This is a genomic window from Echinicola jeungdonensis (assembly GCF_030409905.1).
In the GTDB taxonomy this organism is placed as follows: domain Bacteria; phylum Bacteroidota; class Bacteroidia; order Cytophagales; family Cyclobacteriaceae; genus Echinicola; species Echinicola jeungdonensis.
On record NZ_JAUFQT010000001.1, the window covers coordinates 1,214,385 to 1,445,070 of the forward strand.

Consider the following 230,686-nt stretch of genomic DNA (forward strand, 5'->3'; position numbering starts at 1 on the left):
GATTACCCTGCAGATCCCCTTTTCACTTTTTGCGCGGAAAAACTCCCCTTCTACCATTTCCCCTTCAGGAATATCCTGGGTCAGGGCACCAAAATCATTTTGGAAAGAATAGGTGCCTTCGTATTTGGGATTTTCATCACCATTGACACGGGTATTCCCGGGACAGAGGTAGCATTTGGGATCATATTCTACTTTTTCATCCTCTGCTGTGCTTTCTTCCTGTCCTTGCCAGGGCCGTTTGCCACGGTGAGGCGAAACCTGCAGCCATTCCCCGGTAAAGGGGTTATATCTTCTATGGCTATGGTCTTCAAAATTAAAATCAGACATGGTATATTAGGTTTGATATTGTATTTGTAATTAGTAATTGGTTGTTGCTTGTTGCTGGTTGTTGGGTTATAGGTCAAATGCTTTAATCGTTAAGCGTTAAACGTTAAGCCTTCCACAATCCAACATCCAAACAATTCGACAGTTCAACGATTCGACAACCTACACCCGGCGGGTGCCGTCAGTGACATCTACCTCATAGATTTGGAGTTCTTTTCCAAATTCTTCCTTGAAGGCTGCTGCTATTTCCTTTTCGTAGGTTTCTTTTTTGGCCTTTTCCACCAAATTGATGGTACAACCTCCAAAGCCGCCCCCCATCATCCGGGCTCCGGCTACATATTCCTTGGATTTAGCAAAATCAGCAAGGAAATCCAGTTCAGGACAGCTCACCTCATATTTTTGGGAAAGCCCATCATGGGAACCGTACATCTGCTTACCAAAACCTTTGATATCTCCTTTTTCAAGCATTTCACACCCGGTAAGAAGCCTTTCATTTTCTTCAATTACATATTGACAGCGGGTATTAACTACCTCACTGATTTTGTCCTTAACTTCATCCAGCATGGGCACCGTAACATCTCTTAAGCTTTTTACTTCAGGGTGAACTTTTTGAACAGCGTCAACACCTTCCTGACATTCGTTTCTCCGGTCATTATAGGCAGAATCTGCCAGGGAATGTTTTACCTGGGTATCACAAAGGATAATTTGATAATCACCAAGTTCGATTGGGAAATAATTGTATTCCAGGGACCTGCAGTCCAATCTGATAGCATGGTTTTCTTTGCCCATCATGGAGGCAAATTGGTCCATTATACCACATTTTACACCTGCAAACTCATGTTCGGCTTTTTGGGCATATTTCAGCATTGGGATTCTCTCCAGATTAAGGCCAAACAACTCTGAAAGCGCAAGGCAAACCCCGCATTCCAGGGCTGCTGATGAAGACAGTCCTGCCCCAATGGGCACATTTCCTCCAAAAACCAAATTGAAACCGGATAGCTCGTGGCCTGCCTTTTGGATCTGGGCAACAACCCCCATCACATAATTGCCCCAGCCTCCATCCATGGGTGAGAAATCATCCAATGAGAAAGTCAGGGATTCCTGGTAATCATAAGAGAACAAATGGCACTCATCTGAGCCATTTTTCTGAATGGCTATTACCATCTCCTTATCAATGGCAGCAGGAAGGACAAATCCTTCATTATAATCAGTATGTTCACCGATCAGGTTGATCCTTCCAGGGCTTTTTACCAAAATAGGATCCTGATCAAATAAACTTTTAAATTTTGACGCAATGGTATCAGGGTTCATGATTAGGTTGCTTTTATTTATTTATTGATCGAGAATTTAAATTTTGTGAAAGAATCAAATTCCTCTCCGGGTTTTAAAACTACAGAAGGGAAGTGTGCTTTATTGGGAGAGTCAGGAAAATGCTGGGTTTCTATGGCAATCCCTGCATGTTGATGATAAGTGCTTCCATTTTTCCCTTTCAAGCTTCCATCGAAGTAATTGGCAGTATAAAACTGCACACCAGGCTCTGAGGTTGACACTTCCATTTCAATGCCGCTTTGGGCATTTGAAAGCTTAATATTTGGCTTTTTCTGATCAAGGACCAAGGTCTGGTCAAGCCCATTTCCTATTTTCACTTGAGGATGATCTGCAAAAACGCATTCCCGGATTTTTTTGGGCTCCAAAAAATCATAGGGGCTGTTTTTTACGGAAAGAATTTCACCAGTCGGGATGCTTTTTTCTTTTACAGGCACATAGAAAGGTGCATTGACCTGCAAATCATGGTCTAATATGGATTTTGAAAAATCTCCTCCCAAATTAAAATAAGCATGGTTGGTCAGATTTACCACAGTTGTTTTATCAGTCTTTGCTTTGTAATGGATAGTAAATTCATCTCCATCACAGAAGCCAAAAAATATTTCCACCTCTAGATTTCCAGGATAATTTTCCTCTCCATCCGGGCTGAGGTAGCGGAGTTTAAGGCCATTTTCGACTATCTCTGCTTTCCATATCTTTTTATCATATCCTTCTTTCCCTCCATGAAGGTGGTTTCCCTGATGGGAATTATCCAACTGTATGGTTTTTCCTTCCAAAGTAAAAGTTCCTCCCTCAATCCGGTTACAGACCCGGCCCACGGTACTTCCCATAAATGCCCCGGATTGAAAATAAGCTTCGGATTGATAACCTTCAAAACTGTCAAAACCCAATACGACATCCTGGAGCTGGCCTTCCTTATTAATTACAAATAAATGGGTCAGAGTGGCGCCATAATTGGTGACACATGCCTTATGGCCTTTTGGACTTATGATGGTATAAAGCTGGATTTCCTGACCGTCTTTGTTTTTACCAAAAACGGTCTCCTCTATCTTAATTGCACTTTGGGTTTGGTTAGATGCTGACAATGGATTGGTATTTAATTATTTGGCTTTGATTTTTTCTTTCAAATCGCCAAAATAACAGATAAAAAAATGCTTTCCGGCCTCTTTGTGCGTTATTTTTGAAAAAAACGTTCCCGAAAACGTTTCCAGCCCTTTACTTCTTTTGGGAAGATTTTCTCATAACCAATTCTGTTTCCAAAACAATGGTCCTGGGTTGAAAACCTTCCGGGTCTATCAGTTGATCCAAAAGATTATTGGCTGCCAATTTTCCCATTTCATAAGCAGGTTGGTCAACGGTGGTCAAGGAAGGATCAAGTGCATCCGAAAAAGGCATATTGGTAAACCCTACCAAGGCCATTTCCCCGGGGATTTTAATTCCTTTTTCCTTAAGGACTTTCATTACATCGACTGCTACAGGGTCATTGAGAGCAAAAATAGCGTCCGGCCGGCTTTTCAATTTCAACAGATCTTCAGTCAGAGACCTGTTGCTTCTTTCAGTGAGATCACTATGGGCAATCAATTGGGGATCCACTTCTATCCCCACTTCCCGAAGTGCTTTTTCATACCCGTCCAACCTTTTTTTACAAATATACAGCCCTTCCGGCCCTGACATAAATGCAATCCGCTTACATCCCTGGCCAATCAAGTGCTTTGTTGCTTGGTAAGCCCCTTGGGTATCGTTTACAGTTACCGTGGTAACCGGCAATTCTTCATAGATCCGGTCAAAAAGTACAAAGGGAATTTCTTTTTCATAAAGATTGGTCAAATGTTCGTATTGTTTTGTCTCCCTGGAAAGTGAAATCAATAGTCCGTCCACCCTACTTGATATTAAAGTTCGGATATCGGATTTTTCCTGTTCGTAATTTTCATTGGACTGGCAGATCATCACATTGTAACCTCGCTTATATGCCGTATCCTGGATTCCACTGATGTTGGCTGCAAAAAAATGGGAGGCCAATTCAGGCACTACAATCCCCAGCGTTTTGGTTTTGTTGACCCTCAAACTCTGGGCCACCACATTGGGGGAGTAATTCATTTCCTCAGCAGTCCTTAGAACCTTTTTCCGGGTTTCCAGCTTAATCTCAGGGGAGTTTCGCAATGCCCTGGAAACGGTAGAAATCGAAATATCCAGTTTCAGGGCGATATCGCGGATGGTAACTTGTCCTTTTTTCATGATCTCCTTTACTCATTCAAAAAATAAATATAATTAATTTTTATTCACCTGAAGCATATTAAAGAAATGGAGCGGGAAAATCGTTTTTATAACTTTAAAAGTTGGGTTTATTTAATTGATTCGAATTTATTAGGTACTAAGTACAAGGACAGGTGTGCAAGTAGTAACTTAGAAAATTAGGAAGTTGCCTTTTGAGGAGGAAAAATAATTGTTTGAGACCAAACCAAAGATTGGAGCATATCAAATAAAACATTGGTCTTTTGGGGCTTAGACCAAGAAAAGAAATCCAGCTAACAATTAATATTTTGCCAAAATTGGATATTTCATTTACCCTAAAAGCCAAAATGTTTTTTTCACCTTTAAACAAGCGATCAAGTCTATTCTTGATAAAGTGTAAAAAGCACTGTTTCCCCCACGGCCCTCAAGGTCCTTTTATCTATGATTTCCATATTATCAGTGTGCTTGTGATGGTACCTGCCAAAGCCAAAATCAGGGGAATAATCGATTATATCGATCATTGGAATTTTGGCCACTTCATTTACAGGAATATGATCATCGGTAATGGGATGGGATTTTCGCATTTGGAAAAAATCACTGTGGCCTATCATATGGGAAATTTCCCAGACTTTATTGACAATATTTTTTGCATATTGCATGGAAACACCCTCTTTATAAAACTGGGCTCCCTTTGCCCCCACCATGTCCAACAAGATACCATAATAGGCAGAATAACCTGGCTCATGCGGATTCTTGGACCAATGTTGTGAGCCCAGACACCACCACTGCGCATCATTTCTACCACTTTTTGAGGTTTCGGGTTTCCCATCATCCTCCCCGTCAAAAAGGATAAAATCAATGCCAATATCTGGGTTCTTTTCCGAAGAAGTGATCACTCTTGCTATTTCCAACAAAACCCCTACCCCGCTTCCGCCATCATTGGCGCCATCTATGGGTTCATTTATTCTTTCGGTGTCTTTATCAGCCATTCTCCTGGTATCCCAGTGAGCAGCCAACAGGATTCTTTTTTTGGCATTTGGTTTAAATGAAGCAATGATATTGGTCAACTCCAATGTTTTGCCATCATAGGAGCTGGCCGTAAATTCCTGGGATTTTACCTCCAGGCCATAACCTTCCAGCTTTTGAATTAGCCAGGCTTTGGTCTCCCTATGGCCTTCTGTATTTGGAACCCTTGGTCCAAAATCAACTTGCTTTTGGATAAAATGGTAAGCAGAATCAGCATTGAAGTCAGGAACCTCCTTTTTTAATTCGGCAAGGTCTGGTTTATCTTCGGTTATTTTTTCGGTATTATCTCCACAGGCCCATAATATCAAGGCCGAGGCCATCGCCCAAATAATCCTATTCTTCATATGCCCAATCCACTTTATCTTTCATGTCTTTGACCACTACCCCCACATCTTTCAATGCGGAGCGAATTTCATCCACACGGTCATAATTTTTGGCCAATTTAGCTTCTTTATATACCTTCAACAAGATCTCCAAAAGTTCCTCACCACGGTTTTCAGATTCTTCCACTAAGCCCAGTATATCCTCCACAAAAATGGTGAAGGTTTGGATCATTTTATCAAATACAGCTTTTCCCAGCTGGCCAAACTTCAATTGGCCTGTATATAAACTGTTAATTTTCTTCAGGATATTAAATAAATGACCAATCGCTTGGGCCGTATTGAAATCATCATTCATGGCCCGGTAAGCATTTTCAATACTTTTTTCTACCTGTTGGATTTGTTTTTCATCCTTTTCAACTCCTGCCTCCTCCTGGAATTCCAACTTTTTGGCCACCCTTAAACCATTGATGATTTTTTTATATCCTTTTTGTGCAGCCTTTAAGGCTTCATTGGAAAAATCCAAAGTGGACCTATAATGCGCCGTAAGAATAAAAAAACGCACCGTCATAGGCGTGTAAGCCTGATCCAGCAATTCATGCTTCCCAGAAAAAAGCTCTTGCAGGGTAATAAAATTCCCTAGGGATTTGCCCATCTTCTGGCCATTGATGGTGATCATATTATTATGCATCCAATATTTGGCAGGATCAGCATCATGGCTGGCATTACCCTGTGCAATTTCACACTCATGATGGGGAAACATCAAATCCATCCCTCCACCATGGATATCAAAATGATTTCCCAGGTATTTTGAGCTCATGGCAGTACACTCCAGGTGCCAGCCCGGGAAGCCCAACCCCCAAGGGGACTCCCATTTCATCAGGTGTTCAGGAGAAGCTTTTTTCCACAAGGCAAAATCAATAGGATTTCTTTTTTCATTTTGGCCTTCAAGTTCCCTGCTCCCACTCAACAACTCCTCCAATACCCTTCCGGATAGTTTCCCGTAAGTCTTTTCTTTGTTGTATTTTAAAACATCAAAATATACGCTTCCATTTACCTCATAAGCCAAGCCATTATCCAAAATTTCCTGTACCAATTTGATCTGTTCTGGAATATGGCCGGTAGCTCTTGGTTCAATATTGGGTTTTAGCGTATTCAATGCCTCCATATCCCTGTGATAGGTATCGGTATAATGCTGGGCCACCTCCATGGGCTCCAATTGTTCCAGCTTGGCTTTTTTAGCTATTTTATCCTCTCCATCATCCGAATCTCCCTGCAAATGCCCAACATCCGTAATATTGCGGACATACCTCACTTTATAATTTAGATGTTGCAAATACCGGTAAACCGTATCAAAGGTTACCGCCGGCCTTGCATGCCCAAGGTGGGCATCACCATAAACGGTAGGGCCACAAACATAAAGTCCCACCAAAGGAGGCTGAATGGGGGTAAAAATCTCTTTTTCCCGTGAAAGTGTATTGTAAATCTTAAGTTCTTGTGGTTGCATACGGCAAATTTAATTAAACCCTTTAAAAATCTATAAGGATTAAAAACCTAAACCCATTTTGAACTATTTACCGGGTAAGCCAAGAGGACTCCCCTGGCCCCAATAAATTCAGGTTTTAAAAAGGATGATTAAAAAGGAATTTTCAAAAATAAACATCAAACATGGATTTTTATTGCTAATTCATTTCTTTTTTTACGAAAAAAAATTTACTACCTTTGTACCGTATTAGCCGTTTAAAAGAGAGGGGACACAAAGTCCCCTCTTTCATTATAGGTAGATTAAGGTATGAATTTAAAGCAGACGATCACTGAGATTGTTGACAAGCATCTTCCCGATGAAAGCCATTTTGTGGTGGATGTCCTCATCAGTCCAGGAGGGCCAAAGCAGAAGTTAAGTGTGTTAATTGACGCGGACGGTGGATTAAAGATAGACACCTGTGCCCGGGTAAGTCGTGCTGTTGGGGAAGAACTGGAGGCCAAGGAACTAATTGAAAACGCTTATGTGTTAGAAGTTTCCTCACCGGGCATTGACCATCCTTTGACTTCCTTAAGGCAGTATCGCAAAAACATTGGCAGGAGCCTAAAAATCACCTTGGAAGAGGGAGGTCACCTGGAAGGACAACTAGTTTCGGCTGACTCTTCCTCCATTACCCTAAAGGTCAAGCAAAAAGAAAAAGGCAAAAAAGCAACTGAGCAGGAAATGCCTATAGCTTTGGAGCAAATCAAGAAATCAATTGTATTAGTCTCTTTTAAATAAAAAAAATGGATGCTAAAGTTCTTATAGAATCATTTGCAGAGTTTGCAAGATCAAAAAATGTGGATCGTCCTACAATGATCCGCATCTTGGAAGATGTATTTAGAGCAATGATTCGTAAAAAGTTCGAAACAGATGAGAATTTTGATGTGATCATCAACGCGGACAAGGGTGACTTGGAAATCTGGAGGATCAGGGAGATTGTAGATGACAATTCAGAAGACATCTGGGACCATGACAAAATCAGCCTATCCGAAGCAAGGAAAATTGAGCCTGACTTTGAGATTGGCGAAGAGACTTATGAAAGAATTGAATTGGAAGAATTTGGTCGAAGGGCAGTGATGATGGCTCGCCAAACTTTGATCCAAAGGATCAAGGATCTGGAAAAGGACCTTTTATTCCAACAATACGAAGAGCTGGTCGGAGAAATCATTTCCGCAGAAGTTTATCAGATATTAGGCAGGGAAATGCTCCTGATGGATGGAGAAGGCAATGAACTAATCCTTCCCAAAAATGAGCAAATTCCAAAAGACCGGTTTAGAAAAGGAGACACTGTAAGGGCCATTGTCCATAAAGTGGAAATGGTCAATGGGAATCCAAGGATTATTCTTTCCAGAACTTCTCCTATTTTCTTGGAGAGACTCTTTGAAAATGAGGTTCCTGAAGTTTATGATGGCTTGATTACCATCAAAAAAATCGTCAGGGAACCCGGAGAGCGTGCCAAGGTAGCCGTGGAATCCTATGATGACCGCATTGACCCAGTGGGAGCATGTGTGGGGATGAAAGGAAGCAGGATCCATGCTGTGGTACGGGAATTGCAAAATGAAAACATTGATGTCATCAATTATACGGACAATTTGGAACTATATGTTTCCAGAGCATTAAGTCCGGCCAAGGTAAGCTCGATTCAGAATAATGAAGAAGAAAAGCGACTTTCTGTATTTTTAAAACCGGATCAAGTATCTTTGGCTATTGGTAAAGGTGGATACAATATCCGTTTGGCTAGCAGATTGGTGGGATATGAAATTGACGTATTCCGCGAACTGTCTGATTTTGAAGAGGAAGAAGATGTGGATCTAACTGAATTTTCTGATGAAATTGAAGGTTGGATAATAGAGGAATTGAAAAAGACAGGGCTTGACACAGCCAAAAGCGTCTTGGCTTTGTCAAAAGATGACCTTATCAGAAGAACAGAACTTGAAGAGGAAACCATAGAGGAGATCTTCAAAATATTAAAACAGGAATTTGAACAGTAAATAGGATAGCCTGTAAAAAGGCAAATCATTTACACCAAAAATAAATTTAGCAAGAGGTTTTAGCGTATGTCAGAAGAAAAAATGATGCGATTAGGCCAGGTAGCCAGGAAGCTCAACGTGGGAATTTCCACGATTGTGGATTCCATGGCTAAGAAGGGCTTTGATGTAGAGAGCAACCCTAACTCCAAGATCAGTCAGGATCAGTTCAACATGTTGGCGAAGGAGTTTAAATCCTCTGCCCAGGAAAAGGAGGAAGCTTCTCATCTTTCTATTGGTAAACGTCACAATGAGACCTTTACTATCAAAGCCGAATCTGAAACTGAGCCAGAAAAAACAGAAAAGGAAGAACCAGCCAAACCTGCCCCTGAAAAACCAAAAGAAGAAAAGGCAGAGAAAAAAGAGGCTGAAAAAGTGTCTAATGAAGCTCCAAAGCTTCAGGGCATCAAAGTATTGGGCAAAATAGACTTGAACAAAAAAGGGCAAACCCAAAAAGAGGAGGAAAAGCCTGAGCCCAAGAAGGAAGTACCAAAAAAGGAGGAAAAAACCTCCCCTAAAGCAGAAAAACCTGCTGAAAAGGCTGCGGAAAAACCCGCAGAGCCTAAAAAAGAAGAAAAAACACCCAAGGCTCAGGAAGAAGAGCCAACTAAGGCTGTGAAGCCTCAGCAGACTGAAAACGCTAAACCAACATCTAAGGAGGAACCTGAGAAGGCCCCTCAAAAAGACGCATCAAAAGAAAAAGAAAAGCAAGCTGAGAAGCCCGCTAAACCTGTTGCTAAAAAAGAAGAAGAAGGATCTAAAAAACAAGAGGAAGTGGAAAAGGACGCTTCCGGAAAAGTCATTTCCGCTAAAGCGGATGCTTTGAAGGGGCTTACCGTTTTGGGGAAAATTGACCTGCCAAAGGATAAACCAAAGAAAAAGCCCAAGCCAGTTGCTTCTTCCGATGAACGAGGCAAAGAGAAAAAGAAAAGACCGCGTAAACGTATAGATAAGCCGGGAGCCGGCCCACAAGGCGGCCGCGGCCCCCAAGGAAAAGGAGGCGGCCCTAGAGGAGGCGGTCCTAGAGGAGGTGGCCCAGGAAGTGGCCCAGGAAGTGGCCCAGGAGGTCGTAAAAAAGGAGGCGACAAAGGAAAAGGATCCAGATTCCAAAAAGTGGAACCTACCCAAAAAGAAATCCAAGACCAGATCAAACAAACTCTTGCCAGACTTCAAGGCGGTGGAAAATCCGGTGGAGGCAAGAGCAAAAGCAGAAGAGATAAACGTACTGATAGGAAGAAGGATTACGCTGAGGAAGGATTGGAAGAAAGCAAAATCCTTCGGGTAACCGAATTTATCTCAGCTAATGACCTGGCTTCATTACTGGACATTTCGGTAAATGAAGTTATCTCCGTTTGTATGTCTTTGGGCATGTTTGTTTCCATTAACCAAAGACTGGATGCAGAAGCTATTACCATTATTGCAGATGAATTTGGATATGAGGTAGAATTTACAAAATCTGATGAAGAGGAAGCCGAGGTTGAAGAGGAGGATGCTCCTGAAGATCTGGAATCCAGAGCGCCTATTGTGACCATCATGGGTCACGTAGACCACGGTAAAACTTCCTTATTGGATTATATCAGAAGTTCCAAAGTAACCAGTGATGAGGCCGGGGGAATTACCCAGCACATTGGCGCCTATGATGTAATGACGGACAATGGTGATAAGATCGCATTTTTGGATACTCCTGGTCACGAAGCCTTTACCGCGATGAGGGCAAGGGGTGCCAAAATCACGGATGTGGCCATTATTGTAATTGCAGCTGATGACAACATCATGCCGCAAACTAAAGAGGCCATTAACCACGCTCAAGTTGCTGGAGTGCCTATGATCTTTGCCATCAACAAAATTGATAAACCAAACGCCAACCCTAACAAAATAAAAGAGGAGCTGGCCAATATGAACCTTTTGGTGGAAGACTGGGGAGGTAAATACCAGTCTCAGGAAATTTCTGCCAAAACAGGTCAAGGGGTTGATGAACTGCTTGAAAAAGTATTGTTGGAGGCTGAGATTCTGGAACTGCAAGCCAACCCTGAAAAAAATGCGGTAGGTACCGTAGTGGAAGCCTCCCTTGATAAAGGAAGAGGATATGTATCCACTGTAATGATCCAGGCCGGTACATTAAAAATCGGTGACATCATGTTGGCAGGTCAACACTTTGGCCGTGTAAAAGCCATGTTTGATCATACAGGTAAAAAGGTAACAGAAGCTGGTCCTTCCACCCCTGTTCAGGTACTAGGACTCAATGGGGCTCCCCAAGCCGGTGATATACTGAAGGTTTACGATACTGAAAGAGAAGCCCGGGAAATTGCTACCTCCAGGGAACAAATCAATAGGGAGCAGAGCATGCGAACCAAGAAACACATCACTTTGGATGAAATTGGTCGTAGACTGGCCATTGGAAGCTTTAAAGAACTCAACATCATTATTAAAGGTGATGTGGACGGTTCTGTGGAAGCCCTTTCAGATTCCTTGTTGAAACTTTCCAAAGATGAGGTTAGCGTAAACATCATTCATAAAGGTGTAGGACAGATTTCTGAATCCGATGTATTGTTGGCCTCTGCATCTGATGCCATAATTGTCGGATTCCAGGTAAGACCTTCCACCAGTGCCAAGCGATTGGCAGAGCAGGAGGAAATTGAAATCCGCCATTACTCTATCATTTATGATGCCATTAACCAGATCAAGGATGCCATCGAGGGTATGCTTGAACCTGAATATGAAGAGGTAATTACCGGAAATATCCAGGTAAGAGAAGTGTTCAAGATTTCCAAAATCGGTACTGTGGCCGGCTGTTATGTAACCGATGGTTATGTAACCAGAAAGAACAAAATCCGAATCATCAGGGATGGTATTGTTATCCATGATGGGGAAATCGATCAGCTTAAACGCTTCAAAGACGATGTAGCCGAAGTTAGATCAGGTTATGAATGCGGTATTTCAATTAAAGGATACAATGATATCAAGATTGATGATACAATCGAAGGCTATGAAATGCGTGAAGTAAAACGTAAAAAATAATTCAGAATTAATTACACACTAAATAGTAAAAGGACAGTTTTTGTAAACTGTCCTTTTTTGGTTTATCATATTCGGGGGAAGTTGAACTGAAATCCGCATTAGAAAATCTTATCGGATTAAAAGAATTAAAGCTTTAAACAGCTTCCAACAACATTTATTTAACAGGAACGAGGTCCAAAGCTCAAGACCTAGGAAATTTATGTCAAGATATGATGTGTGGACAATTAACTCCTTTTTGAATCTGCAATAGTCATTTCCCTTTGGTTTTTCATCTTTAATCTGCTATAATCAAAGTGGCACGAAAACCGCTTAAAGCAAACTTAAACCTATTAAAAATATGCTTATTGCTCTGGCCTTATTAATGAAAATCCTTTGCTATTCCGCATTGATCTGTATCCTTGTAGGTTTTATCAGGCCTGTCTTTGTGCTTTGGTTTATGGACCGGTCCAACAGGCTCAAGGTCCTTCAGGTTTATGGGTCCCTGTCCATAGTGTTCTTTGCCTTATACCTTTTTATCAGCCAGTTTTTTCTTCTTGATTAGATAAAATGTAATCTCCGTTACCAGTAATATAAAGTTATAATAATAGGTCGAGGAATCGCCCTCAGCAGGCCAATTTTCACAGATCTACCTTGGGAAGTCAAATGAACATTTGTGTAATTTTATTAAATTATCCTTCCTAATGTCCACTTGGGGGAAAGGGAAAAATCAGATTAGATTAATAAAATCAGTGTAATTAGGGAACCAATTCTTTACTTATTTTGACCGTCAGAAAAATTACCGAAATCCAGAAATATTAATCCTTAACCAATTCATTCAGAACCTCCTCATGCACTTCTAGGTCCGAATTGCTGAACAATATAAACTTGATTGTCTTTACGTTTTTCAATTGCGGGGCTTCTTTGATGATGGTTTGAAAGGCCACTTGGGCCGCCTCTTTTACCGGATACCCAAATACTCCAGTTGAAATGGCTGGAAAGCCAATGGACTCAACTTTGTTCTCATCAGCAATCCTTAGGGCATTTTTATAACAGTTGGATAACTTCTCCGCCTCAGGCTTGTCTTGCCCATAAACAGGTCCCAAACAGTGAATCACATGTTTATTGGGAAGCTTATGGCCACCACTGATGACGGCTTCACCAGGTTTAATGGGAGCCATTGCCCGGGTTTCTTCTTCCAATCCTGGCCCAGCTGCCCTGTGAATGGCACCGGCCACACCACCTCCCATTCTTAATTGGGCGTTGGCTGCATTTACAATGGCCGTCAGGTCGGGCTGCTTGGTGATATCGCCCTGTTTATTTTCGATTATTACCCCTGCTACTTTATGTCCCATAATCTAAAAATTTAATTTCCTTTATAAATTACCACAAAATAAGCAGGTATTCAAGTAGGTATCCTATTGGATTCTCTTACAACGGAAGGCAACAGGCTTATTGTCCTGACCTGTAAAAGCAATCAAAAAATCGTGTCCACCATCTTTCAATTGAAATTTCTTTTTGATCTCCGCCGCTTTCATAGGATGGTTTCTTACTACTACATTGGCTATTTTGTTTGGAAAAGTTTTTTTTACGGTTCTTTTGTCCAGCTTCAATGGCTCCAAAATCTCAAAAGTTTTTCCCTGCAGGCCAGTGGGTATCCATTTTCCAGTATAAAGGTGGGTATTTGGATGGAGTTTTTTCACGCTATAATGGTGTGCAAATGATTTAAAAGCTCCTGCTTTTAATATGGCAGCAGAGGGTTCGAAAAGATAACTTTCCGGATTGGCCAGTTCCAGGCTAGCACTTTCCTCCTCTCCATATGTAAATTCAAATGGGATAATGGGCTCCTGTGACAATTCATATGAACTTACTTTTACCTCTTCCATACTTTTTTGCTCATCCCACAGCAAAAGAACCTCTTTCACCTCATTTTTTACGGCCACTACCATCACCTGATTGACTTCCGGCAATTCGTTTATGGCAGCCTTGATATCCAACATGGGGGAAGCTTTTATCATAATTTGTTTGGCTTTCCCTGTCATAAGTTGCCAATTTTCCACCACATTGGGTTCACAATCAGCCAATTTGTAAAGTTTCTGGTTTTGGTCTCCTCTTCTTGCCGGATCAATAAACAAACAATCAAAAGATTTGAAGGAATTTTTCAAAAATTCCATTGACTCGCCCTGATGGAATGTAATTTTATCTGGCTGTGTATGGAGAACATGGAAATTCCATTGAGCTATTTGAGCTAATTCCTCATTCCTTTCCACATAATCTACCTGACCAAAACTGGAACTCAAATAAAAAGTATCTACTCCCATTCCCCCTGTCAGGTCAGCCAAACATGCTCCTTTCACCTTTTTAGCTTTAAACTTTGCTGTCAGCTCAGAGGAACACTGCTCCAGAGGAACAGCATCGGGAAAAATCACTTCTTTATTCCCCACCCAAAAGGGAAGTTTTTGTTTTACCTTTTGTCGGGCTGAAATTTGTTTGATGGCAGCTTTAAGGTCAAATGCTGTGATTTTGCCATGCCTTAAAAGCAATTGTGCAGGATCTTCCTGAAGATGATCCTGCACAAATTGTATCAGTTCTGGTGTGTAGATTTTTTTAAAATCCAATTTATACCAAGCTATGTTCCATCAAATAAGAGGCAATCTGCACCGCATTGGTGGCAGCACCTTTTCTAAGATTATCTGCCACAATCCACATATTTAAGGTCTTGGCTTGGGATTCATCCCTTCTCAAACGGCCTACAAACACTTCATCCTTTTTATGGGAATTTAATGGCATTGGATAAACATTATTGGCTACATCATCCTGAACAACAACACCTGGAGTGGCTGCCAATATTTCTTTAACTTCTTCCAGGTCAAAATCCTCCTTGAACTCAACATTAACAGATTCAGAGTGACCACCCATTACTGGAATACGAACGGTAGTAGCTGTTACCTGAATGGAGGGGTCATCGAAAATCTTCTTGGTTTCGTTGATCATCTTCATTTCCTCTTTAGTGTACCCATTTTCCTGGAACACATCAATGTGAGGCAAAACATTCAAGTCAATTTTATGTGGATAAGCTTTTTCTCCATCTTTGCCTTCCCTTTCGCTTAGCAACTGGTTAACCGCCTTAAGGCCACTTCCGGTTACCGATTGGTAGGTGGAAACGACGATACGCTTGATGCCATACCGCTCACGCAATTTGGAAAGGGCCAATACCATTTGAATAGTAGAACAATTAGGATTGGCAATAATTCTGTCATCAATTTTTATAGCCTTGGCATTGATTTCAGGAACCACCAATTTTTTGGTAGGATCCATTCTCCAAGCAGAGGAATTATCTACAACGATAGTGCCCATTTCTGCAAATTTGGGTGCCCACTCTTTGGAAGTATCACCTCCTGCGGAAAAAATGGCAATATCTGGCTTTTCCTCTACAGCTTGAGCCAGGCCAATTATAGTATATTCCTTGCCTTTAAAGGTTAACTTTTTTCCTGCTGACCTTTCACTGGCCACCAATAGAAGTTCATCAAATGGGAAATTGTGCTCTGCCAGCACCTCTAGAATCTCCGAGCCAACCAATCCAGTGGCTCCCACAACCGCTAATTTCATTGTTGAAAACTTTATATTAATTGATTTTTATACTAAATTAAATTCCATCCATTCTAACCAACAGATGGAATTGTTTTGTCATTATTAATTCACATGGACCTTATCTTCATATAAGGGATTCATGTTAAGGAAAATTCCAATTCGGACAAATTTTTGAATCCTAACCAGGCCATTTATACCGGCATCCAATTTTTATCGGACTGTACAATGGCTGGTCAATAACCCAAACGAGCTATGAAAACCTCACACTTAACCCAGTTTTTGACCTTATTTTTCCTTTCCAACCTTTTTTTGCCGTACCTACTTTCGGCCCAATCATCCATTCAGGATTTCGACACAGAGTTTAATTATGTCGACCACCCTGATCCATTTCTTCCCAATTGGTCAGGAAATGAAATTCATGAAGGTTCCAGACGCATTTTCCAGGCCTTGGGAGAAGGCTTGGAAGGCTCTCATGCCCTTGGCATCCAGACCATCGGGAGTTTCAACGCCGAAATTTACATAAAATCATCCACTAAAAGCGCAGAAAATCCTAAAATATCATTTTTTGCCAAAACTAAACAAAACGGATCAGGGAACCGGCCCGTATCGGTATATTATTCCTGCTCTTTTGATGGAGGCAATAATTTTAGCCAACCGGTACAAATAGGTAATGATCAAACCTTTACAAACCAAGACAGCCCATTTAAATTATATGAGGAAGACCTTCCTAAAGCTTTTGCAGACAAAGACCAAATTACCATTAAACTGGAAGTAATTTATGGAGAAGGATCAGGGACTTCTGCCAGGCTTTTAATCGATAATTTTACCCCCCCGTTTACCGACCAAGAGCCTCCCCTATCTATTGATACCGCTTTTCTTCAAAGCCCCTATAAATTGAATTTCCAAACCACAAAAGCCTTAAAGGAAATCCAGGTGAGTCAAGTATCCCTATCCAACCATAATTTAATAATGCTACAAAAAGAAAGTAAGGATTCCTGGGTTTTAAAAACTGAAAATCCAATGAAATCCCACCCCATACATTTAACCTTGAATAATTTGGGACAAGAGGGAAAAACTATTGATTATACCATCAAAAATGATCATGTTTTTCTTGGTCAATATTATTTCCTGGATGCCCAAACTATCCATTTGGGTTTTACTCAAATTTTGGATCCAACCTCAGCAAGCCATACCGATATTTTCGAAATAAATGGAGAACAGCCCGAAGACATCATATTAGCAGATAACGAATTCAGCCTTTCACTCCACCTATCAGAACCTATTTCACTAAACTCAAAAGCTGATGTAGAAATTCAAAAAATTGTCAGCCAATCAGGATTTGAAAGTAAAACCCAGGAGCTTGAAGCTCTATATACAGACCATATCCAATTTCTGGAAGTAGCCCAACAAGACAAAATCATTTTAGATCATGACCGCCCTTTAAACCCCAATATAATCCACTCCCTTTCATTTAAAATTACGGATGAAAATTTTGTTCTAAACCCTGATTTTGATCCTGAAAAACCAGAAAGGTTAACTTTAAGAGTAAACCCAGGACTTAAAGAAAATATCATTTACCAGTTAGATGTCCCACTTCGTTTGGATCAGGATGGCCAAATTATGGCTGGATCAAATAGAAGTTTTTCCCTGGATCTTTCCCCTCCCAAAATCAATGAAGTAAATGTTATTAACCAACAAAAAATTGAAATCAATTTTTCAGAGCCAGTTGATTCCATTATGGCCATCATTCCAGAACATTATTCTATCAATGGAAAACCTCCGGCAGAAATTAATTGGGGAAAAGAAAAACACCAAGTTTTCCTTAAACCCAAAGAGAAATTAATTTCCGGAAAAGGTTACAATTTAATAGTTAATGGAGTAGAAGACCTGGCAAGAAACCCTATTCAAGATGAAGAATTTTTCTTCCAATATACCGGCCCGAATTCCCTTGACTTCAAAGCAATTGTTATTAACGAAATTATGCCTGCACCAAAAAAAGAGAATCCACTACCCTATGCAGAATATATCGAGATTTTGAATCCAGGGGAAGACACTTTAGATCTGGTAGGGTTACACTTGGCTAACAGCAAGACAGAGGTCTCCATCCCCAATTACAAATTGCCTCCCCAAGGGTATTTAATCTTGGCCAACCAGGATGATAAATCTGCCTTTGAGCCTCATGGACCTACAGTAGGGTTAACATCCTGGCCCCGATTTGTCAATAGTGGGGATCAAGTAAAACTACTCCAAAATAAGGTCTGCCTTGACAGCTTGGCATATTCTGAAGCCAGCTTTGGTTCATCTTCCCTGGCGGATGACGGTATTAGCCTTGAAGTTGTCAACCCCTATTCTCCCTGCAACCAATCCTTAAAACTCCGGCCTTCCACTGACCCTAAACTAGGGACTCCGGGGAGGAAAAATTCCGTTTTTGACGATACCCCCGACCTTGTTGGCCCAAAGCTACTAGGCATAACGGTCATGGATTCCACCCATCTAAGATTGGATTTTGATGAAACCCTTCAACCTGATTTAACAAGTTCAAATTGGACCATCAGCCCTGCTTTGGAAGTTATTCAGGCAGATTTTGTTCCCACATCATTGACTAAGTTGGTAATAAAGGTTGACCAGCTTTTAAAAGAAAAAACTCTTTATTCATTAGAAGTGAAAAATATCAGGGATTGCCAGGGAAATTCCATCCAACCTCAATTTGCCCAAGGAAATTTTCAAGTTCCCTCCTTAGCCTCCAAAGGTGACATATTGCTAAATGAAATTCTTTTTCATCCCCAATCCGGGACTCCAAAATTTGTGGAAGTTTATAACCATTCCTCCAAATTCATTGACTTAAATAATTGGAAGTTGGCCAATATTAAAGAAAAAAAAATCAGTGACCGGGAATTCATCTCCACAAATTCCTTAATAATTGAGCCCCATAGTTATTTGGTTTTTACCGAAAGTCCGGAAGAATTGATTCAAGTATACCCCAAGGCCAAAAAGGAAAATCTGATAGAAATTCCAGACTTGCCAAGTTATCCAATTTCAGGGGGAACAGTGATATTATTAAACCCGGAGGAAAACATAGAAGAAAGAATGAATTATAACGAAGACCTCCATCATGAACTCCTAAAGGATCCCCAAGGAGTTTCATTGGAACGTATTTCTCCTGATCAGGAAGCAAATGAGCCAGAAAATTGGCATTCAGCAGCAGCTTCAATTGGTTTTGCTACCCCAGGATTTAAAAATTCTCATTATTATCCCAATGAAAATAAAGAATCTATAGTACAGGTTTCCCCTAAAATTTTTACCCCCAACGACCCTATTAATCCTCCTTTTACCACATTCCGTTATCAATTGCCTAAATCCGGATTCCTGGCCAACATGCGTATTTTTAACACTGGAGGACATTTGATCAAGAAAATTTGCCAAAATGACATATTGGGCCAATCTGGAATTTACACTTGGGACGGGACCAATTTGAAAGGTCAAAAAGTTAGGCCTGGATATTATATCCTATGGGCAGAAATTATCAATCTAAATGGAGAAATTTTACCCATTAAGAAAACTATTATTGTTGGGGGCAAATTGTAACGCTATCTATCACCCACCTTCAAGAAAGTATAATTAGCCGTTAAATAAATTACCATAAACACCTGTTTATTTGTATATTAGACAATAAACAGAACTAATAAAGCCTATTATGTCATCAAAATTCTATAACCATGAAACAAGACCTCATAAACCAAACTTTAAAAACCTATTTCCTTTCTAAGGGGAAAACCTTAAAGGTGATTCAAAGGTATTTGCGGGTCAAATACAATTTGAATATAGAAGAAAAACTACTTAAAAAAAGACTCAGGGAAATCAGCCCCTCCTAATCATTTTTTGAATCAAACAACTACATTTTTTCCACCAATTTTTTCTTGAATAATATTAATTAAACCATTTCCCGAATCCCCATTCTCTCTTTATTCTCCATTTTATATGGGGTTCGGATAATTCTTAAAAGGTCAACCGGTCAAAACAAAAATCTAGGAAATACAGTTAAACCCTACACGGATATACGGCCAATAAGCAAGTAAAAAGTTGTTTTTCACCAATGAAATGCTTAATATCCTATAAGAAATTGTTCAGGATTGGAAAAAAAATCATTTCACCCAAAACAATCAATAAAATTAATGTTTGAATTTTACCCCCAATATAAAATTTTAATAAACCCATTTTTATTCATTTCTCGTATTTTAGAATAAAATGGGGAGAAACCGCTTCTCCCCGATATAAGCCCAAAATAAACTTGAAATCACATTTTTGATTTTAAAAAGTGCCCCTTATTTTAGGGAACTTTTTAGTAATCGAAAAAGTGATACAATAATTACTCTTAACACTACGAACTATGAGCCAAGAAGAAAAAACATCATATTCCAAAGAAGAACTTAAGGAATTTGAAGAATTGATCAACAACAAATTAAGTGTGGCAAAAGAAGAGCTCAACATGCTTAAGGAATCCTTAAGTAAGAAAAATGACAGTGGAACTGATTTTACCGCCGCTACATCCAAATTATTGGAGGACGGTGCAGATACATTGGAAAGAGAAAGCCTAAGCCAGCTGGCAGCCAGACAACAAAAATTTATTATCAACCTTGAAAAAGCTTTGATCCGAATTAAAAATGGAACCTATGGCGTTTGTGTGGATACTGGGAAATTAATCTCCAAAGAAAGATTAAAAGCCGTTCCCCACACCATGCATTCCATTGAAGCAAAATTGGCAAAAAAATAGAATTGGAGTTTTTACACAGACATATTGAAGCGCTGATATTTTGCACCCCCACTCCGTTAGGCATTAAGGATATCCAAAAATGCCTAACGGAGATGTTTGAATCTGAAGTCCCAAAAGACCATATTGAAAAGGCAATCAAGGACCTGAAGGAAAAATACCAAAAGGATGATTTTTCCTTTGCTTTGGAGCATTTGGGTAATGGTTTTCAGTTTCTGACCAAACCTGCTTATCAAACAAGTATCTCTATCTTGCTCAAGCAGCAGTCCAACAAAAGGCTTTCGACGGCCCAGATGGAAACCCTTTCTATCATTGCCTACAAACAACCGGTTACCAAAAGTGAAGTGGAGCAAATCAGGGGGGTAAATTGTGATTATTCCGTCCAAAAATTATTGGAAAAAGAACTGGTCACCATAAAAGGGAAATCTGAAAGTATTGGAAGGCCCTTGCTCTATGGAACCAGTGATAAGTTTATGGAGTATTTTGGCATCAATACCCTCAAGGATCTGCCCCAACCCAAAGACTTTTCCCCGGAAGAAAATCAGATCGGCAATCAACAGGAATAATTCTTCCTATTACTCCCGGATTTTAAAAAGTTCTACATTTCAAGGTGATTTTGGAAATCTCCAGAAGTTTTAAGGATACAAACAGGATACGACCTACATGGGCTTCGTCTTGTATCTCATGAGAAATTTGGGGTTAGTGGCATGGTATAGGAAGATCCAACCATTCAAAATTAATTTTTCGCTTGTCAAATCCTTTAAGAAACGGTTTGCCCAAAAAACCCCAGTTTTCAGGAGGGTCAAATATTTCAAATAGCCATTCTTTTAGCCCTTGAAATAAGATTTCCCCCAAGACATCATCATAATCTCTCAATATCTCCCTATCTTTGCAGCCCAATACCCCAGAGAACAATAACAAATTCAATCTGAAGGGGTTAGTCTAACAAAAACTACAGCAGAGATGCTGCAATACAATGAAAAAAAATCAAGGAGATCATCGTGAAAACAGGTCCGGTAAAAAGGGAAGATTTGAAAAGTCTTCAGGAAGAAGTGATAAAGATTTTGGCAAAAGCAAGAAATCTGGTCATGGAGAAAGCCGGCCAAAAGGCTCATCTCACAAAGGCCGTGACTTTGACCGTAAAAAAAGCCATGGAGACCAAAAAGAAGCCTTTTCCCCTTTAAAAAAATACGGAAAGAACAAACCCTCCCATTGGGAGGATAAACCAGAAGAAGAAAAAGAAAAAACAGTATATAAAGGCAGAAACAAGTCCGAAAAGCCAATTTTTGAGAAAAAAGCATGGGATGAAGGAGAAAAAAAATCCGAATTCAAGAAAAGCCGGTTTAAAAAACCTTTTTTCCAAAAGAAATCTTCCAAAACCCCTAAACCGGAATATAACTTTAAAAAGATTCAAAAATCCAGAGGGCAACATCCCGGTCAGGAAGAATTAAGGCTTAACAAATACATCGCCAATGCTGGAATATGCTCAAGGCGTGAAGCAGATAAGCTCATCGAAAAAGGCGAAATCAAGGTAAATGGGGAGATCATTACGGAACTGGGCCATAAAGTCCACCGGTATGATAAAGTGGTTTTTAAAGGAAAACCCATCAATCCAGAAAAGCCGGTTTATGTTTTGCTGAACAAACCAAAGGATTTCATCACCACCACCGATGACCCTATGGACCGGAAAACAGTCATGCACCTAGTTCAAAATGCATGTGAAGAAAGAATATTCCCTGTGGGTAGGTTGGACCGGAACACCACCGGATTATTATTATTCACCAATGATGGAGAGCTGGCTGCTAACCTTTCCCACCCATCCAGCAAGATCAAAAAAATATACCAGGTCACATTGGATAAACCCATCTCAAAAGGAGACGTGGAAGCCATAATAGAAGGCCTTACTCTAGAAGATGGTTTGGTAGAAGTAGATGATATTCAGGTTTTGTCCAAAGACAAAACCATTTTGGGTATAGAAATTCATGTAGGAAAAAACCGGATAGTCAGAAGGATTTTTGCCCATCTTGGCTATGAAGTCACAGCATTGGATAGGGTAACCTATGCAGGCCTAACAAAAAAAGAAATCTCTAGAGGAAAGTGGAGGTTTTTGTCCGAAAAAGAGGTGATCAATCTTAAATTCTTTAAATAAGATTGCAAGAATAAATAAAAAAGGCGGAGCTCAGTTTTCCGCCTTTTTTATTAACTCAATAACACATTTCATACACAAAAAATAACTCTACACTACAAAATTTTAACACCAGCCTATTGCATCGCTTTGATCAGGGCTTTGGACTCAAACTCACCCTGTAATTCAACAACCAAATATTCTCCTCCATCATCTCCTCCAATAAGCAATACCAGGTCACGAACCACTTGATCATCAATGGAATAAATGGCAACTTCATTCCCTTTTTCGGAAAATTCCATCATTAATTCGTATTTCTCCTTTTTTAGTCCCTTTCGGAGGGATTTAAAGTCTTCCTTTGCTTCCTTTCCATTAACCGGCAACTTAAACAGTTTTATTCCATCTACGGATTTCATCAGATCATCCAAATCCTCTTTCCCCATATCGATATTAACCCCTTTGGTAAAATCTAAAAAATTGCCAGACAAATCCAGATGAAAAAAATCTTTTTCACCTTTATACTTGGTAAACAAGTCACCTACACTATTGCTTTGCCCATAGGCAATACCTACTAGCCCAACCAGGGCAATGATCAATATTCCTTTTTTCATCATGGATTTATTTTAAGTTGATAGATATTTGCTGTTACTTTTGCTTTTTCCCTTTTTGATAGGCGTCCATCCCCGGCAAATCCGTTTTTTCGGCAAGCATATTTAAGTCCTGATAAGTAAATCTTCCCGTCAAACTCAATAAAGTAAATTCCGAATCAGACCCCGAAATCATTAGTAATTCGGCCACCTTTCCGTTTTCTTCCTTGACCAAAAACTTTAGACTGCTCTCTTTATCCCTTACATCCATCAATTCTTCATATTTATTCCTATTGAGGACGCCCATGGCTTCATCAAAAAGTGACAACCCATCCACTTTTTCCCCACTTAAAATCCTTACTCCATTTAACTTGGATATTAATTCCCCCATGGCTTGAGCATCCTTATCCTGATCCCCTTCAGCAGCAGATTTCAGAAAACCACCAGCCATTTGCATCATTTTGGGACTGATATAAACCCTGGAAAAATTCTCATTCTCAAGATACTTGGAGAAGAATTTTTCAATGGCATCCTCCTGCGCTTGAGCGGAGAAGGTCATTAATACCATTATTAAGATACTGCCTATTTTTTTCATCACTTCTCTTCTTTTATTTCATCTATGTTCAACCACTCATTGGCTTTATCCAAATGCTTGATATTATCCATGGCATTCAAATGCCCCGTCCCTTTTTGCATATTCTGTCGAATTAAGCTTAATGCATCCATCACTTGGTGATAAGCCAATTCTTCTTTTTCCTGCTGTTGTTCTTCCAAAAGCCATCCTACCCCAAGACAAACCAGAGCAATGGCTGCCACCTTTTGCCAATTCCGCCATTGAAATCCTGTTTTAGGAGGAATTTGTGGAACCGGTTCCTTCATGCCCAATGCCTCCAATCCAAGAAAAAATTGTTTTTCTTCTTTAAAGCCCTCCGTATCCTTCAAAAGTTGCCTGATGAGCTTTTCTTCTTGCAGGCTTGATTGGCCTTCGTAATATTTTTCCAACAGCTTATTTAATTGCTCCTCCATCCTGTTTATACTCCTTTAAAAATACCCTCAATTTTTTCCTTGCCCTGAACAAATTCACTTTGATTTGGTCCATAGAAATTTCCAAATATTCGGCTATTTCCTCATAAGTCAGGCCCTCCACTTCCCTCAAATGAAATATTTCCTGCTGCTTTTCGGGAAGCTGCTTTAAGAAATGAAATACCAATTCAATTGCAGAGGAAGAGTCTTCGGAAATTGAGTCAGGCTCCTGACTCATTTCCGAATTGGCCTGAAACACCGTCCATCTTTTCCTTTCACGCAATTTTTGGAGACTTTGGTTTTTCAACACCCTCACCATCCATCCCCTAGGATTTTTCATTTTCTGAAGCTCATTCCTTTTATCCCAGGCTTTTTCAAAAGCCTCTTGCAAAGCATCTTCTGCTTCCTCCTTATCTTTGAGCCAATGGTACGCTAACCGGTAAAGCTTGCCTCGCAAAGTCCAAATGTATGCTTCAAAAAATGTTTTCATTTACTGGGCTAATGGAGTTTGGAAGGAAATGTTACAGATTTTTTTCAAAAAATTTATTTAAAAATTCTGAAAACACACTAATGTGCCATTAAACCTAAATAAGTTTTCACATCAAAAAAAGCTGTCTTTTAAGCATTCTAATCAATTTCACCTTCCTTCATTACGCCCATTCAGACAAAATAGGTTAATTTTAAAAATTCATATCAAATGGAAAACAACAACCCATTATTTGTAATTGGTACACAAAAATAAAATCATGGATTATAACAAAATTAATTTCACCCATCTTGACCAGTTCCAAAAGGGCATAAAAAAAGCCTTGAATTTCTTCAAGGCTTTGGGTGGTGATGAGTGGGCTCGAACCACCGACTCACGGATTTTCAGTCCGATGCTCTACCAACTGAGCTACATCACCGTGTTAGAGTGATGCAAAGGTAGGTATTTGTTCTTTCCATGCAAACCCTAATCAAAAAAAAATATTTAAGAAAATTTCGACCAAATCAATAAACAATTCAATATGAGTATCTTACCGCAATTAATTTTTATCCTTGTTTTTGCGGGTGCAGGGTATATTCTTTACAAAAGGATTTCCTTCCTTAGAAGAAATATATTACTGGGTAAAGCCGAAAGCAGAAATGATCAACCTTCAGAAAGGTGGAAAACCATGGGGCTTGTAGCATTTGGGCAACAAAAAATGTTCAAACGATGGCTTCCAGCTGTATTGCACCTGATGATTTACCTTGGGTTCATCATTATTAACTTGGAGGTAGCCGAATTTATCATTGATGGCTTTTCAGGCCAGCACCGGGTATTTGCCCCCTTTTTAGGAGGGTTTTACACGGCCGCCATCAACGGATTTGAATTCCTGGCTGCTGCTGTTTTATTTTCCTGTGTTGTTTTTCTGATCCGAAGGAACATTACCAGGGTTCCCAGGCTGACCATGAAAGAACTCAATGGTTGGCCAGCTTTGGATGCCAACCTGATCCTTATCATTGAAATTGCTCTGATGGTGGCCATCCTTACCATGAATGCTACTGACCAGCTTTTGGCAGAAAAGGGGAATCCGCATTACCTTGCCCTGGGACCGCTTTTCTTTAGCGGATTAATCAAGCCCATATTTGCGGGATTAAGTGAAGGGGCATTGGTGTTTCTTGAACGCTTTGCTTGGTGGTTTCACATTATTGGCATTTTGGCATTTGCCATTTACATTACTTATTCCAAGCATTTACATATTTTCCTGGCTTTCCCAAATACCTGGTATTCCAACCTCAAACCAAAAGGGGAAATGGAAAATATGCCGGAAATCACCAATGAAGTTAATATGATGCTAGGAATCCAATCTGAGGAAAATGCAGCAGCCCCGGAAGAAATAGGTCGCTTTGGTGCCAAGGACATCAATGACCTCAGTTGGGTCAATATTATGAACGCCTATGCTTGTACGGAATGTGGCCGTTGCACCTCAGAATGCCCTGCCAACATCACTGGAAAGAAGCTTTCTCCCCGTAAAATCATGATGGACGTAAGAGACAGGGCTGATGAAGTAGGGCAAAGCCTGGACAAAGGAGGAAAAGGGCTGGAAGACGGCAAATCCCTATTGGGTGATTATATTAGCAAGGAAGAAATCAATGCCTGCACTAGTTGTAATGCATGTGTTGAAGCCTGTCCGGTAAACATTGACCCTTTAACTATTATTATGCAAATGCGGCGATATGTGGCCATGGAAGAAAGTGGTTCTCCTGCTCAGTGGAACTCCATGTTCCAAAATATGGAAACCAGCTTTTCCCCTTGGAAATTTGCACCAACAGACCGCTTCAATTGGGCAGACAAGGTGAAAGATGAAGATATGCCTTAAAATAATACCTAGGTAAGTCCAATATCTCACATAAGTTTAACTTTATGTATCCTGCCTATTTTAGTAAGAAGAAAAAAACCACAATATTTCCCTAAATCGAAAGGAATTAGGGAAATACAAAAATCAAATTTGAAATTAAAAAGCAAAAAAAAGCATGTCAACCTATAAAGTACCCACTATGGCCGAAATGGCCGCATCAGGAGAAAGCCCTGAAATATTATTTTGGGTAGGCTGTGCGGGCTCTTTTGATGACCGCTACAAAGCCGTCACGCAGGCTTTTGTCAAAATCCTCAATAAAGTAGGTATCAGTTTTGCAGTGCTTGGGCCGGAGGAAGCTTGTACCGGTGACCCTGCCAGAAGAGCTGGAAATGAATTCCTGTTCCAAATGCAAGCTGTAGGCAATATCCAGGTCATGAATGGCTACAATGTCAAAAAAGTAGTCACTGCTTGCCCCCACTGCTTCAATACCATAAAAAATGAATATCCCGCATTAGGTGGGAATTATGAAGTAATTCACCACAGCCAATTCCTACAATCTCTGATCAATGAGGGAAAGATAGCCCTGAAAGGAGGTGGTGATTTCCAAGGCAAAAAAATCACTTTCCATGACAGCTGTTACCTGGGAAGGGCAAATGATGTATATGAAGCTCCTAGAGAAATCATCAAAGCCCTGGATGTGGAATTGGTGGAAATGAAGCGGTGCCGCAGCAAAGGCCTTTGTTGCGGAGCAGGAGGGGCACAAATGTTCAAAGAGCCAGAGCCTGGCAAAAAAGACATCAACATCGAAAGGACAGAAGAAGCACTGAACACTGGTGCATCTGCCATTGCAGTAGGCTGCCCTTTCTGCCTGACAATGATGTCTGACGGTGTTAAAAATAAAGAAAAAGAAAACGAGGTGAAGGTATTTGACCTTGCCGAACTGATCGCCAAAGACCAGGGCTTGTCTTAAACCCCTGGTCACCTTTTTCTTCTGGAAACATTATTCAATTAAAAATATTATCCCAATGGTTATTTTTTACCCTTAGGAATCATCTCGAAACTTTTCATCCTAATTCCATTTACCTATTTTATTTGGGCCTTGGTGGATGTAGTTCAAAGCCAGTTTCCCTAAAGGGAAATCAAAATCACTTGGGTAGAGGGGTATATCTTCGTCCCATTTTTCAGATTCATTTTGCACCTATTGTCGAGTAGAAAAACAAATTCCCCAGATATTAACCATTTTATACTTCAAAAAGCATCAAAAAGCCCTATTTTACCGTTTAGAAAGTAGGGCTTTTTGACCCCGAAATTGCATTAAAAAATAAAAAATAATAAACCATGTATTTGCCTTTTGAACAAATGCCAGAATCATCCAGGGTATGGGTATATCAAGCCAACAGACCCTTCACCCCTGAGGAAAGCAACTTTATTGAAAACAGACTTACTGCTTTTTGTAATGAATGGACAACCCATGGCGATTTGATGCCTACCTCTTTTGATATCAAATACAACCAGGTCATTGTACTGTCAGTGGATGAATCTCAGATTGGTGCCAGCGGTTGTTCCATTGACAGCTCAGTTCAAGCCCTCCGGGAAATTGAAACAGCACTGGAAATCAACCTGCTAGACAAGGGTAAAATTTCATTTATTGAAAAAGATCAAATTACCCAAAGCAGTTTGGGAAAAATAAAGGACCATATTGATTCTGGTCATCTGACCGAAGAAACTCCTGTCTTAAACCCTATTATTTCTACAAAAGAGGATTTAAAATCAAAATGGGTTATTCCGGCCAAACAAAGTTGGTTGAACAAATATTTTGTGAATTAATTCTGATAAATCTTCTATATTAGAGCAAAGGTCAATAAATACAAAAGTTAAATTCCCAAGATGAAAAACCGTTTTCTTCTCCCTGTCTTTTTGGTCTTCCTGTTCTTGGCTGCCTGCAAGAGTCTGCAGCAAAAGGGAGCGGAGCAATTTAAAACCGGGGAATATCAATTGGCCATTGGGACCTTTTCCAGGATATTGGAAAACAATCCGGAAAACACTGAGGCCAATTTTTATATAGCAGAAAGCTACCGGCTTTCCAACCGAATCGAAGATGCTCTTCCCTATTACAATAAGTTATTGGAGGAGGAGGGTTCTTTCGAGAACTATTTTAAAAAAGCTAAAAGCCTCCACGACAGGGGAGAATATGAAGAAGCGGTAGAAACCTATACCAAGGCCAAGGAACAAACCAATAGCGACAGTTTGATGAACCTGGCAGAAATGGGAATCAAAAACATCAATAAATTAGAAGAAATTGAAAACTATTGGCCTTACCATGAAATTCAGAATTACCAGCTTCTCAACACAGGAGGAATCGATTATGCCCCTGTTGTAAGTGAAAATTTCCTTTATTTTACCAGTTCCAGAGGAGCAGGGGGAGTTTATCCAGCTACCGGACAAGGGTATACCAAACTTTATCGTACGCGTGCCGATGGGATCAAAGTGGATGTTCAGGGCATCCAGCCTCTTCCTGAATTCAGAAACGAAGAAGGCCTAAATCAGGGCGCCATTGCTATTAGCCCAGATGGCAACACCATCATTTATGCCCGTGGAAATTCCACCAGTAAAAATGACTTGCCCGAGGTAAATTTATTTGCTTCTTATTTCAAGGGAACCACCTTCACTGATCCGATTTGGATGCCCGTCAACGAGGAGGAAACCTATTGGAATTCCACCCCAGCATTTAGCCCGGACGGACAAGTCCTGTACTTTTCCTCCAACAGACCCGGGGGCTATGGAGGCACAGACCTTTACAAAGCCACCAAACTGGCCAATGGAGATTTTGGTAATGCTCAAAATCTGGGTCCAGAAATCAACACCCCGGGAAATGAAATGTTTCCCCGCCCAGTATCCTCAGATGAATTTTTCTTTTCTTCAGATGGACACCCCGGCTTTGGGAAACTGGATATTTTTGTTGCCAAAACGGAAGATGGGAAAACAACTGTAAAAAACCTTGGAAAAAACATCAATTCCACTGCAGATGATTTTGGCATTTACTTCACTAATTACCCCAAAGAAGGTTTTATTAGTTCCAACCGTGAAGGGGGAGTGGGCGATGATGACATTTATTATTTTGAAGACAAAACCCCTAAACCCAAATTGGTCAATGTATTTCTGAAAGTCACTACCCTTCAAAAAACCGGAGAGGATACTGAAGAAGTGCTTCCACAAACCCGTGTAGCGGTATATGACAGCACAAGAACCATGGTTGGCGGGGATTTTTCCAATTCCCAAGGGGAATTACGATTCAAGCTTCAACCCAATTCAGTCTATTCAATCGTTGCTTCGAAAAACGGCTATTTTACCAAAAGCATCAATTACAGCACCAAAGGGAAAACGCCCCCTAAGGAGGAACTGGTACAAGATATTACCAATGTTTCTCTGGACACTACCTTGGTATTGGATAAATTGGAATTGGAAAAAGCCATTGTTCTTGAAAACATCTATTACGACCTGGACAAAGCCAATATTCGTCCTGATGCTGCCAAGGAATTGGACAAATTGGTCAAAATCCTAAAAGACAATCCTGAGATAAGGATAGAGTTGAGTTCACACACCGATGACCGGGCGAGTGACGCATATAATGACGACCTTTCACAAAGAAGGGCTGAATCTGCTGTTAACTATATTGTATCCCAGGGCATCGACAAAGACCGGTTGGTGGCTAAAGGATATGGCAAACGCCAATTGTTGATAGAAAATGCCCAAACAGAAGAAGAGCACCAAACCAACAGAAGGACAGAGTTTAAAGTAATCGAAATAGAAGAGTAATAGTTTAAACCCTCAATGCGATACAAAACCCGCAGCTCTCCTTGCTCTGTGGGTTTTGTTTTCCAACTTGAATAAAATATTTAGGGTATCTGTTAATGCCTTCTAATTCTATTTCCATTTTTCCCCAAGCAAAGGAGGCCCCCATTGTTATTTTTGGTTGGGGTGAGGCAAAACTTTTTTCTCATGGCTAATAAATACAGTTATTCCTTAAATTATTACTCATCCAATAAAAATCATGGAAGTAATTAGCAAGTAAGCTTATGCCTGATTTCCCTATCCTTCCTAAAATCCTTACCTTTACCAAAAATATAACAAAGTCGATATTCTGATGAACGAAAGATATATGCAAAGAGGCGTGTCTGCCTCCAAGGAAGATGTGCACAAGGCCATCTCCAATTTGGACAAAGGGCTATACCCCAAAGCTTTTTGCAAGATTGTGGAAGACACCTTGGGTAATGATCCCAATTATTGCAATATCATGCATGCAGATGGAGCAGGTACCAAGTCCTCACTGGCCTATCTTTACTGGAAAGAAACCGGGGACCTTAATGTCTGGAAAGGAATTGCCCAGGATGCCATTATAATGAATATAGACGATCTGCTTTGTGTGGGAGCCATCAACAACATTTTGGTTTCCTCCACTATTGGTAGAAACAAAAACCTTATCCCCGGGGAAGTTATTGCTGCCATCATTAATGGTACCGAAGAAGTACTCCAAATGCTTCGTGACAATGGTGTCAATGCCATTTTAACCGGGGGTGAAACCGCTGATGTTGGAGACCTGGTTAGGACAATAATTGTGGACAGCACCGTTACTGCAAGGATGCCCCGCGAGGAAGTGATCTCCAATGATAAAATCCAGGCTGGAGACGTTATTGTCGGCCTTTCCTCTTATGGTCAAGCCAAATATGAAGATTTTTATAATGGGGGAATGGGCAGTAATGGTTTAACTTCTGCACGTCATGATGTCTTTAGCAAAGTTTTGAAAACCAATTATCCAGAAAGTTTTGACCCCTCAGTTCCGAATGATCTGGTCTACTCCGGGAAATATCAATTGACTGACCCCGCACCAGGTACACCTGTAGATATGGGGAAACTGGTTTTGTCTCCCACCAGAACCTATGCACCAATTATGGTGGAAGCTTTAAAGTATTTGAGGCCTCATATCCATGGATTGGTCCATTGCAGTGGTGGAGCTCAAACAAAAGTGCTTCATTTTGTTGATGATGTCCATGTAGTAAAAGACAATTTGTTTGAAACTCCTCCTTTGTTTAAAATCATCCAGGAAGAGAGTAAAACTGACTGGAAGGAGATGTACAAAGTCTTCAATATGGGCCACCGAATGGAGGTTTATTTGGAGGAAAAATATGCCGAGGAGATAATTGACATTGCTGAACAGTATGGCGTGGATGCCCAGGTTATTGGCCGGGTGGAACCATTTGATGGAAAAAAGGTCACCATTAAAAGTGATCACGGTAATTTTGAATACCAATAATATCCCAAACTTCCATTTCAAAAAATGCTTTCAAAACTCATGAAAATATTGGCCTGGTCAACAGGCCTTTTGCTTTTATTGGCACTAGTGCTTCTCAAACAGGTGGATTGGTCTCCATTGGAAGAACAGGGCTATTATCAGGAAACCATGGAAGCTATTGACCAACTTAAATGGGAACAATGGGAAAATGGTTATTGGATGGCGGGTTGGTCGAGTGTTAATGTCACCCCCAGTGATCCGGTAGACCTGGTAGGTTACAAACCCCGCGGGGAATATGAATTTGTGCAGGACAGCAGCTTTGTCAAAGTTTTGGTTTTGGGCAATGGTCAGCAGAATATTGCTTTTTTGAATTATGAGCTATTGATCGTCCATCCCTTTTTGGCAAAATCCATCCAATCCGAAATAAAAGCCCATTCCCCAGAAATTGACCATGCTTATTTCACTGCAACCCATACCCATAGCGGAATGGGAGGATACATTCCAGGTCTGATGGGCAAAATAGCCTTCGGTGGCTTTGATGAGGAAATTGTTGACATGTTGGCAAAAAAGACCATTTATGGCATCCAAAAGGCACTTAACAGCCAAGACACCGTAAAGATCAGCTATAAAAGAACCCCTGCAGCGGATTTTGTGGCCAACAGGTTTATTGCCAGTGATCCCGTAGATCCTTTTTTCAGGCAATTAATCTTTGCAAAGAGAACCGGGGAAAGAGCCACTTTTCTCACCTATGCAGCCCACGCCACCTGTTTGAGCAGTAAATTTATGGGCTTATCTGGGGACTATCCGTTTTACCTGACCCATTACCTAGAAGAGGAATTCGATTTTGCCATTTTTGCGGCTGGAGCTGTAGGCAGCCATAAACCAGTCCCCCACGGAAATGACCCAAAAGCAATAAAAACATATGCAAGGGAGCTGGACTTAATTCTTGATGACAGTATCCCAAAAGCTAAACAAGTTGTCCCCGATAATTTTTCCTGGGGCCATTTCCCTTTATCCCTCCCTGAGGCCCATTACCGAATTAGTGATAATATCCGGTTAAGGCCATGGGTCTTCAATGGTTTATTTGGAGATACCAATGCCCATATTGACCTGGTGAGAATAGGAAACACCCTGCTACTGGCTTCCAGTGGAGAAATATCCGGAGTATTTTATGAAAAATGGGAAAAAATGGCCAAAGCTAAAGGGCTTAACCTGATCATTACCACCTTTAATGGAGGATACATGGGCTATATCACCCCAGACAAATATTATAATCGACATTACCATGAAGTCCGTGACATGAACTGGTATGGCCCTCATAGCGGTTCATATTTTGATGCCATCATCAGCCAAATCATCCAAAAAATACCCAACAGTTAATTCTCAGGAATTATATCAAAAATTTAGTCTAAATGACCTACTGATAAAACCCTGAAAATCAATTAACCAGCCTGTTTAATCCCTAAACTATTCCCAGGCGAGATATAACCTTCAATTAATATTTTGAAAATAAAATGGACTTGATCCAGCCACTATCAAATTCAGTTAGGACCTTTTCTTTCCAACCAAAGGAGTCAAAGTATCGAAAATAATCAGGAAGGTTTTTACGGGGATTATTGCTCACCCATTTGAAAAAAGTCATCATCAAAGAAAGCAACCTGGCCTTTTCTTTCTTTTCAAAAAAGTCGGTAAATATCCAAAGGCTAGAAGATTTGGTTTTTTCCTCCAATTCCTGGAACAGATTTTGGATTTCTTTGTCTGGCAAAATATCCAAAAAAAACTGTGTCACCACAACATCAAATTTTTCCTTTGGCAACCATGTAAAATCATTTTCATACGTCCAAATAACTCTGTCCCTGATTTCCGGCGGAACTTTTTTCCAAGCCATATCCATCATCACTTTTGACGCCTCCACAAAGTAAACCATACCAGAATACCCCACCCTATTGGCCATTTCTGCCAGGTTTTCACCTGTACCTCCCCCAAGCAATAAAACTTTATCCCCTTCTTTGATCTGTTCCAGATGCTTGAACTTACTCTCAGTATAAGACTTCCCTAAAACCAACTTGGCAATGGGGTCGTAAACTCTCGCGATATAATCATATTGGTTTTGGCTCATTAACTAAAGATATTAATGTTTAGCACATTCTCATTAGCTATAGAAAAATTATTCCACCGAGTGCCTTTATTTTTTTTAAAGGAGTAATAAAATCAATGGGAGCATGTATATCCCATCAATCCGCCTTCTGATTTTTTCTTTTTTAAGGTAGGGTTGAAAAAATGCAATGGCATGAACCAAAAACATAATGGTCAATAACACCAAATGCATATAATAGTAGGAAGGCAGATAAATAGCCAATGCTGCCAAATAGACCAACTCCACTCCAACCAGGCAATTCAATAAACTTTTTATTTTTCCGGTCCCAATTGAATTGACGATTGAGGTCAATTGGTCCCTTTGATCGGAATGCTTATCCAAGTAAGAAAGCAACAGGAGGTTAAACCAGGCCATTAGAAGATAACCCAAGATCATCAACCAAAACACGGTAGGAAAAGGACCTTTTGTATAACGGATCCAAGGTGCCAATACAATCCCCAGTGTGTAAAAGCCCGCGGTTGAAAATTCTTTTAAAAAAATGATTTTTTTTCCATAAAACTTCAAAAACAGGATATTCCCCACTATGAGCAAGCCCAAAATAATTCCAAATGTGATAATCCCTGAAAAATGAACATAATTCCAAACCAGGTACCCCCCCAATATGCCTACCAAAATCAACCAAACCAAGAGCTTATTGAAATGGACCTGATGGAACAGATGGCGGGCAGAACTTGCCCTTCCTTTGATGTTTTTAGCATCCATTAGGTGATCAAAAGTATAAATCCCCCATACTGCCAGGGCCAGCAAGAGGTATTCTACCCAGGTCAATTCCACTTCCAACAATCGCTGGAAAAACAACATCCCAGCACATGCCCCAAGCACCACATCCAGAGATAACCATTGAAAGAAATTGTAATATTTGGAGAGCTTTTGCAAAAACACAAGTGTAAAGATACAATCCTTGCACATTAATTTGAATATCCCCTTACCTTTAAGTCTTATTTTAATTTTACTCATAAATCTCAATGCCCAAATGAAAAAAACCTTATTTACCCTATTTGTTTTACTCAACTTTTTCACCCTTTGCCTTGGCCAAACAAAAATTAAAGTTGCCTGTGTTGGCAACAGCATCACAGAAGGACCGGGAAGGCAACATCCGGAGAGTTACCCCTTATTGATGCAAAATATTCTTGGAGAGGAATATGAAGTGATAAACTTTGGAGTCAGCGGCCGTACTTTACTCAAAAAAGGAGACCGTCCTTATTGGGATGAACCGCAATATGACCAGGTTTTGGATTATGAACCGGATATTGTGGTCATCAAATTGGGCACCAACGATACAAAACCTCAAAACTGGAAACATAAAGAAGAATTTGTAGAAAATTATATTGATATGATCCGATCCTTTGATTCGGCAATGCCTGAAAAGGGAGAAATTTATGTTTGTATTCCCGTTCCCGTGTTTGAGAGCCGCTGGGGAATCAATGCTCCAGTTCTTGAAAAAGAAATGATCCCCATGCTAAAAAAGATCATCAAATCTACCCGTGCAAACAAAATCAATCTCTATCGACCTCTAAAAAAGCATGCGGACCTTTTTCCAGATGGAATTCATCCCAATAGCGAAGGGAATCAGATCATGGCTGAGGTAATAGCAAAGAAAATTGACTAAAAAAACATCCTAAATGGTTCTTTATGGTGTACCCGGTTACAAGTGATTATTTATTTTAAATGGAGGATACAAATAATTATGTTTTTGAAAAGTTAAGATTAATAAATTCAAGTAACTCTGGAGGCTTAAAAGGTTAAGCATGAATATCCACTCACCTTAGACCAATAAAAAAGGCTCTGAAAAGAGCCTTTTTTATTAAAATATGATTTGTATAAATCAAGCCATTTCTTCAAAATGGGCATATTCCTCAACAGGAATACAGCTGCACATCAGGTTCCTATCTCCATACCCAGCATCAATCCTTCTTACCGATGGCCAGAACTTATTGGCTTTAACATAAGGCAATGGATATGCGGCTTTTTCCCTGGAATAAGGGAATTTCCAATCATCACTGGAAACCAAATGGGCAGTATGAGGTGCATTTTTCAATACATTATTTTCTGCATTGAATTTTCCTTCTTCAATTTCCCTGATTTCCTCTCTGATAGAAAGCAAGGCATCACAGAACCTATCCAATTCAGCCAAAGACTCAGATTCCGTTGGTTCTATCATCAAGGTCCCCGCAACAGGAAAAGAGTTTGTAGGTGAATGGAATCCGTAATCCATCAGGCGTTTGGAAACATCTTCCACCTCTACGCCAACTGATTTAAACTGCCTGAAATCCACAATCATCTCATGGGCTGCCCTTCCTTGAGCACCCGTATAAAGGATCGGGAAATAAGGCTCCAGCCTCGCTTTAATATAATTGGTATTGATAATGGCTTGTTCGGTAGCATGTTGAAGGCCCTCTTTTCCCATCATAACGATATAAGCATAGGAAATAGGCAATATGCTGGCACTTCCAAATGGAGCAGCTGAAATAGCCGAAATAGGAGTCTGCCCTCCCGTTTTCACTAATGGATTGCTAGGCAAGAAGGGCATTAAATGATCTGCTACACAGATAGGCCCCATACCTGGCCCCCCACCACCGTGAGGGATACAGAAAGTCTTATGGAGGTTGAGATGGCATACATCCGCTCCGATTTTCCCAGGACTGGTCAAGCCAACCTGGGCATTCATATTGGCACCATCCATATAAACCTGTCCCCCATTTTCGTGAATAATTTGGCACATTTCCCTAATGGCTTCTTCAAATACCCCATGTGTAGAAGGGTAGGTCACCAGGAAGGAGGACAAATTATCCTTGTGTTGTTCGGCTTTTGTTCTGAGATCATCGATGTCAATATTACCCTGTTCATCACATTTAACGATCACCACTTTCATCCCCGCCATAACAGCCGAAGCAGGATTGGTACCATGCGCAGAGGAAGGGATCAATGCCACATTTCTATGGTCCTCTCCCTTACTTTTATGGTACTCATGGATAACCATCAAACCTGCATATTCTCCCTGAGCACCAGAGTTGGGCTGAAGAGAAGTTTCTGCAAATCCGGTAATTTCAGACAGCCAATTTCTCAAATCCTGGAAAAGCTCATAATACCCTGCAGCTTGGTCCTGAGGGGCATAGGGATGCAGTTGGCCAAACTCTGGCCAGGTAACAGGAACCATCTCCGTGGTGGCATTTAACTTCATGGTACAAGAACCCAAGGAAATCATGGAATGCACAAGAGACAAATCCCTGTTTTCCAACCGCTTCAAATAACGAAGCATTTCATGTTCGGAATGGAATGAGTTAAAAATAGGATGTTCCAGATAGGTGGACTTTCTTTCCAGTCCTTCTGGAAATTCCATAGATAATTCCTTGATAAAGGGCTTCAAATCTACCGGGTGGGCACTGTGGTGAGTGGATTTGGAAAATACATCTACGATTTTCTTGACATCCTTCACAGTCTTAGCCTCATCAAATGAAAGATAAATATACCCTTCTTCATACCTAAAATTCATCTTTGCAGAAATGGCAAAAGCCCTGATTTTGGACTGTTGCACATCATCCACCTTGACTTTGAGGGTATCAAAGTAATTGGTATTAACTTGTTCAAATTCTAATTCTGCAAGACCCTGGGCGGTTAATTTGGCCAGACCATGGATCCTGGTAGCAATTTCCTTCAAGCCTTTTGGACCATGGTAAACTGCATACATGGCCGACATCACAGCCAATAATACCTGGGCAGTACAGATATTTGAAGTAGCTCTTTCCCTTTTAATATGTTGTTCCCTGGTTTGGAGGGCCATCCTGTAGGCTTTATTGCCATCCATATCCACTGATGAACCGATGATCCTGCCTGGAACTTGCCTTTTGAAAGCATCCTTGGTGGCAAAATAAGCTGCATGTGGACCACCAAATCCCATCGGAACGCCAAATCGCTGGGTGGTACCAACTACCACTTCTGCACCAAGCTCACCCGGAGGGGTCAGCAGGGTCAAGGCCAGCAAATCAGCAGAAAATGCAGTATAAACCTTGTTTTCCTTGGCTTCATCCACCAAACTTTGGTAATCAATAATTTCCCCATCAGAATTGGGGTATTGCAAAAGCACCCCATAAAGGTCCGGATCCTTCATGTCCAAATCACTCAAAGGCCCCACCACCAAATCAATTCCCACCGGGAGTGCTCTGGTTTTAAGAATTTCCTGGGTTTGGACAAAAACTTTTTCATCAACAAAAAATCGATGCGCTTTTTTCTTGTCTTTTTTACGGGCCGCATAGAGCATATGCATGGCCTCTGCTGCTGCAGTTCCTTCATCTAACAAGGAGGAGTTGGCCAGCTCCATCCCGGTAAGCTCCATCACCATTGTCTGAAAATTAACCAAAGCTTCCAACCTTCCCTGGGAAACTTCCGCTTGATAAGGAGTATAAGAAGTATACCAACCCGGATTTTCTAAAACATTCCGCTGGATAACACCCGGAACAATCGTATCGTAATATCCCAAGCCGATAAAGGATTTAAAAATCTTGTTTTTATTGGCCTGCTTCCTAAAATCTTTCAAAAAAGCAGCTTCAGATTTTGCTTCCGGCAGATCGAGGGCTTTGTCCAATTGGATGGACTTGGGAATGGTCTGGTCGATCAGCTCTTTTACCGATGAAACACCGATCTTTTCCAGCATCAGTAACTTATCCTGTTCTGATGGACCGTTATGTCTGTGTTCAAATTTTACTGTGGGCGTCAAATCAATTTTCATAGCAATACGATACGTCAATAAATCAGGGCAATACCCTTACTTTTGATTGCACAAAGGTATAAATTATTGACCGATAATGATTTTCTTTTCCAAGATTTCTCTGGGGCATTCCCCCATAATCACAAGCAGTTTTAAACTTTTACAAAATATTGTCTAGCTTTAAGAAATAAATCTTTATCAAACTCAATTTATGGGAATGAAGCATAAACACCTTTTGGCCTTTGCCATTGCCCTCCTTGTTTCCTGGCAATCTCAGGCCCAAGAACAACCCGAATCGATCCAATACGCTGCCACCATTACAGAGGCTGACCTGAAAAACCACCTGCAATATCTGGCATCAGACGAACTGGAAGGCAGAGACACCGGGGAAAAGGGCCAAAAACTAGCGGCCAAATATTTGGCTGATTTTTATAAAGAAATAGGCTTGAAAGGCCCTGTTGAGGGTAGTTTTTTTCAACCTTTTGAATTGGCAAGAATCACATGGGGAGATTTGTTCCTAAAAGTAGGCAAACAGAAATTGACCCAAAATGAAGATTATGTTTTTATCGGTGATGCCGACATGAAAAGAAAATCCAAAACCGAACTAGTCTTTTTGGGCCTGGCCAATGAAGAAAATTTAGCCAATATCAACATTAAGGATAAATTTGTAGGTCTTTGGGCCATTGGCATAAATGCTGGAAATGTAGTGGACAAGGTTATGGAAAAAGGTGCAGAGGGAGTCATCATGGTTACCATGGAAGGGCAGGCCAATTTTGACCGCCTTGCCAACCGTTATCAAGCTTTGACTGGGAAAGGCCGGTTAGGTTTTGAAAAGCCCACAAAGGATAAGCCTGTATTCCTGGTCAGTTCCAACAAAATGGCCAAGCTCTTTGAGCAGCCTATTGACATTCTTAAAGAAGCAGCTAAAAACAACCCGGAATCAATCCCTTCAAAGAAATTGAAATTTAAGGTGGAAAAGAAAAAGGAAATGGTGGGTACGGAAAATGTTTTGGGATACCTTGAAGGAACTGACAAGAAGGAAGAAATCCTGGTAATTTCTTCCCATTACGACCATATTGGCATCAATAGTAAAGGAGAAATCAATAATGGAGCAGATGATGATGGCTCAGGCACCGTTTCCGTTTTGGAAATTGCCCAGGCTTTTGCCGAAGCCGCCAAAGAAGGTCATCGACCTAGAAGATCTATTTTGTTCTTAAATGTAACGGGAGAGGAAAAGGGCTTATTAGGTTCGGAATATTATACTGACAACCCTGTATTTCCTCTTCGAAACACGGTTAATAACCTGAATATTGACATGGTCGGAAGGATTGATTATGAATATCAGGATAAAGAATTTAAGGATTATGTGTATGTCATCGGCTCGGATATGCTCTCCAGTCAATTAAAAACCATCATTGAATACAACAACATTACCTATACCGACCTGATCCTTGACTACCGGTACGATGCTGAGGATGATCCCAACCGCTTCTATTATAGATCAGACCATTATAATTTTGCCAAACACAATATCCCAGTTGCATTTTTCTTCAATGGGGTTCACGATGATTACCATCAACCTACCGACACCGTGGACAAAATCGAATTTGATTTGATGGAAAAACGGGCCCGACTGATTTTCTATACGGCTTGGGACTTGGCCAACCGTGAAAACCGCACTCCAGTGGATGGCAGCAATACAAGGTAAAAAGAAAAAAAGCCGCCAAGTTTAAATTAGCGGCTTTTTTTCTTGAATTTAGATTTTTATTGGGCAACGATGGATAAAGTAATTCAGTGAAACCTGACTAAGGTAAGGATTTGTATAACCCCCAATACTTTAAAAAATTGGAAGAATAACCAGGTAAAATGTCACCCTAATAAAATTGGTATAATTAATGGACTTCTCGAATTTAAGGCGGTAACATTCCAAACATTAAACCTAAAAACTTTAAAACCCTCTTTACTTTTTCTGGTTTCTTCGCTTCATCTGGTTCCGGTTTTTCTTGGCCTTGCTATTTTTGTTTCCCCTTTTGGGTTTCTTGGGCTTATGAATATGGCTACTTACATGGGATTTTTTCTCATGGAAAGCCCCTTTGAAATCGGGGTCTGCCTTTCTTTTTTGATTATCAATCTCCCGTTCATAGCCTTGTTTTTCAGCAAATGGAGTAGGAGTAATCTCTACCTCTTGGGGAATTTCTTCCTCCGGTACCTTCATGCGGATAATTTCCTCTATCCGTTCAAAATGGTATCCCTCAGCAGGATTAATAAAGGTAATGGCCTCCCCTTCATTTTCTGCCCTTCCTGTCCGTCCAATCCGGTGGACATAGTCCTCATAAATCAAGGGGACATCAAAATTGATCACATGGCTGACCATACTGATATCCAATCCCCTGGCAGCAACATCAGTGGCCACCAAGATTCTCACCAATCCTGATTTAAAATCCTCCACTGAATTGATCCGCGTATTTTGCCCTTTGTTGGCATGAATTACCCGGATATCCCCCATCCCTTTCCTTTCCAGGTAATTATAAACTGATTCAGCATTTCTCCGGGATTTGGTAAAAACAATGACCCTTTTGACTTTCTCATCATTCAACAAATGGCAAAGAAGGTTGATTTTGGTCTTAATATTTGGGATAAAATATTTGCGCTGGGAAATAGTTTCGGCAGTAGTTGCCTGAAGGGCCACTTCCACCTTTTCCGGAAATTCCAGAAACTCCTCGGAAATCTTTTCTACCCTGCCAGAAAAAGTGGCTGAGAACAGCAGGTTTTGCCGCTTAACAGGAATTACTTCCAAAATGGCTCTGATCTGGGGCATGAAACCCATATCCATCATTTTGTCCGCCTCATCCATTACCATGGTCTTGATATTCCGGACAAATATTTCTCCTTTTTTGTAAAGGTCCATAAATCTACCCGGGGTCGCCACGACAATATCCACCCCTTCCTGCAATTTTTCGATCTGGGTTTTGGGTCCTACCCCACCATAAAGGCAGACGTAACGTAGGTCAGTATTTTTTCCCAGGAAGATGATAGCCTCTTCAATTTGCATTACTAACTCCCTTGTGGGGGCCAAAATTAGGGCCCTGGGGTGATTGCCTTGCGCATATTTTGCTTTCATCAAAAGCGGAAGCACATAGGCAGCAGTTTTACCGGTTCCAGTTTGAGCAATCCCTAGGACATCATTCCCTGCCAAAATCAGGGGAATGGCCTTTTCCTGGATCGGGGTGGGTTTTTCGTACCCCGCTTCACTGACAGCTTCCAAAAGCTGCTTATTCAATTTAAATTTCTCAAAAGACTGCGGGGTATCGGACATGTTTTATTAATTTTAGCTTCCGGTTAAATAAAAGGATTAAAATTCACTTCAAAAAAATCCACGAACAGCAAATTATGATGAAGCGCATATTAATCACAGATGCAAATATAGTAAATGACGGTAAGATTACCCGTGGGGATGTTTTTATTAAAGATGGGTTAATTTTTATTGCCGGTGGAAACCTTAAAGAGTATGAAGCCGATATCACCATCGAAGCCAATGGTAAATACCTCCTCCCCGGCTTGATTGACGACCAAGTACACTTCCGCGAGCCCGGCTTGACCCATAAAGCAGAAATTTACACCGAAGCCAAAGCAGCAGTTGCCGGGGGGATCACATCCTTTATGGAAATGCCGAATACCGTGCCCCAGTCCACTACTTTGGAGTTATTGGAAGAAAAATACAAAATAGCTTCTGAAAGATCCCTTGCCAACTACTCCTTTTACCTCGGAGCCACCAATGACAACCTTGAGGAAATCCTAAAAGCGGATCCTAATAATATTTGCGGGATAAAGGTTTTCCAAGGTTCCTCCACAGGCAATATGTTGGTGGATAATGAAGAAACCCTGGAAAAAATTTTCGCAGAATGTCCTTTACTGATTGCCACACACAGTGAAAACGATGATATCATCAAGGCCAATCTTGAAAAATACAAACAGAAGTACGGGGATGATATTCCGGTCAAATTCCACCCTAAAATCCGGTCTGAAGAAGCCTGCTATGATGCTTCCAAAAAAGTCGTGGACCTGGCCAGAAAACATGGCACCAAGTTGCACATTCTTCATATCAGTACAGGAAAAGAAGTTCAGTTATTTGACAACACCCTTCCCTTGGAGCAAAAGCGGATTACAGCAGAAGCCTGTGTGCACCACCTGTGGTTTTCAGAAGAAGACTATGAGGAAAAAGGAACATTTATCAAATGGAACCCTGCAGTAAAAACCGCCAAAGATCGGGAAGAAATATTAGAAGGTGTATTGGATGATCATATAGATGTCATTGCTACTGATCATGCTCCCCACACCTTGGGGGAAAAGGACAACCCTTATACAAAAGCTCCCTCCGGTGGGCCTTTGGTTCAGCATTGCTTGGTGGCTTTACTGGAGATGTACCATGAAGGCAAAATCAGACTGGAAGACATTGTCCAAAAAACCAGTCACAATGTGGCCACCTTGTTTGAGATTGAAAAAAGGGGCTTTATCCGGCCAAGTTATCATGCTGATTTGGTGTTAGTGGACCTGGAGGCTCCCTGGACAGTCAACAGGGACAATATTATTTCTAAATGTGGTTGGTCTCCTTTTGAAGGGCAGACCTTCCGCTCAAGTATCACACATACAATAGTTTCCGGTCAATTGGTTTATGAAAACGGGATCTTTAACGAAGACAAAATGGGTGAAAGGCTAAAATTTTCCAGAAAATTATCTGAGTAATCTATTGTTTTGAAATAAGCAGTATATTACATTTGCAATCCAATCAGGAAAAAGTCCTGATAACAATTCAAAAATGGTGATTGTAGCTCAGTTGGTTAGAGCGCTGGTTTGTGGCACCAGAGGTCGCCGGTTCGAATCCGGTCTTTCACCCGAAACCCCTCGCCCACCGAGGGGTTTTATTTTTATCAGCCCAGAAGGAACCTAAATGGCATACATTTTGTAAAATTTGTTATTGATCGAACCCTTAAACTAATTAGATAATGTTTACATTATTCAAACCATCGCCAAGCTTCCCAAAAGTTAAACCTGTGAATTTAAAAAATATTCACATGTATATGGTGAAGTTTGAAGAGTCCCTCAAGAATTTTGAGGAGGTTCAAAAAGAAAATATCAACTCTTATCCCCGATAGAATCAAGAGGGTCATAAAATCATAACCTTTATTTTTGGTGCATTTATTTTTCTTTTAAGAGTATTGGAGTATTTTTATAAAGACGCAAACTTTAACATTACTCCATGAGCTACATCCATTTTGACAAAACAGAATTAATCAACCTTAATTACTCCTTAGAAAAGGAAATCATTCGATCAAACAGGTCAGGGTCCTACACCAGCACCACCATCATTGGATGTAATACCCGGAAATATCATGGACTGCTAGTTGCCCCTCAGCCCCAGATTGACAGCCAACTCCATGTACTGCTTTCCACGGTTCATGAAACCGTCATTCAAAGAGGGGCAAGTTTTCATTTGGGCTTGACAAAATATCCAGGCCTATATTTCCCCCGGGGCCACAAATACTTGGAAGATTTCAGCTCTGAGCCCATCCCCCAATTACTTTACAGGGTGGGCGGCGTCATGCTCAAAAAAGAATTAATCCTGGACAGCCATGCCGACAGGGTGATGGTCAAATACACCTTAATGGATGCCCATTCTCCCACAACCCTTCAGATTAACCCATTTTTGGCTTTTAGAGGTTACCATAGCCTTAGCAAGGCAAATACCTTCGTGAATAAAAAATACAACCCCATCAACCAGGGTGTTCAATTTCAATTATATGATGCTTACCAGCCCCTGTCCTTACAAATTTCCAAGGAAAATGAATTTGTACCCGTTCCAGATTGGCACTATAACATAGAATATTTATGTGAAAAAGAACGTGGGTACGATTACCAAGAAGACCTATATGTACCCGGATATTTTGAATTTGATATCGAAAAAGGGGAATCCGTAATTTTTTCCGCAGGCCTGGAAGAGGCAGACCCAAGCCTTTTGGCCTCTGCATTTGATGATGAAATCAGTCGAAGAATTCCCCGTAGCAATTTTGAAAACTGCCTCAAAAACTCGGCTGGGCAATTTATCGCCAGAAGAAACGGGGAAACCAGAGTTGTTGCCGGCTATCCCTGGTTTGGATGGTGGGGAAGGGATACTTTCATTGCCCTCCCAGGGCTAACTTTAGCCCAGGGAGACTCCGGAGCATTTTTGGAAGTAATGGACACCATGTCCAAAGACCTCCACGGAGCCTTGTTTCCCAATGTGGGCAGTGGAGTGGAAACCAATATGAAATCCCTGGATGCTCCCCTGTGGTATTTTTGGGCGTGGCAACAGTATGAAAAATTTACCAATGATCGAAAAACCATTACAGAAAAATACCTCCCCAAACTCCAAGGCATAATTGATGGCTTTATTAATGGCACAGATTATAACATTAAAGTTCAGGATAACGGGCTTTTGTTTGGAGGTCAAGAAGGGGTAGCCCTTACCTGGATGGATGCTGTGACCACCAATGGCCCGGTAACCCCAAGATCAGGTTGCCCTGTTGAAATCAATGCACTCTGGTACAATGCCCTCTGTTATTTATTTGAACTTACCGGAGAACAAAAAATCGATGACCTTGCCCAAAAGGTCAAAGCAGCTTTTATTGAAAATTTTTGGGATGAAGAAAAACAATACCTGGCAGATGTCATTAAAAACGGTGCAAAAGACTGGTCCATCAGACCCAATATGGTCTTTGCCACTTCCCTACCCTACAGCCCTCTAGAAGATGAACAAAAAGCAGAAATACTAGAAACCATAAAACTTAATTTACTTACTCCCAGGGGTTTGAGAACTCTTCCTCCGGATGATCCCTCATACAAGGGTTACTACCAGGGCAATCAATACCAAAGGGACAATGCTTATCACCAGGGTACCGTTTGGCCATGGTTATTAGGCCATTTTGTGGAAGGATATCTTAAAATCCACGGAAATGCAGGCAAACATATGGTGGAAAACCTGATCAAAGGTTTTGATGAAACCATGGCACAATACGGTGTGGGCACTATTGCCGAAATATACGATGGGGACCCTCCTCACCGACCCCAGGGCGCTATCTCTCAAGCCTGGAGCGTAGGGGAACTGTTACGAATCATGCATCTAGTCAAAAATCTTTAACCAATATTTTTAATGAAGGTATTAATGTTTGGGTGGGAATTTCCACCACATATTTCAGGTGGATTGGGTACTGCCTGCTATGGATTACTAAAAGGAATGGCACAATATAACCATGAGATTATTTTTGTGGTACCCAAACTGTGGGGCGATGAAGATCTCTTGGCTGATTTTGTAAGTGCCAGTGATGTTCAAATCGATTACAGGGAAAAAAAGTTTAAAGAAATCTGGGAACAGCTTACCTACCTTGAAGTCAGCTCCTTTCTTGTTCCCTATCTTGGCCCGGAGGAATTTGCCAAATATTCCGATGCCAGTATTCATGACCGAACTGACGTAGCCGAAAGTATTTTTGCCAATAAGTTTTCCTTTAGCGGGAAATACGGCATTGACCTGATCATGGAAGTTTCCCGTTACGCACTTGTCGCTGGGCAAATTGCCAAAAACAAGGAGCATGACATCATCCATGCACACGATTGGCTTTCCTTTCCCGCGGGAATTGCTGCCAAGAAAGTTAGTGGAAAACCACTGATCGTCCATGTCCACGCCACCGAATTTGACAGGTCAGGTGAGCATGTCAATCAGAAAGTTTATGAAATTGAAAAGTCAGGCATGGAAGCTGCCGATAAAATTATCGCCGTCAGCAACCTGACAAAAAAAATAATCGTCGAAAAATACGGTATTCCCGCAGAAAAGGTAAATGTCATCCACAATGCCGTTTTGGATGTCAGTATCACCCAAAACAATGCAAGAAAAAATGTTCCGGAAAAAATAGTTACCTTTTTGGGAAGAATCACCTTTCAAAAAGGTCCAGAATATTTTATTGAAGCTGCCAATAAAGTACTCCAAAGAGATAACAATGTCCGTTTTGTCATGGCAGGATCGGGAGATTTGCTTAACCGGATGATAGACAGAGTGGCGGAATTACGTATTGCAACCAAATTTCATTTTACCGGATTTTTGAAAGGAAATGATGTGGACCAGATGTTTGCAATCAGTGATGTTTATGTAATGCCTTCTGTATCCGAACCTTTTGGGATATCCCCATTAGAAGCAGTAAGGCATAATACCCCTGTAATCATTTCCAAACAATCCGGGGTGTCTGAGGTGTTAAACAACGCACTAAAAATTGATTTCTGGGACATTGATGCCATGGCTGATTCCATCTTTGCACTTCTCCATTATAAAGGTATCAATCAGATGTTCCGTCACCTTGGCACCGAAGAACTCAAGCGACTAAAATGGGAACATGTCGCTGAGAAAATATTTAACCTCTATCATCAAACCATAAACAATTAAATTATGAGAACCATTTGTTTTTATTTCCAAGTTCATCAACCCTACAGGCTCAAGCCTTACCGGTTCTTTGATATAGGGGAAGACCATCATTATTGGGATGAATTTGCTAACAAAAATATCATGAGAAAGGTAGCCGAAAAATGCTACCTCCCTATGAATCATTTGCTCCTTGAACTGATCAATAAATACCAAGGGCAGTTCAAAGTAAGCTTTTCCATTTCAGGAACCTTTATGGACCAAATGGAAGCCTATGCCCCCGATGTACTGGAAAGTTTCCAAAAACTGGTCGATACCGGAAATGCAGAACTCCTAAATGAAACTTATGCCCATGCTCTTGCGGCCTTAAAGAGCAAAAATGAATTCCAGGACATGGTGCGGAAACAACAAGAAAAAGTAAAAGCCTTGTTCAATGGATATACCCCTAAAGTATTCCGGAATACGGAGTTGATCTATTCCGATGAGATCGGTGCCATGGTAGCTGAGATGGGGTATAAAGCTATTCTTACGGAAGGAGCCAAACATATTTTGGGCTGGAAAAGCCCTAATTATGTGTACTGCAATGCCATTGATCCTAAACTAAAAGTTTTGCTAAAAAATTTCCGGCTAAGTGATGATATTGCTTTCCGGTTTGGAGAAAAGGGCTGGGCAGATTGGCCATTGACTACAGACAAATTTGTCAATTGGATCAACCAAATCCCTCAGGAAGAAGAGGTAATCAACCTCTTTATGGACTATGAAACTTTCGGTGAGCACCAGTGGGAGGAAAGTGGAATATTTGAATTTATGCGCCACCTGCCAGAAGCCGTATTCAGTAAATCCAATTTCACGTTTTCTACCCCTTCTGAGGTAGCAGCTAATATTGCCCCTGTTGGGAAAATCCATGTCCCCGTACCCATATCCTGGGCTGATGAGGAAAGGGATTTGACAGCCTGGCTAGGCAATGACCTTCAGGATGAAGCTTTTGACCGTTTGTACGAACTGGAAGATATGGTAAACAGGTCCTCAGATCCCCTAATCCAGCGGGACTGGAAATACTTACAGACCAGTGATCATTTCTATTATATGTGTACCAAATTCTTCTCTGATGGTGATATTCACGCCTATTTCAGCCCCTACGAAAGTCCATATGAGGCCTTTATCAACTATATGAATGTTCTGAGTGACTTTATGCTAAGGCTAAAAAAGGACCAGGAAGACCGATTGATAGAGGAGGGTGAGGATAAAAGAACCACTGCTTGAACAAAAAAATAAATAAAAATCCCCGGGGATTTCCCGGGGATTTTTTTATTCCACTTCCATATTTTCCACATTCTTAAAGTAAACCTGTTTATCCGCATCCAGATCCACCAACACAGCAGAATCATTCTGAATGTATCCTCCAAGAATCTGTTTGGATAATTCATTGAGAATCAACTTTTGCATAGTCCTCTTCAATGGCCTGGCACCAAACTGCGGATCAAAACCAACTTCACCCAGATAATCAAGTACTTCCGGAGTAGCTTCAATTTCTATACCTGAAGCCTCCAACCTACGCTGAACCTCTCTCCATTGAATATCCACAATTTTCCGGATTACCTTTTTGTCCAAAGGTTCAAACATGATGGTTTCATCTATCCTATTGAGGAATTCTGGCCTTACAGATTTTTTCAGCAATTCGAAAACTTCCAATTTTGTTTCCTCTATCACCGCTTCTTTGTTCCATTCCTCTAAGCTTGCAAATCGCTCCTGGATTAAATGAGAGCCAATATTGGTGGTTAAGATGATAATGGTATTTTTGAAATTGGCCACCCGGCCTTTATTGTCTGTTAATCGACCATCATCAAGCACTTGCAACAATATGTTGAAAACATCCGGATGGGCTTTTTCGATTTCATCCAAGAGGATCACAGAATAAGGCTTCCTTCTTACCGCTTCAGTCAATTGCCCCCCTTCATCATAGCCAATATAACCCGGAGGGGCCCCCACCAACCTGCTGACCGCATGCCTTTCCTGGTATTCTGACATATCGATCCGCACCATGGCATTTTCATCATTGAAAAGGTATTCTGCAAGGGCTTTGGCCAATTCAGTTTTACCAACACCCGTGGTTCCCATAAAGATAAATGAACCGATCGGTCGCTTAGGGTCCTGCAGCCCTGCACGGCTCCTCCTGACCGCATCGGAAAGGGCGGAAATGGCTTCTTTCTGGCCTGCCACACGCTTACTTAATTCCTCTTCCAGGTGGAGTAATTTTTCCCTTTCACTTTGGATCATCCTGGAAACAGGAATACCGGTCCATTTGGCCACCACCGCAGCCACGTCTTCAGAATCCACTTCCTCTTTAAGCAAAGGAGAGCCTTTTTGCATCTCTACCAATTGGTTTTGGAAGGATTCCAACTTTTTCTCGCTTTCGGTAATTTTTCCATATCGGATCTCAGCAACCTTTCCAAAATCCCCGGACCGCTCCGCTTGATCGGCCTCCAGTTTGTACTTATCAATATTTTCCTTCTCCCGCTGAATACCGGTAATTACGGCTTTTTCACTTTCCCATTTGGCTTTTACACTTTGCCGCTTTTCAGAAAGTTCAGCTATTTCCTTACTCAAAACAGCTTCTTTGTCTTTGTTTTTCTCACGCCTGATGGCCTCCCGCTCAATTTCCAACTGCATGATCCTGCGATTCAGCTCATCCAGCTCCTGAGGCAAGGAATCTATTTCCATTCTTAATTTGGCTGCTGCCTCATCCATCAGGTCAATGGCCTTATCCGGCAAAAACCGGTCTGTAATATATCTTTGGGAAAGCTCTACGGCGGAAATGACGGCATCATCTTTGATCCTCACCCCATGGTGCAATTCATATTTATCCTTGATACCTCGTAAGATGGAAATGGCATCATTGACATCTGGTTCATCCACCATTACGGTTTGGAACCGCCTTTCCAAAGCCTTATCTTTTTCAATGTACTTTTGATATTCCTTCAGGGTAGTTGCACCAATAGCATGCAGCTCGCCCCGGGACAAAGCAGGCTTAAGGAGATTCGCTGCATCCATGGCTCCCTCACCACCGCCTCCAGCTCCGATAAGGGTATGGATCTCATCTATAAAAAGGATGATTTCCCCATTGGAATCGGTAACCTCTTTAATAACAGCCTTTAGCCTTTCCTCAAATTCCCCTTTATATTTGGCACCAGCTACCAGTAAGCCCATGTCCAATGAAATCAGGGTTTTGGTTTTTAGGTTTTCAGGCACGTCCCCACTGACAATCCTTTGTGCCAAACCTTCTACAATGGCAGTTTTACCTGTTCCGGGCTCTCCAAGAAGGATAGGGTTGTTTTTGGTTCTCCGGGCCAATATTTGCAACAACCTTCTGATTTCTTCATCCCTCCCAATGACAGGATCTATTTTGCCCTTTTTGGCCAACTCATTCAGGTTCTTGGAATATTTTTCCAAAGACCTGTATTTGGCTTCCGCATTCTGATCAGTCACTTTACTTCCTTTTCTAAGTTCTTTTATTGCCTCGATCAGGGATTTTTCTGCCACCCCTTGATCTTTTAATAACCTGGCCACCTTATCCTTTCCAGCCAATATTGCTAGCAATAAATGCTCAATAGCAACAAATTCATCTCCAAAAGTCTTTAAATAATCCTTGGCTTTGATAAGAACTTGATTGCTATCTTGGGAAAGGTAAGGCTGTTGACCACTTACCTTAGGATAAGAATGGATAATTTCATCCAGTTTTTGATTTAACAGGGAAATATTCACCCCCAATTTTTTAAACACAAAATCTGTAACATCCTCATCTTCGGAAAGAATCCCTTTGAACAAATGAGCAGGTTCAATGGCCTGTTGCTGCTCGGCCATCGCCAGCTCCGCCGCCTTTTGGACGGCTTCCTGTGATTTTATGGTGAATTGTTTAAAGTCCATATAGCTTGTTCTTTTTTTGCTTTATTGATTGTATTCGAGCTCAGGAATACCCTAATCAAAATCAACACCAATGGAAATTATTAGCCAAACCCGGAAATAATGACCGGAAAAACCACAAAACCAGCAACTTTAGCGTCATTTTGTCAGAGCAATTCGGTCACAAGAAGACTTGGGCAAGAAGCTTGGGACTTATCCAAAATTATTTCCATCATCTCCAGACTATTTGCTACCTTTGTAAAATGATTATGGAGGGAAAGCGAGATATCAGGAAATTAAGTTTGGAGCAGTTGGAGGAATTCTTCCTTTCTGTAGGGGATAAAAAATTCAGGGCCAAGCAGGTCTATGAATGGTTATGGAACAAGTCATTGAAGAATTTTGATGACATGACCAATATCTCCAAAGACACCCGGGAAATGCTAAAGGACCACTTTACCATCAACCATATCCAGGTGGATCTAATGCAACATTCAAATGATGGAACCATCAAAAATGCAGTAAAACTTTACGATGGTAAGATCGTGGAATCGGTACTAATTCCTACCTCCAAGAGAATTACCGCTTGTGTTTCCTCACAGGTGGGCTGCAGCTTGGATTGTAACTTTTGCGCAACCGCCCGATTGAAAAGAATGCGTAATCTCAATCCTGATGAGATTTATGATCAGGTAGTGGCCATAAAAGAGGAAGCTAACACTTATTTCCAAAGGCCATTGACCAATATTGTTTTTATGGGGATGGGTGAACCATTACTGAATTATGCCAATGTCCTTGCGGCAATTGAAAAGATCACCTCCCCAGAAGGGTTGGGAATGGCGGCCCGCCGGATTACCCTTTCCACTGTGGGAATCCCCAAATTGATTAAAAAATTGGCTGATGAAGAGGTAAAAATTAATCTGGCCATTTCCCTGCATTCTGCCATCAATGAAACCCGCAGCAGGTTGATGCCGATCAACGATGTCAACCCTATTGAGGATTTGGGAGCCGCCCTGCAGTATTGGTATCAAAAAACTAAAAGAAAAGTCACCTATGAATATGTGATTTGGGAGGGCATTAATGATGATGAAAGGCATGCCAAAGCCTTGGCCAAATTCTGCAAATTGATCCCCTCTAAAGTCAATATCATCCAATACAACCCCATAGATGACGGAGAATTTAGGCAAGCTTCCCAATCCGCAGTGGACATGTATGTTGAGATACTGGAAAAACAGGATATTGTGGCCAAAGTACGTAAATCCAGGGGGCAGGACATTGATGCAGCTTGTGGCCAATTGGCCAATAAAAATGAGGTGGCCAGCCTTTCCTAAAACCGCCCTCCCCGTTATTTGCCATTTAAAAGGTTTTTCGACAATAATTGGTTAGAAAGTTCATTCTTCTGTTTTTTTTCACTTAATTTAATTAGAAAGAAAACACCACAACCATGAATAGAACCCATATATTAAAAACCGCTTTGGACCTATTTAATCGCCGAGGTTATAGTAAAACCCATCTGGAAGATTTACTGGAGGAAGCTGATATCACCAAACCCAATTTTCTGGATCATTTTGACAACCTGGAAGAAGTAGTCACCATTTTATTTATTCAACTTTGCGAAGAGTCGGATGAGGCTGCGGAAAAAATCGACAAATCAGTACCGGTGCTGGGAATGCTTCATGAAATTATGTTGGCCTCCTATCAAATTCAGGTAAAATACCGTTTTATCTTTCATGATTTTTACAATATCCTCACCAAAATAGAAATTATCAAGGACAGGTATTTCGAATTGATTTCTCTTCGGAAAACGCAACTGAAGCATTTATTTGAAAACCTGGTAGGTGAAGGGATTTTTAAAAAAGAAATGATTCCCGGCCAATTTGACAACCTTGCTTCCCAAATCACTATGCTTTCAGATTACTGGCTGGCACATAATCAGATCATGTTTGGCCCTCCCCCAAAACCTGCATTTTACAGCAAGCTTAATTACTCCATCATTGTCCCCTATCTTTCAGAAATAGGCCTTGGGGAATTCAAGAAATTTCTTAAAACAACCAGCCCTAAATTGGATTAATATTTGTGGTGATAAAGTTTTACCAAACTAATATCGCCATGAAAAAACTATTATTAACCCTTTTACTAGCTACAAGCATCAGTATTGTATTTGCACAAAGCAAAGGAGATTTCAGAGTCCAACTAGGAGGAGATTTTGGATTTGACACTGAGTTATTTGGTTTAAACTTGGGCGGTGAATATTTTTTCACAGATCAAATTTCGGCTGCCCCTAACTTTACCTTTTATTTTCCAGATTATGGAAGCCTCAACACCCTCAATGTGGATGCACGGTATTATTTTACCCAAGAAATCCTGCAATGGTACGGCATGCTTGGTTTTACCAATAATTGGGTAACGATAGAAGCTACAGGTGATGATTTCACAAGCTCAAATGCAGGAGCCAATATTGGCGCAGGCGGAGTCTTAAAGTTTGCCGACCAACTGGCATTTAATCCAGAATTAAAATACCAAATCCAGGATGGAGGCCAGGCAGTTTTCCGGCTTGCTTTGGTGTATTTTTTTAATTAAAAACTTTATCAAACAAAAAGGACAGGGCTCCCTGTCCTTTTTGTTTCTTTTAATTCAACTTTTCAAAAACCCCTTATGATTTTACTCCACCCCCAATAGACTTATTTTACTTTTATTCGATACTTCAAACCGGACCAAAAAAGCAACCCTCCACATCTAAAAAAATATGTCTCCAGGACTTCCCCAATTGATTCTTTTTAAAAATACAGCTACGATTTATTGCTATAATCGAACAATTTTCTCTTTTCTTCCTTAGACAGGCTATCATACCCTTTCTCAGCTATTTTATCCAATATCTTGTCAATTTCTTCTTGGGTAGCCCCGTTACTTCCTTTTTTATCATCTTTCAAAGGTTCAGAACGGTAAGAGGTTGATTTTTTTCGGTAGGTAACTTTAACATTCGGCCGGGTAGAAAATAATTTCTCAAAAAAATTCCCTACAGCCTGAACTGGAATCCCAAGGTCGGTACCCTTTTGTAACAAAACAATATAAAAATACCCCAGAGCAGCACCTCCCAAATGGGCCAATTCCCCTCCGGCATTAGCTCCGGTACTGTTGGCAAAGGCTATTACCACATAAAAAATGGCAATATATTTGATCTTAACCGGACCCAACAGGATCAAATGAAACGAAGTATTAGGCGTTAAAGTAGCTGCCCCCACGACTATGGCATATACCCCTGCACTAGCACCTAACATCAGGGCAGAATCCAACCGTTCACTAAAAAAGGGTGCCAAATTGTACATCAACACAAAAAGCAAAGCACCTGAAACCCCTCCAAGAATATATAAATTGGCCAGTTTGCGGCTACCTAGGTATTCATTGATCAAAAGGCCAAACCAGTAAAGGAAAAGCATGTTGAAAAGGATATGAAAAATCCCCTCATGCAAAAACATATAGGTGATAATGGACCATGGTTGAAAGACAAAATGGCCAACTGATGCGGGCATCATCAGAAAAGAAAGCATCTTATCATACAATCCCCCACCTCCTCCAATGGTCATAAACACCCGGAGAACTAAAAATACCAGAAAAACCAGCAAATTAATAGCAATGATTTTATACAGGCTATTATTTTGATGTTTAAATGCGTTCTTTAAGTTATACCAGAAACCTCCGTACATGATCAATAAAAGCTAGTTCTATTTTTTTTCCAGAAAGTTACCAAAATCGCCCCTATTATTAAACCACTAAGGTGGGCAAAATGTGCCACATTATCCATGGGATTATTTAAAAGGACACTATAGACCGTATAAAGTCCATAAAACAACACTAAATACTTGGCCTTTATGGGCATAGGGGGAAACAACAAAAAGAGTTGTGTATTGGGAAACAGCATCCCAAAAGCAATCAATACCCCAAACAATGCACCGGAAGCTCCTACCATAGGCACATTAGCTTTGGACTCACGGATATATTTCATGCTGTCCTCTGCCCTTTGAATGTAATTTTGATTATCGGGATCATGGCTATAATCGTCGATAAAATCATATATTCCAGGTTTAAACATGTGCCTATTTTCCGATACAAATTGATTAAACATCTCAGGGTCGGGATTATTGTAAAAACTTTCCAACTGGTTATCCAATTGGTTCATTTGATAGGCCGTGTACCCGGAATACAAAACTCCTGAACCAATCCCACAAACCATCCACAAGATCAAAATCTTCTTTGGCCCTAGAAACTGCTCCAATAAAGGCCCGAAGATAAAAAGCCCAAACATATTGCTGAACAAGTGCCAAAAGTCGGCATGCATGAACATATAGGTCAGCAATTGGAAGGGCATAAACCTCCTGCTTTCAATATAATAAAGTGCAAGCCAAGCTTGCAAATCCTTTAGAAAGAAAGAGGTGATCACGAAGACCCCAATAGTAATCAATAAAAGGTTTTTGACAACTGGTGTTAAAGATCTGAACATAAATTATTTCTCAAAAAAACTGCGAATTCTATTTAAATCAAGCTTTTCAAAGGTTTTGTTCCCGGAAAGTCCATAATTGGGGTTTTGACAGGCAAATAGCTGACCAACCAGGGTTTCCATTTCCTGGGCATTTAATTTTGCTCCTTTTTTAATGGAAGATTTTTTCGCCAATGACCTTGCCAAGTTTTCCTTGTTTTCCAGGGAAAGTTCGGATTTGAAATGGTTAAATTGTTCCAAAAGCCCTTCAAATAAAGCTTTTTCATTGTTGATGGACACATCAGCCGGCACCCCTTTCACCAATACGGTATGCTGCCCAAATTCTTCCACTACAAATCCCAAATCGGATAATTCCTCCTGTAAGTCCATCACAAGGGCAAAATCTGCAGGGCTTAAGGAAATGCTTTGGGGAAACAAACATTGTTGTGATGCCCCTCCTGCATTATTCAGTTGTTTTAGGAAGCGTTCATAAAGAATCCTTTCATGACTGGCCTGTTGGTCCAACAGAAGTACTCCGGAACTCATCTGAGCTACAATATACGTCATTTCCACTTGAAAAGTAGCCCCCTTTCCTGCTTCTTCGGAAGATAACAAGCTTTCCTTTTTTTCTACCTCCTCATTGGCTTTACTGCTGAAAGTGAGCAATTCGGTACCAACCTCCTCTTTTCCTTGCCTTAATGCCTCCGTCTTAATTGGATCAGAAGAGCTGGAATGTCCCTCAAATAAACGCTCCCATTCGGTACTATCTTTTTGTTTGTACAATGGGGAAGTAAAGGTCTTGTAATTGTTTTCCCGCTTGACATCATCACTTTTTTGCTCGTCATTTTTCCAATTTTCAGAAAAATTAACATCCATGCTAAAATCCAAGGTAGGCACCACATTATGGGCCCCAAGGGCTTGTTTGACTCCTGACCGTACCACTGAATAGATAGTCCTTTCATCGTCAAATTTGATTTCAGTTTTGGTAGGATGAACATTGATGTCAATATGGCTAGGATCAATCTCCAAAAACAACACATAAAATGGATGTTGATCTGAAGCGATCAAACCTTCATAGGCATTGGAAACTGCATGATGCAGGTAATTGCTTTTTATATAGCGGTTATTGACAAAGAAATACTGTTCGCCTCTGGATTTTTTGGCATTTTCAGGTTTTCCCACATACCCTTTTATCTTAACATGAGGGGTATCCTCCTGACAAGCCACCAGCTTACCCTGATAATTTTTTCCAAATATCCCTACTATCCTTTGGCTTAGCTTTCCAGGGTTGAGCCTGAAAAGTTCCATATCATTTTGCATCAATGAAAATTTGATCTCAGGATAGGACAAAGCAACCCTTTGGAACTCCTCCACAATATGTTTCATTTCCACAGGATTGGACTTGAGGAAATTCCTCCGGGCAGGAACATTATAAAAAAGGTTTTTTACTGCTATAGAAGTCCCGTCAGGACACACAACGGGTTCTTGTTTTTTGACCTCTGAACCTTCCACAAATAGCAAAGTCCCCAACTCCTCTTCACTTTGTTTGGTCTTCATCTCCACTTGGGCAACCGCAGCAATGGAAGCAAGGGCTTCACCCCTAAAACCAAAGGTCTTAATGGCAAAAAGATCTTCCGATTTTCTGATCTTCGAAGTGGCATGCCTTTCAAAACTCATCCGGGCATCCGTAAGGCTCATTCCCTTACCATTGTCTATGACCTGAATCAGCATCTTTCCAGCCTCCTTGATCATTACCTGTACCTCTGTGGCCCCTGCATCTACGGAATTTTCCATCATTTCTTTTAGGGCAGAGGATGGCCGCTGCACTACTTCCCCCGCAGCTATTTGGTTGGCAATAGCATCCGGAAGCAGCTGAATTATATCACTCATGTTTTTTCCCTTTCAATCTAAAAAATAAAACAACTGCCGCTATTCCGATGGCCAGATAAAGCATGTAGTAAAGAATATCCGCCCCCCAATAAAGGTAACCGGTAATGGTGCCTACCAGGAAAAGTAATATGATCAATCGAAGCATACCCACACTATTGAATATGCTGGAAGGTTTATTCCGAATCGGCCCCCCATGGGTAAATGCCCCCCTGATAGTGGAGGCATGATAATCCTCCTCTTTCAATTTTTCACCTATTCCTTCCCCTGGTTTCAATAAACCTTTGGCCTCAAGCTCCCGTTTGATTCTGGCAGTTTTTTGTTCTATTTCTTCCTTTACAGGATCATAATGCCTGGGTTTCATTTCAAACCGCATTGGCCGGGCCGTTTTAAATATGGAAGGAAATTTCATGATAATTTCTGATTCGTTTAAACGATTATTTCGTTAGTAAGGAGTAATCCAGCAACTGTTCATCAAAATTTGATAGGCAGAAGCTTGATTTTTACGTATGTTTGGGCCGTCAATTAATAGCGGTGAAATACGTCCTTACAAAGGTATTTTAAATTTTAAGCAATAAAAACTAAACATCTGCATGCGGCAAAAAGTTTGGATCACCCTTCTCTGCATATTTGTTCAAGTAAATTTGATCTTTGCCTTTCCTAAAGTGGAAGGTAACCAAGACCCTTTGAGGGCTTTGGATCCCAAAGCTCAGAGACAATGGGTGGACAGTGTTTTTAACAGCATGTCCTTTGAAGGCCGTCTTGGACAATTGTTTATGGTGGCTGCATTTTCCAATAAGGACCAAGAACATGTTGAAGAAATCAGCAAACTCATTCAGGAAGAAAACCTTGGAGGGCTTATTTTCTTCCAGGGAGGACCGGTCCGGCAAGCCAAACTAACCAACCACTACCAATCCATTTCTGATACCCCACTATTCATTGCCATGGATGCTGAATGGGGAATCAGCATGCGGCTGGACAGTGTTTTGCAGTTCCCAAAGCAAATGACTTTAGGGGCCATTGAAAATGATGAGCTAATATATAAGATGGGTACTGAAATTGCCCGCCAATTTAAAGCAATGGGAATGCATATCAATTTTGCCCCAGTAGTGGATGTCAATTCAAACCCCGAAAACCCGGTGATTGGGTACCGGGCTTTTGGAGAAGAAAAAAAGAAAGTGGCACAAAAAGCCCTGGCTTACATGAAAGGTTTGCAGGACCATGGCATTATGGCCAATGCCAAGCATTTTCCCGGGCATGGGGACACGGACGCTGACTCCCACTTTACCACGCCAGTAATCCAAAATTCCGAAAAACATATTTCCGAGATAGACCTATACCCTTACAGGCAATTGATTCGTCAGGACCTCATGAGTGTAATGGTGGCCCACCTTCACATCCCAAGCCTCGGCACTACTTCCAAACTTCCTTCTACCTTGAGTAAGAACGTGGTTACCGACTTGCTAAAGGATGATCTTGGATTTGAAGGGCTTATTTTCACCGATGCCCTAAATATGAAAGGGGTAAGCCAGCACCACAAACCCGGAGAGGTTGACTTATTGGCCTTATTGGCGGGAAACGACATTTTGCTTTACTCAGAGGACGTTCCTAGATCAAAAAAATTAATCCTTGAAGCAGTCAAAGAGGGACGAATCAGCGAGGAAGAAATTGACGAACGGGTAAGGAAAGTGCTCAGGGCCAAATATTGGGCTGGACTCAATCAAAACAACCCTATTTCTACCGATAAATTGGTGGAAAGGGTAAGTACCTTTGAAACAAAGGCCCTCATAGAACAACTTTATGCAGCCTCCATTACCATGGTGGCCAATAAAGGTGATTTCCTGCCCCTAAAAAACCTGGACCTCCTTAAAATGGCCTCCATCACGGTAGGTGATGGTGGTGGCACTTTTCAAAAACAACTAGACAGGTATGGTCCATTTCATCACTTTACCCTTCCCAGGAACAGCAGCACAGGCACCTACAGGGCCTTGCAAGAAAATCTAAAAGATTACAATACCATCGTGGTAGGAATCACCGATGTAAGTAATAACCCCAAAAAGGATTTTGGCATCAAGGAAAGTGACATGTATTTTATCAAAAACCTAAGTAAAAAATACAATGTCATAACGGTACTTTTTGGGAATGCATATGCCGCCAAATTCCTGGAAGGAATGCCACATGTATTGGTGGCCTATGAAGAAAATGAATTTACTGAGAAAATTGCCCCTCAAATTATTTTTGGTGCCAGACCGGCCCTTGGAAGCCTTCCTGCTTCAGTTAGCCCAGATTTTCCTGCAGGAACGGGTTTAGAGCTTGAACCGATTGGTCGCTTGGGATATAGCCAACCCGAAACACAGGGAATGGATAGCAGGGTGCTCTTGCAAATCGATGAAAAGGTGGAGCGGGCAATTGCAAAAAAATCTACACCAGGAGCCATCGTTTTGGTAGCCAAAAATGGAAAGGTGGTATTTGAAAAAGCTTATGGACATCATGACTATTCCCAGTCCAGGCAGGTGACCCCTAAGACCCTTTATGACATTGCCTCCATTACCAAAGTCATGGCCACTACCCAGATCTTGATGTTTTTGGAAAGCAGAGAACTCATAGACATGGGTGATCCCATAGGCAAATATCTGCCAGAACTTAATAAAACCAACAAGGGCAAATTGCTATTGAAGGACATCATGGCCCACGAGGCTGGATTGGTTTCCTGGATTCCTCATTATACCCAAACCCTTGAATCCGGTCATTGGAAAAAAGGCTATTATTCTGACCAGGAAAAAAGGGGTTATTCCATCCAAGTAGCCAAAGACATGTATGCCATGAACACATTGCCAGACAGTGTATGGAAATGGACAATTGAATCAGAGCTTAGACCTTTACCCTATGGCAAAAAGAAATATGATTATAAATACTCGGATCTGGGCATGTATATGCTTCGAAGGTTGATTGAAAAAGTAGTCAACCAACCCATGAATGAATTTTTGGAACAAAATTTCTTTGAGCCCCTAGGCTTATATACATTGACCTATTTACCATTGGAAAAATATGGTCCCGAGGACATTGCCCCTACTGAAAACGATCAAATATTTAGAAAATCAACCATCCAGGGATATGTACATGACCCCGGAGCAGCTATGTTGGGGGGAGTTGGTGGCCATGCCGGTTTATTTGGTACAGCCAATGATTTGGCGGTCATGATGCAAATGATGCTCCAGGGAGGAAATTATGGTGGCGTAAACTTATTGGATGCAAAAACCGTAAAAGAATTTACCCAACGTCAATCCGACCAAAGTAGAAGGGCTTGGGGTTGGGACAAACCAGAACCTGAACCTGATAAGGGTGGAGGGGCTGGTAAACTGTCCCCAAAAAGCAGTTTTGGTCATACCGGTTTTACAGGAACAGCAGTATGGGCTGATCCAAAAAATGAACTGATATATGTATTCCTTTCCAATAGGGTACACCCGGATGCAAGCAATAACAGTTTGCTGACAGATGATGTTAGAACTGATATACATGACATTATCTATCGTTCCCTTAAGGAACAATGAAAAATTCCGGGTTTTTTGAACAAATTGGGAGGGATTTGTTGTTAAAGGAAGCATTATTTACAAAATGGTTTTTTAATAAAGAAAAAATGAGAATTGGAATTGTCTGTTACCCAACATTTGGGGGGAGTGGCGTTGTAGCTACTGAATTGGGAAAAGCCCTTGCAAAAGAAGGCCATGAGATACATTTTATCACATACAGGCAACCCACTCGACTGGATTTTTTTAATGAAAATTTATTTTACCATGAAGTAGATATCAAAAGCTATCCGCTTTTTGAACATGCTCCCTATGAATTGGCTTTGGCAAGTAAAATGGTCAATGTAGTGGAATTCGAAAAACTGGACCTATTGCATGTCCATTATGCGATCCCACATGCTTCTGCTGCCTATATGGCCAAGCAAATACTCAAAAGTCAGGGTATAGAAATTCCAGTGGTCACCACCCTCCATGGTACGGATATTACCTTGGTAGGGAAGGATCCCAATTATGCCCCTGTAGTCACCTTCAGTATCAACCAATCCGATGGTGTAACTGCCGTTTCTGAAGACCTGAAGAAAGCTACCTTTGAACATTTTGACATCAAAAAGGACATTGAAGTGATCCCCAACTTTATTGACCTGGACCGCTTCAAAAAACAAAAGAAAGAGCATTTTAAAAGGGCCATTTGTCCCAATGATGAAAAATTATTGGTCCACACTTCCAATTTCAGAAAGGTAAAAAGGGTGGAAGATGTGATCAAAGTGTTTTTTGAAATCCGAAAAGTTCTCCCCTCAAAACTCTTATTGGTGGGTGACGGTCCGGAAAGGGATAAAATGGAACGCCTATGCCGTGAGCTAGGTACTTGTGAAGACACCCGGTTTTTGGGAAAACTGGATGCGGTGGAAGAGGTTCTGTCGGTTTCTGACCTTTTCTTGATCCCTTCTGAAAAAGAAAGTTTTGGATTAGCGGCCTTGGAAGCCATGGCTTGTGAAGTCCCAGTCCTTTCCTCTAATGCCGGAGGGATCCCTGAAGTAAATATAGATGGAGTAACAGGCTTTGCTTGTCCTATTGGAGACATCAAAGAAATGACCCAAAAAGCCCTGTTTATCCTTTCAGATGAAAATCTTCCAGGATTTAAAAAGCGGGCATTGGCCAGGGCAAAAGAATATGATGTTTCCAATATCCTTCCCCATTATGAAAAATTTTATAAGGAAACGATTGAAAAAACTTTAACATTGACGAAATAACACAAAGGACATTATTATTTCTCCCAAAGGATAAGTCCTTTTGATTTCAATCCATTAAATTTGTGGCATAAGGGGAGCTGTATTGAAATGTCCTTAATTCAACTTGCAGGACCCCAGATCAGAATTAAAATAATCTTAGGATGAAAAAAATTGGAAGACTGGACAGACCCGACAACAATGGTTCAGCACAAATGTTCCATAATCCTGTATTGGAAAAGTTATCCCGAACACATATAAGTATTCCAATTATCATGTTTTTGGTAATAGGCGGGGTGTCAATTTACAAAGGGATTACCACCACTGAAACCCCCATCCTTTTAGGGATTGGAATTTTATTACTTGGTTTGCTTTCCTTTACTTTCGTGGAATATATGATGCACAAATATTTTTTTCATATGGTGCCCAACACCAAATTGAAAGACAAATTACAATATTCCGTACATGGGGTCCATCATGATTACCCTAAGGACAAGGATCGATTGGCCATGCCTCCATTTATCAGTGGTTTGTATGCCTTGATTTTATATGTGGTATTTGATTTTATCATGGGAGATTATGCCTGGTATTTTCTTCCCGGTTTTCTGGTTGGTTACTCTTTGTACCTTGGTGTGCATTATGTTGTTCATGCCTATCAGCCTCCCAAAAACTTCCTGAAATCACTTTGGGTCAACCATGCCATCCACCATTATAAAAACCCGGATGTAGCATTTGGAGTAAGCTCTCCACTTTGGGATTTTATCCTTGGAACCATGCCCAAAAGAGATTAAAAATAAACTGGCCTTCTTTCATTAAAGAAGGCTTTTTTGTGAAATACTAAACCCAAACCTAACCGATAAAGCCCTAAATATGAAAATCAGCATAATCGGTCTTGGCTGGCTAGGGGAACCCTTGGCCCACCATTTGATCAGTCAAGGCCATGAAGTCACGGGCAGCACCACCTCTGAGGAAAAACACCAGCAGCTCACCAAAGAAGGAATTCCCAATCAAATCCTAAAATTTGTCCCCCATCCAGAAGGGAAACAGTTTAACCGTCTATTTAAAACGGATGCCCTAATAATAAATATTCCCCCCAAAGAAGACACTTTCCGGACACTTTCCATCCAGAACAGATTAAATATGTAAAATCATTGGCCATCCAATCAAGAGTAAAGAAGGTCATATACACCAGTGCCACTTCGGTATACCCCAATCTCAACAGGTTAATGAGGGAATCTGAAAAGTTGGACCACAATAATACGGGAAACCCTGCCCTATTGGATGCGGAAAACCTTTTGTGGAAGGACCGGGATTATGATCTTACAGTCATCCGTTTGGGTGGTTTGTTGGGAATGGACCGTATTCCAGGAAAATATTTTTCCGGAAAAGAAAATGTTCCTGGCCACCCTCCTGTCAATTATATACATCAATCTGACGCCATCCGCCTGATTACTTTTATCCTTGAAAAAGATATTTGGAACCAAACCTTCAATGGTGTAAGCCCTATTCACCCTAGCAAAAAAGAAGTTTTCCTTAAAAACGCCCAAGAACTGGGCATTGCCCCACCAAGAAGTTTTGATCTGGGAAAAAAAGCGGACTGGAAAGAAATTGATGGTACAAAAATAGGGGAATTTGGGTTCCGGTTTATCTATGAGAACCCCTTATTTTTTGATTATTTGCTTTAAATCAAAATAAAAAAATTTAATAATTGGCCCGAAAATAGCTTTCTCACAGTCCGAAAAACCAAAACTACTTTCAAAAATACCCCTTTGCCAAATTATAATTTACAAATACGGATCAATATCAAACAAATATTCTGAACCCAATTTCAACAACCCCTGATTATCAGGTTCATTCGTTTATACGAATGTGCGGTTTTATAAAAAAAACATAAGTCTCTATATTTGCATAGCTGAAAAACAATAATCATGGACAAATTTTCATACATTTCCAATGCCCATGTAGCTTATATTGATGAGCTATATGAAGATTACAAAAAAGACCCAGAATCGATTGACCCCAGTTGGAAAACATTTTTTGATGGCTTTGATTTTGCCATCTCCAAATATGGGGATGATGAAGTACCCAGTAAAACTGACTCCCAGGCCCCCAATGGAAGCCTGGCCACCCGTGGCACCATTATGGACATGGAGCAGTTGCCAAAGGAAATAAAAGTCAGGGCATTGATCCATGCCCACCGTTCCAGAGCTCACCTTCGCTCTAAAACTAACCCTGTAAGACCAAGAAGGGACAGAAAAGCCCTGATTGACCTAGAAGATTTCGGGTTAGAGGAAGCTGACCTAAACACTGAATTCCAGGCTGGGAATGAAATTGGTATTGGAAATGCCAAGCTAAGCAAAATCTTAGAATCCCTGAAAACCATCTATGAAGGTTCTATGGGATTTGAATATTTATCTATCCGGGATCCGGAAATGTTGGATTGGTTGAAGCAGAAAATTGAAAAAGAAGCTTTGACCTTCAATCCTCCAACAGAAGAAAAAAAGAGAATTCTGTCCAAGCTTAATGAGGCTGTGGTTTTTGAAAACTTCCTTCACACCAAATACCTTGGTCAAAAGAGATTTTCCCTGGAAGGTGGGGAAAGCACCATTCCATTTTTGGATGCTTTGATCAACAAAGGTGCTGAATTGGGTGCCGAGGAAGTGATGATTGGGATGGCCCACCGTGGAAGACTCAATGTATTGGCCAATATCATGGGCAAAACCTATGAGCAGATTTTCTCGGAATTTGAAGGGACTGCCAAGCCTGACCTAACCATGGGAGATGGAGATGTGAAATACCATATGGGATTTTCCAGTGAAATCACCACTAGCTCCAATAAAACGGTTAATTTGAAACTGGCTCCAAACCCTTCCCACCTGGAAGCTGTAAACCCAGTAGTGGAAGGATTTGTAAGAGCTAAAATCGACCATCAATATAAAAGTGACAAAAGTAAAGTCATTCCTATCCTGATCCATGGGGATGCTGCAGTTGCCGGACAAGGCATTGTATATGAGGTTACTCAAATGGCCCACCTTAAAGGTTATAATACCGGTGGCACTATCCATTTTGTCATCAATAACCAGGTTGGTTTTACCACAGATTTTGATGATGCCCGGAGTTCCATCTACTGTACGGATGTAGCCAAAATCATTGATGCTCCAGTGATACACGTAAATGGGGATGATCCTGAAGCAGTGGTTTTTGCTGCAAAGTTGGCTGCAGAATTCAGACAAAAATTCAAAAAAGATATTTTTGTGGACATGGTCTGCTACAGAAGACATGGTCACAATGAATCTGACGAACCTAAATTCACACAACCTGAGCTGTACAACCTTATTTCCAAACATCCTAACCCAAGGGAGATCTACAATAAAGAGCTTTTGGATAGAGGGGATGTGGATGCCAAACTGGCCAAACAGATGGATAAGGAATTCCGCAAATTGCTTCAGGACAGACTCAATATGGTGAAGGAAAAACCACTTCCCTATACCTTTTCTCCATTTGAGCAAGCCTGGAAGGAGCTCAGAAAATCCAAACCAGAGGATTTCGAACAATCCCCGGATACCAGCATTTCCGAAGAAGCTATCGAAAAAGTAGCCGAAGCGCTGACCACTGTTCCAAAAGGCTTCAAACCACTCAAGCAGATTGAAGCACAGATGAAGCAAAGGAAGGAAATGTTCTATAACAGCAAAACCCTTAACTGGGCTGCTGGTGAATTATTGGCTTATGGATCCCTATTGTTGGAAGGGAAAATTGTCAGATTGACGGGGCAGGATTGTCAAAGGGGAACTTTCTCTCACCGACATGCAGTCCTTCATGATGCCAACACCAACAAACCTTACAATTCCCTACAGGAATTGAAAGACAGTACTGGACATTTCCAGATTTATAATTCCCTTTTGTCTGAATATGCCGTATTGGGTTTTGAATATGGCTATGCCATGGCCAATCCAAATGCCCTGACCATTTGGGAAGCTCAGTTTGGAGATTTTGCCAATGGTGCCCAGACCATGATTGACCAGTTTATCAGCTCTGGTGAATCCAAATGGCAAAAGATGAATGGCATTGTAATGTTATTACCCCATGGCTATGAAGGACAAGGGCCTGAGCACTCCAATGCTAGACCTGAAAGATTCCTTCAGCTTTCTGCAGAATACAACATGATAGTGGCCAATATCACCGAACCATCCAACTTCTTCCATATGCTAAGAAGACAGTTGACCTGGGAATTCCGGAAGCCATGTGTGGTCATGTCACCAAAGTCCCTTTTGAGGCATCCTAAGGTAACCTCCCCTATGGAAGAATTTACCAAAGGTCGTTTCAGAGAGGTTATTCAGGACAGTAGGGCCAATAAAAAGGATGTAAAAAGAGTGGTTCTTTGTTCTGGAAAAATCTATTATGAGCTGGATGAAATCCGTGAGAAAGAAAAAGTAAAAGACGTTGCCATCGTCCGTGTAGAACAGCTGCACCCACTTCCAAAAAATCAGATTTTGGAAGCTGTAAAATCATTCTCCAATCATTCCGAAGTAGTTTGGGTTCAAGAGGAACCTGAAAACATGGGTTACTGGACATACATGATGAGGGCATTGTTCAGGGATTTTCCTATGGATGTGATCGCCCGGAAATCCAGTGCCTCTCCAGCCACCGGATACCATAAAGTACATGTGGAAGAGCAACAGAGCATAATCAATAAAGCACTTAAACTTTCATAAATCCCCCAAACTCCTTTCTGGCAGATCCGGAAAGAAGCTTTTTTGGGCTTAATTTTAATATTTAAATCGATAATTTGAAATTAACCTTAGACCAGAAGGTTTGGGGGTAAAAAAGACAGCCATGAGTTTAGAAATCAAAGTCCCTGCAGTAGGGGAATCCATTAGTGAAGTTACAATCGGCCAATGGTTCAAAAATGACGGTGACTACGTTGAAATGGACGAGGTCATCTGTGAACTGGAATCTGATAAGGCCACTTTTGAATTGACTGCCGAAGCAGATGGTATTTTGACCACCAAAGCTAAATCAGGAGATGTATTGGAAATTGATGAGGTGATTTGTGAAATTGATACCAATGCTTCCAAAGAGGATGCTACCTCAGGTTCCAAAACTGAGGAAAAAGAGAGTGAAGACAACGGATCTGAAAGCAAACCATCCAGCTCCTCCAATGGTGGTAAAACCGGGGAAGTGAAAGAAATGGTCGTTCCCACTGTGGGCGAATCCATTACTGAAGTAAACCTGGCCTCTTGGCTGAAAGAAGATGGTGATTTTGTAGAGATGGACGAAATCATTGCTGAGGTGGATTCTGACAAAGCTACTTTTGAACTCCCTGCAGAAGCCCAAGGTATTTTGAGACATGTAGCCCAAGAAGGGGACACCCTTGAAATCGGTGGCTTGATATGTAAAATTGAGGTGGTTGAAGGCGAAGCTCCATCAGAAGAAGAAAAAGAAGAAGCTTCATCCTCTGCTTCCGCTACTGCACCAAGTTCCGACAAAGATACATATGCCACAGGCCATGCTTCCCCTGCAGCTGCTAAGATTTTAGCAGAAAAAGGCATCGATGCCAAAGATGTAAAAGGCACAGGGAAAGATGGAAGAATTACTAAAGAGGACGCCGAAAAAGCTGAAAAACCAGCACCAAAACCTGCTGCCAAAGAGGAGAAGAAAGAAAGCAAAGAAACTGCTCCAGAAGCTCCAAAAGTAAGTGGAGAAAGAGAAAGCAGAAGGGAGAAAATGACTTCCCTGAGAAGGACTATCTCCAAGCGTTTGGTTGCTGCCAAAAATGAAACAGCCATGCTCACCACCTTTAATGAGGTGAACATGAAACCTATCATGGACCTTAGAAAGCAGTACAAGGAAATGTTTAAAGAAAAGCATAATGTCAACCTGGGCTTTATGTCTTTCTTCACCAAAGCAGCCTGTGTAGCTCTTCAAGAATGGCCAGCGGTCAATGCCCAAATCGATGGCAATGATATTATTTATCATGATTTCTGCGATGTTTCCATTGCAGTATCTGCGCCAAAAGGCCTGGTAGTTCCAGTAATCCGAAATGCCGAATCTTTATCTTTTGACCAAATTGAAAAAGAGGTGGTTCGACTTGCTGTTAAAGCCAGGGATGGGAAACTGACTATTGATGAAATGACAGGAGGAACCTTTACCATCACTAATGGTGGTATTTTCGGATCCATGATGTCTACGCCGATCATCAACCAGCCGCAATCCGCCATCTTGGGTATGCACAATATCGTAGAAAGGCCCATGGCAGTCAATGGAGAAGTGAAAATTCTTCCCATGATGTACCTGGCCCTTTCTTACGATCACCGCATCATCGACGGCCGTGAATCTGTAAGCTTCCTGGTAAGAATGAAACAATTACTGGAAGACCCAGCCAGGCTTTTATTGGGTGTTTAAGAAGAGGCAGTACAAAGTACCAGGTATTAGAAACATTAATCCTGGTACTTTCTTTTCTTGTTTCAATAAAGATAAAATTTTGTTTGATTCAATTAATTGAGCTTCATTATCAGCTTCAAATTAATTCTTTAACCATAGCAATTTTTATCATGCACAGATACAAGAAACTTTAAGCAGGGCAAATCGCCATTGGTTTAGCCGTTGACATTTTCAAAATTACCGAACCCCTTCCCCAGGAAGAAATCCTAATCGGTAATTCGATCAACTTTTAGGCTATTCTATAGACTCAGCCTTTGAATTAGATACTCAACTGAATATTTCCAATAAGCTGGATTAAATTGACGGCAATTCCTTTGCAAAGGCAATTCATGAATTGGAAATCATTCAAACTCCGCGAAGTTTAAATCTAAAAAATAATTAACCAGGGGTACCTTAAAACTTTGTACCTCGTACAAATAAAACAACCATGAAATACGACCTTATCGTTATTGGATCCGGACCAGGAGGTTATGTGGCCGCTATTAGAGGGGCACAGCTCGGTTTAAAAACTGCCATTGTTGAAAAATATCCCACTCTGGGAGGAACCTGCTTGAATGTAGGCTGTATTCCTTCCAAAGCATTGTTGGACTCTTCTGAACATTATCACAATGCTGCGCATACTTTTAAAACCCATGGCATTGACCTAAAGGATTTAAAAGTTAACATCAAACAAATGATTGACCGTAAAAATGATGTGGTCAAGCAAAATGTGGAGGGGATTCAGTATTTGATGAAGAAAAACAAAATCGATGTTCATCAAGGCGTAGGTTCTTTTGTGGATAAAAACACCATCAAGGTTACCAACAGTAATAAATCCGAAGAAATCACCGGAAAGAATATTATCATTGCCACAGGTTCCAAGCCTTCTTCCCTTCCCTTTATAGAAATTGATAAAAAGAGAATCATTACTTCCACCGAAGCATTGAACCTGAAAGAGGTGCCCAAGAAAATGATTGTAATTGGCGGAGGTGTAATTGGCCTGGAATTAGGTTCTGTATTTGGTCGAATGGGCACCAAAGTTTCTGTGGTGGAATACATGGATTCCCTGATCCCCACAATGGACAAAACCATGGGCAAAGAGCTTCAAAAATCCCTTAAGAAAATGGATTTTGAATTTTTCTTGAAGCACAAGGTTACATCTGTTGAGAACAAGGGAAAAGAAGTCATTGTAAAAGCTGAAAACAGTAAAGGCGAAACCGAGGAATTAAAGGCAGATTATGTTTTGGTTTCCATTGGTAGAAGACCTTATACCGACGGACTAAATGCTGAAGCAGCTGGTGTGAAGATTAATGATCGCGGACAGGTGGAAGTGGATGAACACCTAAAAACCAACGTGGACAATATCTATGCTATTGGTGATGTGGTTAAAGGAGCCATGCTGGCCCATAAGGCAGAAGAAGAAGGCGTTTTGGTTGTGGAACAATTAGTTGGTCAAAAGCCGCATATCAATTACAACCTTATCCCGGGTGTGGTTTACACTTGGCCTGAAGTTGCTTCTGTAGGTTACACTGAAGAGCAGCTTAAAGAAAAAGGCATCAAGTATAAAACTGGAAAATTCCCCTTTATGGCCTCAGGACGGGCCAGGGCATCCATGGATATAGATGGACTGGTAAAAGTTTTAGCCGATAAAGAAACTGATGAGATTCTAGGAGTCCACATGATCGGCCCAAGAACCGCCGATATGATTGCTGAAGCAGTCGTTGCCATGGAATACAGGGCATCAGCAGAAGACATCGCCCGAATGTCCCATGCCCACCCAACTTATACGGAAGCATTCAAAGAAGCCTGTCTTGCTGCTACGGAAAACAGAGCTTTACATATATAAATTTTATTTTTACTTTAACCAATAATAAAGGCCAGGGCTATTTCAGCCTTGGCTTTTTTATTTCCCTTTCTTTTTAATAAAATTTCCATTAAAAAAATGGCCATAAAGTCTTTGGCAGCCCCTCTCACAAATATCTTTTTATTTCATCGTGATAAATCCAATTCTTGGGATGTTAGTTTCAATATTTTCCTTAATTTTGCACCAATTTAGCCATAAGTAAAAATCTTATACAAAACCTCTCTTAAGCATGCCTAAAGACAAAAGCATCAAACATGTACTGATTATCGGAAGTGGTCCAATTGTAATCGGCCAAGCCTGTGAATTTGATTATGCAGGTTCCCAAGCATCCAGGTCACTCCGGGAAGAGGGTATCACGGTGACCCTGATCAACTCTAACCCGGCCACAATTATGACCGATCCGGTTACAGCAGACAATGTTTACCTGCTTCCCTTAGAGAAAAAATCAATCATAAAAATTCTCACTGAGCACCCGGATATTGATTGTGTGCTTCCCACGATGGGTGGACAAACTGCCCTGAACCTTGCTATTGAAGCCGATAAGGCAGGCATTTGGGACAAATACAATGTTAAAATGATCGGGGTGGATATTGATGCCATTGAGACTGCCGAAAACAGGGAAAAATTCAAAGCCCTGATGGAGAAATTGAACGTTGGGGTTTGTATAGGTAGAACGGCAACTTCTTTCCTACAGGGAAAAGAAATTGCCCAGGAAATCGGATTCCCTTTGGTCATCAGACCATCTTATACCCTAGGAGGAACCGGTGGAGGTTTTGTTGAAAAAGAAGAAGAATTTGAAACAGCCCTGATGAGCGGGCTTAAGGCATCTCCTACTCACGAGGTCCTGGTTGAGCAAAGTATTCTGGGATGGAAAGAATATGAGTTGGAGGTGCTTAGGGACAACAAAGGAAATATGATCGTGATTTGTTCGATCGAAAACTTTGACCCTATGGGAGTCCATACTGGAGATTCCATCACCGTGGCCCCTGCCATGACCCTTCCTGACACTGTTTATCAGGAGATGAGAAACCAGGCCATCAAGATGATGAACGGTATCGGTAATTTTGCCGGGGGATGTAACGTTCAGTTCTCTGTTAGCCCAGACAACTCGCAAATCATCGGTATTGAAATCAACCCAAGGGTATCTAGATCTTCTGCATTGGCCTCCAAAGCTACAGGTTATCCTATCGCCAAAGTAGCAGCAAAACTGGCCATTGGATATAACCTGGATGAATTGAAAAACTCCATTACAGGGACCACCTCTGCCTACTTCGAACCTGCTATCGATTATGTAATTGTAAAAATCCCTCGTTGGAACTTCGATAAGTTTAAAGGATCGGACAGAAAATTAGGCCTTTCCATGAAAGCCGTTGGAGAAGTGATGGGGATTGGCAGAAATTTCCAGGAAGCTTTGCAGAAAGCCTGTCAATCACTTGAAATCAAAAGAAATGGGCTGGGCGCAGATGGAAAAGAGCTTACCAAGCAAGATGAAATTTTGTATAGCTTGGAACACCCCAGCTGGAATAGGTTATTCCATATTTATGATGCCTTCAAATTAGGCATTTCCTTTAGGACCATTCAGGATCTTACCAAGATTGACAAATGGTTCCTTAAACAAATTGAAGAACTCGTTCACCTGGACATTACCTTGGCCAAATATACCTTGGAATCCATTCCTAAGGATTTGATGATGATCGCCAAGCAAAAAGGTTATGCCGACAGACAAATTGCCCACTTGTTAGGATGCCTTGAAAGTGAAGTGTTTAAGAAAAGAAGAGAGGAAATGGGCATTAAGCGGATCTACAAATTGGTGGATACCTGCGCAGCGGAGTTTGAGGCCCAAACCCCATATTACTATTCCTCCTTCGGAGATGAAAATGAGTCTGTTCCTTCCAATAATAAAAAAGTCATCGTATTGGGATCCGGACCTAACCGGGTGGGTCAAGGAATTGAATTTGATTATTCCTGTGTACATGGTGTCCTTGCAGCCAAGGAATGTGGTTATGAGACCATCATGATCAATTGCAATCCTGAAACGGTTTCTACGGACTTTGATGTGGCGGACAAACTTTATTTTGAACCGGTATTCTGGGAACATATCTACGAAATCATACTACAAGAAAAACCTGAAGGGGTGATTGTTCAGTTAGGTGGGCAAACTGCCCTTAAGCTTGCAGAAAAGCTGGAAAAATATGGCATCAAGATTTTAGGTACCAGCTACGATGCACTTGACCTTGCCGAGGACAGGGGAGAATTTTCCAGCCTTTTGAAGGAAAATGATGTTCCTTATCCACAATTTGGCACTATTCACAATACTGATGAAGCATTAGAATTGTGCAAGGAAATTGGATTCCCACTTTTGGTAAGGCCCTCCTATGTATTGGGCGGTCAAGGGATGAAAATTGTAATCAACGAAAAGGAACTTGAACAACATGTAGTAGAGGTTTTAAAAGACATCCCTGATAATGAAATCCTCCTTGACCACTTCCTAGAAGGTGCAATTGAGGCTGAAGCGGATGCAATTTGTGATGGAGAAAATGTGTACATCATAGGCATCATGCAGCATATCGAACCAGCGGGAATCCACTCGGGGGATTCTTATGCGGTATTGCCTCCATACAATTTGGGCGATTTGGTGGTAAGACAAATCGAAACCTATACGGAAAAAATTGCTCTCGCCTTGAAAACAAAAGGGCTGATAAATATTCAGTTTGCCATCAAGGATGATCAGGTATATGTAATTGAGGCTAACCCAAGAGCTTCCAGAACCGTACCTTTTATCTGTAAAGCTTACAGGGAACCTTATGTGAATTATGCCGTCAAGGTAATGCTGGGCGAAAATAAAGTAACCGACTTTGAATTTAAACCATACAAAAATGGTTATGCCATCAAAGAGCCGGTTTTCTCATTCCATAAATTCCCTAATGTTAATAAGGAACTTGGACCTGAAATGAAATCAACCGGAGAAGCCATCTACTTCATTGATGATTTGATGGATGATTATTTCCTAAGGATTTATTCTGAAAGGAACCTGTATTTAAGTAGATAACAAAAAAAGCAGTTTACATGGCCTTTTATCTGGCCATGTAAACTGTCCTAAATAAACCAATAACATATGGGATTGATTCTCAAATTTATTTTAATTTCCATTGCCTTGTCTTGGATTTTCTCAAGCTTGTTGCGGTTTTTCCTGAAAAGTAAATTCAAAGTTTTTATAAATAAGGTGAATGAAGCCCAACAGGAAGAAACCAGGAAGCAAAGAAAGGAAGGGGAAATCAAGGTAGATTATATCCCTAAAAACCAAAACCAAAAAACCTCCAATAATATCCAGGCAGGTGAATATGTGGATTATGAGGAAGTGAAAGAGTAAATTGGTAATCGATTTTTCATTTGTTTTTTCCAAGCATTAAATGCTTAGCTTTATTCTTTTTAAAAAGTATCCAGTAATACATCGTACCAAACCCTAAGAATTAATTGAGGAGTTTGTGATATTTCCCCAACTTACCCTCTAATATTTTAAATATCATTTTTTTCGGAAATGTTGAGACCCCAGATATCGAAAGGAAAATTTTGAACCAAAAAAATTATTTTATTTCACAGGTAAATAGCTTAAAAAAAAATTTCCAAATTCTAAAGCCTGGATATCAAAACGGTCAACTGTATTTAATAAGTAACCCCACTCATCTAAAATTTTAATTCTCACAGCAACCCTTACTTCCCTCCATTGGCGCGTAGATCGTTAAGGCAGTTTTCTCCAAGGCCTGGGATAACATCCTCCCTTAAATTAATAATCCGGGTTTGTACCGCCCAGTACATCAAGCAATCCTCATTATCACAATGACCCGGATAATCTTCATCGAGATGATCTATTACCATGGGAGTTCCCAAATCCACCAAACCCAAAAGATGGCCAATTTCATGTTGCATTACGGTGGACTCCAGCTTTCCCCGGCTGGGTTTTCCGAAACCACCTGAATTTTCAAAAATCCGCTTTCCCATTAAGGCGACGGAGGTATTTCTATGAGTTACTCCAAGACTGTATTCAGTACCTGTGTCCTCATCAAAATACCCGTCCAAGATCAGCACATACACCCCCAATTTTTCACCCACATTGTAAGCTGTTCTGTTTTCATCCTCAATTTGTCTGATTTCCTGAACAGAATATTTTTCCTGATCCAAACCACCAATTTCCTGTACAATAACCTCTATTCCAAGGGGTTTATTTACCAACCCTATTAAAAAGTTTCCTAATTTATCAACCATTTCCTCCGTAGGCCGAAATCCTTCCATATATTGGATTTCAAGTTGGACGCTGTTAAAATCATTTGCAGATAGAAGGTCATTTGCAGAAACCCCCGGAGCCCTTTTTGCTGCCCTTATATCAGGCTGGTCCTCCAAGTTTTCATCCGGCCCCAAATCGCAGGAAGAAACAAGGAAAATGATCGCTAATCCATTTAAGAACAGTAATAATTTATTTCTCATATGTAGGAGTTTGCCCAATTAAAAGATTGGGAAATTTTAATATCTAATTTTAATCAGTTTTCACCTGCAAATATTATACAAATGTAAATATTCCAAACACTTATTTTTAAACGGTTAGCTTATCCGGGGCTTTTTCTTCCTGTTCCAGACTTCTTTTTGCCAAAACAATCAACACTACAGATAGTGCAAACAACACAGAAGCAAGTATGGACAACACATAACTATTTTCCTGAAAATTTTTCCAGGCAAATATTCCCAAAGAAGTTAAGGTAACTGAAAACATAAAAAACATAGGAATCAACACAAAAGATGCATTTACCTTTTTACGGATTAGCCACACCGCAACGGTCAATAAAGCCAAAGCTGCCAGAAGTTGATTTGCTGAACCAAAAATAGGCCAAAGTGTAGTAAATCCTCCAGATTTGATCAAAAGGATGGAAAGCAACACTACAATTCCTGTGGAAAGATACCGATTATTGGAAAGCCCCTTCCCCACCGGGATATTCATTCCTTCAAAATATTCCTGAAAGGTAAATCTGGCTAGTCTGGTACAAGTATCCAAGGTGGTCAGTGCAAATGCAGAAACCGTTAATGCCACAAAACTCACGGCCAATCCCTCAGAAATTCCAAGTGAGCTCATCATGGCCCCCAATCCATTCGAAAACATGGTGACCGGGCCCAGGGAAGTCAAATTGGCTAAATATTCCTCCCGGCTGATTACAATGACTGCACCTACAGATATTATCGCCAGAAAGGATTCAATCAACATCCCGCCAAATCCCACTACCTTGGCATCTGATTCTTTATTAATCTGTTTGGAGGTGGTACCTGATGCCACCAGGGAATGGAAACCACTAATAGCCCCACAAGCAATGGTAACAAATAAAACGGGAAATAAATATCCCAAATTTTCCGTTGAAACATGGACCTGGCTATCCATTTTTATTTCAGGGTTTGCCCAAATCACCCCTGCCACCGCCAGAATGATCAACCCATATAATAAAAAGCTATTCAGATAATCTCTGGGCTGCAACAAAAATGAAACAGGAGTGACCGATGCCACAAAAGCATAAGCCAACAAAATATAAAGCCATATCTGGTAATCCAGCTGGAAAGGTATCTGCATCCCCAAATACACAAAATAGTACATCAGCACCACTCCTATGACCGAAGCTATTACAAAAAGGGTTTTCTTTTGGGCCACTGCCTTGTTGATAAAACCAAAAATAATCGCCAAGCCTATAAACAAAATGGAGGCGGAAGCAACACCGGAATTATTGATAAAAGTCCGGGCAATGATATCTGCAAATACAGCAATCACTAAAATCAGGGTTGAAAAGCTAAACAGCATAAACAACTGTTTACCCTTTTGTCCAATATTATTCTGGATAATAGTACCAATGGATTTTCCCTCGTTTCGCATGGAGGCCACCAGACTTCCCAGGTCATGTACTGCTCCAAAAAAAATTCCACCCACCAATATCCAAATCACCGCTGGCACCCAGCCAAATGTGATGGCTATTATGGGCCCTACTATCGGGCCAGCCCCAGCAATTGAGGCAAAATGATGTCCCAAAACAACTATAGGCCGGCTGGGGACATAATCCACCCCATCCTTCAGGGCATGGGAAGGAGGCAAGTTCTTATTGCTAATTTTGAACTTCCTAAAGACATACTTGCCATATATAAAATATGCCCCCAACAAAATGGCCCCGGAAAGGAGCAGTAAAACGGATAATGTCATGTTGTTTATTGGATTTATTGTTCCCGATTGCTATATTATAATTGCTTTTGGGCAAAGGTACGACCTAAATTTTTATTTAATAATGGTATTCAGTAGGTTTCTTCCTTTGGCTCCAACAGGTCCTTGACCAAAAGCAAAACAAAAAATTGCCCTACCCTTGTTCCTAAAAATAACCACCAGGAATCCCCATTTTATTTGCCCGAAATACCACAAATCAGATTTTAAATTTTAATTCCAAACCATGATGAATGAAAAGTTTATCTTTTTGCTTACTACATTGGCTTTATTGGTATTGAGCCATATTTTGATCTGGCTTACCTTTAAACCTCTTTCAAGGTTGGTTTACAAACCAAAGACCCCCGGGGGAAAAAAATCCCTTGGCAAATTGTCCAATGCTTTAAAATGGGGGCTTTTCTTTGTGATCTTTCCACTGACAGAACACTTGTTCTCACCTGAAGAATGGGCTATTTTTAGTGGAAACAAGGTATTTAGAATCCTATTTATTATTAATTTCTCCTGGATATTGATAGAACTGTCCAATGTCCTGAAATATTATTTTTTGGATTTTTACACCCTGGACAAAGCCGATAACCTAAAAGAAAGGCGGATTTATACACAAATTAGTTTTGTGAGGAAAATAGCCATATTGGTCATTGTCATTATGGCCCTATCAGTCATTTTAATGAGCTTTGATGTCGCCAGGGAAGCAGGGCAAGGCATATTAGCTTCAGCAGGAGTGGCGGGCATTATCATTGGTCTTGCTGCCCAAAAGTCCATTGCCAATCTTTTGGCTGGTTTTCAGATTGCCTTTACCCAGCCCATCAGGATCGATGATGTGGTTGTTGTGGAGGGGGAGTGGGGAAAAATTGAGGAGATCAATCTCACATATGTGGTGGTTTGTATCTGGGACCAAAGGAGACTGGTTTTGCCCATTTATTATTTTTTAGAAAAGCCATTCCAAAACTGGACCCGAACCACAGCAACCATTTGGGGAACAGTATTCTTATATGTGGATCATACCATTCCCATCAATGAACTTAAGGAAAAACTGAAACAGATTCTGGACCATACCCCATTATGGGATGGAAAGGTACAGGTCCTGCAGGTCACCGATGTAAAACCCAGCACCATTGAACTACGTTGTTTAATGAGTGCCAAGGACAGCCCGACAGCATTTGATTTGCGCTGTTTGGTGAGGGAGGAAATGGTCCGTTTTATTCAGGAAAAATACCCTGCTTCCCTTCCTAAAACCAGGGTTTTGATGGATCAAGCAAAGCAGGAAAAATTCAAGGAAAACGGACCCGAAGTATGAGAAACAAACAATTCGTTTTATTTACCGGATATTACCTATAAATTTGTAGTCTCTGAAAAGAAATTTTTCAGTCAAAACGCACAATTTTATGGCTTGGTTTAAAAGAAAAGACGCTGGAATAAAAACTTCCACCCAAGAAAAAAAAGATGCCCCTGATGGCCTCTGGTTTAAAACACCGAAGGGTAACATCATTCATACCCGGGAGCTCAAAAACAACGCATATGTCTGCCCAGATGATGACTATCATGTAAAAATCGGCTCCAAGGAATATTTTGAAATATTGTTTGATGACAACCAATTCAAGGAGCTGGATAAAAATATGACTTCCGGCGACCCCCTTCATTTTGTAGATAGCAAGCCTTATACCTCAAGGATTGAAGCTACTATCGAAAAAACCTCCCTCAAAGATGCAGTCCGCACTGGAGTTGGCAAAATGAACGGTTTGGATCTGGTTGTTGCCTGTATGGACTTCAATTTTATTGGCGGTTCCATGGGCTCTGTTGTTGGGGAAAAGATTGCCAGGGCCATTGACCACTCCCTGAAAAATAAAATTCCTTTTATGATGATTTCCAAATCTGGAGGTGCCCGGATGATGGAAGCTGGATTTAGCTTGATGCAAATGGCCAAAACTTCTGCCAAGTTGGCTTTGTTGGATGAAGCAGGCATTCCTTATATTTCCTTATTAACGGACCCAACCACGGGAGGCGTAACCGCATCCTATGCCATGTTGGGGGATTTTAATATCGCAGAACCTGGGGCCTTGATTGGCTTTGCAGGCCCTAGAGTGATCAGAGAGACCATTGGCAAGGACCTCCCCAAAGGCTTCCAAAGTTCTGAATTTGTCTTGGATCATGGCTTCCTTGATTTTATTGTAGACAGGAGGGAACTGAAAGGCAGATTAACTACCCTTTTGAACCTTTTAAAAAATTAATTCAAGCTTATATTCCATTCATCAGAAATAAAGTTAAAATTTGGCCACTACTTGGCCTTTTTTATGGAATAATAAATATATTTGTACTCCCCAAATAAGGGGCTTACCATACTGAGAGAGAACTAGAAAAACATTATTAAATGAGTTCAGTAATCATTTCTTCGATTGTAGCATTTACTTTGATAATTTTGCTACTCGTTTTGATTCTCCTTTTTGCCCAATCCAAGTTGGTGCCTTCTGGAGATGTTAAAATCGTCATCAATGGAGACGAAGACAATCCAATTGTAGCTTCTGCCGGATCCACCCTTCTTTCCACGCTTGGCGGCCAAAAAATATTCCTTCCCTCTGCCTGTGGCGGTGGTGGTACTTGTGCCATGTGCAAGTGTACCATTGAAGAGGGAGGTGGAGAAGTGTTACCTACCGAGGTAGGACACTTAAGCCGTTCCGAGCAAAAAAGCAATGTGAGACTTTCCTGCCAGGTAAAAGTGAAGCAGGATATGCGCATCCGTATTCCTGAAGAAATCTTTGGTATCAAGAAGTGGGAATGCGAAGTGGTTTCCAACTACAATGTATCCACCTTTATCAAGGAATTTGTGGTGAAATTACCTAAAGGGGAAACTTTGGATTTCCAATCCGGTGGATATATCCAGATTGATGTACCTGAAATCACCGTAAATTTTAAGGATATTGACATCACCCCACATCCTGACCTTGGTCACCCAGACGATGTGTATAAAAGTGACTGGGACAAATTTGGTTTGTGGGATTTGGTCATGAAAAATGATGAAGAGTTGTTCCGTGCTTACTCTATGGCCAACCATCCTGCAGAAGGAAACATCATCATGTTGACCATCCGTATTGCCACTCCACCTTGGGACAGGGCCAATAATAAATGGATGGATGTAAATCCTGGGGTTTGCTCCTCTTATGTATTCTCAAGAAAACCTGGAGATAAAGTAACCATTTCAGGTCCATATGGGGAATTCCACATCAACCCTACAGATAGAGAAATGATATATATTGGTGGTGGTGCTGGAATGGCTCCTTTGAGATCACATATCTTCCACCTTTTCCATACAGAAAAGACCGACAGAAAAGTATCTTACTGGTACGGGGGACGTTCTAAAAAGGAACTTTTCTACGTTCCTCACTTCAGAAATATTGAGAAGGAATTCCCTAATTTCAGTTTCCATGTAGGCCTTTCCGAGCCGCTTCCGGAAGACAACTGGAAAATCAAAAAATCCCTGGATGATAAAGAAGGAGATGGTTATGTAGGATTCATCCACCAGGTGCTTTATGACAACTACCTGAAAGACCATCCAGAGCCAGATGAGGTTGAATTTTACTTATGTGGGCCTCCATTGATGAACTCCGCAGTACTTAAGCTGTTGGATGACATGGGTGTCCCTAAAGAAAATATCAGGTTTGATGATTTCGGTGGTTAAACCCAAAAGAGCCTTGCAAAAGCAAGGCTCTTTTTATTTTCCTCTTTATTTTTTAATTATTTTTGATCAGGATTCGGCTTTTTCCTAGGGAACATATTTTACATTCCTTAGACTGCCAAATAACAATTAATAAAACCATCGATATTTCCTGGATTACTGCCGGGCCAAAACAACACTTATGGATTTACAATTATTCTTTGACCCTGTTCCTGAAACTATCACCCAACAAAAACATTCTCATAATTCTTTTTTCACCCATATCAACTATCATGGAGAGCTTTTTCCTGACCTGACAGGCATCCAGATAGCCTTGGTAGGCATCCAGGAATCCAGGGGACAAGGGGAGGCGGAAACCATGCCCGAAGCAGCCAATGAAATTCGAAAAAAATTATTCAAGTTAAAAAAAGGCTTGGCTCATTACAAAATTGCAGACCTGGGCAATATAAGAAATGGGATAGACCTTCAGGAAACTTACCTCCGGATCCAGTCGATTGGAGAATATTTGTTGGAAAGACAAATATTGCCCATTTATATTGGCGGTTCCCATGATGTGGATATCGGACAGTATTTATCCTATGAGGGAATGAAAAAACTGGTCAGCATGCTCACTGTGGATGCTAAAATTGATATGGATGATGAAGGGATGCCTTTTGAAGTCCATTCCCAGGATATTATTCTCCATCAACCTAACTTTCTTTTTAATTATACCCAGCTTGCCTATCAAAGCTTCTTGACTGACAGGGATTTGGTCAATGTAATGGAAAAACTCTATTTCGATCATGTCAGACTTGGAGCTCTGAGGGACAATTTTAAAGAAGTAGAGCCCTTAATCAGAAATGCTGATCTGCTAAGCTTTGATATTTCGGCCATCCAATCGGCGGATGCCCCTGGAGCATCTGATGCCCAACCCTTCGGGCTTACTGCGGAGGAAGCCTGTCAAATTGCCTGGTTTGCAGGAATGAACGAAAAATTAAGCAGCATAGGCATTTATGGATACCAACCTAGCTATGATGACCAAAGGAAAAAAACAGCTTCAGTAATAGCAACAATGGTATGGTATTTTATTGAAGGTTTTTATCACCGAAAAGATAGCCTTTCCTTTAAAAGCAATGATTACACCAAATACACTGTTTCCCTGGACTCCAAGCCTTCCACATTGGTGTTTTTCAAAAGTAAACTCAGTGGGAAATGGTGGATGGAAATCCCTCAATCCAACAAGGAAAAATTTGAACGGGGTACCATCATTCCTTGCAGCTATCAGGACTATCAAACAGCCCAAAGGGGGGAAATCCCCGAAAGGTGGATCAATGCCCAGTTAAAACTTTACTGAAAATGAAGGGAATTACCCGACAACAACTGGCATTAAGAAATGGACAGGACAAACCTGAAATCTGGATTGCCTACAAAGGCATGGTGTATGATGTAAGTGCTTCCAGGTTATGGAAGTTTGGAAAACATTATGAACATTGGGCTGGGCAAGATTTGACCGATGAGCTCAAGGACGCCCCTCATAATGAAAATGTATTTAATAAATTTGCCCCGGTAGGGCGTTTGATATAAAATCATGATTTTAATTGCAGATAGCGGAGCCAGCAAGACAGATTGGAGGGTCATTGATGCCAAAGGACAAATCTCTCAATACCGCGGTCTTGGCTTCAACCCTTATTACCAAGACCAAGAGGACATCACCCGCTCCTTACAAGAGGATTTTTTTCATCAAAGCGAGGAAGGAATAAAGTCAGTTTACTATTATGGGGCTGGTTGTTCCAATATCAAAAACAAAATTTTGGTCAAGGAGGCCTTACAAAAGCAATTTAAAAAGGCCGTGATTTTTGTGGAGCATGATTTACTGGCAGCAGCAAGGTCCACCTGCGGGCATGAAGCTGGCATTGCTTGTATTTTGGGAACTGGCTCCAACAGCTGCGATTATAATGGTAAAGATATAATAAACAGCAGGCCTTCCCCAGGTTTTATTTTAGGGGATGAGGGAGGAGGTGCCTATATAGGCAAACAATTCTTAAAGGATTTTATTTATGAAGAAATGCCAGCCCATATCAGTGAAAAGGTAAAGGAACATTACGCTTTGGACTATACTCAAATTCTGGAAAATGTGTATCAAAAGCCCTTTCCAGGTCGTTATATGGCTAGCTTCTGTCGGTTTATCACCCAGCATAAAGCAGATCCTTATTGCTATAACCTCGTCTACCAAGCCTTTAAGGATTTCTTTGCCAAACATGTTCAGAAATATCCAAACCATACCCAGAAAAAAGTCAATTTTGTGGGATCAATTGCCCATTACAACAGTGATATATTGAGAAAGGCGGCCGCTGATCTGGATATCCATGCCAATATTATTATCGAATCCCCCATTGCAGGTCTCACCTTATTCCATCAAGCAAACCCATGAGCATTACCGAAAGCAGTTCCTACTACGATAATCTTGAAAACATGAGTGTTGGAGAGCTTATTTCCAACATTAACCAGGAAGATCAAAGTGTTCCTATAGCGGTAAAAAAAGCCTTGCCAGAGATTGAAAAACTAATAGAAAAAATCGTTCCCCGAATGGAGAAGGGAGGGCGGTTATTTTATATTGGCGCTGGGACCAGTGGCAGATTGGGCATTTTGGATGCTTCTGAATGCCCCCCTACTTATGGGGTACCTCATGATATGGTAATTGGCATCATTGCCGGGGGAGATCAAGCCATCCGGAAAGCGGTAGAAAATGCAGAAGACGATACTCATCAGGCTTGGAGGGATATCCAAAATTACGGTTTTAACGAGCAGGACACGGTGATAGGAATTGCTGCTTCAGGTACTACACCTTATGTGATCGGCGGTATCCAAGCTGCCCATCAAAATGGTTTGTTGACAGGCTGCATTACTTGCAATGAAAACTCCCCTTTATCAAAAGTTTCCCAAAATCCAGTTGAGGTGATAGTCGGACCTGAATTTGTCACTGGAAGTACCCGTATGAAGGCGGGCACGGCCCAAAAACTGGTACTGAACATGATATCTACAGCTGTAATGATAAAACTTGGAAAAGTTAAGGGCAATAAAATGGTCAATATGCAACTTTCCAATGAAAAACTTGTCAGAAGAGGCACCAAAATGATCATGGAGGCAACCGGCTTATTTGAAGAGGACGCTAAGAAACTTTTGTTGAAATGGGGTTCTGTCAGGGCTGCCGTTGAAGAATGGGAATCCCAAAAAGGCAAAGGAAAATAAATGGTGCGGAAGAGTTTGGCAGATTTAAATTGAAATAATTTTCTCCATTATATGATCCATCTGAAAAGAAAGCTTATAATCAGTATAGGTTTAATTTAAATCAATAGTTGAAGACTTAAAGCTGGAAGCCAGTTGTGACTTCAACAAAATTAACCCCGGGTACTTACCCGGGGAGGTTTGAATTGTGATTTCCTACAAACCCCATTAGGGATTGAATTGAAGTTACTGGTTGAAAAGCGGGTAATTAAATTATTTTTTTATCACTTTGATAAATTCTTTATGATTCCCATAACTTATTTCCAATATGGATAAACCGGTAGGTATTCCGGATGATACCTGTAACCAAATGTCCATTCGTCCATTAAATGATTCCAAAGAATATTCCCAATGATTGGCGAAAGGATGGATTAACTTAAAGGTTACCGGCCCATTTATGGGTTTGGTTAGATTACCCCTAGAAACAGTTATTTGGTTTCCAATTACGGGGTTGGGATAAATTTTCCAGCCTTGGTTGGAACGGTCTTGGCATGGCACCCTTGTGGATAGTGTATTTCCAAAGCTAAAAGTCCCATTATAATTCACCTGTTTGATTCTATAGTAAACCCTGTCCCCAACAGGAGAAGTCAATTCATCCTCAAATCGGTATTTCATTTCTTCATTTGACCATCCTGCTGCAGGAATTTCACTTACTTTTTCAAAATTTAGGGAATTATCCAAGGCTCTTTCAATCTCAAAATGGCTGTTTTCCCATTCTTTGGCTGTGGCCCACTCCAGTATTACTTTTTTTGATCTTTCATCAAACCTAATTTCCTCATAAAGGTATTCCACCGGCAATAACCTAAAGCACCAATCACCGGTAATAGATTCCCAATAGCTTTCTGAGCTTTCCTGTACAAATGGAGCATTACATCCACTGACTGCATCGGAAGGATGATTGACCTCAGTTCCACATTTAAATATTTTTGCCTCTGAAGAGGTATTCGAATACGTTTGATAAGAAGTTACTGAACCATCAAAAAGCCTGAAATAAGGATCTCCTGAAAGGGCTATGGCCTGGAGATTAGCCGTAGCTTTGTTGTCAAAAATAGCCCGCCCAGCAAGACTTAAACTTGTCAGGTTCAATACTGCATTCTCCTCCACCAGGATATATGAATCTCCTTGGGCTTGAATTCCGGAACAAACATTTGCAGTTCCATTACCCCTTAATATCAGTTGATTTTTGGTTGGAATAAAAGAATCTTCATAACCAGGTTCCCCGGCATCCAAATACAATTGTTTGACCTCCAATATTCCTTCAACAGTTAAAATATTGGTATTTCCTGTTGTAAAATTAAAGTTTCCACTTCCCCTCAACACTGCATCTGAAGCCACATTAATTGAGGTACCTTCATACGAATTCCCAAAGGCATTTTTAACATTTGTGACTTCGAATTCTATCCCATCCCCAATATTTAATGTGGATTGTTTATTGTAATTGATATCCCCATTAATAAATACATGGGAAATTTCTCCTGTTGGAACCGCATTGTAAATACTTAATTGGGAAGCCGGATTAAGGTAAAGATTGTTTGACAATACCAAACTAATATTTTCATCAACTGTAATATTGTATTCTGGAGCATAGAAAGAGAAGTCATACCCTGGGTCTATCACCAAATCTGAATTGATAATCACATTAACCTCGCAATTATTTTTAAAATTATTATCGTTAAAGCCAGGGAGATTACCGCTATCTACCAATGGTGGATAGGTGCTTGATGAGTTTTTGTTGCAACCGGTGATATTTACCTTGTCCCAACAATTTCCATTGGTCCAAGTTTGGTCGCATCCTGAATTTCCTGGACTATAAGTGTAGGTTTGGGCAATTGAAATAGAATATAACAGGAAACTGAAAAGACAAAGCCCTATTGATTTAGTAAACATGTTTCAAATCATTTTCTTAAAAAACCTAAAAATCTAAAAATCTGAATTACTGATACTTACAAATGATATCGGTGAAATATCATTACCAAAACCCTTTATCAATAATAAACATTTTTTTGATTACAATCAACATTTTTTAGTATATGTAAAGTTTTTATTTCTGATTTATTTTATTTAATATTCCTTAAGTCCAGACAAAAAGAGGAGTAAGTCCATTACTCATCCATAAATTAGGACTGGGGTGAATTAAAGCTTTTGAAATAAAATCGGAGACAAATCTTAACCAAACAGCTATGTGATTCAGTTGCTGAAATTACTCCTTAAGATCAGGAAAAACATCAATTTTTAAATCCTTTTTTCTTAGATTTCAAATTTGCATTTTGATGTATAAATGGATTATTCACACCAGACACAGACATTTAGAGTCAGGCAACAATGGCACACAGTTTGAATTATTTGATTTTTTATTTTTAGGGGACAATGATGTTTTCCTAACAAACAATGGGACAAACTATACCTATTCCCATGGAATTTTTGGATACGTCGATACTTGGAATAATGAAAATTGAAGGAACACCTCCTTAATTAGTCTCTCTTTTCTAAACTTAGAACAAGTACTTCCCAAAGATAATTCATCCGGTACAAGTCCTTCTAAAGTTATTCTAACCGATCAAATTGCATATAAGCCTAACTGGAGTAATAACAACTTTTGGAATTCATTCAACCATCAGGAAGGCAAGGCCTACGACAAGGTAAAGCAGGTCAACCTTGACTGAATATTAGTAGCTGAAAGGAAAACCGTAATGTTGAAATCTTAAACCAAAAAATCGAAGTAAATTAGCCCTATTGGGAAAGTTTACCTTAATCCGATTAAAGGAGACCAATTGCCCTTAAAATTAAATATGACCATCGAAGAGTTCGATAAAAATTTAGGTTAGGAAATCTTTGCGCACTCGGCTTCTCCGAGAAAAATCCTTCATCCTGAAAAGGGCAAACCTGCACCCAAATAGTCCATGGGATATCCCCAAGGAGAACTGCGACCTTGGTGGGTATTCTCAAGCAGAACTAGATAAAAAAATTTCAATCCCAAAAAACAGGATATAATGCTCTACATCAGATCTGTATTTTTTATTATCTACAACCTATTTCGAGCATTTATCACCAAATATTAGAACTAAAATTTTCCATAAAATACATTTTTCTAATCCCCAAAAACATTTAAATATCCTTCAAAACAAAATTTTCAATACTTATTTTAATTAATTGCAAAATATAATTCTTTTAGGTACATTTGAAAAGAATAATTATCTATCACCCAGAAGTATATGACTCCAAAACCACAACCTATTTTTTGGACCATTGTGCTTTTTACTATAATGGTTATGACGGGCCAGTCTGCCTCAGCCCAGACCTATACTTCTGTATCAGGATGCACGGATTGGGACGATCCCAATTGTTGGACCAAGACCAATGATGGATCCGGATGCACCAATTCTACCAGTGATACCCCACCGACAAATCCTAGTGGAACCTGTGAAGTACACGTAATAATTCAAAGCCCTATGACCAAAACAGCTGGGACTACAACTTTTGGAGGACAGTTTAAATCCATTACCATTCAATCCGGAGGTTCATTGGATATCAATGGGGACGCGGCGATTGCTTCAGATGGGGATATTGATTTTATTTTTGAGGAGGCCAATCAATCCATTGATATCAGTGGACAATTAACTATAAATGAATTAGGAGTCCTTTCATTAACAGGAGCGCCACGAGAACCCGAAGAGGAAATTACAGACTATTTAAATCTTGGTTCCCTATATATGAGGGGAAAATCTGTATTTAATATTGATGACAATAGCGCGGTTGACATAGCTGGATACACTGAAGTTCATACGCCATCCAACGATCCCGCAAATTATTCTACCATCAATGTTGATGGAAATTTTTATTCCACATCAGTAAAAATCCGTGGGAATTCCCACATTAGGTTTATTGTGGAGGAAGATGCAGAAGTACAAGCTTCCCAAACTGATGGAAATTTAGAAATGAATGGAAATTCATCCCTAACTTTTATTGGGGATGCTGATGATGCAGGAGGAGATCAAGACGGAATGAGTTATATTGATGTAGGAGGTGCAATTTCCACAAATGGATCAGGAGCTGAAATTGTAGCTGATGATGCTACCCTATTTACTTGCAATACTTTTCCTGAGGGAATCAAAAAAACTGAAAAACGCCAAGGAAAATTCGAAGAAGGAAACTGCCGTATCCTTCCCGTAATATGGTATGATGTAGAGGCAAATTTAATCCCCAACATGGATGAATCCCTTCTTGAATGGTCCACAACCAAAGAATGGGAGACCAGCCATTATGAAATTGAACGCTCTGTAGATGGAATTGGACAATTTGAGGTTATTGGAGAAATCCAGGCCAGGGGCTGGGCAGACACCTTTTCCGAATACCAATATCAGGATTTAAACCTGCCGCAATCGGGAGAAAGAATTTATTACCGGCTTAAACAAGTAGATTTAACTGGCAAATTTACCTACAGCAAAACTGTGATGGTAAACATTGGCATGAAGCCAAACCCCAGCCAGTTACAATGGATGGCCTTCCCTAATCCAACTAATGGTGACAATTTAAATATTACTGCAAATAATAAATTTACTTCCATTGATGACAATGTTACCATCAGCCTATATTTACCCGGACAAACTTCTCAGGCCTTTTTAAAAGTATCTAACCCACCATCTACCATTCGGCTGGATCAATTGATTTCCGGAGCCCCTAAAGGCTTATTGATCCTGGAAGTTTCTTGGGGAAAAAGGGTAGAAAGATTAAAAGTACTAAACCGCTGAGCTTTACACCTCCTTGTCAAAGTACCTTTGGACAGGAAGATTGCAAAAGACTTTTTTAAGAATGCTAACCGAATTCATTTTTTTTCGGTTAGCCATTAATAAAATCAACCAACTCCAGATACAAAGATGAAAAACCGGAATTAAGCCGAGTAATTCATAAACCTAAAAGGTAATGGTAAATTTATTTTATATCCAATGCAATATTAATATTTCCAATAAAATAAATCCCAAGCTAAAAAGGAAAGTAGTGCCATGGGAAGGTAAATTACAAACATCTAACCAACCCAAAAACCAGTCTTTTTAACCATATACTTGCCATATTTACATGGTGGATATAACGGTTTGATTTGTGCCACCCTTTTCGGCCAAACTGTGCCAGTCCTTTCGGTTTAAACCGTGCCAATTCCAGGGCAGATTTCGGTTCGAACCGTGCCACTTTTGAAAGATCAAGTTTAACCTGCTATATCGCCTGTAAAAAAGAGCGATATGGCCAACATACTTGATCCTATGGATATAAAGCAGATTTTCAGTTTACACAGGGACGGGCTCAGCAACCGGAAAATAGGTGCCGTACTGGGGATTTCCCGCAACACGGTCAACCAGTACATCTCCTGGCTTGCAGCCTCGGACTACGAAGTTGATGAGGTTCTGTCCCTTACCAGCGTTAAATTAAGGGAGCTGTTCCCTTCCCGCACAACCATAAAGAATGACAGGTTTGATGCCCTGATGCGTTATTTTGACCAAGGGAAAGCCGCCAGAAACCACCCGGGATTTACTTTTCTGCACCATTACGAGGAGTACAGGCAGCTTGTGGATTCTCCTTACAGCTATACGCAGTTCATGGAGCATTACCATAGAAAATATCCCAGGGAAGAGGGATCCATGAAGCTTGAACACCTTCCAGGCCATGAGGTGTTCATCGATTTTGCGGGCACAAAGATAGAAGTCGTGGACCGTGATACCGGGGAAGTCAAAAAGGCGGAAGTCTTTGTGTCAGTGCTTCCCTTCAGCCTGTTCACCTATGTAGAGGCATGTTGGAGCCAGAAACGTGAGGACCTTGTCCATTGCATGAACAACATGATGTGGTTTTTTGGGGGTGTCCCCAGGGCCGTGGTATCGGACAACCTAAAATCGGCGGTCAGCAGGGCCAGTAAATATGAACCGGAGATCAACCGTTCCCTTAAGGATTTTGCAAGGCACTATGATTGTGTCATCAATCCCACCAGGGCATACAGCCCCCAGGACAAAGCACTGGTCGAGAATGCGGTACAGCTGAGTTACCAGCGCATATACTATCCCCTTCGGGAGATGACCTTTTTTTCGATCCATGATCTGAACCGGGAGATAAGAAGGCTGTTGGAAAACTACAACAACATGCTTTTCCAGAGAAAGGAGGCCAGTAGAAGGGAGCTTTTCCAGTCCATGGAAAGGGAATGCCTGAAACCGCTTCCCACAGGCATATACCAGCTCAAGGACTATACCAGGGCAAAGGTCCAGAAGATAGGGTACGTCTACTTCTCCCCGGACAAAAGCTATTACAGTGTCCCGTATAGGTATATCGGAAAGTCCACCCAGATCCATTATACCAGGGACACCGTGGAAGTCTACCATTACCATGAAAGGATCGCCCTGCACAAAAGGAACGGGGCAAAGGGTTGCTACAACACCAACAGGGAACACCTCAGCAGTACACACAAAAAATACCTCGACTGGAGCCCGGACTACTTCAAGAAGCAGGCAGCTCCCTTGGGCTCCAATGTGGCCACATGTATCAGTGAACTTTTTATCGAATCAGATTACCCGGAAACGGCCTACAAAAGGGCACAGGGTATCATAAAGCTTGCAAAGCTTTATGGCAGGGAAAGACTGGACTCCGCATGTGGCAGGGCCATATATGCCAAGGCAATATCCTACCGCAGGATCAGGAACATACTTGAAAACAACCTGGACAAGGTCACCCCGGAAGAGCTGGACAAAAAAGAATCCCATATTCCCGACCACGAAAACATCAGGGGTGCATCCACTTACCAATAAACAAAACAATTATGAACAGTAACCAGACAGTAGAAAAACTCAGGCAGATGAGGCTCAGTGCCATGGCAGAGCTCCATCATCAACACATTGGCAGCAACAGGTTCGCCGACTTTACCGCCGATGAATACATCGCCCTACTGGCAGACCACGAATGGGAAGACCGGCAGAACAAGAAAATGGCCCGGTTGATCAAAAAGGCCGCTTTCAAACAGAAAGCATCCGTTGCCGACATCGATTACAGCCATAGCAGGAACCTTGACAAGAATATGTTCACCAGGCTTGCAGGGCTTGGCTTCGTGGACAAAAAAGAAAACATTATCATTACCGGACCTTCGGGGGTAGGGAAAAGCTATCTGGTACAGGCCCTGGGAAACCAGGCATGCCTGATGGGGTACAGGACAGTATACAGCAGCACCTCAAGGCTGCTGTCAAAACTCAAGCTCTCCAAAGCCGACGGAACCTACCTCAGGGAACTGAGGAAACTCCAGAACACCGACCTGCTCATACTCGACGACTTTGGGCTGCAGGCTTTTGATGCAACGGCAAGGGAAATAGTATTGGACATCATTGATGACAGGTTTACCGAAAAATCAACCCTTGTATCCTCCCAATTGCCAGTATCCACCTGGTACGATATCATTGGGGAAGGAACCATCGCAGATGCCATACTGGACAGACTGGTAAACTCTTCCCATAGAATAGACCTCAAAGGGGAATCTTTGAGAAAGGGAATCTTGAAAAATGAATAAAAATTAACCTACTTTAAATGATCTTTCTTAGTGGCACGGTTTGACCGAAATCACTGGCATGGTCAGACCGAAATAACCACATGGTTAATTTTAACCTGGAAAAAGATGATTTCAACAGGTTTTGGTCCTTATTTTTTAGCTCTATTTTTTTTAATGACATAAATAATATTTTTCATTATTTTTTACATTTTTATAATAATGAAATGACCGGACTTAAAAAACTTCCATAATTATTTAATAATCAACGCTTAAATCCTATTCATTTTTGTTTCACATACAGTTTATCGCTTCTTAAACATATTTTTGTATTTTTTAATTATTTTACTTTAATTTTAGGCGAAATAAAGAAAAAACCGGAATATCCCAGCCAATTTCATGGAAAAGCGAGTGTCTTACGATTACCCCTTTAAGACGACAAATGATCCAGCCTATGAGTGCTTAATCAATTTGTCCCAAGACCTCCTTAAGGCCACCCATTGCATATTAAATCTTTGCATGGAAGACCTTAAAATTTATTGCAGTGGGAACCTATCCCCTGATTTACACCATATCAATCAATCCATTATTGAAAAAACAATCGAGGAAAACAGACCTATAATAAACCTGGACCCTGCCCAGGTCCTAATATCCACAAAAATAGTCCAGTTCCCTCCCTTTGTTAGTTTTCCGATTATTAATGAAAAATCCTTATTAATTGGAAATTTGTTTTTGGCAGACCCCCAATTATCTGACCCAACTAAACTTAATGAAATCTACTTTCCCCAACTGAAATTAATTTGCCATCAAATTTCCGTAATCAACCAGCAAAAGGAAAAAATCAGGGAACTTGAGACCCATCTTGAATTAAATGAAAAGATGAAAGCTAATCTTAAAAGGAAAGTAAACAGCAATAAAAAAATCTTTAAAAAGAAATCCCGGTTATTGGCACATGTCAGCCATGAGATCCGAACTCCCATGCAGGGGATAATCGGCCTTACAGAAAAACTTAGGAATTCACCCTTAAATCAGGAACAAAAGGAAATTCTTGACAATCTTTCTATCTCGGAAAGCACCCTGATGAATCTGGTCAATGAAGTTTTGGATTTTTCCAAAATCAATGATTCGGGCTTCAACCTTCAATTTAAACCAGGATATATCCAGGACATCATTGAGGAAGTCAAGATCCTATACACCCCTATGGCCAATGACAAAGGCAATACGATCATAACGGAAAGTCCAATTTTACCTCCATTGGAAATTGACGTGCTAAGGCTCAAACAGGTCATGAGCAATATGGTCAATAATGCCCTGAAATTCACCACCAATGGGTCAGTAACTATTAGGGCACAAAAAAGCGAAACTGTGGATGGTCAGGATTGGTATCGTTTTGAAATTGAAGATACTGGAGTTGGCATATCCAATGACTTTAAAGAAATAATATACAAGGAATACAGCCAAAGCGGTAATTTCGATACCAATGGCGGAACGGGTTTGGGATTAGCCATTTCAAAAATGATTATCGATAAATTTGGTGGTAAATATGGATTTGTTAGCCCTGTAGACCCTAATAATGAAGATCAACCTGGGTCTCTATTTTGGTTTTCTCTACCTTTAAAAACTTCAACCGAAACCCCAAATCAAACAAAAAAAGAAATCATCCATCAATTTCAGGGAAAGAAAGTCCTATTTATTGACGACGATCAATTTGTACAAATGGTCTGTAAAAATATGTTAGAACAGGAGGGACTTTTCCCAAGAGTAGTATCATCTGGGCAAGAAGCCATGGAATTGATGGAGAAGGAATCATTTGACCTTATTTTATCTGACCTCAACCTTCCTGGAATGAACGGGTTGGAAATAGCCCAAATAATCAAATCAGAATACAATTACCAAGGGCCCTTGGCCTGTATTTCCGCCTACCAGGATGAAGATTCCATTCAAAAAGCAAAAATGGCAGGATTCAATCATTTCATAAGCAAACCCTTTAACCAAAGGACATTAAAAAAACTGCTTTCCAAAATCAGTGATTAAAATAATTATTAGTTAAATTTAAAAAGAAGTAGATCAATTTTTTTTATAATTCTACAAAGTAAAAGCTGTAAGCCCTTCGAGGATTAACAGTTTAACTAATTATTATTTAAACCAATAATATTGGATAATTTAATTTCATTTCCCAACCCCGTCTTTTTTTAATTGAAATTTTATATCAACTTAATGATAAAGAGAAATATAATCAGAAACAAAAAAATCAATTTTTTCATAAAAAAGAAAATTCAATTAATTAGATTAATACTTCAACAAATTAAACCTCTTCATTTTGTTCCTTGAAAGGTTAATTTGGAGGACTCCCTCTTTTTCCACCCCAATTAAATCTTTCTTTAATTTAAACTGTTTAAGTTATTACATAGTGAAAACTATCGGAATATTAGAACTAAAAAGGCACACCACTATTATAATAAACAAACAAAATCTAATTTCATATTTGAATATAAAGTATTTAAAACCATTTTTTTGCACTTTAAATATTAAACTATATTTTTTTCACTTATAGTAAAGTTTTTATTATTTTCGTTTTATCATTAGAAGAACAATCTTCCTAATCCAATCTAGGCCCAAACTAATTTTTCTCAAAGAATTTACTGTAATCACAAATTCCTTACTAAAACCAACTTTATAAACAAAATGAACATTAAAATTCTTTTAATAGAAAGAAATAAAAATGATTATTTAAAAATAAAATTATTTCTACAAAAAAAGTACAACAAACCTATCATTCATCATGTTTTTAATTGCGTGGATTCTTTCATTTTTTTATCTAAACCCTTCAAATATGACATTATTTTATTTAGTTTACCTAAACAAAGCCGAAATAGAATTTTTTTAACTAAATCTTTATCCTTAAGAGCAAAGGGAACCCCTATTATTACCCTTAGTGAAATAGATGACCCAAACCTTGGTATAAAATCCTTAAATCTGGGAGCAACAAACCACCTAAATAAAAATAAACTATCCGCCTCCTATTTATCCAAAAGCATTTATTTAAGTATTAAGCAGCAACGAATTCAATCAAAAATTTTGAATTCTGAGAAACTATACCGTCAACTATTTTATTTAAGCCCAGTTCCTATGTGGGTTTATGACACAAACAATTTTCAACTCCTTGACATTAATGAAGTCGCTGTTGACCTCTTAGGTTTTTCAGAAAAAAAAATCAGTGCAATGACTATTTTAGACTTCATTCCCAATTTAGAAAAAGAATCAGTCAATCAAACTCTCCAAGAAATACAACAAAAACCAAGGGATTTTAGAAAAGGGATCTATTCCATTATTACCCAAAATGGAAACGAAATAAAAGTTGAGATAGACGGAAGGCCAATTGATTTTGGAAATCATCAAGCCAGAGTAGCAGTAGCAAAAGATATTACAGGTCAATTGGCCAATTTGAAATTATTAAAAAAAACCAACAAGAAATTACAAACAGCCCAGGAAATTGGGAAAACAGGGTATTGGGAAATGTACCTTGATACCGAAAAGGTCTATTGGTCTAAGGAATTATACAAAATTCTGGAAATGGGCCCTAACCAAGGTCCTCCTACTAATGAAACCTATTTTTCCATGATCCATCCAAGGGACCGAGAAAAATTTAACAAATCTAGGAAACAACTTCTATCTGACACATCGAAAAAAAAATTTTCAGAATTAGAAATTTGGATTACATGTGGAAATAAACAGAAAAAATATGTCTACCAAAAAACTTTTCTAATAAAGAAAAACGGCTTACCATTTAAACTGGAGGGAATACTTCGAGATATAACTTCCCAGAAAAAAGAAAGGGAAAGATCTGAATTATTCGAATCAGTAATAACGAATACTAAAGATGGAGTTATCATTACCGACAATAATATAAATGACCAAAAGGGTCCAAAAATCCAATATGGAAATGAGGCATTTACTCAAATCACTGGATATACCCAAGAAGAAATTGTTGGTCAATCTCCGGAATTTTTATTGGGATCAAATCAAAACAATAAAAGCATTTGGAAATTAAAAAAATCACTTAAAAAAGGGACCCCTTGCCAAATTGAAATTGTTAATTTCAAAAAAAACGGAGAAGCTTTTTGGAACAGTGTAGCAATTTCACCTGTCGAAAATGAATATGAAGGAATAACGCATTGGATTGCAAATATAAGAGACATAACTCCAATAAAAAACTACATAAAAACTATTGAATCTCAAAACAAAAAATTAAAAGAAATTGCCTGGACACAATCACATATTACCAGGACTCCACTTGCTAGGATAATGGGAATCGTAAATTTGCTTTGTGATAGTTTGAACAATCCTTCAGAAACCCAAGACCTTTTGCCACTTCTTGAGCAATCTACAAATGAACTTGATCAAGTTTTTCGGAAAATAAATAAAATGACATCAAATATTGATAACATTTAACAAGTTATTCAAAATAAAAAATTATGGATTAATATATCACCTAACCCATTTTTATTTTAATAATTATAATATTATTCTAACCTCAAAGTGATTTGTTTAATAGGCTGGTTCAATGATCAAAACAAATAGAATGATCCTTTCACTAAGAATTAATTCTAAATACACCTATTTTTCTAACTTCTACCTGGTAAAAAGTAACTCAAAAGCTCAACAGCTGCTCTCTACAACTTTCTTTCTCTAAAAAAGATCATTAATTTCATGTTTTGATCCATTATTTTGACCCATGACTCCAATTCAGGCACTTAAAGACTATTATGGCTATAACAGCTTTAGAGGGAACCAGGAAGACATTATTAATTCCATATTAAAAGGAAATGACACCCTTGTCCTGATGCCTACAGGTGGGGGAAAATCGATTTGTTACCAAATCCCTGCCATTGTCCAACCGGGTTTAACTTTAGTTATTTCCCCCTTAATTGCCCTGATGAAGGACCAGGTGGATAGCTTAAGGACCAATGGGGTCGAGGCAGCTTTCCTTAATTCCAGTCAAAGTACCAGCGAACAAAGGTTTATTTCCCAGGAAATCCAGAAGGGTAAAATAAAGCTATTATATGTTGCGCCGGAGCGGTTATTTGGAGGGGCAGTTCCTCTCACCGAGATACTGCAATCCTCCAAACTTTCACTTATCGCTGTGGATGAAGCCCATTGTGTTTCACAATGGGGACATGATTTCAGGCCCGAATATTTAAAAATAGGAAAGTTAAGAAAAGCCTTTCCAACAGTTCCCTTTGTTGCCCTAACAGCCACTGCTGATCAGCAAACCAGACGGGATATGGCTGAAAAACTGGGGCTCATCAAACCCAAATGGTTTATTTCTTCTTTTGACCGTCCCAATATTACCTACCGAGTTGCTCCCAAAAGGAATTCGTTTGATAGGCTACTGGAATTTTTGGAATTTCACCAAAAGGATACTGGTATTGTTTATTGTCTTTCCCGTAAAAATGTTGAAGATACCGCAGAAAAACTGCAAGAAGCCGGCTTATCTGCCCTCCCCTACCATGCTGGGTTAGACCGGGACAAAAGGGCTTCCAATCAAGAGAAATTTATTCGGGATGAAGTAAAAATCATGGTGGCAACCATAGCTTTTGGAATGGGCATAGACAAATCCAATGTACGTTTTGTAGTACATATGAACATGCCCCAAAATGTAGAAGGCTACTATCAGGAAACCGGCCGTGCAGGAAGAGATGGGCTTCCCAGCGATGCACTGATGTTTTACAGCACGCAGGACGTTATGACCTTGGAAAGAATGCTGGAAAATTCCGACAACCCGGAGTATGTGGAGATCATGAAATCCAAGCTCAATCGAATGAGGGAGTTTTGCCAAACCAGTACTTGCCGAAGGCAATACTTAATGAATTATTTCAGTGAAAAAATGCCTGATCCTTGCGGCAATTGTGACATCTGTTTTGGAAAGGAAAACCAACAGGACATGACCATCCCCTCACAAATGCTCCTTTCTGCTGTAGCAAGACTCAAGGAAGCCTTTGGTTTAGGCTATATTAATCTTGTATTAAGGGGGTCTAAATCCTCAAAGTTGCAAGCTGAACATCAATCCTTATCCGTCTATGGCATTGGAAAAGACAGAACAGAGGATTTTTGGAAAAAACTGGGAAACCAATTGCTTCAAGAGGGATACCTGGCAGAGGCTGGGCAAAAATTCCCTACCCTTAAACTAACTCCCATGGCCTGGGAAAAGTTAAAAACCAAAGAAAAAATTTTGCTGGCCATGGACCAGTCCATTTCTTCCAAAAACCAAAAATCCCAACATGAAGAGGCTTTATTAGATGGACTAAAATTGTTAAGAAGATCAATTGCCCAAAAAGAAAATGTACCTCCCTATGTGATTTTTTCAGATGCCAGCCTTACTGAAATGGCCACCTATTTTCCCATAAAAACGGATCAACTTTTAACTATCTCCGGAGTAGGACAGGTGAAAGCGGAAAATTATGGCACTGAATTCATAAATCTCATCCAAAAATATATTACCAAACATAATTTAAAACCGCGTAAAAAGCTGGTATCCAACTCCAGGTCAAAAGGGAATTCCAACTCCCAGGCTTTGACCCTAAAATATTTCAGGGAAGGCCAAAACCATTTCCAAATCGCTCAAATTCGTGAAATGGCCTTAACCACAGTTGAAGGACATTTGGCCAACCTGGTAATAGAAGGAAAAATTGATCCAGAGGAATTAGTTTCCAAAGATGATTTATTGAATATCCGCCTTGCATACAGGAGACAGGAATCATCCTACCTCCGGCCACTTAAAGAACACTTTGGAGAGCGTTATTCCTACTTTCAATTAAAAATAGCAATCGCAGCGGAAAAACAGGCTTGAAATTTCTTTTCACACTTCACCATTTTTTGGTATTATCATCAAACCAGCTCGTTAAATACACCTATCATTTCATTTACGAACAAAAAAAATACCCCAATTGGGGTATTTTTTGGTCTTTATATAAGTGTTACCTTTGATATGGGTGATTAAGCAACTTTTTCCACTTCCAATTTTAGTGTTTTAAAATTTAAAAGAGGTCATTTTAATTCTTAATTTTTTTAGACCTCTTTTTTTATTGCCTCTCCCATCAATTCGAAAATCCAGAAATGAAAAAGTCAAAGTCTGGAGACTTGGACTAGGTTTGTGTAATAAAAGGTCTGACTGATCCAAAACACATTGGGGTCCCAGTCTGAAGACTGGAACCAATAATTTTTATTTTAACCAAGCCAAGCTTATCTCATCGGGTGTTTTCATTCGGTCTGCCAATCTCATATATCTTGAGGATAGGCCCGACAAATAGTCCTGCGCTTTTGCTGCCGCACCATCTAAACCTGTAATGGTTTCAATCTTCCATAACTTTACCAAATGATCAATTATCCTGGCATAATCCCATCCGGTATAAACCCCTATTTTCTGTGTAATAGCAGAAAATTGATCAAACAAGGTAGGATTATCTCCTCCTTTTCCCATCAGTACAGCCGGCATGACAATTTGCTTTCTCATCATCTTTTCAAAAGCCAGCATAGCTCCATTGGGATCTATTTCAAAAATCCTTGACATAAAAGATTTATAGGCCCTTTCATGTCTTGACTCGTCCCCTGCAATTGTTTTACATATTCTAGCCAAAACATGATCCCCCGCTTTATCCGCCAATTTACCGGTATTCACATGGGAAACTTTTGTAGCCCTTTCCTGGAAGGATGTATAGATAATGGCCTGAAACGGATCTTTTTCAGATTTGGGATCAAATCCATTATAGATCAGGCGGTGAATGGTCTGTTCCACTTTTCGCATATCCGCTCTGCCAGAAAGATAAAGATATTTGTTCAGGAGGTCTCCGTGCCGGTTTTCCTCCGCTGTCCAGGCTTTGGACCATTTTACCCAGCCAGAAGGGCTAAGTAAATTGCCTTCTGGGTTGATCCCCTCCACCAAATTAAAATAAGTCTGGTAACTGGGCAATGCCTCCTCCGTAATCATGTTTCCAATCAAAGAAGTAATTACAGTATCAGGTATTCCAGCCGCCCTTTCCTGCAATTTTCTTATTTCATCAAAGGCATCAGATTCTGCCATATCAGGAAGAAAATCGGTGGGTTGCCAGCATTCATCCGGATCCACCAAAATATTGTCCACAGCATCATCTACCATTTCATTTAATTGACTGATGACTTCCAAATTTTTCTCCAATGTGTAATTAATATCTTCTGATTCTTTCATAAACTTTTCATTAATGAACCATCAAGGAAATTCCCATCAAATTCCGTTTTCTTTATCAGCGGCTTGAATTTACCACTTTTACCCAAGTGTGGATAATAATGAAAACGGGCCTTTAAGGAAGATGTTTTCCAAAACAGCACAAGGTAGGCATTAATCAAGCAAGGCCAATATAAAATAACAATAAAAACATTCAAAGTAAAGAAAGAGACAAATTCATGAGTCTATTTTTTCAATTCGGGTTAGAAAACCACAGTGAATAAGGAAGGTAACCTTATCTTAAAAATTACTTAGTAAAAAAACACCCCACAGGCTTTTCTTAAAAAGCCTATGGGGATGTATATCCTGGGGAGATAAAACATTAATAATTGAGCTCGTAAGCTACCACCTTATTTCTTTGGAAGGTAGGTACCAAAACAATGTTTTCATCCTTCAAAAAGCCAATATCTGCAGTATTTGAATTATCCGCTTTGGAATCCAAAACTTTCCAGGCTTTTTCCCCCTTTACAACCCAAATTTCACCCTTCCACTTACTGGCCAGAAATTCTCCTTCACCTAAAACTATCAGACCGTCACCACCAACAACTTTTTCATTTAACAATGTGAAGGACCCGTCTTTTTTGTATTCTTTAAGGCCGGAGCCATCCAATCCATAAAGAACACCATCGGCAAAACGCAAGCCATTGATACTCTCCTGGCCTTCTGCAAATAGGGAGACTTCACCATTTTCAAGTTTGTGGATTTTTCCTGTACGGGTATCCGAAAAATAAACAACGCCATCATTAATTGTCACATCATTCAAAAACACCGCATCGGAAACGGGATAAGTTTCACTTATGCTGGAAGATTCAATATCTATTTCAACCAATTTATCAATATCGGTCACATATAGTTTACCTTCATCGATAGCCATTCCCTTGGGAGCATCCAAGCCAGTCAACCATTTCTTTTCCACAATATCCCCTTTATCATTAATGATGGAAATGTATCCATTACCATCTTTATCTGTTGGGTTGCCATCAATATTGGTAACATAAATTTTTCCGGTGGCCTCATCCACCAATACCGATTCACAGGTAATTAATTCTTCTGAAGTTTCCCACAAATAGGTCAAGGAAGGTTCCACACTTTCCTCCACTACCTCTTCTACAATTTCTTCGGCTTTTTCTTTGGTCTTCTCAGCGCCCCCACATTGCCAGAAAAGGAGCCCTGACAGGGCTAAGCCAAGAATTAAATTGTTGGTTTTTCTCATGGTATTTTTCATTTTGGTTTATGATCAAAAAGAATTAGTTGTATAAATCTAGCAAAATTAGCGCGATATTACATTTCAAATTTAACCGCAATTTGTATTGAAAGTATTTAGTAATTGAAATATTGCGTATATGGCACGTCCTGGGTAATCCGACAATTCCCTTTCACATTACCTTCTGACTCTAATCAATCAACCCCCCAATCTTATTTAACCAAATACCAGCCCTTTGGGTCCACTTTAACCGGCCTTTTGCTTTTTACTTCTACAGGTTCGGGACCCAAAATCAGCCGCTCCACTCCTTTAGAGGTCTCTACTTCCATGGGTAGGGAAAAATCAATATTGTCCAGTTGGATTTCATATTTCCTTTTTCCCTTCTTCTTAATTTTTACATGGGGCACTTCAGTGGTATAGAGATACAAATCAAAAAAACCTTGAAGGTCCTTTCCAGAATAACGCTGCACAAAATCAGTAAAATCTTTGGTACCAACCAGATTTTCATAGGTATAAGCTTTGTCCTCCACAAAAGCCTTTAGCATAGGGAAAAAGACATCATCCCCCAAAATATATCGTAATGAATGGAGTATAAACGCTCCTTTACTGTAAATTTCTGAATGATAAGCCTCATCAGTGGTGGTTTGAGCTGGAAAAGCAACAGGGTTTTCATTTTTGATAGACCTGGCCACATCCCTTGCATGTTTATGATAGGCACTTTCCCCACCATGCTCCCTATAGAATAGCCAATCACCATAGGAGCAAATGCCTTCATGGATCCAAAAATCTGCCCAATCTGCAACCGTAACCTTATTGCCCCACCATTCATGTCCCAGCTCATGATATAAAAGCCAGTCATAATAGACCTCACCTATCCTGGTAAACTGGTAATTGTTTCCATAAGCATTGATGGTCTGATGCTCCATACCCAAATAAGGTGTTTCAACCAAGCCTATTTTGTCTTCAGGAAATGGAAACTCACCAAAATATTTTTCCTGGGTACGGACGCTAGTTTCCAGGATTTGCAAAAGCATTGGGGCTTTAGCGGCATTTTCTTCCAGGACATACACTTTCATGGGAATTTCCCTCCCACCCCGGGAGGTGTAGGTTTTTTCTTCAAGATGCAACCTTCCCATGGTAAAATTGATATTGTAATTATTGATGGGATAATCGGTAGCCCAATGGAAATAATTAAAGCCGGTTTTGGTATCATTGGAAATCAAATTCCCGTTTGCGGCAACAAAATAGGGGTAAGGCACCTTAAAATGTAAATCCACTCCTTCTGAAGGCTCACTGGAAGGATGATCCAAACAGGGCATAAAAATTTTTGCTCCCTCATTTTGGGAGGAAAGCCCCATCCAATGATTTCCTTTTTGGTCTCTTTCCCAGGTAAATCCCCCCACCCAGGGAGGATTGGTGGCAATGGGAGTTTTTCCACGGTAAAAAACCTTTACTTTATTACCCGAATCCTCGACAGGGAAAATATCCAAAGTATCCCCATGATGATCAAAAGAAATGTTTTTCCCTGCCATTTCCACTTTGAGAACTGTATATCTTTCAATAAGATTTAGCCTAAGAGTATCCAGTGCCCCAGTCTTTTCAAAACTAACCTCCACATAACCGTCAATGGCCTTTGTATTGGGTAACAATTCCAGGTTTAACAAATAATGCTTCACCTTATATTGATTTTGCAGTGGATCTTTGGGACCACCCCATGTCCAATTCTGTACTTCTTGGGCCTCAAGTTGAAAGCTGACAAAAAGTAACAGCATCAACAGGCAAGGTTTGGTTATTAATTTCATATAGCCAAATTAGTTTTTTAAACCCGGGTAGGAAAGCCCGATTATATTAACGGCATTGGAACCACTTTAAAATTCCCAATTTCCGGCCGAACAAAAAATCTAACCAATTTAGCAGAATAAAAGAAAAATTACTTTCAGAATAATGTCCATTGGTTTTTTTAAGAGTCATTGGACATAAGAAAATTTACTCAACAAGGTTTACTATATCCCCTCCATACAACTAAAGTGGTAAAAGAGGGGTTTTAGGGGAACCTGATAGAAGGATAAAATTTTAGGGGACTGTTTATTAATTCAAGTTTTTTACCTTAAAACCATTCAGCTTTCCAACATTATCAATCCTCAAGGGAATTATAACTGTCGACCTGCTCCAAAACCCAGTCCTTGTATTTGTTAAAGCGGAAATCCAGCCATTTTTCTTTATAGCTTTGGGATTCCTCAATTAAAAAGGTAAATCTTTCCATGGCTTTGTTTTTCGTCAGGGCATCGTACAAATCTTCTTGGAAAGAACGGTTTTCCACAAACTGATCCGTAAACTGATCCATAATAAAGGATTCCTGTGAAGGTTCCATTTTCACAAATTCTGCATAATTCATAGGATCAGCATCTATTTCGTCCAATAAATCCTCCTCCTCCAGGGTCAAATCTTCCGAAAAATTTTCTTCTTCATCTGGAAGGTGATGAATAATCTTTTTGTCTTCCTGATAATAACATACTTTGCCTTTTAAAAGATATTTGGCAATGGTACTAACTTCTTTTTCTGATAGGGTAAGCATCTCAATGATGTTAAAATTAATTTGGGAGAAAATTACGGAACAAGCCCTAAAAATCAAATAACCGGCTAAAAAATTCATACTTGTTTTAATTTAGAGCCCATTAAAAAACTTTGAGGATTTGACTAAACTTATTTTTAAGCAATCAATTGCCTAAAAGATTCGTTTTCTATATTTGACCTGAGATTCAGTGGAGTACATTTTTATCCCCTAATTAAGATTTTCACTTTTAAAAGCATTAAAATATGAAATCCAGTTCAATCCTTTTTTTTCTTTTATTCTCTTGCATTTTTTTTCAGGTAAAGGCCCAAAATAATTTTAAAGAAGCCTTTATCATAAATCTGGAAAATGACACCCTTAAAGGTTTGATTAACTCAAGGTCCGAATTTAAAAACTACAACTCTTGCCAATTTAAACGGAATGGAGAACTCACCACTTATCAACCCAACCAAATTCACGGTTTTGGCTTCCAACAAGGTAAATTTTATAGTGCAGAAATCATTAAAAGAAAATTTGTGGAAACCCTGGTATTTGGGGACCTTAGCCTTTACAAATACAAGTCCCAATATTTTTTAAAAAAGGAGGGCAAAACATACAAACTTCAACCCAAAGACAACGAAGTAAATTATAGAGGAAAAAAAGCAGTTTATGAAGACAAGAAATGTTGAAGAATAGTAGCTTTCCTTATCTCCGATTTCCTTTCTAAGCCCAATGAGTTGGCCCAAAGGGTAAGTTTACAAGAAAATAGCCTTAGCCGTTTGGTTTCCCGGTACAATCAATGCAAAGGGGGGGATTTTGTGGCCTTCAAGGAATCCAAACCCTGGACCAAATTACAAATTAAATGTGGGAGCAAGCATTGGAATGCACCAATCCAAATTGGGGATTTATGAAGAATTTGAGAATTTGCTATTTTATCTGGATGGACCGTACTATTCAGTGGCCCCTTCATTTGGTGTAATTTTCACTCTTTCCTCCCCTAGATTATCCGAGCGGATATCTTTTCAAACTGAGGTTCACTATTTCAAATCCCATTATAGCTCCCACTTAATTATTGAAAGGAGCATCACCGAAATCCATAATTCCAATATCAACCTGACTACCTTTTCGGTCCCCCTATCTCTCAAATACACGGTACCTTATGAAAAATTTGCATTGAGTTTTCAGGGTGGCCTAAATGTGGATTACCATTTGGAGAAAAAACAAAATGGGATGCCCAAAAAATTATGGGGGATAAGGTAAATAAAGTAGAAAGGGGAACCCCATTTATCATGGAAAAAAACCAAAATGGATTATGGGCTGGAGGCGCCATCCAAAAGTCTTTGAAAAAAGTCAATCTGGATCTTTCCCTTCGATATTTCTCCATGCCCGGTCACAATGCCCATTTTTTCAGTTTAAGCCGTATAGGTTTGAATTTGATTATTTCGAGCAAATGAAGAGAAATTTTAGAATATATAGACTAGGGGGGCTATTTGTGATCAACGGACAACCTGCCCAAAAGGATGAGTTTTAGAAAAATCCCATTAGCATACTTGATAAATGAGGAATAAGAAAAAATAACCAACTGATTTACAGGAAATTTAAACAAAACTCAATTTTAACCGTAAAAAAACGCATACAGGGCTTGCTTATCACAGTTCAACCCCCTACATTTGTATCACCGTTCAGCAAGGAGCGGACAACAAATAGAAGTCAATAGACAAAACATATATCGCGGGATGGAGCAGTTGGTAGCTCGTCGGGCTCATAACCCGAAGGTCACAGGTTCGAGTCCTGTTCCCGCTACTACGAAGGATACCAAATGGTATCCTTTTTTTATGCATAAAATTTAGCTCAGTGGGTTCATATTAGCCTGAGGCTGACATCAGGTCGATCCGGTTCCCGCTTCTATAAGGACACTAGAAATGGTATCCTTTTTTTCCAAAATTTTGACTCATCGGACCTCCTATGAACTTCTTATGCACCAGATATACATCCATTATCATATTAAATTAAGCGTTATGCTTTTTTTTTTTTGCATTTAATCCTTTACACAGCGTGTCTAAAACGGAGGTCACTGGGCCACGGTTTACGGTGATAGCGGGCCAGCCATTCCGGGAATCACTGGGCCAAAAATAGAGTCGGTTTTCCGGAGGTCACTGGGCCATTTTAGGATTCCCGAGCTGTTTGGTACCGGAGGTCATTGGGCCACTTTCCATGATAAGTTATTAGCCTTGTAGTCGAATAACAGCAACTACATGGCAGGACAAAGAATAGACATCATGGATTTAAGAAGTTTGATCACCTTCAAGCAGAAGGGGCTTAGCAACCGAAAAGTGGCAGACCTATTGGGCGTCAACCGAAAGACCGTTGACAGTTATGTCAGGCGTTTCAGGGATCTTTCCCTTGGGTACGGGGAACTGCTCTCCCTTGACGGCAAAGATCTACAGGAACTTTTCACCGAGACAGGGCAGACCGAAAAGGAACGTTATGAGCATCTCTCGGGGTGTTTTCCCCACATCGACGGGGAGATGAAAAAGCCCGGCTGTACCCTGCAGGTACTGTGGAAGGAATATATCTCCCAAAATCCGGAAGGCTATAAATACAGCCAGTTCACCTGGCACTACCGGCAATGGAAGAAGCGCAACAACGCCAGTGGCAAGCTGTCCCACCGTGCCGGGGAAAAGCTTTTCGTGGACTTTTGCGGAAAGAAGCTGCACTACGTTGACCGCCGGACTGGGGAGCAGATAGCCGTAGAGGTTTTTGTTGGTGTCCTGCCCTGCAGCCAGTACACTTACATAAGGGCGGTGCCCAGCCAAAAACGGGAGGATTTTATCAGCTGTCTGGTCTATTGTCTGGGCTGGATGGGCGGGGTACCCTATGCCGTCGTCCCTGACAATCTCAAATCAGCAGTGGACAAGGCCTCAAAATATGCCCCGGTCCTCAACAAGACCTTTTCGGATTTTGGCCTCCATTACGGCTGCGCCCTTGATCCTGCCCGGCCCTATAGCCCGCAGGACAAATCACTCGTGGAGCGTTCGGTCACCCTGGTCTACCAACGGATCTATTACCCCTTGGGCAACCATACCTTCTTCAGCCTGGAGGAGCTCAATGCGGCCATTGCAGAAAAACTGGAGGAGTACAATGACTACCTGCTCAGCCATGGACAGGGCAGCAGGCGAAGCCAGTTTTTGGACATCGAAAAGGAGTTCCTGCAGCCCCTTCCCAAAAGCATCTACAGCATCCGTTATTATAAAAAGGCCACCGTCCAGAAATCCTCCCATGTTTACCTGGGAGAGGACAAAAACTATTATAGCTGTCCCTATCGCTATATGGGCAAGAGCGTGGAGTTACAGTACAACCGGAACACCGTGGAGATATTTTACCGTCAGGAGCGGATCGCATCCCACAAAAGGGCTTCCCGGCAAGGCCAGTACATCACCATCGGGGAACATATGCCCAGCAACCACCAATACTACAATGACTGGAGCCCGGAATACTTTGACCGGAGGGCACAAAAAGTTGGTCCGAACACCCAGGAGTATATCGGAACGTTGATCGGCCAGTACACCTATCCCGAAATCGGCTACAAACAGGCACAGGGGATTCTTTCCTTCTTGAAAAGCTATGGACAGGAGCGTCTGGAAAGGGCCTGTAAACGGGCACTGGGCTTCGAAAAAGCCTCCTACCATACCCTTGAAAGGATACTTAAAAACAAAATGGACCTCGAGGAACTGCCTCCTGCCAAGGATCATTTAACCCCGGGTCACAAGAACATCAGGGGCTCCTACAGCTGACAGGCCGCCCTCTTGATGAAACGAATTATAATATCCCAACCAAATGAATTATGAACGAACACAACACCATTGAAAAAATGAAACAGATGCGCATGGGTACCATGGCGGAACTTTACCACAAGAATCTGACAGAACATCTCTATCAGGACATGTCGGCCGACGAACTGTTGGCCTTTCTAGTGGACAGCGAATGGGAGTACAGGCAGAACAAAAGCATAGACAACCTCATACGTCAGGCAGGGTTTAAACAGGCCGCTGCGGCAACTGACATTGATTACCATAACTCCCGTAACCTGGACAGGGGGCTGTTTGAGAGATTGCTCGGACTGGCCTTCATCAAAAACCGGACGAACATCATCCTTACCGGGGCCACCGGATCCGGGAAAAGTTACCTGGCCCAGTGTCTTGGGGTCAGGGCCTGCCAGCACAGGTTCAGGACGCTTTATTACAATACGGCCAGGTTTTTTGATGCGGTAAGATTGGCCAAGCTGGAAGGTACCTACCATAAACTGCTCAAAAAGCTCGAAAAAACCAATGTGCTCATCTTGGACGACTTTGGTCTGGCCCCGATGGATGGGCAGGCCAGGATTGCCCTTATGGACATCATGGAAGACCGCTATGAGAAAAGTTCAACGATCATTGCATCACAGATACCGGTCAGCCAATGGCATGGAACCATTGGTGATGACAGCATTGCAGATGCCGTGCTCGACAGGCTCGTATACTCCTCACATAGGATAGAACTGGAAGGAGAATCCATGAGAAGCAAAAAGAAGTTGGACAATTAAATTTTAACCCTATTATTGCACTTGGAAAGTGGCCCAATGATTCCCGGAATCCGTGGCCCAGTATACGCCGGAAACACTGGCCCAGCATCGCCGGAATAGACACACAGCGTACTGGTAACAGGTTTGTACTTTTCATTGAGGATAATTTTCTAGCAATACCTGTAGAACTGGATTCCTCAGCAGAGCTACTGAAACTCGGGTTTATAGCCCGTTTCATTATGGGGTAAAGACCATTTCCAGGAACCCACCATATTGCGTTATTATCTCCTTCTATTACCCAGTAGCCTGGGCTGTCTGGGTCATCTGGATCAACCACATCCCAGAATATCATTTCTTCTAATGGATAGGCAGAAAACCCGGTTATGTTTGTAGCATCATTATTAAAACCCGGACTTAGAGGGTTTCTTAGATCTCTCCAATCAGTCGCCTTCAACTTCCCTCCTAAATTTTGTTCTTTTCCTCTGTCCTCTTCAAAACTATCTAATTCATTAACCGGCATACCAAGGTAAGACTCTAATTCCTTCCAATCCTCATCTGTGGCCACATGCCATCCACAAGGGCAAATATTCCTTTGATCTTTTACCGCATATACTGTGTAGTACCCGCAAACTGGATAAAGGTTGGCCGAGGTCAGGACAACAGCCGACATACTCTGATCAAAATATTGCTCCATAAGGAAGGGGGCCATTTCCTCTGGAATCTCCTCACCATTACAAAAATTAGTGGCTTTCAGGTTTTCCGCCATCCAATACTGTTCCCCAATTTTAACTACTTTATAGGCATTTCCGCTGGCATCATACACTCGATTATTATTCCCTACTTCAAAATACTCTTCATAATATTCAAACGGCCCAAGAGCCAATTCTATATAGCTCACCTCACCTTCGGTTAGTTTTAAAAAGAAATGGTAATGAACATAGGCTTTTACTTCAATAAGCTTCTCAAAAGGACTACCATTGAAAAACTCATAGATTTCCAAAGTGGGCTTGAGGCCTTTTTTAACGTATACGTATAAATAATGGCTGTTTTCCGTCAAATGAAGCTTATGGTCGTCCCCAATTTGAGAGGATTCCACATACTCAGTTCCAACCGTTATCAGTCCATATTCAGTACTTGCCTGAAGAGATATAGTTAGGTTGGTGTTATGGAGCGAAAATTCCACTTCCACTTTAAATGGCAAAAAGCTTTCAAACTCCCCTCCCTCTACCTCTGATTTAAAAGTATATTCTCCATAGGGCAGCTTGATTTTGTAAGCTTCGGTAAAGTCATTGGGATTGTATTCAAGCGAGTATTCTTATCCAGTGGCTTGGTTGATGATATCAATGGTAGCAGATTCCCTGAAGATATGTTTCCAAGTGGAGGGTTCAGACGTTCTTCCGTTGGGAATATTGCTATCAAATTCGCTAATAGAAACCGCGAAAAATTTAACAACACCTTTTTGTAGGCTTTCAGGTTCTGTCTGGGTACATGCGGCAATAAATAACAGGACCAACAGGCAAGCATTTGATCTGTTCATAACAATAAGAATTTTACTTGAAAAATAATTTCAAAACGCTCATTTTCAGAAATTTAACTATTTGACAGCTTGATTTGAAAAGAATAAATTTTAATGCATTTCAACCACAATAAAATGTAAACAAGAAGATTTAAAGCCTTAAAACCCTACTTCAAATAGGTTATCAGTCCCCCCATTTTTATTCGGCACCCCTGCATTTTTTTTGAAAATACACCAAAGTTTATTTGGCTTTTCTGGAAAAGTGTGCTCACTAGGAAAAAAACAAGTACCTTTGTAAAAAATTATTGAGATGACGGAAAAAACACACAAAGCTGGCTTTGTAAATATTATTGGCAAACCCAATGTGGGGAAGTCCACTTTGATGAATGTGCTTGTGGGTGAGAGGCTTTCCATTATTTCCTCCAAAGCCCAAACCACCCGGCATAGGATATTGGGCTTGATGAATGATAAGGATTACCAAATTGTTTTTTCGGATACGCCCGGCATGCTCAAACCAAAGTATGAACTGCACAAAAGCATGATGAGCTTTGTGAACCTTTCTTTGGAAGATGCCGATGTTATCGTCTTTGTTACGGATCTATTTGAAACTGAAGAGGAGATAGAAGAAATCATTGAAAAAATCAATGCTGCAGGGGTTCCGGTTTTATTGGTGATCAACAAAATAGACCTTTCCAAGGACAATAAACTGGAAGAAGTAACCCAGTATTGGACCGAAAGACTGAAGGCGGATACCGTCATCCCCATCTCAGCCACAGAAAATTTCAATATTGAAAAGGTGTTGCAGGAAATTCTGGACCGTCTGCCGATTCATCCACCCTATTATGACAAGGAGGAACTCACGGATAGACCTGAGCGTTTTTTTGCTTCTGAGATTATCAGGGAAAAGGTATTTACCAATTACAAAAAGGAAATCCCTTACAGCACAGAAGTAGCTATTGACGAATTTAAGGAAGACAATAAATTGATCCGGATCCGGGCCTTGATATTTGTAGAACGGTCCAGCCAAAAAGGTATCATCATTGGAGATAAGGGTAGCGCAATAAAAAAAGTTGGAACTTTGGCCAGGGAGGAACTGGAAAAGTTTTTCGGCAAAAAAGTTTTCCTGGAAACCCATGTCAAGGTGGAGGACAACTGGAGAAAAAATAAAAATAAATTAAGAAAATTTGGTTACGACCAATAAAATAAAGCAATAAAGCAATGCCAAATATAGTCGCCATTGTAGGAAGGCCCAATGTGGGCAAATCGACTTTTTTCAACCGTCTGGTGGAGGAAAGAAAAGCCATAGAAGATAATGTAAGTGGAGTTACCAGGGATAGGCATTATGGCCATGCCCAGTGGGGAGGAAAATACTTTTCTGTGATCGACACAGGCGGATATGTTACGGGTTCTGACGATGTATATGAAGCAGAAATCCGTAAGCAGGTCAGATTGGCAGTTGAAGAAGCTTCGGTTATTCTTTTCCTGGTGGATTGTATTGACGGACTCACCGACCTGGACAAGGAATTTGCCAATGAGCTGAGAACAACCAACAAGCCACTCTATATTGTGGCCAACAAGGCCGATACCCAAGAAAAAATGTTGATGGCCAATGAATTTTATGAATTAGGATTAGGCCATAGCCGTATTTTCCCCATTGCAGCCGCAAGTGGAAGTGGAACTGGGGACCTATTAGATGAGGTGATTGACAACTTTGAAGATGTGGGCGAAGAAAACCCTGATTTGGGTATCCCAAAAATTGCCATCCTTGGAAGACCCAATGTGGGCAAATCTTCTTTTCTCAATGCCTTAATAGGTAAAGAAAGGTTTATTGTGACAGATGAAGCAGGGACCACCAGGGATGCCATCAATACTCGTTACAAATTGTTTGGGAAGGATTTTATCATTACAGATACGGCTGGGGTAAGAAAAAAATCCAGGGTTAAAGAGGACATTGAGTTTTATTCTGTAATGCGTTCTATGAGAACATTGGAATCTGCAGATGTCCTGGTCATCATGGTGGATGCTTCCAGGGGCCTGGAAGCCCAGGATGTCAACCTGATCAGTTTGGGCATCAAAAACAACAAAGGTATTATGATCATGGTCAATAAATGGGATTTGATCGAAAAAGACCATAAGACCATGGACAAGTTTAAATCAGATATGCTGGAGCGATTAGGGGAAAACAAATGGGTTCCCATTATCTTCACATCTGTCCTGACCAAGCAAAGGATTTTCCAAGCCATTGAGCTGGCAGTTAAGGTCTATGAAAACAAAACAACCAAAATCCCTACCTCCAAACTCAATGACAAATTGCTTCCGGAAATCGACCGGTATCCACCGCCAGCCTGGAAGGGAAAGTATATCAAAATCAAATATATCACCCAACTTCCAACCAAGAATCCGGCCTTTGCATTCTTCTGCAATTTGCCGCAATACCTAAAAGCACCTTATACCAGGTACCTGGAAAACAGGATCAGGGAACACTTTGATTTTCAAGGGGTTCCGGTAAAAATAGTTTATAAGAAAAAGTAAAAAATTTATTTTTTAAAATTGCTTGACAATATTAATCCCGGGTGTATATTTGTGCACTTTATTTTAATATTCAAACACATGAAAAAAGTATTTACTTTATTCGCCCTAGCAGGTTTACTATTCACTGCATCTTGTGGCCACAAAGAAGTTCAGGAAACTGAAGAGACTGTAGAAATTCAGGTTGAAGAAGCTGAAGAAGTCATTGAGGAATCCGTAGAGGAACTTGAAGAAACTGTAGAATCAGATCAGGAAAAAGTGGAAGAAACTGCTGAGGAAGTAGTAAACCAATAATCCACAAATTTTGGAATGAATTTTCTTAGGAGCATTGAGCAATCAATGCTCTTTTTTTGTTTATTTTGAACCATCATGGCAGCCAATGTAAATAGGAAAATTTTTGAAATTCTGGATAAAATGGCCCCGGCCAATGCTGCTCAATACTGCTGGGACCTTTGGCACGAAGACCCTTTTCACCTGGTCATTACCCGGAAAAGGAAAAGCAAATTGGGGGATTTCCGGTACAATACCTTAAGAAAATTTCAAACCATCACCCTCAACCAGGACTTACATTCCTACCAGTTTTTGATCACCTATATTCATGAGGTGGCCCATTACCGGGCATTTAAAAAATTCGGCACCAGCATCAAACCGCATGGTCCGGAATGGAAAATGGAATTTCGAAAATTGATGAGCCCAATGCTTTCTGACTTGGTCTTCCCCAAAGATATTTTATTGCCGCTTAAAAACCATATGCAAAATCCAAAAGCCAGTTCAGGAGTGGATTTTTGGCTGACCAAAGAACTGAGGAAATACAGCAATGAGATGGGAGCTGAAAAAGTCATTTACCTGGGTGAATTAAAGCCGGGGAGTCAATTCTTACTCCGGGGAAGAATTTTTCAAAAAATTGAAACCAAGAGAACCCGGGTACTTTGTACCGAGTTGGATTCGGGACAAAACTATTTAATTGCTTCCCATGCTGAAGTAAAACTTCAAAGATAAATTCACCCCTCCCTCAACACCAAAAAATCTAATCCAGGCTGACCTGACAAAGAGATATTGAAAATAGAATTAGCTGCAAAAAGGACAACCAATTCTAAAGCCAACCTGGCCATTTTCATTAATTGATTAATTTCAAATATTCTACTTGATCAGCCCATTGAATTTCAATAATCACCAATCCTTTAGGAAACTTGCGGATGATTTCTCCAATTGAAGGGTTAATTTCTCCTAAGGATTCAATAGTGAGGGGCTGGGAAGAAGTAATGGCATTGAAAACACGGATAGTGATTTCTTCACTGTTGTATTGATCACTATTCAGTAACCCTATTTCTACTGTTTTTCCCCTTGAGGGATTAGGGTAAACCCTCCAATTACCCTGCGAAGATTGCACTTCAGGCAATTGGACTGAATATATAGGGCTATAATGAAATTCTCCATTAATCCCCACTTGCTTAATCCGGTAATAGATTCTTTCGCCTCCAAGGGGCAAATCTTTATCTTCAAAATGATATTGACTTGGGACTTCTGACCAGCCTACCGCTGTTTCTTTATGGATATTTTCAAAATGATCCACACCTCCTACAGAACGTTCAATGATAAAATGATCATTTTCCCATTCCTTCAGGGAAGTCCATGAAACCAAAACAGCCTGATTATTTCCAGCAATATCTACATGGATTTCACCCCATTCCACAGGCAGGGTGCGACACCCGTACAAAAATTCTCCATTATCCTTTTCGGTTTTCGCCTCCTCCTTCTTTATTGCCCCACAATAATATACCTTAGCATTATCAGAAGCAATAATTTCGGCACCATTACTATTGTTGATATCCCCACCAACATACACTTCACTATCCCCATTAAAAGAGATTCCAGAAGACCCTCCTAATACAATATCTTCTTCAATAAGAATTTCCGCATTACCATAACTATTTAATTGATGATTACTCCCTCCCTGAATATCTATCATTTGGGTCCTAAAAAATCCGTAAACATTAATTTTTGAGCTATTTCCATTATATTCCGTTGGCCCGGAAGAAATTAAAGCTCCACCTTCCTCCAATTCCAACACAGCCCTGCCTTGCAAATCTATGGAATTCACTAGTACATAAGAATCTTCATCTCCATCAATGGTCAATTTGGTACTATCTGAACTTCCACCCAAGGAGACTACCAACTCTCCATTAATATTAAATTCACTCCCTCCATTGAGGATAAAATCCATTTTTTTATCTGATGCTATTATTGCATTCCCTTCCAGCTCAAAATGTGCTCCATTTGCAATGGTCAAGCCGCCAAAAGCCCCACCAAATTCCATATCACCCATATAGGACAAATCCTCATTGATGACAATATTCACTTCACAACCAGTCCCATCAAGGGGAGGAGGAGCATTTTGGGGAGAAGCGCATCCATCTACATTATCTATATCCCAACATGCCCCAGTCCCCCAATTTCCATCACATCCCATGTTACTGGAATCATAGGTAAATGTCTGTGCCCAGCCCTTAAAACCGAACATCACCAAACCTAAAAACAAGAAAATTAAAAATTGAGGACGACTCATATTTGCGAAATTTTTTTATCAAATTTTCGCAATTTATATATGGTTTTTTGCATTTCAAAAAACCAACAAAGAAAAACAAAGCAAAAAACCCTACCTCCCTACCTATCAGACTATTAGGTTTTTTTTATTATTTTCTTTTAAAATAAATTGCATTATTCAATAAACAACCTGCTTTTTTTTGGGTTTAAAAATATATTTCAGCTATAATAATTGTTTTGAAAAAAGGGGCGGCAATATTCCTATTAATTTGAGAGAAATCATCCCCAATAGTTTGAATAAAACTTTTTTCTAACCTAACCTTACAAAAAAATAAATTTGATTTTATTGTCCTTTTTAAAGAATAATAGCCAGATAAATTGACATTAATTGGGCCTCTCGTATTGATTTTTGAACTCATCGAGACCATTTCCAATAACCATGGATTAGAATTTATTTGAAAAAAAAAACGGGGAGTAAAACCTTAATGAATGTTTTACCTCCCCGAAAAAAAATCAATTTATTTCAAAGCACATTAACCAAAAACAATGTATTTCTTAATTGATCAGTTTAATAAATTCTATTTGGTTACCCCATCGAATTTCTATAATCACAAACCCACGGGAGAACTGACGGACTAACTCCCCAACTGAAGGGTTTAGACCTTCCAGAACCTTTAAATTTAGGGTTTGGGAGGTTTGAACTGCATTAAAAACACGGACACTAATTTCCTCCCCTTTATATGCACTATTATTGAGAAGTTTAACTTCTATGGTTTTACCTTTCGCCGGATTTGGAAATACGCTCCAATTTCTTTGAGAAGAAATAATTTCAGGCATTATTACCGATACCGTTTGGCTGTAAGAATAGTCACCATTGAGCCCTATCTGTTTAATCCTGTAATAATATCTTTCCCCTCCCTGGGAAAAACTATGATCTTCAAATTGATAATCAATTGCTGAGTCAGACCAACCAATTGAAATCACTTCACCAATTTCTTTAAATTTATCCACTCCCCCTGATGAACGTTCAACCACAAACCGGCCATTATCCCACTCTTTAAGAGTTGTCCATGAGACTAATACAAAATAACTTTCCTTATCAAATTCCAAGTTGACACCCCCCCAATCCACAGGTAGAATCCTACATCCATATTCAAAATCCCCATTGTCATATTCAAAAGCCTTGGGTGGTTTTTTGATTTCTCCACAATAATAAACCTTAGCATTATCTGAGGCGATAATTTCTGCACCATTGTTATTGTCAATGTCCCCTCCCACATAAACTTCACTATCTCCATTAAAAGTAATCCCGGAAGTACCGCCAAGCACAATGTCTTCTTCTACAATGATCTCAGCATTACCATAGGAATTAAGCTGGTGCTTATTTCCTCCCTGAATGTCAATCATATTGGTACGGAAAAATCCATAAACATTAATTTTTGAACTATTACCGTTATAAGCTGTGGGTCCGGAGGAAACTAAAGCACCCCCATCTCCCACTTCCAATATTGCCCTTCCCCGTAAGTCAATAGAATTCACAAACATATATGAACTCCCATCCCCGTCTATATACAACATGGTACTATCGGAGCTTGAACCTAAAGAAATAACCAATTCTCCGTCGACATTAAATTTACTTTCACCGGTTAATTGAAAATCCATTTTTTTGTCGGAGGATATAATAACATCTCCAGTCAAATCAAATTGAGCTCCATTACCGATATTTAAAGTCCCAAATGTTCCTCCAAACTCCAGATTTCCTGAATAAGTAATATCCCCATTAATAAAAATATTCACCTCACAACCAACCGCATTAGTTGGGGGTGGTGCACTATTTGGGGAACTACAACTATTGACATTTTCTACATCCCAACATGCCCCTGTACTCCATTGGCCATCACAGCCAGAATTGGAACTATCATAAGTAAAGGTTTGCCCCAACCCAAGGCTTGGAATCCCATAGCTCAAAATCGCAAACAATATAAAAAACAACCTTACCATATTTTAAATAATAAAAAAGCTTTTTGAGTATATTTTTTTGTATTTCAAATATAGTAAAATGTTGGAAATAAAAATATTATTCCACTAAAAATCATCTTTTAACCCATTAATTATGAACAGCTTACACACTTTTAAAGGTATATCCAACGGGTTATCATCAATAAAAAGCTAAATACAGTAAATATTCGACAGATTTATTTGCAGAAAAAAATTCGCCCTTTCGCTTTTAAGGACTGTCAAAAGGGAAAATTTAAGATAGGATTATCCTCAAGTCTCAAAAATCATGAAAAAAAAACTCAAGAATTGAAAATCCCCCCTTCAAAAAAGGGATGAAAATCAATCCGAATAAATCATTTTTATAAATTCAACTTTATCGCCCCACTGGATTTCAAAAACTATCAAGCCTTTGGGAAGGATCAAAAGGGCATCCTCAAGAGCTGTTTTTAAATTTTCTACAGAACTCACAGAAACAAATGGAGTTGAATGTAATGGACCAATAACCCTCACTCGCAGAACCTCTCCATTGTATGCTTGTTTCTTCATTAGTTCAATGGAAACCCTTTTTCCCTTAATAGGATTAGGGTAAACACGCCACACTCCACTTTTAACAATAGCATTGGGAATTTTAACCGAAAGCACTTTGCTATAAACAAATTCCTCATCAAAGTCAACCTGTTTGACCCTATAGTAAATTCTTGTAGCATTGAAAGGTAACTGTTCATCCACAAATTCATAATGAGACAATGTGGATGTCCATCCCAAACCTTCAACTTTTCCTATCACTTTAAAATCTTCAGCATCATCAACAGAACGCTCAATTTCAAAATGACTGTTTTCCCATTCCTTGGTAGTGGTCCATATTATCCGGACATTTTTATTCTCCTGTATAAATTGCGCCTCAATATCCTGCCAGACAACCGGGAGTATCCTTAGACACTCACCGTCTGTAACCTCATTGGCCTGCAGAACATCTTGCTCCTCTTTACCACTCCTATCATAATTATCTTCCCCTGAATCCAACACTATGGTTCCTAATCTACCATCCAAAAGTGAACTCTCCCCATTGTTCTCTATAAAAGTTGCTGTCCGGATAATAACGCAGGGGCTTCCTATTCCTATAACCGTACCACTTTCACTACCCCTAGCATTTCGAAATCCATCAGTAACAGATTCAATAATTCCCCTTAGTGTAATTTCTCCTGTATTGGTAATTTCCCCATGTGCCCTAAGGGAATAAATATCAGCATTTCCTGACTCGTTATGGAACTCATTTCCGACATTGACTATAAACTCCTCCTCGGTTGAATTAAATTCACCATTATTCACCAAATCACCTGAGACATTAATTGAACCATAATTATTAAATACCCCTCCGTTCTCTATATTCAATTGATTATTTTCTTCACGACCTTCTCCTCCCGGTGGTATATAAAATCCAGCTTCAATGGCCAAATCCGCATCCACATCTCCATAACTTTGATAATCACCATAACTGTAATTATTAAATACCTGACCATCCTGAATGGTCAATACTGTATTCCCCACAAATTTCCCATAATTATTTACTACCCAACTTCCACTCCACATTTGCCCCCAATTTGCTGAATTTGGCTGGGTGAAATCACTGGAAATTTCAAAAGTTATCCCTTCATCGATACAAACCGTCGAACTATCGCTCAAATTTAATTCTCCATTAAAAACGCCACTTCCCGTAATACAAACAAAGGCATTTGCAGGCATATCAAAGATTCTTGATTCTGTTCCTGATACTGTTATGGTGGTATCACAAATGGTACAGGATTGACCGTAAATTTCTACCCCTGTAAAAAACAAGCTCATGCAAAAAGCCCAAAGGAAGTAAAAGCGTTTCATCTTTCATCAAAAAAAATTGCTAGTTAATTTTCGAAGCATATTTAATGCTTTTCGAATACTTAATTTAGCATTTTAAAGACATAAAAGAAAGGAGAAAACACCATATACCATTGACTATCTGGCAGTTAAAACACCAACAGCAACTATCCCAAAATCAATGGTGACAATAAACAAACAAACCCCCGAAAAAAGTTATTCCGGAGGTTTGTATTAATTAATGATAATATATAAAACTATGTATTACCCATTCATACTGATCAAAAATTCGGCATTGTCCCGGGTACCTTTCATTCTTTGCAATAGGAACTCCATGGCTTCCTGAGAGGTCATATCCGACATCAGCTTTCTTAGGATCCAGACCCTTTGCATTTCTTCCTTCTCCATCAATAGGTCTTCCCTTCTGGTTCCGGAACCTGGTACATCGATAGAAGGGTAAATTCTTCGGTTGGAAAGTTTACGGTCAAGGCTCAATTCCATATTACCCGTTCCTTTAAACTCTTCGAATATCACCTCATCCATTTTGGAACCTGTTTCTACCAGTGCCGTTGCAATAATGGTCAAAGAACCTCCATTTTCAACATTTCTGGCAGCACCAAAGAAACGTTTTGGTTTATGGAGAGCATTTGCATCCACCCCACCGGAAAGGATTTTACCAGAGGACGGAACCACTGTATTGTATGCTCTTGCCAAACGGGTAATGGAATCCAAAAGAATTACTACATCATGACCGCATTCTACCATACGTTTGGCCTTTTCCAATACCATGGAAGAAACTTTTACATGACGTTCGGCCTGTTCATCAAAAGTAGAGGAAACCACTTCTGCCCGAACTGATCTAGCCATATCGGTAACTTCTTCCGGCCTTTCATCTATCAAAAGGATCATCAAGTGAACCTCAGGATGGTTTTCGGCAATGGCATTAGCAATTTTTTGCAGCAACACCGTCTTACCGGTTTTGGGTTGGGCAACGATCATTCCTCTTTGCCCTTTTCCTATAGGAGCAAACAAATCCACAATTCTGGTGGAAAAATTATCCGCCTTGGTAGTCAGCTCCAACCTATCCTCAGGAAAAAGAGGGGTCAAATATTCAAAAGGAATCCTATCCCGGATTTCTTCGGTAGTTTTACCATTAACGGTGCCAACTTTCAGAAGGGCAAAATATTTTTCTCCTTCCTTTGGGGGACGGATCTGCCCTTTGATGTTGTCTCCGGTTTTTAAGCCAAAAAGTTTAATTTGAGAGGGCGACACATAAATATCATCTGGAGAAGCCAGATAATTATAATCCAATGAGCGCAGGAAGCCATACCCATCAGACATGATTTCAAGCACTCCTTCATTTTCAATTATTCCATCAAAGTCTTTTACGGCTGAAGCATATTTCCTTTTTCCATTAGAAGGAGTGTCCTCCTGGTCTTTGATATTTTTTCTTTTTGGATGGTCAGCTTCTGCATCTCCTCCCTCAGTGGCCACCCGCATGGCTTCCTCATCTACCAAAGCCTTTTTCCTTGGCCGGAAAGCCCTTGGTCTGTTTTCATCTTCCGCATTGCTGGCAAAAACTTTTTCTTTTTTGTTCTCAGCAGATGGTTTTGCAGGCTTTTCCTTACCAGCATCCTTCTTAGGACCATTTTTAGAATTTGAAACGGAAGTTTTTTCTTCCTCCTTGGCTTTTGACGGATCCGCCACATTTTGGCGCTTAAACTTAGGTTTCTTTTCTGCCTTAGGCTTGGGAGATTCCTCTTCTTTCTTACTCTCTGCAGGCTTTTCTTCAGATTTTTCCTCTTCTGATTTGGAAGGCTTTTTCTTTGGGAGGGCTTTTTCAGGGGTGATTGCTTGTTGATCCAAGATGGCGTAAATCAGGTCATCTTTTTTGAGAGACTTGTAGTTTTTTACTCCCAATTCTTCTGCTATCTCCTTTAATTCAGATAGCAATCTGATTTTAAGTTCTTCGATGTTATACATAAAAAACGTATGAAATGTACTTGATGTGAATTAATTGAAATTAGTACGGTGACTATTTAAATGATTGGTATAAAAAGGTATTATGATGAATTATAACCGATCCACGGGGAGGGGATCGTGAATGTTTGATACTACAATATTACAGTAAGCTAATTTAATACGCAAACTTTTTTTTCAGTATCGGTAATTTCCTGATGGTTAGGTAAAGCCAAATGATTTTTTAATGGTTAAATTCATTATATGTTTCTTCCATTTTGACTGCCCGTTGAATTACCATATTGCCAAAACATTGGGCAAACTGGGTCAAAATTGGAATTAATAAGATGAAAGTTGAATTGAAAATTTTTAATCCAATATTTTAAAACCCATTATTAATTTACTCATCTCTTATAAAAATTCAACTTTCCATTGACAACAATACTATAAAATCCAATACCAATCCTACCCTCTCTACCTGAAATCATTATCTTTGCATTCCAAAATCAAAGCAATGCAAATCTCATGCTACAGGTAAACTATATTCGAGATCATTTTGACCAAGTTCTGGAGGGCCTTCGAAAAAGAAGCCTTCCGGATGCAGAATTTAAATTAAAGCAAGTTCTCGATACCGATAAAAAAAGAAAGGACACCCAAGCAGAAAGGGACCAGCTTCAGGCCGAATCCAAAACCATTTCCAAACAAATTGGCATGTTGATGAAGGATGGTAAGAAGGAAGAAGCAGAAAAGGTAAAAGCCCGAACAGCAGAAATCAAAGGGCAAATCAAAAGCCTGGAGGAGACATACAACTCTGCAGAGGAAGAACTCAAGCAGTTATTATATAATATACCCAATGTCCCCCATAACAGTGTTCCTGCCGGAAATACCGAAGATGACAATGAAGTGGTCCTGGAAAACGGAGTTGCACCCACCTTATATGATGGAAAAAAGCCCCATTGGGAACTGATAAAGGAATATGACATTATTGATTTTGACCTTGGCGTAAAGGTTACCGGTGCAGGCTTTCCGGTTTATAAAGGCAAAGGAGCCCGCTTGCAAAGGGCCTTGGTCAACTTTTTCCTGGATGAAGCACTTCAACAAGGTTATAATGAAGTGCAACCTCCCATATTGGTTAATGAAGACAGCGGATATGGAACCGGGCAATTGCCTGACAAAGAAGGTCAAATGTACCAAGCCACGGCAGACAACCTATACCTGATTCCTACTGCAGAGGTACCTATTACCAACCTTTACCGTGATGTCATCCTTCAGGAAAAAGACTTCCCAATCAAAAACACGGCATTTACTCCATGTTTTAGAAGGGAAGCAGGTAGTTGGGGTGCCCATGTTCGTGGCCTGAACCGACTGCATCAATTTGATAAAGTGGAAATAGTCCAAATCAGTCACCCTGATCATTCTTACCAAGCATTGGAAGACATGAGCAGCTATGTGCAAGGTTTATTGAAAAAATTGGAATTGCCTTACAGGGTTTTAAGGCTTTGCGGTGGGGATACAGGGTTCACTTCTGCTTTGACTTATGATATGGAAGTTTTTTCTGCAGCCCAGGAAAAATGGCTGGAGGTAAGTTCTGTCAGCAATTTTGAAACCTATCAGGCCAATAGGCTTAAATTAAGGTACAGGGGAGAAGATAAAAAAATCCATTTAGCCCATACCCTAAACGGAAGTGCCCTGGCTCTTCCGAGGATTGTTGCAGCTATTCTGGAAAACAACCAAACAGAAAAAGGGATTAAAATGCCTGAAGTTTTGGTGCCCTATCTGGGATTTGAATGGATCAATTAAATGAGATGATAGATGTGAGACTTGAGATGTGAGATTGTCCGATCTTATATCTTATCTCACTTCTAATATCTCGGTCAATTCCTATATTTGCCCCATCATGTGGAAAGAAATCACCGTACTGGTCCAGAAAGAAGTCACCTTGGAATGGCGGCAGAAATATGCCCTCAATGGGATTTTATTATATGTGGTCAGCGCGGTTTTTATCACCTATCTGAGTGTGGGAGCCAAACAGGGTAACTTGGGTGTACCCACCTGGAATGCCTTATATTGGATCATCATCCTTTTTTCTTCAGTAAATGCAGTGGCCAAAAGTTTCGTCCAGGAACATCAGGGAAGACAGCTTTATTATTATACAGTGGCGTCACCTGAAGCCATTATTATATCCAAAATCATTTATAATACCCTTTTGACCCTAGTATTGGCATTTTTGGGTTATTTGGTTTACAGTATCATTTTGGGTAACCCTGTTCAGGACCAAGGGCTTTTTATGCTCAATCTTTTATTGGGTTCCGTTGGGTTTTCTGCTTGCCTGACGATGGTTTCAGGCATTGCTTCCAAAGCCGGAAATAATGCCACCCTAATGGCCATTCTTAGCTTTCCTATCATCATCCCCATACTTTTAATGGCCATCCGGATTTCCAAAAATGCCATTGATGGACTGGACCGTGGAGTCAGTGCGGACAAATTACTAACCCTGTTAGCAATTAATGCTATAATTGGGTCAACAGCCTATATCCTGTTTCCTTATTTGTGGAGAAGTTGATTTTATTGGATTAATGGCACTTCCTTTTCTACCATCAAATTTCTTTATTTAAGAAAGTATTATATTCTTTTATATAAGCTTATTTAGTACAAAGTACCAGGTAAGATGTATGAAGATGTGAAAAAAGGCAGGTAAGTAGTATGTGGAGTATTTGGTATTTTGAAAGGTTTAATTTTTGAGTCGGAGACTCAACTTACATCGTCCCACGACACAGTCGACGGGACACCCGGGCCGGGCCAAGGATGTACAAAGTACGAGTCACGAAGATTGTAGAATAAAAAGTATTCACCATGTTGTTGGGGTATTTGGTATATGGTAAGCCTGACCCATATCAAAAATCGAATTGGGAGGCAACTTTATCACGAATCAACCACATAATTCATCCTTCTTAAATCTCCATTTTAAATTCTAACTTTTAATTCTTAGTTCTGTAATACCACTGGATTTGCTTGGCTGGTGTACAGGGGGTAAATACCCCTGGCCCCTACTCAATACTTAATTCAACTTTTTTAGGAAAAGGTCGAAAATGAGGAACTTATAACTTACTTTTGCACTTGTATAGCAAATTAGTTACCATGCGAGCATATTGGTGGAAAGTATTGGCGGTCTTGCTGTTAGCATATACTATTATCGCCGGACTCCTCTTTGAAGTACCCAGATTACCCATTCTTAACGAAACTATCAGAGCCCTGTATTTTCATGTGACCATGTGGTTCGGCATGATCCTTATGTTGGCTGTGGCTGTGGTTTACAGTATAAAATACCTCCGCACCAATAACCTGAGACATGACGACATGGCCATTGAATTCACCAATGCAGCCATCCTTTTTGGGGTATTGGGAATCATTACCGGGATGCTTTGGGCCAAGTTTACCTGGGGAGATTATTGGAGTGGAGATCCGAAGCAAAATGCTTCAGCCATTGGTCTGCTGATGTATTTTGCCTATCTCATCCTGAGAAATTCCCTGACAGATGTCCACCAGAGGGCACGAATTGGGGCCGTCTATAATATTTTCGCTTTTGCGGCATTTATTCCCCTGATTTTTATTTTGCCCAGATTAACGGACAGCCTTCACCCAGGAAATGGAGGCAACCCTGGATTCAACGCCTATGACATGGACAGCAACCTGAGAATGGTCTTTTATCCGGCCGTAATTGCTTGGACCCTGTTAGGTGCCTGGATCAGCACGGTAAGGGTAAGAACCAAAAGACTGGAAAGAAACCTAGAAGACAAACTTATCAATCAAGTATAAATGCAGAAATGGCTATTGGTTTTCCTGCTTTTCGTCAGCCTTCAGGTGGCGGCACAGGAAAAAAAAGAAATCAAATCCGAAGACTATAAAAATTACAGTGTGGAAATGGCCGACCAAATGCGTGAAGATGGCAAAATATATGTCCTTGTAGGCATTATAGCTATTGTTATGGGAGGGCTTTTGTTTTATGTAGTCAGCACAGACAAAAAAATTTCCAGACTGGAAAGAGAATTTAGAGAATAACCCAAAACCTGCCTGAATAAATTGCGTTAGTGCTTAAAAATTATTGATTACCATGAAAAAAGGACATTTACTAGGGCTTGGGATCATCGCCGTCGCCATTGTAATCATCATCACTTCCATTGGTGATGCCAGCAGTTATGAAAACTTTTCCACAGCCAAAGAAATGGCACTAAATGGAGACGATGAATCCATCCATGTGGTTGGTGAACTTCAAAAGGACGCTTCCGGAGGGGTTACTGGCTTGGAAGTAAGCGAGGACAAAACTTCCTTTACATTTATGATGGTTGACAAAGAAGGTACTGTACAGCAGGTATATTACAATGAGCCCGTGCCTGCCGACTTCACCCGTTCGGAGCAGGTGGTCGTAATCGGTTCCTATAAAACTGAATCCATGTTTGTCGCAGAAAAAATCCTGATGAAATGTCCTTCCAAGTATCAGGAAAACCAAGTGACAGAAGCTTCCTAATCCAAAATCTAATAATTGATTACCGATTAATATGATGAATACCCTCGTTGGTAATATAGGCCATTTCATGGTGATACTTGCTTTTGTAAGTGCCATGATAACGGCCTTTTCTTATTATAAATACAGTATTGCCCCAGAAACGGAAAAGGCTTCCTGGCACAGGTTTGGCCGGATTTTCTTTTACATCCATGCCATTGCCGGAATAGCTATCGGCGTTACGCTTTTTAATATCATTTATAATTTCCGTTTCGAATATTTCTACGCCTACTCCCACTCTTCCCGTGCCTTACCGGTGCACTATATGATTTCCAGTTTCTGGGAAGGTCAGGAAGGCAGCTTTATTCTCTGGATATTTTGGAATGTGATATTGGGTTTGGTGTTGATTCACACTAACAAATCCTGGGAAGGCCCTGTCATGGTGGTGTTTTCCCTGGTTCAAGCCTTTCTGGTTTCTATGATCCTGGGAGTGGTTATTGGCGATCTAAAAATCGGGAGTTCTCCATTTATCCTGTTAAGGGACGTATCCCAAGCCCCTATCTTCAATATCAACCCTGATTTTGTGCCTGAAGATGGCACAGGGTTAAATCCATTGCTTCAAAATATCTGGATGGTCATACACCCTCCGACCTTATTCCTGGGCTATGCATCCACTTTGGTCCCATTTGCCTATTTGATGGCAGGCCTTTGGAAAGGGAGATACAAAGAGTGGATCAGACCCGCATTGCCATGGACAATTTTTTCTGGCCTGATTTTGGGCATGGGAATTATTATGGGTGCTTATTGGGCCTACGTAACACTTAATTTTGGAGGCTATTGGAACTGGGACCCTGTGGAAAATGCCTCCTATGTGCCTTGGTTGATTATTGTGGCTTCCATCCACACCATGATCACCTTCAAGAAAAGTAGCACTGCGCTAAAAACCTCAATAGTGCTGGTCATTCTGCAATTTATCCTGGTCCTGTATGCCACTTTCCTTGTGAGAAGTGGAGTGCTGGGAGATACCTCGGTGCATTCATTTACGGATCTAGGTTTGTCAGGCCAGCTTTTGATTTATTTGTTTTTCTTTATGGCCGTGGCCATTTTCCTATCCGTCAGATCATGGAATAAAATCCCTACTTCTGATAGAGAGGCTTCCGTATATTCCAGGGAGTTTTGGATTTTCATAGGAGCCACCACTTTGGGATTAATGGCTTTCCAGGTCATTTTGCCCACTTCCATACCCGTTTACAATGCCATCATAGAGGCTTTTGGCGGAATTTCCAATTTGGCACCACCCGCAGATCAGATTGAATTTTACACCAAATTCCAATTGTGGTTTGCTGTAATTGTGGCTTTGCTTACAGCGGTAGGGCAATATTTCTGGTGGAAAAAGATGGATAAAAAGACCCTGAAAAATGCGCTTGCTACCCCATATATTATCTCTTTGCTATTGGCAGCAGCCATAATTGTTTTGGCCAAGATCTACACAATTTCCTATATGATCATAGTCCTGGCCGGAACCTTTACCATTGTGGCCAATGCAACCATACTTTCCAAATTGGTTAGGAAGTCCACCTTCAAGTTGGCAGGGGGATCACTGGCCCATATTGGTCTGGGTTTGATTCTGATCGGCATCATGTTCTCCTCCGGTTATTCGGATGTGATTTCTATTAATATGTCCGGCTTGACTTATAAAAAAGATTGGGAAGATGAGCTAAATAAGGAAAATGTCTTGCTTTGGATCAATCAGCCTCTGCAAATGAAAGATTATAAAGTCATTTATCGCGGAAGGCACAAAAAGCTGGAAGGTGTTCCCGGGTATGTCAAGGTCGACAAACTGGAATCCACCGACAAGCTCAATGAGGCCATTGCCCTGGAAGACATTGTAGTGGATGGAACTACTTATCACAAGAAAGGGGACAAAGTGGATATAGTCCTGGAGGAAAACAGCTATTTCAAGATCGAATATTATCAGGAGGATGAGCTGAAATTCACCCTTTTCCCCATGTCCCAGCCCAATCCTTCCATGGGCTTGATTTCCTCACCAGATTCCAAACATTTCCTGGACAGGGACCTTTATACCCATATCTCTGCCATCAACAACTATGACGATCCCGAATGGGGAGATGATCAACGCTATGAGGTCACCCCCGGGGAACAATTCCATTTGGCCGATTATGTAACCACTTTCCAGGGGGGAGAAGTATTGGAAAACGTGGAAGGCGTTGACCTGAAAGAGGGCGATATTGCTGTCAAGGCCAAAATGATAGTAGATGATCATGACAAAAAGATTTCCCTGGAGCCGATCTTTTTGATCAGTGGTAACAAAGTAGGCAAAATCTCAGATGTCAACCATGATCTTGGTGTAAAGGTCGAGGTAGAAAGCATTGTCCCGGAAAAAAACCAATTTGTCTTTAAGGCCAACAGCTACCAAAAAGATTATGTGGTGATGAAGGCCATGGTCAAACCCCATATCAATGTCCTTTGGATTGGGACCATTATCATGTTGATCGGATTTGGAGTGGCCATTTACAGAAGATATGACGAGTTTGTCAAAATGAGAAATAAAGGGATGGAATGACATTAAAAACCGCTTAGTAGGTATTTGATTCCATTAATCTTAAAAACTGCCACAACCTTCCAGGAATTAAAAGCCTGGAAGGTTTTTTTATGGGAAATGAATTGCCAATCCTTAAATTAGACAGGTATCAATTTATAGTTATTATATTTCGGGGATAGTTTAAAAGGGCCAATACTGAAAAAATCCTCCAGTTCGACCATTCTACAAACCAAAATTACAAACTTCTATGGAGAATTTTAAAATCGCCATAATAGGATCCGGTAATGTGGCCTGGCATTTAGCTCCAGCACTGGAAAATGCAGGACATACAATTACTGAAGTTTATAGCAGGGATATTTACCGGGCAGAAAAAATTGTCTCGCAATTGTATTCTTCAGAATCCAAGGATGACTTGGATTTTTCGGAAAGTGAGGCAGAGATCTATATCATTGCAGTCAGTGATCATGCTATAGCTGGTATTGCGGATGAAATCATTTTGCCAGAAGAAAGCATATTGGCCCATACCTCTGGGACGATGCCCCTGGACATTTTAGCCTATAGTTCTGCCTCCTATACTGCTGTGATGTATCCCCTGCAGAGTTTTAGCAAATCCCGCCCCCTGGATTTTGAGGACGTTCCGTTTTTATTGGAATCTGACGACCAAACAACCCTCCAAAAAATCAAAAAATTGACCAAAAGCCTTTCTCCACTCCAATACATAGTCAATTCAAAAGACCGCATGGCCCTTCATGTGGCTGCTGTTTTTGCCAGCAATTTCACCAACCATATGATCCGGATTTCCGAAGAAATCATGCAAAGGCAAGGTTTAGACTTTGAAATGCTCCAGCCATTGATTATCGAACAGATCAGTAAGACAATCGATTTAGGGCCTCAAGCTGCACAGACAGGTCCAGCGGTTCGTGGAGACCTCAACACCCTGGATCAGCACCATCAATTCTTAAATTATAATGAACAATTGGCCGAAATCTATAAACGGATATCACAGGATATAATTGATGTCAATTGAATGGAAACAACAACTATAATTGGGAATATTGAAAGTGTTATTTCTGTTACCTGTGTTTTGGGAATTGCCAATTGTGGTTCTTTTTGTTTTGGGCTTTCAGCCTTTGCCCTAGCTTTATGCATAGTATCAATTAATAAAAACACATTTTTTATCACCTTTTACGATTAAAAAATTTAGAATTTTCAAATAACCAATTAAACTTAGCTTCTTTGGAGCCATTTTTCCCCGGAATACGTTATTTAAAATAACAAACTGCTGGACTCCCGGAGCTATCGACAAGATAACCGGGTCCGCACCTTAAGCCAAAGGTGAGGTGTTCACCAACATCTTCCTTTGGTTTTTTAAGTACATTTTCCTGCTAAAAGTACTTCATCCCTGTTCCTACTTATAAACTTTCTGCTATTTTTGACCTATGAATAAACTACCGGCAGAAAAGGCTTTTACCATACCTGCATTCCTCAGGATCATTAGGCCAGGCAATCTGCTTATCTTAGCCTTTGCCCAATTGATGACCGCATTTTTCCTGGTGGAACATACCCAGTCCGGAAGACCTATTTTGGAAGACTTCTCCCTATACATTTTAATATTATCCACTGTAATTATTGCAGCTTCGGGATATATCATCAATGATTACTATGATCTCAAAATTGATTATATCAACAAGCCCGATGAGGTGGTCATCGGAAAGGGAATGCGCAGAAGGGTGGTCATGTTTTTGCACAGCATCCTCAATTTTATAGGCATTGCCCTTGCCGTTCTAGTCAACTTAAAGGTAGGGCTGGTCCATTTTGTAGCTGCATTTCTATTATGGTGGTATAGCAATTCTTTAAAAAGATTACCCCTTGTGGGCAATTTGGTGGTGGGGGCATTGACAGGGTTAGCCATTTGGATCATTGGATTTTATTATCAGCAATCCCAGCTCCTTGTGCTTACCTATGCCATTTTTGCTTTTTTTATCAACCTGATCAGGGAAATCATTAAAGATATTGAAGACCGGGAGGGGGATCGCAAACATGGCTGCAGAACTTTACCCATCGTATTGGGCTTCAGATCTACCAAAAATATCATTTTCATTATTGCCGGTTTATTTGTTATTTCCATATTGACGGTGGCTTATAAAATAAACAACCCCTTATTATATTATTATTTCGGGGCCCTAGGGGTACTATTCTTTTTATTTATGTACAAGATATATTACGCAGACCGAAAAAGACATTTCACCGAACTTAGCCTTCTTTCTAAAATCCTGATGTTAACAGGAATAATAAGTATGGGCTTTTTATAGGGGATCTATTCTATAACCATTGGACAAGAAAATGCTTAGCTAAAAATAATCCCTATTTTTGTAACCTAAACAGTTATTTTTGACCCATAAAAAAGAAATCTACTTGAAAAAAATTGCCATACTAGCCTCAGGAAATGGCTCCAATGCCGAAGAAATCATCAATTATTTCAAGCACAACCCCAAGGTAGAAGTGGCCTGTATTGCTTCCAACAAACCTGAAGCCTATGTGTTGGAAAGGGCCAAAAACCATGAAATCCACCATTTTTCTTTCACAAAGAAAGAAATGGAAGAAGGTATATTAGAAAAAACATTCCAGGAATTGAAAATAGACCTGGTGGTTTTGGCAGGTTTTCTGATAAAAGTTCCTGACGGGTTGTTGCATTTATATCCCGAAAGGATCATCAATATCCATCCGGCCCTATTGCCCAAATTTGGAGGGAAAGGCATGTATGGGCTTCATGTACACCGGGCCGTAAAAGAAAAAGGAGAAAAAGAAACCGGGATTACCATCCATTATGTCAATGAAAAGTATGATGAAGGCCGGATCATATTCCAGGAAAAGGTAGAAGTGGAAGAAAAGGACAGCCCAGAGGAAATTGCCCAGAAAGTGCATGCCCTGGAACATAAATATTTTCCAAAAGTGATCGAAAGTCTGCTATAATCCGCTGATTTTCCTAAATTTGCCCATTGAAATTCAAATACCCAACCCATATTTTCAATCAATATTTTCTAAAATGGCTGTTAAAAAAATAGAATCTGCCCTCATTTCAGTATTTTATAAGGACAACCTGGAGCCCATTATCGCCCTTTTAAAAGAACAAGGGGTGAAAATTTACTCCACAGGAGGCACTCAAAAATTTATTGAAGAGCAAGGAGCTGAGGTAACTCCTGTAGAAGAACTTACCGGATATCCTTCCATCTTCGGAGGCAGGGTCAAAACCCTTCACCCCAAAGTTTTTGGTGGCATTCTCCACAGAAGAGAGGAAGAAGGTGACCTTTCTCAAGCAGTGGAATTTGGCATACCTTCCATCGACTTGGTGATTGTAGATCTTTATCCTTTTGAGGAAACGGTAGCCTCAGGTGCTGCTGAACAAGATATAATTGAGAAAATTGACATTGGTGGAATTTCCCTTATTCGTGCAGCTGCAAAGAATTTCAAGGATGTAACCATTGTTGCCTCCCGGGAACAATATGGAGAGCTGGAGGAAAGATTGAAAAACAATGGTGGCGGAACCACTATGGAAGACAGAAGGTACTTTGCTGCCCAAGCATTCCAGGTTTCTTCCCATTACGACACCCATATCTTCAACTATTTCAACCAGGAAGAAGAAATTCCTGCTTTGAAAATCAGTGAATCCAATGCCAAAACATTGAGATACGGTGAAAACCCACATCAAAAAGGTGTTTTCTATGGCAAATTGGATGACCTTTTCGACCAATTGAATGGAAAAGAACTTTCCTATAACAACCTGGTCGATATCGATGCAGCAGTAGCTTTGATAGCTGAGTTTGACCAGGAAACGGCATTTGCAATTTTGAAGCATAACAATGCATGTGGGGTTGCAACTGGAGCTTCTGTAAAAGAAGCTTACCAAAAAGCTTTTGAGGCAGACACTCTGTCTGCTTTTGGAGGAGTATTGATCACCAACCAAAAGGTGGACAAAGCAGCTGCTGAGGAAATGCACAGCTTATTCTTTGAAGTATTGATTGCACCTGCTTTTGATGATGATGCCCTGGAAATCCTAAAAGGAAAGAAAAACAGGATATTGTTATTGCAAAAATCGCAAGTGGGTGGCACCAAACTGGTGAAAACCTTGCTAAATGGTTATATCGAGCAGGATAAAGACCTGGCCACTGAATCCAAAGATGATTTTAAGGTGGTAACCAAGGTAGCTCCAACCGAAGAGCAAAAAGATGCCTTGGTATTTGCTGCCAAAGTCTGTAAGCACACTAAATCCAACACCATCGTCCTTAGCAACCAGGACCAGTTGTTTGCAAGTGGAGTGGGACAGACTTCAAGAGTTGATTCACTAAAACAGGCCATAGAAAAGGCAAAGTCTTTTGGCTTTGACCTGAATGGAGCTGTAATGGCTTCCGATGCTTTTTTCCCTTTCCCTGATTGTGTAGAAATAGCCTCAAAAGAAGGAATTGCATCTGTAGTCCAACCAGGCGGATCCATCAAGGATAAAGACAGCATTGAATTCTGTGATCAAGCAGGAATGAGCATGGTGATGACCGGAGTTAGACACTTCAAGCACTAGAAATCATATTATACATAAACCACTAATCCCTGGCTGAAAGGTCAGGGATTTTTTTTTAAAGATTGAAAAACTTTAATTCCTATTTCAAAAAGCTCCGGTTAGGTTTCAGAAACAGTTCGGAAATCAGAGATTGCCCTGCATGGGAAACTGTCCGGGATTTGTAATCCTGAATCAGCAATAAAAGTGGATTTGTAATCCACATCCCCAACTAACCATAAATTCTCCCAAAGTTTGGACTGTTTTTTGCTTATTGAGGGGCAACCGGGAATCAAACATCGGTTATCACCTTAAAAACGGGCATTAAGACCACAAAAAAGCCTTTTGAAAACCATTGAGCATATCACCTATAATAGGCTTTTAAAAAAAAAAATTAATGCCCTATTATAAATCCAAATTAAGGTAATAATTTTGTCCTACTGCGTTTTATTTAAGCATTGTTAATGCTAACTTTAAACGATCAACTCATAGATAATTTATAAGCAAATACCAGCATGGGATTATTCGACTTTTTCTCTAGTGATATCGCCATAGATTTAGGAACCGCCAACACCCTCATTATTCATAAAGAAAAGATCGTCGTAGACGAACCGTCGATCATCGCCATAGATAAGACCAGCAACCGCATTCTTGCTGTGGGCAGGGAAGCAATGAACATGCATGAAAAAACGCATGAAAACATTAAAACAGTCCGCCCCTTAAAGGACGGTGTGATTGCTGACTTCTATGCGGCTGAGCAAATGATCAGGGGGTTGATCAAGATGATTCCGGGCCATAAAAAGGGCATGTTTCCCCAATCCCACAGAATGGTAATATGTATCCCCTCAGGAATTACAGAGGTGGAAAAAAGAGCCGTAAGGGACTCTGCAGAACATGCGGGGGCCAAAGAGGTTTATATGGTGTACGAACCCATTGCAGCTGCCATTGGTATCGGCATCGACATCGAAAAACCCATGGGCTCCATGATTGTGGATATCGGAGGTGGAACCACTGAAATTGCCCTGATTGCGCTTTCCGGCATAGTAGCAGACCAATCCATCAGGGTGGCCGGTGATACCTTTACCAAGGATATCCTGGATTATATGAGGAGACAGCATAACCTTTTGATAGGAGAAAGGTCAGCAGAAAAGGTGAAAATTGCCATAGGGTCAGCATTGACTGAGTTGGATGATGCTCCAGAAGATTATGAAATACGAGGCCGGGATTTGATGACGGGAATTCCAAAAGTCATCAAAGTCTCTTATTCGGAGATTGCTTTTGCCTTGGACAAGTCTGTTTCCAAAATTGAAGAGGCTGTATTGAAAGCTTTGGAAATCGCCCCACCCGAACTTTCGGCCGATATTTACGACAATGGAATACACCTTACCGGTGGTGGGGCCTTGCTTAAGGGATTGGACAAAAGACTCCATCAGAAAACCAAACTCCCCATCCATATCGCAGAAGATCCATTAAGGGCTGTAGTAAGGGGAACAGGTACTGCCCTGAAAAACATAAACAGTTTCAGAACCGTACTGATGACCTAAAATTTAAATGCAACGCATTTTATTATTCCTATACAGCATTAGGGCCTTTTTGTTGTTTATTATTTTGGAAACCCTGGCCATTTGGCTAGTCACTTCCTATAATTCACCACAAGGGGCTGTTTTCTTTAATAGCTCAAATTTTATCACTGGGAAATTCCTCAACACCAAGGAAGGTTTTACTTCCTACTTTGAACTGGCTTCTGCCAATGATGCCCTTGCACAGAAAAACGCAGAACTTCTCAAACAATTGGACCAATTGAGTCATCCTGCAGATAGTGTCCACATTCCCTTGGACAGTACTTTGGAAAGTCGATATAATTTCAAGGCTGCCAAAGTAATCAACAATTCTATCCGACTGAACCAAAACCACATTACCCTTAATAAAGGTGCGAAAGATGGAATTAAGGCAGGAATGGGGGTATTCAATGAACAAGGAATTGTAGGCAGGGTAAAGGGTGTCTCCAATAACTTTGCATCGGTAATTTCTCTGCTTCACACAGATCTTTTGATCTCTTCAAAAATTAAATCAACGGATGTCTTTGGATCCACTCAATGGGATGGAAAATTATCCAACAAGGCCAAACTCAAATATGTCCCAAGGCACGTGAAAGTTCAAGCAGGAGACACGGTGATTACTTCCGGGTATAATGCAGTTTTTCCAGAAGGCTTGTTGGTGGGCACCATCGATGAAGTAAAACCTGGAACTGAAACCAATTACCTGGATATCACCATAAAATTGGCTGTCAATTTCAGCCAATTAACTTATGTGTACTTAGTTGAAAACAACAGGGAAGCAGAATTGGATTCCCTTCAAGACAGTCTGGATATCGTCAATGAACAGTAGAACGATCATATATAGCATAGGAAGTTTCATTATTTATTTTTTTATCCAAATCCTGGTACTCAAAAACCTGGTGCTTTTTGGTACTGCCTTTTGCTTTCTTTATGTGCTTTTTCTCTTATTGTTACCTATTGAGTTAAAGACTATCCCACTCATGATTTTGGCTTTTTTGCTGGGGTTCAGTATTGATATCTTTTATGATAGCCTGGGTTTTCATACAGCTAGTGCAGTAATGCTTGCTTTTTTGAGGAAACCCTGGCTAAACCTTATCACCCCAACGGGAGGTTATGATCCTAATACACCGCCTTCAGTATTGAACATGAGTTTTAGCTGGTTTTTCGTTTACAGTTTCCCATTGATATTGGTACACCACCTTACTTTCTTTTTCATTGATAATTTGGGCACTTCCATGTATCTTTCTTTGTTGTATAAAACGCTGAGCAGTGCTGCTTTCACCTTTATCATGGGTATTATCATCCAAGCACTGTTTTATAAGAAAAAGAGGGGAATTTAATGGACGAAAAGAGACCAGGTGTCATCATCATTGTAATCGTATTAGTTGGAGTTATTTTGCTTTCCAAACTTTTTATGATCCAGGTGTTGGACGATAGTTTTTTGAGGAGAGCGGAAAGAAATGCAGTTCAAAGATTAGTGGATTATCCTTACCGGGGTTTGATTTATGACCGGAACAATAAGCTTTTAGTTTATAATAATCCTGTGTTTGACCTGATGGTTATTCCACAGGAATTTAAAGTCAAGGATACCACCAAGTTTTGCAGGATATTCCAATTGGAAAAGGAAAAATTGATTCAAAAATACAATGAAGCCAAAGCTTATTCCTGGGTAAAACCATCCCCTTTGATCAAGCAGGTGAGCAATACGGACTTTGCTAAAATGCAGGATTACCTGATCGACTATCCTGGCCTTTTCATCATGACCAGATCTGTCAGGGCATATCCAGATTCAGTAGCATCCAGTACCTTAGGCTATATTGCAGAAATAATGCCCTGGCAATTGGAAAGGGATACAGCAGATTATTATTCCCAAGGAGATTATATTGGCCATTCGGGTGTAGAATCTTTTTATGAAAATGCTCTTCGAGGAAAAAAGGGAGCTAGGTATAAAATGGTCAATGTAAGGGGAGTGGACAAAGGCTCGTTTAAAAATGGCCAGTTGGATACCGCTTCCATCCCTGGAAAAAACCTCCAATCCACCATTGACCTTGAACTGCAAAAATATGGTGAAAAGCTTATGCAGGGAAAAAGGGGATCGGTTGTTGCCATACAGCCCAAGTCAGGAGAAATCCTTTCTATGATCTCTGCCCCTGTGTACGACCCCAACCTTCTTGCAGGAGCTGCTTATAGCAAGAACTACCTAAAACTACAAAACGACTCTACCAAACCTTTGTTTAACCGCCCCATCATGGCCATGTATCCCCCAGGATCTATATTTAAGGTCGTCCAGTCCCTAATAGGGCTTCAGGAGGGAATATTGTCACCCAATACCACCTATCCATGTAACAAAGCCCTGGTCGCCTGTCATAATCACCCCAGCCCGGTCAATTTATTTGGCGCCATCAGGAATTCCTGCAATCCCTATTATTATCAAGCTTTTAGGCATATAATCAACCAGGAAGTGTCCAGTAATACTTATACCGATACGCAAATAGGGCTGGACAAATGGAGAAAAGCAGTGATGAAATTTGGACTGGGGGACCAGTTGGGAATTGACTTAAAAAATGAAAAAGGAGGAAGTGTTCCTTCCAGCCAGCTATATGATAAATTCTACGGAAAGGGACGTTGGAAATATTCAACCATTTATTCCTTATCAATAGGTCAAGGGGAAATGCTGGTCACCCCTTTACAGATGGCCAACCTTGCTGCTATCTTTGCCAACAAGGGGTACTATTATACGCCGCACTTGATAAAGGCAATAGATGGTAAAACTGAAAATATTCCTGAAGAATATCAAAAAAAACACGATGTTGGTGTTGATCCACATCATTTTGAGCTTATACAAGATGCAATGGCAGAAGCATTGTATGGCACTGCAGCCAGGGCTATTATGAAGGATATTACCATTGCGGGCAAAACAGGTACGGCCCAAAACCCTCATGGGGCAGACCATTCGGTATTTGTGGCCTTTGCTCCCAAAGAAAATCCCCAAATAGCCATAGCAGTATATGTGGAAAATGCTGGATGGGGAGGACGGGCTGCCGCCAGTACGGCCAGCTTGATGATAGAAAAATACTTGAACGGCCAAATAAAAAGAAAGGCCTTGGAAGATTATGTATTAGTTGGAGATTTCTTCGATTGACGTGAGACAAGACGATTTATATATCAACAAAATTGACTGGCTGACCATTTTAATTTATGGATTGCTGGTGATGATCGGATGGTTTAATATTTATGCAGCCGTTTATGATGAGCAAACTGCCAAAAGCATATTTGACTTCAGTATTAATTCGGGAAAACAGTTGATCTGGATCGGTACTGCTGTGCTGTTGATAACATTAATCATGGTTGCGGATTATCGTTTATTTGACAATCTAAGCCTGATTTTATTTGGAATTTTTGTCCTTATACTGATTCTTACTCCAATCATAGGTAAGGAAATCAATGGCCAAAAAGCCTGGTTTGAACTGGGACCTTTCCGGTTGCAGCCGGGGGAATTTGCCAAATTTGCTACAGCCCTTGCTTTGGCCAAAATCATTGAAAAACCCTCATTTGATCTTAGCAAACCCAAATATCAGTTTCAGGCTACCTTGGTTATCCTTATACCAGTAGCATTGATCATGCTGCAACCTGATACTGGGACAGCTATGGTTTACAGCGCCTTTTTCATTATGCTTTACCGTGAGGGCATGCCCCAAAAATATTATGTATTGGCACTGATTTTTATTGCTGTTTCCTTATTGTCCCTGGCCGTTGAAAACAACCTTTACCTTGCTGGAGGAGTGGTTTTTGTAATCAGCTTCCTCATCCTTATGGGCAAGAAAAACTGGAAAAGAATCCTTTCCTTGGGATTGATTGGCCTTGCTGTTATCGCATATAGCTATAGTCTTGACATGGTGGTTTCAAAGCTTCCCTCCCACCAACAAAATAGAATCATGGTACTGTTTAATCCGGACATTGATCCTTTGGGAGTAGGTTGGAATGTTACCCAATCCAAAATTGCCATTGGCTCGGGTGGATTTTGGGGGAAAGGATACCTGCAGGGCACCCAGACAAAATTTGACTTTGTACCCGAACAGCATACGGACTTTATTTTCTGCACCCTTGGTGAGGAATTTGGCTGGGTTGGAAGTTTGATAGTGGTATTTCTTTTTGTATCACTTTTGGTAAGATTGGTGTTTTTGGCAGAAAGGCAAAAAACCCGTTTTTCGCGGGTTTATGGCTATAGTGTGATTTCCATTCTCCTCTTTCACTTTATGATCAACATTTCCATGACCATAGGCTTATTTCCTGTTGTTGGTATTCCATTACCTTTCTTTAGTTATGGAGGGTCCTCATTATGGTCCTTTACTATACTGTTATTCATTTTTATTAAACTGGATTCTCACAGGATTCAATTATTGGGAAGGATGAATTAAGGGAGCATTTATTGGGGTATTGGTAATTGGGTGGTTTTCATATACCCAATTACAAAAAACCTCCATTTTAATAATCCTGGAATGTGCTAACCCCTCGGGAATTTAAAAATTGCAAAGCAATCCTTTATTCACGGCATCCCCAAAAAAACCTCTAAATCACTTCTCATCAAACTTCCTATAAACCAGTTGTAAAAACTCCCTGACTTCTTCGGATTCCTTGTCCCAGCTTAATTCCTTGACATAACGCTCATTGATCAATTCTATGGCCTCCACAAAACTATCGCAATTGTCAATCAACTTGAAGGCATGGGCCATCAGGTCAGGATTTCCATCAAAGAGGCTCTTGGTAAACATAAAACGTTGATTGATGGCCACCCCATCTTCCAGACTGGAAATAGGACCTTTTAAGATGCCACTTTGCTCAGATTCAAAATGGGCCCAGGCCAGGGCAGGATCAATGGTTTCCGAGCCTGTGACTCCGATGGGCTCTCCCTCCCGAACAGTTGTACTAATCTTTTCCTCTTCCTTAACTCCTTCTAAATCTTTTACTTGGGATTCTTCTTTCATTGTATCTGGTTCCGGAATCAATTCTTCCCAGTCAATGGGTTTCACTTTTTCCAATGGTTGAAGTAAGGCCCGGGTAGATTCCAAATCCACCACATATTTTTCCCAAAAAACCCCTAATGCTTTCTCTAATTCCTCCTTAGTAGGATTATTTTCGGCTTTTTCGGAAAGGTATTTTAATAACTCAGGATGCCATTTAATATATTTCTTTGCCGTCTTAAAATGGGACCTCATATTTCCCTTCTCACTTTTATCTATTTCTCCAAAGAAATAAACCAGTGGATCGACGGCCAAAATTGCTGCATCCATCACAGCCTCTTTCATCAATGGTTGGAAATAGGGCTTTTCTATTTTTATGGCCCGCGAAAGCACTTTCATAAAATCCTTTAAAGCTTCCGAAACAGCTACATCCCGGTAATCAAAAAACGGATTACCTTTTATTTTTTCTATTTCCTCCTGCCACTTTTCGAACAGAGTTTTTATTATCAGTAAATTAACCTGTGTGCTTGGGGTAAACTGAATGATTTCCTGGCCGGTCATGTATTTTTTTGTTCCAAAAAACTCCGAGCAAATCTTATTTGTAAAAGCATCTGAATAGCTTTCCAAATAATTGAGGTTAATTTTATCGTTCATTAGTTCGTATATTTCCGGTGGAATTAATTCAAATCAAGCCCAAAATAGTAATTGAATAACTTTACTACAAGGAGAATGCTACAAAAGAACAATCGGGGATTTACCTGATTGAATCTTTATTAATGGAACAAAACATCTTTCCACTAACAAAATAATATCTGTAAGTTCAATTCTTTTCATCGAAGCCATAGGGCTAACATGAAAATAACCTAATGCTTTGAATAATAATGTTTATTGAACCTTTAATAGGAAATAATCATCCCAAAAGCCAAAAAGGACATATCGAGGTGATCTGTGGTTCCATGTTTTCTGGAAAAACTGAAGAACTGATTCGCAGGTTAAACCGGGCTTTAATCGCTAAGCAAAGAGTTGAAATCTTCAAACCTGCTGTTGATACCCGCTACCATACCTATAATGTAGTCTCCCATAATGAAAATGAAATCCGTTCTACACCGGTCAATTTTGCTGATGATATAATGCTTTTAGCTGGTGATTGTGATGTGATTGGCATTGACGAGGTTCAGTTTTTTGACCAGCAAATTGTTTCCGTAGCCAATAAGTTGGCCTCATTGGGCAAAAGGGTAATTTTGGCAGGTCTGGACATGGACTTTGAAGGCCAGCCGTTTGAACCTATGCCACAACTGTTGGCCATCGCCGAATATGTTACCAAAGTACATGCCATCTGTATGAAATGTGGTGATCTGGCCTCTTACAGCTTCCGGCTATCGGGAGAAAAAAGAAAAGTCATGCTTGGTGAAAAGGATGCCTATGAGGCTAGATGCAGAAAATGTTTTTATGAAGAAAAAAAATAAATTCCTACTTTTTCTTGTGGCATTAACTGCCCATGTGCTCTCCAGTAATGCCCAGGGACAAATCCCAGTCGGAACTTGGAGAATGCACCCCTCATATACCACCATTAGTGAAATTTCCGGAAATAACACCACCATTTTTGCAAGAGGTAACCAAGCTTGTTTTTACTTTTCGGTGGAAAACCCAATACCACATCCCCTGACAAAAAAGGATGGATTATATGGTCAGGATTTTAAAAAAATGGCCTTTTCGGATGGGGCAAAAACACTGATATTAACTTATCCAGATGGCACTGTTGATCTTGTAAAGGAGGATAAAATCAAAACAATTACCCTTATCCGGGATCAAAGTTCCATTCAGGACAAGACAATTTACTCCATTCAAATTCAAGAGAAAATAGCTTGGATGGCTACTGCTTTTGGTCTGGTAAAATTGGATCTTGAAACCGGTACCATAGTGGATTCCTATTCCCAAATCGGGCCTCAAGGCTCCACCTTGGAGGTTTGGGATGTAGCTATTCAAGAACAGTCAATATGGATCACTACCCCGGAAGGCCTTTGGAAAGGGGATCGGTCAGCCAACCTAAAAGATTTCAGAAACTGGCAATTATTGCAATTGGAAAATCCAATGGCCCAATTGTCTTTTTCAGGAAATTCTCTTTTTGGCCTTGGAGAAGACCATAACATTTATCTCTGGAACAGCAGTGAATGGGAATGGATCTCTGGGGCATCTGACGTTAAAATTTTAAAAGCCATCCAAGGGCAATTGTATTTTTCCTCCGGAAACACGATTTACAGTTTAAATGAAAACGGATCATTTCATCCTGAGTTTTCATCAATTGAAGTTAATTTTTTGGATTTTCACATCTCGGAAAACCATTTGTTCCTGGCCACGGAAAGCCAGGGGGTCTTGGCTTGGGACACCTACCAAACCATTTTTCCAAATGGTCCAAATGCACCCATAAAATCTTTTAGTTTGGCAGGAAAAGATATGTTCGGCCAACCCATAGCTTTGAAAAGAGATGGGACTGTTGATATTGCCAGCCCTGCCACAAGTAGTAAATTTGAAATGGGTTTTTGGGAAACATTACAAGGGCCTACCTTGATCACGGATATTAAATATGCCAACCAACTTTTATTTGCTGGTACTTGGGGGGATGGTTTATGGAAAAAGGATGCAGACCTATGGGAAAAAATAAATCTCAGAGGACTTTCAGAACATTCCTTCATTTCAGATATGGCCTTGGATTTCAAAAACAACCTTTGGCTTATTTTACTAAAGGGGCCAGACAAATTAATAAAAATCACCCCTGAGGCAGCAATCTCTTTCAATATTTCAGGTTTAATCCAACCTATCAAAATAAAAGCGGATCCAGCTGGTAACCTTTGGATTTTGGAAGGCACCTCCGGAAATCATAGAATCCGAATATTCAAGCCGGTTGAAGGAATCAATAGAATCTTAAGTAGTTCACAAAACCTGGGGAATTTACCTTCTGCTCAGGTTTTAGATTTTGACATCAGTTCAAAGGGAGAAATTTGGATAGGGACTAAAAATGGAGTGGCATACCTTCCCTCTATATGGAACATCAGTTCCAGCTCTTCTGTTAATGCCATTATTCCATTTTACCAAAATCGCCCTTTACTTTCAGGACAAGAAATCCAAGCGCTTCTTAAAGCCCCAGACGGAAGTATTTGGCTGGGCACAAGCAATGATGGTTTGTGGCATTTTTTTCCGGAACAGGAAAGTTTGCGAAACTTTCATAAAAGCAATTCCCCCCTTCCATCCAATGATATACAGCAGCTATCTTTGGATCCAGTTTATGGGGAGTTATTTATTAAAACTAAAACGGGAGCTCTTTCCTATAGGGGAGTCAGCATACCCCCTGTTGCCCAATTGGAAGACTTGAAAATTTTCCCCAATCCAGTCAGGCCTGATTTTTCAGGGCTTCTTAGTATTGAGGGATTAACAAATTTTGCGACCTTAAAAATCACCAATTCGGTGGGAAGGGTGGTTTATTCCTGGAAGGTAAGGGGAGGAAAATCCACTTGGAACCTCAGGGATGCCAAAGGAAACAGAATTCCCCCAGGGGTTTATATGGTATATGTAGCCAATGAAATGGGAACTGAAAAAGTTGCTGGTAAATTTCTGGTATTGTAATGCTGAAGAAAACACAAGGAATCGTAATTCATTACATCAAATACAGGGAGACCTCCATCATTGTAAAAATTTTCACCCGGGAGTTGGGCCTGAAAAGTTATATTGTCAATGGGGTAAGGAGTGCAAAATCCAAAAATAAAATGGCTTTCTACCAGCCATTGACCCTATTGGACCTGGTAGTCTATGACCGGGAAAATGCCTCTCTCAACCGGATTTCAGAGGTTAAACTCGCCTACCCCTTCCAAAGGATTCCCTTTGACTATTACCGGAGCGGAGTGGCAATGTTTATTGGAGAAATTTTAAGCAAGTGCATTTACGATAACTATCAAAATGAATATTTATATGACTTTATCTATAATTCTATAGAATTGCTTGACCAGGAGGGCATCAATCTGGCTAATTTTCCATTGGCATTCTTACTGGAAAATTCCAGGTTTTTGGGCTTTGCGCCAAATAATTCTGAAGAATTGTTTGATCAAATCCATGAAACCATCAATGACCCAGTATATGCTCTGGAAGAAAAAAAATACCTTGATTTGCTTATTCATAGCACTTATGACCAAAAACTCAAAATCCCAGCAGCCATCAGGCATAAATTATTGGACCATTTGATCCAGTTTTACCAATGGCATTTAGACAGCTTTGGAAAGCTTAATTCGCTTAAGGTCCTTAGAAGTTTGATGTGATTTCCTAAGGCACTTTTTTTGCTTACCCAAAACTGAGAATAGGGCAAACCTAACAGTTACACCAATGGTCTTGTGGAAAAAGCACCTTTCTTTTTTTATAACAAAAGGAAGGTCAATAAAGTGTATATTGCCTTCTGGTATCATTTTGGGTACTCCCAGCTTTCCAAGAGATTAATTAATAATAATCTCCTTTTGAACCTGAGAAAAAGCACCTTTTAGCTCCTCTCCATTTTTTTCTTTCAACGTTACCTTCAGGTCAAAGAATCCTTTAGGCAAGCCATTTATTTCAACCGGAACAACCTTTTGCAGGGTGTATTTTTTATCATTGATAGCTATTTCCACCTGCAGGCCTTCTTCCTCCAAATCCCCGCCAATTAATAAAAAATCCACAATCACGGGCTCACCTTTTTCAAACTCCTGATCATTGACAGGACTGTTCAAGGCCAAAAACGGCTCTCCACTTTCGGGAAATGGCTGGGATCCCCCCACCGTAAAATCACGATCGACATAATTTCCATACTCCTTCAGGGCCATTCCATTTTCATCCACCAAATAGGCTACTGCCCTATAAGTGCCCTTTTCAAATTCCTGGTTAAAGATGGGCATATTGTACCCCACCGGATCATTTCCATTGAGGATCATTTTCAACTGGAAGCCTTTAATACCATTTTCAAAAGGGAAGTTTTTGATATTAAACTCAAAAGACACTTTTCCTTCCTCAAAAGATTCATTTTCCAAAGGGGAATACAATTCCAAAATGGCATCCGGGTAAGCATTGGTGAAGCTAATAGGTTTGAAAGTCACATTTTCCAGGGAGGGTGCCGATACCTTAACCTCTTCAAATTGGTTGTTTGAACTCGATTCCTTATCTGATCCGCAGGAAATCAATACACAAATAAGTAGAAAAATTGCATGAATTTGGATAATCAACTTCATAAATCGATCAATTGGGTACACTTAAAGATATTTAATTTTCCATTAAAATATTAACTTGCACCATTAATTGACAAAGCCATGAGTAAAATTCTTTATACTGAAATTCCTTCCCTTGATTTAGCTGATTTTAATTCCAATGACCCTGAAAAGAAAGCTGATTTTGTCCAAAATTTGGGTAATGCCTACCAAAATATTGGATTCGTGGCCATCAAAAACCATGGTTTGACCGCTGATCTGCAAGCCCGTTTGTATGAGGCCATCCAAGTTTTTTTTTCATTGGATGATGAAATCAAATTAAAGTATGAAAAACCCGAAATCGGGTATCAACGAGGATATACAGGTAAAGGAAAGGAAAGTGCCAAGGGTAGAAATACTGGTGATTTAAAAGAATTTTATCATGTAGGCCAGGATCTGGACCATATTCCAGATGAAGACAGCATCAAAGGAGATTATCCTCCCAATGTTTGGCCCGAAGAAATTAAGGAATTTAGAGAAGTATCCCTTAAAGTTTATTCTGCAATAGAAAAAGCCGGAAAAACCATGCTTCAGGCCATTGCCCTTCATTTGGGTTTGCCTGAGGATTATTTTGAGGATAAAGTGGCCTTTGGAAATTCTATTTTAAGACCCATTCATTATTTCCCTATAGAAGACCCGGAAGCAGTCCCTTCCGATGCGGTAAGGGCAGCAGAACATGGTGACATCAACCTTATCACGCTTTTGATGGGTGCCAGTGCGGATGGCCTTGAAGTATTGAGGAATGACGGCCAATGGATCCCCATCACCGCCCTTCCTGATCAACTGGTAGTCAATGTAGGAGATATGCTGGAAAGGCTGACCAATAAAAAGCTGAAATCTACCATTCACCGGGTGGCCAATCCTCCCAAAGAAAAAATGAATACCAGTCGATATTCCATTCCATTTTTTATGCATCCCCGGTCAGAAATGGATCTTACCTGTCTGGAAAATTGCATTGATGATGAACATCCCAAGCAATTTGAAGATGCCACCGCGGGAGAATTTTTGGAAGAAAGATTAAAGGAACTTGGCCTAAAAGTTTAAATCAGGGTGACAGTCAAAAAGGTAAAATATTATCTCTTCCTCAAAGATGTCATCACACTTTCTGTCACCGCTTTTGGCGGTCCCCAAGCATTTTTGGCCATGGTGCTGGATATGATGGTCAAAAAGCGGCATTATATTTCCGAAGAAGACCTTTGGGAACTTCATGCTTTATGCCAGGTGCTTCCCGGCCCCACCTCCACACAAACCATATCTGCCATTGGTTACCGGATCGGGGGACCCAACTTAGCTTATTTAACCCTTTTGGTCTGGATTTTACCGGCAACCTTGATCATGACCGGGGCTGCTATCCTTGTGGATTTTCTTCAAACCCAAACCACCGGATCATTAAACTTTGCCAAATTTATTCAGCCTATGGCAATAGGGTTTATCATTTATGCAGCCCATAAGACCATTGGTAAGATGGTCAAAACTCCGGAGGCAACCGTCCTAATGATGCTTTCTGCCTTTGTGGCCTTTTTCTATAACTCCCCGTTTATTTTCCCCATTATGCTTATTGTGGGCGGGGTAAGTACTTCCCTGAAATTTAATAAGCAACCTAAAATTGAAGAGAAATCAGGCATAAAGGTCAAATGGGATAATTTTGTCCTTTGGGGAGCGGTTTTGATTGCTGCAGCCATTCTGGGACATTTTACCCGTATGCTTCCTATCCGTTTGTTTGAGAACTTCTACCGGAATGGAAGTCTAATCTTTGGGGGAGGGCAGGTTTTGGTTCCCTACCTTTATACAGAATTTGTGGAATTTAAAGCTTATCTCACCTCAGAAGAATTTCTTACCGGCTATGCCATTTCACAAGGAGTGCCGGGGCCTACATTTAGCATCAGTTCTTATATCGGTGCCCTCTCCATGCGCGGAATGGGAATTGGAGGAGCTATTACCGGCGGTTTAATTGCTGCAGCTGGAATTTTTCTTCCCGGCACCTTTCTGATTTTCTTTGTCATTAAATTCTGGGATGAACTAAAAAAATACCGGCCGGTTCGGGCAGCACTGGAAGGGATCAATGCAGTCAGTTGCGGAATGTTGATTGCTGCAGCTTATTTGCTATTCGAACCTATGCCTGCCAATACTTTTAACATCACCGCCATTGCAGGCACCTATCTGCTGTTGCAATTTACCAAAATCCCCACCCCACTGATTATCATAGTAGGAATCATTGTTGGAGTAGGGTACCATTTTATCCTCAACAACTGGGTATATTAAAATATACAAGTTACTTAGGAAAAGGCACTAAGATGGGGTAGAAATACCGTAAAATATTGAATATGGTTTATTGAATATAAGGTATTTGGCATTGCTACCATTTCACCTTTGAACTTCCTTAAATGAAATACCCGAAATTGAATTATGGAAAGCAAACCTGAGAATTTGTCTTGGTTTCCTTCCCAATGCTAAAATTTAATACCTATTAAGCTCCTTTTCCTTCCATTCCACCTTAATGAATGCCCCAATCAGTGACACCAGGGCAGTAATCAAAAAGAAAACCAAACTGAAAGCCACTGCAGCATTTTTATCAATCCCAATATATTGGTGACTATAAATAAAGACCAATTCCCTGGCACCAACACCCCCAATCGTCAGAGGCAAAACGGCCACAATAGATGAAAGCAAAAACACAAATTGATAGGCAATGATTTTTTCATTTATTCCCAAAGCTGTCAAGATAAAATAGGCACAAATCAATTGAGAAACTTGAGTAAGAATGGAATAAGCCCCGGTTTTCAATACCGATTGGGAAAAAGTCTTAAACCACCATTGGACAATCAATTTAAAGCTTAGGGGAACCATTGCAAGCCCTAGGACAGCCAAAAAATCCCAGCTTACCCCTTCCAACAATGGCCATTGAATGTCCACAAAAAATAAAAGCCCAAACATCAGAAATACCAGGGCCGCCAAACCATTTAGCCGGTCCAAAAAGACCGCTGCCAATAAAGACTTTACCGGAGATTGATGGTATTTATTAAGCAAATACACCTTATAACCATCTCCACCAATTCCTCCCGGAAGAAACAAATTGTAAAACATTCCAATGCTGTATAGCTTCAGATTTTTCTCTTCTGAAATCCTTAATCCCAAATTCCTGAAATAACAATTCAACCGAACAGAGGAAAACAACTTGGATAAGGCAAAAAACAGGGTGGCCAGAAAAAGGTCAAACCATTGGGCAGTCCGGATTACCTTCCAGGTGGCCTCAGCATCTATTTTTCGGAATACAAGGTAAATGGCCCCGGCGGTAAGGACTATTTTTAGGATCAGCTTTAGTGTCTTCTTATTCACCCCGATAGACATCTTTGACCTTATAGGTCTTTTTGTTTTGAGACTCAAAGTAGGTTCTTACAATAATCTCCGCCACAATTCCTGTGGTGATCAACTGTACACCTCCCAGAAGGAAAATCACTCCGGCCAACAAAATGGGCCTTCCCCAAATATCTTCCCCCGAAATTTTCAGTATCAACATATAAATATTGATAATCACCCCAATAAAAAAAGACAGTAAACCAATGGTTCCAAATAAATGGATTGGTCGCTGGAAATACTTTTGGAAAAAAAGCATTAGGATCAAATCGGCAATCACCTTAAAAGTCCTGTTCAGACCATACTTAGAAGTTCCATGGATCCTGGGATGATGCTTCACATCCACTTCGGTCATTCTTGCTCCCTCTTGCTTGATAAGTACGGGAATAAAGCGGTGCAATTCTCCATATAGCCCCATATCCTGTGCTACATTAGCCCTATAAACCCTTAAGCTGCAACCATAATCTTTAAGATTAGCCTTAGTTGTGCTTCTGATGATCCAGTTGGCCAGCTTACTTGGGATTTTCCTGAGCACAAAGCCATCTTGACGATTGGCCCGCACTCCCGCTACCACATCCCAATCTTCTTTAATCGCCTTTTCCAACATCATTGGAATATCGGAGGGATCATTTTGAAGGTCCCCATCCATGGTGGCAATATATTCTCCTCGGGCATGATCAATCCCTGCAGCCAAAGCAGTGGTCTGCCCATAATTTTTATTAAAAATCAGCACCCGGGTCCTGCCGTTTGCATATTTTTTTGTTTCAGCAACCGTTTCGTCATAGGACCCATCATCCACTAAGATCAACTCATAATCATAATTATCTAATGCGGAATAAATAGCTTTTAAAAGTGGCTGAATATTATCTTCTTCGTTATAAACTGTAACGACTATTGAAAGCTGTGGCTTGGACATACAAATAAAATTTGGCCAAAATTACAGCTTTTTTAACCCCACGGCAAGTCTCTTAATTAAAACCTAATCTTTTCATAATATTCAATTGACCTTATTAACTGACCAGGGCAACCAGATTCGTTTTATGCATATTCAACTTGACAAAAAAAGGAAAGGGGTTTTCATTTTGTTTATTCTTGGAATTATCCTCCATTTCCCCAATTTATCCGGATTGAGCATTTATGCTTTGGATGAGGAAAAACAATTAGTGGGTGGTACTCACCTTTAATGGGGAATACCGCTTTGACAAACCCCCATTGCATTATTACTTTTTTGTTTAAATGAATTTTCCGTCAGATTTTTCCCATCCTTGTTTGGCTGCTTAACCCTTTTAATCAATTTTCTTTTTACCAAAAGACACCTGGGTTACCGCCCCGCCCTTTTGACCTTATTAATATTGACAGCCAGTCTCCATTGGAATATCCAATTTCATATGGCAGTTCCAGATCCATTTTTGATCTTTTTTATGACTGCTGGTTTGTTTTTATTTTATGAATGGAACCTTCATCATTTCCAATCATGGCCCCACATGTTGGGATTTTATATTTCACTTGCCTTGGCGGTATTTTGCAAAGGCCCAATTGGAATTAGCCTTCCAATTTTATCCATCCTGCTTTTTTCCACTATTGGCTTTGCCTCCGCTATTCTATTTTTGGTTAAAGGGGAAATACCTCCCTTCTTTATATAACTTGGGAGCAGGTTTTATTCTATTAAACTTGCTGTTTTTTTACGGCGCATTTCCAAAGATTGACCAACATAACCCAGTGGTCAACTCTCCATTACATAAATTAAAAGAAGGAAAACTTTATTATTATAAGATATATAACCCCTCCTATTCCTTTTACCTTCGAAAATCCATTTCCAAGGTCCCAAACCTCCAAAAAACAGAAGGGTACCTGATTACCAGAAAAAAATATTTGAAGGTTTTGGACCAATTTGAGGTCAATTATCAAATCATGTTTGAAGGGAAAGACCTATTTGAACCTCCAACCACGGTCATTGTAAAACTTTCTCCATTGTCGAATTAATTTTCTAAGGATTAACCAATAATATTATTATTGAATTGCCAAAATTCTTTTTTTACTTTTGCCCTGGTTTTAACCTGCTTCATTTTTCTGGCATTTTTACTTTAAACAAATGAAAGGTACTTTCTCTTCAATTGGAATGCAGACCTCACCTTGGCTGGTCATATTGGCTTTTACGTTTCTAGTTGCTCCCTTCGCCTTAGATTTCCACTTGCATTATCCAGATGAAATGTATTACAGCAATGCGGCCATCAAGATGATGCAAAACAATGATTACCTCACCACTTATTTGGGAAGCGGGGAATTAAGGTTTAAAAAACCGATCCTAACCTATTGGGGGGTATTGGCTGGGTTTAAAATATTCGGCCCCTCTGCCTTCAGCTCAAGAATATTTTTCCTATTGGCAGGATCTGCTTTGGTATTTATGGTTTTCAAAATTGGAAAATTAGCCACCGGTAATAAAAAAACCGCTTACATATCGGCATGGATTGCGGCCACACATCCTGTGGTGATATTTAGTAGCACCCGTTCCATTCCGGATATCCTTTTGACTTTATTCATGACAATGACGGCTTGGGGGATTTCAGGTATGATTAAATATGGTAATGATTCACCCAAACGATACATCTGGTTAACCTATCTTGGTATAGGTTTGGGATTTGAGGCAAAAGGCCTTCCGGCTGCTGCTTTGGGTGCTATTGGAATCGGTTATTTGATGTGGAATCCTTGGAAAAAAATCCATTGGAAAAAAATATTGAATTTGCCAGCCATCTTAATATGTGTGGGTATTGGCCTATTTTGGTTTATAGCCATGTACTTAAAATTTGACACTACCTATTTGGACTCCTTTTTTGCCGACCAGGTGGGCATTCGCGTGGGCAGTAAGATAGCAGTATTTTCCAAAAACCTTTTGTTGGCTATCAGTTTGATGGTGCTATTGTTTATTCCCTGGGTATTTTTCGGATTTCCTACAATCAAAAAACATTTCAAGCCTTTTTGGCATGAAAATAAACCTTTCATTGGTTTTGTAATTACCTGGACTATAGCGATCATTTTAATGTCAGCTCTGGTATTCAAATTTTATGAAAGGTATCTCCTCCCCGTTGTTCCCCTTAGTGCTGTAGGTTTAGCCATGTTACTTGAAAAGGAGAATAGCTCCCGGTTGAACAAGTTTTACCGTTGGGGCATGATTTTTTTCCTGGCTATAAATTTTATCCTATTGGTGGTTGCCTGCTACCTTAATTTGGGAATTGGGGCTCCTTATTGGATTTATTTTGGTTTAATATTGGGTTTGATGGTTTTTATCCTCTTAGGGAACCAGTTAGCCAAAAAACAACAAAATGTAACCACATTAGGATTAAGTATTTTGATGGTTTTTTATTGGGGGGCTTTGGTCACTTACCAGATTTCCATTCCTAACCAAGGAGCACAATTGTCAAATTTTGTCGAGGAAAACGATATTCCTGAGGGCTCCAAAATCGGATTTATAGGCCACATAAGGACAGGCAGCAAAATAAGGATTGGGCTGGGTGAAGATTATTTCATGACAGACCTACCAGATCAGGTTCCTGCCAATAAGTTAGCGGATTTTCAATATTTGATCTGCGATGAAGCTGGCTTGGAACAAATTCCCCAATCAAAATTCAAAATTCAAACAGCTGCCATTAATTGGGATCCGGATCATATCCCTAGCCTTTTGAAAAGTATTTATCAGGGAAAAAGTGACCAACTTTTTCAAAAAATAGGGAAAAGGTATTTTTGGGCTGAAAAATTACCCTAAGATAAATACCTCTAACCTTTTAAATTTCTTTTCAGGACAAAACCATGTCACTCCATCCATGGACCACACAGCTTACCCTATTAATAAACAGAATTCCTATTGTTTTTCTTTGATTTCATCGTATTTGGGGCCCAGAAGGACAGTTGGAAGATTAAATTGGGGGTTTCCGAAGGACAATTTGTCTTTTCTCTTTAGTCTGATTTAATTGGGAGATTGTAGGCTGCAGCCCTCCAAAAAATTAATACCTATTCACCTGAACCTCCTTGATATGGGTTAATCCTTCATATATAGCAATCCGGACAATCCTAATGGTATCTCCCCGATAAATGGGATATTGGATTTCCTGATAGATTAGCCGGTTAAACCCATTTTGGACAGCGGGTATTTCATCTTTTCCGCGGTGGACAAATATCCCTGAGTAACCTTTATTTTCAAATTGGGAAATTCCAGCCCAAAGATCAAATTGATTTTTCCTTCTCCCCAGGTTGATCACATAAGTTTGGGGATTTCCAGAAACGTAAAAAGCCATTTCCGAGGCAAAATGATAATTGTCGCTAAAAATAAAATACTGTTTTAAATCTAAACTGTCCTTCAAAAAATCAACTCTTTTTCCTATTTCCCTATATCCTGCCAGCCTGGCTAAGGGATCTTTTTCCGGCCGCAAAATCCTTTTATAGCCAAAGGCATCCAAAGTGCTGGGATTCATAATAAACACTAAAAAACCTGCCGAAATCAAAGTGGCTACCTTAATGTACTTTTTCCAAAACCTAGGGCCATTGGCCACCAACCATCCAAAACAAATGGAAAGCTGGACATAAGCAAAGGAAGGCCAATTCACCTCCACCCTGTTCAAAAAAGAAATTCCAAAAAACAATAGCCAGGACATAAAGGCAGGCAGCAACAAAAAATAAAACTCTTTCTCTCTTTTCTGCCCCCCCCTTTTAAAGATCAATATTAGAAGAGGTATAAAGAAAACAGATATTATGGCTCCTTGTCCCAGGACAAATTCACTCACATTTTTGAAGGTGTCTCCCCAATTCAGAGGACTTCCAAAGGTCTGGACTCCTCCCAATGTCCCCAAATGCTTAAATGTCACAAAATCGTGCTGATAATTCCAAAAAAGAATTGGCAATAAAGATAAAGAGGCTCCAAAAAGGTAAAAATAAAATCCTTTTTGGATCAATTTTTTTGGATCAATCATTAATAGATAAACTACAATAGCCGGAATGGACAAAAACATTACATTTTTGGACAACATGCCCAAGGCAGTTGCTAGCCCTGCTCCGCCCCACCAAACCATTCTGTTTTCTTCTATAGCACGCCAAAAAAAGTAAAATGATAATGCCCAGAAAAAAACCAGTGATGTATCCGTTGTATGAAAAAAGGAGGCTAGATGAAAAAAGGGCATTACGACCAGTGTAATTCCAGACCAAAAGGCAATTTTTGGGTTCTTGAACATCAGCAAGGCCAATTCAAAAATCACCCAAACAGTGGCTGCTCCATATAAAACGGCATTGATCCTGACGGCTAAATCAGTGTGCCCCATTATGCTGGTACTGATAAAATTATTAACCGCAACCATCAAAGGTTTTGAATAATAATTCCAATCCAGATTTTGAGACCATAGCCAATACTGAGCTTCCTCGGAAAAAAGGCCAAGGGAAGTGGTAATAGTGAAAAGAATTTTCACTATTGAAATGATCACTATAATTATGAGCAAACTCCTTCTTGCAACAAGTGCAGTTTTCATGACTCCCTTTGAAAATCAAGCTTATCAAAAGCAAATTCCAATTCTTTTCCCCTACAAATTATGGAGCCCAATTTCCATCCCAGTAAATATCAAAAACACCAATCAGTACTTTATAATGTGTTTTTTCCTTTTCTTATACAATTTAGTGAATTTTAAACAATAGGATAATCCGATTTCATGCTTTATTTTTTGTTTTTTTCAAATGTTTTAAGTTTTCGGACATGGGATTATTGATGCTATTATTCAGCCGATTGAGTCTTTAACTATGTAAAATCTATTACGCCAAATCCATTTATTTATTTGGTCCCAGATGGAGTTGGGAAAAGGCTAATTTCCTTTTGGGGAGCAAACCCCTCTTTAAAACTTATTCTCGGAAATAATTTCGAATGATTATTCTTGCCACAATAGCAGAAAAAAAGCCCAAAATAGATCCTATTAACACATCAATCAAAAAATGTTGCATCAGGTACACCCTACTAAATCCAACCAAAACAGCCATTCCTAATAATAAAATAAAAACCTATGCCTCTTGGGATAAAACATAGTCATCATAGTTGCCAAGGCAAAAGCAGTAACAGTATGCCCGGAAGGGAAAGAATGCCATTGGTGCATTTCCACTCCGGGAATAAGGGAGAGTTCCATATCTTCATAAACTTTGGCCGGTCTGGGGATTTTGGAAAAAGGATATGGTTCAGGATGACAGAAGCAATCATTTGGATAGCAGCATTGAAAACACAAAGGAGTGCATAACCAAAGCGGAAAAATAATTAAACTGGAAAGATGGCCAAAAAAACCAAACCATCACCCAAATGGGTAATGGTTTTAAAAACAAATCGGCTCCCAAAAAGTGATGCTGGTTTATAAAAAGTTCAAAGTCCCCTTTGGGCCAACCAAGTAAAACAATCCATCCAATGATACAGATTAAAAAATAATAAAATATAAATACCTCGGGTACTGATTTCTTTTTCACCTCATTTCTTTGACTCAAAAGTAAAAGGGAAAAAGCAGTAAGGAGTTAATTAAAAATCATGGGTAGGTTAATTTTTAAAAAAGCCCTATAAAAAGCAAAACCTTTCCGAAAGGAAAGGTTTTGCAGGTGAATTAATTTTCTCGGATTTACTTATTGCCTTGCTACAGCCATTTTTTCTTTAAATTTTTTGGTTTGTCTTCTCAAACTTTCAATGACTTCATCAGCAGATTCTTCAAAAGACTGGGATTGATGCTTGGCAAAGAGTTGTTTCCCCGGTACATTCAATTTGATTTCAACGATTTTGTTCTCACTCTTATCATTTTTATCAAGTCTCATAAATACTTCACCGTCTATAATGCGATCATAATAGGTATCCAGTTTATCGGCTTTTCTTTGGATAAAGTCGATTAACTTTTGATCTGCGTCGAAATGGATTGAATGCATTTGTAATTTCATGATATTAACCGTTTAAAAGTTAAACTTTTATTTAAGCTTTAGGATGTGCTTGTTCAAACACAGCCTTCAGTTTTTCCATAGAATTGTGGGTGTAAACTTGGGTAGCCGCGAGGTTGGCATGCCCCAGCAAGTCTTTTACCGCATTGAGGTCAGCACCTTTATTTAACAAGTGCGTTGCAAAAGTATGTCTCAGCAAGTGAGGGCTACGCTTTGTGGTTTGGGCGAAAAGATCTAAATACTTCCTCACGATCCTGTAAATCATCATAGGGTAAGCTTGCTTTCTTGTATTATTAACGATAAAATAATCACTCTCGTTTACATTTGAAAATGTTTCTGCACATACTTTTCTATACAGAATAATATTTTCAAATAGCCCTTTTGTCAACGGAATTATTCTCTCTTTTTTCCGCTTCCCCTTTACTTTTACAGACTGCTCATGAAAATCTATATCCGACCATCTCAATTGAATCAATTCAGAAAGCCTGACACCCGTAAGATATAGGAACTCCATAACCATTTTGTCCCTTTGTCCCTCAAACTCCTTTCCATAGTCCACCTCCTTGAAAATTTTCTCCATGGAAACTTCCTGAACAAATTCCGGAAGTCGTTTGGGGGTTTTGAGGGATTTTAATTTATAAGTTGGGTCTTTTGAGATTATATTGGAGCGGAGCAAAAATTTGAAATAGGACCTTAAGGTAGCCAATTTGCGGTTTACAGTTGTAGCAGACCGCCCCTGTTCCACCATATCCACCAGCCATGCCCGGATCTCTGCATGATCTGCTTCCTCAATTGCCTCCTTTCCGAAAGCTTCTTGAACAAAATCACCAAATTGTTCCAAGTCATTTTGATAAGCCAGCACTGTATGTGGGCTGACCCTTTTTTCGTGTTCAAGGTAGTTTAAAAATGAAAAAAGCATATCAGAGTAATTAATACTCCAATATGCTTAATTATTCGTTAGAAAAGAAACTTTAGATTAGTTCCCTTCTTCGTCTCTCAATTTTTGTTTGTAGGAGGCTTTGATAACTTCATTTCTCCTTTTGACAGATGGCTTTTCAAAATGCTGACGAGATCTCAACTCTCTGATAGCACCAGTTCTGTCAAACTTCTTTTTGAAACGCTTTAGCGCTTTTTCAATGGATTCGTTCTCTTTTACGTTTACTACGATCATGTTTTTTACACCTCCTTTCGAAGCGCAAATATAGAAGCTTGCGTTTACAAAACAAAATTTGGAGCTAAACTTTGGGCTGGGTAAGGGGTAAATGGTATTTAAAGTAAGTAATAATTCAGAACTTTAACTTTCAAATCCATAAATTGTGCATTGCACAAATCGACCGTTTTTTGAAGTACATTGATCTGATCTTTTCGCTTTGTTCTTGAATCTAATTGCTTCACTTGATGGTAATTCAGAAAAAATCTCAATACTCACTACTATACACTAAAAACTATCAACTCTTAACTTCCACATCCAATACAATCAAAATGACTATCCATAGGTTTAGTCCCGTTCAATTGCATTTCCAAATTGTGAATTTTATCCCTAACTTCCATATCCTTAAACATATCCCCGGTCAGGCTGGCCTTTAGTTTTTCAATCTCTTCTTGAAGGGCTTTTTTTTGTTCTTGGTTCATAATAAGTGCAGTTTATAGGTTGAAGCAAGATTAAATATAAATAAGTTCAATTAAAATATGTAATTTTTTCTTGCAATCTGGTAAATCATTGCAAATGAATACAAAAAAAATCATTGATTAAATAATAATATTTCTTCAACCATTCCCTATATCTCTTTGCCAATTGTAGATAATATTTTATTTTAACAAAGAAAGAAAATTTTTCACAGATGAATAGGGCAACGCTTATGGAGCTTAGTCAACTAAGAAAAGAACTGCATCAAAACCCTGAAGTGTCGGGGGAAGAAAAGGAAACTGCCAATCGCATAATTGAATTTTTTAAATCATACAACCCTCATCAGATCATAACCAATTTAGGCGGGCATGGCCTGGCTATTATTTATAAAGGAAAAGATCCTGGCCCTACAACATTAATCAGGTGCGAACTGGATGCCCTACCTATAGAAGAGGATCATGACCTAAAATATAAAAGTAAAATTCGCGGAAAATCCCATACCTGTGGTCACGATGGGCACATGGCCATTGTTTGTGGACTTGGCCCTTATTTGAGTAAAAACCCCGTAAAAAAAGGGAAAGTAATCCTGCTATACCAACCTTCTGAAGAAACCGGAGAAGGAGCCAATCTGATTATCAAGGATCCCAAATTCAAAAAAATCAAACCAGATTATGCTTTTGCCCTCCATAATCTTCCCGGATATCCGCTCAATGAGGTTATCATGAAAAAGGATGCTTTTGCCGCAGCATCCAAAGGGATGATTATAAAACTAAAAGGAAGGACTAGCCATGCCGCCCACCCAGAAGCCGGAAACAGCCCTGCAGAGGCAATGGCAAAGATTATTGTTGGCCTCCAGGCTATCCCGAAAAGTATGAAAACCTTTGCTCTTATTACTGTAGTCAATGCTGTCTTGGGGGAAATTGCATTTGGAACAACTCCGGGAAAGGTTACTATAAGGGCTACTCTTCGTTCTTATGATGATAAAACCATGAAATCCCTGACCGAATATGCTGAAAGAATTGCCAAAATAATTGCCAAGGAAAACAAACTGGGAATCACCATTAAATACACCGAATGTTTTGACAGCATTGTGAATGATGAAAAGGCCTGGGAGTACGCCAATAATGCAGCCAAAAAATTGGGATTTAAGGTCAAACATATTAGACACCCCTTCAGGTGGTCGGAGGATTTTGGCCATTTTTCCAGTCATACCAAAACCCTATTATTTGGCATAGGAGCCGGAAAAAAACAACCTCAATTGCACGAACCCAATTACGACTTTCCAGATGAAATCATACCTACAGGTGTAAAGATGTTTACCCAAATTATTGCCCAGCTTAATGGATAAAATGGATTTGAAATTCTGAAAAACAGATTTCTTCATTTTCACCCAAAAAACAGCCCATGACAACTCCAAATCCCTCTGCAAAACTCCATACCTCTTACCTTGAAATCAGTAAATCAGCCTACAGGCAAAACATTAAATTCCTACAAAATCAGATAGGTAAAAATACGCGTATTTCAGCAGTGATAAAAGGGAATGCCTATGGACATGGCATAGACAACATTGTCCCCATAGCAGAGGAAACCGGGATCCGGCATTTTAGCACCTTCAGTGCCGATGAAGCCTATCAAGCCCTCAATTGCATCAAAAAGGACAGCCACATCATGATAATGGGAATGTTGCACAATGTGGACCTGGAATGGATCATTCCCAAGGGGATCAGTTTTTTCGTTTTTGAATTTGACAGGATGTTGGCTGCCGTCAAAATGGCCAAAAAATTGGGCATAAAGGCTAAAGTACATATCGAAGTGGAAACGGGGTTTCACCGCACCGGATTTGAATGGAATGAAAAGGAATTTTTACTGGACATTATCCACCAAAACTCGGAACACATCGAATTGGTAGGTTTGTGCACCCACTATGCAGGAGCGGAAAGCATTTCCAATTATGTCCGTATCCAAAATCAGATCAAAAGGTACTTGGAGTTTAAAGATTGGTTCAATGAAAAAGGTATCCATTTTCAAACCTACCATACGGCATGCTCGGCAGCCTGTTTAAATTATCCCGAAACCGTCATGGACATGGTCAGAATTGGTATTTCCCAATATGGATTTTGGCCCAGCCAAGAAACTTATATGAGCAAATTTAAGCAACTAGCTCCCAATAAAATCAACCCACTAAAAAGATTAATCAGTTGGAAAAGCAGCATCATGAGTATAAAAGAGGTGGAGATGGGCAGTTTCGTTGGGTATGGGAACAGTTTTATGGCACCTAGAAATATGCGGATTGCCATGGTTCCTGTTGGGTATTCCCATGGTTTTAGCCGGATGCTGAGTAATTTAGGCAAGGTCCTTATCAATGGAAAAATGGTATCTGTCGTTGGCACCGTCACCATGAATTCCATAACGGTGGATATTACAGACTTACAGAACGTCCACAAAGGAGACGAAGTAGTGATCATCGGAAATCAAAAACAAAGTGTAATCACGGTTGCCTCTTTCAGTGAATCCACCCAACAGGTCAACTATGAATTACTTACCCGACTGCCCCAAGAAATACCAAGAAAAATTGTCTCTTAAGCCTTATTTATTTTTCCGCTGATCCATTTTAAGAACCATTTACAGGATTTTTCCCTGAAAAATTGTCACCACCCCCCTAACAAGAATGATCTTTGCGGGGCTTTCCCTTATTATCAAAGGGGTTAGCTTTATCCTAATCAATTAAAGCAAAGAACACCTTATTTTAAATCTAAATTCAATTAATAAAAAACCAAAACTCATGAAATTATTCAATGCATTGTTGGGCTTCGCCTTACTTTCTATTTCCTTTTTTTCCTGTACTGGACCGGTTGATATTGGAAAACATGAATGGAAGGTAATGTCCATCAACGGAGCTGCGGCCACCCAAGAGCAATTGTCCAATATGACCCTTAAATTCGGTGATGGACAAAAAGTATCTGGACAGGCACCCTGTAATGAATTTAGAGGGAAAGCAGTTTACAATAAGGAAAAGATTAAATTCTCAACACTTTATACGGATAGCAAAAATTGCGATGAATTTAACATCGAACAAGCTTACCTGGCTTCATTGGAAATGAGTGCAACTTATACTCAAACTGCAGACCGTTTGGTCCTTTATGATGACCAGGGAAATATTACTGTGGAGATGCAAATGCTAGAAGAGTAATTTCCACACCATAAAAACAACAAAAACAGGCCATTCTTAATAAAGGAATGGCCTGTTTTTGTTAATTAAAGATAACGGTCCTGTTACCGATCACCATCACTTTCCTGGCCAAATGGTATTTGATGGCCCTGGACAGCACTACTTTTTCCACATCCTGCCCTATCTGAACCAGTTCCTCTACGGTGTTATGATGCCTTACCCGAGCAATGTCCTGTTCGATAATCGGACCTGCATCCAATTCCTCGGTCACATAATGTCCAGTGGCACCAATAATTTTAACTCCTCTTTTATAAGCAGCATGATAGGGTTTTGCCCCTACAAACGCTGGTAAGAAAGAATGGTGAATGTTAATAATCCGATTTGGATAATCTTTAATAAAATTAGGACTAAGGATTTGCATATACCTGGCTAACACCACAAAGTCCACCTGATTTTCCCTCAGCAGCTCCAATTGCTTTTCTTCCTGCTCGGATTTGTTTTCAGGAGTGATGGGCATATGGCAAAAGGGAATGCCAAAAGCTTCAACCGGTTGCTGAAGATGAGTATGATTGGAAATCACTAATGGTATTTCCACCTGAAATTGTCCTGAAAAATACCTCCCCAAAATGTCAAACAAACAATGGGACAGCTTGGATACAAATATGGCCATCCTCGGTTTGGGATGGTTGAAATGTAAGGAAAAATTCATTGAAAATTTTTGAGCTACAGTTTCATCAAAAATCCTTGATATTTGATCCTTCTCGATCGCAAAGGATTCCAATTCCCATTTGGCCCTCATGAAGAAATCACCTGTGTCCTTATCAATATATTGGTCCACTTCCTGGATATTTCCATTGTGGAAATATAGAAACTGGGAAACAGCCGCTACAATTCCTTTTTGATCTTTACATTGGATGATTAAAATGGCAGATTCCATAAAACGAAAACATAAAAGTTTTTTCAACAAAATAATCTGCCCTAAAAATATGGATTTTTTGTGAATTGAAGCCTCCAAAAGATGACTTTAGGCCAAAATCTACAAAACCTCCCAGATCACCTTAATCCAATAAAGCCTCTATATCTTCCTTGTTTAGGCTCTTCATAAAGCTCTCTTCCGTATTTATTAGCTCACCTGCCAATGCCATCTTTTTGTCCTGCAGGGCCATAATTTTTTCTTCCACCGAATTATGGGTGATAAATTTATAAATGATCACTTTGTTTTCCTGTCCAATTCTATGTGCCCTGTCAATGGCCTGAGCCTCCACTGCTGGGTTCCACCAAGGATCAAGCAAAAACACATATTCTGCTTTGGTAAGATTCAAACCAACACCACCAGCTTTAAGGGAAATCAAAAAAATCTTAACCTTGTCATTTTCCTGAAATTCCTTAACCTGTCCTTGACGGTCTTTGGTAGCTCCATCCAGGTAAGAATATGAAATATTGTTCTCATCCAAGTACTCCCGGATAATGCCCAAATGTTTTACAAATTGACTAAAAACAAGCACTTTATGACCTTCACTCACCGTGGATTCCAGCATGTGAATAATATCTTCCAATTTTCCAGAATCTCCCCCATAGGATTGGTCAGTCAATTTTGGGTGGTTAGCAATTTGCCTTAATTGAGTAAGTCCCCGCAATAAGGTAAAATTGTTTCTATTCATTCCAGGGAAGCTCATCTCCCCAACAATTTTTTCCCGATAATAGGCTTTCACCTCCTCGTAGGCTTTTTCCTGATCAGATGTCATGGAGGAGTATTTTACATTTACCACCTTTTCTGGCAGATCAGTTGCAACCTGATTCTTGAGCCTCCTTAAGACAAATGGCTTGATCATGGCATGCAGTTTGGAAGCCTTGTCCATATCATTCTTCTTCTCAATGGGAAGTAAAAACTGCTTCTTAAACATGCTTTGGCCACCAAGCAATCCCTGATTAACAAAGTTCATTTGGGACCAAAGATCCATAGTACCATTTTCCACTGGTGTCCCGGTCAAAATCAACTTGTTAGCACAAACTAATTGATTAACCGATTTGGAGATGATACTTCCCGGGTTTTTAATGGCCTGCGACTCATCAAGTATGATATAATTAAAATAAAAATCCTTCAAAATATCGACATCCAACCTGGTGATCCCGTAGGATGTAAGGACCAGGTCATAATCTGCAAAACGGCTATTGTCCTTTATCCTCTGTGAACCCGTATAAACCAAAATCTTCAGGTCAGGGGTAAACTTCTTCGATTCCAGCTCCCAATTGTAAATTAAAGAGGTGGGCATTACCAGCAAGGAGGTGGCCCCGTTGGTTTTTTCTTTTTCATGGGCCAACAATGCCAGAGTTTGAACGGTTTTTCCCAAGCCCATGTCATCCGCCAGGCATCCCCCAAACTTATATTCATTTAAAAACCTTAGCCAATCATAGCCTGCCTTCTGATAGGGCCTTAAAGTACCTTTGAATTCTTTTGGAAGTTCATAGGACTCAATGGAGGAAAAATCCTTGAGTTTGGCAAGTTTTCTGCTCAGGGTCAGATCGATCAGATTGCCTTTCTGTAATTCCTGTGCAAGGGCAATATGATGCTTTTTGAGCACCATATTTTTTTCCTTTTCCTCACTATCCTCTAGAAAGCTGAAAATTTCTGAATAGTTGACAAACCAGGAATCCGGAATTATGGCTATTTCTCCATTAGGAAGTTCAAATTCTGATTTTCCCTTTGTCAACAACTTTCTGATTTGAGCAAATGGAATTTCAAAAGTTCCAAATTTGATGATGGCATTAACGTCAAACCAGTCAATATTTTCTTTAACCTCTACTTTAATGGAGGCTTGACCTATAAAATACTTTTTGCCATTATTACTTTGATTTTGCTGGATTCGGACCCCCATCCCTTCCAATGCCTCTCTATTGGCATTGAGCCAATCAAATGCTTTGGATTTCACTAGGGAAAACCGGCTTGCCTTTACAGGCAAGCCAAGGTCCCTCAGATAATCTCCGTAAGATTTTTCCTTTTCCAGGTCCCGTATTACTTTATGGAAAATATAATTATCGCCCTGCTGTTCCAACTCTACATTATTAGTCCTTTTTTCCTCCGACCGGAAAGCATATTCTCCATATTGGAATTTAAGGTCAAAAACGATTTTGTCCTCTATTTCACTTTGATTCTCATTTCCAAAAAGGTCAGCATGACCATTTCCAGGAAGATCACTTAGACTCAAAAGCGCTTCCGGCTGGCTCCTTTGGACCTTAATATCGAACCCCTTGGCAAAGACATCAAAAGAGGCTACAAGTTGGGTGATGAACTTCTGGTAATAGGACTTTTCTACTTTCTTGGGGATGACAATGAATTTTTTATTCAGAAAGGGCTTTAACTTTTTGCCATCCACATTTTTCTCAAAATTGTAAAGTTTACCGTTAACCACTAGCCAAGCTGGCTCCTCGCAAAGCAGGTACCCCCCCTTATACTGCCAGTCCAACTTTTCCCCGTCGTACTTGATAGTTGGGAAGTAATGGGTATTGTCCTCATTTCTGCGGAAATGAAAAAGTACAGTGGCTTTTTTTGGAAGAACCTCAATTTCTTTCCAAACAGGGTTGCCATCATTTCCCATCTCGAATAAACGCTTACCTTTTATTTTTTCCAGGATCTTGGACCGGAGAATTTCCAATTTTAACTCTATTTGATCCTTGACATCCTTATAAGAAGCAGCGGTATTTCCATTATCATATACCCTTCTCAAAAACTCTTTTGGTTTTATCTTTTTGTTATTGAAGGGTTTGACGATAACATCATGCTGCATGCTATCCATTAGCTTAATCAGTTCGTAATCGGTCTCATCCAAACCTTTTTTAAATTCCCTTGCATTTTGGGAAGCAATATTTTGGTGGGCAAATGAAAGCCTGCCTTTTTCATCCAATTGAACCACGAAAGATTCAAACAGAATCCCCAGGTATTCATGACTAAAAAGGGAATAGACGATTTCAAATGGTTGGTCAGGAGAAACTATCATTTTGAATTGATTTGATCAAATTGCGGCTATGGCCACAGTTTTCCAAAATATACTAGCTTGCAAAGTAAAAAATAATAATAACTTATAACAGGGTTTGCCCCATAAAAATCAGGCCGTTTATAAGTTCTCCCCCCTATAAGTGCTCCACCGTTTTAACTTTGGCGGCAATGGCTGCGGGCCGATACGCGGCCAAAAAGGTAATCACCACAACGCTGATACTGGTCCACAAGAAGTCAGTCCAAATTATTTTCACAGGATAATTTTCCACTACAGAAGAGGCCACTCCCAGTGAAATCAATCCATAGGTATCCTGCAACCAGCAAAAAACAAAGCCCAGCAACAAACCAATAATGGCTCCGGAAAAAGCAATAATAGCTCCCTGTTTGATAAAAATGGATCGTATCAGCCGATTGGTAGCTCCCATAGCCAACAAAACTGCAATATCCTTTTTCTTTTCGATGGCCAACATGCTCAATGAAAAAAAGATATTAAAAGAGGCCACTGCCAGAATAAAAGTCAGGGTGATAAAAACAAAAAGCTTCTCAATTTTAATGGCCCTCAACAATCCGGCATGTTGTTCATCTGCATCTTTTACCGAAAAGTCTTCTCCCAACAAAGCTTTTAGTTTTTCCTTGACCTGCCCAATTCGATAATTATCGGCCACATTTATTTCTAATGAGGTTCTTTTATTTTGGTAGTTTAATAGATCCCTGGCAAATGCCATCGGTACAATGATATATTCATCATCAAATTTTTTTTCAACACTAAAAAAACTGGCTGGCCTGATAATGTCACTATTATACATTTGCCTTGGGTCTATAGTACCTGCTCTTGGGGCTTTAGGATAATACACCCGGAGTTTTTCAAATTCATTATCCAAATCAATTCCCAAAAAATACCCTACCCCTCTTCCAATGATGGCAGCAGGTTGGTTTTGGGTTCCCAAGGTTAAATCCCCTATAAAATAGCCTTTATTAAACCGTTCTTCATCCAAAAAATTATCGGTAACCCCCTTTAAAGTTACCACCATTTGGTCCTTACGGTAGCGGAGTAAAGCATTGTCCTCTATGACTTCAGTTAGGGTTTGGACCCCTTCTACCTCCCGAATTTGCCCAAGCCACTGGTCATCCACCTCAAAAGATTTCCCTCTCACCGGCTCAATTTTTAGTTCTGCATCAAAAGAAGCGTACAAACCCCTGATCAAATCTTCCAGGCCATTAAAAACAGAAAGTACAATGACCAGCGCCATAGTTCCCACCGCTACTCCCACCATGGCAATCCTAGAAAGGATATTGATAAAATTCCTTTTCTTCTTACTGCGGAAATAACGGGAAGCGATAAAAAAAGATAAATTCACAGGTCAGGTTTACTTTTCGGTCAGGTTAATAGGCCAAATCAATTGGGTTAATTTTAATCTTGATCCTCTTCATCCTCATCATCCTCTTCTTCAGGAATATCCAAATCAGAGATCACTTTTTCCATATGCTGCGCATATGCAGAGGATTCGTCCAAAAAAAAGACCAATTCCGGAATGGACCTTACACTCTTCCCTATCCTATTCCCCAAATTTTTCCTGATTTCTTTTTTATGTTCATTGATTTTTTCAAATAAAACCTTGGTGTCGGCCAATAAAAAACTCAAATATATTTTGGCAACTCCCAAATCCGGGCTCATAATAACATGGGTAACAGTCACCATTGCTTTTCCTACCAATGGTTTTGATTCCCTTTGGAAAATTTCACCCAGTTCTTTCTGTATTAACTTTGAATACTTTTGTTGTCTTTTACTTTCCATTCTTGAATAATTATGGTTGCAAATTTAGTGAATTAAATGACTAACCTTTAATTTCGTAGCTTCAGAATATATAAACATCAACATATATTATCCTTGCTTAGTTTTTTTAGAATCAACGATCCATTTCGCATTATAGGAATTGTTCTCCTTTTCCTACTTTTCAGTACTCCATATATTTTGATGGACATCCCATTGCTAAGTCCCGAATTGACTTGGATGCTTATCGGGGAAAGGATGAGTGAAGGCCATTACCTTTATGTGGACATCATTGATGATATAGGCCCACTATCAGCTTATATTTATTGGCTGATTGATATGGCTATAGGGAGGTCCTGGTGGACTTACAAAATCCTGGCTTCCCTGGTTATTTTATTTCAGATCACTTATATCAACCGGCTTTTTATAGCTTATCGGGCATTTGAGGACAATACCTATATTCCAGCTTTGGTATTGATTATTTTATTTCACCTTTCATTTGACTTTTTGACCTTATCCCCAGCTTTAATGGGGACTACCTTTATCATCCTGGCTTTGGGACAGCTATTTTCCCTTACCTTGCTCAAGCAAGAAAGTACAGAATCGGTATTGATGGTTGGAATATTTGGAGGAATTGCCACCTGTTTCCATTTTCCGCTTGCCATATTCCTTCCATTTCTCATTTTTACTGGGATCATGGTCAGTGGATTTAGTTTTAACCAATTGGTGCTATCCTTGGTAGGGTATTTCCAGCCTTTGGTATTCTGTGGCATTTATTTTTTCTGGATTGACGCGTTTCCCCAGTTTATTTCTGAATTTATCCTGGCCACCCGAATTACACAAATTTATCCCCATGTGGGCTATTTGGATTTGGTTATATTATTGTTGATACCAATGGCATTTACCTTTGGGGGGTATTTTATAGGGACATTACTGAAAAGCATCACCGTCAACCAGCAGAAACAAAAACAATTGATGGTCCTATTCTTGATTTTTGCACTTCTCTCTGTATTATTGGCCAACCACAGGACACCTTATCAAATGGTGGTTATACTTCCCGGCATGACTTATTTTATTGCCCAAATTTATATTTACCTGGAAAAAAGACGTTTGATCAATTTATTCTTTTACCTTTTCCTTATTCTGGTTCCTTCGGTGGGTTATTTTTGGTCCTTACAGAAAATCCAATCCGGAAAAATTTATAATTATGCCGTAAATGAGGTACCCCCATCCTCTCAAAAGGAAAAAATTTTGGTTTTGGGGGATGATATCAGTCTTTATCAAAATGCAACCCTGGCCACCCCTTACCTTAATTTTCGTTTATCAAAAAGAATCCTGACCAATTACGATGATTTTGATAAAATGTCCCAGGTATATCTAAATTTCAAAAACGAAAAACCTGCCAAAATCTTCGACCGGGAAGGGGTATTCCAAAAATTGCTCCAACATCTTTTACCGCTTCAGGAAATGTACCAAGAAGAGGAAAATGGAATCTATTCATTAAAAACCAATACTTCTTACTGACAATAGAATAGAGTAATTAGGGTAGTTGGGAATAAGGAAATTTAGAGCATGAGGTATAGGGAGCCTTATTATTTACACACAACCCTTAATTTTCATTTCATCGGTTTATCTCTTGGCTCCGACATTAAGGCACCCTGAAAAAGCATTCAAATTAGGACTCAAATAAAAAAAGTGGCCCTTTGGAGGCCACTTTTTTTATTTCAATTTAGCCAAAGGGGTAATCCCTCCTTTGGTCTTTTGATTGATATCAACGAGAATTTCTGCATCCAGGGGCACAAACACATCTACTCTGGAGCCAAATTTAATAAAGCCAAACTCCCCTCCCTGAATAACAGGCCCCCCTTCTTTGACATAATTTTTTATCCTTCTGGCCACAGCACCTGCAATTTGCCTTACAAGGAGCTTACCCCCATTCGGCTGCTTGATCACCATAGTGGTCCTTTCATTTTCATAGCTTGATTTAGGATGCCATGCCACCAAATATTTTCCGGGATGGTATTTGAAATATTCCACAAAACCACTGACCGGGGAACGGTTGACATGCACATTAATGGGGGACATAAAAATGGAAATCTGTTTGCAGCGCTTCTTAAGGTATTCTTCTTCCTCAGATTCCTCGATAACCACTACTTTTCCATCTGCAGGTGCATAGACAATGCTCTCATCATCAGGTAATGCAATGGTGGGGTTGCGGAAAAATTGCAACACCAATAAGTAAATGATGATGCTGCCGAGTAAAATAAGGTTTAATGCCGTTTCCTGCCCGGGCATCAATTGATGTGTTGCTAAATTGATGGCGGTCAAGATAACCAACATCAAAAACAACAATTTTCTTCCTTCTTTGTGAATTGTCATTATTTAATTTTTAACTAGCCTTAAACCAATGATTTACAAACAATTAAAGTTCCCAAATGGATAACAAATTGCAAATCTTGATAAAACAACTCCGCAATTTGCACATATTTCTTCTTATGTTAAAGAAAAAATTTCGGAGCGTTTCAGTTAATATTAAAGGCCAAATCTCTTGTTTGGATCAAAAATTGTAAAATTCAGTTGCTCATTTAGCTTCCATCCACCAATTTTAGTGTTTAAAATAACAAAGTACGCCTTGGGGGCATACTTTATTATTAAAATTAAGAAAATTATTTTTTTTAAAAACCACCACGATAATTATAGGTTTGAGCCACCTTATCTATGGCCACAATATAAGCTGCAATCCGCATGGGCACATTATACTTTTGGGACGCTTGGTACACATGATCAAAGGCTTCCTTCATGATCCGGTCTGACCTCCTGTTTACCCTTTCTGCTGTCCATTTGTAACCTAACCTGTTTTGGACCCATTCAAAATAACTTACAGTTACTCCTCCTGCATTGGCCAATATATCCGGAACTGCCATAATTCCCTTTTCATTGATTACTTTATCGGCATTGAAGGAGGTTGGACCATTGGCACCTTCAACGATAAGCTTGGCTTTAATATTATTGACATTTTTTCCGGTAATCACATCTTCTACTGCAGCGGGAACCAAAACATCCACCTCCAGGGCAAGGATTTCCATGGGATCCGACAATTTCTCTGCACCTTTGAACCCTTCCAGAGTTCCTTGGTTGCCGTCTCGATAATTGATGGCTTCCTGAATATTGATCCCATTTTCATTAAAATATGCCCCTGAAATATCGGATACGGCCACGATTTTTAGTCCCCTTTCTTCCAATAAGAAAGCTGCCCAGGCCCCAACATTGCCAAATCCCTGTACCGCACAGGTTGCCTTGAAAGGATTTATTTTTAATTTTTCCATGGCGGTCAGGGCGGAAACCATAACTCCCCTGCCTGTTGCTTCTGTTCTTCCCAGAGAGCCTCCCAAAACCAGCGGCTTCCCGGTTACCACAGCATTAACAGTCATCCCGCGAGCTTTCGAGTATTCGTCCATTAACCAAGCCATTTCCCTGGAACCTGTTCCCAAATCTGGCGCTGGGATATCCTTATCCGGACCAAAAACATCAATCATGGCAATTGTGTATGCCCGTACCAATCTTTCTATTTCCCCTCGGGACATTTCCCTGGGATTACACCGAACCCCGCCTTTGCCCCCTCCATAGGGAATATCTACCACCGCACATTTCCAAGTCATCCAGGCCGCAAGGGCCCTTACCTCATCAACATTCACATCCGGGGCAAATCGAATCCCTCCTTTGGCCGGGCCAAGGATATTGGAATGAATAACCCGGATTCCTTCAAACACCTGGATTTCTCCACTGTCCATGGTGATGGGCAGAGATACTATCACCTGTTTAGCTGGGTTTTTCAGGACATTATAGACCTCATTGGAAAGCCCAAGTTTTTCTGCAGCGATGTTAAATCTTTCCATCATGGACTCCAATGGATTTTCTTTATCCTTAATGGGAGCTGGTTCTATATAAGCCATATTTGGGTTTAGTTTTCGGATTGATATATTTTAATAATACATACGATATTTTAATCAGTTCCTGCTTAAAATATCTTTAAAAATGCAGCAATAAAAGGGGCTGATAGTAAAAGACCGTCAAAACGGTCCATAAATCCTCCGTGTCCTGGTAAGCCCCTTCCCGAATCCTTTATCGCTATACTTCTTTTAAACAAAGACTCTATCAAGTCTCCATAAGTACCTGCAATGATAATTATACCTGCAATGCTCAACCATTTCCATTGGGGAATAACCACAAAATACTTTGAAAGCAAAAAGGCCGTTAAAATAGCCATGGCTGCACCTCCCAAGCTTCCTTCCCAGGATTTCTTTGGAGAGACTCTTTCAAACAACTTGGTCTTGCCGAATTTTGTTCCGGCAAAATAAGCACCGGAATCACTGGCCCAAAGCAGAAACAAGGAGCCAACAATTACCTCATAGTGGAATGTCCCATCCACAGAAAAGGTGGCCATGTTCAATAAAGCAAATGGCACCGCAACATAAAAAATCCCTAGAAAGGTATACGCAATTCCTGTAAAGGGCTTTTTATCTGACTTACCATACAACTTTATAAAAAAGGTCAAAGAAACCAAGGGAAATACTAAAAAGTAATACTTATCCGGAAGGTGCTTCATTTCCACCAAAAAGGACATGGAAAATATCAGCAAGCCCAGGAAGGTACCAAAACTCTTTAAGGGAACCATTCCATCCAGGCCGCAAAGCTTATAAAATTCCAATTGGGATACCGCTAATATGGCACCAAAAATGATAAAATAAGTCCACTCACTATAAATAGAGCCTCCTAGGATGATGGCGGCCCCGATCAACGCGGTAATGATGCGTTGCCCCAGTTCGCTGTAATTAGTAATATTAAAACGTGATTTCATTCTTTATGATATTAATCGCTTCCAAGGCTTGGTCTGTACTGACCATGACTTGATAACTACCGTGAATCTGGTAAACAGATTCTTTTTTATTTAGCACGATGGCCGTAATGCCTTTCTCGACCAGCACTCCTTTGACAATTTCTGCCCTGATAAGGGTGGAGGATTCAAATACCTTTTGCCATCTTTTCATTGTAAGTCTCCTTCCTGGTTTGTTCAATAAATACTTTAAAGCAAAGGATAAACAATGCCAGGCCAAAAAGAATGCTCAACCAGGAAAAATTATCGGTATTTTCTATATCAAATTCAACCATCCCCAATTTATTGGCATAAATCATAATGACCGTTAAGGAATTATTGAGAATATGGGCCAACATAGGGTAAACCAAACTTCCGGAATAAAGGTATAAGTAGCCGAATAAAGCTCCTAAAAACAACCTTGGGAAAAAACCATAAAACTGAAGGTGAATGGCAGAAAAGATGATGGCAGAAATCCAAATCCCTGCATGGGCATTGCCTGTATAGTGATGGAGTTTGGGTTGTAAAATCCCCCTAAAAAGATATTCTTCCCCAATTCCAGCCAATATTCCTATCACCAATAGGCCCATCAAAAACTCTCCCATTCCTGAAAAATCTGTCAGATATCGGGTCAGTTCCATCAGTTGGTCTTCTTTTGCCCTGGCAAATTCCTCAAAAGCTTTCATAAAGCTTGGGAACTGAATACTTGAGTTCCAATCGATGATCATCACATTGAACATCATAAACCCCAGCAAAAGAGGAATTATTAATAATAAAAGATTGAACTTTGACTTGTGAAATTGTTGTTTCCATCCCAAATCCGCTTTGTCCAAATACCGAACAAAAATAAATCCTCCGGCAAAAAAGCCCAGCCCGCCTCCAAATCCTTGGAGGAAAAGGATGGCCATCCTTCCATTTGGATGATCCAAATTTCCCATAAATAGGGCAGGGAGCTCTTCAACGGGGATTTCAAACAGATAAGGGACCAGCAAAACTGCTAACCCTTGTAATAAGGCGAGGGCGCCAAAAGTGATTAGAACCAGCAATACCAAGGACAAGAGCCAGTTGTGTTTTGCAGCTATTTGACTTTGGGTTTTATAAATCTCCATAATTGGGGTAAATTTACAGGAAAATTATAAATCAGTCGTGGTAAAAATAGGAAACTTAGCTTTAGGGGAATTTCCATTACTGTTGGCACCCATGGAGGATGTCAGTGATCCGCCATTTCGAGCGGTGTGTAAGGAAAATGGTGCAGACCTTATGTACACCGAATTTATCAGTTCGGAAGGTTTGATTCGGGATGCTGCCAAAAGTGTGCAGAAACTTGATATTTTCGAGTATGAACGCCCCGTCGGTATTCAAATTTTCGGCAATGAGATCTCCTCAATGCGGGAGGCAGCTGCCATTGCCGAGCAGGCAGGTCCTGATATCCTGGATATTAATTATGGCTGCCCAGTAAATAAAGTAGCCTGTAAGGGAGCCGGAGCTGGAATCCTTTTGGACATTGACAAGATGGTGTCCATGACAGCAGAAATAGTAAAAGCTGTTGATATACCTGTAACTGTTAAAACCCGGCTAGGCTGGGATCAAAACACCATCCGAATCAATGAGGTAGTGGAAAGGTTGCAGGATGTCGGAATACAAGCCATTAGTATCCATGCCAGAACCCGGAAACAAATGTATAAAGGAGAGGCAGATTGGAGTTATTTGGCCGAGGTAAAAGAAAATCAACGTATCCATATTCCTGTTTTTGGCAATGGGGATATTGATAGTCCAGAAAAAGCACTGGAATACCGCAACAAATATGGTGTGGATGGAATGATGATCGGCCGGGCAGCCATCGGATACCCCTGGATTTTTGATGAAATCAAGCATTATTTTAAAACAGGAGAAAAGCTACCTGCCCCCGACTTGGAAGAAAGGGTAAAAGTAGCCAAGCAGCATTTAGACTTTTCAGTCAGGTGGAAAGGTGAAAAGCTTGGTATTCTGGAAATGAGAAGACATTATACCAATTATTTCCGTGGCATGCCTAACTTCAAACCTTACCGCACCCAAATGGTCACTGCAGATACCTATGAGGAAGTTTCTAACCTTTTGGATCATGTGGCTGTTGATTTTGCGGATTATCAGTTTGCATAACTTGAATAACTCTTTATAAAAACGGCTTGAAGGCACTATTCTGGCCGTTTTTATTTTTCTCACAAGTAATGTTTTTTATGGAAAATACTCTTTCATTTTTTTCCGTAATAGTAGTATTAATCTTACTTATTATTAATGGGTATAAGTCCTATTTACATTACCTGTTTCTTTACCGGAGAAACAAAATAAAAAACTGGAAAAATTATATCTTTTTACCTACAGAAGACCTTGAATATTGGTTTCATATAACTCTTCCCTTTTACATTTCCTCCTTTCAAAAAAATAAGGAAGAAAGGAAAATAAAGAAACTCGTTAAGACTTTTTGGATAATTTTACTCTTTTATTTTCTTATTTTATTTCTATCCTTTTCATATGTGAACTTCAAAAATTGATTTTGGAAAAATCAGAATAAAACCCCACAAATCATGGTTTAAGCAACTTTCCTAAGTCCTCGTACATCGTACCATGTACAAAAACCATCCCTATGAAAAATACGCAAACATACTATTTTGTCGAAAAACCCAAAAAAAAACAGCCCCTCATTCCCCCTTCAAACTTTTCCTCCACGCATAAGCCAACATGGTCAGCTGGGCATAACTGTTCACCCCTGCCTTTACCCCTTGGGTTTTCAGAAAAAGGTCATTTGACCGCCGGCTGAGCTCCAGGGAAATAGGTACTATTTTTCGGTTGTTGTCTGCAATAGAGGTTAAATCATTCCGAACCCCTTTATTAAGTTGCCCTAAAAAAGTCCGGTAGGCTGTACTATCTTTCTTATATAAATCTTTCATTTGGTACCGGAACAACCTCAATTGACCGGAATACTGCAAAAGTGGATTATCGCTATTGGTGCAGATAACCCAACCAATGAAATTAGCTTCTCCTTCATTGGTTACCCCATAACTATGGGCCATTTCATGGGCAATGGTAAAAGGCTTATCCAAGGGGTGAAGGGTAGGATCTATATAACTTTCTCCTGTAAAGGGAAAATAAATCCCCAAAATGCCCAATTTTCGGAGTAAGCCGGAGGGGTACAACTGTTTTGTTCTGGGATTGCCAGTAAAATTTAAGCCCATCAAGTACAAATTTTCACTTGTGGTTGCCCTGACTATTTTCTCCAATTCTGGAAAATCAAGGGTTTGCTGAATTGCAGAATCACTATCCGTAATATGCGGTCGTAATTGGGAAAGGATATTATGGGTCAAATCCAATTCTTTCATCAATTGTCCATTTTCCAGGGGAATAGGTTTTAAACTCAATTGTTGAAAAATCGGTACCCTTTGATAGTTAAAACCCCATAATACCAAAAAAAAGAACACCACAGCGCCAACAAAATTGAAAAAATAACGGACAGAATAGAAAGCTTTATCCTTCCAGCCCTTTTTAAATCTTACCTTAAAAAAGTACCGGAAAATAATAAAACCCAATACCAGCAAAAAAAGATAAATTGTTGGAAATGGTAACCTGGAAACGGAGACATCAATCACATTCCGTATGCCTGGGAAAAAACTTCTGGAATAAATAATTTCTGTTTTTGCAGGAAACTGAACTGCAAAAAACCTGACCACTAAAGCGATCACACCCAAAAGGGCCCAAGTCCAGTTGTGCTTTAACATAAAATTTGGCAAAAAAGGGTATGCAATTGGAAGGGGAGAAGAAATGGGGCCATTTATTGGCCCCAGATCAACAAAGCTCTTTTAAACACCTTCTGCTTCCACGGTTTTCACCTCTTCAGGCAGCATTCTGGTCAGCAAATTTTCTATCCCCGCTTTAAGGGTTACGGTACTGGAAGGACAACCCGAACAAGCACCTTGAAGCAATACCTTAACAACACCATCCTTGAAGCTATGGAAAATTATTGCGCCTCCATCTTGTTCCACGGCAGGCCGTATATACTCATCTAAGATACCTTTGATCTTTTTGACGGTTTCACTGTCGTTTTCATCAAACAAAGGATCCTTGTCATAGGCAAAATTAATAGGGGACTTTCCTGCTTCCAGAAATTGCTTGATATGGTCACGAATATGGTCCTGCACTTCTGCCCATTCCACATCTTCTTTTTTTGTAACCGTCACAAAATTCGACATGATAAAAACCCTGTCAACTGCAGCAAAATTAAACAGTTCTTTGGCCAAGGGAGAGCTATCAGCGCTTCCTTCATCAGGATAATCAAAGCTAAGCCCTTCTTCGGTCAACATAAAATTAACCACAAATTTCAATGAATTTGGGTTAGGGTTAGCTTCCATGTAAATATGTACTGGTTTCTTTTGTTCTTGCAACATGATTTGATTTTTTACCTTCTAGCAATCCAAACAGGAATAAGAACAATTAGTTCCTTTCCCCAGTGGTTATTTTTTGTTTTGTTGATTTTGTTTCTTTGGAATCCTCTTCATCTACAGAGGTAAGAGGATTCGATTTTCTTATCAATCCCTCTGGCAATTCCCCCTCTGTACTTGCTACAACCGTACAAACTGTAGCATCCCCGGTAACATTGACCACAGTCCTGAACATATCCAATATCCTGTCAGGAGCAATAATGAGGGCAATTCCAGCAGAAGGAACACCTATTGACTCCAAAATAATGATCAGCATGATCAAGCCAGCACCTGGCACTCCAGCGGTCCCTATTGAAGCCAGGGTTGCGGTCAGAACAATGGTTAATTGCTGGGCCAAAGTCAGGTCCATACCTAATGCCTGGGCAATAAAAACTGCCGCCACCCCTTGGTAAAGGCTGGTACCATCCATATTTACAGTGGCACCCAAAGGCAAAACAAAGCTACTTACCTCCTCAGAAACTCCAATTTCCTTTTCTACCTGCCGCATGGTCACAGGTAAGGTGGCAGAACTTGAACTCGTTGAGAAGGCCAATAACTGCGCTGGTCGGATGGCTTTGAAAAAATCTAAATACCTGACTTTCGTAAACAATTTTAAAACGGAAGGATAAATGGCCAGGATCAAAAACAGCAATCCCCCAACTACTACCAAACTATATTTCAATAAGGCCAATAACAATTCAAGGGCTGAGCCTGGGTTATCTCCTGCAATCTCAACTATTAAGGAAGCCATTAATGCAAATACCCCATAGGGAGCAATGATCATGATAAATCCCACAATTTTGATCACTACCTCATTAAGGCCATCAAAAAAAGCGATGACCGGGGCCGATTTAGATTTTGGAATCTGCAATAGCGCTATCCCAACTAAAATGGCAAAAAACACCACTTGTAACATGCTGGCATTATCGGCCGCAGCTTGGAAAACATTTTCAGGAACAATATCCTGTAGGGGTTTGAGGGGGCTTTGTTCTTGAAATCTTTCTGCCTGAGAGGTCTTGGACCCAACATCTTCATCAAACTGAGCCATCAAATTATCCCGGGTTTCTTCGGGCAAATTTTTACCTGGCTGGAAGATGTTAACCAATAATAGGCCAGAGGAAATGGCAATTACCGTAGTACAGATATAAGTGGCAATGGTCTTGCCCCCTATCCTGCTTAATTTGGATATGTCTCCCAAATTGGAAACCCCTACGATTAGGGAAGCCAAAACCAGGGGAACCGCTATCATCTTCAGGGCATTGATAAAAATGGTCCCAATTGGCTTGATGTAATTGATGGTAAAATCCGGGGAAATTTCACCCTTGATAATAACCAAGCCAAAAACCAGGCCCAACACCAAGCCAATAATTATCTGTGTATGCAGCGGTATTTTTTTTAACATATCACTGGGCTTATTACCCTTTTGGCTCCAATTTGCTTAACCTGTTTAACAAAAGATAATCTGCCAATACCAAAGCCGTCATGGCCTCTACAATAGGAACTGCTCGGGGAACCACGCAAGGATCATGTCTTCCCTTACCTGAAACTGTCACGGATTCTCCACCTTCATTAACACTTTGTTGGTCCTTCATAATGGTGGCCACTGGCTTAAAGGCTACTTTAAAATATATGTCTTCTCCATTGGAAATACCTCCCTGGATACCTCCGGAATGGTTGGTTTTTGTTCTTACCCGGTCCCCTTCTTGATAGAATTCATCATTATGCTCAGACCCTCTCATGATAACACCCTCAAAGCCGCTCCCAAATTCAAATCCTTTTACGGCATTGATGCTCAGCATGGCTTTTCCCAATTCTGCATGCAAACGGTCAAATACTGGTTCTCCTAATCCTGGAGGCACCTCCTGAGCAACACAGGTAACCACCCCACCAATTGTATCCCGGCTTTTTCTAATTTCATCGATATATTCGATCATATCTTCTGCCACCTTGGGATCCGGGCAACGAACAATGTTCTTTTCAATTTCTGAAAAATCCAGTTCCTGATAGGGTTTCTCCAGTTTTATTTGCCCTGCCTGGCTTACAAAAGCATTGATTTTCACACCAAAATGCCCCAACAGAAGTTTTGCCACGGCCCCTGCAGCTACTCTGGCTGCAGTTTCTCTGGCACTGCTTCTTCCTCCCCCACGGTAATCCCTTACACCATATTTTTCATAATATGTATAATCAGCATGTGAAGGACGGAATTTGTCCGCAATATGGGAATAATCCTTACTTTTCTGATCAGTATTTAATATGACAATGGATATGGGGGTACCAGTTGTCTTTCCTTCAAATACACCGGAAAGAATCTGACATTCATCTTCCTCTTTCCTTTGTGTGGTGATTTTTGATTGCCCTGGCTTTCTTCTTTGAAGTTCAGCACGGATAAATTCTTCATCAATAGGAAGTCCGGCAGGACATCCGTCGATAATCACACCCAGCCCTTTTCCGTGAGATTCACCAAAGGTGCTTATCTTAAATACTTTTCCAAATGAATTCCCCATTACCTTTTTTTCATGATCATAATGGCCAGCATAATTACTGCGCCAACTAATAGCAAATTGATAAAAGTCGAAAAATAATACTTATATCGCTGGTTTAAAAGCTTATTGTCCTCAAGTTCTATGAAATCATAAATTCCACCTAACCTGGTAGAAGAAATAGACTCATTAATTTTGCTTTCACCCACCACATTCAAAATGGCTTGGGGCCTTAGGGTATCATACCTTTCCAGACCGGTATTGAAATATACCCATTCAAAATGGTTACTTAAGGGCAGTTTTCCAGGCTCATTGACCGTCAAATAATATTCGAATTCCTTCGTCCCGGTTACCCGGCCCCTTCCCCGGTTAATTTGCTGCCTCTCATTGGGGTCATAAGTATTCAGCTTTTGGATATTTTTCTTTTGGGGAGCATTGATGGAGTTAATATTACCTTCACCGCGGATTGCAAAATTATAGGTTATCCCTTCTCCGGTTTCCACCTTTTTCTCTTCAAAATTTTCCATCAACCTGAATTGTCCCACACTTACTTCATTTTTCAATGGGTGAGGAGGTAATGGTTTAACTTTAATGGTTTTCCCCTTGGCATGAAAGGTTTTATAACTTTCCTGCCTATTATTCCCGAAGAAGGTGGGATTTTTGGCCACTTTATACTTGATCATCTCCCATTCTATATCCGGCAATTGAATTTCACCTTCATTGAAAGGATAAAAGGTAGCCTCATACACTTTAAATCTGGTCCAGTTTTTTCCATCTATCCGTACCCTTTCAGGTTGGATATTGGTAATGTTAAAATTTTCTTCCCATGCATGGGTGGGCTTTATTTTTTTGACAATTTTTTCCAATTGTTTACCTGGCTCATAAAAATCAAATGGTGCTTGGTTGGTTTCTGCCATAAAAAAAGCCAAGCTGACATTAAATCCCTCGCCAACGTACACTTCCTCCTTGTCTACATTCATGGAAAAAAAAGCCTCATCATCCAATTCAATAAATTCCTGCTCTTCCCCGTCTGAGCTTCCAAAGAAATCATCAAAGGAGTCTGTGGACCTCCTTTGAGCCGCTGACGCCTGTTTGGGATCCGTAACTTTAATTTCTTTCCCAGGAGATGAAACCGGGTTGCCATTGAGCTGCATGGTAAAGTCCTCAAGAATAAATGTCCCTTTCCTCAGTGGTTTATAGTACTGGACAATACTATTGGTACTGTTCATTTGGCCATTGACCACACTCATAGAAGAAGATTGGGAAATTCCCTGCTTTTGGAACCCATTTATTTCCGGAAACTGGTCATAAGACTTTATTTTTTCATCTGAAATAGTTATTTTTATGCTGAAAGTTTGATTTATCCCTACCTCGCTAGGCCCTAATTCCACCTGTACCCCTTGGCCAAGAGCAAATGTGGTTATCATAGAAAGTAAAAATACTAGATTGAGGTAAAGCTTCGTTCTTTTCATAAATGCAGCGCTGGACTAAATTATTAACGCAAAATAACAAGGATATTTTAAACGCAACAAATTTGGGAAAGTGCCGTATCTGATTTTAGTTATTGTTTAACATAAATTAAAAGAATTACCATGTTGGAATATGTTAAAACCATTTTAATGAAGGTGAGTTTTGACAAAAAACTTTTCGAGAAAGAGTTAAGGAAAGGCCTCAATTTGCTAGCGCCTTCAGAGCTGAGAGAGTTTAAAGATTGGTGTTATAAGACTTTCGCCAAGATTTACTTGGCGGTGTTGAATAAGTATTTTGTTAAACTTGCCTAAAGTTTAGCCCTTGATTAAGGGGCTTTTTTTAACCCAGATCTTGATTTCAATTTCCCAATAAAAACGCAAAGGCAAATTATCATGTTGATATTTGCCTTTGCGTTTTGAATTTTAGTGGAAGGTAAACCGGATTGATAAGGCAATCTCATCACCCCACCAACCAGAATAACCGCTCAGATTAAATGCAGGTTTATAATCCAATGACAAGTTCACGGGAGCATCTACAAATTTATAATCTAAACCAATGATCCCATCTATACCAAAAATGGTATAATCTCTGTCGGGATTACCAAATGGGTGATCACTATCTCTTCCCCAAGACCCAAGGTGAAGACCACCTCCATAGAACCAACGAAGACCTCTAATTTCCCTCACATTTCGGTGTTTCTCATAAAGGCCGGTAATTAATAAGCCCCTCCACCGGGTGTGAAGAATCCCCTCAATAGCGTCATCCCGCTCTAAAAAGTGCTTAACGGTCAACCCATTGGTTACACCTGCACGGAGGCCTACCCCGGTCCGGTAAGTCTGAGCTTCTGCTTCATTGCAAAGCACAATGACCATCAGCGCAAAAACAGCTATAATTGCTTTTTTCAACATAAAATAATTGGTTTAATTTATGAAAATGTAATAATCTCATCTGGTGTAATACAAGAATCCAGCGATATATCATGGGATTCTATTTCTATCATTTTTTCCGGTGGAAAAAATGACAAACCTACTTTTTCCACTAGGGGCGAAAGTTCTTTCAGAAAACGGTCATAAAAACCCTTTCCATATCCTATTCTATTACCTTTCAAATCATATGCCAAAAGTGGGACAAACACCAATTGGATCAAGTGCTTTTCTACTAATTCTACCTGATCCGGAATCGGTATTCCCCACTGGTCTTTAGTAAACAAGGTCTTTTCCAATAATTTAACGGTTTTCATTTCACCGCTATCAAAATCCGATATGGAGGTGTAAACATTCTTCCCCACGGCCAATAATTGATCCAATAATGGAAAAGTATTTATCTCATAGAGCCTGTCGATGGGTAAAAACAAATGCATATGTTCCACTTCAGGTTTTCCTTCCAGGAAACTAAAGGCTTGATTGGTAATTACATGGGAATATTTTCGCCTTTGGTCTGCCCCTAAATCTTTTCTTTTTTGCTTATATGCTTTTCTGAGCCTAGCCTTTGGATCCATCCTTTTCTAAAATAATAAAATCAAATTCCAATGGGTCAAAGTTTTGATGAAGTTCTTCGATAAATCCAGAATTTTCAAGGTAGTAAGGAAGAAAATTATCTTTACGTTCTTGAGCTACCCCACCCGGGAATAAGATTTCCTTAATTTCACCCATTTGTCTTAGGCCTATTTCCAAACGTTTTTCCTCCGCCCTTCTGAGTTTTTTACCAAAATGATCCAAAACTTTGTTGGCCCTGACCTTAGCAGCCTCTGATGATGGATTCAAGGAAGGATCAATTTCCGCTGCACTCTCGCCCAGTTCATCAAAAAGGTCTGAAATGATTTTATGCTCTTTCTCCAACTCTAAATCTGAAATAGAGTTCCTTTTGACATATTCTTTTTTCCAATCCTGATAATTTTCAAACACATCCGCTTTCTCCAATTCCAAAGCTTTCATTTTCCGCTGCACCTTTACATCAAAGATCAAGGCAAAATTTCTGGGTAAAAGTAAAGGGAAACTGATTTTATAATGGTCAAACACCAATTTTAATTGCAACCAATAAGCAATTTCTGCTGGACCTCCTAAATAGGCCAAATTGGGCAACACGCACTCCTGATAAAGGGGCCGCATGACTACATTTGGACTAAATTTCTCAGGATTTTCCTCAATCAACCTTAACAATTCATCCTCTGGAAACCTCAGTTCAGTATCTATTATATGATATTCATTACCTTTTTTAACAATCCGAGACCTTAAACCTTTTTCCAGGTAGAAAAAGTTAATTTCCCTTGGAAAAACCTGGCTTTGGTACCCCAACTTTTCCAATTTGGCGGTTTGTTCATTCACCAAATCATTTGCCTTATTGGATAGAATGTCATCCTTTATTACAGGGGCAAAGATTTGCTTCAAAGCAGGGTCATTTCCATCCAGGATAACCAATCCCTTTTCTCCAAAAAGATGATCTACGTATTTTCTAACAGCTTCAGCCAAGTTCCTGGATCCCAAATAAGCTTTTTTGAAAAAATCAGGAACAAAAGTCAGCTCCTTTAGGAGGGCTTCCAATTCCTCATCTTTTACAAAATCTCCTACAGCTCCTTTTTGCTTGCTGTTCCAGGTATATTTTTTCCCCTCGTAAGTAAAATGATTGATTTCCTCAAAATCATGGTCTTCAGTAGCCATCCAATAAACCGGCACAAATCGGTAATCCGTATATTCTTCTGAAAGCTTTTGGGCAAGATTGATGGTGCTAACTATTTTGTATATAAAATAAAGCGGGCCTGTGAACAAATTCAATTGATGGCCGGTGGTAACAGTAAAAGTATTTTCATCAGCCAAAGCCTGAATATTGGAACTGACCGGAGAAGTTAATTCCATATTCCCATATTGGCGTTCAAGGGACTGGACCAGCACCTTTCGTTTTTCTACTTCAAGGTTTCTACTTTTAATGACCTTTTTAAAATTTTCCAGATTTGGAAATTCACAATAAAAGGGCCGGAGCTTTTCATTTTTTCGGATATAATCTATAAAAATGCTGGAAAATTGCCCGGTACACTCCGGCTCAACAGTAGATTTCAACATGAGTTTGACAATTGAGTTGCTGCGCTGTTTTTTGATTATGTTTGTTTAAACTTGAATTTGGGTTATAAAGTTCGTGATTTTTTTCCTGAATACAGGAACGGTTTCCCTTTGGTTTAAACTTTTCAAAAATTATATAAGTAATACTTGTTCAGTACCAAGTACCTTTGATCACAATTTGATGTAAAGTCAAAAAATTTTGGAGAATCCATGAATAATAAAAAAGAATGGCCTGTAAAGGGAATGAGTTGTGCGGCTTGTGCCAACAGTGTTGAAACCACATTGAACAAGCTGAATGGAGTTCGCAGTGCAAGTGTAAATTTTGCCAATCATTCCGCTCTTTTAGAACTTGACAAGGAGGCTGACCCTTTTGCCATCCAAAAGGCTGTTAGGGAAGCAGGTTATGATATCCTTTTGGATGAAAAGGAGGAAGTAGACCTTACAAAAATTCAAAAAGAGGACTATATACAATTAAAAAGAAACACCATTGCAGCAGGGATCCTAGCTGTCCCTGTATTTGTGATGGGCATGTTCTTGCCTCAAATTCCCTATGCTAATTATATAATGTGGGCACTAACCACCCCGGTGCTTTTTATTTTTGGCAGGATTTTTTTTATCAATGCCTTCCGGCAAATCCAACATGGAAAAGCCAATATGGACACCTTGGTAGCCATGAGTACCGGAGTGGCCTATGCATACAGCTCATTGAACACCTTCCTCCCGGAATGGCTGAGCCAAAGGGGCATAACTCCCCATGTGTACTTTGAAGCCGCTGCAGTGATTGTATTTTTCATCTTGCTGGGAAGAATGTTGGAATCGGGAGCCAAGGCAGGAACAGGAAAAGCCTTAAAAAAGCTAATGGGGCTTCAACCTGATGAAGTGACTGTGGTGGATGGCAAAAATGAAGGCATAAAAAAAACCAGCGAAGTCCAACGGGGAGAGACCATTTTGGTCAAACCAGGCCAAAAAATCCCCTTGGATGGAAAAATCATTGATGGAGAATCATTTGTAAATGAAAGTATGCTTACCGGGGAGCCCCTTCCCTTGGAAAAGCAAGTGGGGGATCAAGTTTATGCCGGTACCATCAATCAAAAAGGCAGCCTTCAATTTGTGGTGGAGCAAGCGGGTGATGAAACCCTATTGGCACAAATCATCCAAAAAATTAAAGAAGCCCAGGGATCTAAAGCTCCAGTTCAAAAACTGGTGGACAAGGTAACCTCTGTCTTTGTACCCATCGTTATCGGAATTGGGCTTTTGACATTCTTGATTTGGGGTTTTAGTGGGATTACAGAACCCTGGGTACATGGTATGTTAGCTTTGGTGACGGTACTGGTTATAGCTTGTCCCTGTGCACTTGGTTTGGCCACCCCTACCGCCATCATGGCAGGAATTGGAAAAGGAGCTTCCATGGGCATTCTAATCAAGGATGCGGAAAGCCTGGAAACCGGCCATAAAATAGACACTATCATTTTAGACAAAACCGGCACCATTACGGAGGGTAAACCAGAAGTAAGTGCAATTAAATTTGCTCCTGAAACCAAAGATCCCCAAAAAGAATTACAGGTTATTCTTGCCTTGGAGGGAAAAAGTGAACATCCTTTAGCCTCTGCCATTACCCAATATTTGAAAGACCATCAAAAAGCGGCCATCAGCAATTTTCAGTCTCATACGGGAAATGGAGTATCAGGAAATTTGGGCCAGGACAGGTACCTTATAGGCAAAAAAAGCTGGTTGCTTAAGTTGGGAGTCCAACAATCGAATTGGATTGAGGACTTCGAAAAAGAAAATTTAGAAAAAGGATCCATTTTGATCTATATGGCAAAAAATAACCGGATTTTGGGATTGGTAAGCATTTCCGATCAGGTCAAAGCAAGTTCCTCTAAGGCAATAGCCGATTTGCAGAAAATGGGGATGGAAGTCCATATTCTTTCCGGTGACCAGGAAACGACAACTTCATCCCTAGCAGAAAAAGTTGGCATTAAGCATTATAAGGGAGGGTTATTGCCTTCTGATAAAGCAGAATATATCAAATCTCTCCAAGGCCAGGGAAAAAAGGTGGCCATGATTGGGGATGGCATCAATGACAGTGAAGCTCTGGCAACGGCTGATTTTAGTATTGCCATGGGCAAAGGCACCGATATTGCTATGGATGTGGCAAAGGTCACTTTGATCCACTCAGATTTAAAGCAGGTGCCTGATATGTTTAGGCTCACCCAAAAAACTGTTAAAACCATCCGTCAAAACCTTTTTTGGGCCTTTATTTATAATATTATTGGGATTCCCATTGCTGCAGGAATATTATTCCCATTCTTTGGATTTCTTCTTAATCCCATGATAGCAGGGATGGCCATGGCGCTTAGCTCGGTGTCTGTGGTTTCCAATAGTTTAAGGTTGAGTAATTAACTTCACTTTAAAACCCCGTTTCGAGCAAAATAAACATACTTGCCACCCATTTCAGGTGAAAAGGGAATCGAAATAACAGTTAAAAATCTACTTCGGCCTTTTTAGCCGTAGTCAATAATAAAATTAAAAACCAGTAAAATGATAAAGCTAAAAACCAATATCAAATGTGGCGCTTGTGTAGAAGCGGTTACACCTAAATTGAATCAATTGCCAATCACTGAATGGAAAGTGGACCTCAAGGATCCGGACAGGATCTTGGAAGTCACAGGGCAAGTTTCAGAAAAAGAAATCAAAAAAGCCCTAAACGAAGCAGGATATGAAGGGCAAGTGATTTAGGAAAAAAAAAGCCAAAAGCTTCCCCTATTATTTTATTAAGTTTGCAGGACAAAGCGGTCCTTTAATACCGTTTAAATATTTACCATTGCACCTGACCAAATTCCATACTCTTGAATGATCATTTTTTATTAAATGGAGGGAATGGGATTGAAATCCTGGAAGGGGAAAATTGATATATGATCAGCTACGAAAGATTTATTCTGGAAAACGGATTAGAAGTGTTGGTTCATGAAGACCATAGCACCAAAATGGCCGTGTCCAATATCATTTATAAGGTGGGCTCCAGAAATGAGCTTCCTGGAAAGACGGGGTTGGCCCATTATTTTGAACATTTGATGTTTGGCGGATCCAAGCATGTCCCATTTTTTGACAATACCTTGGAACGTGTAGGCGGAGAGTGCAATGCCTTTACCAATACTGATATCACCAATTATTATATCACCCTTCCTGCAGTTAATATCGAAACCGCATTTTGGCTGGAATCTGACAGGATGCTATACCTCAACCTCAATGATAAAACCATTGAAACCCAGAGGAGGGTGGTAATGGAGGAATTTAAACAAAGGTATATCAACCAACCTTATGGTAACGCCATGCACCATCTCAGGCAAATGGCCTACAAAACCCACCCCTATCAGTGGCCAACCATTGGCCGCGACTTGGATGATATAGAAGGTTATAACCGCAAAGACGTAGAAGACTTTTACCAAAAACATTACAGCCCAGACAATGCTGTTATTGTGGTGGCTGGGGATGTAAGTTTTGAACAAATAAAAGGATTAGCCGAAAAATGGTTTGGTAACATTCCTTCCAGAATGGGAAATCATCATAAAATTCCCCAAGAGGACATTCAAATTGAAAAAAGAACCCATACCCTCCTTGCAGATGTCCCCACAGATGGCCTTTATAAGGCTTACCATATTCCAGGCAGATTACAAGAAGGTTATCTGGAATGCGACCTGATTACTGACATTTTGGGCTTTGGCAGGTCTTCCATGTTAGAACAGCAACTGGTCAAAAACACCAAGGTCTTTGCCTCCTGCAATGCCTATATATTAGGAAGCATCGATCCAGGGCTGATGATCTTTTCAGGGAAAATGGAAAAAGGACAATCTGCAGAAGAAGCAGAAAAAATCCTAGACGAGGTGGTCCGTGGATTTATCAATAATCCCATAAGCCAAACCACCCTGGAAAAAGTCAAAAATCAGGCAGAAGCCATGAAAACCTATGAATCTGTCCAGTTGATCAACAGGGCCATGAACCTGGCTTATTATGCCCATTTGGGAGATCCAGACCTCTATCAAAGGGAATACGAAAAGAAAACATCCCTTACTGCCGACCAAATAATAGAAGTGGCCAAAGAAACCATTGTAGAAGAAAATGCTTCCGTGCTTTATTATAAAAGTGATGGAGCTGATTGATCGGTAGTAATTGGTTATTCAATTATTAGTTATTTAATTCCCCTCAGTAGCACACCGGCCCTATGCTACCTTTTGTGAAAAATAACAAGGAATAAATGGCAAAGGCCTCTTTCGATTTACAGCCCACCCCTGGAATGACCCCGGTTAATATTCCCTTAAGACTTGTTAGCGGCTATTGCCATTGCCCTTCATTCAGAGCAACTCAAAAATAATTTGATTAACTTCGCCGCATGAACACAAATTTTAGAATCGGATTTGGCTATGATGTGCATCAACTCCAACCAGGTTATGATTTTTGGTTGGGAGGTATCAAATTGGAACATTCCATGGGGGCAAAAGGGCATTCAGATGCTGATGTTCTGATCCATGTGATTTGTGATGCCCTTTTGGGTGCTGCAAACCTGAGGGATATTGGCTACCATTTTTCAGATAAAGACCCAAAGTATAAAGGTATTGACAGCAAAATTCTGCTAAAGGAGGTGATGAAGTTATTGAGGAATGAAGGCTATGAAGTGGGCAACCTGGACAGCACCCTCTGCCTGCAATTGCCTAAAGTCAACCCCCATATTCCAGAAATGAAAAAATGCCTATCCGAAGTGATGGAAATTCCTGAAAATAATGTTTCCATTAAAGCTACTACTACTGAAAAATTAGGTTTTGTGGGACGTGAAGAAGGAATTTCCGCTTATTGCGTGGCGTTAATTTATAAGAAGGACTGATATAACTAGATTTGAGAGAACCTTACCGTTGAAAATACAATACTTTGTACCTAGTACAATAAAGGGTATTTTGTATTGGGAATATGAAACATTAAAATTCCCAAAATCGAGGTTGGTCTTTAGTCCATATTCTTGGCTCTCGCTCCTAAAGCAAATAATAGGAAACCCAAAAGTACTTCAGTGAAATATTTAGAAATAACATTATGGACAAAAAGCTTAAGCTGATCGAAACGGAAGATGGGTCCCATTCCATTTATGTTCCTGATTTGAATGAAACTTATCATTCTTTCCATGGTGCTTACAGGGAATCTGTACATGTTTTTTTGCTTTATGGTTTGGAGCATTGGGCAGTACATAATCCGGAAAAGGAACCTATCAGAATTTTCGAAGTGGGCTTTGGCACGGGCTTGAATGCCTGGTTGACGCTGGTTTGGGCCGAGCAAAACAAAAGACCGGTCCTATACCACAGCATTGAGCCTTTTCCAATTCCCGAGGAAATTTATCAAAAGCTGAACTATACCCGAGTGGATAAAACCATCCAGCATTTTGAAGATTATTTTCAGGAACTTCACAAAGCCCCTTGGGACCATGGAGACGCCATTACTCCCTATTTCAATATGAAAAAAGAGCAAACCACATTGCAGGATGTGCAGCTATATCATTCCGATGTGGTGTTTTTTGATGCCTTTGCGCCCAGCAAACAGCCTGAACTTTGGGCCAAAGACCTGCTCAAAAAAGTAGTGGACCATATGAATCCAGGTGGCGTTTTTGTTACCTACTGCGCCAAAGGCCAACTCAAAAGGGACCTTGCAGAGTTAGGTCTAAAAGTAGAAACCCTCCCTGGCCCTCCCGGTAAAAAGGAAATGGTGAGGGGAAGGAAGGTTTGATGGCGTATTTGGGGTTTTTCTAGGGCTGAGTTCCGACAATGAAAAATTTTAGTCTCTACCACTTATTCTATCCTCCTAAATCTTTGTAGAATTAACTAGACCTTCTTTGAAAATAATTAAACTATTGTCTAAGTACCTAATGATATTACCTCTACCCCAATCCCTCCAATGAGTTCAAGGGAATATCTTGTTCTTTAGCATAATCCAAAGCTTTGTCCAGCACTTTTTGTGGAATGAGAAGTCCCACATTCAGTATAGGTGTCAAAACCCTATGTTTCAAAATATTTTTCCAAGTCCGACTTGCTGTTAAAGAACAATTGACTTTCCAAGATTTCCAACTCCAAGCCTTCTTGTCTGCCGGTTTTTCTGATCCGCATTTCCAACCAATTATCAGTTGGATCCAATAAAATAATCTTTCTAACTCTTTCACTTGCTAGAACTGGTATCAGCTTCCTAATGTCTGAAACATCTTCTTTTGAAGGCACATAATATACTTTCACTTTTTGACCTAACAGAAAATCGGAAAAAGCTTTCATGCTGGCCCTGTGAAACTAAAGCTTTTGCTTATGGTAATTGTATTGTCTAAAAAACAGGTGTTCTTCCACCAGATATACAGGATAACCATTTTCAAGTAAAGGATTTGTTTCAAACAATTGATTGGGAAAAATGATATTAACTGTTTTCATTTTTAATTGGGAAATCAAACGAAATAAATTCGTGCTTTTCCCCGTGACTTGTGGACACCCTTCTGTTTGCAGAGTTTATCTCCAAAATTGCTGATATATAAAGGAAATTAAAATCACTTCCTCAAATCCTCCAAAGACTTATATTTTCCAAATTTTTTCTCCACCGCCATGAACCTATAATCAAAAATCCCCTTGAGCTGTCTTTTGATAAAAAGGGTATTGGCTATATTTCCAATTAAACCAAAAGGAGGCTGATAGGTGACAATATCGGACATTAATACACCTCCACCTTCCAAAGGAGTCAATCGGTGTTGGTGATGCCAAAGGGCATAGGGCCCCACCCGCTGTTCATCCACAAAAAATTCTTTATCCTTGATATGGGTGATTTCCGTTACCCAATTCATTTTTATGCCAAGGAGCGGGCTTACTTTATAGCTGATGATCATTCCCGGGTACATTTTATCTGGAAGGTCCTTAGATGTTATATCAAAACCCATATGATCAGGGGTGATTTCCTTCAGGTTGGCAGGGGAAGAAATAAAATCCCAGACTTCATCAAGGCTTGCAGGGATTTTTTGTTCGGTAAATAGTTGATAATGTGCCATGGATCCGTTTCTTAATCTTTTTAACAAAGAACAGTTCTTCATTGAAAATGTTTTGGCACTACAAGTTTTGTCAGCTGTTTAACCACCAAATGCTAATATTGAGTACACTGGCAAAGCTAACCCAAAGGATATAGGGAATCTGTAAATAGGCTGCCCATTTATTTACTTTGTAAAAGCGGTTGATCATCAACAGGATTAAGGCCCAAAGCACCAAAATTTCCAGGGCTGCCCAGCTGGGCTGGTGGAAATAGAAAAAGATAAAGCTCCAACAAAAATTTAAAATAAGCTGAACAAAAAACAGGCTCAAAGCCAGGTTCCTTCCTTTGGATTTGGGGGATTCCCAAATCATGTATAAACCCAAACCCATAAGTGCATACAAGAGGGTCCAAACTGGCCCAAAAATGCTATTGGGTGGGTTGAAAATGGGTTTTTCCAAGCTGGCATACCAGGTTTGGATATTTCCGACATTGGCCAAGCCGGAGATGCTGCCTGCCATAATTATCCCAAGTATGTACATCAATAATCTTGGCCAGTGTATTTTTTTATGGTTATGATTTTTAGTGGAATCCATTATGATTTTTTTATACCCAATTAACTGAATTATTAAGATGGTTGAGGGGTATTGAAAATAGCTTTAAAATTAAAGTACCCAGTAGCAGAGGACCTTGGACTGTTTTCTGTGGACCAATATTACCATGAAAATTTTTTAAGCCCCTATTGAAATTTCAAGTATGAATAGGTTACCCCCTCATCGAAGACATTCCTCCATCCACCGGCAAAATCTGCCCGCTTATCCAGGTGGACTTATCAGAAAGTAAAAATGCCGCCATCTCCGCAATATCTTTAGGCTGTCCAATCCGCTTCAAAGGATGCCTTTGGGCATTGGCCTGACGTTTTTCTTCGCTGCTCAACAGGGATTCGGCCATAGGAGTGTCTGTCAAAGAGGGAGCAATGCAGTTCACCCTGATTTTCGGTGCCAGTTCCGTAGCCAAGGCCCGCGTCAATCCTTCTAATGCCCCTTTGGTAGCGGCCACTTGTGCATGATAGGGCAAGCCTAACTGCACCGCCACAGTGGAGAAAAGAACAATAGAAGCCAAATGGACTTTCTTCAGCTTGGGCAATGCTTTTTGAATGACCTTGACCGCCCCCAGTAAGTTTAGGTCCAAATCTTGTAAGAAATCCTCCTCCTTGATTCTTAAAAAGGGTTTCAACTGAATACTTCCTGGGCAATATACCAGCCCGTCCAAATGCTCCGGAAGTAAGCTTTCATCCCATCCACCCTCTTGAACCTTCAACTTAAATGGGGTAAAGTTTTCCTTTTTTTCTATTGGGTGCTGAAAATAACTTCCCCAGACCTGATGACCTGCATCGATTAAATCCCTGGTTAACTGTTTACCTATTCCAGATGAAGCGCCGATTACTAAATAATTTTCCATGACTTTAGAACCAGCTCTCTTTCAAATTGTTTACTGGAATTTACTCTGACTTGCGCGGTAATTTTTTCTGTCCAGAATGTTGATCCTGACAGAAAAATCCAGAAGGCGGAAATTTTGGCGTAAGTCATTTTTTAATTTCAGAATTCCATGATTTTTTAGTCCAAAATCTGAATTAACAACTCCTAAACCAAGAAACAGCAAAATTCTTAAAATAACCTAAAATAGAAATCCTTTGAATATGAATGTCTTACAGATTTTTTAGAATTTTACATACCTGTTTTTTATACGTTTATTTATTTTTTTTAACTATTAATAATCTGTTTAACACAGTTGAAAAAACGCGTGCTTACCCTTTAATTTTTTTCAATAAAAAGAACTAATTCCCTTTAAAAACAGTATTAAATATATTAGACATGGCCATGGACTTAAAAACAATTTGGAAAAAATACATTCCTTCATATGAAATAAGGAATGAACTTTCTTTTCAGCCATTGCTAAATTGGTGGGAGAAAAGATCAAAAGAGTCCTCGGGACTTTATAATATACAGCTAAAAAAATTGTTACAGGAGTCCAAGGGGCATCCCTTACTTTTGCAGGATAAGATCGAACTTGAGGACATATTGAATGATCCCGAGGCTTTGTCCTTTGTTGTCCATAGTATCTCTCCGGTATCTTTAGACCCGTCCAAACAATTATTTATGATGTCTTTACCATTCAGTATGGACATCATCCATGCATCCACCGGTTTTGAAAAGCATTTCCTTTGTGACAATGCTTTCTCTAATTCTTCTATAGGGGACAAAATGAAGGCCATGTATTTCACCAAAACGTTTATGGCATATAAACTTATTTTTAAAAAGTTTTATGACTTAGACATAGATGTCAAAGGAAGCTTGGTGTATGAAGTGTTGGATACCAAAAAAATCAAAAAATATTTCTTTTCGGAGATAAACACAGATTTTGTGGATGTCTTCTCAGAAATGGAATTGCCTGATAAGGCTATTATCTTAAAATCCTTTTCTTTAAAAAAGGGCCCTGGAAAAATCGAACTGGAAAATTGGAAAAAAATCCTTCCAATTGACCGGTTCATATTTAGGGGATTTTGTTTCATTAACCTTAGAGATATTACCCCCACAGAAAGCATTTATGAATTGAACAATGCCTTGTTGCACGACAACGATTTTTCTTCCCCTGGTTTTTTAGAAAATGTGGAAGATTGTGTAAAAAGTCTTTTGAACTGTAACCAAATAAAAATAGGCGTCGCTGCTTTTCAAAAGTTTGACAACAAATATTTGATATCGGACCGAAGGATAGCCAATAGCTTTTTGATCAAGCATTTATGCAAAAAAGATTGCCATGAAAGTTATGGTAATGTTGTGGAATTTCTTTCTACCGTAAAGTCCCCCATATTCTTAAATGATTTCACCCCCTGTGACCAAGCCCCAGCATCTTACCAGCACATCAGGGAAATTGGCATCGAGGAAATCATTTTAGTTCCACTTCAATATGGGGAAAATTTGGTGGGAGTATTGGAAATCTGTGCTCAGGAAAAAGGCATTTTGAACAACCTAATGCTAAAAAAACTCAAACCCATCAACCAGCCCCTGGCTATTGCCCTGCAAAAAAACATGAAGCAGTTTGAGTTTAAGGTCCAACAGATTATCCGGAATAATTATACCGCCATTCAGCCTTCCATAGAATGGAAGTTTAATGAGGTGGCAGTCAATAAAGTATTGGATCAGGAAAATGGGCTTACCACAGATTTGCAGCCTGTGGTTTTTGAACAAGTTTATCCTTTATATGCAGCCGTTGATATCAGGGACTCATCTTCCACTAGATTGGAATCCATTCAAAAAGACCTTCGCCAGCAATTGAACATGGCCTTGGACATTATCCATTCCGCTTTGAAACTAACCGCTTTACCGGTTTTGGAAAAAATGGCCTTCAAAATCCAGGAAATGTTGGATGATATCCAATTAATACTGGTTTCCGATGATGAATCAAAAATCAATAATTTCATTAACCAGGATTTGGACCCTTTATTCCATCACCTAAGAGAGGTCCAGCCCTCCTTAAAGATCGACATTGATGAATATTTCTCCCATTTGGACCCAGAATTAGGCGTGCATTATGATAACAGGAAAGCCTATGAAGAAAGCTTGGAAATGATAAATATTGCTATTAGCAGGCAGATCGATCAGGCACAGGTGGAAGCCCAAAAAATGTTCCCCCATTATTTCGAAAAATACAAAACAGACGGAGTTGATTATAACATTTACATAGGTCAGTCACTGGTAAATAATAGGGTATTTGACCCGATATATTTAAAAAACTTAAAACTGTGGCAGCTTTCCACCTTATGTGAAAGCGCCTTTGTCAGCCAATCCATCCAAGAAACACTCCCCATCCAATTGGAGACCACTCAGTTGCTTCTGGTACACAGTAATCCGCTTTCCATTAGCTTTAGGATGGATGAAAGGAAATTTGATGTGGAAGGAGCATACAATATCCGTTATGAAATTTTGAAAAAACGGATAGATAAAGCCCTGATAAAAAACACCAAAGAGCGACTTACCCAACCAGGTACCATTTCCATAATTTATTCACAAGCCAAAGAAGCAGAGGAATATCAGGATTATATTGGCTACCTGCAATTGAAAGGCCTGTTGGGTACTGAGGTAGAACAATTTGATTTGGAAGATTTGCAAGGGGTTAATGGCCTGAAAGCCCTTAGGGTCAAAGTAGGTAAACCACAGGCTATACCCTTCCCTCCCACAGAGCATATCAAAACTGAAAGCCAAAAGTAAAAGTAGGCAAAACCTCTTCTTCACCTATGGATATTGTACCTGTTAAAACCATCATATTCATAGGAGCCAACCAAATTCCTACCCCATAGCTATTATGCCATTTATTGGAATTTTCTCCCTCTAACCAAACTCTTCCTATATCATGGAATAAGGTAAGCCCAATGGTTGCTGGAAATAACCGGGTGGTAATTCTATTCAATTGGATTCTTGCCTCTGTGTTATTATAAATCATGGCATCCCCCATATAGCGGTTTCTCCGGTAACCTCTCAGGTTATTTTGGCCTCCCAGAACCTGGGCTTGAAAAAATTCATAATCCCCCCAGTTGACCCCACCCCCAAAACGGGTAGCCCAAGTAACCCTCGATGGGATCTGCCGGCTCCAATACAATGAAAGCTCAGAAATCCAACTGGCCAGGTCTTCACTATAATCATTAAGGCCCTGATAGTAGGAAAAAGAATGAAGGAATTTAACCCCTCTTTGGGGCAATTTAGGATGATCAGTATGGTCGATGACCAGTTGGGCATTTCCTCCTGAAAACAATTTTTCTTCATTCAATTTTTCGATGTCAATATCGGTTTGCCCAGAGGAATAAATAAACTTCCCGATATTATCATCTTCATCCATTTTACCCCTTTGAAATAGAGGACCTAGTTTAAGGTGAATGTTCTCATTATAATCTTTCCTTATCCAGGTGTTTAGTTTGATTTGATTATAGCGGGCCCGGTAATAGCTTGGTTCGAATTCATCTTTCAAAAATTCACTACTTTCATTACCATAACCAAAAAAGTTATTGACATTATTAGGCGCATTGAAAGATGCATCCCATTCCAAATCCAGGGTTCCGAACATATCTACCGCATGACCCTGGTAATAAATATTGGAAGCTCCGGTTTTTATGGCAATGTTTCCCTTGATTTCCTGTTGAATAGCATAGGGTTCTTTTCTAAATCCATGCTTGGTCCATTGAACTCCGCCTCCTATAAAAATGCCATCATCAACATTGTATTCTAAAGATGCCAATGGCATAAGCAGATCATATTTAAATGCTTTTCTGTCAAAATCATAAATGCTGGATTCTTTTGACTGAATTACTTTGGAGGATTTTCCCAATTTCATATCATCATCCTGCTTTTTCCAATGATAGATCCAATTGGCCTTTTTTCCCAGTTTACTTTCATCCACAATTTTATCTTCCTCCAATCCACTCAAAACCCTGACTTTGATTTTTCCAGGTCCCTCACCGGTAATAGATATTTCATCCTTTCCTCCCATTCCGTAAACCCTTACTTCTTTGGTTTCCCAAGGATCAAATTTTCTGTTGAAAATTTTTTGCTTGATATCGCCTTTCTTTGAAATCTTGCTGAGTTCCACATCCACTTTTCCATCAGGCTCATGCCTGATTTCAATCAACTCACTTTTATAGGTGCCATACACATCAACTTTTTTGGACAGGAATTCATAATATTTTAAAGCCTCTTCTTTTAGCCATGTTTTTCTGTGCTTGAGTTTGGCAATTATTTCTTCTCCATGGTGTTGATATATTTCTTTGGGCAATTCCTTTACAGCCCTTTCAATTACATCATCGTCCATCTGATCCACAAAAACATCTAATTCATCTTCCCAGTCCTCCTTGTCTAAATCATTCAAAAAAGAACGATCAAAATACCGGGCATTGAACATGTAACCATTGACATCCCGGAGTTCATAACCAAAGCCCTGGAATTTAGGCATGATCCATTTTCTGCTGGCTATTTTTGGGAAAAGGCCTTCATTGACAAAAAAGGCCTGGTCCCGGTCTCTAGGCATGGGCAGGAATTCCCTTCCTTTTTTCTTGACTAGGCCAATCCACCTCCATTGATCATCATGGCGATCCCAGTCCCCGATCAACAAATCCAATATCCTGGCCCTGAGAATATATTTTTGATTTAATTCAAAATCCTGATCTTCAAACCTCTTCCGCAACATCTTATCGGTGCTATAAAATTTATAATCCTCATCCTCCAACTCTTGAGGGGAAATTTCCCTGCCTTCATAAAGGTAGACCGCTCCTCCAAATCTCTCCTGGTAGGATCCCAATGCAGGATCATCCGGCAACCAAACCAGTTCAGGATTGGTATGGAAAACTCCAACTGCATCAGCAAGCGTTGGAATTATCAAAGCCCCATAAGGGTGAGAAGCTGATATCTGATCCTGGACAATATCCTTTGCAATTGTATTCCGGAGGGATTGTGGGATAGCAGATTCGGGATATTTTTCTATCGACCTTAATACAAATTCATCCTTATTCTTATCCTCCAAACGCAGAGAGCGGGTTTGCATTCCTCCACCTTTTTTCAGGATCTTCATTCCTCCTTTTTCCTTCTTCAGGTCAAAAGTCCGGAACCTAACTATCTGCCCCCATTCTGCCCGGTAATTTTCCCCATACAATTTTTCCTGGGATGCACTGGCATGATATTTTTTACTTGCAGCCACCTCTACAGAGTCAGGAAATTCCCTAGGGCCCTTAGAAAATGCTTTTTCCTCTTCATCATGATGTTGAAAAATGACCTTTTCATAAATTGGTGAAGTTCCATTTTCCAGACTGTAAAAATTTAATTTAACCTTCCCATCCTGAAAAAAATCCAAAGTAGAAAATCCCTGATTTTCATAGGTAAATTCAGCGGGATTTTTCCGTTTTATCCTGGAAGACTTAGACCCTGCCCCACTGACAATATATTGGACCCTTTGGTCAATGGTATATTCCAGTGCATGTTCATGGCCGGAAATCACCAAGGAGCTGGGGTGCTGGACCAAAATTTCTTCCAGGCCATTGATAAGCGTTTGATATTTGGGATGGGGCACATCCTGGATATTTCCCAAAAAAGTGCGGTATAAAGGATATATGGAGCCTATTATGGGAAGAGGCACATATAAATCAGGATTGGCTGAGGTTAATGGAAAAATATGGTCCTTCCAGCTAAAAGCGCCATTATGCTCTCCAAAGGTTTTCAGGGGATGGTGCATGACAAGCATGATCATTTTTTCCCTATTGTTTTCAAAAATATCCCTGATCCTTTCTAAAAGTTCTTCCTCCGATTTGCACTCACAATCTGAATCAATTCCTGGCTTTTCATTGGAATGTAACCACCATTGGCTGTCTATAAAAACCAATAGGGCTTCCTCATTGAAATTGGAAACATAAGGACCGGGGCAAGCATCTTTGGGCACCCAGTTTAAATTTTTAATATGCAGGGAATCGATAAATGCCTGTGACCTCAATATAGCTTCCCAACCTCCATCTTTGCCTTTTTTCCAGTCATGATTTCCGGGAATCAACCAAACTTGCCCCTCCACAAATTGCGCTGGCCAGACCTGGGCCTTTAGGATATTCTCGCTCTCCAATCGGGCTTCATCCCCAATGATAGGCATACCTTTGGGATAAATATTATCTCCAAGGATAATCAATTCAGACCTAACCTGCTCATCCTCTTCCTCCATTATTTGCTCAATTAAACTGCTTATTGGATGTAACCCATTTTCCAATTCCCCTCCATCACCGACTAAGTAAAGTCGCTGTTTTAATTCTTGACCATTTGCAAATGCGGTCAATAGAAAAAAAAGCAGGATGGGAATTTTCTTTATCATTGCTGGTTTTTCTTGTAGTTAAATTTTAAAATATTGGCATTACCATCTCTGGCTTCATTGGAAATAAACATATCTCCCATTTGATTGAAACAAATGCCCTCAGCCTGCTTGAATAATCTGGGATTCAATCGGAATACTTCCTCATAATCGCCAAATTTGTCCATAACCAATAACCATTTTCCAACCGAAGACAATACATAATACTTTCGATCTACCGGATTGAAGGCCACTGCTGATGGTTTTACGGTCAGCTTATAGTGCCTTTCTTCATTTAATAATTCCCGGATTTTCTTTTCGGTTAATTTAAAATCTTTGGCATTGGAAAACTGGTTGGAATTCAAATCAAAAAAGAAGGCACTGGCCACATTTTTATCCTTGTCCAAATTGCACTTTTTACAAAATAGAATTAACCTGTCATCATCATAGTAACCCAAGGCTTCCATATCTCTTTTTCCATTAAATGGAAAATCGTGTTTTTTAGCATCCACCTCTTTGGAAAAAATGTCCATAATCTCATAAATATCTCCATTGCTCTTCAAGGCAAACAAGCCCTTTTCGACAAAAAGGATATCCTCCACATCCATATTTTTTGCATACTTGCTCCTTCTGACCACTCTGTTGTCAGGCCAGTTCAGTTCATAAACAATGGCGGCTTCATCCTGAATGGCCCATATCCTATTTTCAGGGCCAATGGTCAATCCTGAAATTTCATCTAAAGCCATGGGAAGAATCATCTTTTCAGGTTGGTCCAGATCATAATTTTCAGGTGAAACATAAGGCCCGGGAAACCTATTTTCCCGTAATCCACAGGAATTGGTTAGTATAAAAATCAATAAGCATATAAAAATAAGCCGTTTCATGTTTTAGAATATTTATACTGTTAAATTTAATTGATTACAAGTATTTTTGATTATGCAGAATGCTAAAAATCCATTATTAGGAAAAATCGAAAGCCATGTCAGGGAATTGTTTGAAAAGTATGAAGGCCAGAAATTTAAATATCACAATTTAAACCATACCCTTGATGTGGTGGAGGCTTCTAAGGAAATGGCCAAAGCCTATAAGTTAATTGGTTTAGATCAGGAAGTATTACTTGCGGCCGCTTGGTTTCACGATACAGGCTGTTGGATTAGATCGAAGCTGGAAAACCATGAAAAGGAAGGGGCGGAGCTGGCACGGGAGTTTTTATTAGAAGAAGGCATTGAGAAAAAATTTATTGAGCGAGTTCAAAACTGCATACAATCCACCCAAATGCCTCAGTCCCCCAAAAATTTGATAGAAGAAATATTATGCGATGCAGACCTTTCCCATCTTGGTAAACCGGAATATTTTGACCGTTCCCTTCTTTTGAGGGAAGAATTGGTGCAATTGAAAGTGTTGGATATGGATGAACTATCCTGGCTTAAATCCAATTTGATTTTTTTGGGTAAACATGAATACCATACCGAATATGCGCAAAAATCCTGGACTCAAGGAAAAAGTAAAAACATGGCACTGCTTGTTGAAGAAATAGATAAAAGGAAAAAGTCCAAGAAGAAAAAACCAAAAAAGGAAAAAAGCACAGAGAGAGGGGTTGAAACTCTATTCAGGACCACCTCCAGAAATCATTTGGAATTATCCTCCATTGCAGACAACAAAGCCAATATCATGATCTCTGTAAACTCCATTATACTTACCATTATCGTGTCGGTTTTGCTGAGGAAATTGGAAGAATACCCCAATTTTATAATTCCAACCGTAATCCTTTTGGGCACCAGTTTAACCACCATGGTATTTGCCATACTGGCTACCCGGCCCAATGTAACCTCTGGCAGAGTTACCCAGGAGGCAATAGATAAAAATGAAGCCAACCTGCTCTATTTTGGCAATTTTCACAAAATGAGCCTGCAAGAATACGAAGAGGGCATGGGAAAAATGATGAAGGATGCGGAATTTCTATATGGCAGCATGACAAAGGACATCTATTACCTGGGAAAGGTCCTTGCCAAAAAGTACATCCTGCTCCGGAAAAGTTATACGGTCTTTATGTTCGGCTTCATCATTTCCATCCTGGCTTTCTTGGTGGCTTCCATCTTCTTTCCCGTTGATACTTATTAGGGTCGTTGGCCATAAGGTAAATACACCTCATCCTAATTTTTCTTGAATCTTGTTTCTTGGCTCTTGTTTCTTCTATTTCTACGAAAAAAACGCAAAATGAAACTCCAAAGAAACTCTGTTTTCTTTTAAACCTTAAAACTGTCCCATTATTTCCTGATAATTAATGGCCATATGACTGGTATCGTAAAATGCAATTCCATCTTTTACCAGGATGACCTGCGGAGACTCATGTTGAATTCCAAACTCCTGCTCAATGGCATCAGATACCTCCCTGTAAGACAATAAATCCAGGTAATAAGGGGTAACTACCTGGGAATCGCTATCCTTCCAGTTTCGCTTAAGCCTGTCCCAGGCCATTTGGCTAAGGGAACATTGGGTAGAATGCTTATAAAGCAAAACAGGTTGCAATTTGCTTTCTTCCTTGATCTGCTGTATCTGTGATATTTGGTTGATAGTTTTCCAGGACATAAATGAAAGTTGAATAAACAGTAAATTTTTACTTGAACACAAAGATAAGAGATTTCATAGAACCAATTTCTATTTCGCCCAGCCAGAAAAGAGTATCAAGAGGTACTGTCTCAAAATCCAAATTACTAATTGACCCTTCAATAATTGTTTATCCCCAATTACCTTATTACTTTTTTGCTTCAGGTAAAAAAAGTAATCAAAAAACCCCACCGCTGTGCATCTTTTGGCTAAAATTTAAGCCCTCTCACGCACAGCCAAACTCCTCCATTTTCCGCATCACCTATAGTTTTTTGCAGCATCACCATCAGACCCGCCTCCCGGAGGGCAGGCATGCCAGTGCCTTCTGCAACCCACTTCTTAAATTTCTTAACGCCAAAACCTGCAAGGCGGAAACCCTTTCCCGAAATTTCACTTCTGAAAAAAAATAAACAAAAACTTAAAAAAGTTTGATTTTGTTAATCAGAAAATCCTATAGAAAAAAACCTGCAAAACCCTTTCATCAAAAATGAAATGAAGGCAATTTATACCACATTAATATATAATCGGGTTTTAATATACTAAATACTCAAATACCATTTACTTCCCCCTCCCTTAAGAAAATTTAACGCATGATTATTGCAAAAGCCTCACATGGATTCCCAAAATGTCCCGTTGAATTCTTAATCTTGTGGGGCAAAGAAAAATGACATGAAAAAGTATTGCTATATATTAATATTGCTGTTGCCCATTTTGGCCTGTAAGCGCATCAACCCAGAAAAGCCAAAATTTGACGGGGAAATTTCACCTTTACCTAAAGCGACTTCCAAGGTCAATGTTCCCCTGACCATCCCATTGTCCTATATAGAAAAAAACCTCAACCAGAAATTGAGTGAAAAGCTTTATTCTGAAAAGGGCCTTGACATGGGTAATGGCTTACATACTGATCTGGATGTGTTGCGGAAAGGAGAAATTTCCCTAAAATCCCTTAACAATAATCACCTCCAGTTGGAGCTTCCCCTCCAACTCAAAGGGAAATTAAATATCGAAAAAGAAATCTTCGGACAGGTGATTTCCTCCTCCCTGCCTTTTGATGAATCCTTGGCTCCAAGGGTCAGTTTCGAGCCTGAAATAGGCCGAAATTGGGATGTCAACATCAAAAACATCCAAATCGAAAGCTGGGGAAGGTCTTTGAAATACAACCTGCTGGGCTATGAAATTGACTTTGACCCCATATTAAGAAAACATGTTCAAAAGATGCTGAACAGCCAATTGACCGGAGACAATTTGACCCGGATAAGTTTCAGAAATATGATTCAGGAAACCTGGCAAGTGTATGGCAAGCCTGTAAAGCTTGAACAAAATGGATTTGATGTTTTTGTATATTCCGTCCCCAAAAAGATAAAGGTTAAAGAATCATTGACCGCCAATCATGAGCTAAAGATGGCCATAGGAATAGAAGGGGAAGTATTTACCCAGGTAGGAAGTAAACCTGAAATGAAGGTCCCGCCCTTGCCCGACCTATATTATAATGGGGAAGATCGCAATTATCTGGATGTCACTTTGCCTATTGCCATTCCCTATCAAAGCCTCAATAAATACCTCAACAAGGAAATGGCCGGAAAAACTTTTCAAATTAACAGTAAAACCCAATTGACCCCAAGGGGTTTTACCACACAGCAATTTGGAGACCGTGCATTAGTAGAGGTTGAATTCACTGCCAAAAGAAATGGCAAAAAAGACCTTCAGGGGAAAGTTTTCTTGGTAGCTAGGCCCACTTATGACCCCAACCGGGAGGCTGTTGTTTTTGAGGACATTGATTTTGATCTACAGACCAAAAACATCCTGGCAAAAAGTGCAAGCTGGATGCATCAAGGCAAAGTCCTGGAGGAAATCCGGAAATATGCGGAATATCCCATTGGAGATTATATTCGGGAAGCCCGGTTGGAATTGCAGAAACAAGGGTATATCGAAACGGATTTTGCCACCTTTAGGGTAAAAAGACCTGAATTGGATGTCGAAGGAATCTACACCACCAAAGAAGATATCCGGATTTATTTGAGGTCAACTGGACAGATGGGAGTGGAACTGAAATAGTAGAAGTGAGATTTGAGACATGAGATTTGAGAATCTTTGCTCTTTATTCTAACCTCTTTCCTCTTAAATTTACCATCTCATCAAATCCCTATAGTTCCTGACTCCTTTTTGTTCGGCAAATTTTAACAATTTGAGTAGCAATTGGGCAGTCAGGAAAGCATCTCCTGCGGCGGTATGTCTGTCATGGATTGGGATTTTATAACGTTCACAAAGGGCATCCAGGGAATAATCTTTCAAATTTACCCGGCTGGGATCCAGCCTGATTCCATGCTCCAACCTAATGGCCAAGTCCCCGGTATCCAAGACGGGGTTTAGCAATCTTTTCAATCCGTAAGGACGAACTGCTTTTTCCAACATAGCCACATCAAAACCTGCATGATGGGCTACCAAAATACCTGTCCCCAGATAAGGAAGAAATTCTTCTACAAAATCATCCAGGGGAAGGGCATTTTCCGATTGAATGATTTCGTGGATTTTGATACTGGATATATTTTGCTTTTTAGAGAATAAGAGATGCTCCTTGGAGGTTTCTATTTTGATCTTTTTTTCCTGGATTTTCACCCCTCCAAAGGCCAAAATATGATCTTTTTTTACATCTAGACCAGTCGTTTCTGTGTCCAGGACCACAAACTCCAATTCGCCTAATGTTCGACTTTTGGGTATAGGCTTTTCAAATCCGGCCTCATACTTCTTGACCAGTGGGGTTTTGGGAGGCCTTTTTTTAAAAATATTAAACCAACTCATCAATCTTGAATTAAATCGGTTTGAAACCTAATAGCCAATACCTCTTGAAGCTGATGAATGGGGGAAAAAGCATTTTTAAGAAGTTGTCGTTGTAATTTCCCTAAGGAACCAGGGCTTATAAACCTCCCTGAATTACCATTCCCTATCCCTTCAATGGCCCTTAAACGCATAAATATTTCATAGGCTTTTCCTGCCTCCAAAAACAATTCCTTGTGCTTAGGCTCCAGCTCAGCCAATTTTTCAAACCTTCGGAAAGTATTATTGATTCCAACAATGCGATGACTCAATACCAATAAACGGGCAGCATCAGCCAAGGGCATCATGGCCCGCAGCTTAATATCAAATTTGTCCTGGTGATCCCCAGAGTTTTCCACTATAAAATTTCTGAAAAAGCCCAATGGAGGAGGGTTTTGAAGGGCATTTTTGGCCAAAAAGCTTAAAAAGGTTTTTCTTACCTCGATAGTCTGATAAACATGATCCGTCATTTTTTCCACCAAGGTTTTGTTCCCATACACCCTCCTAAAATCAAAAAATATGGTGGCATTCAATAGAGATTTTTGATCAGGCAAATTGATCCAATGACTGAAATAATCCTTCCATACAGATAAGGGCTGGCACCATTTGGGATTGCTGGCCATCACCTCACTTGGGCAGGTATGGAAGCCACAGGAAACCAAAATGTTAATTACTTCCTGGGCAATTTCTCCAAAATAGGCTTTGGCTTGGTTTAGCTTTTCCTCAGGGACATCCTCAAACACCAGTGCATTGTCCAGGTCCGTTCTCAGCAACTGTTCCTGTCTGCCCTCACTTCCCAGGGAAAGAAAGCTGAAAGGAATCTGGGTAATCTCCTCCGGATAAGCCGAATCATATTTCTTTTTGGCCAATACTACCGCCCTTTGGATGATTACATCATTGACCTCGGAGATGATGCTGGAAACAAAATCAATAGAAACCTCATTTTCCAGATAATATTGAAGTAAGGCCTCTGCCCTGTTCCGGATACTGGCCATTTCCTGGATATTCCAGGTATTCATCAATGCGTTGATCAAAACTGCAGGGCTGTTACCCTGGGACAAAAACACATCATGGTCGGAAAGAATCCCCATGACCTTACTTTGATCGGTTCCATCTTCGGTCAAAATCAAATGATGGATCCGGTTTTTGATCATGGTCAGGTATAGGGAGGGGAAATCGCTTTCAATGTGCATGGTTATCACCGGAGAAGTCATGAGTTCCTCCACAGTTGTGGAATAGGGCAAGCCCTTTGCCACCAAGCGGTTCCTAAAATCTTTATCGGTAATAATACCTTGGGGAAAGCCTTCATGATTTAAAATGGCAATGGATCCTACCCCCTTTTCCTGCATCAATTGGGCGGCATGTCTTACCGTATCCCCCAAATTGCAATGCAAAACCTGTTTGGAAAAGTTGATTTTTCCTTTGCCCGAAAAAACAGACAGGCCATGGTCGGTGGAAGGATCTCTAAATAAGCTCCTGGCCTTTTGGGATTGGGAAAGATCCGTCCGGATCACCACCTGACCGGCAGCAAATCCTGCAGCAAAATAAAGGCTGACTTGACTGTTTTCCTTTAAAATCTTATCAAATACGGCCACCGGAACCGCATAAACCAAACTATCTTCTGCAGCAAAACCATTGAGGACATAAGGCCTTTTTCCCAATAAGGCCAATACCCCAAAAACATCCCCTTCATCGCAATAATCCCTTATTTGCTGCTTCCCATCCTCTTCTTCCGTAAGATTGATGGATCCTTCTTTCAGGACAAAGAAATGAGGTTTGGCAGGATCACCTTTGTGAAACATGTATTCCCCTTTGGCATAATACATTAATTCCACCTCTTTGGCCACACTTTCCAAAAGCTCATCGGAAAGAAAACTGAAAGGAGGAAAACGAAATAGAAATTCCTTAACCCGGTTGACAATGACGTTTGACATGGTTATTTCGGTTGGAGCAGTTGGGAAAACCATACCTTATTTTGATAAGGCTTGTCATTATTGCTCATTTTGGTTGGCAAATTACTCAAAAACTCCCGAAAGGTAAAAGTAAAAAGGTATCAAGGGGGGGTATTACTGATTGACATTATTTGAATTAGTTATTGGTTATTTATTATTTGTTATCAAGAAATTGAGATTCATAAATCTTGACTCCTGAAATGTGAGGCTATAACTCAAAAAAAAAGCCGCTTTTCTTCAATCGAAAAACGGCCCTTTATAAACACTAAATTTGGAATTAATTGATTCTGTTCTTTTTAATTTCTTCTACTACCTCGGGATCTAATAATGTGGAAGTATCTCCCATATCATCCATTGCTCCCTCTGCCACCTTACGTAAAATCCTTCTCATGATCTTTCCGGAACGGGTCTTAGGGAGTCCGGATACAATCTGGACTTTATCAGGCTTGGCAATTGGTCCGATTATTTTCCTCACCGTTTCCTTGATCTCATTGGTAAGGTTTTCCACTGTACGGTTGGTCATATCACAGATGACATAAGCATAAATGCCCTGACCTTTTACTTCATGGGGATAACCTACCACTGCAGATTCAATAACTTTGGGGTGCTCATTGATGGCATTTTCCACTTCTGCGGTACCCATTCTGTGACCAGAAACATTGATCACATCATCCACACGACCCAATATCCTGTAATAACCATCATGGTCCCGTTTCACACCATCACCGGTAAAGTACATTCCCTTGTAAGTAGCAAAATAGGTTTGCTTACACCGTTCATGATCACCATAGGTGGTCCTTAACATGCCTGGCCATGGGAATTTTATGCAAAGGTTACCTTCTACCGAATTTCCTGTCAACTCATTGCCTTCAGGGTCAACGATGGCCAGTTGCACTCCAGGCAATGGAAGGGTAGCATATGCAGGTTTATTGGGGGTTACACCGGCCAATGGTGACACCATAATTCCTCCGGTTTCCGTTTGCCACCAGGTATCCACAATGGGACATCGGTTTTTGCCCACATGGGTATGATACCAGTGCCAAGCTTCTTCATTGATCGGTTCTCCTACAGTACCCAACACTTTAAGTGAATCCAATTTATAAGGCTCAATGGGTTCGGTGCCATGGGCCTCCAATGCCCGGATGGCAGTTGGAGCAGTGTAAAATTGATTGACTTTGTATTTGTCCACTATGGCCCAAAAACGGCCTGCATCCGGATAGGTAGGCACCCCTTCAAACATGATAGAGGTAGCCCCCGCCAACAGTGGACCATATACAATATAAGAGTGTCCGGTAATCCAGCCAATGTCTGCTGTACACCAATAAATATCACCTGGAGAATATTGGAAAACATTTTCAAATGTATATTTGGAATAAACCATATACCCTCCAGTAGTATGGACAATCCCTTTAGGTTTGCCTGTAGATCCTGAAGTATAAAGGATAAAAAGCATATCCTCACTGTCCATCTCGGTAGCAGTATTGGTTTCTGCCTGACCTGCAATAAAGTCATGCCACCAGTAATCCCTGCCTTCCTTCATTACCACATCCTGCTTGGTTCTTTGATAAACAACCACGGTTTCAACATCATTGGTCTTTTCAAGGGCTTCATCCACTACAGCTTTCACCTCGATTTTCTTTTTTCCCCTAAAATTACCATCAGAAGTAAGTACTGCTTTCGCCTGGCAATCCTCGATCCGGTCAGCAAGGGCATTGCTGGAAAATCCTGCAAAAACCACGGAATGAACCGCCCCAATCCTTGCACAAGCCAGCATGGCTACTGCTGCTTCCGGCACCATGGGCATATAAATGATCACTTTATCACCCTTGCCAATTCCTTTGGCTTTTAGGGCATTTGAAAATTTACATACTTTATGGTAAAGCTCCTGATAAGTCAGCACCCTGCCTTCCTCATTGGGGTCATTGGGTTCCCAGATAATGGCGGGCCGGTCTCCCAAGGTAAAGAGATGCCTTTCCAAAACATTTTCAGTGATGTTCAGCTTTCCATTAACAAACCATTTGACATCCGGCCCCTCAAAATTCCAATCCAGCACCTTGTCCCATCTTTTCCTCCAATGGAAGGAATCAGCAATACGGGCCCAAAACTTGTCCGGTTCTGCTAAACTTTTTTGATATTCATGAAAATACCCACTCAGGGTATGTATTCTATCACTCATGTCAGCGCTACTATTTTAGGTTTTATTATTAATCTGGTAAATTATCAATATATCAAAAATTAAAAGAATTGCTCTTCCTGCTTTTGAGCATTTCTTGCCTGCCAAAGGAAAAGGACCATTTTCATTGGCACATCCTTCATAAAGCTAAGCAAATAATTGCTTAATCGGATGTCATAGCCGTTAAGTATTGTTAATTATTCTTTAATCACACCATCAACACTTAATGGGTATGGGCTTTTCCTGCTCCTCTTGGCACCCTGATATCCTCAACCAAATCTTGAACTTCCTGTGGAGGTGGAGGTGTCATTTTGGACACAATAAAGCAAACTAAAAAGTTTAAAATCATGCCCAAAGAACCGACGCCTTCAGGAGAAATACCAAACCACCAGTTATCGGCATCCAGCTCGTTGGGATGAACACCAAAAAGTTCCTGACCAAACTTGAAATAGATTATATAGCTTAGGGTAAATATCAGGCCACACAACATCCCGGCAATAGCACCTTCCTTATTAATCCTTTTGGAAAATATCCCCATGATAATCACTGGGAAAAAAGAAGCTGCCGCCAAACCAAAAGCAAAGGCAACCACTTCGGCCACAAATCCAGGAGGATGAATTCCAAAATATCCGGCAATCACCACAGCTGCCGCCGCAGCTGCCCTGGCAATGAGCAATTCTTTCTTTTCGGGAATATCGGGGTTAAAATTTTTCACCAAATCCCTGGAAACGGAAGTGGAAATCACCAATAATAGTCCTGCTGCAGTGGACAGGGCTGCCGCCATCCCCCCTGCGGCAACCAACCCTACAACCCAATTGGGTAGTTTGGCAATTTCCGGGTTGGCCAATACCATGATATCCTTGTCAATTGTCAGTTCGTTGACTGCCTCATCGGCTGAATATTGGACAATACCATCTTCATTCTTATCATTGATTTTTATCAACTCGGTTTGCTGCCAATTTCCCACCCATTCTGGCAAATCGTCTACCGGCTTTTCTGCAACTGTATCGATAGCATTATAAATCCCAAATGCGGCCACCGCAGGAGCAGTGGTGTACAAAATGGCTATAAAAACCAAGGCAAATCCAGCAGACAAACGGGCATCTTTCACTCTTGGTACAGTAAAAAACCGAACTATCACATGGGGCAATCCTGCCGTCCCCACCATCAAAGCCAAAGTAATGGCAAACATATCCATCATGGGCTTACTGCCAGTGGTATATTCATGAAATCCCAAATCTGTTAATACTCCATCCAGCTTGTCCAATAAAAAGGTACCATCTTCCACAGTACCCCCCAATCCAAGTTGTGGAATTGGGTTGTTGGTCAACTGCATGGAAACAAATATGGCAGGTACCAAAAAAGCAAAAATCAAAACACAATACTGGGCCACTTGCGTATAGGTAATTCCTTTCATTCCTCCAAGCACTGCATAAAAGAAAACGATAGCCATCCCGATATAAACTCCGGTATTGATATCCACTTCCAGATAGCGGCTAAACACAATACCCACACCACGCATCTGTCCGGCCACATAGGTAAATGAAATAAAAATGGCACAGATCACTGCCACCACCCGGGCCTTGTTGGAATAATAGCGGTCACCCACAAAATCAGGTACGGTAAATTTTCCAAATTTTCTCAAATATGGCGCAAGAAGCAAAGCCAAAAGCACATAACCACCTGTCCAGCCCATTAAATAAACAGATCCATCATAACCGGCAAAGGCAATCACCCCGGCCATAGAAATAAAGGAAGCAGCTGACATCCAGTCAGCTCCTGTTGCCATGCCATTGGCCAAGGGAGAGACCCCGCCTCCGGCAATATAAAATTCTTTGGTAGAACCTGCCCGGCTCCAAATAGCAATTCCAATATATAGGGCGAATGACAGCCCTACCAATATATAAGTCCAAGTAAGTATATCCATGATTTTTTCTAAAAATTGAATTATTCGTGTACATCAAATTTCCTGTCCAGCCTGTTGAGCAGCCAGACATACACAAAAACTAAAACAACAAAAACATAAATGGATCCTTGCTGGGCAAACCAGAACCCTAATTTATATCCACCCAATTGGATATGATTCAGGGGTTCTGCTAAAATAATTCCGAAACCAAAGGAAACGGTAAACCAAACAGCCAATAGGGAAAGAAGTATCTTTATATTCTTCCTCCAATAGGCCTTCATTTTTTCTTGATGACTCATGATCAAAGGTTAAAATTTTGGGGTTAGGTTAATTAGTTATTCAGAAATATTAATTGGCCAAAACACTAAAGAAAATAGCTCATTTCCTTCCAAACATAATTCTCCAATTAATTTTCACCCCTGAATTAACAATAAAATCCCTGATAAGCCATAAAAAACCCAAACATTTTATAAGCCAATCAGCACAGTAACATACGATCAATTAATTTTCGAAATATTAATCACCTCGGAATATTTACCATCAATAAGCCTATTTGAGGATATCAAAAGTAAAAAATTGTACTGTATTGGCAGATTAATCGATCAATTGATTAGTTCAACCCCAAAAGGGGTTGTTGACTGGGTGTCCATCTGGATTTGCAACAAAAAACTGGACAAATGATTAAGCTCTATGTTAATATAATAACGCCTGCCGCGGGCTCCTCAAATTGTCAGTGCGATATTGAAAAAAAAATCACCCTGACAATTTCGAGGTCAGTCTTTATACGGTAATTTTTTTGTTGGTTTTTCCGAACTGATCAGGTGATAGGTACCCAAGTGAGGAGTGTCTCCTGTTCCTATTGTACCAGATTTCAATAAATTCGAAAATTTCCTGTTTTGCTTGCATTACTGATCCGTATTTACGGTATCCTGTTTCCGATTTCAGGATTTTGAAGAAGTTTTCAGCTACTGCATTGTCCCAGCAGTTTCCTTTTCTGCTCATGCTCTGCCTCACCTTTTCAGAATCGAGTTCATTCTTGAATTCACCGCAGGCATATTGTACGCCCCTGTCTGAATGGAAAACCAGGTCTCTGAAAAAAGGCCTGTTGATCTGTGCCATTCGCCATGCCGGTATAACTGTTGCCCCGGCATGCATGGTGGTGGACATCGACCATCCGATTATCTTACGGTCATACAGGTCCATGATCATGGTCAGGTAAAGCCATCCCTCTTCTGTCCAGATGTAGGTAATGTCCGATACCCATGATTTTGCAGGGCCATCAGGGCTGAAGTTCCTGTTAAGCAGGTTCGGACTGATTCTGAAACTGTGGTTAGATTCAGTGGTACAGACACTGAACTTCCCCGATATCACACTCCTGAGCCCATTTGCTTTCATTATCCTGGCAACCCTTGGCCTGGACACCGAAAAGCCCCTGTCCCTAAGCTCAATGGTTATCTTCGGACTTCCATACCGGCACTTGCTTTCAGCATAGATTTTATGGATTTCCCTGGATACTTCTTCTCGCTCCTCAGCACATTTGGATGGTTTTCGGTTAAGCCAGCCATAAAAACCGCTTCTGCTTACTTTAAAAACCCTGCACATCTTTTCAACAGCAAACTCGTGCCTGTGAGCCCTTATGAACCGGAATATTTGTTGTCCCCCTTGGAAAAGATGCTTACTGCCTTTTTTAGAATATCACGCTCCAGTTCGGCTTCTTTCAGGGCTTTTTTCAAGGCAAGGATTTCTTTCTCTTCTTCTGTTAGATGCTGTTTCCCGTTTCCGGGAAAGCTGCTGGATTCACTTGCTTTAAATTCCCTGGCCCAACGCCTGACCAGGTCTGGTCCAATCCCAAGTTCTCTTCCAACTTCAGTACTTATTTTTCCATTCAAATGAAGCTCTACGGCCATCGTTTTAAAGGCCTTGTCAAATGTTCTCCTTTCTCTATTACTCATTGTTTCAAATTTAAGAAAAGAGCTTAACTTATTGTCCAGTCAAAGGTATACACTCCAATCATCTTTATTAACCCCGGGTTTCACCCAGGGTTATTGTGGTTGAAGCCTTAACAGGCTTCTTCCCTCACCTCGGTCTGTGTCCCACAGAATGGTCCATTTCATAACCAAGGAAATTTTTTAGAACTGATTTTCTCCAATCCAGGCCTTTTTCATTCTGTCTTGAAGTTGGTTTGGGTTTCAAAATCCAGGGTTGTGGAAGAAAATCTCCAGTTGGGAATTATTAACCTACAATAGCTCCCTTGAAAGATAGGTTAAATTAATTAAGAGGCCACCACAAGTTTCCTCAAGCCTGTAGGGCTTGAACAAAAATAACCCTGGGAGCATCTTAGAGAAATTACAGAATCTATTCCTTCCAACTCCAGAGGAGTTGAACATTATTAAAGCGATAAAATAACTTAACCCAACATCCCGGTAGCTGAGCCATTAATCAAAATCCAAAGGTTACGGTTTAACAATTAACGAATTAACAAATCACAAAATAACTTGTCCTTCAAGATTCCCACTACAAATCAGGCAATTATATTTAAGGAATTATCCTTACAATGAATATTCCGAAAGTATGGCAATCAGCGCAGCCAAAACACTAATCAGTAGGCGATTAAGGTGAAATTTATGGTGAGGGCTGGTCTCAAAAAAGATAGTTGTACTGATGTGCAAAAAACCTCCTGCCACCAGACCAAACATCACTTCCATAGCTCCTGAGCCAATCAGGTTTCCTGATAACATCATTCCACTGGAAACCATACCTAAAGGGGAAGCCAATGCAAAAAGCCCTAACAAAATAAACACCCACTTCCTGGAAAGGCTATTCGCCAAAACTGCGACTAAGGCAAAAGCTGCTGGGGCCTTGTGCATAACAATGCCCCAAAGCAGGGTTTCACTGCCATGGTGGTGGCCCGAAAGGGAAGGCTGCTGGGTTAGCAATGTCCCTTCCAAAAAAGCATGCAAGGATAATCCCACCATCACCATCCAAACTGTCTTTTTGCTTCCACCATGATGATGCATATGACCATGTTCCACCCCAGCTGAAAGGAACTCCAAAACTTGTTGAAGCAAAAAACCAATCAGAACATATAGGCCCATGTAATAGGCGGAATCAGTTTTGCCAAATAGCTCTGGCAAAATGTGTAATACGGTAATGGAAAAAAGGTAAGACCCTGCAAAAACCAGGATCAATTTAAAATTCTTTTCTTTCCATTGGGGAATAGTAAACGCCAAAACCCCAGCCACAAAAGCGGAAATAAAAAGTATAATGAATTGTAAGATCATTCCTGTATATCTTCTTTTAAATGGGAAACAAAAGGTTTAAGCTGCTCACTTACATAGGTCCGCATACCTGAAGAATCATTATATATCAAAAAAACCGAAATATTTTCCATTTTTTCCTCCCATTCAATGGCTTTTTCTTTGCCCATCACCATCATGGCAGTGGCAAAAGCATCAGCGGTCATACAGTCCTCTGCCAGGACCGTAGCACTTAAAAGCCTGTGATTAACGGGATAACCGGATTTAGGGTCGATGGTATGAGAATATTTCACACTGTCTTTGACATAAAAATTCCTGTAATTTCCAGAGGTAGCCATCCCTTTATTGTCCAGGGCAATGATGCTGAAAATATCTTGGGCTCCTGCTTCCTCTTCAGGAGTATTAATCCCCACCTTCCAAAGCTCACCATTTTCATTGGTTCCCTTTGCTATCAGCTCACCCCCTATTTCTACCAACATATCGGAAACACCTTTAGCCTCTAAAAAATCACCGACCACATCCACCCCATAACCTTTGGCGATAGCACTAAAATCCAGATAGACCTCTGGTCGGCTTTTCCAGGCTTTTAGGGAATCAAATTGAATCAAATCAAAGCCTACCCATCTTAATATTTGCGGAATAGCAAGGCTATCACCTTTCTTTTGCCCCCCCTCAGGGCCAAAACCCCAGGCATTAACCAATGGCCCCACCGTAGGGTCAAATGCTCCCTCCGTCAGAGCGTGAACCTCTCGGCTTTTTTCTAGTACAGTCGGGAAAAAGGGTGATTCAAAAACCAAGGTATCCTGACGGTTAAAGCGGCTCAATTCTGAATCTTCCATATAGGTGGACAATGATTGGTTAAATGCCAACAACAAAGAATCCACAGATGCCTTAAAATCCCGGTTTAGCTGATCCAGATAAATGATCCGGTAAGTAGTTCCCATAGTTTCTCCACTGATCACCATTTTACCTTCCTTTTCGGGTACAGGAACTGAAGTGGATTGTTGGTTTTGCCGGTAGAGGTAAACCAAAAAGACCACCATCAGCAGGATGATAGAGTAAATAATGTTTTTCCTGGCGTTCTTATGCATGGATTTCAAAATTTCCCGAAAGTTACCTTTATATTTTAAGATTGAAAAAATTGAAAGATTTAAAGATCCAACCAATTTAAAAATGGCCAGGTCCTCAATCATTCCATATTAAACCCTATAATTTTTATTTCTCTATAAATCGTTATTATATAATAAATATAAAATGAAAAGGAGTCTTTTTACGCATTTTCCAGCTCGGCCCTTGGTGGGGTTGGTTTTAAGGAATTTGAGGAGACCGAAAAAAAAATGAGCTAGCTAGCGAAGTAGCGAGCGAGATCCGCTCATTTTTAGGTCGGAACAATTTTCTTAAAATTTAAATTGGGTAACCCTAAATTCAATCTAAAAGACAAAACGAAATACCCAATTTAAAAACTCCACCACATGCCTAGATTTTTTGTCTACTTTTTCATCAATGGGAAAAGTAGATCCAATTAAACTAAACCATATGATTTGAATAATAGGCAACGAATCATTAAGAGGATTTAAATTTCTTCCAATTCTATATTTCCTATATTTGTAAGCAAGGAAAGCGGACAACATGAGAGAAGATTATTTAAGTGGCGACAATGAACATTTAAGTTCCACGGACAGAGAGGTGGAAAAAGCCTTAAGGCCTCTAAGCTTTGATGACTTTACCGGCCAGCAAAAGATCTTGGACAACATCCAAATATTTGTAATGGCTGCCAAAAAGCGGAATGAGCCCTTGGACCATGTCCTGCTTCATGGCCCTCCTGGATTGGGCAAGACTACCCTTAGCCATATCATTGCCAATGAACTGGAGTCCAATATTAAAATCACTTCAGGCCCTGTATTGGACAAACCTTCCGATTTGGCAGGTCTTCTGACCAATTTGGAAGAAGGAGATGTGCTCTTTATCGATGAAATCCACCGCTTAAATTCCGTGGTAGAAGAATACCTTTATTCGGCCATGGAGGATTTCCGGATAGACATAATGCTAGATTCCGGACCTAATGCCCGCTCGGTCCAGATTTCCCTCAATCCATTTACCCTTGTTGGAGCAACCACACGTTCAGGTCTTTTAACTGCCCCACTCCGGGCACGTTTCGGGATCAATGCAAGGCTGGAATATTATGATGCCCAATTACTGACCGATATCGTCACCCGTTCTGCTGGAATCTTAGGGGTTCCCCTTGATGAGGTTGCCGCCTTTGAAATTGCCCGCAGGAGCCGGGGCACCCCCAGGATTGCCAACACGTTATTGCGCAGGACCCGGGATTTTGCAGATATTAAAGGACAAGGAAAAATCACATTGGACATCGCCAAAATGGCCCTTAATGCCCTAGATGTAGATGAAAATGGTTTGGATGAAATGGACAACAGGATCCTTTTTACCATTATTGACAAATTTAAAGGCGGCCCTGTTGGCATAAGCACCATCGCTACGGCTTGTGGAGAAGAAGGCGAAACCATTGAAGAGGTTTATGAACCATTCCTGATCCAGGAGGGTTACCTCAAAAGAACTTCCCGGGGAAGGGTGGCCACAGAACTGGCCTATAAACACCTGGACATCCGCCCTCATTTCGGGGGGCAATTCGGATCCCTATTTGGAGAATAAACAAAATCTAAACTCCCCTCTATTATAAGGTACAATTTTCCATCATGCATCCAGATCATCATGCTTCTGTTCTAAAAAAAATAGCCAAGGAACTGGGCTTTGATTTTTGTGGCATTTCCCAAGCAGAATTTATGGAGGAAGAAGCTCCCAAACTGGAAGCTTGGCTCAATAAAAACTACCAAGGGAAAATGGGCTATATGGCCAACCATTTTGACAAAAGACTGGATCCCACTAAATTGGTGGAAGGAGCCAAAACAGTGGTCAGCCTGATTTACAATTACTATCCGAAACAAAAACTTCCTGAAGGAAAATCTGATTACAAAATTGCCAAATATGCTTATGGCAAAGATTACCATTTTGTCATCAAAGACAAATTAAAGACCTTTTTAACCCTCCTTAAGGAGGAAATCGGAGATGTTGAAGGAAGGGCTTTTGTGGACTCTGCCCCGATAATGGAAAGGCAATGGGCGCAAAAAGCTGGACTTGGCTGGCAGGGTAAAAACAGCCTCTTGCTCAACCGGAAAATGGGCAGCTTCTTTTTCCTTGCAGAATTAATCATTGATCTGGAGGCTACTCCTGATGCTCCAATGACCAAGGACTATTGTGGCACTTGTACCCGCTGCATTGATGCGTGCCCTACGGATGCCATCGTTCAAGCCGGTGTGGTGGATGGATCCAAGTGCATTTCTTATTTCACTATTGAGCTCAAGGATGAATTGCCCCAATCCATGAAGGGAAAATTTGAAAACTGGATGTTTGGATGTGATATCTGCCAGGATGTATGTCCCTGGAACCGTTTTTCCCAGCCCCACCATGAGCCTCAATTTGAACTTCATCCAGACCTTAAAGAAATGACCAACAAAGACTGGGAAGAAATTACCCAGGAAACATTTAGCAAAGTATTCCAAAAATCAGCCGTGAAAAGAACCAAGCTGAAGGGGCTGAAGAGGAATATCAATTTTTTGAAAAAGGATTAAATAGTATGTGGTATGTAGAATTTGGTATTTGGATCTCTTTCCCCGGTTGTGCTGGGGCACAGCTGACGGGATAACACCGATCTATGGGACAACGCTGTCCCCGAAGACGAGGAGCCTATCCCTAACACTAAGGGAAAGTCCCCCTCAAGGGGAATTTTGGGGTTTCAAATCTCACATCTGAATACTTTCCCAGTTTTCAACCAATTCACTCCAACAGTTTCAATATATCATCCATATAATCCCTGTCGTTGGAGAGACGGGGGACTTTATTTTGACCTCCCAATTTGCCACGGGCTTTCATCCATTTTTCAAACAAGCCTTCTTGGGCAAAATGAATTTTGGGTTTGTCCAAAGCCAAGTCTTTGTACCTTTTGGCATCATAATCGGAATTGATCTGCCGGAGGGTTTCATCCAGTTTTTGCTTGAACAACTCTCCATCATTGGGCATGGTTTTGAATTCAATCACCCATTCATGGGCTCCCTTCCCATCAGCACTGTCAAAATATACCGGGGCAGCTGTAAAATTAACTATAGTGGCCCCGGTAGCATCAGCAGCTACCTCTATTGCTTTTTCGGCATTCTCCACGATTACCTCCTCCCCAAAAGCATTTATAAAATGCTTGGTACGGCCGGAAATTTTGATGCGGTAAGGACGGATGGAGGTAAACTTGACCGTATCTCCAATCTTATACCGCCAAAGCCCTCCATTGGTGCTGATCACTATGGCATAATTTTTTCCTAACTCTACTTCTTCCAATGGAATGACTTTGGGATCCTCCTTGTCCCATTCCTCCATGGGAATGAATTCATAAAAAATCCCATAATCCAACATCAATAAAAGTTCATCGGAATCTTTTTTGTCCTGAATGCCAAAAAATCCCTCAGAAGCATTATAAGTCTCCATATAATGCATTTTTTCTGATGGGATCAATTCCTGAAAAAGCCTTCTGTAAGGCCCAAATGCTACTGCCCCGTGGAAGAAAATTTCCAGATTAGGCCAGACTTCCAGGATATTTTTAGAATTGGTGATTTCCAGAATCCTTTGCAACAAAACAATAGTCCAGGTGGGCACACCGGAAATGCTGGTCACATTTTCCTTGAGAGTCTCATTAGCCATCTTTTCAATTTTGGCCTCCCATTCGCTCATCAGGGCGGTTTCAAGGCTAGGTGTTCTTGCCAACTGGGCCCACATGGGAAGGTTCCGCATGATCACAGCGGAAATATCCCCATAATGGCTGTTTTTGTTGACATCCAAGGTATTGACCTGGCTGCTGCCTCCAATGGCCAGGCTTTTTCCGGTAAAAAGTTTACTATTAGGGTAGTTGTTGACATACAAGGAAAGCATGTCCTTTCCCCCTTTAAAATGGCAATCCTCAAGGGATTCCTGGGAAACAGGGATAAATTTACTACGGCTTCCAGTGGTGCCTGAAGATTTAGAAAACCAATTGATATCTGTTGGCCAAATGACATTTTGCTCACCCTTCATGGTCTGCTCAATATAGGGTTGCATCTGCTCATAATTGTGAATTGGCATTTGCCTGGCAAAATCCTGATAGCTTTTGACATCGGAAAAACCGTACTTTTTCCCAATCTGGGTTTTCCGGGCGGTTTTGATCAGGTCAAAAAAAATGTCCTGTTGAACTTCGATGGGGTTTTCTTTGAAATTATCAATTTGACCAATTCGGATTTTAAAAATCCAGGTCATAAAAGTATTGAGCACCTCCATAAATTAACTTATATCTTTCTTTTTAACTCAAAATGTTTACCCAAATATACTTTTCGGACCTGTTCATCAGCTGCCAATTCTTCTGCAGTACCCGCTTTGAGCAATTTCCCTTCAAACATCAGGTAAGCTCTATCGGTAATGGAAAGGGTCTCGTTCACATTGTGATCGGTGATCAAAATGCCAATGTTTTTATTTTTTAGTTTGGCCACAATGGACTGGATTTCTTCCACGGCTATGGGATCCACCCCGGCAAAAGGCTCATCCAAAAGGACAAACTTTGGGTCCACGGCCAATGCCCGGGCAATTTCTGTCCTTCTTCTTTCCCCACCCGAAAGGACCATACCCAGGTTTTTGCGTACATGAGTAAGGCTAAACTCCTCCAATAACTCCTCTACCTTCTCCTTCTGTGCGGTTTTGGACATATTGGACATTTCCAGCACAGCCATGATATTTTCCTCCACACTTAATTTCCTGAATACAGAAGCTTCCTGGGCCAAATAACCAATGCCCAGGTTGGCCCTTTTGTACATGGGAAGTTTGGTTATTTCATCCTGATCCAGAAACACCCTGCCCTCATTCGGCTTGATCAAGCCCACAATCATATAAAAGGAAGTAGTTTTCCCTGCTCCATTGGGTCCCAACAACCCTACAATTTCCCCTTGTTCTACTTCCACGGAGATATTGTTGACGACTTTTTTCCCTTTATATATTTTGACCAGGTTTTCTCCACGTAATATCATCTCAATCAAATTTTATGTCCTTGACATACAACTGCAAGGTACTGGTATTTCTAAAAGTATTTTCTCTTATTTCAAAGGCAATATTAAATCTCATCTTGCTGTTGAGCATTTCATAATAGGTAGCAAATCCAAAAGCAATGCATACCGGGAATGTCTGCTGCCCATCCTGCACGATTTCAAATTTCAAATGTTTGTCCTTAAGCACCCTGATGTTCCGGGCATAAACCTGGTTAGCACAAAAAACCGGCTCAGGATTACCAGGCCCAAAAGGCGTCATCTGCTGCAATATATTATAAAATTTGTAATTGATCTGATCCAGCTCCAATTCATCATCTACCTCCAGCACAGGTTTGGTATGGATATCGGATATTCTTTGGCTGACAACCTCCTCAAATTTTTCCTGAAAAGCCTCCACTTTGTCCACCGCCAAGGTCAATCCGGCTGCATATTTATGCCCGCCAAATTGTTCCAATAAATCACTGCATTCACTGATGGCCGAATAAATATCAAAATCAAAAACTGACCTCGCACTCCCTGTGGCCTTGTTGTTAGATTCTGTCAAGATAATGGTAGGCCGGTAAAATTGCTCAATGCAACGGCTGGCCACAATTCCGATAACCCCTTTGTGCCAATCCTCTTTAAAGAGGACGGTGCTTTTATAAGGTCTGATGGCCTCCATATCTTCGATCATCTGGATGGCCTCTTTGGTGATATTTTCGTCAAAGTTTTTCCGGGCAGAATTTACATCCTCCACCAATTCAGCCCGCTGTAAGGCATCCTGGATATCTTTAGAGATCAATAATTCCACGGAAGCTTTGGCATGTTCAAGCCTTCCTGAAGCATTGATCCGGGGACCAATGCGGAAAACAATATCCGAAATATTGATATCCTTATCGGTTTTTAATTGCAGCATTTCCCGCTGCAAAAGGTGCTTATTGGACAGCAATTCATCCAAACTCCGGGTTCCTTTCCCTGCCAAAATCAAGGCCATCAAGCCCGGGCGGGGGTTGTTATTCAACCTCTCCAGTCCATAATAGGCCAAAATCCGGTTTTCACCGGTAATGGGAACAATATCAGCAGCTATACTCACGGCCACCAAATCCAAGTATCCGAACAAATGGCTGGCATTTTTTCCGGTTTTTTCGACAAAAGCCTGCATCAGTTTAAAACCAACACCACATCCACTCAGCTCTTTATAGGGATAATTACAATCTTTTCTTTTAGGGTCCAAAACTGCAAGTGCATCCGGCAGTTTTTCCCCAGGGGTATGATGGTCACAAATGATAAAATCCACCCCAAGGCTTTTGGCCAGGGCAACATTTTCGAGGGCTTTGATCCCACAGTCCAGGGAGACAATCAGTTTAAAGTCGTTTTCAGCGGCATAACGGACCCCCTTTTCAGAAATCCCGTAACCTTCCTGATATCGATCGGGAATATAAAAATCAACATGGGGATAAAATTCATGCAAATATCCATAAAAAAGGGCCACGGAAGTGGTTCCATCCACATCATAATCACCGTAGATCAGGATCTTTTCATTTTGGTTTACAGCCTGGACCAAGCGATCCACTGCAATATCCATATCTTTCATCAAAAAAGGCGGATGGATTTTATCCAGATCTGGCCTGAAATACTCTTTGGCTTGTTGAAAATCATCCACGCCTCTGTTCACCAGCAAATTGGCCAATGTTGGGTTTACATTAATCTCACTGCTAAGGGATTGTACTGTTATTGGATCTGCTTTACTTTTTATTTCCCACCTAAACTCCATGCGGTCTAAATTACTAAACTATAATGCTTCTATATCAAAAAAATGTGCAATAATTTGATCCAGTTTGAATCCTCCTTAGGTAAACCACGGATTATCAAATAGATGAAAAGAAAAATGGATATTTCGGAAGAACAACCTGGAAAAAGGTTTTGGGGCAAATTAGTTTAGAAGTATGCGAAATTTATTATTGGGGAGTTCACCCTTTCTTACTCCACCACCTGATCCATCACCTCATGTAACTTTACCCTTTTACCATCTTTATAAGGAACAATCCAGGCGGTGCTGATGCCAATTTTTCGCATCAATTTCTTAAAAGTATTGGCCTCTTCATAGTCCCGGTAATATCCAATCAGCATCTTCTGCATATTATCATTCTTCTCTACCTCCATGGCAAAATCTGATGGAATTTCCTTTTCATATTCCTTTTGGGTCAGGGCACCAATTTGCACCCTAAAGACCACCCCATGATTCCATTCCTCTTCATGAAGCTCTTCATGGGCTTTTTCCATCATCACACTGGTATAGTCCTCCTCCAATTGATCATACTTTTCCTGTAAGGTTTGCATGGCCATTTTTTGATTGGCCATCATTTCCTCCACAGCCTTCAATTTCAGAGCTTTTGCTTTCAGAGAATCTATCTGTTGTTCCTGTCCTTTTAATTGCTCTTTGAGGGCTTTGAGATCTTCTGGGTCCATTTTTCGGATTTCTTTTTTAAGGGCTTTTTTTTCATCCCTGGATAGTTGCGCGAAAGCGGAAGTAGTCCCCACCAATACCAAACAAAGGTAAAAGCAACTCAAGAAAAGGTATCTTAAAACCATATTTCCTATTATGATTTAGCTATAAATAAAAAAAGAAGAAGCATTATGTACGTAAAGTACAAAATACACTTCTTCTTTTAAAATTTGGATAAAGTAAAGTTAAAATATCGGTCTTTTTAGATTTAAAATGACCGGAATTTTACTTCAAACCTCCAATCATATCTTCTGGTTTTACCCATTCGTCAAATTGCTCATCAGTAAGGTAACCCAAATCCAAGGCTGCCTCTCTCAAGCTGGTTCCTTCTTTATGGGCTTTTTTAGCAATGGCAGCCGCCTTTTCATAACCGATATGGGTATTGAGGGCAGTTACCAACATCAATGAGTTTTCCAGGTGCTTCTGGATAAATGGCGTATTTGGCTCAATACCAATAACACAATTGTCATGGAAAGACACACAGGCATCTCCGATAAGACGGGCAGAAGTCAACAAGTTGTGCACCAACATAGGCTTGAACACATTCAGTTCAAAATGGCCATTGGAGCCACCCACTGAAACTGCCGTATCATTACCAATTACCTGGGCACAAACCATGGTCATGGCTTCAGCCTGGGTTGGGTTTACTTTCCCTGGCATGATAGAAGAACCGGGCTCATTCTCAGGAATCAATATTTCACCGATTCCTGAACGGGGGCCGGAAGAAAGCATCCTGATATCATTGGCAATTTTCATCAAGCTAACCGCCAATTGCTTCAAAGCACCATGGGTTTCAACAATCGCATCATGAGCCGCCAAGGCTTCAAATTTATTAGGAGCAGTAACAAATGGTTGGCCAGAAAATTCAGCAATCTTTTTGGCCACCAACTCCGCATAACCTTTAGGGGTATTCAAGCCTGTACCTACTGCAGTTCCTCCCAAGGCCAATTCAGAAAGGTGGGCCAGGGTATTTTTCAAAGCTCTAAGGCCATGATCCAACTGCGCCACATAACCTGAAAATTCCTGTCCCAAAGTCAATGGCGTTGCATCCATAAAGTGGGTACGTCCGATTTTCACCACATCCATAAATTTATCGGACTTGGCCTTCAGCGTATCCCTTAGTTTTTGAACCCCAGGGATGGTGGTTTCCACAACCATTTTGTAGGCCGCAATGTGCATGGCAGTTGGGAAAGTATCATTGGATGATTGTGATTTGTTCACATCATCATTGGGGTGGATTTTTTTCTGTTCATCTTCCAGGCTACCACCTAAAAGCACATGCCCACGGTAAGCAATCACCTCATTGGCATTCATATTGGATTGGGTACCGGAACCGGTTTGCCAGATCACCAATGGAAACTGGTCATCCAATTGGCCTTCAAGGATCTCATCACAAACTTTGGCAATGGTATCTGCTTTGTCCTGAGGCAACACGCCCAACTCTGCATTGGTCAAAGCAGCAGATTTTTTCAGGATAGCAAAGGCATGGGTAATTTCAAGAGGCATCCGGTTGCGTTCACCTCCGATTTTAAAGTTATTGATGGATCTTTGGGTTTGGGCTCCCCAGTATTTGTCCGCAGGGACTTCCACAGGGCCCATGGTGTCTTTTTCTACTCTGTATTTCATTGGTATGTTATGGTTTTTATATTATTCGTTAAAAATCAAAGGCCAAAAAGCCGGCTTCTGCACTACACAAAGCAGGAGGGGTTTTTAAAGGCGTTGCTAAATTACTACCTGAGGGTTAAAAACCATAAATGAAGCTTGAATTTGTCCCCAAAATCATTTGTTTTTTTGGAGGCTAAGCATTTCATGGAAAATTTCCTGGGACTGTTTGACCTTTCTTTTGAAATGGATCCAAGCAAAAATGATATTTCCAACACCCACCGTAATGGTGATCAGGGCAAACCAAGGCTCGGAAGCTGCAAAAAAGAAAAAGATCCCCATGGCCAATGTTACTACAGACCAAAAGATCAAAAAGAAAATGGACCCAGAAAAAAGGGTGAAATCCAAAAAGATGATGCAACCTGAGGGCGTCGACTCTACTTTTCCCTTAATTAAAGGCAAAAAACTATCTGCCTTGTTGATGAGTAGGGAAAGCCGAAAACTATCCTTTTCCACCCTGCCATTAAATAAAGGTTGATGCACAGCCTGTTCCCCACGATAGGTTAGGTAATCCACTTTTTGGGTTACCGATTTCAATCGCATAATCACTTCCTCTAAGCTCATGGAGGAAACCAATACTTCACTATAGCGGGGCAAGTAGTGCATCTTCAAGTCCTGCCTCCTCAGGCTATTTTAGGATTTGTAAGCGATGCAGGAGATTTCCACATTTACATTTTTGGGCAATTTGCTTACTTCCACCGTTTCACGGGCTGGGGGATTGTTATTGAAATATTGCCCATAGGCATCATTGATGGTGGTAAATTCATCCATGCTTTTAATAAAAATAGAACATTTTACCACATCTCCAAAATTATAACCTGCTGCATTGAGGATGGCATCAATATTTTTCATTACGGCATGTGTTTCCTCAGTAATGTTTTCATTGACAAGCTCTCCAGTCTCTGCATCCAAAGCAATTTGCCCAGAAACAAAAAGAGTATTTTCTACTTTTACCGCTTGGCTATAGGGGCCGATGGGAGCAGGGGCTTCCTTAGAATAAATAATTTCTTTTGCCATATTGATTCAATTTTTGACCAATTTAGGGAATTCCTTTGAAAATGGATACCAGGAATTAAGTACTAGGCACAAGAACTGAAAATAATAATATGTGGTATTTGGCACCCTCCGAAAATTAATTCAAAATCTTGGGTATTTATTGAGTCAGAGATTAAACTTTTATAGTCCCGCGGCACAGTTGGCGGGACAACCAGGCAAAGCCAGTGGAACAACCGGTATCGTATTCCGATGAAAACGGAAGTCTTAAGGATTACCCCACCCTACCAATACTCAAATCTAATACTGCCCAAATAAAAAAACGCAGATGAAACTACCCTTCATCTGCGTTTTTAAATATTGATAATCCAAAAGCTATTAGGCTTCTGTTTTTCCTTTTGTCAGCAATTCTTTAGTCAACTTGTTCAAAGCTTCCACTTTATATTGGAAATCATCCTTCAAAGTATCACGGTATTGATTGATATTTTTTACCATATCATCAATATCATCCGGAATAATTTCCTCCAGTAATTGCCTTAATCTTTTGGCAATCGTAGGGGATTTTCCATTGGTGCTGATGGCAATTTTCACATTGCCCTTGGTCACGATACCTCCCAAATAGAAGTCGCAAAGATCTGGTGTATCAGCCACATTGACTAGCAAATACCGTTCTTTGGCGTCCAGATGGATTTGCTTATTGACTTCTTTATCATCGGTGGCAGCTATGACAATGTGTTTTCCAGCAAGGTATTTTTCGTGATAATCATCCTCAATAATGGTGATGTGCTTGCTTTGGGCTGCCATTTCTCTGACCTCTGGGGAAATCCAATTGGCCACAATAGTTACATGCGCATTGGGGCTGGACTTGAGGAGGAAAGTTAATTTTTCCAAACCAACATTCCCTGCACCTACCAATAAAGTATTGAGCTTTGCAACCTTTAAGAATACGGGATATAATTCATTCATGGCTAATTCATTGGATTAAATGGGAAATGGGTCAGCATTCCCTTTCTAAGGGAAATTGTTTTCCTTTAGAGGGAATTGATCACTTCTTGGTATAAAGCGGCCATTTTGAGGCTTTCCCGGACCACTTCTCCTACAATGATAACAGCTGGGGCACCTATTCCGGTTTCCTTAACCTTTTGTTCAATATCATGAATGGTCCCAGCCACCACCTTTTCCTGGGGAGTGGTTCCGTTTTGGATCAGGGCAATGGGGCATTCTTTTTTGCCGGCATTTGAATAAGCTTGGACAATTTCAGAAAGCTTCCTAGTGCCCATAAGGATCACCACAGTTGCGGTGGACTGTGAAGCTATTTGGATATCCCTGGACAATTGCCCAGAAGAAGTGGTTCCTGTTATTACCCAAAAGCTTTCAGAAATCCCTCTTTTGGTAACCGGAATCCCCTGTGAAGCAGGCACGGCCACGCTGGAAGTAATACCAGGGATGACCTCGGTTTCAATACCATATTGCTTTACATGGTCAATTTCCTCTGCTCCCCTTCCAAAAACAAAGGGATCGCCACCTTTGAGCCTGACCACATGCCCATATTTAAGGGCATAGTGGACGATCAGGCTATTGGTGTCTTCTTGAGGGTTATTTTTACTGCCATGCCTCTTGCCCACAAAGACCTTGAGGGCATTTTTTGTGGCATGCTTCAATAAAGATTTATCAACTAAGGCATCATAAAGTATCACATCCGCTTTGCCAAGGGCCAAAATCCCTTTTAGGGTGATCAATTCTGGATCACCAGGGCCGGCACCTACCAGCGTTAATTTCGGCGTGATGCTTGTTGTCATGCTTGTACCTCCTTGGCTCGGTAATCGCTGATGGCATGATATACCTTTTCAGCTTTTTCATAGTAAGCTTTGGCAAAATCTTCGGTTGGTTCATTGTTTTTGATTTCATAAACAATGTCAGCAAAGCTGCTGCCCAAATCCATTTTACCCGCTTCTATAAATATTTCATCAAACTTCTCTACAATGTTAGCGTAGGAATTGGCTGATTTTCCTTCAGAAACCAAAATGGCTTTCGCAGAATTGATCAACGCGGCATAGGTATGGTAAATACCATTGGACCATTTTTGCGCTTTAAGGTTGTCCTCAGCATCGGCCAGTTTTTCCCTGGATTCCAAAAGCAAGGTAGAAACCAAATCAATCACTACACCGGCACATTCACCTACTCCCACCGCTTTGACATAAGGACGGTCATTGCCCCAATCAATAAAGTCGGATTCTACTACATCGTCTGTACTGGTCAAAGGCTTAAGATTTTCATAGAAATACATCTGGCCTTGACGGTCATAGTAGTCCACAAAGCTTTCCCCTTTTTCAGCATTTTTCTCAAAATCATCCAAAATGATTCTTAGTGCTTGAGGAGCTCTTTTACTTGGGATCTTGATCACTTTGTCTGCAAACCTTCCTTGGCCGTCACCTATAGTTCCTCCACCCAACAATACCTGAAGGGCAGGAATCACGGATTTGCCCACCTTGATGGACATGCCCTGGAAGCCAATAGAAGCCATATTGTGCTGACCACAGGCGTTCATACACCCTGACAATTTGATGGTCAGGTCCTTATTGGACAAATATTGTGGATATTCCTTGAATATAATTTCTTCCAATACACGGGCAGCACCGGTACTACTGGCAATTCCAAGATTACAAGTATCAGTACCTGGACAAGCAGTAAGGTCTCCAAAAGTATTGTAACCATAGGCGACCATGTCCAGTTTTTCAAGTTCTTTATAAAGTACAGGCACCAATTCTTCCTTCACATCCCTGATCAGGATATTTTGGCGCAGGTTAAGCCTGATTTCATTATTGGCATATTTATTAATCAAATAAACCAATTGTCTAGCTTTATCAGTGTAGAAGTCGCCCAAGTGCACCTTGATACCAATGGCCACATAGCCTTTTTGCTTTTGTGGAATTACATTGGTTTCCAACCATCTTTCATAAGCCGGTCCTTCTGGAGTTTCCACCGCTGGAATTTCGGGATTAGGAAGGGTTTGATTGGCTTCATAGTCTTTATGGTCGATTGGATAGGATTTGTAGGGAACAGCCTTTTGTTCTTCTTCCACCAATTTTAGGAAAGCTTCCAATCCAATATCCTTGATCAGGAACTTCATCCTGGCTTTCATCCTCTTGGCACGCTCACCATGTCGGTCAAAAATCCTAACCACACCTTCTATGAAAGGAATGATTTTATCTGTTTCAAGGAATTCATAGACCACATCTGCATGGCGAGGTTGAGAACCAAGTCCTCCACCCAAAAGCACTTTAAACCCTCTCACTTCCTTTCCATCAACTTCTTTGATTTTAGGAATGAAGCCCAGGTCATGAAGGTAAGTCAGGCCGGTATCTTCTTCACTGGAAGAAAAGGCAATTTTAAACTTCCTTCCCATTTCCTGGCAGATTGGATTCCTAAGCATATGCTTAAAGGTAGCATCCGCATAAGGAGTCACATCAAAAGGTTCGTTGGGGTCGATGCCTGCCATTTCAGAGGCAGTGACATTCCTTACAGTATTACCACAAGCCTCCCGAAGGGTGACTTCATCCTGTTCCAGCTCTGACCAAAGCTCTGGAGTTCGGTCCAAGCTTACATAGTGGATCTGGATGTCCTGACGAGTGGTGATGTGCAATCTTCCTGTGGAATACTTATCGGAAACTTCGCAAATCCGCTTCAATTGCTCCCCGGAAACCCTTCCGTAGGGCAATTTGATTCGGATCATCTGTACCCCTTGCTGACGCTGGCCATAAATACCTCTGGCCAGACGCAGACTTCTAAATTTTTCTTCATCAATTTTACCGTCCCTGAAAAGTGAAATTTTCTTTTCAAGTTCGATTATATCTTTTTCCACTACGGGATTTTCTATCTCTGATCTAAAGCTTTGCATAGCGGTCTTTTGATTTTTTTGTGATTAGGTCAAAGGCCAATTTCATCATTACCCAGCTCATTGTCAAACAATTCTGGATTTAGCCTTTTCCATTTATTGAATGAAACCTACACTTGTCGTGTCAAAGGAACCTTCATCGATTAAGATAAAACTTCCATTTGATTTATTGACATTGTAAGGATCAAAGTGAATCGGTTTGCTCAACCTGAAATTCACTTTTCCGATATCATTAAGTTTGAGTTGGTCAGCAGGTTCCTGACCTGAGAAATCGGTATGAATTAAACCTTCAATGCTGTCCACTTTGGCCAAAACCTGGTTGACACCATGTTGAAGGATATATTTTGCTCCGATTTGCAAAGGCTTACTGTTCACCTGGCAAACGGTGGCAGATAATTGTTTTTCAGATTTTGGCAGTTCATTGGATTTCACCAACATGTCCCCACGGCTTACATTAACCTCATCCTCAAGGGTGATGGTAATGGAGCTTTCAGGAACGGCTTCATCATACTCTTGGTCAAAGAAATGAATGGCTTTCACTTTGCTTTGGGTTAGAGAAGGCAATACGGTCACCTCATCCCCAACAGCAAGATTCGCCCCGTACAACTTTCCAGCAAAACCCCGGAAATCGTGATGGGTATCCGTCTTTGGACGTACCACATATTGGACTGAAAAACGGGCGGCACTGTGGCCTTCCAAATCATCAATCTCCAATCCTTCCAGGTAATCCAACAAGCTAGGACCTTTGTACCATGACATTTTATCTGATCCCCCGGCGATATTGTCACCATGAAGGGCACTTACTGGAATAAAGGTCACCTGATCTTCAGTATAACTGCTTTTTGCAATCAGGTCTTCAAAGTCTTTTTTTATTTCATCAAAAACCTCCTGCTCATAGTCCACCAAGTCCATCTTATTGATGGCCACAATAACATGTCCCACTCTCAAAAGGTTGTTGATAAAGAAGTGACGGTAAGTCTGTTCGATCACTCCTTTTCTGGCATCGATCAAAATAATAGCAACCTTGGAAGTAGAAGCTCCCGTAACCATGTTCCGGGTATATTCTACGTGACCAGGGGTGTCGGCAATGATATAATTGGTTTTGTCGGTATTGAAATAAATATGGGCCACATCAATGGTAATACCCTGCTCTCTTTCTGCAACCAATCCATCTGTAGCTAAAGAAAAATCCAAATAATCAAATCCCTTTTGTTTACTGTTCCGCTCAATGGCTTCCAGTTTATCAGTGGTCAGTGATTTGGTATCATACAATAGCCTTCCGATGAGGGTACTTTTTCCATCATCCACACTTCCTGCAGTAGCTATATTGACAAGTTTTCTATTTTCAGTGCTCATTTTTTTCTTTTTTAAAGAATCGTGAAGTTTTGTTTTGTGCCTGGAATCGGTTTTTCTCGGTTTTAATTAGACCTAGAAATAACCTACTTTCTTCCTGTTTTCCATGGCTGCTTCGGAGCGTTTATCATCGATCCTGGCTCCTCTTTCAGAGATGGTGCTTTCCCTGATTTCATCCACCACCTCTTCCAAAGTCTCCGCATTGGAAAGCACGGCTGCTGTACAGGTCATGTCACCCACAGTTCTAAATCTTACCATTCTTTCTTCCACTTCTTCATGGTCTTCACGGTACACATGTTCAGAAGCTGACCAGATCAATCCATCACGCACAAAAGTTTCCCTTTTGTGGGCAAAATAAATGGAAGGAATTTTAATATTTTCAGTTTTGATATATTCCCAAACATCTAGTTCAGTCCAGTTTGAAATGGGGAATGCCCTAACATTCTGTCCTTGGCCGATTCTCCCGTTCAGCATGTCGAACAGCTCAGGACGTTGGTTTTTTTCATCCCATTGTCCAAAATCATCCCTTACGGAAAATACTCTTTCTTTTGCACGGGCTTTTTCCTCATCCCTTCTTGCCCCGCCAATGCAGGCATCAAACTTAAATTCTTCAATGGCATCCAACAAGGTGGTGGTCTGAAGGGAGTTTCTGCTGGAATAGCGTCCTTTCTCCTCAGTCACTTTTCCTTGATCGATGGCATCCTGTACATTCCGGACGATCAATTCAAGCCCAAGTTCTTCTACCAATTGATCCCTGAATTCAATGGTCTCAGGGAAATTATGTCCAGTATCCACATGCAAAAGTGGAAAAGGTATCCTAGCAGGATAAAAAGCTTTCTGAGCCAACCTTACCAAAGTAATGGAGTCTTTTCCTCCGGAAAATAACAATACAGGTCTTTCAAATTGCGCCGCAACTTCTCTAATGATCTGAATGGACTCAGCTTCTTTCGGATTTGGAACAAATATATTATTCATGCTAAACATCTATTTTGTATGTAAACCACATTCTTTTTTTGAATTTTCCCACCACCAACGGCCGGCCCGGGGATCTTCCCCTGGTTCAATCGCACGGGTACATGGAGCACAGCCAATGCTTACAAACCCTTTGTCATGCAAGGGATTGTAAGGGATTTTGTTGTCCTGAATATATTGAAGCATGTCATCCATACTCCAGTCCAACAATGGATTATATTTTAAAATTTGGTTGCCTTCATCCCACTCGATCTTTCGCATGGAACTCCGGTTATTGCTTTGCTCTGATCTCAATCCAGTGATCCAAATCGTATTCCCTTCCAATGCCCGCTTCAAAGGTTCCACCTTGCGGACATAGCAACAATTTTTTCTGTTTTCAGGAGACAAATACATACCGTTGATGCCCATGTCATTGACCAGCTCCTCAACGGATTCAGATTTGGGGAAATAAGTTTTGATTTTAACCTTGTACTTAGCTTCTGTCCTGGAAAGCAAGTCATAGGTTTCATAAAACAATCTTCCAGTGTCCAAAGTAAATATGTTGACAGGAAGCTTGTTTTTGGCAATGATCTCTGTAATCACCTGATCCTCCTGTCCCAAAGAGGTAGAAAACACCACTTTTCCTGGATACAATTCGCAAAGCTGCGAAATTGCCTCAACAATAGAAAGCTTTTCTACCCGAACAGATAAATCATCTATAAGTTCCTTATTCATCTCTTTTTTAGTTTTGTGCGGCTTTTTCCCAAACACGTTCGTGAAGGTAATAAAGGACCATTTTACTGACAACCTCAATAGATCCAATGGATAGGGCCATATCGACCTGGCCGGTCACCCAATAAGAAATCACCATGGTATCTATGGTTCCCACCAACCTCCAGGATATGGACTTGATCACGCTCTTGGCGTTGCTATCCCTTCCTTCATTATCTGCAAATATTCTTCGAAGAGGCTGATCAAAAATCATAGACTTCCCTAATTAGTTGAACCACAAAAGTATATAAAACCTATAAAAAAAGTAGGGTTTATAGGAAAATTTTTTTTAATCCTTATCCAAAATATCTGCCAAGGTCTTGTTTTCCAGTATATTAAGTGTTTCATCTCTCACCTGGATCATTACCTTATTCAAACCGCAAACATCTTGGTCCCTACATTCTTCACAAGGCTCGTAGTAGTTCAAACTCACACATGGCAATAATGCAATTGGCCCGTCGAGTAAACGGATTACCCTGGAAAGTGGAATTTCATGGGGTTCTTTAATAAGATAATAACCTCCCCCTTTTCCTTTTTTACTTCCCAATAGACCCGCCTTTTTCAATTCCAAAAGGATATTTTCTAAGAATTTATGAGAAATGCCGTATTCGGCAGCAATATCCTGAATCAGAACCGAACCGTCCTCCTGGTGTTTTCCCAGGTAGGTCAACGCATGAAACGCATATTTTGTTTTCTTGGATAGCATCCTACAAAAATAGGAGTTTTAAGGAATTCATCCCATCAAGTACCATTAATTTCAATTTATCTACATATAATACCATGATAACCTCTAAAGTTCCCTTGTACTATCCTAATTATAATTAGGCATGGAGCACTCTTTCCTGGGCCTACTTTCCCTAAACCCAATACTAACTTAGTTAAAGCGAAAATCCCCACCATAATGGGCGGGGATTTTCAAAAATTAGCACCAAAAGGAAACTAGATCATATCCACGCTTCTTTTAACAAATTCTGTAAGGTCTTTGCCTGACAGCATTCCCTGAGACAACATGGCCAAATCAAAAGCCTGTTTGGCCAACCTGGTCTGGTCTTCTTTATTCTCTGCTTTGAGGATTTTGTCCACGACTTTATGGTTACCATTGATGGCTACCTTATAGCTATCTGGCATAGCCCCATAGAAGCCCATGCCACCTCCACCGGTTTGGGCCATGTCTTTCATCCTTCTCATAAATTCTTCCATGGTTATGGTCACCGGCAATTCTTCTGGACTCAAGCCTTCCACTTCAACAGAAAAGTTTTGGTTGTCAATAGCTTTTTCGAAGATTTCTTTCACCTGCTTGGTCTGATCTTCTGTCAGAACGTTTTCTGGTCCTTCGTCTTTCTTGATCAATTTATCTGCCACATCAGCATCCACACGCTTTAATGAGGTTTTTTCCAGCTTTTGCTCAAGGTGATTGATGAAATGGCTATCAATTGGAGAATCCATCACCAATACATCATAATCCTTTTTATTTGCCGACTGGATAAAGGCATCTTGTTTGGCAGCATCTGTACTGTATAGGAAAATAGTCTGGCCATCTTTATCGGTTTGGTTGGCTTTTACTTTTTCCTGGTATTCATCCAAAGTAAAAAATTCCCCGGCGGTATTTTTCAGCAGTGCAAAATCCTTTCCTTTTTCGTAGAATTTTTCCTCACTGATCATACCATACTTCACAAACAGCCCTACATCATTCCACTTTTCTTCAAAACCCTTTCGGTCCTTTTTGTAAAGTTCACCTAATTTGTCAGCCACCTTTTTGGTAATGTAATTGTTGATCTTCTTTACATTACTATCTGACTGAAGGAAACTCCTGGACACATTCAATGGAATATCAGGGGAATCAATTACCCCATGCAGCAACATCAAAAATTCAGGGACGATATCTTTCACTTCATCAGTGATAAATACCTGTCTTGAAAACAATTTGATTTTGTTGCGCTGCAACTCAAATTCATTTTTGACTTTGGGGAAATAGAGTACACCGGTAAGGTTAAACGGATAATCCACGTTCAAATGGATCCAGAAAAGTGGATCCTCGCTCATAGGATACAGCTCTTTATAAAAATTGAGGTAATCCTCGTCTTTCAGTTCATTTGGGGATTTAGTCCATAAAGGCTCGGTGGTGTTAATAATATTGTCCACCTCCACAGATTTATATTTTGGCTTACCTTCATCGTCCTTGCCATCTTCCACACTCTCGGTTTTGGTTTCAAACTTGATGGGAACTGGCAGGAACTTGCAATATTTATCTAGAATCTGCTGAATTTTCCATTTGTCCAAAAATTCTTCAGAATCTTCATTGATATGAAGGGTGATTTCTGTGCCTCTTTCCTTCCTGTCTCCAGGACCTATTTCAAATTCAGTACTTCCATCACATGTCCATTTGGCAGGCTCAGCCCCTTCCTGATAGCTCAGGGTCTGGATATCCACCCTATGAGCCACCATAAAGGCAGAATAGAAGCCCAATCCGAACTTACCTATGATTTCATTGGCATCTTTTGCATCTTTAAATTTCTCCACAAATTCGGTCGCCCCAGAGA

General features: G+C 40.3%; 186 protein-coding genes, 3 tRNA genes and 3 pseudogenes (2 of these 192 only partly in view). 97 read left to right on the top strand and 95 right to left on the bottom strand.

Annotated elements, in window-relative coordinates:
* The 6 genes from QWY93_RS05165 to cysS all read right to left on the bottom strand — a co-directional run.
* Window positions 1-327: the 5' end (the start) of a UDP-glucose--hexose-1-phosphate uridylyltransferase gene (locus QWY93_RS05165; RefSeq protein ID WP_290247107.1), read on the bottom strand. 732 nt of this gene lie to the left of the window's left edge; only the first 327 of its 1,059 coding nucleotides appear in the window; its start codon is at window positions 325-327; the stop codon falls past the left edge of the window.
* Between the two features lie 159 nt (window positions 328-486).
* On the bottom strand, window positions 487-1,635 hold the full coding sequence (locus QWY93_RS05170; RefSeq protein ID WP_290247108.1) for a galactokinase: 1,149 nt from the start codon (window positions 1,633-1,635) through the stop codon (window positions 487-489).
* A 17-nt stretch (window positions 1,636-1,652) separates the two neighbouring features.
* The gene (locus QWY93_RS05175; protein ID WP_290247109.1) at window positions 1,653-2,735 is read right to left on the bottom strand and encodes an aldose epimerase family protein; all 1,083 of its coding nucleotides are present in this window, start codon (window positions 2,733-2,735) and stop codon (window positions 1,653-1,655) included.
* A 130-nt stretch (window positions 2,736-2,865) separates the two neighbouring features.
* The gene (locus tag QWY93_RS05180; protein WP_290247110.1) at window positions 2,866-3,885 is read right to left on the bottom strand and encodes a LacI family DNA-binding transcriptional regulator; all 1,020 of its coding nucleotides are present in this window, start codon (window positions 3,883-3,885) and stop codon (window positions 2,866-2,868) included.
* 377 nt (window positions 3,886-4,262) lie between these two features.
* Window positions 4,263-5,252 (bottom strand): M28 family peptidase, encoded by a 990-nt coding sequence (locus QWY93_RS05185; RefSeq protein WP_290247111.1) that lies wholly within the window; start codon window positions 5,250-5,252, stop codon window positions 4,263-4,265.
* Window positions 5,242-6,735, bottom strand: a complete 1,494-nt coding sequence (gene cysS, locus QWY93_RS05190; protein WP_290247112.1) for a cysteine--tRNA ligase — start codon at window positions 6,733-6,735, stop codon at window positions 5,242-5,244. Before cysS ends, QWY93_RS05185 begins: the two co-directional genes overlap by 11 nt.
* A gap of 285 nt (window positions 6,736-7,020) precedes the next feature.
* Between cysS and rimP the strand changes: the two genes are divergently transcribed.
* From rimP to QWY93_RS05210, 4 genes are all read left to right on the top strand, one after another.
* Window positions 7,021-7,491, top strand: coding sequence for a ribosome maturation factor RimP (gene rimP, locus QWY93_RS05195; protein WP_290247113.1), 471 nt, complete (start codon window positions 7,021-7,023; stop codon window positions 7,489-7,491).
* A 5-nt stretch (window positions 7,492-7,496) separates the two neighbouring features.
* Window positions 7,497-8,744 (top strand): transcription termination factor NusA, encoded by a 1,248-nt coding sequence (gene nusA, locus QWY93_RS05200; RefSeq protein WP_290247114.1) that lies wholly within the window; start codon window positions 7,497-7,499, stop codon window positions 8,742-8,744.
* A 66-nt stretch (window positions 8,745-8,810) separates the two neighbouring features.
* The gene (gene infB, locus QWY93_RS05205) at window positions 8,811-11,798 is read left to right on the top strand and encodes a translation initiation factor IF-2 (RefSeq protein ID WP_290247115.1); all 2,988 of its coding nucleotides are present in this window, start codon (window positions 8,811-8,813) and stop codon (window positions 11,796-11,798) included.
* Between the two features lie 337 nt (window positions 11,799-12,135).
* The gene (locus tag QWY93_RS05210) at window positions 12,136-12,339 is read left to right on the top strand and encodes a hypothetical protein (protein ID WP_290247116.1); all 204 of its coding nucleotides are present in this window, start codon (window positions 12,136-12,138) and stop codon (window positions 12,337-12,339) included.
* Window positions 12,340-12,592: 253 nt separating this feature from the next.
* Here the strand turns inward: QWY93_RS05210 and QWY93_RS05215 are convergent, their stop codons facing one another.
* The 3 genes from QWY93_RS05215 to QWY93_RS05225 all read right to left on the bottom strand — a co-directional run bounded on the left by QWY93_RS05215 (window position 12,593) and on the right by QWY93_RS05225 (window position 15,383).
* Window positions 12,593-13,129: a macro domain-containing protein gene (locus QWY93_RS05215; protein WP_290247117.1), complete on the bottom strand. Its 537-nt coding sequence runs from the start codon at window positions 13,127-13,129 to the stop codon at window positions 12,593-12,595.
* Window positions 13,130-13,192: 63 nt separating this feature from the next.
* Window positions 13,193-14,350, bottom strand: a complete 1,158-nt coding sequence (locus QWY93_RS05220) for a THUMP-like domain-containing protein (RefSeq protein WP_290247118.1) — start codon at window positions 14,348-14,350, stop codon at window positions 13,193-13,195.
* A 43-nt stretch (window positions 14,351-14,393) separates the two neighbouring features.
* The gene (locus tag QWY93_RS05225) at window positions 14,394-15,383 is read right to left on the bottom strand and encodes an aspartate-semialdehyde dehydrogenase (protein ID WP_290247119.1); all 990 of its coding nucleotides are present in this window, start codon (window positions 15,381-15,383) and stop codon (window positions 14,394-14,396) included.
* Between the two features lie 234 nt (window positions 15,384-15,617).
* On the opposite strand from QWY93_RS05225, the gene QWY93_RS05230 reads away from it, so the two are divergent.
* The 5 genes from QWY93_RS05230 to QWY93_RS05250 all read left to right on the top strand — a co-directional run bounded on the left by QWY93_RS05230 (window position 15,618) and on the right by QWY93_RS05250 (window position 22,282).
* Entirely contained in the window at window positions 15,618-18,950 is a 3,333-nt protein-coding gene (locus QWY93_RS05230) for a lamin tail domain-containing protein (RefSeq protein WP_290247120.1), read from the top strand.
* Window positions 18,951-19,081: 131 nt separating this feature from the next.
* Window positions 19,082-19,237, top strand: a complete 156-nt coding sequence (locus QWY93_RS05235; RefSeq protein ID WP_290247121.1) for a hypothetical protein — start codon at window positions 19,082-19,084, stop codon at window positions 19,235-19,237.
* Window positions 19,238-19,752: 515 nt separating this feature from the next.
* Window positions 19,753-20,136, top strand: a complete 384-nt coding sequence (locus QWY93_RS05240; RefSeq protein ID WP_290247122.1) for a TraR/DksA family transcriptional regulator — start codon at window positions 19,753-19,755, stop codon at window positions 20,134-20,136.
* Window positions 20,137-20,138: 2 nt separating this feature from the next.
* Window positions 20,139-20,699, top strand: a complete 561-nt coding sequence (gene scpB / locus QWY93_RS05245; RefSeq protein WP_290247123.1) for an SMC-Scp complex subunit ScpB — start codon at window positions 20,139-20,141, stop codon at window positions 20,697-20,699.
* Window positions 20,700-21,109: 410 nt separating this feature from the next.
* Window positions 21,110-22,282: a pseudouridine synthase gene (locus QWY93_RS05250; RefSeq protein ID WP_290247124.1), complete on the top strand. Its 1,173-nt coding sequence runs from the start codon at window positions 21,110-21,112 to the stop codon at window positions 22,280-22,282.
* A gap of 113 nt (window positions 22,283-22,395) precedes the next feature.
* Here the strand turns inward: QWY93_RS05250 and QWY93_RS05255 are convergent, their stop codons facing one another.
* The 5 genes from QWY93_RS05255 to QWY93_RS05275 form a co-directional block, all read right to left on the bottom strand.
* Window positions 22,396-22,872 (bottom strand): DUF4252 domain-containing protein, encoded by a 477-nt coding sequence (locus tag QWY93_RS05255; protein WP_290247125.1) that lies wholly within the window; start codon window positions 22,870-22,872, stop codon window positions 22,396-22,398.
* A 31-nt stretch (window positions 22,873-22,903) separates the two neighbouring features.
* Window positions 22,904-23,440, bottom strand: coding sequence for a DUF4252 domain-containing protein (locus tag QWY93_RS05260; protein WP_290247126.1), 537 nt, complete (start codon window positions 23,438-23,440; stop codon window positions 22,904-22,906).
* Window positions 23,440-23,871, bottom strand: a complete 432-nt coding sequence (locus QWY93_RS05265) for a PG0215 family putative anti-sigma factor (protein WP_290247127.1) — start codon at window positions 23,869-23,871, stop codon at window positions 23,440-23,442. The genes QWY93_RS05260 and QWY93_RS05265 overlap by 1 nt, the downstream gene beginning before the upstream one ends.
* Window positions 23,852-24,358: a GFO_1088 family ECF-type sigma factor gene (locus QWY93_RS05270; protein WP_290247128.1), complete on the bottom strand. Its 507-nt coding sequence runs from the start codon at window positions 24,356-24,358 to the stop codon at window positions 23,852-23,854. The genes QWY93_RS05265 and QWY93_RS05270 overlap by 20 nt, the downstream gene beginning before the upstream one ends.
* Window positions 24,359-24,700: 342 nt before the next feature.
* A tRNA-Phe gene (locus tag QWY93_RS05275) sits at window positions 24,701-24,773 on the bottom strand.
* 102 nt (window positions 24,774-24,875) lie between these two features.
* On the opposite strand from QWY93_RS05275, the gene QWY93_RS05280 reads away from it, so the two are divergent.
* From QWY93_RS05280 to QWY93_RS05305, 6 genes are all read left to right on the top strand, one after another.
* Window positions 24,876-26,210 carry a 4Fe-4S dicluster domain-containing protein gene (locus QWY93_RS05280; protein ID WP_290247129.1) on the top strand — a complete coding sequence of 445 codons (1,335 nt, stop codon included), beginning with the start codon at window positions 24,876-24,878 and terminating at the stop codon, window positions 26,208-26,210.
* Between the two features lie 154 nt (window positions 26,211-26,364).
* Window positions 26,365-27,159 (top strand): (Fe-S)-binding protein, encoded by a 795-nt coding sequence (locus QWY93_RS05285; RefSeq protein ID WP_290247130.1) that lies wholly within the window; start codon window positions 26,365-26,367, stop codon window positions 27,157-27,159.
* Between the two features lie 368 nt (window positions 27,160-27,527).
* On the top strand, window positions 27,528-28,016 hold the full coding sequence (locus tag QWY93_RS05290; protein WP_290247131.1) for a hypothetical protein: 489 nt from the start codon (window positions 27,528-27,530) through the stop codon (window positions 28,014-28,016).
* A gap of 60 nt (window positions 28,017-28,076) precedes the next feature.
* The gene (locus QWY93_RS05295) at window positions 28,077-30,005 is read left to right on the top strand and encodes a CHU_0125 family OmpA-like outer membrane integrity protein (protein WP_290247132.1); all 1,929 of its coding nucleotides are present in this window, start codon (window positions 28,077-28,079) and stop codon (window positions 30,003-30,005) included.
* A 328-nt stretch (window positions 30,006-30,333) separates the two neighbouring features.
* The gene (locus QWY93_RS05300; protein ID WP_290247133.1) at window positions 30,334-31,500 is read left to right on the top strand and encodes an AIR synthase related protein; all 1,167 of its coding nucleotides are present in this window, start codon (window positions 30,334-30,336) and stop codon (window positions 31,498-31,500) included.
* A 39-nt stretch (window positions 31,501-31,539) separates the two neighbouring features.
* Window positions 31,540-32,859 carry a neutral/alkaline non-lysosomal ceramidase N-terminal domain-containing protein gene (locus tag QWY93_RS05305; RefSeq protein ID WP_290247134.1) on the top strand — a complete coding sequence of 440 codons (1,320 nt, stop codon included), beginning with the start codon at window positions 31,540-31,542 and terminating at the stop codon, window positions 32,857-32,859.
* Between the two features lie 115 nt (window positions 32,860-32,974).
* Here the strand turns inward: QWY93_RS05305 and QWY93_RS05310 are convergent, their stop codons facing one another.
* On the bottom strand, window positions 32,975-33,598 hold the full coding sequence (locus QWY93_RS05310) for a class I SAM-dependent methyltransferase (protein WP_290247135.1): 624 nt from the start codon (window positions 33,596-33,598) through the stop codon (window positions 32,975-32,977).
* A 75-nt stretch (window positions 33,599-33,673) separates the two neighbouring features.
* Entirely contained in the window at window positions 33,674-34,546 is an 873-nt protein-coding gene (locus QWY93_RS05315; protein ID WP_290247136.1) for a hypothetical protein, read from the bottom strand.
* A 64-nt stretch (window positions 34,547-34,610) separates the two neighbouring features.
* On the opposite strand from QWY93_RS05315, the gene QWY93_RS05320 reads away from it, so the two are divergent.
* Window positions 34,611-35,246, top strand: coding sequence for a GDSL-type esterase/lipase family protein (locus QWY93_RS05320; protein WP_290247137.1), 636 nt, complete (start codon window positions 34,611-34,613; stop codon window positions 35,244-35,246).
* Window positions 35,247-35,462: 216 nt separating this feature from the next.
* Here the strand turns inward: QWY93_RS05320 and gcvP are convergent, their stop codons facing one another.
* On the bottom strand, window positions 35,463-38,363 hold the full coding sequence (gene gcvP / locus QWY93_RS05325) for an aminomethyl-transferring glycine dehydrogenase (protein ID WP_290247138.1): 2,901 nt from the start codon (window positions 38,361-38,363) through the stop codon (window positions 35,463-35,465).
* 196 nt (window positions 38,364-38,559) lie between these two features.
* Between gcvP and QWY93_RS05330 the strand changes: the two genes are divergently transcribed.
* Complete coding sequence (locus QWY93_RS05330; RefSeq protein WP_290247139.1) at window positions 38,560-40,050, top strand: M28 family peptidase; 1,491 nt, start codon at window positions 38,560-38,562, stop codon at window positions 40,048-40,050.
* 252 nt (window positions 40,051-40,302) lie between these two features.
* Here the strand turns inward: QWY93_RS05330 and QWY93_RS05335 are convergent, their stop codons facing one another.
* Window positions 40,303-41,658, bottom strand: coding sequence for a DEAD/DEAH box helicase (locus QWY93_RS05335; protein WP_290247140.1), 1,356 nt, complete (start codon window positions 41,656-41,658; stop codon window positions 40,303-40,305).
* A 77-nt stretch (window positions 41,659-41,735) separates the two neighbouring features.
* Between QWY93_RS05335 and QWY93_RS05340 the strand changes: the two genes are divergently transcribed.
* The 5 genes from QWY93_RS05340 to QWY93_RS05360 all read left to right on the top strand — a co-directional run bounded on the left by QWY93_RS05340 (window position 41,736) and on the right by QWY93_RS05360 (window position 48,048).
* Window positions 41,736-43,085 carry a dihydroorotase gene (locus QWY93_RS05340; RefSeq protein WP_290248827.1) on the top strand — a complete coding sequence of 450 codons (1,350 nt, stop codon included), beginning with the start codon at window positions 41,736-41,738 and terminating at the stop codon, window positions 43,083-43,085.
* A gap of 75 nt (window positions 43,086-43,160) precedes the next feature.
* A tRNA-His gene (locus QWY93_RS05345) sits at window positions 43,161-43,236 on the top strand.
* Between the two features lie 363 nt (window positions 43,237-43,599).
* Window positions 43,600-45,516, top strand: coding sequence for an amylo-alpha-1,6-glucosidase (locus QWY93_RS05350; protein WP_290247141.1), 1,917 nt, complete (start codon window positions 43,600-43,602; stop codon window positions 45,514-45,516).
* 12 nt (window positions 45,517-45,528) lie between these two features.
* Window positions 45,529-46,809, top strand: coding sequence for a glycosyltransferase family 4 protein (locus QWY93_RS05355; RefSeq protein ID WP_290247142.1), 1,281 nt, complete (start codon window positions 45,529-45,531; stop codon window positions 46,807-46,809).
* 3 nt (window positions 46,810-46,812) lie between these two features.
* Entirely contained in the window at window positions 46,813-48,048 is a 1,236-nt protein-coding gene (locus QWY93_RS05360) for a glycoside hydrolase family 57 protein (protein ID WP_290247143.1), read from the top strand.
* 45 nt (window positions 48,049-48,093) lie between these two features.
* On the opposite strand, the gene clpB is transcribed toward QWY93_RS05360, so the two are convergent.
* Window positions 48,094-50,709 (bottom strand): ATP-dependent chaperone ClpB, encoded by a 2,616-nt coding sequence (gene clpB / locus QWY93_RS05365; RefSeq protein ID WP_290247144.1) that lies wholly within the window; start codon window positions 50,707-50,709, stop codon window positions 48,094-48,096.
* 239 nt (window positions 50,710-50,948) lie between these two features.
* Between clpB and rlmN the strand changes: the two genes are divergently transcribed.
* From rlmN to QWY93_RS05380, 3 genes are all read left to right on the top strand, one after another.
* Complete coding sequence (gene rlmN / locus QWY93_RS05370; RefSeq protein WP_290248828.1) at window positions 50,949-52,010, top strand: dual-specificity RNA methyltransferase RlmN; 1,062 nt, start codon at window positions 50,949-50,951, stop codon at window positions 52,008-52,010.
* 113 nt (window positions 52,011-52,123) lie between these two features.
* Window positions 52,124-52,750 (top strand): TetR/AcrR family transcriptional regulator, encoded by a 627-nt coding sequence (locus QWY93_RS05375; protein ID WP_290247145.1) that lies wholly within the window; start codon window positions 52,124-52,126, stop codon window positions 52,748-52,750.
* 38 nt (window positions 52,751-52,788) lie between these two features.
* Entirely contained in the window at window positions 52,789-53,259 is a 471-nt protein-coding gene (locus QWY93_RS05380; protein ID WP_290247146.1) for an outer membrane beta-barrel protein, read from the top strand.
* A gap of 209 nt (window positions 53,260-53,468) precedes the next feature.
* On the opposite strand, the gene QWY93_RS05385 is transcribed toward QWY93_RS05380, so the two are convergent.
* The 4 genes from QWY93_RS05385 to QWY93_RS05400 are packed head-to-tail and all read right to left on the bottom strand — an operon-like array spanning window position 53,469 to window position 57,452.
* Window positions 53,469-54,383 (bottom strand): rhomboid family protein, encoded by a 915-nt coding sequence (locus QWY93_RS05385; protein WP_290247147.1) that lies wholly within the window; start codon window positions 54,381-54,383, stop codon window positions 53,469-53,471.
* A gap of 2 nt (window positions 54,384-54,385) precedes the next feature.
* Entirely contained in the window at window positions 54,386-55,177 is a 792-nt protein-coding gene (locus QWY93_RS05390; RefSeq protein ID WP_290247148.1) for a rhomboid family intramembrane serine protease, read from the bottom strand.
* Window positions 55,178-55,180: 3 nt separating this feature from the next.
* Entirely contained in the window at window positions 55,181-57,043 is a 1,863-nt protein-coding gene (mutL, locus tag QWY93_RS05395; RefSeq protein WP_290247149.1) for a DNA mismatch repair endonuclease MutL, read from the bottom strand.
* A complete protein-coding gene (locus QWY93_RS05400) occupies window positions 57,036-57,452 on the bottom strand; it encodes a hypothetical protein (protein WP_290247150.1) in 417 nt (138 codons plus the stop codon). The genes mutL and QWY93_RS05400 overlap by 8 nt, the downstream gene beginning before the upstream one ends.
* 181 nt (window positions 57,453-57,633) lie before the next feature.
* Between QWY93_RS05400 and QWY93_RS05405 the strand changes: the two genes are divergently transcribed.
* From QWY93_RS05405 to QWY93_RS05450, 10 genes are all read left to right on the top strand, one after another.
* A complete protein-coding gene (locus QWY93_RS05405; RefSeq protein ID WP_290247151.1) occupies window positions 57,634-60,591 on the top strand; it encodes a serine hydrolase domain-containing protein in 2,958 nt (985 codons plus the stop codon).
* Window positions 60,592-60,677: 86 nt separating this feature from the next.
* The gene (gene bshA, locus QWY93_RS05410) at window positions 60,678-61,817 is read left to right on the top strand and encodes an N-acetyl-alpha-D-glucosaminyl L-malate synthase BshA (protein WP_290247152.1); all 1,140 of its coding nucleotides are present in this window, start codon (window positions 60,678-60,680) and stop codon (window positions 61,815-61,817) included.
* 140 nt (window positions 61,818-61,957) lie between these two features.
* On the top strand, window positions 61,958-62,584 hold the full coding sequence (locus QWY93_RS05415; protein ID WP_290247153.1) for a sterol desaturase family protein: 627 nt from the start codon (window positions 61,958-61,960) through the stop codon (window positions 62,582-62,584).
* A gap of 79 nt (window positions 62,585-62,663) precedes the next feature.
* On the top strand, window positions 62,664-62,939 hold the full coding sequence (locus QWY93_RS05420; protein WP_290247154.1) for an NAD(P)-binding domain-containing protein: 276 nt from the start codon (window positions 62,664-62,666) through the stop codon (window positions 62,937-62,939).
* Between the two features lie 5 nt (window positions 62,940-62,944).
* Window positions 62,945-63,478: a Rossmann-fold NAD(P)-binding domain-containing protein gene (locus QWY93_RS05425; RefSeq protein WP_290247155.1), complete on the top strand. Its 534-nt coding sequence runs from the start codon at window positions 62,945-62,947 to the stop codon at window positions 63,476-63,478.
* A gap of 243 nt (window positions 63,479-63,721) precedes the next feature.
* Entirely contained in the window at window positions 63,722-66,505 is a 2,784-nt protein-coding gene (locus QWY93_RS05430; protein ID WP_290247156.1) for a 2-oxoglutarate dehydrogenase E1 component, read from the top strand.
* 121 nt (window positions 66,506-66,626) lie between these two features.
* Window positions 66,627-68,195, top strand: a complete 1,569-nt coding sequence (odhB, locus tag QWY93_RS05435; protein WP_290247157.1) for a 2-oxoglutarate dehydrogenase complex dihydrolipoyllysine-residue succinyltransferase — start codon at window positions 66,627-66,629, stop codon at window positions 68,193-68,195.
* A 466-nt stretch (window positions 68,196-68,661) separates the two neighbouring features.
* Window positions 68,662-70,059, top strand: coding sequence for a dihydrolipoyl dehydrogenase (gene lpdA, locus QWY93_RS05440; RefSeq protein ID WP_290247158.1), 1,398 nt, complete (start codon window positions 68,662-68,664; stop codon window positions 70,057-70,059).
* A 247-nt stretch (window positions 70,060-70,306) separates the two neighbouring features.
* Window positions 70,307-73,126, top strand: coding sequence for a carbamoyl-phosphate synthase large subunit (gene carB, locus QWY93_RS05445; RefSeq protein ID WP_290247159.1), 2,820 nt, complete (start codon window positions 70,307-70,309; stop codon window positions 73,124-73,126).
* 66 nt (window positions 73,127-73,192) lie between these two features.
* The gene (locus QWY93_RS05450; protein WP_290247160.1) at window positions 73,193-73,447 is read left to right on the top strand and encodes a DUF4834 domain-containing protein; all 255 of its coding nucleotides are present in this window, start codon (window positions 73,193-73,195) and stop codon (window positions 73,445-73,447) included.
* Between the two features lie 341 nt (window positions 73,448-73,788).
* On the opposite strand, the gene QWY93_RS05455 is transcribed toward QWY93_RS05450, so the two are convergent.
* Window positions 73,789-74,559 (bottom strand): zinc metalloprotease, encoded by a 771-nt coding sequence (locus QWY93_RS05455; RefSeq protein ID WP_290247161.1) that lies wholly within the window; start codon window positions 74,557-74,559, stop codon window positions 73,789-73,791.
* 106 nt (window positions 74,560-74,665) lie between these two features.
* Window positions 74,666-76,303, bottom strand: coding sequence for a carbon starvation CstA family protein (locus QWY93_RS05460; RefSeq protein WP_290247162.1), 1,638 nt, complete (start codon window positions 76,301-76,303; stop codon window positions 74,666-74,668).
* A gap of 241 nt (window positions 76,304-76,544) precedes the next feature.
* On the opposite strand from QWY93_RS05460, the gene QWY93_RS05465 reads away from it, so the two are divergent.
* From QWY93_RS05465 to murQ, 7 genes are all read left to right on the top strand, one after another.
* A complete protein-coding gene (locus tag QWY93_RS05465) occupies window positions 76,545-77,615 on the top strand; it encodes a mechanosensitive ion channel family protein (RefSeq protein WP_290247163.1) in 1,071 nt (356 codons plus the stop codon).
* Between the two features lie 88 nt (window positions 77,616-77,703).
* Window positions 77,704-78,546, top strand: a complete 843-nt coding sequence (gene accD / locus QWY93_RS05470; protein ID WP_290247164.1) for an acetyl-CoA carboxylase, carboxyltransferase subunit beta — start codon at window positions 77,704-77,706, stop codon at window positions 78,544-78,546.
* Between the two features lie 140 nt (window positions 78,547-78,686).
* Window positions 78,687-79,991 (top strand): NADH:ubiquinone reductase (Na(+)-transporting) subunit F, encoded by a 1,305-nt coding sequence (nqrF, locus tag QWY93_RS05475; RefSeq protein WP_290247165.1) that lies wholly within the window; start codon window positions 78,687-78,689, stop codon window positions 79,989-79,991.
* Between the two features lie 178 nt (window positions 79,992-80,169).
* Window positions 80,170-81,321: a formimidoylglutamase gene (locus QWY93_RS05480; RefSeq protein ID WP_290247166.1), complete on the top strand. Its 1,152-nt coding sequence runs from the start codon at window positions 80,170-80,172 to the stop codon at window positions 81,319-81,321.
* Between the two features lie 2 nt (window positions 81,322-81,323).
* Window positions 81,324-81,551, top strand: a complete 228-nt coding sequence (locus tag QWY93_RS05485) for a cytochrome b5 domain-containing protein (RefSeq protein WP_290247167.1) — start codon at window positions 81,324-81,326, stop codon at window positions 81,549-81,551.
* Window positions 81,552-81,555: 4 nt separating this feature from the next.
* Window positions 81,556-82,398, top strand: a complete 843-nt coding sequence (locus tag QWY93_RS05490; protein WP_290247168.1) for an N-acetylglucosamine kinase — start codon at window positions 81,556-81,558, stop codon at window positions 82,396-82,398.
* Window positions 82,395-83,216 carry an N-acetylmuramic acid 6-phosphate etherase gene (gene murQ, locus QWY93_RS05495; protein ID WP_290247169.1) on the top strand — a complete coding sequence of 274 codons (822 nt, stop codon included), beginning with the start codon at window positions 82,395-82,397 and terminating at the stop codon, window positions 83,214-83,216. The genes QWY93_RS05490 and murQ overlap by 4 nt, the downstream gene beginning before the upstream one ends.
* A 249-nt stretch (window positions 83,217-83,465) precedes the next feature.
* Here the strand turns inward: murQ and QWY93_RS05500 are convergent, their stop codons facing one another.
* On the bottom strand, window positions 83,466-85,139 hold the full coding sequence (locus tag QWY93_RS05500) for a hypothetical protein (protein ID WP_290247170.1): 1,674 nt from the start codon (window positions 85,137-85,139) through the stop codon (window positions 83,466-83,468).
* 1,325 nt (window positions 85,140-86,464) lie between these two features.
* Here QWY93_RS05500 and QWY93_RS05505 point away from each other — a divergent pair.
* The 3 genes from QWY93_RS05505 to istB (QWY93_RS05515) all read left to right on the top strand — a co-directional run bounded on the left by QWY93_RS05505 (window position 86,465) and on the right by istB (QWY93_RS05515) (window position 90,783).
* Window positions 86,465-88,000 (top strand): hypothetical protein, encoded by a 1,536-nt coding sequence (locus QWY93_RS05505; protein WP_290247171.1) that lies wholly within the window; start codon window positions 86,465-86,467, stop codon window positions 87,998-88,000.
* Window positions 88,001-88,507: 507 nt separating this feature from the next.
* Window positions 88,508-90,034 (top strand): IS21 family transposase, encoded by a 1,527-nt coding sequence (gene istA, locus QWY93_RS05510; RefSeq protein ID WP_290248800.1) that lies wholly within the window; start codon window positions 88,508-88,510, stop codon window positions 90,032-90,034.
* Between the two features lie 11 nt (window positions 90,035-90,045).
* Window positions 90,046-90,783, top strand: coding sequence for an IS21-like element helper ATPase IstB (gene istB / locus QWY93_RS05515; protein WP_290246385.1), 738 nt, complete (start codon window positions 90,046-90,048; stop codon window positions 90,781-90,783).
* Window positions 90,784-90,796: 13 nt separating this feature from the next.
* On the opposite strand, the gene QWY93_RS05520 is transcribed toward istB (QWY93_RS05515), so the two are convergent.
* Window positions 90,797-90,943, bottom strand: coding sequence for a hypothetical protein (locus QWY93_RS05520; protein ID WP_290247172.1), 147 nt, complete (start codon window positions 90,941-90,943; stop codon window positions 90,797-90,799).
* 335 nt (window positions 90,944-91,278) lie between these two features.
* Here QWY93_RS05520 and QWY93_RS05525 point away from each other — a divergent pair, with 335 nt between their 5' ends.
* The 3 genes from QWY93_RS05525 to recQ all read left to right on the top strand — a co-directional run bounded on the left by QWY93_RS05525 (window position 91,279) and on the right by recQ (window position 97,609).
* Window positions 91,279-92,793, top strand: a complete 1,515-nt coding sequence (locus tag QWY93_RS05525; protein ID WP_290247173.1) for a response regulator — start codon at window positions 91,279-91,281, stop codon at window positions 92,791-92,793.
* 651 nt (window positions 92,794-93,444) lie between these two features.
* A complete protein-coding gene (locus QWY93_RS05530) occupies window positions 93,445-95,211 on the top strand; it encodes a PAS domain-containing protein (protein WP_290247174.1) in 1,767 nt (588 codons plus the stop codon).
* A 283-nt stretch (window positions 95,212-95,494) separates the two neighbouring features.
* Entirely contained in the window at window positions 95,495-97,609 is a 2,115-nt protein-coding gene (gene recQ / locus QWY93_RS05535) for a DNA helicase RecQ (protein WP_290247175.1), read from the top strand.
* Between the two features lie 372 nt (window positions 97,610-97,981).
* Here recQ and QWY93_RS05540 read toward each other — a convergent pair whose 3' ends face one another.
* From QWY93_RS05540 to QWY93_RS05555, 4 genes are all read right to left on the bottom strand, one after another.
* On the bottom strand, window positions 97,982-98,983 hold the full coding sequence (locus QWY93_RS05540; protein ID WP_290247176.1) for an acyl-ACP desaturase: 1,002 nt from the start codon (window positions 98,981-98,983) through the stop codon (window positions 97,982-97,984).
* 358 nt (window positions 98,984-99,341) lie between these two features.
* Complete coding sequence (locus QWY93_RS05545; protein WP_290247177.1) at window positions 99,342-100,244, bottom strand: NHL repeat-containing protein; 903 nt, start codon at window positions 100,242-100,244, stop codon at window positions 99,342-99,344.
* Window positions 100,245-100,435: 191 nt separating this feature from the next.
* Complete coding sequence (locus QWY93_RS05550; RefSeq protein WP_290247178.1) at window positions 100,436-102,025, bottom strand: M1 family metallopeptidase; 1,590 nt, start codon at window positions 102,023-102,025, stop codon at window positions 100,436-100,438.
* 332 nt (window positions 102,026-102,357) lie between these two features.
* Window positions 102,358-102,798: a UPF0158 family protein gene (locus tag QWY93_RS05555; RefSeq protein WP_290248829.1), complete on the bottom strand. Its 441-nt coding sequence runs from the start codon at window positions 102,796-102,798 to the stop codon at window positions 102,358-102,360.
* 242 nt (window positions 102,799-103,040) lie between these two features.
* Between QWY93_RS05555 and QWY93_RS05560 the strand changes: the two genes are divergently transcribed.
* From QWY93_RS05560 to istB (QWY93_RS05585), 6 genes are all read left to right on the top strand, one after another.
* The gene (locus QWY93_RS05560; RefSeq protein ID WP_290247179.1) at window positions 103,041-103,463 is read left to right on the top strand and encodes a hypothetical protein; all 423 of its coding nucleotides are present in this window, start codon (window positions 103,041-103,043) and stop codon (window positions 103,461-103,463) included.
* A gap of 175 nt (window positions 103,464-103,638) precedes the next feature.
* Window positions 103,639-104,034: a hypothetical protein gene (locus QWY93_RS05565; protein WP_353959621.1), complete on the top strand. Its 396-nt coding sequence runs from the start codon at window positions 103,639-103,641 to the stop codon at window positions 104,032-104,034.
* Complete coding sequence (locus QWY93_RS05570) at window positions 104,019-104,228, top strand: hypothetical protein (RefSeq protein ID WP_290247181.1); 210 nt, start codon at window positions 104,019-104,021, stop codon at window positions 104,226-104,228. Before QWY93_RS05565 ends, QWY93_RS05570 begins: the two co-directional genes overlap by 16 nt.
* Before the next feature lie 276 nt (window positions 104,229-104,504).
* Window positions 104,505-104,577, top strand: a tRNA-Met gene (locus QWY93_RS05575).
* A 452-nt stretch (window positions 104,578-105,029) separates the two neighbouring features.
* Complete coding sequence (gene istA / locus QWY93_RS05580) at window positions 105,030-106,568, top strand: IS21 family transposase (protein ID WP_290246278.1); 1,539 nt, start codon at window positions 105,030-105,032, stop codon at window positions 106,566-106,568.
* A 50-nt stretch (window positions 106,569-106,618) separates the two neighbouring features.
* Window positions 106,619-107,356, top strand: coding sequence for an IS21-like element helper ATPase IstB (gene istB, locus QWY93_RS05585; RefSeq protein WP_290246277.1), 738 nt, complete (start codon window positions 106,619-106,621; stop codon window positions 107,354-107,356).
* Window positions 107,357-107,468: 112 nt separating this feature from the next.
* On the opposite strand, the pseudogene QWY93_RS05590 reads toward istB (QWY93_RS05585), so the two are convergent.
* Window positions 107,469-108,524, bottom strand: a pseudogene (locus QWY93_RS05590) (fibrobacter succinogenes major paralogous domain-containing protein); the annotation flags it as partial.
* A 126-nt stretch (window positions 108,525-108,650) separates the two neighbouring features.
* Entirely contained in the window at window positions 108,651-108,872 is a 222-nt protein-coding gene (locus QWY93_RS05595) for a hypothetical protein (protein ID WP_290247182.1), read from the bottom strand.
* 289 nt (window positions 108,873-109,161) lie between these two features.
* On the opposite strand from QWY93_RS05595, the gene era reads away from it, so the two are divergent.
* The 4 genes from era to QWY93_RS05615 all read left to right on the top strand — a co-directional run bounded on the left by era (window position 109,162) and on the right by QWY93_RS05615 (window position 112,379).
* On the top strand, window positions 109,162-110,052 hold the full coding sequence (gene era, locus QWY93_RS05600) for a GTPase Era (RefSeq protein WP_290247183.1): 891 nt from the start codon (window positions 109,162-109,164) through the stop codon (window positions 110,050-110,052).
* Between the two features lie 17 nt (window positions 110,053-110,069).
* Complete coding sequence (gene der, locus QWY93_RS05605) at window positions 110,070-111,383, top strand: ribosome biogenesis GTPase Der (RefSeq protein WP_290247184.1); 1,314 nt, start codon at window positions 110,070-110,072, stop codon at window positions 111,381-111,383.
* Window positions 111,384-111,461: 78 nt separating this feature from the next.
* Window positions 111,462-111,674: a hypothetical protein gene (locus QWY93_RS05610; RefSeq protein WP_290247185.1), complete on the top strand. Its 213-nt coding sequence runs from the start codon at window positions 111,462-111,464 to the stop codon at window positions 111,672-111,674.
* Window positions 111,675-111,749: 75 nt separating this feature from the next.
* Window positions 111,750-112,379, top strand: a complete 630-nt coding sequence (locus QWY93_RS05615) for a SprT-like domain-containing protein (protein WP_290247186.1) — start codon at window positions 111,750-111,752, stop codon at window positions 112,377-112,379.
* A gap of 118 nt (window positions 112,380-112,497) precedes the next feature.
* Here QWY93_RS05615 and QWY93_RS05620 read toward each other — a convergent pair whose 3' ends face one another.
* The 4 genes from QWY93_RS05620 to rho form a co-directional block, all read right to left on the bottom strand.
* The gene (locus QWY93_RS05620) at window positions 112,498-113,946 is read right to left on the bottom strand and encodes a fibronectin type III domain-containing protein (protein ID WP_290247187.1); all 1,449 of its coding nucleotides are present in this window, start codon (window positions 113,944-113,946) and stop codon (window positions 112,498-112,500) included.
* 533 nt (window positions 113,947-114,479) lie between these two features.
* The gene (locus QWY93_RS05625; protein WP_290247188.1) at window positions 114,480-115,925 is read right to left on the bottom strand and encodes a hypothetical protein; all 1,446 of its coding nucleotides are present in this window, start codon (window positions 115,923-115,925) and stop codon (window positions 114,480-114,482) included.
* 336 nt (window positions 115,926-116,261) lie between these two features.
* Window positions 116,262-117,797, bottom strand: a complete 1,536-nt coding sequence (locus QWY93_RS05630) for a hypothetical protein (RefSeq protein WP_290247189.1) — start codon at window positions 117,795-117,797, stop codon at window positions 116,262-116,264.
* Between the two features lie 240 nt (window positions 117,798-118,037).
* A complete protein-coding gene (gene rho, locus QWY93_RS05635) occupies window positions 118,038-119,756 on the bottom strand; it encodes a transcription termination factor Rho (protein WP_290247190.1) in 1,719 nt (572 codons plus the stop codon).
* A 501-nt stretch (window positions 119,757-120,257) separates the two neighbouring features.
* Here rho and serS point away from each other — a divergent pair.
* From serS to rodA, 15 genes are all read left to right on the top strand, one after another.
* On the top strand, window positions 120,258-121,532 hold the full coding sequence (gene serS, locus QWY93_RS05640) for a serine--tRNA ligase (RefSeq protein WP_290247191.1): 1,275 nt from the start codon (window positions 120,258-120,260) through the stop codon (window positions 121,530-121,532).
* 97 nt (window positions 121,533-121,629) lie between these two features.
* On the top strand, window positions 121,630-122,295 hold the full coding sequence (locus QWY93_RS05645) for a heme exporter protein CcmB (protein WP_290247192.1): 666 nt from the start codon (window positions 121,630-121,632) through the stop codon (window positions 122,293-122,295).
* Between the two features lie 575 nt (window positions 122,296-122,870).
* Entirely contained in the window at window positions 122,871-123,548 is a 678-nt protein-coding gene (gene ccsA / locus QWY93_RS05650; RefSeq protein WP_290247193.1) for a cytochrome c biogenesis protein CcsA, read from the top strand.
* Complete coding sequence (locus tag QWY93_RS05655) at window positions 123,549-123,791, top strand: CcmD family protein (RefSeq protein WP_290247194.1); 243 nt, start codon at window positions 123,549-123,551, stop codon at window positions 123,789-123,791.
* A gap of 52 nt (window positions 123,792-123,843) precedes the next feature.
* On the top strand, window positions 123,844-124,257 hold the full coding sequence (locus tag QWY93_RS05660; RefSeq protein ID WP_290247195.1) for a cytochrome c maturation protein CcmE domain-containing protein: 414 nt from the start codon (window positions 123,844-123,846) through the stop codon (window positions 124,255-124,257).
* A gap of 31 nt (window positions 124,258-124,288) precedes the next feature.
* The gene (gene ccsA, locus QWY93_RS05665) at window positions 124,289-126,817 is read left to right on the top strand and encodes a cytochrome c biogenesis protein CcsA (protein WP_290247196.1); all 2,529 of its coding nucleotides are present in this window, start codon (window positions 124,289-124,291) and stop codon (window positions 126,815-126,817) included.
* A gap of 226 nt (window positions 126,818-127,043) precedes the next feature.
* Complete coding sequence (locus QWY93_RS05670; RefSeq protein ID WP_290247197.1) at window positions 127,044-127,823, top strand: Rossmann-like and DUF2520 domain-containing protein; 780 nt, start codon at window positions 127,044-127,046, stop codon at window positions 127,821-127,823.
* A 412-nt stretch (window positions 127,824-128,235) separates the two neighbouring features.
* Window positions 128,236-129,108 carry a geranylgeranylglycerol-phosphate geranylgeranyltransferase gene (locus QWY93_RS05675; protein WP_290247198.1) on the top strand — a complete coding sequence of 291 codons (873 nt, stop codon included), beginning with the start codon at window positions 128,236-128,238 and terminating at the stop codon, window positions 129,106-129,108.
* A gap of 103 nt (window positions 129,109-129,211) precedes the next feature.
* On the top strand, window positions 129,212-129,769 hold the full coding sequence (gene purN / locus QWY93_RS05680) for a phosphoribosylglycinamide formyltransferase (RefSeq protein WP_290247199.1): 558 nt from the start codon (window positions 129,212-129,214) through the stop codon (window positions 129,767-129,769).
* A gap of 73 nt (window positions 129,770-129,842) precedes the next feature.
* Window positions 129,843-131,369: a bifunctional phosphoribosylaminoimidazolecarboxamide formyltransferase/IMP cyclohydrolase gene (purH, locus tag QWY93_RS05685; protein ID WP_290247200.1), complete on the top strand. Its 1,527-nt coding sequence runs from the start codon at window positions 129,843-129,845 to the stop codon at window positions 131,367-131,369.
* A gap of 491 nt (window positions 131,370-131,860) precedes the next feature.
* Complete coding sequence (locus QWY93_RS05690) at window positions 131,861-132,889, top strand: rod shape-determining protein (protein WP_290247201.1); 1,029 nt, start codon at window positions 131,861-131,863, stop codon at window positions 132,887-132,889.
* Between the two features lie 7 nt (window positions 132,890-132,896).
* Window positions 132,897-133,733, top strand: a complete 837-nt coding sequence (mreC, locus tag QWY93_RS05695; RefSeq protein WP_290247202.1) for a rod shape-determining protein MreC — start codon at window positions 132,897-132,899, stop codon at window positions 133,731-133,733.
* Window positions 133,723-134,244 (top strand): rod shape-determining protein MreD, encoded by a 522-nt coding sequence (locus QWY93_RS05700; protein WP_290247203.1) that lies wholly within the window; start codon window positions 133,723-133,725, stop codon window positions 134,242-134,244. The genes mreC and QWY93_RS05700 overlap by 11 nt, the downstream gene beginning before the upstream one ends.
* A complete protein-coding gene (gene mrdA / locus QWY93_RS05705) occupies window positions 134,244-136,046 on the top strand; it encodes a penicillin-binding protein 2 (protein WP_290247204.1) in 1,803 nt (600 codons plus the stop codon). Before QWY93_RS05700 ends, mrdA begins: the two co-directional genes overlap by 1 nt.
* 1 nt (window position 136,047) lies before the next feature.
* Entirely contained in the window at window positions 136,048-137,322 is a 1,275-nt protein-coding gene (gene rodA, locus QWY93_RS05710; protein ID WP_290247205.1) for a rod shape-determining protein RodA, read from the top strand.
* Window positions 137,323-137,478: 156 nt separating this feature from the next.
* On the opposite strand, the gene QWY93_RS05715 is transcribed toward rodA, so the two are convergent.
* Entirely contained in the window at window positions 137,479-138,519 is a 1,041-nt protein-coding gene (locus QWY93_RS05715; RefSeq protein WP_290247206.1) for a DUF8457 domain-containing protein, read from the bottom strand.
* 227 nt (window positions 138,520-138,746) lie between these two features.
* Here QWY93_RS05715 and QWY93_RS05720 point away from each other — a divergent pair, with 227 nt between their 5' ends.
* From QWY93_RS05720 to recO, 3 genes are read left to right on the top strand one after another with little or no spacing between them, the layout of a single operon-like run.
* Complete coding sequence (locus tag QWY93_RS05720) at window positions 138,747-139,331, top strand: thymidine kinase (protein ID WP_290247207.1); 585 nt, start codon at window positions 138,747-138,749, stop codon at window positions 139,329-139,331.
* Window positions 139,315-141,486: a type IX secretion system anionic LPS delivery protein PorZ gene (gene porZ / locus QWY93_RS05725; protein ID WP_290247208.1), complete on the top strand. Its 2,172-nt coding sequence runs from the start codon at window positions 139,315-139,317 to the stop codon at window positions 141,484-141,486. The genes QWY93_RS05720 and porZ overlap by 17 nt, the downstream gene beginning before the upstream one ends.
* Complete coding sequence (gene recO, locus QWY93_RS05730; protein ID WP_290247209.1) at window positions 141,486-142,172, top strand: DNA repair protein RecO; 687 nt, start codon at window positions 141,486-141,488, stop codon at window positions 142,170-142,172. Before porZ ends, recO begins: the two co-directional genes overlap by 1 nt.
* A 171-nt stretch (window positions 142,173-142,343) precedes the next feature.
* Here recO and QWY93_RS05735 read toward each other — a convergent pair whose 3' ends face one another.
* The gene (locus QWY93_RS05735) at window positions 142,344-143,108 is read right to left on the bottom strand and encodes a hypothetical protein (protein WP_290247210.1); all 765 of its coding nucleotides are present in this window, start codon (window positions 143,106-143,108) and stop codon (window positions 142,344-142,346) included.
* Window positions 143,109-143,186: 78 nt separating this feature from the next.
* Here QWY93_RS05735 and QWY93_RS05740 point away from each other — a divergent pair, with 78 nt between their 5' ends.
* Window positions 143,187-144,167 (top strand): isopenicillin N synthase family dioxygenase, encoded by a 981-nt coding sequence (locus QWY93_RS05740; protein WP_290247211.1) that lies wholly within the window; start codon window positions 143,187-143,189, stop codon window positions 144,165-144,167.
* A gap of 6 nt (window positions 144,168-144,173) precedes the next feature.
* Window positions 144,174-145,385 (top strand): chromate efflux transporter, encoded by a 1,212-nt coding sequence (chrA, locus tag QWY93_RS05745; RefSeq protein WP_290247212.1) that lies wholly within the window; start codon window positions 144,174-144,176, stop codon window positions 145,383-145,385.
* Between the two features lie 195 nt (window positions 145,386-145,580).
* Here the strand turns inward: chrA and QWY93_RS05750 are convergent, their stop codons facing one another.
* Together QWY93_RS05750 and QWY93_RS05755 are read right to left on the bottom strand one after the other, a co-directional pair.
* A complete protein-coding gene (locus QWY93_RS05750; RefSeq protein ID WP_290247213.1) occupies window positions 145,581-146,459 on the bottom strand; it encodes a lysylphosphatidylglycerol synthase transmembrane domain-containing protein in 879 nt (292 codons plus the stop codon).
* Window positions 146,452-147,393, bottom strand: a complete 942-nt coding sequence (locus QWY93_RS05755; RefSeq protein ID WP_290247214.1) for a glycosyltransferase family 2 protein — start codon at window positions 147,391-147,393, stop codon at window positions 146,452-146,454. Before QWY93_RS05755 ends, QWY93_RS05750 begins: the two co-directional genes overlap by 8 nt.
* A gap of 349 nt (window positions 147,394-147,742) precedes the next feature.
* Between QWY93_RS05755 and QWY93_RS05760 the strand changes: the two genes are divergently transcribed.
* From QWY93_RS05760 to QWY93_RS05770, 3 genes are all read left to right on the top strand, one after another.
* Entirely contained in the window at window positions 147,743-148,120 is a 378-nt protein-coding gene (locus QWY93_RS05760) for a phospholipid carrier-dependent glycosyltransferase (RefSeq protein WP_290247215.1), read from the top strand.
* A gap of 28 nt (window positions 148,121-148,148) precedes the next feature.
* Window positions 148,149-148,460 carry a hypothetical protein gene (locus QWY93_RS05765; protein ID WP_290247216.1) on the top strand — a complete coding sequence of 104 codons (312 nt, stop codon included), beginning with the start codon at window positions 148,149-148,151 and terminating at the stop codon, window positions 148,458-148,460.
* Window positions 148,461-148,569: 109 nt separating this feature from the next.
* Window positions 148,570-150,237, top strand: coding sequence for an ArnT family glycosyltransferase (locus QWY93_RS05770; RefSeq protein WP_290247217.1), 1,668 nt, complete (start codon window positions 148,570-148,572; stop codon window positions 150,235-150,237).
* A 238-nt stretch (window positions 150,238-150,475) separates the two neighbouring features.
* On the opposite strand, the gene QWY93_RS05775 is transcribed toward QWY93_RS05770, so the two are convergent.
* The 6 genes and pseudogenes from QWY93_RS05775 to QWY93_RS05800 all read right to left on the bottom strand — a co-directional run bounded on the left by QWY93_RS05775 (window position 150,476) and on the right by QWY93_RS05800 (window position 155,042).
* Window positions 150,476-151,987, bottom strand: coding sequence for an ArnT family glycosyltransferase (locus QWY93_RS05775; RefSeq protein WP_290247218.1), 1,512 nt, complete (start codon window positions 151,985-151,987; stop codon window positions 150,476-150,478).
* Between the two features lie 364 nt (window positions 151,988-152,351).
* A pseudogene (locus QWY93_RS05780) lies at window positions 152,352-152,629 on the bottom strand (phosphatase PAP2 family protein).
* Between the two features lie 478 nt (window positions 152,630-153,107).
* Window positions 153,108-153,413: a ribosome hibernation-promoting factor, HPF/YfiA family gene (hpf, locus tag QWY93_RS05785; RefSeq protein WP_290247219.1), complete on the bottom strand. Its 306-nt coding sequence runs from the start codon at window positions 153,411-153,413 to the stop codon at window positions 153,108-153,110.
* 31 nt (window positions 153,414-153,444) lie between these two features.
* Entirely contained in the window at window positions 153,445-154,329 is an 885-nt protein-coding gene (locus QWY93_RS05790; RefSeq protein WP_290247220.1) for a tyrosine-type recombinase/integrase, read from the bottom strand.
* Between the two features lie 57 nt (window positions 154,330-154,386).
* Complete coding sequence (gene rpsU, locus QWY93_RS05795; RefSeq protein WP_290247221.1) at window positions 154,387-154,581, bottom strand: 30S ribosomal protein S21; 195 nt, start codon at window positions 154,579-154,581, stop codon at window positions 154,387-154,389.
* Window positions 154,582-154,865: 284 nt separating this feature from the next.
* Entirely contained in the window at window positions 154,866-155,042 is a 177-nt protein-coding gene (locus QWY93_RS05800; protein ID WP_290247222.1) for a hypothetical protein, read from the bottom strand.
* 209 nt (window positions 155,043-155,251) lie between these two features.
* Here QWY93_RS05800 and QWY93_RS05805 point away from each other — a divergent pair, with 209 nt between their 5' ends.
* The 3 genes from QWY93_RS05805 to QWY93_RS05815 all read left to right on the top strand — a co-directional run bounded on the left by QWY93_RS05805 (window position 155,252) and on the right by QWY93_RS05815 (window position 158,227).
* Entirely contained in the window at window positions 155,252-156,385 is a 1,134-nt protein-coding gene (locus QWY93_RS05805) for an amidohydrolase (protein WP_290247223.1), read from the top strand.
* A gap of 56 nt (window positions 156,386-156,441) precedes the next feature.
* Window positions 156,442-157,620: an alanine racemase gene (alr, locus tag QWY93_RS05810; RefSeq protein ID WP_290247224.1), complete on the top strand. Its 1,179-nt coding sequence runs from the start codon at window positions 156,442-156,444 to the stop codon at window positions 157,618-157,620.
* Between the two features lie 199 nt (window positions 157,621-157,819).
* Window positions 157,820-158,227: an META domain-containing protein gene (locus tag QWY93_RS05815; protein ID WP_290247225.1), complete on the top strand. Its 408-nt coding sequence runs from the start codon at window positions 157,820-157,822 to the stop codon at window positions 158,225-158,227.
* A gap of 61 nt (window positions 158,228-158,288) precedes the next feature.
* Here the strand turns inward: QWY93_RS05815 and purU are convergent, their stop codons facing one another.
* The 4 genes from purU to rbfA form a co-directional block, all read right to left on the bottom strand.
* The gene (gene purU, locus QWY93_RS05820; protein WP_290247226.1) at window positions 158,289-159,143 is read right to left on the bottom strand and encodes a formyltetrahydrofolate deformylase; all 855 of its coding nucleotides are present in this window, start codon (window positions 159,141-159,143) and stop codon (window positions 158,289-158,291) included.
* 121 nt (window positions 159,144-159,264) lie between these two features.
* On the bottom strand, window positions 159,265-162,201 hold the full coding sequence (locus tag QWY93_RS05825; protein ID WP_290247227.1) for a DEAD/DEAH box helicase: 2,937 nt from the start codon (window positions 162,199-162,201) through the stop codon (window positions 159,265-159,267).
* Window positions 162,202-162,334: 133 nt separating this feature from the next.
* Entirely contained in the window at window positions 162,335-163,558 is a 1,224-nt protein-coding gene (locus QWY93_RS05830; RefSeq protein ID WP_290247228.1) for an FtsX-like permease family protein, read from the bottom strand.
* Between the two features lie 53 nt (window positions 163,559-163,611).
* Window positions 163,612-163,995: a 30S ribosome-binding factor RbfA gene (gene rbfA, locus QWY93_RS05835; RefSeq protein ID WP_290247229.1), complete on the bottom strand. Its 384-nt coding sequence runs from the start codon at window positions 163,993-163,995 to the stop codon at window positions 163,612-163,614.
* Window positions 163,996-164,175: 180 nt separating this feature from the next.
* Between rbfA and QWY93_RS05840 the strand changes: the two genes are divergently transcribed.
* Window positions 164,176-165,495, top strand: a complete 1,320-nt coding sequence (locus QWY93_RS05840) for a hypothetical protein (protein ID WP_290247230.1) — start codon at window positions 164,176-164,178, stop codon at window positions 165,493-165,495.
* A gap of 195 nt (window positions 165,496-165,690) precedes the next feature.
* Here QWY93_RS05840 and QWY93_RS05845 read toward each other — a convergent pair whose 3' ends face one another.
* The 5 genes from QWY93_RS05845 to QWY93_RS05865 all read right to left on the bottom strand — a co-directional run bounded on the left by QWY93_RS05845 (window position 165,691) and on the right by QWY93_RS05865 (window position 169,953).
* The gene (locus QWY93_RS05845; RefSeq protein WP_290247231.1) at window positions 165,691-166,350 is read right to left on the bottom strand and encodes a phosphatidylserine decarboxylase family protein; all 660 of its coding nucleotides are present in this window, start codon (window positions 166,348-166,350) and stop codon (window positions 165,691-165,693) included.
* Between the two features lie 296 nt (window positions 166,351-166,646).
* Window positions 166,647-167,924, bottom strand: coding sequence for a Glu/Leu/Phe/Val family dehydrogenase (locus QWY93_RS05850; RefSeq protein WP_290247232.1), 1,278 nt, complete (start codon window positions 167,922-167,924; stop codon window positions 166,647-166,649).
* A gap of 65 nt (window positions 167,925-167,989) precedes the next feature.
* Window positions 167,990-168,829: a phosphatidate cytidylyltransferase gene (locus QWY93_RS05855; RefSeq protein WP_290247233.1), complete on the bottom strand. Its 840-nt coding sequence runs from the start codon at window positions 168,827-168,829 to the stop codon at window positions 167,990-167,992.
* Window positions 168,813-169,019, bottom strand: coding sequence for a putative signal transducing protein (locus QWY93_RS05860; protein ID WP_290247234.1), 207 nt, complete (start codon window positions 169,017-169,019; stop codon window positions 168,813-168,815). The genes QWY93_RS05855 and QWY93_RS05860 overlap by 17 nt, the downstream gene beginning before the upstream one ends.
* A complete protein-coding gene (locus QWY93_RS05865; protein ID WP_290247235.1) occupies window positions 168,994-169,953 on the bottom strand; it encodes a CPBP family intramembrane glutamic endopeptidase in 960 nt (319 codons plus the stop codon). The genes QWY93_RS05860 and QWY93_RS05865 overlap by 26 nt, the downstream gene beginning before the upstream one ends.
* A gap of 37 nt (window positions 169,954-169,990) precedes the next feature.
* On the opposite strand from QWY93_RS05865, the gene dusB reads away from it, so the two are divergent.
* A complete protein-coding gene (gene dusB, locus QWY93_RS05870) occupies window positions 169,991-170,983 on the top strand; it encodes a tRNA dihydrouridine synthase DusB (protein ID WP_290247236.1) in 993 nt (330 codons plus the stop codon).
* A 539-nt stretch (window positions 170,984-171,522) separates the two neighbouring features.
* On the opposite strand, the gene QWY93_RS05875 is transcribed toward dusB, so the two are convergent.
* The 5 genes from QWY93_RS05875 to QWY93_RS05895 all read right to left on the bottom strand — a co-directional run bounded on the left by QWY93_RS05875 (window position 171,523) and on the right by QWY93_RS05895 (window position 177,247).
* Entirely contained in the window at window positions 171,523-172,596 is a 1,074-nt protein-coding gene (locus QWY93_RS05875; RefSeq protein WP_290247237.1) for a DUF3810 domain-containing protein, read from the bottom strand.
* A gap of 81 nt (window positions 172,597-172,677) precedes the next feature.
* Window positions 172,678-173,262 carry a NifU family protein gene (locus tag QWY93_RS05880; RefSeq protein WP_290247238.1) on the bottom strand — a complete coding sequence of 195 codons (585 nt, stop codon included), beginning with the start codon at window positions 173,260-173,262 and terminating at the stop codon, window positions 172,678-172,680.
* A 46-nt stretch (window positions 173,263-173,308) separates the two neighbouring features.
* Window positions 173,309-174,697, bottom strand: a complete 1,389-nt coding sequence (locus QWY93_RS05885; protein WP_290247239.1) for a dicarboxylate/amino acid:cation symporter — start codon at window positions 174,695-174,697, stop codon at window positions 173,309-173,311.
* 13 nt (window positions 174,698-174,710) lie between these two features.
* The gene (gene aroC / locus QWY93_RS05890; RefSeq protein WP_290247240.1) at window positions 174,711-175,799 is read right to left on the bottom strand and encodes a chorismate synthase; all 1,089 of its coding nucleotides are present in this window, start codon (window positions 175,797-175,799) and stop codon (window positions 174,711-174,713) included.
* Window positions 175,799-177,247 (bottom strand): BatD family protein, encoded by a 1,449-nt coding sequence (locus QWY93_RS05895; RefSeq protein ID WP_379945398.1) that lies wholly within the window; start codon window positions 177,245-177,247, stop codon window positions 175,799-175,801. The genes aroC and QWY93_RS05895 overlap by 1 nt, the downstream gene beginning before the upstream one ends.
* Window positions 177,248-177,367: 120 nt before the next feature.
* On the opposite strand from QWY93_RS05895, the gene QWY93_RS05900 reads away from it, so the two are divergent.
* The gene (locus QWY93_RS05900) at window positions 177,368-177,556 is read left to right on the top strand and encodes a hypothetical protein (RefSeq protein ID WP_290247242.1); all 189 of its coding nucleotides are present in this window, start codon (window positions 177,368-177,370) and stop codon (window positions 177,554-177,556) included.
* Window positions 177,557-177,667: 111 nt separating this feature from the next.
* Here the strand turns inward: QWY93_RS05900 and QWY93_RS05905 are convergent, their stop codons facing one another.
* Genes QWY93_RS05905 through bshC form a run of 3 tightly spaced genes read right to left on the bottom strand, consistent with a single transcriptional unit; the run spans window position 177,668 to window position 180,301 of the window.
* Window positions 177,668-178,153 carry a hypothetical protein gene (locus tag QWY93_RS05905; protein WP_290247243.1) on the bottom strand — a complete coding sequence of 162 codons (486 nt, stop codon included), beginning with the start codon at window positions 178,151-178,153 and terminating at the stop codon, window positions 177,668-177,670.
* Between the two features lie 17 nt (window positions 178,154-178,170).
* The gene (locus tag QWY93_RS05910) at window positions 178,171-178,743 is read right to left on the bottom strand and encodes a 5-formyltetrahydrofolate cyclo-ligase (RefSeq protein ID WP_290247244.1); all 573 of its coding nucleotides are present in this window, start codon (window positions 178,741-178,743) and stop codon (window positions 178,171-178,173) included.
* Window positions 178,727-180,301: a bacillithiol biosynthesis cysteine-adding enzyme BshC gene (gene bshC, locus QWY93_RS05915; protein WP_290247245.1), complete on the bottom strand. Its 1,575-nt coding sequence runs from the start codon at window positions 180,299-180,301 to the stop codon at window positions 178,727-178,729. Before bshC ends, QWY93_RS05910 begins: the two co-directional genes overlap by 17 nt.
* 207 nt (window positions 180,302-180,508) lie before the next feature.
* Between bshC and QWY93_RS05920 the strand changes: the two genes are divergently transcribed.
* The 5 genes from QWY93_RS05920 to mnmC2 all read left to right on the top strand — a co-directional run bounded on the left by QWY93_RS05920 (window position 180,509) and on the right by mnmC2 (window position 186,064).
* Entirely contained in the window at window positions 180,509-182,701 is a 2,193-nt protein-coding gene (locus tag QWY93_RS05920) for a heavy metal translocating P-type ATPase (protein ID WP_290247246.1), read from the top strand.
* Between the two features lie 138 nt (window positions 182,702-182,839).
* Window positions 182,840-183,037: a heavy-metal-associated domain-containing protein gene (locus QWY93_RS05925; RefSeq protein ID WP_290247247.1), complete on the top strand. Its 198-nt coding sequence runs from the start codon at window positions 182,840-182,842 to the stop codon at window positions 183,035-183,037.
* Window positions 183,038-183,213: 176 nt separating this feature from the next.
* Entirely contained in the window at window positions 183,214-184,458 is a 1,245-nt protein-coding gene (locus tag QWY93_RS05930; RefSeq protein WP_290247248.1) for a M16 family metallopeptidase, read from the top strand.
* A gap of 230 nt (window positions 184,459-184,688) precedes the next feature.
* On the top strand, window positions 184,689-185,177 hold the full coding sequence (gene ispF, locus QWY93_RS05935) for a 2-C-methyl-D-erythritol 2,4-cyclodiphosphate synthase (protein ID WP_290247249.1): 489 nt from the start codon (window positions 184,689-184,691) through the stop codon (window positions 185,175-185,177).
* 203 nt (window positions 185,178-185,380) lie between these two features.
* Window positions 185,381-186,064 (top strand): tRNA (5-methylaminomethyl-2-thiouridine)(34)-methyltransferase MnmC2, encoded by a 684-nt coding sequence (mnmC2, locus tag QWY93_RS05940; protein WP_290247250.1) that lies wholly within the window; start codon window positions 185,381-185,383, stop codon window positions 186,062-186,064.
* Between the two features lie 269 nt (window positions 186,065-186,333).
* Here the strand turns inward: mnmC2 and QWY93_RS19665 are convergent.
* From QWY93_RS19665 to QWY93_RS05960, 4 genes and pseudogenes are all read right to left on the bottom strand, one after another.
* Window positions 186,334-186,603 (bottom strand): annotated as a pseudogene (locus QWY93_RS19665) (cryptochrome/photolyase family protein); the annotation flags it as partial.
* A gap of 260 nt (window positions 186,604-186,863) precedes the next feature.
* Window positions 186,864-187,397: an SRPBCC family protein gene (locus QWY93_RS05950; protein ID WP_353959623.1), complete on the bottom strand. Its 534-nt coding sequence runs from the start codon at window positions 187,395-187,397 to the stop codon at window positions 186,864-186,866.
* A 28-nt stretch (window positions 187,398-187,425) separates the two neighbouring features.
* Window positions 187,426-187,926, bottom strand: a complete 501-nt coding sequence (locus QWY93_RS05955) for a TspO/MBR family protein (protein WP_290247251.1) — start codon at window positions 187,924-187,926, stop codon at window positions 187,426-187,428.
* 169 nt (window positions 187,927-188,095) lie between these two features.
* A complete protein-coding gene (locus QWY93_RS05960) occupies window positions 188,096-188,791 on the bottom strand; it encodes an SDR family NAD(P)-dependent oxidoreductase (RefSeq protein WP_290247252.1) in 696 nt (231 codons plus the stop codon).
* 419 nt (window positions 188,792-189,210) lie between these two features.
* On the opposite strand from QWY93_RS05960, the gene QWY93_RS05965 reads away from it, so the two are divergent.
* Window positions 189,211-191,598: a hypothetical protein gene (locus QWY93_RS05965; RefSeq protein WP_290247253.1), complete on the top strand. Its 2,388-nt coding sequence runs from the start codon at window positions 189,211-189,213 to the stop codon at window positions 191,596-191,598.
* On the opposite strand, the gene QWY93_RS05970 is transcribed toward QWY93_RS05965, so the two are convergent.
* The gene (locus tag QWY93_RS05970) at window positions 191,576-195,223 is read right to left on the bottom strand and encodes a BamA/TamA family outer membrane protein (RefSeq protein WP_290247254.1); all 3,648 of its coding nucleotides are present in this window, start codon (window positions 195,221-195,223) and stop codon (window positions 191,576-191,578) included. The two genes, QWY93_RS05965 and QWY93_RS05970, sit on opposite strands and share 23 nt — an antisense overlap.
* Window positions 195,220-196,083 (bottom strand): SdiA-regulated domain-containing protein, encoded by an 864-nt coding sequence (locus QWY93_RS05975; protein WP_290247255.1) that lies wholly within the window; start codon window positions 196,081-196,083, stop codon window positions 195,220-195,222. Before QWY93_RS05975 ends, QWY93_RS05970 begins: the two co-directional genes overlap by 4 nt.
* 52 nt (window positions 196,084-196,135) lie before the next feature.
* Between QWY93_RS05975 and QWY93_RS05980 the strand changes: the two genes are divergently transcribed.
* Window positions 196,136-197,320 (top strand): Pycsar system effector family protein, encoded by a 1,185-nt coding sequence (locus tag QWY93_RS05980; RefSeq protein ID WP_290247256.1) that lies wholly within the window; start codon window positions 196,136-196,138, stop codon window positions 197,318-197,320.
* Window positions 197,321-197,452: 132 nt separating this feature from the next.
* Here QWY93_RS05980 and ytxJ read toward each other — a convergent pair whose 3' ends face one another.
* Entirely contained in the window at window positions 197,453-197,788 is a 336-nt protein-coding gene (gene ytxJ, locus QWY93_RS05985) for a bacillithiol system redox-active protein YtxJ (protein ID WP_290247257.1), read from the bottom strand.
* A gap of 687 nt (window positions 197,789-198,475) precedes the next feature.
* Between ytxJ and QWY93_RS05990 the strand changes: the two genes are divergently transcribed.
* On the top strand, window positions 198,476-199,861 hold the full coding sequence (locus QWY93_RS05990; RefSeq protein WP_290247258.1) for a DUF4403 family protein: 1,386 nt from the start codon (window positions 198,476-198,478) through the stop codon (window positions 199,859-199,861).
* A 69-nt stretch (window positions 199,862-199,930) separates the two neighbouring features.
* Here QWY93_RS05990 and QWY93_RS05995 read toward each other — a convergent pair whose 3' ends face one another.
* The 8 genes from QWY93_RS05995 to QWY93_RS06030 all read right to left on the bottom strand — a co-directional run bounded on the left by QWY93_RS05995 (window position 199,931) and on the right by QWY93_RS06030 (window position 210,999).
* Window positions 199,931-200,605, bottom strand: a complete 675-nt coding sequence (locus tag QWY93_RS05995; protein ID WP_290247259.1) for a 3'-5' exonuclease — start codon at window positions 200,603-200,605, stop codon at window positions 199,931-199,933.
* On the bottom strand, window positions 200,605-202,554 hold the full coding sequence (locus QWY93_RS06000) for a DUF294 nucleotidyltransferase-like domain-containing protein (RefSeq protein ID WP_290247260.1): 1,950 nt from the start codon (window positions 202,552-202,554) through the stop codon (window positions 200,605-200,607). Before QWY93_RS06000 ends, QWY93_RS05995 begins: the two co-directional genes overlap by 1 nt.
* A 295-nt stretch (window positions 202,555-202,849) precedes the next feature.
* A complete protein-coding gene (gene acs / locus QWY93_RS06005; protein WP_290247261.1) occupies window positions 202,850-204,748 on the bottom strand; it encodes an acetate--CoA ligase in 1,899 nt (632 codons plus the stop codon).
* A 220-nt stretch (window positions 204,749-204,968) separates the two neighbouring features.
* Window positions 204,969-206,672, bottom strand: coding sequence for a sodium:solute symporter family protein (locus QWY93_RS06010; RefSeq protein WP_290247263.1), 1,704 nt, complete (start codon window positions 206,670-206,672; stop codon window positions 204,969-204,971).
* A gap of 20 nt (window positions 206,673-206,692) precedes the next feature.
* Window positions 206,693-206,950: a DUF4212 domain-containing protein gene (locus tag QWY93_RS06015; RefSeq protein ID WP_290247264.1), complete on the bottom strand. Its 258-nt coding sequence runs from the start codon at window positions 206,948-206,950 to the stop codon at window positions 206,693-206,695.
* A 481-nt stretch (window positions 206,951-207,431) separates the two neighbouring features.
* A protein-coding gene (locus QWY93_RS06020) for an IS3 family transposase (RefSeq protein ID WP_435380190.1) occupies window positions 207,432-208,603 on the bottom strand; the annotation gives its coding sequence in 2 pieces (ribosomal slippage) (window positions 207,432-208,342 and window positions 208,342-208,603; 1,173 coding nt in all).
* Between the two features lie 597 nt (window positions 208,604-209,200).
* The gene (locus QWY93_RS06025; RefSeq protein WP_290247267.1) at window positions 209,201-209,932 is read right to left on the bottom strand and encodes a ZIP family metal transporter; all 732 of its coding nucleotides are present in this window, start codon (window positions 209,930-209,932) and stop codon (window positions 209,201-209,203) included.
* Window positions 209,929-210,999, bottom strand: a complete 1,071-nt coding sequence (locus tag QWY93_RS06030; protein ID WP_290247268.1) for an FAD:protein FMN transferase — start codon at window positions 210,997-210,999, stop codon at window positions 209,929-209,931. Before QWY93_RS06030 ends, QWY93_RS06025 begins: the two co-directional genes overlap by 4 nt.
* Before the next feature lie 538 nt (window positions 211,000-211,537).
* On the opposite strand from QWY93_RS06030, the gene ruvB reads away from it, so the two are divergent.
* Window positions 211,538-212,575, top strand: a complete 1,038-nt coding sequence (gene ruvB, locus QWY93_RS06035) for a Holliday junction branch migration DNA helicase RuvB (RefSeq protein WP_290247269.1) — start codon at window positions 211,538-211,540, stop codon at window positions 212,573-212,575.
* Window positions 212,576-212,619: 44 nt separating this feature from the next.
* Complete coding sequence (queG, locus tag QWY93_RS06040) at window positions 212,620-213,552, top strand: tRNA epoxyqueuosine(34) reductase QueG (RefSeq protein WP_290247270.1); 933 nt, start codon at window positions 212,620-212,622, stop codon at window positions 213,550-213,552.
* A 205-nt stretch (window positions 213,553-213,757) separates the two neighbouring features.
* Here queG and QWY93_RS06045 read toward each other — a convergent pair whose 3' ends face one another.
* The 16 genes from QWY93_RS06045 to htpG all read right to left on the bottom strand — a co-directional run.
* Window positions 213,758-215,278 carry a GH3 auxin-responsive promoter family protein gene (locus QWY93_RS06045; protein WP_290247271.1) on the bottom strand — a complete coding sequence of 507 codons (1,521 nt, stop codon included), beginning with the start codon at window positions 215,276-215,278 and terminating at the stop codon, window positions 213,758-213,760.
* Between the two features lie 8 nt (window positions 215,279-215,286).
* The gene (gene lptB, locus QWY93_RS06050; RefSeq protein WP_290247272.1) at window positions 215,287-216,018 is read right to left on the bottom strand and encodes an LPS export ABC transporter ATP-binding protein; all 732 of its coding nucleotides are present in this window, start codon (window positions 216,016-216,018) and stop codon (window positions 215,287-215,289) included.
* 1 nt (window position 216,019) lies between these two features.
* The gene (gene recJ / locus QWY93_RS06055; protein WP_290247273.1) at window positions 216,020-217,789 is read right to left on the bottom strand and encodes a single-stranded-DNA-specific exonuclease RecJ; all 1,770 of its coding nucleotides are present in this window, start codon (window positions 217,787-217,789) and stop codon (window positions 216,020-216,022) included.
* A 206-nt stretch (window positions 217,790-217,995) separates the two neighbouring features.
* The gene (locus QWY93_RS06060; protein WP_290247274.1) at window positions 217,996-218,586 is read right to left on the bottom strand and encodes an SPOR domain-containing protein; all 591 of its coding nucleotides are present in this window, start codon (window positions 218,584-218,586) and stop codon (window positions 217,996-217,998) included.
* A 160-nt stretch (window positions 218,587-218,746) separates the two neighbouring features.
* Entirely contained in the window at window positions 218,747-220,147 is a 1,401-nt protein-coding gene (fumC, locus tag QWY93_RS06065) for a class II fumarate hydratase (protein ID WP_290247275.1), read from the bottom strand.
* A gap of 153 nt (window positions 220,148-220,300) precedes the next feature.
* Entirely contained in the window at window positions 220,301-220,789 is a 489-nt protein-coding gene (locus tag QWY93_RS06070) for a hypothetical protein (protein WP_290247276.1), read from the bottom strand.
* A gap of 27 nt (window positions 220,790-220,816) precedes the next feature.
* The gene (locus QWY93_RS06075) at window positions 220,817-221,200 is read right to left on the bottom strand and encodes a RidA family protein (RefSeq protein ID WP_290247277.1); all 384 of its coding nucleotides are present in this window, start codon (window positions 221,198-221,200) and stop codon (window positions 220,817-220,819) included.
* A gap of 354 nt (window positions 221,201-221,554) precedes the next feature.
* Complete coding sequence (locus QWY93_RS06080; RefSeq protein WP_290247278.1) at window positions 221,555-222,142, bottom strand: precorrin-2 dehydrogenase/sirohydrochlorin ferrochelatase family protein; 588 nt, start codon at window positions 222,140-222,142, stop codon at window positions 221,555-221,557.
* 65 nt (window positions 222,143-222,207) lie between these two features.
* On the bottom strand, window positions 222,208-222,975 hold the full coding sequence (gene cobA, locus QWY93_RS06085; RefSeq protein ID WP_290247279.1) for a uroporphyrinogen-III C-methyltransferase: 768 nt from the start codon (window positions 222,973-222,975) through the stop codon (window positions 222,208-222,210).
* Window positions 222,972-225,074, bottom strand: coding sequence for a ferredoxin-like domain-containing protein (locus QWY93_RS06090; protein ID WP_290247280.1), 2,103 nt, complete (start codon window positions 225,072-225,074; stop codon window positions 222,972-222,974). Before QWY93_RS06090 ends, cobA begins: the two co-directional genes overlap by 4 nt.
* 93 nt (window positions 225,075-225,167) lie before the next feature.
* On the bottom strand, window positions 225,168-226,427 hold the full coding sequence (locus tag QWY93_RS06095) for a sulfate adenylyltransferase subunit 1 (RefSeq protein ID WP_290247281.1): 1,260 nt from the start codon (window positions 226,425-226,427) through the stop codon (window positions 225,168-225,170).
* Window positions 226,428-226,499: 72 nt separating this feature from the next.
* Entirely contained in the window at window positions 226,500-227,399 is a 900-nt protein-coding gene (gene cysD / locus QWY93_RS06100; RefSeq protein ID WP_290247282.1) for a sulfate adenylyltransferase subunit CysD, read from the bottom strand.
* Window positions 227,400-227,408: 9 nt separating this feature from the next.
* Window positions 227,409-228,110, bottom strand: coding sequence for a phosphoadenylyl-sulfate reductase (locus tag QWY93_RS06105; RefSeq protein WP_290247283.1), 702 nt, complete (start codon window positions 228,108-228,110; stop codon window positions 227,409-227,411).
* Window positions 228,111-228,117: 7 nt separating this feature from the next.
* Window positions 228,118-228,360 (bottom strand): DUF2061 domain-containing protein, encoded by a 243-nt coding sequence (locus QWY93_RS06110; protein WP_290247284.1) that lies wholly within the window; start codon window positions 228,358-228,360, stop codon window positions 228,118-228,120.
* A 75-nt stretch (window positions 228,361-228,435) separates the two neighbouring features.
* Complete coding sequence (locus tag QWY93_RS06115) at window positions 228,436-228,852, bottom strand: RrF2 family transcriptional regulator (RefSeq protein ID WP_290247285.1); 417 nt, start codon at window positions 228,850-228,852, stop codon at window positions 228,436-228,438.
* 233 nt (window positions 228,853-229,085) lie between these two features.
* Window positions 229,086-230,686, bottom strand: partial view of a molecular chaperone HtpG gene (gene htpG / locus QWY93_RS06120; RefSeq protein WP_290247286.1) — the 3' portion only. The gene runs 286 nt beyond the window's last position; the window shows 1,601 of its 1,887 coding nt (coding positions 287-1,887); its start codon lies beyond the right edge, outside the window; it ends in the stop codon at window positions 229,086-229,088.

Coding starts and splice junctions, on each gene's coding strand:
- QWY93_RS05170 (WP_290247108.1), bottom strand. CDS start 1,635: ATGAACCCTGATACCATTGCGTCAAAATTTAAAAGTTTATTTGATCAG.
- QWY93_RS05180 (WP_290247110.1), bottom strand. CDS start 3,885: ATGAAAAAAGGACAAGTTACCATCCGCGATATCGCCCTGAAACTGGAT.
- QWY93_RS05185 (WP_290247111.1), bottom strand. CDS start 5,252: ATGAAGAATAGGATTATTTGGGCGATGGCCTCGGCCTTGATATTATGG.
- cysS (WP_290247112.1), bottom strand. CDS start 6,735: ATGCAACCACAAGAACTTAAGATTTACAATACACTTTCACGGGAAAAA.
- rimP (WP_290247113.1), top strand. CDS start 7,021: ATGAATTTAAAGCAGACGATCACTGAGATTGTTGACAAGCATCTTCCC.
- nusA (WP_290247114.1), top strand. CDS start 7,497: ATGGATGCTAAAGTTCTTATAGAATCATTTGCAGAGTTTGCAAGATCA.
- infB (WP_290247115.1), top strand. CDS start 8,811: ATGTCAGAAGAAAAAATGATGCGATTAGGCCAGGTAGCCAGGAAGCTC.
- QWY93_RS05210 (WP_290247116.1), top strand. CDS start 12,136: ATGCTTATTGCTCTGGCCTTATTAATGAAAATCCTTTGCTATTCCGCA.
- QWY93_RS05215 (WP_290247117.1), bottom strand. CDS start 13,129: ATGGGACATAAAGTAGCAGGGGTAATAATCGAAAATAAACAGGGCGAT.
- QWY93_RS05225 (WP_290247119.1), bottom strand. CDS start 15,383: ATGAAATTAGCGGTTGTGGGAGCCACTGGATTGGTTGGCTCGGAGATT.
- QWY93_RS05230 (WP_290247120.1), top strand. CDS start 15,618: ATGAAAACCTCACACTTAACCCAGTTTTTGACCTTATTTTTCCTTTCC.
- QWY93_RS05235 (WP_290247121.1), top strand. CDS start 19,082: ATGAAACAAGACCTCATAAACCAAACTTTAAAAACCTATTTCCTTTCT.
- QWY93_RS05240 (WP_290247122.1), top strand. CDS start 19,753: ATGAGCCAAGAAGAAAAAACATCATATTCCAAAGAAGAACTTAAGGAA.
- QWY93_RS05250 (WP_290247124.1), top strand. CDS start 21,110: ATGAAAAAAAATCAAGGAGATCATCGTGAAAACAGGTCCGGTAAAAAG.
- QWY93_RS05255 (WP_290247125.1), bottom strand. CDS start 22,872: ATGATGAAAAAAGGAATATTGATCATTGCCCTGGTTGGGCTAGTAGGT.
- QWY93_RS05260 (WP_290247126.1), bottom strand. CDS start 23,440: ATGAAAAAAATAGGCAGTATCTTAATAATGGTATTAATGACCTTCTCC.
- QWY93_RS05265 (WP_290247127.1), bottom strand. CDS start 23,871: ATGGAGGAGCAATTAAATAAGCTGTTGGAAAAATATTACGAAGGCCAA.
- QWY93_RS05270 (WP_290247128.1), bottom strand. CDS start 24,358: ATGAAAACATTTTTTGAAGCATACATTTGGACTTTGCGAGGCAAGCTT.
- QWY93_RS05280 (WP_290247129.1), top strand. CDS start 24,876: ATGAGTATCTTACCGCAATTAATTTTTATCCTTGTTTTTGCGGGTGCA.
- QWY93_RS05285 (WP_290247130.1), top strand. CDS start 26,365: ATGTCAACCTATAAAGTACCCACTATGGCCGAAATGGCCGCATCAGGA.
- QWY93_RS05290 (WP_290247131.1), top strand. CDS start 27,528: ATGTATTTGCCTTTTGAACAAATGCCAGAATCATCCAGGGTATGGGTA.
- QWY93_RS05295 (WP_290247132.1), top strand. CDS start 28,077: ATGAAAAACCGTTTTCTTCTCCCTGTCTTTTTGGTCTTCCTGTTCTTG.
- QWY93_RS05300 (WP_290247133.1), top strand. CDS start 30,334: ATGAACGAAAGATATATGCAAAGAGGCGTGTCTGCCTCCAAGGAAGAT.
- QWY93_RS05305 (WP_290247134.1), top strand. CDS start 31,540: ATGAAAATATTGGCCTGGTCAACAGGCCTTTTGCTTTTATTGGCACTA.
- QWY93_RS05310 (WP_290247135.1), bottom strand. CDS start 33,598: ATGAGCCAAAACCAATATGATTATATCGCGAGAGTTTACGACCCCATT.
- QWY93_RS05315 (WP_290247136.1), bottom strand. CDS start 34,546: ATGTGCAAGGATTGTATCTTTACACTTGTGTTTTTGCAAAAGCTCTCC.
- QWY93_RS05320 (WP_290247137.1), top strand. CDS start 34,611: ATGAAAAAAACCTTATTTACCCTATTTGTTTTACTCAACTTTTTCACC.
- gcvP (WP_290247138.1), bottom strand. CDS start 38,363: ATGAAAATTGATTTGACGCCCACAGTAAAATTTGAACACAGACATAAC.
- QWY93_RS05330 (WP_290247139.1), top strand. CDS start 38,560: ATGAAGCATAAACACCTTTTGGCCTTTGCCATTGCCCTCCTTGTTTCC.
- QWY93_RS05335 (WP_290247140.1), bottom strand. CDS start 41,658: ATGTCCGATACCCCGCAGTCTTTTGAGAAATTTAAATTGAATAAGCAG.
- QWY93_RS05340 (WP_290248827.1), top strand. CDS start 41,736: ATGAAGCGCATATTAATCACAGATGCAAATATAGTAAATGACGGTAAG.
- QWY93_RS05350 (WP_290247141.1), top strand. CDS start 43,600: ATGAGCTACATCCATTTTGACAAAACAGAATTAATCAACCTTAATTAC.
- QWY93_RS05355 (WP_290247142.1), top strand. CDS start 45,529: ATGAAGGTATTAATGTTTGGGTGGGAATTTCCACCACATATTTCAGGT.
- QWY93_RS05360 (WP_290247143.1), top strand. CDS start 46,813: ATGAGAACCATTTGTTTTTATTTCCAAGTTCATCAACCCTACAGGCTC.
- clpB (WP_290247144.1), bottom strand. CDS start 50,709: ATGGACTTTAAACAATTCACCATAAAATCACAGGAAGCCGTCCAAAAG.
- rlmN (WP_290248828.1), top strand. CDS start 50,949: ATGATTATGGAGGGAAAGCGAGATATCAGGAAATTAAGTTTGGAGCAG.
- QWY93_RS05375 (WP_290247145.1), top strand. CDS start 52,124: ATGAATAGAACCCATATATTAAAAACCGCTTTGGACCTATTTAATCGC.
- QWY93_RS05380 (WP_290247146.1), top strand. CDS start 52,789: ATGAAAAAACTATTATTAACCCTTTTACTAGCTACAAGCATCAGTATT.
- QWY93_RS05385 (WP_290247147.1), bottom strand. CDS start 54,383: ATGTACGGAGGTTTCTGGTATAACTTAAAGAACGCATTTAAACATCAA.
- QWY93_RS05390 (WP_290247148.1), bottom strand. CDS start 55,177: ATGTTCAGATCTTTAACACCAGTTGTCAAAAACCTTTTATTGATTACT.
- mutL (WP_290247149.1), bottom strand. CDS start 57,043: ATGAGTGATATAATTCAGCTGCTTCCGGATGCTATTGCCAACCAAATA.
- QWY93_RS05400 (WP_290247150.1), bottom strand. CDS start 57,452: ATGAAATTTCCTTCCATATTTAAAACGGCCCGGCCAATGCGGTTTGAA.
- QWY93_RS05405 (WP_290247151.1), top strand. CDS start 57,634: ATGCGGCAAAAAGTTTGGATCACCCTTCTCTGCATATTTGTTCAAGTA.
- bshA (WP_290247152.1), top strand. CDS start 60,678: ATGAGAATTGGAATTGTCTGTTACCCAACATTTGGGGGGAGTGGCGTT.
- QWY93_RS05415 (WP_290247153.1), top strand. CDS start 61,958: ATGAAAAAAATTGGAAGACTGGACAGACCCGACAACAATGGTTCAGCA.
- QWY93_RS05420 (WP_290247154.1), top strand. CDS start 62,664: ATGAAAATCAGCATAATCGGTCTTGGCTGGCTAGGGGAACCCTTGGCC.
- QWY93_RS05430 (WP_290247156.1), top strand. CDS start 63,722: ATGGACAAATTTTCATACATTTCCAATGCCCATGTAGCTTATATTGAT.
- odhB (WP_290247157.1), top strand. CDS start 66,627: ATGAGTTTAGAAATCAAAGTCCCTGCAGTAGGGGAATCCATTAGTGAA.
- lpdA (WP_290247158.1), top strand. CDS start 68,662: ATGAAATACGACCTTATCGTTATTGGATCCGGACCAGGAGGTTATGTG.
- carB (WP_290247159.1), top strand. CDS start 70,307: ATGCCTAAAGACAAAAGCATCAAACATGTACTGATTATCGGAAGTGGT.
- QWY93_RS05450 (WP_290247160.1), top strand. CDS start 73,193: ATGGGATTGATTCTCAAATTTATTTTAATTTCCATTGCCTTGTCTTGG.
- QWY93_RS05455 (WP_290247161.1), bottom strand. CDS start 74,559: ATGAGAAATAAATTATTACTGTTCTTAAATGGATTAGCGATCATTTTC.
- QWY93_RS05460 (WP_290247162.1), bottom strand. CDS start 76,303: ATGACATTATCCGTTTTACTGCTCCTTTCCGGGGCCATTTTGTTGGGG.
- QWY93_RS05465 (WP_290247163.1), top strand. CDS start 76,545: ATGATGAATGAAAAGTTTATCTTTTTGCTTACTACATTGGCTTTATTG.
- accD (WP_290247164.1), top strand. CDS start 77,704: ATGGCTTGGTTTAAAAGAAAAGACGCTGGAATAAAAACTTCCACCCAA.
- nqrF (WP_290247165.1), top strand. CDS start 78,687: ATGAGTTCAGTAATCATTTCTTCGATTGTAGCATTTACTTTGATAATT.
- QWY93_RS05480 (WP_290247166.1), top strand. CDS start 80,170: ATGGATTTACAATTATTCTTTGACCCTGTTCCTGAAACTATCACCCAA.
- QWY93_RS05485 (WP_290247167.1), top strand. CDS start 81,324: ATGAAGGGAATTACCCGACAACAACTGGCATTAAGAAATGGACAGGAC.
- QWY93_RS05490 (WP_290247168.1), top strand. CDS start 81,556: ATGATTTTAATTGCAGATAGCGGAGCCAGCAAGACAGATTGGAGGGTC.
- murQ (WP_290247169.1), top strand. CDS start 82,395: ATGAGCATTACCGAAAGCAGTTCCTACTACGATAATCTTGAAAACATG.
- QWY93_RS05500 (WP_290247170.1), bottom strand. CDS start 85,139: ATGTTTACTAAATCAATAGGGCTTTGTCTTTTCAGTTTCCTGTTATAT.
- QWY93_RS05505 (WP_290247171.1), top strand. CDS start 86,465: ATGACTCCAAAACCACAACCTATTTTTTGGACCATTGTGCTTTTTACT.
- istA (WP_290248800.1), top strand. CDS start 88,508: ATGGATATAAAGCAGATTTTCAGTTTACACAGGGACGGGCTCAGCAAC.
- istB (WP_290246385.1), top strand. CDS start 90,046: ATGAACAGTAACCAGACAGTAGAAAAACTCAGGCAGATGAGGCTCAGT.
- QWY93_RS05520 (WP_290247172.1), bottom strand. CDS start 90,943: ATGTCATTAAAAAAAATAGAGCTAAAAAATAAGGACCAAAACCTGTTG.
- QWY93_RS05525 (WP_290247173.1), top strand. CDS start 91,279: ATGGAAGACCTTAAAATTTATTGCAGTGGGAACCTATCCCCTGATTTA.
- QWY93_RS05530 (WP_290247174.1), top strand. CDS start 93,445: ATGAACATTAAAATTCTTTTAATAGAAAGAAATAAAAATGATTATTTA.
- recQ (WP_290247175.1), top strand. CDS start 95,495: ATGACTCCAATTCAGGCACTTAAAGACTATTATGGCTATAACAGCTTT.
- QWY93_RS05540 (WP_290247176.1), bottom strand. CDS start 98,983: ATGAAAGAATCAGAAGATATTAATTACACATTGGAGAAAAATTTGGAA.
- QWY93_RS05545 (WP_290247177.1), bottom strand. CDS start 100,244: ATGAAAAATACCATGAGAAAAACCAACAATTTAATTCTTGGCTTAGCC.
- QWY93_RS05550 (WP_290247178.1), bottom strand. CDS start 102,025: ATGAAATTAATAACCAAACCTTGCCTGTTGATGCTGTTACTTTTTGTC.
- QWY93_RS05555 (WP_290248829.1), bottom strand. CDS start 102,798: ATGCTTACCCTATCAGAAAAAGAAGTTAGTACCATTGCCAAATATCTT.
- QWY93_RS05560 (WP_290247179.1), top strand. CDS start 103,041: ATGAAATCCAGTTCAATCCTTTTTTTTCTTTTATTCTCTTGCATTTTT.
- QWY93_RS05570 (WP_290247181.1), top strand. CDS start 104,019: ATGGGGGATAAGGTAAATAAAGTAGAAAGGGGAACCCCATTTATCATG.
- istA (WP_290246278.1), top strand. CDS start 105,030: ATGGCAGGACAAAGAATAGACATCATGGATTTAAGAAGTTTGATCACC.
- istB (WP_290246277.1), top strand. CDS start 106,619: ATGAACGAACACAACACCATTGAAAAAATGAAACAGATGCGCATGGGT.
- QWY93_RS05595 (WP_290247182.1), bottom strand. CDS start 108,872: ATGAACAGATCAAATGCTTGCCTGTTGGTCCTGTTATTTATTGCCGCA.
- era (WP_290247183.1), top strand. CDS start 109,162: ATGACGGAAAAAACACACAAAGCTGGCTTTGTAAATATTATTGGCAAA.
- der (WP_290247184.1), top strand. CDS start 110,070: ATGCCAAATATAGTCGCCATTGTAGGAAGGCCCAATGTGGGCAAATCG.
- QWY93_RS05610 (WP_290247185.1), top strand. CDS start 111,462: ATGAAAAAAGTATTTACTTTATTCGCCCTAGCAGGTTTACTATTCACT.
- QWY93_RS05615 (WP_290247186.1), top strand. CDS start 111,750: ATGGCAGCCAATGTAAATAGGAAAATTTTTGAAATTCTGGATAAAATG.
- QWY93_RS05620 (WP_290247187.1), bottom strand. CDS start 113,946: ATGAGTCGTCCTCAATTTTTAATTTTCTTGTTTTTAGGTTTGGTGATG.
- QWY93_RS05625 (WP_290247188.1), bottom strand. CDS start 115,925: ATGGTAAGGTTGTTTTTTATATTGTTTGCGATTTTGAGCTATGGGATT.
- QWY93_RS05630 (WP_290247189.1), bottom strand. CDS start 117,797: ATGAAACGCTTTTACTTCCTTTGGGCTTTTTGCATGAGCTTGTTTTTT.
- rho (WP_290247190.1), bottom strand. CDS start 119,756: ATGTATAACATCGAAGAACTTAAAATCAGATTGCTATCTGAATTAAAG.
- serS (WP_290247191.1), top strand. CDS start 120,258: ATGCTACAGGTAAACTATATTCGAGATCATTTTGACCAAGTTCTGGAG.
- QWY93_RS05645 (WP_290247192.1), top strand. CDS start 121,630: ATGTGGAAAGAAATCACCGTACTGGTCCAGAAAGAAGTCACCTTGGAA.
- ccsA (WP_290247193.1), top strand. CDS start 122,871: ATGCGAGCATATTGGTGGAAAGTATTGGCGGTCTTGCTGTTAGCATAT.
- QWY93_RS05655 (WP_290247194.1), top strand. CDS start 123,549: ATGCAGAAATGGCTATTGGTTTTCCTGCTTTTCGTCAGCCTTCAGGTG.
- QWY93_RS05660 (WP_290247195.1), top strand. CDS start 123,844: ATGAAAAAAGGACATTTACTAGGGCTTGGGATCATCGCCGTCGCCATT.
- ccsA (WP_290247196.1), top strand. CDS start 124,289: ATGATGAATACCCTCGTTGGTAATATAGGCCATTTCATGGTGATACTT.
- QWY93_RS05670 (WP_290247197.1), top strand. CDS start 127,044: ATGGAGAATTTTAAAATCGCCATAATAGGATCCGGTAATGTGGCCTGG.
- QWY93_RS05675 (WP_290247198.1), top strand. CDS start 128,236: ATGAATAAACTACCGGCAGAAAAGGCTTTTACCATACCTGCATTCCTC.
- purH (WP_290247200.1), top strand. CDS start 129,843: ATGGCTGTTAAAAAAATAGAATCTGCCCTCATTTCAGTATTTTATAAG.
- QWY93_RS05690 (WP_290247201.1), top strand. CDS start 131,861: ATGGGATTATTCGACTTTTTCTCTAGTGATATCGCCATAGATTTAGGA.
- mreC (WP_290247202.1), top strand. CDS start 132,897: ATGCAACGCATTTTATTATTCCTATACAGCATTAGGGCCTTTTTGTTG.
- QWY93_RS05700 (WP_290247203.1), top strand. CDS start 133,723: ATGAACAGTAGAACGATCATATATAGCATAGGAAGTTTCATTATTTAT.
- mrdA (WP_290247204.1), top strand. CDS start 134,244: ATGGACGAAAAGAGACCAGGTGTCATCATCATTGTAATCGTATTAGTT.
- QWY93_RS05715 (WP_290247206.1), bottom strand. CDS start 138,519: ATGAACGATAAAATTAACCTCAATTATTTGGAAAGCTATTCAGATGCT.
- QWY93_RS05720 (WP_290247207.1), top strand. CDS start 138,747: ATGTTTATTGAACCTTTAATAGGAAATAATCATCCCAAAAGCCAAAAA.
- porZ (WP_290247208.1), top strand. CDS start 139,315: ATGAAGAAAAAAAATAAATTCCTACTTTTTCTTGTGGCATTAACTGCC.
- recO (WP_290247209.1), top strand. CDS start 141,486: ATGCTGAAGAAAACACAAGGAATCGTAATTCATTACATCAAATACAGG.
- QWY93_RS05735 (WP_290247210.1), bottom strand. CDS start 143,108: ATGAAGTTGATTATCCAAATTCATGCAATTTTTCTACTTATTTGTGTA.
- QWY93_RS05740 (WP_290247211.1), top strand. CDS start 143,187: ATGAGTAAAATTCTTTATACTGAAATTCCTTCCCTTGATTTAGCTGAT.
- QWY93_RS05755 (WP_290247214.1), bottom strand. CDS start 147,393: ATGTCCAAGCCACAGCTTTCAATAGTCGTTACAGTTTATAACGAAGAA.
- QWY93_RS05770 (WP_290247217.1), top strand. CDS start 148,570: ATGAAAGGTACTTTCTCTTCAATTGGAATGCAGACCTCACCTTGGCTG.
- QWY93_RS05775 (WP_290247218.1), bottom strand. CDS start 151,987: ATGAAAACTGCACTTGTTGCAAGAAGGAGTTTGCTCATAATTATAGTG.
- hpf (WP_290247219.1), bottom strand. CDS start 153,413: ATGAAATTACAAATGCATTCAATCCATTTCGACGCAGATCAAAAGTTA.
- QWY93_RS05790 (WP_290247220.1), bottom strand. CDS start 154,329: ATGCTTTTTTCATTTTTAAACTACCTTGAACACGAAAAAAGGGTCAGC.
- rpsU (WP_290247221.1), bottom strand. CDS start 154,581: ATGATCGTAGTAAACGTAAAAGAGAACGAATCCATTGAAAAAGCGCTA.
- QWY93_RS05800 (WP_290247222.1), bottom strand. CDS start 155,042: ATGAACCAAGAACAAAAAAAAGCCCTTCAAGAAGAGATTGAAAAACTA.
- QWY93_RS05805 (WP_290247223.1), top strand. CDS start 155,252: ATGAATAGGGCAACGCTTATGGAGCTTAGTCAACTAAGAAAAGAACTG.
- alr (WP_290247224.1), top strand. CDS start 156,442: ATGACAACTCCAAATCCCTCTGCAAAACTCCATACCTCTTACCTTGAA.
- QWY93_RS05815 (WP_290247225.1), top strand. CDS start 157,820: ATGAAATTATTCAATGCATTGTTGGGCTTCGCCTTACTTTCTATTTCC.
- purU (WP_290247226.1), bottom strand. CDS start 159,143: ATGGAATCTGCCATTTTAATCATCCAATGTAAAGATCAAAAAGGAATT.
- QWY93_RS05825 (WP_290247227.1), bottom strand. CDS start 162,201: ATGATAGTTTCTCCTGACCAACCATTTGAAATCGTCTATTCCCTTTTT.
- rbfA (WP_290247229.1), bottom strand. CDS start 163,995: ATGGAAAGTAAAAGACAACAAAAGTATTCAAAGTTAATACAGAAAGAA.
- QWY93_RS05840 (WP_290247230.1), top strand. CDS start 164,176: ATGGACATCCCATTGCTAAGTCCCGAATTGACTTGGATGCTTATCGGG.
- QWY93_RS05845 (WP_290247231.1), bottom strand. CDS start 166,350: ATGACAATTCACAAAGAAGGAAGAAAATTGTTGTTTTTGATGTTGGTT.
- QWY93_RS05850 (WP_290247232.1), bottom strand. CDS start 167,924: ATGGCTTATATAGAACCAGCTCCCATTAAGGATAAAGAAAATCCATTG.
- QWY93_RS05855 (WP_290247233.1), bottom strand. CDS start 168,829: ATGAAATCACGTTTTAATATTACTAATTACAGCGAACTGGGGCAACGC.
- QWY93_RS05860 (WP_290247234.1), bottom strand. CDS start 169,019: ATGAAAAGATGGCAAAAGGTATTTGAATCCTCCACCCTTATCAGGGCA.
- QWY93_RS05865 (WP_290247235.1), bottom strand. CDS start 169,953: ATGGAGATTTATAAAACCCAAAGTCAAATAGCTGCAAAACACAACTGG.
- QWY93_RS05875 (WP_290247237.1), bottom strand. CDS start 172,596: ATGTTAAAGCACAACTGGACTTGGGCCCTTTTGGGTGTGATCGCTTTA.
- QWY93_RS05880 (WP_290247238.1), bottom strand. CDS start 173,262: ATGTTGCAAGAACAAAAGAAACCAGTACATATTTACATGGAAGCTAAC.
- QWY93_RS05885 (WP_290247239.1), bottom strand. CDS start 174,697: ATGTTAAAAAAAATACCGCTGCATACACAGATAATTATTGGCTTGGTG.
- aroC (WP_290247240.1), bottom strand. CDS start 175,799: ATGGGGAATTCATTTGGAAAAGTATTTAAGATAAGCACCTTTGGTGAA.
- QWY93_RS05895 (WP_379945398.1), bottom strand. CDS start 177,247: ATGAAAAGAACGAAGCTTTACCTCAATCTAGTATTTTTACTTTCTATG.
- QWY93_RS05900 (WP_290247242.1), top strand. CDS start 177,368: ATGTTGGAATATGTTAAAACCATTTTAATGAAGGTGAGTTTTGACAAA.
- QWY93_RS05905 (WP_290247243.1), bottom strand. CDS start 178,153: ATGTTGAAAAAAGCAATTATAGCTGTTTTTGCGCTGATGGTCATTGTG.
- QWY93_RS05910 (WP_290247244.1), bottom strand. CDS start 178,743: ATGGATCCAAAGGCTAGGCTCAGAAAAGCATATAAGCAAAAAAGAAAA.
- bshC (WP_290247245.1), bottom strand. CDS start 180,301: ATGTTGAAATCTACTGTTGAGCCGGAGTGTACCGGGCAATTTTCCAGC.
- QWY93_RS05920 (WP_290247246.1), top strand. CDS start 180,509: ATGAATAATAAAAAAGAATGGCCTGTAAAGGGAATGAGTTGTGCGGCT.
- QWY93_RS05925 (WP_290247247.1), top strand. CDS start 182,840: ATGATAAAGCTAAAAACCAATATCAAATGTGGCGCTTGTGTAGAAGCG.
- QWY93_RS05930 (WP_290247248.1), top strand. CDS start 183,214: ATGATCAGCTACGAAAGATTTATTCTGGAAAACGGATTAGAAGTGTTG.
- ispF (WP_290247249.1), top strand. CDS start 184,689: ATGAACACAAATTTTAGAATCGGATTTGGCTATGATGTGCATCAACTC.
- mnmC2 (WP_290247250.1), top strand. CDS start 185,381: ATGGACAAAAAGCTTAAGCTGATCGAAACGGAAGATGGGTCCCATTCC.
- QWY93_RS05950 (WP_353959623.1), bottom strand. CDS start 187,397: ATGAAGAACTGTTCTTTGTTAAAAAGATTAAGAAACGGATCCATGGCA.
- QWY93_RS05955 (WP_290247251.1), bottom strand. CDS start 187,926: ATGGATTCCACTAAAAATCATAACCATAAAAAAATACACTGGCCAAGA.
- QWY93_RS05960 (WP_290247252.1), bottom strand. CDS start 188,791: ATGGAAAATTATTTAGTAATCGGCGCTTCATCTGGAATAGGTAAACAG.
- QWY93_RS05965 (WP_290247253.1), top strand. CDS start 189,211: ATGGACTTAAAAACAATTTGGAAAAAATACATTCCTTCATATGAAATA.
- QWY93_RS05970 (WP_290247254.1), bottom strand. CDS start 195,223: ATGATAAAGAAAATTCCCATCCTGCTTTTTTTTCTATTGACCGCATTT.
- QWY93_RS05975 (WP_290247255.1), bottom strand. CDS start 196,083: ATGAAACGGCTTATTTTTATATGCTTATTGATTTTTATACTAACCAAT.
- QWY93_RS05980 (WP_290247256.1), top strand. CDS start 196,136: ATGCAGAATGCTAAAAATCCATTATTAGGAAAAATCGAAAGCCATGTC.
- ytxJ (WP_290247257.1), bottom strand. CDS start 197,788: ATGTCCTGGAAAACTATCAACCAAATATCACAGATACAGCAGATCAAG.
- QWY93_RS05990 (WP_290247258.1), top strand. CDS start 198,476: ATGAAAAAGTATTGCTATATATTAATATTGCTGTTGCCCATTTTGGCC.
- QWY93_RS05995 (WP_290247259.1), bottom strand. CDS start 200,605: ATGAGTTGGTTTAATATTTTTAAAAAAAGGCCTCCCAAAACCCCACTG.
- QWY93_RS06000 (WP_290247260.1), bottom strand. CDS start 202,554: ATGTCAAACGTCATTGTCAACCGGGTTAAGGAATTTCTATTTCGTTTT.
- acs (WP_290247261.1), bottom strand. CDS start 204,748: ATGAGTGATAGAATACATACCCTGAGTGGGTATTTTCATGAATATCAA.
- QWY93_RS06010 (WP_290247263.1), bottom strand. CDS start 206,672: ATGGATATACTTACTTGGACTTATATATTGGTAGGGCTGTCATTCGCC.
- QWY93_RS06015 (WP_290247264.1), bottom strand. CDS start 206,950: ATGAGTCATCAAGAAAAAATGAAGGCCTATTGGAGGAAGAATATAAAG.
- QWY93_RS06025 (WP_290247267.1), bottom strand. CDS start 209,932: ATGATCTTACAATTCATTATACTTTTTATTTCCGCTTTTGTGGCTGGG.
- QWY93_RS06030 (WP_290247268.1), bottom strand. CDS start 210,999: ATGCATAAGAACGCCAGGAAAAACATTATTTACTCTATCATCCTGCTG.
- ruvB (WP_290247269.1), top strand. CDS start 211,538: ATGAGAGAAGATTATTTAAGTGGCGACAATGAACATTTAAGTTCCACG.
- queG (WP_290247270.1), top strand. CDS start 212,620: ATGCATCCAGATCATCATGCTTCTGTTCTAAAAAAAATAGCCAAGGAA.
- QWY93_RS06045 (WP_290247271.1), bottom strand. CDS start 215,278: ATGGAGGTGCTCAATACTTTTATGACCTGGATTTTTAAAATCCGAATT.
- lptB (WP_290247272.1), bottom strand. CDS start 216,018: ATGATATTACGTGGAGAAAACCTGGTCAAAATATATAAAGGGAAAAAA.
- recJ (WP_290247273.1), bottom strand. CDS start 217,789: ATGGAGTTTAGGTGGGAAATAAAAAGTAAAGCAGATCCAATAACAGTA.
- fumC (WP_290247275.1), bottom strand. CDS start 220,147: ATGAAATACAGAGTAGAAAAAGACACCATGGGCCCTGTGGAAGTCCCT.
- QWY93_RS06070 (WP_290247276.1), bottom strand. CDS start 220,789: ATGCACTACTTGCCCCGCTATAGTGAAGTATTGGTTTCCTCCATGAGC.
- QWY93_RS06075 (WP_290247277.1), bottom strand. CDS start 221,200: ATGGCAAAAGAAATTATTTATTCTAAGGAAGCCCCTGCTCCCATCGGC.
- QWY93_RS06080 (WP_290247278.1), bottom strand. CDS start 222,142: ATGAATGAATTATATCCCGTATTCTTAAAGGTTGCAAAGCTCAATACT.
- cobA (WP_290247279.1), bottom strand. CDS start 222,975: ATGACAACAAGCATCACGCCGAAATTAACGCTGGTAGGTGCCGGCCCT.
- QWY93_RS06090 (WP_290247280.1), bottom strand. CDS start 225,074: ATGCAAAGCTTTAGATCAGAGATAGAAAATCCCGTAGTGGAAAAAGAT.
- QWY93_RS06095 (WP_290247281.1), bottom strand. CDS start 226,427: ATGAGCACTGAAAATAGAAAACTTGTCAATATAGCTACTGCAGGAAGT.
- cysD (WP_290247282.1), bottom strand. CDS start 227,399: ATGAATAATATATTTGTTCCAAATCCGAAAGAAGCTGAGTCCATTCAG.
- QWY93_RS06105 (WP_290247283.1), bottom strand. CDS start 228,110: ATGAATAAGGAACTTATAGATGATTTATCTGTTCGGGTAGAAAAGCTT.
- QWY93_RS06110 (WP_290247284.1), bottom strand. CDS start 228,360: ATGATTTTTGATCAGCCTCTTCGAAGAATATTTGCAGATAATGAAGGA.
- QWY93_RS06115 (WP_290247285.1), bottom strand. CDS start 228,852: ATGCTATCCAAGAAAACAAAATATGCGTTTCATGCGTTGACCTACCTG.